Source organism: Methanohalophilus sp. WG1-DM (assembly GCF_004104135.1).
Lineage (GTDB): Archaea > Halobacteriota > Methanosarcinia > Methanosarcinales > Methanosarcinaceae > Methanohalophilus > Methanohalophilus euhalobius.
The window spans coordinates 173015-367623 of sequence record NZ_RRBA01000001.1; the positions used below are offsets into that span (position 1 = coordinate 173015).

At 41.1% G+C, this 194609-nt stretch carries 201 protein-coding genes, 5 tRNA genes and 4 pseudogenes (1 of these 210 cut by a window edge); 107 read left to right on the top strand and 103 right to left on the bottom strand.

The window, feature by feature from the left end; all coding sequences use genetic code 11:
* From CI957_RS00870 to CI957_RS00900, 8 genes and pseudogenes are all read left to right on the top strand, one after another.
* Positions 1-702: the end of a heavy metal translocating P-type ATPase gene (locus CI957_RS00870; protein WP_128754107.1), read on the top strand. 2028 nt of this gene lie to the left of the window's left edge; the window shows 702 of its 2730 coding nt (coding positions 2029-2730); its start codon lies beyond the left edge, outside the window; the stop codon is at positions 700-702.
* 2 nt (positions 703-704) lie between these two features.
* Complete coding sequence (locus CI957_RS00875) at positions 705-914, top strand: hypothetical protein (RefSeq protein ID WP_096711473.1); 210 nt, start codon at positions 705-707, stop codon at positions 912-914.
* 173 nt (positions 915-1087) lie between these two features.
* Positions 1088-1510 (top strand): helix-turn-helix domain-containing protein, encoded by a 423-nt coding sequence (locus CI957_RS00880; RefSeq protein WP_342764908.1) that lies wholly within the window; start codon positions 1088-1090, stop codon positions 1508-1510.
* Positions 1511-1557: 47 nt separating this feature from the next.
* A complete protein-coding gene (locus CI957_RS11145; protein ID WP_342764911.1) occupies positions 1558-1638 on the top strand; it encodes a hypothetical protein in 81 nt (26 codons plus the stop codon).
* 21 nt (positions 1639-1659) lie between these two features.
* Positions 1660-3348 (top strand): annotated as a pseudogene (locus CI957_RS00885) (AMP-binding protein).
* A gap of 60 nt (positions 3349-3408) precedes the next feature.
* Positions 3409-3648, top strand: a complete 240-nt coding sequence (locus CI957_RS00890) for a ferredoxin family protein (protein WP_096711470.1) — start codon at positions 3409-3411, stop codon at positions 3646-3648.
* A 3-nt stretch (positions 3649-3651) separates the two neighbouring features.
* Positions 3652-4710: a 3-methyl-2-oxobutanoate dehydrogenase subunit VorB gene (locus tag CI957_RS00895; RefSeq protein WP_128754021.1), complete on the top strand. Its 1059-nt coding sequence runs from the start codon at positions 3652-3654 to the stop codon at positions 4708-4710.
* Between the two features lie 2 nt (positions 4711-4712).
* Entirely contained in the window at positions 4713-6137 is a 1425-nt protein-coding gene (locus tag CI957_RS00900; protein WP_096711469.1) for a 2-oxoacid:acceptor oxidoreductase family protein, read from the top strand.
* A 438-nt stretch (positions 6138-6575) separates the two neighbouring features.
* Here the strand turns inward: CI957_RS00900 and CI957_RS00905 are convergent, their stop codons facing one another.
* From CI957_RS00905 to lonB, 4 genes are all read right to left on the bottom strand, one after another.
* Entirely contained in the window at positions 6576-7400 is an 825-nt protein-coding gene (locus CI957_RS00905) for a response regulator (RefSeq protein WP_096711468.1), read from the bottom strand.
* Between the two features lie 132 nt (positions 7401-7532).
* Positions 7533-8849, bottom strand: coding sequence for a TldD/PmbA family protein (locus CI957_RS00910; protein ID WP_096711467.1), 1317 nt, complete (start codon positions 8847-8849; stop codon positions 7533-7535).
* Positions 8849-10183 (bottom strand): TldD/PmbA family protein, encoded by a 1335-nt coding sequence (locus CI957_RS00915; RefSeq protein ID WP_128754022.1) that lies wholly within the window; start codon positions 10181-10183, stop codon positions 8849-8851. Before CI957_RS00915 ends, CI957_RS00910 begins: the two co-directional genes overlap by 1 nt.
* Before the next feature lie 25 nt (positions 10184-10208).
* The gene (lonB, locus tag CI957_RS00920) at positions 10209-12101 is read right to left on the bottom strand and encodes an ATP-dependent protease LonB (RefSeq protein WP_241645762.1); all 1893 of its coding nucleotides are present in this window, start codon (positions 12099-12101) and stop codon (positions 10209-10211) included.
* Positions 12102-12389: 288 nt separating this feature from the next.
* Here lonB and CI957_RS00925 point away from each other — a divergent pair, with 288 nt between their 5' ends.
* Both CI957_RS00925 and CI957_RS00930 read left to right on the top strand, forming a co-directional pair.
* Entirely contained in the window at positions 12390-13103 is a 714-nt protein-coding gene (locus tag CI957_RS00925) for an ATPase domain-containing protein (protein ID WP_128754023.1), read from the top strand.
* Between the two features lie 58 nt (positions 13104-13161).
* Positions 13162-14010, top strand: a complete 849-nt coding sequence (locus CI957_RS00930; protein ID WP_128754024.1) for a methanogen output domain 1-containing protein — start codon at positions 13162-13164, stop codon at positions 14008-14010.
* 4 nt (positions 14011-14014) lie between these two features.
* On the opposite strand, the gene CI957_RS00935 is transcribed toward CI957_RS00930, so the two are convergent.
* The 12 genes from CI957_RS00935 to trmY form a co-directional block, all read right to left on the bottom strand.
* Positions 14015-14407, bottom strand: coding sequence for an AIR carboxylase family protein (locus CI957_RS00935; protein ID WP_096711463.1), 393 nt, complete (start codon positions 14405-14407; stop codon positions 14015-14017).
* Between the two features lie 14 nt (positions 14408-14421).
* Positions 14422-14706: a chorismate mutase gene (locus tag CI957_RS00940; RefSeq protein WP_096711462.1), complete on the bottom strand. Its 285-nt coding sequence runs from the start codon at positions 14704-14706 to the stop codon at positions 14422-14424.
* A 21-nt stretch (positions 14707-14727) separates the two neighbouring features.
* Positions 14728-15585, bottom strand: coding sequence for a shikimate kinase (locus CI957_RS00945; RefSeq protein WP_128754025.1), 858 nt, complete (start codon positions 15583-15585; stop codon positions 14728-14730).
* Positions 15586-15603: 18 nt separating this feature from the next.
* On the bottom strand, positions 15604-16149 hold the full coding sequence (locus CI957_RS00950) for a hypothetical protein (RefSeq protein ID WP_128754026.1): 546 nt from the start codon (positions 16147-16149) through the stop codon (positions 15604-15606).
* Positions 16150-16206: 57 nt separating this feature from the next.
* Entirely contained in the window at positions 16207-18156 is a 1950-nt protein-coding gene (locus tag CI957_RS00955) for a hydantoinase/oxoprolinase N-terminal domain-containing protein (protein ID WP_128754027.1), read from the bottom strand.
* Between the two features lie 185 nt (positions 18157-18341).
* Positions 18342-18935, bottom strand: a complete 594-nt coding sequence (locus CI957_RS00960) for a HemK2/MTQ2 family protein methyltransferase (RefSeq protein ID WP_128754028.1) — start codon at positions 18933-18935, stop codon at positions 18342-18344.
* Positions 18935-19738 (bottom strand): 16S rRNA (adenine(1518)-N(6)/adenine(1519)-N(6))-dimethyltransferase RsmA, encoded by an 804-nt coding sequence (rsmA, locus tag CI957_RS00965; protein WP_128754029.1) that lies wholly within the window; start codon positions 19736-19738, stop codon positions 18935-18937. The genes CI957_RS00960 and rsmA overlap by 1 nt, the downstream gene beginning before the upstream one ends.
* A gap of 11 nt (positions 19739-19749) precedes the next feature.
* Positions 19750-20346 (bottom strand): DUF655 domain-containing protein, encoded by a 597-nt coding sequence (locus CI957_RS00970; protein ID WP_096711456.1) that lies wholly within the window; start codon positions 20344-20346, stop codon positions 19750-19752.
* Between the two features lie 68 nt (positions 20347-20414).
* On the bottom strand, positions 20415-20768 hold the full coding sequence (locus tag CI957_RS00975; protein ID WP_128754030.1) for an RNA polymerase Rpb4 family protein: 354 nt from the start codon (positions 20766-20768) through the stop codon (positions 20415-20417).
* A gap of 133 nt (positions 20769-20901) precedes the next feature.
* On the bottom strand, positions 20902-21195 hold the full coding sequence (locus CI957_RS00980) for a 50S ribosomal protein L21e (protein ID WP_072361122.1): 294 nt from the start codon (positions 21193-21195) through the stop codon (positions 20902-20904).
* Positions 21196-21233: 38 nt separating this feature from the next.
* Positions 21234-22526, bottom strand: coding sequence for a tRNA pseudouridine(54/55) synthase Pus10 (locus tag CI957_RS00985; protein WP_128754031.1), 1293 nt, complete (start codon positions 22524-22526; stop codon positions 21234-21236).
* Between the two features lie 25 nt (positions 22527-22551).
* Complete coding sequence (gene trmY / locus CI957_RS00990) at positions 22552-23154, bottom strand: tRNA (pseudouridine(54)-N(1))-methyltransferase TrmY (protein ID WP_096711454.1); 603 nt, start codon at positions 23152-23154, stop codon at positions 22552-22554.
* A 136-nt stretch (positions 23155-23290) separates the two neighbouring features.
* On the opposite strand from trmY, the gene CI957_RS00995 reads away from it, so the two are divergent.
* Positions 23291-24049 (top strand): TIGR00266 family protein, encoded by a 759-nt coding sequence (locus CI957_RS00995; RefSeq protein WP_128754032.1) that lies wholly within the window; start codon positions 23291-23293, stop codon positions 24047-24049.
* Positions 24050-24058: 9 nt separating this feature from the next.
* Positions 24059-24709, top strand: coding sequence for a metallophosphoesterase (locus CI957_RS01000; protein ID WP_206631021.1), 651 nt, complete (start codon positions 24059-24061; stop codon positions 24707-24709).
* Between the two features lie 2 nt (positions 24710-24711).
* Here the strand turns inward: CI957_RS01000 and CI957_RS01005 are convergent, their stop codons facing one another.
* Positions 24712-25473, bottom strand: a complete 762-nt coding sequence (locus CI957_RS01005) for an MBL fold metallo-hydrolase (protein WP_128754033.1) — start codon at positions 25471-25473, stop codon at positions 24712-24714.
* Between the two features lie 101 nt (positions 25474-25574).
* Here CI957_RS01005 and CI957_RS01010 point away from each other — a divergent pair.
* Positions 25575-25659, top strand: a tRNA-Leu gene (locus CI957_RS01010).
* A 79-nt stretch (positions 25660-25738) separates the two neighbouring features.
* Here CI957_RS01010 and CI957_RS01015 read toward each other — a convergent pair.
* The 4 genes from CI957_RS01015 to CI957_RS01030 form a co-directional block, all read right to left on the bottom strand.
* Positions 25739-26359, bottom strand: a complete 621-nt coding sequence (locus tag CI957_RS01015; protein ID WP_128754034.1) for a hypothetical protein — start codon at positions 26357-26359, stop codon at positions 25739-25741.
* Positions 26360-26423: 64 nt separating this feature from the next.
* Complete coding sequence (locus tag CI957_RS01020; RefSeq protein ID WP_206631022.1) at positions 26424-26828, bottom strand: hypothetical protein; 405 nt, start codon at positions 26826-26828, stop codon at positions 26424-26426.
* A gap of 143 nt (positions 26829-26971) precedes the next feature.
* Positions 26972-28993, bottom strand: coding sequence for an AAA domain-containing protein (locus CI957_RS01025; protein WP_128754035.1), 2022 nt, complete (start codon positions 28991-28993; stop codon positions 26972-26974).
* Positions 28994-29178: 185 nt separating this feature from the next.
* A complete protein-coding gene (locus CI957_RS01030; protein WP_164908988.1) occupies positions 29179-30219 on the bottom strand; it encodes an AAA domain-containing protein in 1041 nt (346 codons plus the stop codon).
* Positions 30220-30498: 279 nt separating this feature from the next.
* Here CI957_RS01030 and CI957_RS01040 point away from each other — a divergent pair, with 279 nt between their 5' ends.
* Positions 30499-30984 carry a Csac_0668 family 2Fe-2S cluster-binding (seleno)protein gene (locus tag CI957_RS01040; protein ID WP_128754037.1) on the top strand — a complete coding sequence of 162 codons (486 nt, stop codon included), beginning with the start codon at positions 30499-30501 and terminating at the stop codon, positions 30982-30984.
* A 64-nt stretch (positions 30985-31048) separates the two neighbouring features.
* Positions 31049-31426, top strand: coding sequence for a DUF2283 domain-containing protein (locus tag CI957_RS01045; RefSeq protein ID WP_128754038.1), 378 nt, complete (start codon positions 31049-31051; stop codon positions 31424-31426).
* Positions 31427-31953: 527 nt separating this feature from the next.
* Here CI957_RS01045 and CI957_RS01050 read toward each other — a convergent pair.
* Entirely contained in the window at positions 31954-34104 is a 2151-nt protein-coding gene (locus CI957_RS01050; RefSeq protein WP_096711447.1) for a hypothetical protein, read from the bottom strand.
* A gap of 179 nt (positions 34105-34283) precedes the next feature.
* Positions 34284-34457: a hypothetical protein gene (locus tag CI957_RS10725; RefSeq protein WP_165868951.1), complete on the bottom strand. Its 174-nt coding sequence runs from the start codon at positions 34455-34457 to the stop codon at positions 34284-34286.
* Positions 34458-34619: 162 nt separating this feature from the next.
* On the opposite strand from CI957_RS10725, the gene CI957_RS01055 reads away from it, so the two are divergent.
* The 4 genes from CI957_RS01055 (at position 34620) to CI957_RS01070 (ending at position 41464) form a co-directional block, all read left to right on the top strand.
* Entirely contained in the window at positions 34620-34838 is a 219-nt protein-coding gene (locus CI957_RS01055; RefSeq protein WP_096711446.1) for a transposase, read from the top strand.
* Between the two features lie 341 nt (positions 34839-35179).
* On the top strand, positions 35180-37222 hold the full coding sequence (locus tag CI957_RS01060) for a class I SAM-dependent DNA methyltransferase (RefSeq protein ID WP_128754039.1): 2043 nt from the start codon (positions 35180-35182) through the stop codon (positions 37220-37222).
* The gene (locus CI957_RS01065) at positions 37219-38478 is read left to right on the top strand and encodes a restriction endonuclease subunit S (protein ID WP_128754040.1); all 1260 of its coding nucleotides are present in this window, start codon (positions 37219-37221) and stop codon (positions 38476-38478) included. Before CI957_RS01060 ends, CI957_RS01065 begins: the two co-directional genes overlap by 4 nt.
* Positions 38471-41464 carry a type I restriction endonuclease subunit R gene (locus CI957_RS01070; RefSeq protein WP_128754041.1) on the top strand — a complete coding sequence of 998 codons (2994 nt, stop codon included), beginning with the start codon at positions 38471-38473 and terminating at the stop codon, positions 41462-41464. The genes CI957_RS01065 and CI957_RS01070 overlap by 8 nt, the downstream gene beginning before the upstream one ends.
* A gap of 70 nt (positions 41465-41534) precedes the next feature.
* Here CI957_RS01070 and CI957_RS01075 read toward each other — a convergent pair whose 3' ends face one another.
* From CI957_RS01075 to CI957_RS01095, 6 genes are all read right to left on the bottom strand, one after another.
* Positions 41535-41783: a hypothetical protein gene (locus tag CI957_RS01075; RefSeq protein WP_128754042.1), complete on the bottom strand. Its 249-nt coding sequence runs from the start codon at positions 41781-41783 to the stop codon at positions 41535-41537.
* A 6-nt stretch (positions 41784-41789) separates the two neighbouring features.
* Positions 41790-42005: a hypothetical protein gene (locus CI957_RS01080; RefSeq protein ID WP_128754043.1), complete on the bottom strand. Its 216-nt coding sequence runs from the start codon at positions 42003-42005 to the stop codon at positions 41790-41792.
* A 214-nt stretch (positions 42006-42219) separates the two neighbouring features.
* On the bottom strand, positions 42220-42405 hold the full coding sequence (locus CI957_RS01085; RefSeq protein WP_128754044.1) for a hypothetical protein: 186 nt from the start codon (positions 42403-42405) through the stop codon (positions 42220-42222).
* Positions 42406-42513: 108 nt separating this feature from the next.
* Positions 42514-42711 (bottom strand): DUF86 domain-containing protein, encoded by a 198-nt coding sequence (locus tag CI957_RS01090; RefSeq protein WP_277749673.1) that lies wholly within the window; start codon positions 42709-42711, stop codon positions 42514-42516.
* The gene (locus tag CI957_RS11020; protein ID WP_277749674.1) at positions 42683-42871 is read right to left on the bottom strand and encodes a DUF86 domain-containing protein; all 189 of its coding nucleotides are present in this window, start codon (positions 42869-42871) and stop codon (positions 42683-42685) included. Before CI957_RS11020 ends, CI957_RS01090 begins: the two co-directional genes overlap by 29 nt.
* Positions 42864-43163 carry a nucleotidyltransferase family protein gene (locus CI957_RS01095; protein ID WP_128754045.1) on the bottom strand — a complete coding sequence of 100 codons (300 nt, stop codon included), beginning with the start codon at positions 43161-43163 and terminating at the stop codon, positions 42864-42866. The genes CI957_RS11020 and CI957_RS01095 overlap by 8 nt, the downstream gene beginning before the upstream one ends.
* A gap of 370 nt (positions 43164-43533) precedes the next feature.
* Here CI957_RS01095 and CI957_RS01100 point away from each other — a divergent pair, with 370 nt between their 5' ends.
* Complete coding sequence (locus CI957_RS01100; protein ID WP_128754046.1) at positions 43534-44433, top strand: hypothetical protein; 900 nt, start codon at positions 43534-43536, stop codon at positions 44431-44433.
* 448 nt (positions 44434-44881) lie between these two features.
* Positions 44882-45064 carry a hypothetical protein gene (locus CI957_RS01105; protein ID WP_128754047.1) on the top strand — a complete coding sequence of 61 codons (183 nt, stop codon included), beginning with the start codon at positions 44882-44884 and terminating at the stop codon, positions 45062-45064.
* 15 nt (positions 45065-45079) lie between these two features.
* Here CI957_RS01105 and CI957_RS01110 read toward each other — a convergent pair whose 3' ends face one another.
* From CI957_RS01110 to CI957_RS01130, 4 genes are all read right to left on the bottom strand, one after another.
* Positions 45080-45259, bottom strand: a complete 180-nt coding sequence (locus tag CI957_RS01110; protein WP_128754048.1) for a hypothetical protein — start codon at positions 45257-45259, stop codon at positions 45080-45082.
* Positions 45260-45552: 293 nt separating this feature from the next.
* Entirely contained in the window at positions 45553-45873 is a 321-nt protein-coding gene (locus CI957_RS01120; protein ID WP_128754109.1) for a minor capsid protein, read from the bottom strand.
* An 18-nt stretch (positions 45874-45891) separates the two neighbouring features.
* Entirely contained in the window at positions 45892-46278 is a 387-nt protein-coding gene (locus tag CI957_RS01125) for a hypothetical protein (RefSeq protein WP_096711436.1), read from the bottom strand.
* A 66-nt stretch (positions 46279-46344) separates the two neighbouring features.
* Entirely contained in the window at positions 46345-46665 is a 321-nt protein-coding gene (locus tag CI957_RS01130; RefSeq protein WP_128754049.1) for a hypothetical protein, read from the bottom strand.
* A gap of 110 nt (positions 46666-46775) precedes the next feature.
* Between CI957_RS01130 and CI957_RS01135 the strand changes: the two genes are divergently transcribed.
* Together CI957_RS01135 and CI957_RS01140 are read left to right on the top strand one after the other, a co-directional pair.
* Positions 46776-47270, top strand: coding sequence for a winged helix-turn-helix domain-containing protein (locus CI957_RS01135; RefSeq protein WP_096711434.1), 495 nt, complete (start codon positions 46776-46778; stop codon positions 47268-47270).
* 9 nt (positions 47271-47279) lie between these two features.
* The gene (locus CI957_RS01140; RefSeq protein WP_096711433.1) at positions 47280-47612 is read left to right on the top strand and encodes a DUF3467 domain-containing protein; all 333 of its coding nucleotides are present in this window, start codon (positions 47280-47282) and stop codon (positions 47610-47612) included.
* Between the two features lie 217 nt (positions 47613-47829).
* On the opposite strand, the gene CI957_RS01145 is transcribed toward CI957_RS01140, so the two are convergent.
* The 3 genes from CI957_RS01145 to CI957_RS01155 form a co-directional block, all read right to left on the bottom strand.
* Positions 47830-48207, bottom strand: a complete 378-nt coding sequence (locus CI957_RS01145; protein ID WP_096711432.1) for a hypothetical protein — start codon at positions 48205-48207, stop codon at positions 47830-47832.
* A 333-nt stretch (positions 48208-48540) separates the two neighbouring features.
* A complete protein-coding gene (gene arsM / locus CI957_RS01150) occupies positions 48541-49587 on the bottom strand; it encodes an arsenite methyltransferase (protein WP_277749675.1) in 1047 nt (348 codons plus the stop codon).
* 198 nt (positions 49588-49785) lie between these two features.
* Entirely contained in the window at positions 49786-50514 is a 729-nt protein-coding gene (locus CI957_RS01155) for a redoxin domain-containing protein (RefSeq protein ID WP_096711619.1), read from the bottom strand.
* A 189-nt stretch (positions 50515-50703) separates the two neighbouring features.
* Between CI957_RS01155 and CI957_RS01160 the strand changes: the two genes are divergently transcribed.
* The 8 genes from CI957_RS01160 (at position 50704) to CI957_RS01195 (ending at position 59247) form a co-directional block, all read left to right on the top strand.
* Positions 50704-50922, top strand: coding sequence for a hypothetical protein (locus CI957_RS01160; RefSeq protein ID WP_181079404.1), 219 nt, complete (start codon positions 50704-50706; stop codon positions 50920-50922).
* A gap of 532 nt (positions 50923-51454) precedes the next feature.
* Positions 51455-52042, top strand: coding sequence for a TetR/AcrR family transcriptional regulator (locus CI957_RS01165; protein WP_096711430.1), 588 nt, complete (start codon positions 51455-51457; stop codon positions 52040-52042).
* Between the two features lie 69 nt (positions 52043-52111).
* A complete protein-coding gene (locus CI957_RS01170) occupies positions 52112-53239 on the top strand; it encodes an MBL fold metallo-hydrolase (protein ID WP_096711429.1) in 1128 nt (375 codons plus the stop codon).
* Between the two features lie 119 nt (positions 53240-53358).
* On the top strand, positions 53359-54528 hold the full coding sequence (locus tag CI957_RS01175) for an iron-containing alcohol dehydrogenase (RefSeq protein WP_128754050.1): 1170 nt from the start codon (positions 53359-53361) through the stop codon (positions 54526-54528).
* Positions 54529-54938: 410 nt separating this feature from the next.
* Positions 54939-56141, top strand: coding sequence for an aldo/keto reductase (locus CI957_RS01180; protein WP_096711428.1), 1203 nt, complete (start codon positions 54939-54941; stop codon positions 56139-56141).
* A 155-nt stretch (positions 56142-56296) separates the two neighbouring features.
* A complete protein-coding gene (larB, locus tag CI957_RS01185; protein ID WP_128754051.1) occupies positions 56297-57088 on the top strand; it encodes a nickel pincer cofactor biosynthesis protein LarB in 792 nt (263 codons plus the stop codon).
* Positions 57089-57093: 5 nt separating this feature from the next.
* Positions 57094-58284, top strand: a complete 1191-nt coding sequence (gene larC / locus CI957_RS01190; RefSeq protein WP_096711426.1) for a nickel pincer cofactor biosynthesis protein LarC — start codon at positions 57094-57096, stop codon at positions 58282-58284.
* A gap of 678 nt (positions 58285-58962) precedes the next feature.
* Positions 58963-59247 carry a hypothetical protein gene (locus CI957_RS01195; protein ID WP_096711425.1) on the top strand — a complete coding sequence of 95 codons (285 nt, stop codon included), beginning with the start codon at positions 58963-58965 and terminating at the stop codon, positions 59245-59247.
* Positions 59248-59309: 62 nt separating this feature from the next.
* Here the strand turns inward: CI957_RS01195 and CI957_RS10815 are convergent.
* Positions 59310-59858: pseudogene (locus CI957_RS10815) on the bottom strand (GNAT family N-acetyltransferase).
* Positions 59859-59964: 106 nt separating this feature from the next.
* Between CI957_RS10815 and CI957_RS01210 the strand changes: the two are divergent.
* Positions 59965-60528 carry a class I SAM-dependent methyltransferase gene (locus CI957_RS01210; protein WP_096711422.1) on the top strand — a complete coding sequence of 188 codons (564 nt, stop codon included), beginning with the start codon at positions 59965-59967 and terminating at the stop codon, positions 60526-60528.
* A gap of 52 nt (positions 60529-60580) precedes the next feature.
* Here CI957_RS01210 and CI957_RS01215 read toward each other — a convergent pair whose 3' ends face one another.
* The gene (locus tag CI957_RS01215; protein WP_128754052.1) at positions 60581-61138 is read right to left on the bottom strand and encodes a flavodoxin family protein; all 558 of its coding nucleotides are present in this window, start codon (positions 61136-61138) and stop codon (positions 60581-60583) included.
* 217 nt (positions 61139-61355) lie between these two features.
* Here CI957_RS01215 and CI957_RS01220 point away from each other — a divergent pair, with 217 nt between their 5' ends.
* From CI957_RS01220 to CI957_RS01230, 4 genes are all read left to right on the top strand, one after another.
* The gene (locus tag CI957_RS01220; RefSeq protein WP_128754053.1) at positions 61356-61763 is read left to right on the top strand and encodes a GerW family sporulation protein; all 408 of its coding nucleotides are present in this window, start codon (positions 61356-61358) and stop codon (positions 61761-61763) included.
* 180 nt (positions 61764-61943) lie between these two features.
* Positions 61944-62414, top strand: coding sequence for a DUF2953 domain-containing protein (locus CI957_RS01225; RefSeq protein ID WP_164908990.1), 471 nt, complete (start codon positions 61944-61946; stop codon positions 62412-62414).
* Between the two features lie 61 nt (positions 62415-62475).
* Positions 62476-62607, top strand: a complete 132-nt coding sequence (locus tag CI957_RS11025) for a hypothetical protein (RefSeq protein ID WP_277749676.1) — start codon at positions 62476-62478, stop codon at positions 62605-62607.
* A 112-nt stretch (positions 62608-62719) separates the two neighbouring features.
* Positions 62720-63796, top strand: a complete 1077-nt coding sequence (locus CI957_RS01230) for a (Fe-S)-binding protein (RefSeq protein ID WP_096711418.1) — start codon at positions 62720-62722, stop codon at positions 63794-63796.
* Positions 63797-63798: 2 nt separating this feature from the next.
* Here CI957_RS01230 and pyk read toward each other — a convergent pair whose 3' ends face one another.
* From pyk to CI957_RS01255, 5 genes are all read right to left on the bottom strand, one after another.
* Positions 63799-65232: a pyruvate kinase gene (gene pyk, locus CI957_RS01235; RefSeq protein WP_096711417.1), complete on the bottom strand. Its 1434-nt coding sequence runs from the start codon at positions 65230-65232 to the stop codon at positions 63799-63801.
* Positions 65233-65267: 35 nt separating this feature from the next.
* The gene (locus CI957_RS01240; protein ID WP_096711812.1) at positions 65268-66320 is read right to left on the bottom strand and encodes an RNA-guided endonuclease TnpB family protein; all 1053 of its coding nucleotides are present in this window, start codon (positions 66318-66320) and stop codon (positions 65268-65270) included.
* Entirely contained in the window at positions 66317-66718 is a 402-nt protein-coding gene (tnpA, locus tag CI957_RS01245) for an IS200/IS605 family transposase (RefSeq protein WP_096711811.1), read from the bottom strand. Before tnpA ends, CI957_RS01240 begins: the two co-directional genes overlap by 4 nt.
* A 133-nt stretch (positions 66719-66851) precedes the next feature.
* Positions 66852-67049, bottom strand: a complete 198-nt coding sequence (locus CI957_RS01250) for a hypothetical protein (RefSeq protein ID WP_128754055.1) — start codon at positions 67047-67049, stop codon at positions 66852-66854.
* Complete coding sequence (locus CI957_RS01255) at positions 67042-68994, bottom strand: diphthine--ammonia ligase (protein ID WP_164908991.1); 1953 nt, start codon at positions 68992-68994, stop codon at positions 67042-67044. The genes CI957_RS01250 and CI957_RS01255 overlap by 8 nt, the downstream gene beginning before the upstream one ends.
* Before the next feature lie 352 nt (positions 68995-69346).
* Between CI957_RS01255 and mpgP the strand changes: the two genes are divergently transcribed.
* From mpgP to CI957_RS01270, 3 genes are read left to right on the top strand one after another with little or no spacing between them, the layout of a single operon-like run.
* Positions 69347-70171, top strand: a complete 825-nt coding sequence (gene mpgP, locus CI957_RS01260) for a mannosyl-3-phosphoglycerate phosphatase (RefSeq protein WP_105460069.1) — start codon at positions 69347-69349, stop codon at positions 70169-70171.
* Between the two features lie 22 nt (positions 70172-70193).
* Positions 70194-70724: a hypothetical protein gene (locus tag CI957_RS01265; RefSeq protein WP_096711413.1), complete on the top strand. Its 531-nt coding sequence runs from the start codon at positions 70194-70196 to the stop codon at positions 70722-70724.
* On the top strand, positions 70721-71953 hold the full coding sequence (locus CI957_RS01270; protein WP_241645764.1) for a glycoside hydrolase family 15 protein: 1233 nt from the start codon (positions 70721-70723) through the stop codon (positions 71951-71953). Before CI957_RS01265 ends, CI957_RS01270 begins: the two co-directional genes overlap by 4 nt.
* An 84-nt stretch (positions 71954-72037) precedes the next feature.
* On the opposite strand, the pseudogene CI957_RS01275 reads toward CI957_RS01270, so the two are convergent.
* The 4 genes and pseudogenes from CI957_RS01275 to CI957_RS01290 all read right to left on the bottom strand — a co-directional run bounded on the left by CI957_RS01275 (position 72038) and on the right by CI957_RS01290 (position 77599).
* Positions 72038-73462: pseudogene (locus tag CI957_RS01275) on the bottom strand (ribulose-bisphosphate carboxylase).
* 61 nt (positions 73463-73523) lie between these two features.
* Positions 73524-76349 carry a DEAD/DEAH box helicase gene (locus tag CI957_RS01280; RefSeq protein ID WP_128754110.1) on the bottom strand — a complete coding sequence of 942 codons (2826 nt, stop codon included), beginning with the start codon at positions 76347-76349 and terminating at the stop codon, positions 73524-73526.
* On the bottom strand, positions 76349-77185 hold the full coding sequence (locus tag CI957_RS01285; RefSeq protein WP_128754056.1) for a metallophosphoesterase: 837 nt from the start codon (positions 77183-77185) through the stop codon (positions 76349-76351). The genes CI957_RS01280 and CI957_RS01285 overlap by 1 nt, the downstream gene beginning before the upstream one ends.
* Positions 77186-77599, bottom strand: coding sequence for a hypothetical protein (locus tag CI957_RS01290; RefSeq protein ID WP_096711410.1), 414 nt, complete (start codon positions 77597-77599; stop codon positions 77186-77188). It lies immediately after the preceding gene.
* A 232-nt stretch (positions 77600-77831) separates the two neighbouring features.
* Between CI957_RS01290 and CI957_RS01295 the strand changes: the two genes are divergently transcribed.
* Positions 77832-78131, top strand: coding sequence for a hypothetical protein (locus tag CI957_RS01295; protein WP_206631023.1), 300 nt, complete (start codon positions 77832-77834; stop codon positions 78129-78131).
* A 121-nt stretch (positions 78132-78252) separates the two neighbouring features.
* Positions 78253-78326: transfer RNA gene (locus tag CI957_RS01300), tRNA-Val, on the top strand.
* Between the two features lie 8 nt (positions 78327-78334).
* Here the strand turns inward: CI957_RS01300 and CI957_RS01305 are convergent.
* Positions 78335-78985, bottom strand: a complete 651-nt coding sequence (locus tag CI957_RS01305) for a YggS family pyridoxal phosphate-dependent enzyme (protein ID WP_128754057.1) — start codon at positions 78983-78985, stop codon at positions 78335-78337.
* Between the two features lie 419 nt (positions 78986-79404).
* Between CI957_RS01305 and CI957_RS01310 the strand changes: the two genes are divergently transcribed.
* From CI957_RS01310 to CI957_RS01335, 6 genes are all read left to right on the top strand, one after another.
* Positions 79405-81183 (top strand): thiamine pyrophosphate-dependent enzyme, encoded by a 1779-nt coding sequence (locus tag CI957_RS01310; protein WP_128754058.1) that lies wholly within the window; start codon positions 79405-79407, stop codon positions 81181-81183.
* A gap of 88 nt (positions 81184-81271) precedes the next feature.
* Positions 81272-81616, top strand: coding sequence for a hypothetical protein (locus tag CI957_RS01315; protein WP_128754059.1), 345 nt, complete (start codon positions 81272-81274; stop codon positions 81614-81616).
* 148 nt (positions 81617-81764) lie between these two features.
* Positions 81765-82556, top strand: a complete 792-nt coding sequence (gene thiM, locus CI957_RS01320; RefSeq protein WP_128754060.1) for a hydroxyethylthiazole kinase — start codon at positions 81765-81767, stop codon at positions 82554-82556.
* 27 nt (positions 82557-82583) lie between these two features.
* Entirely contained in the window at positions 82584-83255 is a 672-nt protein-coding gene (thiE, locus tag CI957_RS01325; RefSeq protein WP_128754061.1) for a thiamine phosphate synthase, read from the top strand.
* 4 nt (positions 83256-83259) lie between these two features.
* Positions 83260-83451, top strand: coding sequence for a hypothetical protein (locus CI957_RS01330; RefSeq protein ID WP_105460076.1), 192 nt, complete (start codon positions 83260-83262; stop codon positions 83449-83451).
* Entirely contained in the window at positions 83441-84364 is a 924-nt protein-coding gene (locus CI957_RS01335; RefSeq protein WP_105460077.1) for a TIGR00269 family protein, read from the top strand. Before CI957_RS01330 ends, CI957_RS01335 begins: the two co-directional genes overlap by 11 nt.
* A 36-nt stretch (positions 84365-84400) precedes the next feature.
* On the opposite strand, the gene CI957_RS01340 is transcribed toward CI957_RS01335, so the two are convergent.
* Positions 84401-84886, bottom strand: a complete 486-nt coding sequence (locus CI957_RS01340) for an NYN domain-containing protein (protein ID WP_096711401.1) — start codon at positions 84884-84886, stop codon at positions 84401-84403.
* Between the two features lie 215 nt (positions 84887-85101).
* Here CI957_RS01340 and tnpB point away from each other — a divergent pair, with 215 nt between their 5' ends.
* From tnpB to CI957_RS01355, 3 genes and pseudogenes are all read left to right on the top strand, one after another.
* On the top strand, positions 85102-86214 hold the full coding sequence (gene tnpB, locus CI957_RS01345) for an IS200/IS605 family element RNA-guided endonuclease TnpB (RefSeq protein ID WP_128754062.1): 1113 nt from the start codon (positions 85102-85104) through the stop codon (positions 86212-86214).
* A 140-nt stretch (positions 86215-86354) separates the two neighbouring features.
* On the top strand, positions 86355-87539 hold the full coding sequence (locus CI957_RS01350; protein ID WP_128754063.1) for a NosD domain-containing protein: 1185 nt from the start codon (positions 86355-86357) through the stop codon (positions 87537-87539).
* Between the two features lie 120 nt (positions 87540-87659).
* Positions 87660-88290: pseudogene (locus CI957_RS01355) on the top strand (IS1 family transposase).
* 72 nt (positions 88291-88362) lie between these two features.
* On the opposite strand, the gene CI957_RS01360 reads toward CI957_RS01355, so the two are convergent.
* Complete coding sequence (locus tag CI957_RS01360; RefSeq protein WP_128754064.1) at positions 88363-88974, bottom strand: hypothetical protein; 612 nt, start codon at positions 88972-88974, stop codon at positions 88363-88365.
* Between the two features lie 266 nt (positions 88975-89240).
* Between CI957_RS01360 and CI957_RS01365 the strand changes: the two genes are divergently transcribed.
* The gene (locus CI957_RS01365; RefSeq protein ID WP_128754065.1) at positions 89241-90086 is read left to right on the top strand and encodes a YihY/virulence factor BrkB family protein; all 846 of its coding nucleotides are present in this window, start codon (positions 89241-89243) and stop codon (positions 90084-90086) included.
* Positions 90087-90119: 33 nt separating this feature from the next.
* Here CI957_RS01365 and CI957_RS01370 read toward each other — a convergent pair whose 3' ends face one another.
* Positions 90120-90464 (bottom strand): hypothetical protein, encoded by a 345-nt coding sequence (locus tag CI957_RS01370; RefSeq protein ID WP_128754066.1) that lies wholly within the window; start codon positions 90462-90464, stop codon positions 90120-90122.
* A 337-nt stretch (positions 90465-90801) separates the two neighbouring features.
* Positions 90802-92004 (bottom strand): MFS transporter, encoded by a 1203-nt coding sequence (locus CI957_RS01380; protein WP_128754067.1) that lies wholly within the window; start codon positions 92002-92004, stop codon positions 90802-90804.
* Between the two features lie 337 nt (positions 92005-92341).
* Between CI957_RS01380 and CI957_RS01385 the strand changes: the two genes are divergently transcribed.
* Complete coding sequence (locus tag CI957_RS01385; protein WP_128754068.1) at positions 92342-93643, top strand: phenylacetate--CoA ligase family protein; 1302 nt, start codon at positions 92342-92344, stop codon at positions 93641-93643.
* A 16-nt stretch (positions 93644-93659) separates the two neighbouring features.
* Positions 93660-94508, top strand: a complete 849-nt coding sequence (locus CI957_RS01390; protein WP_096711393.1) for a methanogenesis marker 8 protein — start codon at positions 93660-93662, stop codon at positions 94506-94508.
* Position 94509: 1 nt separating this feature from the next.
* Here CI957_RS01390 and CI957_RS01395 read toward each other — a convergent pair whose 3' ends face one another.
* Genes CI957_RS01395 through trxA form a run of 5 tightly spaced genes read right to left on the bottom strand, consistent with a single transcriptional unit; the run spans position 94510 to position 97416 of the window.
* On the bottom strand, positions 94510-94908 hold the full coding sequence (locus CI957_RS01395; protein ID WP_308736806.1) for a molybdopterin dinucleotide binding domain-containing protein: 399 nt from the start codon (positions 94906-94908) through the stop codon (positions 94510-94512).
* Entirely contained in the window at positions 94905-96146 is a 1242-nt protein-coding gene (locus CI957_RS01400) for a formylmethanofuran dehydrogenase subunit B (protein ID WP_105460083.1), read from the bottom strand. The genes CI957_RS01395 and CI957_RS01400 overlap by 4 nt, the downstream gene beginning before the upstream one ends.
* A gap of 16 nt (positions 96147-96162) precedes the next feature.
* Positions 96163-96624 carry a ferredoxin family protein gene (locus CI957_RS01405; RefSeq protein WP_128754069.1) on the bottom strand — a complete coding sequence of 154 codons (462 nt, stop codon included), beginning with the start codon at positions 96622-96624 and terminating at the stop codon, positions 96163-96165.
* Positions 96625-96656: 32 nt separating this feature from the next.
* Positions 96657-96977 (bottom strand): ferredoxin-thioredoxin reductase catalytic domain-containing protein, encoded by a 321-nt coding sequence (locus CI957_RS01410; RefSeq protein WP_128754070.1) that lies wholly within the window; start codon positions 96975-96977, stop codon positions 96657-96659.
* 16 nt (positions 96978-96993) lie between these two features.
* The gene (gene trxA, locus CI957_RS01415) at positions 96994-97416 is read right to left on the bottom strand and encodes a thioredoxin (RefSeq protein WP_206631024.1); all 423 of its coding nucleotides are present in this window, start codon (positions 97414-97416) and stop codon (positions 96994-96996) included.
* 149 nt (positions 97417-97565) lie between these two features.
* Between trxA and hdrA2 the strand changes: the two genes are divergently transcribed.
* From hdrA2 to CI957_RS01450, 7 genes are all read left to right on the top strand, one after another.
* Complete coding sequence (hdrA2, locus tag CI957_RS01420) at positions 97566-99920, top strand: CoB-CoM heterodisulfide reductase HdrA2 (RefSeq protein WP_128754071.1); 2355 nt, start codon at positions 97566-97568, stop codon at positions 99918-99920.
* Positions 99917-101230 (top strand): 4Fe-4S binding protein, encoded by a 1314-nt coding sequence (locus CI957_RS01425; RefSeq protein ID WP_128754072.1) that lies wholly within the window; start codon positions 99917-99919, stop codon positions 101228-101230. Before hdrA2 ends, CI957_RS01425 begins: the two co-directional genes overlap by 4 nt.
* A gap of 51 nt (positions 101231-101281) precedes the next feature.
* On the top strand, positions 101282-103183 hold the full coding sequence (gene gatE, locus CI957_RS01430) for a Glu-tRNA(Gln) amidotransferase subunit GatE (RefSeq protein ID WP_128754073.1): 1902 nt from the start codon (positions 101282-101284) through the stop codon (positions 103181-103183).
* Positions 103184-103191: 8 nt separating this feature from the next.
* Positions 103192-104310 (top strand): DPP IV N-terminal domain-containing protein, encoded by a 1119-nt coding sequence (locus tag CI957_RS01435; protein ID WP_128754074.1) that lies wholly within the window; start codon positions 103192-103194, stop codon positions 104308-104310.
* Between the two features lie 97 nt (positions 104311-104407).
* Entirely contained in the window at positions 104408-105502 is a 1095-nt protein-coding gene (gene carA / locus CI957_RS01440; RefSeq protein ID WP_241645772.1) for a glutamine-hydrolyzing carbamoyl-phosphate synthase small subunit, read from the top strand.
* On the top strand, positions 105502-108738 hold the full coding sequence (gene carB / locus CI957_RS01445; protein ID WP_128754111.1) for a carbamoyl-phosphate synthase large subunit: 3237 nt from the start codon (positions 105502-105504) through the stop codon (positions 108736-108738). The genes carA and carB overlap by 1 nt, the downstream gene beginning before the upstream one ends.
* Before the next feature lie 49 nt (positions 108739-108787).
* Complete coding sequence (locus CI957_RS01450; RefSeq protein ID WP_128754076.1) at positions 108788-109972, top strand: argininosuccinate synthase; 1185 nt, start codon at positions 108788-108790, stop codon at positions 109970-109972.
* A 16-nt stretch (positions 109973-109988) separates the two neighbouring features.
* Here the strand turns inward: CI957_RS01450 and CI957_RS01455 are convergent, their stop codons facing one another.
* From CI957_RS01455 to CI957_RS01490, 8 genes are all read right to left on the bottom strand, one after another.
* The gene (locus CI957_RS01455; RefSeq protein WP_128754077.1) at positions 109989-110312 is read right to left on the bottom strand and encodes a multidrug efflux SMR transporter; all 324 of its coding nucleotides are present in this window, start codon (positions 110310-110312) and stop codon (positions 109989-109991) included.
* A gap of 605 nt (positions 110313-110917) precedes the next feature.
* Positions 110918-113350, bottom strand: coding sequence for a VWA domain-containing protein (locus CI957_RS01460; RefSeq protein WP_128754078.1), 2433 nt, complete (start codon positions 113348-113350; stop codon positions 110918-110920).
* Positions 113350-115230, bottom strand: coding sequence for a BatA and WFA domain-containing protein (locus tag CI957_RS01465; RefSeq protein ID WP_241645774.1), 1881 nt, complete (start codon positions 115228-115230; stop codon positions 113350-113352). Before CI957_RS01465 ends, CI957_RS01460 begins: the two co-directional genes overlap by 1 nt.
* A complete protein-coding gene (locus CI957_RS01470; RefSeq protein WP_096711381.1) occupies positions 115224-116108 on the bottom strand; it encodes a DUF58 domain-containing protein in 885 nt (294 codons plus the stop codon). The genes CI957_RS01465 and CI957_RS01470 overlap by 7 nt, the downstream gene beginning before the upstream one ends.
* Positions 116109-116139: 31 nt before the next feature.
* Positions 116140-117108, bottom strand: a complete 969-nt coding sequence (locus CI957_RS01475) for a MoxR family ATPase (protein ID WP_096711380.1) — start codon at positions 117106-117108, stop codon at positions 116140-116142.
* An 18-nt stretch (positions 117109-117126) separates the two neighbouring features.
* Positions 117127-118023, bottom strand: a complete 897-nt coding sequence (locus CI957_RS01480; RefSeq protein WP_128754079.1) for a hypothetical protein — start codon at positions 118021-118023, stop codon at positions 117127-117129.
* 6 nt (positions 118024-118029) lie between these two features.
* The gene (gene pheA, locus CI957_RS01485) at positions 118030-118866 is read right to left on the bottom strand and encodes a prephenate dehydratase (protein WP_096711378.1); all 837 of its coding nucleotides are present in this window, start codon (positions 118864-118866) and stop codon (positions 118030-118032) included.
* A gap of 84 nt (positions 118867-118950) precedes the next feature.
* Entirely contained in the window at positions 118951-120390 is a 1440-nt protein-coding gene (locus tag CI957_RS01490) for a sulfatase-like hydrolase/transferase (RefSeq protein ID WP_128754080.1), read from the bottom strand.
* Between the two features lie 494 nt (positions 120391-120884).
* Here CI957_RS01490 and mtaA point away from each other — a divergent pair, with 494 nt between their 5' ends.
* The 11 genes from mtaA to CI957_RS01545 all read left to right on the top strand — a co-directional run bounded on the left by mtaA (position 120885) and on the right by CI957_RS01545 (position 136575).
* Positions 120885-121904 carry a methylcobamide:CoM methyltransferase MtaA gene (gene mtaA / locus CI957_RS01495; protein WP_128754081.1) on the top strand — a complete coding sequence of 340 codons (1020 nt, stop codon included), beginning with the start codon at positions 120885-120887 and terminating at the stop codon, positions 121902-121904.
* A 51-nt stretch (positions 121905-121955) separates the two neighbouring features.
* Positions 121956-123593, top strand: coding sequence for a methylamine methyltransferase corrinoid protein reductive activase (locus CI957_RS01500; RefSeq protein ID WP_096711375.1), 1638 nt, complete (start codon positions 121956-121958; stop codon positions 123591-123593).
* Positions 123594-123612: 19 nt separating this feature from the next.
* Positions 123613-124686 carry a GTP-binding protein gene (locus CI957_RS01505; RefSeq protein WP_128754082.1) on the top strand — a complete coding sequence of 358 codons (1074 nt, stop codon included), beginning with the start codon at positions 123613-123615 and terminating at the stop codon, positions 124684-124686.
* A 195-nt stretch (positions 124687-124881) separates the two neighbouring features.
* On the top strand, positions 124882-128007 hold the full coding sequence (locus tag CI957_RS01510; protein ID WP_128754083.1) for a PAS domain S-box protein: 3126 nt from the start codon (positions 124882-124884) through the stop codon (positions 128005-128007).
* A gap of 69 nt (positions 128008-128076) precedes the next feature.
* Complete coding sequence (mtaC, locus tag CI957_RS01515) at positions 128077-128841, top strand: methanol--corrinoid protein MtaC (protein ID WP_128754084.1); 765 nt, start codon at positions 128077-128079, stop codon at positions 128839-128841.
* 13 nt (positions 128842-128854) lie between these two features.
* A complete protein-coding gene (gene mtaB, locus CI957_RS01520; RefSeq protein WP_096711371.1) occupies positions 128855-130240 on the top strand; it encodes a methanol--corrinoid protein co-methyltransferase MtaB in 1386 nt (461 codons plus the stop codon).
* A gap of 496 nt (positions 130241-130736) precedes the next feature.
* Positions 130737-131507, top strand: coding sequence for a methanol--corrinoid protein MtaC (gene mtaC / locus CI957_RS01525; RefSeq protein ID WP_096711370.1), 771 nt, complete (start codon positions 130737-130739; stop codon positions 131505-131507).
* A 13-nt stretch (positions 131508-131520) separates the two neighbouring features.
* On the top strand, positions 131521-132903 hold the full coding sequence (gene mtaB, locus CI957_RS01530) for a methanol--corrinoid protein co-methyltransferase MtaB (protein ID WP_128754085.1): 1383 nt from the start codon (positions 131521-131523) through the stop codon (positions 132901-132903).
* A gap of 226 nt (positions 132904-133129) precedes the next feature.
* Positions 133130-133726 (top strand): acetate uptake transporter, encoded by a 597-nt coding sequence (locus CI957_RS01535; RefSeq protein WP_128754086.1) that lies wholly within the window; start codon positions 133130-133132, stop codon positions 133724-133726.
* A gap of 48 nt (positions 133727-133774) precedes the next feature.
* Positions 133775-134653 carry a cation diffusion facilitator family transporter gene (locus CI957_RS01540; protein ID WP_164908994.1) on the top strand — a complete coding sequence of 293 codons (879 nt, stop codon included), beginning with the start codon at positions 133775-133777 and terminating at the stop codon, positions 134651-134653.
* Positions 134650-136575 (top strand): hydantoinase/oxoprolinase family protein, encoded by a 1926-nt coding sequence (locus tag CI957_RS01545; protein ID WP_128754088.1) that lies wholly within the window; start codon positions 134650-134652, stop codon positions 136573-136575. Before CI957_RS01540 ends, CI957_RS01545 begins: the two co-directional genes overlap by 4 nt.
* A gap of 63 nt (positions 136576-136638) precedes the next feature.
* Here the strand turns inward: CI957_RS01545 and CI957_RS01550 are convergent, their stop codons facing one another.
* Positions 136639-137775 carry an MFS transporter gene (locus CI957_RS01550; protein ID WP_128754089.1) on the bottom strand — a complete coding sequence of 379 codons (1137 nt, stop codon included), beginning with the start codon at positions 137773-137775 and terminating at the stop codon, positions 136639-136641.
* A gap of 159 nt (positions 137776-137934) precedes the next feature.
* Entirely contained in the window at positions 137935-138156 is a 222-nt protein-coding gene (locus CI957_RS01555) for a hypothetical protein (RefSeq protein ID WP_072360989.1), read from the bottom strand.
* Between the two features lie 144 nt (positions 138157-138300).
* On the opposite strand from CI957_RS01555, the gene CI957_RS01560 reads away from it, so the two are divergent.
* The gene (locus CI957_RS01560) at positions 138301-138834 is read left to right on the top strand and encodes a shikimate kinase (protein WP_128754090.1); all 534 of its coding nucleotides are present in this window, start codon (positions 138301-138303) and stop codon (positions 138832-138834) included.
* Here the strand turns inward: CI957_RS01560 and CI957_RS01565 are convergent.
* Positions 138824-140185: a PFL family protein gene (locus CI957_RS01565; RefSeq protein ID WP_128754091.1), complete on the bottom strand. Its 1362-nt coding sequence runs from the start codon at positions 140183-140185 to the stop codon at positions 138824-138826. The genes CI957_RS01560 and CI957_RS01565 overlap by 11 nt on opposite strands.
* Positions 140186-140207: 22 nt before the next feature.
* A complete protein-coding gene (locus tag CI957_RS01570) occupies positions 140208-140486 on the bottom strand; it encodes an ACT domain-containing protein (protein ID WP_096711362.1) in 279 nt (92 codons plus the stop codon).
* A 331-nt stretch (positions 140487-140817) separates the two neighbouring features.
* On the opposite strand from CI957_RS01570, the gene CI957_RS01575 reads away from it, so the two are divergent.
* On the top strand, positions 140818-140997 hold the full coding sequence (locus CI957_RS01575) for a hypothetical protein (RefSeq protein ID WP_072361001.1): 180 nt from the start codon (positions 140818-140820) through the stop codon (positions 140995-140997).
* A 7-nt stretch (positions 140998-141004) separates the two neighbouring features.
* Here CI957_RS01575 and CI957_RS11030 read toward each other — a convergent pair whose 3' ends face one another.
* The 3 genes from CI957_RS11030 to msrA are packed head-to-tail and all read right to left on the bottom strand — an operon-like array spanning position 141005 to position 142016.
* Entirely contained in the window at positions 141005-141337 is a 333-nt protein-coding gene (locus CI957_RS11030) for a DUF2115 family protein (RefSeq protein WP_128754092.1), read from the bottom strand.
* Complete coding sequence (locus CI957_RS11190) at positions 141334-141537, bottom strand: DUF2115 family protein (protein ID WP_128754093.1); 204 nt, start codon at positions 141535-141537, stop codon at positions 141334-141336. The genes CI957_RS11030 and CI957_RS11190 overlap by 4 nt, the downstream gene beginning before the upstream one ends.
* Complete coding sequence (msrA, locus tag CI957_RS01590; RefSeq protein WP_241645776.1) at positions 141522-142016, bottom strand: peptide-methionine (S)-S-oxide reductase MsrA; 495 nt, start codon at positions 142014-142016, stop codon at positions 141522-141524. The genes CI957_RS11190 and msrA overlap by 16 nt, the downstream gene beginning before the upstream one ends.
* A gap of 130 nt (positions 142017-142146) precedes the next feature.
* Here msrA and CI957_RS01595 point away from each other — a divergent pair, with 130 nt between their 5' ends.
* Positions 142147-142629, top strand: coding sequence for an Hsp20/alpha crystallin family protein (locus CI957_RS01595; RefSeq protein WP_096711360.1), 483 nt, complete (start codon positions 142147-142149; stop codon positions 142627-142629).
* A 233-nt stretch (positions 142630-142862) separates the two neighbouring features.
* Here CI957_RS01595 and CI957_RS10730 read toward each other — a convergent pair whose 3' ends face one another.
* The gene (locus tag CI957_RS10730; RefSeq protein ID WP_165868945.1) at positions 142863-143075 is read right to left on the bottom strand and encodes a hypothetical protein; all 213 of its coding nucleotides are present in this window, start codon (positions 143073-143075) and stop codon (positions 142863-142865) included.
* Between the two features lie 1116 nt (positions 143076-144191).
* On the bottom strand, positions 144192-144686 hold the full coding sequence (locus tag CI957_RS01605; RefSeq protein WP_128754094.1) for a hypothetical protein: 495 nt from the start codon (positions 144684-144686) through the stop codon (positions 144192-144194).
* A gap of 103 nt (positions 144687-144789) precedes the next feature.
* Here CI957_RS01605 and CI957_RS01610 point away from each other — a divergent pair, with 103 nt between their 5' ends.
* The 4 genes from CI957_RS01610 to CI957_RS01625 all read left to right on the top strand — a co-directional run bounded on the left by CI957_RS01610 (position 144790) and on the right by CI957_RS01625 (position 146953).
* On the top strand, positions 144790-145110 hold the full coding sequence (locus tag CI957_RS01610; protein ID WP_072361016.1) for a DUF2551 domain-containing protein: 321 nt from the start codon (positions 144790-144792) through the stop codon (positions 145108-145110).
* Positions 145111-145120: 10 nt separating this feature from the next.
* A complete protein-coding gene (locus CI957_RS01615) occupies positions 145121-145522 on the top strand; it encodes a hypothetical protein (RefSeq protein ID WP_096711358.1) in 402 nt (133 codons plus the stop codon).
* Between the two features lie 52 nt (positions 145523-145574).
* Positions 145575-145647 (top strand) — tRNA-Gln (locus tag CI957_RS01620).
* Positions 145648-146011: 364 nt separating this feature from the next.
* Positions 146012-146953, top strand: coding sequence for a sensor histidine kinase (locus CI957_RS01625; RefSeq protein WP_241645778.1), 942 nt, complete (start codon positions 146012-146014; stop codon positions 146951-146953).
* 70 nt (positions 146954-147023) lie between these two features.
* Here CI957_RS01625 and ppsA read toward each other — a convergent pair whose 3' ends face one another.
* A complete protein-coding gene (gene ppsA / locus CI957_RS01630) occupies positions 147024-149432 on the bottom strand; it encodes a phosphoenolpyruvate synthase (protein ID WP_096711357.1) in 2409 nt (802 codons plus the stop codon).
* A gap of 303 nt (positions 149433-149735) precedes the next feature.
* On the opposite strand from ppsA, the gene CI957_RS01635 reads away from it, so the two are divergent.
* The 4 genes from CI957_RS01635 (at position 149736) to CI957_RS01650 (ending at position 155147) form a co-directional block, all read left to right on the top strand.
* Positions 149736-151739, top strand: coding sequence for a CocE/NonD family hydrolase (locus CI957_RS01635; protein ID WP_206631025.1), 2004 nt, complete (start codon positions 149736-149738; stop codon positions 151737-151739).
* A gap of 9 nt (positions 151740-151748) precedes the next feature.
* A complete protein-coding gene (locus CI957_RS01640; protein ID WP_096711355.1) occupies positions 151749-153029 on the top strand; it encodes an ATP-grasp domain-containing protein in 1281 nt (426 codons plus the stop codon).
* 172 nt (positions 153030-153201) lie between these two features.
* A complete protein-coding gene (locus CI957_RS01645) occupies positions 153202-153945 on the top strand; it encodes an ABC transporter ATP-binding protein (protein WP_096711354.1) in 744 nt (247 codons plus the stop codon).
* Entirely contained in the window at positions 153924-155147 is a 1224-nt protein-coding gene (locus CI957_RS01650) for a SufD family Fe-S cluster assembly protein (RefSeq protein WP_128754096.1), read from the top strand. Before CI957_RS01645 ends, CI957_RS01650 begins: the two co-directional genes overlap by 22 nt.
* Before the next feature lie 33 nt (positions 155148-155180).
* Here the strand turns inward: CI957_RS01650 and CI957_RS01655 are convergent, their stop codons facing one another.
* The 4 genes from CI957_RS01655 to CI957_RS01665 form a co-directional block, all read right to left on the bottom strand.
* Positions 155181-155831 (bottom strand): flavodoxin family protein, encoded by a 651-nt coding sequence (locus tag CI957_RS01655; protein WP_128754097.1) that lies wholly within the window; start codon positions 155829-155831, stop codon positions 155181-155183.
* Between the two features lie 210 nt (positions 155832-156041).
* Entirely contained in the window at positions 156042-156320 is a 279-nt protein-coding gene (locus CI957_RS01660; protein ID WP_123151406.1) for an IS6 family transposase, read from the bottom strand.
* Between the two features lie 92 nt (positions 156321-156412).
* Complete coding sequence (locus CI957_RS10555; RefSeq protein ID WP_164908996.1) at positions 156413-156571, bottom strand: hypothetical protein; 159 nt, start codon at positions 156569-156571, stop codon at positions 156413-156415.
* A gap of 80 nt (positions 156572-156651) precedes the next feature.
* Positions 156652-157788 (bottom strand): aldo/keto reductase, encoded by a 1137-nt coding sequence (locus CI957_RS01665; protein WP_105460032.1) that lies wholly within the window; start codon positions 157786-157788, stop codon positions 156652-156654.
* A 188-nt stretch (positions 157789-157976) separates the two neighbouring features.
* Between CI957_RS01665 and CI957_RS01670 the strand changes: the two genes are divergently transcribed.
* Positions 157977-158234 (top strand): winged helix-turn-helix domain-containing protein, encoded by a 258-nt coding sequence (locus CI957_RS01670; protein ID WP_241645783.1) that lies wholly within the window; start codon positions 157977-157979, stop codon positions 158232-158234.
* A gap of 184 nt (positions 158235-158418) precedes the next feature.
* A complete protein-coding gene (locus CI957_RS01675) occupies positions 158419-158691 on the top strand; it encodes a DUF1699 family protein (RefSeq protein ID WP_096711350.1) in 273 nt (90 codons plus the stop codon).
* Positions 158692-158848: 157 nt separating this feature from the next.
* On the opposite strand, the gene CI957_RS01680 is transcribed toward CI957_RS01675, so the two are convergent.
* The 5 genes from CI957_RS01680 to CI957_RS01700 form a co-directional block, all read right to left on the bottom strand.
* A tRNA-Glu gene (locus tag CI957_RS01680) sits at positions 158849-158926 on the bottom strand.
* 59 nt (positions 158927-158985) lie between these two features.
* A complete protein-coding gene (locus tag CI957_RS01685) occupies positions 158986-159330 on the bottom strand; it encodes a MarR family transcriptional regulator (RefSeq protein WP_096711349.1) in 345 nt (114 codons plus the stop codon).
* A 13-nt stretch (positions 159331-159343) separates the two neighbouring features.
* Positions 159344-159571, bottom strand: coding sequence for an LSM domain-containing protein (locus CI957_RS01690; RefSeq protein ID WP_072358175.1), 228 nt, complete (start codon positions 159569-159571; stop codon positions 159344-159346).
* A 129-nt stretch (positions 159572-159700) separates the two neighbouring features.
* Entirely contained in the window at positions 159701-160072 is a 372-nt protein-coding gene (locus tag CI957_RS01695) for a DUF3467 domain-containing protein (protein ID WP_128754115.1), read from the bottom strand.
* Positions 160073-160128: 56 nt separating this feature from the next.
* Entirely contained in the window at positions 160129-162612 is a 2484-nt protein-coding gene (locus CI957_RS01700) for a DUF5814 domain-containing protein (protein WP_128754098.1), read from the bottom strand.
* Positions 162613-162759: 147 nt separating this feature from the next.
* Between CI957_RS01700 and CI957_RS01705 the strand changes: the two genes are divergently transcribed.
* The gene (locus CI957_RS01705; RefSeq protein WP_096711347.1) at positions 162760-163584 is read left to right on the top strand and encodes a recombinase RecA; all 825 of its coding nucleotides are present in this window, start codon (positions 162760-162762) and stop codon (positions 163582-163584) included.
* A 2-nt stretch (positions 163585-163586) separates the two neighbouring features.
* On the opposite strand, the gene CI957_RS01710 is transcribed toward CI957_RS01705, so the two are convergent.
* The 5 genes from CI957_RS01710 to CI957_RS01730 form a co-directional block, all read right to left on the bottom strand.
* Complete coding sequence (locus tag CI957_RS01710; RefSeq protein ID WP_096711346.1) at positions 163587-164357, bottom strand: MTAP family purine nucleoside phosphorylase; 771 nt, start codon at positions 164355-164357, stop codon at positions 163587-163589.
* A gap of 2 nt (positions 164358-164359) precedes the next feature.
* Complete coding sequence (locus CI957_RS01715; RefSeq protein WP_128754099.1) at positions 164360-165451, bottom strand: DUF373 family protein; 1092 nt, start codon at positions 165449-165451, stop codon at positions 164360-164362.
* 59 nt (positions 165452-165510) lie between these two features.
* On the bottom strand, positions 165511-166137 hold the full coding sequence (locus CI957_RS01720) for a 6-hydroxymethylpterin diphosphokinase MptE-like protein (RefSeq protein WP_128754100.1): 627 nt from the start codon (positions 166135-166137) through the stop codon (positions 165511-165513).
* Positions 166138-166146: 9 nt separating this feature from the next.
* Complete coding sequence (gene ileS, locus CI957_RS01725) at positions 166147-169317, bottom strand: isoleucine--tRNA ligase (RefSeq protein WP_128754101.1); 3171 nt, start codon at positions 169315-169317, stop codon at positions 166147-166149.
* A 152-nt stretch (positions 169318-169469) separates the two neighbouring features.
* Positions 169470-170915, bottom strand: a complete 1446-nt coding sequence (locus CI957_RS01730) for an NAD(P)/FAD-dependent oxidoreductase (RefSeq protein ID WP_128754102.1) — start codon at positions 170913-170915, stop codon at positions 169470-169472.
* Positions 170916-171129: 214 nt separating this feature from the next.
* Here CI957_RS01730 and CI957_RS01735 point away from each other — a divergent pair, with 214 nt between their 5' ends.
* The 20 genes from CI957_RS01735 (at position 171130) to CI957_RS10560 (ending at position 183287) form a co-directional block, all read left to right on the top strand.
* Positions 171130-171609 carry a DUF1947 domain-containing protein gene (locus CI957_RS01735; RefSeq protein ID WP_096711341.1) on the top strand — a complete coding sequence of 160 codons (480 nt, stop codon included), beginning with the start codon at positions 171130-171132 and terminating at the stop codon, positions 171607-171609.
* A gap of 72 nt (positions 171610-171681) precedes the next feature.
* Positions 171682-172062 carry a cell division protein SepF gene (sepF, locus tag CI957_RS01740; RefSeq protein WP_181079151.1) on the top strand — a complete coding sequence of 127 codons (381 nt, stop codon included), beginning with the start codon at positions 171682-171684 and terminating at the stop codon, positions 172060-172062.
* Positions 172059-172703, top strand: coding sequence for a ZPR1 zinc finger domain-containing protein (locus CI957_RS01745; RefSeq protein ID WP_096711339.1), 645 nt, complete (start codon positions 172059-172061; stop codon positions 172701-172703). Before sepF ends, CI957_RS01745 begins: the two co-directional genes overlap by 4 nt.
* A 55-nt stretch (positions 172704-172758) precedes the next feature.
* Positions 172759-174195: a proline--tRNA ligase gene (gene proS / locus CI957_RS01750; RefSeq protein ID WP_096711338.1), complete on the top strand. Its 1437-nt coding sequence runs from the start codon at positions 172759-172761 to the stop codon at positions 174193-174195.
* A 27-nt stretch (positions 174196-174222) separates the two neighbouring features.
* Positions 174223-175278: a nicotinate mononucleotide-dependent phosphoribosyltransferase CobT gene (gene cobT, locus CI957_RS01755; RefSeq protein WP_096711337.1), complete on the top strand. Its 1056-nt coding sequence runs from the start codon at positions 174223-174225 to the stop codon at positions 175276-175278.
* Positions 175279-175381: 103 nt separating this feature from the next.
* A tRNA-Trp gene (locus tag CI957_RS01760) sits at positions 175382-175581 on the top strand.
* Positions 175582-175720: 139 nt separating this feature from the next.
* Positions 175721-176311, top strand: a complete 591-nt coding sequence (locus CI957_RS01765; RefSeq protein WP_096711336.1) for a 50S ribosomal protein L15e — start codon at positions 175721-175723, stop codon at positions 176309-176311.
* Between the two features lie 14 nt (positions 176312-176325).
* Positions 176326-176763, top strand: a complete 438-nt coding sequence (locus CI957_RS01770) for an RNA-binding protein (RefSeq protein ID WP_164908997.1) — start codon at positions 176326-176328, stop codon at positions 176761-176763.
* Complete coding sequence (gene rnp3 / locus CI957_RS01775) at positions 176750-177463, top strand: ribonuclease P protein component 3 (RefSeq protein ID WP_096711334.1); 714 nt, start codon at positions 176750-176752, stop codon at positions 177461-177463. Before CI957_RS01770 ends, rnp3 begins: the two co-directional genes overlap by 14 nt.
* Positions 177463-177831 carry an Rpp14/Pop5 family protein gene (locus CI957_RS01780; protein WP_096711333.1) on the top strand — a complete coding sequence of 123 codons (369 nt, stop codon included), beginning with the start codon at positions 177463-177465 and terminating at the stop codon, positions 177829-177831. The genes rnp3 and CI957_RS01780 overlap by 1 nt, the downstream gene beginning before the upstream one ends.
* A 71-nt stretch (positions 177832-177902) precedes the next feature.
* Positions 177903-178673 carry an archaeal proteasome endopeptidase complex subunit alpha gene (psmA, locus tag CI957_RS01785; protein WP_072358139.1) on the top strand — a complete coding sequence of 257 codons (771 nt, stop codon included), beginning with the start codon at positions 177903-177905 and terminating at the stop codon, positions 178671-178673.
* A gap of 23 nt (positions 178674-178696) precedes the next feature.
* The gene (locus CI957_RS01790; RefSeq protein WP_096711332.1) at positions 178697-179389 is read left to right on the top strand and encodes a ribosome assembly factor SBDS; all 693 of its coding nucleotides are present in this window, start codon (positions 178697-178699) and stop codon (positions 179387-179389) included.
* A gap of 12 nt (positions 179390-179401) precedes the next feature.
* Complete coding sequence (gene rrp4 / locus CI957_RS01795) at positions 179402-180169, top strand: exosome complex RNA-binding protein Rrp4 (protein WP_096711331.1); 768 nt, start codon at positions 179402-179404, stop codon at positions 180167-180169.
* A 50-nt stretch (positions 180170-180219) separates the two neighbouring features.
* Positions 180220-181107 carry an exosome complex exonuclease Rrp41 gene (gene rrp41 / locus CI957_RS01800; RefSeq protein ID WP_096711330.1) on the top strand — a complete coding sequence of 296 codons (888 nt, stop codon included), beginning with the start codon at positions 180220-180222 and terminating at the stop codon, positions 181105-181107.
* Positions 181085-181879, top strand: a complete 795-nt coding sequence (gene rrp42, locus CI957_RS01805; protein ID WP_096711608.1) for an exosome complex protein Rrp42 — start codon at positions 181085-181087, stop codon at positions 181877-181879. Before rrp41 ends, rrp42 begins: the two co-directional genes overlap by 23 nt.
* Before the next feature lie 43 nt (positions 181880-181922).
* A complete protein-coding gene (locus tag CI957_RS01810) occupies positions 181923-182210 on the top strand; it encodes a 50S ribosomal protein L37ae (protein ID WP_013037264.1) in 288 nt (95 codons plus the stop codon).
* Positions 182211-182215: 5 nt separating this feature from the next.
* Entirely contained in the window at positions 182216-182353 is a 138-nt protein-coding gene (locus CI957_RS01815; protein ID WP_013037265.1) for a DNA-directed RNA polymerase subunit P, read from the top strand.
* Positions 182354-182357: 4 nt separating this feature from the next.
* Positions 182358-182810 carry an rRNA maturation protein gene (locus CI957_RS01820; RefSeq protein WP_096711329.1) on the top strand — a complete coding sequence of 151 codons (453 nt, stop codon included), beginning with the start codon at positions 182358-182360 and terminating at the stop codon, positions 182808-182810.
* A 2-nt stretch (positions 182811-182812) separates the two neighbouring features.
* Positions 182813-183055 (top strand): KEOPS complex subunit Pcc1, encoded by a 243-nt coding sequence (locus CI957_RS01825; RefSeq protein ID WP_096711328.1) that lies wholly within the window; start codon positions 182813-182815, stop codon positions 183053-183055.
* Between the two features lie 91 nt (positions 183056-183146).
* Positions 183147-183287, top strand: a complete 141-nt coding sequence (locus CI957_RS10560) for a hypothetical protein (RefSeq protein ID WP_164908998.1) — start codon at positions 183147-183149, stop codon at positions 183285-183287.
* Positions 183288-183420: 133 nt separating this feature from the next.
* Here CI957_RS10560 and larC (CI957_RS01835) read toward each other — a convergent pair whose 3' ends face one another.
* Genes larC (CI957_RS01835) through CI957_RS01840 form a run of 3 tightly spaced genes read right to left on the bottom strand, consistent with a single transcriptional unit; the run spans position 183421 to position 184324 of the window.
* Positions 183421-183582 (bottom strand): nickel insertion protein, encoded by a 162-nt coding sequence (larC, locus tag CI957_RS01835; RefSeq protein ID WP_123151355.1) that lies wholly within the window; start codon positions 183580-183582, stop codon positions 183421-183423.
* A 14-nt stretch (positions 183583-183596) separates the two neighbouring features.
* Positions 183597-183767: a hypothetical protein gene (locus CI957_RS11150; RefSeq protein WP_341539126.1), complete on the bottom strand. Its 171-nt coding sequence runs from the start codon at positions 183765-183767 to the stop codon at positions 183597-183599.
* A 35-nt stretch (positions 183768-183802) separates the two neighbouring features.
* Complete coding sequence (locus CI957_RS01840; RefSeq protein WP_341539125.1) at positions 183803-184324, bottom strand: hypothetical protein; 522 nt, start codon at positions 184322-184324, stop codon at positions 183803-183805.
* Between the two features lie 109 nt (positions 184325-184433).
* Between CI957_RS01840 and CI957_RS01845 the strand changes: the two genes are divergently transcribed.
* Complete coding sequence (locus CI957_RS01845; RefSeq protein ID WP_096711327.1) at positions 184434-184970, top strand: carbonate dehydratase; 537 nt, start codon at positions 184434-184436, stop codon at positions 184968-184970.
* A gap of 47 nt (positions 184971-185017) precedes the next feature.
* Here CI957_RS01845 and CI957_RS01850 read toward each other — a convergent pair whose 3' ends face one another.
* The 6 genes from CI957_RS01850 to CI957_RS01875 form a co-directional block, all read right to left on the bottom strand.
* Entirely contained in the window at positions 185018-185380 is a 363-nt protein-coding gene (locus CI957_RS01850; RefSeq protein ID WP_096711326.1) for a putative zinc-binding protein, read from the bottom strand.
* Positions 185381-185393: 13 nt separating this feature from the next.
* The gene (locus CI957_RS01855) at positions 185394-185624 is read right to left on the bottom strand and encodes a thioredoxin family protein (RefSeq protein WP_096711325.1); all 231 of its coding nucleotides are present in this window, start codon (positions 185622-185624) and stop codon (positions 185394-185396) included.
* Positions 185625-185662: 38 nt separating this feature from the next.
* The gene (locus tag CI957_RS01860) at positions 185663-186361 is read right to left on the bottom strand and encodes a metallophosphoesterase (protein ID WP_096711324.1); all 699 of its coding nucleotides are present in this window, start codon (positions 186359-186361) and stop codon (positions 185663-185665) included.
* Between the two features lie 11 nt (positions 186362-186372).
* Positions 186373-187416, bottom strand: a complete 1044-nt coding sequence (locus CI957_RS01865) for a permease (RefSeq protein WP_096711323.1) — start codon at positions 187414-187416, stop codon at positions 186373-186375.
* A gap of 75 nt (positions 187417-187491) precedes the next feature.
* A complete protein-coding gene (locus CI957_RS01870) occupies positions 187492-189936 on the bottom strand; it encodes a DUF3656 domain-containing protein (protein WP_128754103.1) in 2445 nt (814 codons plus the stop codon).
* Positions 189937-190011: 75 nt separating this feature from the next.
* The gene (locus tag CI957_RS01875; RefSeq protein ID WP_096711321.1) at positions 190012-190638 is read right to left on the bottom strand and encodes a hypothetical protein; all 627 of its coding nucleotides are present in this window, start codon (positions 190636-190638) and stop codon (positions 190012-190014) included.
* A 125-nt stretch (positions 190639-190763) separates the two neighbouring features.
* Here CI957_RS01875 and pncB point away from each other — a divergent pair, with 125 nt between their 5' ends.
* The gene (gene pncB, locus CI957_RS01880; RefSeq protein WP_164908999.1) at positions 190764-191963 is read left to right on the top strand and encodes a nicotinate phosphoribosyltransferase; all 1200 of its coding nucleotides are present in this window, start codon (positions 190764-190766) and stop codon (positions 191961-191963) included.
* Between the two features lie 3 nt (positions 191964-191966).
* Here pncB and CI957_RS01885 read toward each other — a convergent pair whose 3' ends face one another.
* From CI957_RS01885 to CI957_RS01905, 5 genes are all read right to left on the bottom strand, one after another.
* Entirely contained in the window at positions 191967-192284 is a 318-nt protein-coding gene (locus tag CI957_RS01885; protein WP_096711319.1) for a winged helix-turn-helix domain-containing protein, read from the bottom strand.
* Between the two features lie 34 nt (positions 192285-192318).
* Entirely contained in the window at positions 192319-192555 is a 237-nt protein-coding gene (locus CI957_RS01890; protein ID WP_233564800.1) for a hypothetical protein, read from the bottom strand.
* A gap of 154 nt (positions 192556-192709) precedes the next feature.
* The gene (locus CI957_RS11035) at positions 192710-192844 is read right to left on the bottom strand and encodes a hypothetical protein (RefSeq protein ID WP_277749677.1); all 135 of its coding nucleotides are present in this window, start codon (positions 192842-192844) and stop codon (positions 192710-192712) included.
* Between the two features lie 157 nt (positions 192845-193001).
* Positions 193002-193505: a hypothetical protein gene (locus CI957_RS01900; RefSeq protein WP_132130883.1), complete on the bottom strand. Its 504-nt coding sequence runs from the start codon at positions 193503-193505 to the stop codon at positions 193002-193004.
* A gap of 185 nt (positions 193506-193690) precedes the next feature.
* Positions 193691-194374: a DUF169 domain-containing protein gene (locus CI957_RS01905; RefSeq protein WP_096711316.1), complete on the bottom strand. Its 684-nt coding sequence runs from the start codon at positions 194372-194374 to the stop codon at positions 193691-193693.
* Between the last annotated feature and the right edge of the window lie 235 nt (positions 194375-194609).

Here is a 194609-nt window from a genome sequence, read left to right on the forward strand (position 1 = left end):
ATCGGCACCAAACGTCTCATGGAAGAGAAAGGAATCGATATGGGAGATGTATCCCGCGATTCGAATAAGTTTGAAGATGAAGGAAAAACAGCAATAATGGTTGCCCTCGATGGTACAATTGCCGGTGTCCTGGCTGTTGCTGATGTATTGAAAGAGGAGGCACCATCAGTAATATCCCGACTGCAGAAAGAGGGGCTTGAAGTTGCCATGATTACAGGTGATAACAGCAAAACTGCACATGCAATTGCAAGACAGGCAGGAATTGATACAGTCTTTGCAGAAGTGCTACCTGCAGATAAGGCTGCGGAGGTTGAAAAGCTGCAAAGCCAGGGCAAAAGAGTAGCAATGGTTGGAGATGGCATCAATGATGCACCGGCCCTTACCCAAGCTGATGTTGGAATTGCTATGGGTGCAGGAGTGGATGTGGCCATCGAGTCTGCGGATATCGTCCTTATTAAAAATGATATGAAGGATATTTTAAAGGCCCTGAATTTAAGTAAACTGACAATGAAAAAGATCAAACAAAACCTTTTCTGGGCATTTGGTTACAATACACTTGGTATACCTATTGCAGCCGGTGTACTCTTCCCAATATTTGAGCAAATACTCATTACACCGGCAATGGCAGCAGCATTCATGGCCCTGAGTTCGGTCTCTGTGATGACAAATTCCCTGTTAATGAAAAGGAAAAAGGTAGATTAATTATGGATAAGAAAAATGAAAATAAAAACCGAATCCTGGCTCTTGCAAGTTCCATGATTACAACAGCCCTTTTTGCGGGAGTTGCCATCTCAATCAATAATGGAAATCCGGACAAATTTGCAGATGTTGATATTGTTGCAGGGTCGATTTTTGTATTTCTATTAAGTTTTATCATTTTCCTGCTCATCTGGCCGATACTGGCTGATAAATAATCCAGATTTAGTTTTTAGTTTGTTACATTTTGGATATGCAATAAGTGCTATTACTGTTACTTGTTAGCATGAGTCACGCTTCCACAATTCACAAATATATTTAAGATATTGTTGTGAAAATGATTAAAACTTAAATCATGGATAAACATGACAGTTTAAAAGGTAGGCTCAAAATGCAGGAAAAAATAAAAGAAATTTCATTACGTGTCAAAGAATTGCGTGGATTATCCGGTATAAGTGCAGAGGAAATAGCCTCCTCCCTTGATATCGCATTAGAAGAATATAGTAAATACGAATCAGGGGAACTTGATATCCCTGCTAGTATCCTCTTTGAAATTGCACAATTGCTCGAAGTTGATATGACGGTGCTACTTACCGGTGAAGATCCAATGATGCATATTTTCACCATTACCCGTAAAGATGAAGGAGTAAGTGTAGAAAGAAGAAAACAGTACCAATACGAAGGACTGGCTCCAAATTTCATTCACAAAAAGGCAGAACCATTCGTAGTTACCGTTAAACCCCAATCCAACCAGGATTCCATCCCCAATTCCCATCCCGGCCAGGAATTTGATTATGTACTTGAAGGGTCCTGAAAGTTATCATTCATGATAATGGAATAATTCTCAATGAAGGTGACTCAATATACTTCGATTCAAATTACAACCATTCAATGCAGGCAGTCGGAGACAAAACTGCAAAATTCCTCGCAATAATCTTCTAAATTCCAAAATGAACAAAACGGGTGCAAGAATGGACCTCACTTATAAATAATTTCCTGGAACAAATCGATTTTGAATCATACGATGCCTTTTACGCTAATTTTAAGATCAATATCCCTGAAAATTTCAATTTCGTATATGATGTTGTTGACCGGTACGCAAGGGAACAGCCTGAAAAAAAGGCTCTTGTCTGGTGTAACGATGATGGCGAAGAGAATATATTCACGTTTGCTGATCTGAAATATTACAGTGAAAAAGCTGCCAACCTTTTCAGTGAATATGGAATAAAAAAGGGTGATGTGGTAAAACTTACCTTAAAGGGAAGATATGAATTCTGGATATGTATATTGGGATTGCACAGAATTGGTGCCATCGCTCTTCCCGGCACCCATATGTTAACAACCAGAGACCTTAAGTATCGTATTGAATGAGCAGACATACAAATGGTCGTCAGTGATGCTGATGAAGGGCTTTTGGATCACATAGATGAGGCACACAAGGATTTCAAAGATGTGCTCAGGCACAAATTTGTGATTAACCACAATCGTCCCGGCTGGATTAACTTTACAGAAAAACTGGAAAATTCACCCGCTGAATTTGTACGTCCAAAAGGAAAGGAAGCAACACAGAACAATGACATATCCCTGATGTATTTCTCATCCGGCACGACCGGTTTCCCGAAAATGGTACAACATGATTTTACATATCCCCTTGCCCACATACTCACAGCCGGCTACTGGCAAAATGTAATGGACAATGGTCTGCATCTTACAGTAGCAGATTCCGGCTGGGCAAAATGTGCCTGGGGTAAACTCTACGGTCAATGGATTTGTGGCTCAGCTGTCTTTGCTTATGATTATGCACGATTCGATGCCCGGAATATGCTGGAAAAAGCCAGCCATTATGGTGTTACAACATTCTGTGCACCACCTACAGTATATCGCTTCCTGATAAAGGAAGACATAAGCCAGTATGATTTTAGCAGTCTCAATTACTGTGTGGTTGCAGGAGATCCGCTGAATCCCGAGGTTTATGAAAAATTCCTGGAATATACCGATCTCAAACTAATGGAAGGATTCGGCCAGACAGAAACTGTTGTAGCCATTGCAACCTATCCATGGCTGAAACCAACCCCCGGCTCTATGGGAAAGCCCTCACCCATCTATGATATCCAGTTGATGCGTCCTGACGGAAAACTTGCCGATGTCGGAGAAGAAGGAGAAATTGTAATCGATACATCAAAGGGCAGGCCTACAGATTTGTTTGCAGGTTATCGTGCAGATCCTGAAAAGACAGAGGCAGCCTGGCATGACGGGTATTACCACACCGGTGACATGGCATGGAAAGATGAAGACGGATATATGTGGTTTGTAGGACGAGCAGATGACATCATCAAGAGTTCCGGTTATAAGATAGGGCCATTTGAAGTTGAAAGCGCACTTATACAGCATCCCGCAGTCCTGGAATGTGCAATCACTGCATCCCCCCATCCTGTACGTGGGCAGGTTGTAAAAGCCACCATTGTACTTACTAAAGACTATGAAGCAAGTGAGCAGCTCAAGAAAGAGTTGCAGGACCATGTAAAGAAGGTTACTGCACCCTATAAGTATCCGAGAATAGTGGAATTTGTACCCGAACTTCCCAAGACCATAAGTGGCAAGATTCGCCGGGTGGAAATCAGACAACACAACGACGAAAAGGAAGACAATTGATTTATATTTCTTTTCCTTTTCTACTCTTCAGATAATAAGAAGGCATCAAGAGTTGATTTTATGAAGGAAGAAAAAGCAGAACCATATCCTCTAATCAATATTATTGAATGCAAAGGCTGTGCCAGATGCATTACTGCCTGTCCAAAAAACGTGCTGGAAATGAGTGATGAACTCAACAGAAGAGGTTACCATTATGCTCAGTATAAAGGTCAAGGGTGTACCGGCTGCACTAATTGTTATTACACATGCCCGGAGCCTCTTGCAATAGAAATACACATCCCTGCTAAAAAGAGGTGTTAAGATATGGCCACACAACTTACAAAAGGTAATGATGCAGTGATAATTGGGGCACTTTACGGAGGATGTGACTGCTACTTTGGTTACCCCATAACCCCTGCAAGTGAAATTCTCCATGAAGCATCCCGAACCTTCCCCCAGGTCGGGCGTAAATTCGTACAGGCTGAATCCGAAGAAGCTGCAATAAACATGGTGTTCGGAGCGGCTTCTGCTGGACACAGGGTTATGACCGCATCCTCAGGCCCGGGAATCAGCCTGAAACAGGAAGGTGTATCCTATCTTGCAGGTGCACAGCTTCCCTGTGTAATCGTTGATATTATGAGAGCGGGACCCGGTCTGGGGAATATCGGCCCGGAACAGGGCGATTATAATCAGGTCGTAAAAGGTGGCGGACATGGGAATTATCGCAACATCGTGGTTGCACCCAATTCAGTCCAGGAAATGTGTGATTTGACCATCAAGGCATTTGATTTGTCTACAAAATACAGAAATCCTGTAGTGGTATTGGCCGATGGTGTACTCGGACAGATGGTCGAACCACTGAAATTCCCTGAAAAAGTAGTCAAACCGGAAATTGATACTTCATGGGCTGTTTGTGGCAATAAAGAGACCTACCAGAACCTTGTAACTTCCATTTTCCTTGACTTTGATGAGCTGGAAGAATTCAATTATGAGCTGCAGGAAAAATACGAAACGATAAAGAAAAGGGAAGTCGATGTCGATGAATACATGATGGATGATGCCGAAATCGTCCTTGTATCCTATGGAATTAGCAGCCGGATATGTCGTTCTGCTGTTGAGCTTGCCCGCAAGGAAGGTATCAAGGCAGGACTTTTCAGGCCAATTACCCTTTTCCCGTTCCCTGAAAAAGAACTGGCTGAACTTGCCGGAAAAGGTGTCAATTTCATTTCAGTGGAAATGAGCAACGGACAATTGATGGATGACATAAAACTGGCAACATGTTGCAAAAAACCTGTGGAATTGGTTAATCGCATGGGTGGCAATCTCATTACAATGGACCAGGTACTGGGTAAAATAAGGGAAGTCGCAGGCAAGGAGGAATAAAAATGGAAGAAAAAGTTATAAAGAAACCGGATTCCCTCTACGATGAATTCACACGCAAGGGCGGAGCCGCTCCGACTGCTACCCACTATTGCCCGGGTTGTGGACATGGCATCCTCCACAAACTTATTGCTGAAGCCATGGACGATCTTGAGATACAGGAACGTTCAGTTATGATCAGCCCCGTGGGATGTGCTGTTTTTGCCTATTACTATTTCAATTGTGGCAATCTCCAGGTAGCTCATGGCAGGGCACCTGCAGTCGGAACTGGCCTATCCAGATCGGAAGGGGATGCAGTTGTTATTTCCTATCAGGGTGACGGTGATCTGGCCTCTATCGGTATGAATGAAACAATCCAGGCTGCCAACCGCGGGGAAAAGATGGCGGTTTTCTTCGTCAACAATACCGTATACGGAATGACCGGAGGCCAGATGGCACCTACCACACTTATCGGCGAAAAAACAGTGACCTGCCCCACAGGCAGGGACCCCAGGTTTGCAGGATATCCCCTGCATATGTGTGAACTGCTCAATAACCTGGACGGGCCTGTCTTTATCGAAAGGGTATCGGTGTCAGACATCTCCCATATCCGCAAGGCGAAAAAAGCAGTCAAAAGGGCTCTTGAGATCCAGAAAGAAGGCATAGGTTATGCATTTGTGGAAGTACTTGCTGCCTGTCCGACAAACCTTAAACAAAATGCCGAGCAGAGTACTAAATTCATTAATGAGGAAATGGAGAAGGAATTCCCTCTGGGTAATCTCAGGGACCTGGCTGAAGAAAGGGAGCCTCTTCCCTCTCCGAAAAGTGACTTCTCAAAGGAAAGTATCGATCATATTTACAAGATCGACGATTCCACATCTCCTGACGCTGTGGAAGATCCTGAATTTACACGTGTACTTGCCAAGATTGCAGGTTTTGGAGGCCAGGGAGTACTCAGTATGGGCCTGATCCTGGCCCGTGCAGGATGTAGTGCCAAACGATTCACTTCCTGGTATCCATCCTATGGTCCTGAACAGAGGGGAGGTACCTCAAATTGTTCTGTAGTCATTTCAGGAGAGGAAATCGGCTCCCCTGTAGTGTATGAATCGGATATCCTGGTGGCCATGAACCTGCCGTCACTGGAAAAATTTGCCTCTGATGTCAAACAGGGTGGAATTATCCTTTATGATACCACGATAGGTGACTTCAAGGCACCTGAAGGTGTAAGGGCAATTAAGGTGCCTGCCACCCAGATTGCAAAGGAGGGAGGCTCTGAAAGGGCTGCCAATACTGCAATAATAGGTGTGTTGATGCATCTTGGGGTAACAGGTCTTGATGTTGAGGACTATATGAAAGCCATTGAGGAGACTTTTGCAGCAAAGCAGAAACTCATACCTCTCAACCAGCAAATATTGAAAGAAGGAGCAAAATGGGCTTCTGAGAACCTCTGATATCACCATGGAAATTATATCAGCCCTTTCACGACCACCCATTGATATGGATTATCCGGCCAACCGGATAATCGTTTATCTTTCTACTGCGATATTTATTGCATAGATCTCATATCAGATTTTTTCAGGAGAACATCTGAGTGAAGCGATTATAGGGGCTGGTAGATCTGCTCATTCTATCTTTTTTGCCTGGGCACTTACAAAAGAGATTGATCCTGATAATCCACATGCAGCATTAATTGCCCATATGTGGATGCGCATGTGTATGGGAAAATAATCAAAATAACAAACTAATAAATATATCAGAAGAAGCAGAGAAAAATACATTGGGTTCAGAAAAAATAATGGACAAAATGTTTACTGTATGGATTTTGATAATAGCGTTTATTGTAAGAAGAAAATTGGTATAAAGGATAGAACTCCTTTATTTATATAAGATCATATGTCTTTGCGACTATTCTGGTCATAAATCATATTCTCGACACGTTTGCGGTCAGAGATATCATAGAACAACACCAAAGTACCCAGTAGTTTACCTGCTTCATTACGAATGGGAGAACCAATTACATCTACAGGAATCCGGGTTTTGCTTTTAGTAACAAGCACTGTATGACTTCCAAGGCCGTAAAACATACCTTCCTTCATGACTTTCTGGATCGGGTCATCTGTCTTTTCACCAGGAACTTCATTCTCAACTACAAAAACTTCTGACAAGGGCAAACCAATTGCTTCATCCTGATCCCAACCGGTTAGAGCTTCTGCAAATGGGTTAATGAATTTGACCAGGCCTTCTTCATCTGTTGCAATTACTGCATCCCCGATACTATTGAGCACAGCAGTAAGCCATTTCTTGCTTTCTTTGAGCCTGCGTTCCATTTCATATTTGTATAACGCAATTTCTATGTTTGTACGCAATTCGGACTCTTCAAATGGCTTGAGGATATAACCAAAGGGCTCCGTGAGTTTGGCCCTTCGCATTATATTGTCGTCTGCATAAGCCGTAATATAGACTAAAGGAATATCATAATTGAGTTTTATGAAATGAGCAGCTTCTACACCATCCATACCATCTTTGAGCATTATATCCATGAGAATAAGATCCGGCAGGTCATCCTCACAGGATTTCAGTATGTCCAGTGCTTCACTACCACTATAAGCAGGAATAATGTCATAATCATTCAATAGATAAGCCGTAAGTAATTCGACATTATCAGGCTCATCGTCGACTACAAGAATTTTTGTCCTTATCCCCTCATCTGTCATATTGACACCTGGTTATTATAGTTCCGTATGAACAGCATTTATCAAGTAAATTTGAAAAACTTTTGGTACTTGATCTTATATATACATAGTTAGAGAGGGTTATATATAATGATTACTGATTATAATCAGCAGTCAGCCTATTACATTCATATTAGATACCCATATTGAAGGGGTAATAATACTACCAACCATTCGGACATCATCTCCGGCACCTTTCACATTCCTGAGCAACTCAAAAATATTGCCGGACACCATAAGAGACTTGATCGGTTTTTCTATCTGGCCATCCTTGATCACAAAAGCATTGCGGCCTTCCACTGAAAAATCCCCGGATATCGGGTTTGCAGTGTGTGCACCTATTACATTTGTAATAAATACCCCATCTTTTATTTCAGAAATTATGTCAGATGCTGGATGATCAAAGACAACATTGCGGGTGCCAACACTGGGTGTGGAAGTATATGAACCTCTGACAGCATTGCCGGTACTGTATCTTTCTTCTTTACCAGCAGTATAGGAATCATAGATGTAAGATTTGAGTAAACCATCTTTGATTATTCCGGTGGATTGTGAAGGAGTACCTTCATCATCAGAAACCGAAGATGCAATACCACCATCCAGGATACCGTCATCAGTTACTGTAAGACCTCGGGCTGCAATATCGGTGTTCAATTTTCCCGTTAGGCTGGACCTGCCTTTCTGTATATTATCCGCTTCTATTGAAGATAAGAATGAAGATTCCATTATGTCCGAAAAGGCAAAGGGATGAAATACGACATCTTTCTGTCCACTATTCACAGAAACGCCATTTTTGCAGGAATTGGCCAGGTTTGCGGCTTCTTTCCCGATCCCATAAAAATCAATATCCATATCCCGGGATATACGGAAATCGTATGCTGTAGATGGAATACCGGAAGTTGTGATCACATCAATAAAACCCGATACTGCAGTACCCTTTTCCTCAACTTCAACACCGTTAGTGTTCATGATAAGCTGGTTGGAATTCATACGGGAAAAAGAACCTGAAGGAGCTATTATATCGCTAAAAGAACAAACACCATCAATCATTTCCTTTGTCAGGGAGATGCAATCCTCAAGCTCAAGTTCATTGACTTTCTTACTGAAAATGCCATTTACGGCAGGATATTTACCACTTGAAGGCAGGTTTTTCCAATCTTCATCTGAATCGCGTACCTTGGCCATTGCAATAGCACTTTTCACAGTTTCCTCAAGCCGATTGAAAATGTTAGTACTTGCAAATCCCACTGCACTATCTTTAACAACCCTTACACCCAATCCCTGACTTTGTTGATTCCTGGCACTTTCAATAAGGTTGTGACGGACACTTGCAGAAGTCACTTGATTTGCTGAGATGAAGACCTCAGCCTCATCGGCTCCATATTTATTGGCAAATTCAAGGACTTTGTTGCCAATATCGTAATTCTGCATTATTGGACACCTCCCACAAGGGCATCTGAAATAAGAAGATGAGGAGACCCGTCTGATACCGGAACTGCCTGACCGCTTTTGCCACATCTGCCCGAATGCATTTTAAGATCATTTCCTACCAGTAAAACATTTTTCAGGATTTCCAGAGTATTACCAGACAGGGACACATCACGCACAAGGTCTCCGATTTCCCCATTTTCCACAATATAACCTTTTTCGGCATTGAACTGGAAGATTCCTTCACCTGTATTAACCTGTCCTCCACGGGTACCCGCAAGGTACATTCCGTCACCCAGTTCTTCCAGCATTTCATCAAGATTTGAATTTCCGTTGTCAACATATGTATTACTCATTCTGACAACAGGTGCAGAATATCCCTGGCTGCGACTGTTACCTGATGTACCACCAAGTTTACCTGCGGTTTCCCTGGAATGCAGATAGGAATTCAATACTCCATCCGTGATAATATCTGTTCTATGAGATTGCATTCCTTCTGCATCAAAGGGATAGTAACCGAATTTATGAAGGGTAGGGTCATCTACGATATTAACAAGTGGTGAAGCGATTTCTTCACCTATTCTGTCTGCCAGAATTGAACTTCCTTCCAGCACCAGATCGGCTTCTGAAGCATGCCCAACTGCTTCATGGGCAAATACTCCGGCAAGTTCAGGATCAAGAATTACAGGACCCTTTCCTCCTTTTGCCTGACGGGCACCCAGCAAATCCACAGCTGTCTTTCCGGCAGATTGTGCCTTTTCCAGAATTGCAGGGTCACGGAACATTTCATAACCGCATACGTCAAAATTGCTTTCTCTTCCTACCTGATAGGCTACACCATCTGAAGCAATGGCTGAAATTGCAAATCCGACTCTGGTAAGTTCATATTCGCAATCCGCACCTTCAGAATTTGTATAATGAACCTTAAAGGTTGATTCAGAGTATGATGCGGATGTACTGCTAATTCCCTTGCATGAAGCATTATTGGAAAGGTCTTTCAACAACTCAACTTTTTCTTCAACCGGAACATCCCGGGGGGTTTCCTTTATAGACGGCAGATTGTCAACATTGGGTTCACAGTAAGATGCAAGAGTTACTTTTTCTCCTGGACTGTGTTTATTTACATCAGAAGCCAACTCTCTCGCTGCATTTATTGCAGTATCAATACCATCAACCCCTTCAGATGAAGTATAACCCCATGAGCCGCCACAAAGAGCACGTACCCCACAACCACTACCGTAGTTGGTATTTATGTCTTCTATTTTACCGTTATCGAGAAGGATAGAAGTTGATTCACCCTCTATCCACCTCACATCATAAAATTCTGGTTCTCTCATTTACTGGATTCCCTTTAAATGTTGTTTAACCGGGAATGGATTCGGGAATTTCCAGATCAACTTTCATATCTGTCAGCTCCTTGAGTTTTTCCCTAATTCCTTCCTTTTTGGTGCCCACAAGACTGTGCTCTATAACTTCGGATATTGTTTTGACAGGAATTATTTCAACCTGATCCTTGTAAGCTTCTTCAATCAAGACATCATCCTTATTGGTCCAGGGTATAATAACTTTTCTAATTCCACTCTGGGCTGCGGCTTCAATCTTGTAGGTTACACCACCCACCGGCAATACATCACCTCTTACAGACAGGGAACCTGTCATCGCAACACTCTGATCAATAGGTATGCCTTCAAGTGCCGAAATCACGGCCGTTGCAATGGACACAGAAGCACTGTCTCCTTCAACTCCTTCATAGGTACCGATAAACTGGATATGAATATCCTTATTCATTATGTCCTGGCCTGTCACCTTTTTGATCACAGCTGACACATTGAGGACCGCTTCCTTGGCAATGTCCTTGAGCATACCGGTGGCAATTACTTTGCCTTCAGCCTGTGACTGTGGAGGAGTTACTTCTGCCATTATAGGCAAGACTATTCCAGAATCTCCGCCCATTACAGCAAGCCCATTGACCTTACCGACAGCAGCACCTTTCTTGGAAAACAACTGGTAATCTTTTTTCCTTTCCAGATAACTGTCAGCAAGCTGTTGTTCTATGGAGCGTGCCATATTCTTGGCTGCAAGTACATGTTTTGCAGAGGTGATGTTTGTACCCTCAGCATGTGCAATATCTCCTGCTACTCTCACAAGTCCTCCAAGATCACGTAATTTCAAAGTTAGATGGCCTTTTCTTCCGGCCCGCCTGCGTGCTTCCTGAATGACTTCTTCAACAGCGGACTGATCGAAATCGGGTATATGGCCGTCCCGCTTAACTTCCTGTGCCACGAACCGAACAAGATGCTTGCGGTTATCAGCAGTGTCTTCCATGGTGTCACGCATGTAGAGCTCATATCCATAACCCTTTATACGTGACCTGAGTGCAGGATGCATTTTTTCCACAGCATCCAGATTACCTGCAGCTACCATTATAAAGTCACATGGAACCGGTTCTGTTTTCACAAGGGCACCTGAACTGCGCTCTGACTGACCTGTAATCGGATATTCTTTCTCCTGGATTGCCGTAAGCAGGCTCTGCTGGGATTCGATCCTGAGAGTATTGATCTCATCAATGAAGAGTACACCTTTGTGGGACTTGTGAATATCTCCACTCTCTACCCTGTCATGAGACGGGGTTTCCAGTCCTCCTGACTGGAATGGATCGTGCCTGACATCCCCAAGGAGGGCGCCTGCATGGGTACCGGTGGCATCAATATAGGGAGCATTGTCCTGCTCATAATTTGAAACCAGCAGCTTTGGGATCATCATTTCTTCTTTTGGCATAAATTGCCTGCTAAGAATTAGCATCATTATAGCTGCAATGATACCCCAGAGAAGTTGACCCACATAGAAAGAATACATCACAATACCAAAAATAAGGAACATCATCAACATGTTCCTTGATTGGGATTTCTTTCTGGCCTCCATTTTATGAGCCATAATAATCTCCCTGCCCTTTCCGGCAGGGACGGTACGGATACGTGGATTGTTGTTGTCTTCAACATTGGGATATGCAAGGATATCCTGCAGTTCCTCCTTTGGAAGCAATTCAGCCATTGCCTTTGCAAGCATGGATTTACCGGTACCAGGAGTACCGATCATCATAACATGTCTCCTCTGACTTGCAGCTTTCTTGACAACCTCCACCGCATGATCCTGACCAATGATCTGGTCGATCAATAGTTTAGGCACTTCGATGGAACTGGTGGTGTCAAATGATTCTTCCAATTCCTCATCTTTAGAAGCCATTTCTTCCGCCATATTTTACTCACGTTTAAATCAATATTAAAAGTTCACAATCTCCAGAGTCTATCAAAAGTATATAATCAGTGGATTGGTATAATGCATGAAATAAACTCATTCCTGATAAATATATTTAACCGTTCAACTTGTCCTTTTCGGGAAAAAGTGCATGGCATATTGTGACAATTATATTTGTTAATTTCCAGGCTCATAACATAATTACAATAAACATAACATGCAATAAATTTGTTAAAGGGAAGAAACATTCTATATATAAAGACTTGCATAGTAATCAACGGTGTACCAATGGAAAGGCTATCTACAGGAATTCAGGGTCTTGACAAAAAAGTTGGTGATGGATATCCGGGGAAAAAAGGAATTCTTATCACCGGTGCCCCGGGATCAGGTAAAACTATTCTTGCAATGCACGCAATAAATCAGGCATGTACAGATGGAAAAAAATCTGTAATAATGGCAACAGAAGAGACCGAAGAAGATATTACCGAACAGGCAAAGATGTTTGGATTTCCTTTTGAGGAATATATAAAAAATGGTTTACTTGAAGTTGTAAAAATACTGGAAATGAGAAGTCGGAGCGTAACTAAGGCTGCTGAAATGATAGATGGGTTGAGTTTTAAACAGGTTGACCTCATAAACATGCCTGAACTGATACCTTATGATGCCGAAGTAATAGTAATGGACAATATCGGAGTTTTCGCAATTGGTTTAACACCACGTGAATTTCGTGATCAGTTTGATACATTGAATCTTTTACTTTCACAAAAGGATGTTACAACACTTTTTGTGATGGATGAAGCTGCGCACCAAATGACCCATGAAGTTGCAGATTACTCGACTTTTGGAAACATCAAGTTATTGGTTAAGGAAAATCCCTATACAGGGAAAATGGAACGTTTTATTTTCATACCAAAAATGAGAAATACAGCCATTTCTCTTGACCCTGTTCCGTTTGATATTACATCAAAAGGCATAGACATAAAAGGCAAGAAAGACAATTGATAGCACTTTTTGTTAAAAAGACTTATTAATCAAGTATCCCAACCATAACACAGGAAATATGGAAAGCGAAATCACACCTAAAATACTCATAGTGGATGACGAACCACAAAATCTGGATTTAATGGAAGCATACCTTTCCCACTTATACGAACTTACTCTGGCTGAAAGTGGAGAAGAATGTCTCCAAAAAGTGAAAGAAAAAGACATAGACCTTATTCTTCTGGACATTATGATGCCGGATATGAGTGGCTATGATGTTGCTAAAAAATTAAAAGAATCAGAAAATACACGCCATATCCCGATTATTATGGTAACTGCACTATCTGAAAAAGAGGACCGCATTAAAGGTATTGAAGTTGGTGCAGATGATTTTCTTACAAAACCTGTAAACCGGGTGGAACTTCTAACCCGTGTAAAGTCATTGTTGCGCATCAAAAGCCTCCATGATGAGCTGGTGGCTGAAAAAGAGCACCTTAAAATGCAAAATCGCATTCGAAAAGTTTTAACCTCAATTATTCCCTCCCTACTTAGTAGTGCACCACCTGAACAGAAGAAAATAATTATTCGTCAAATGGTTGATATGGTGGAAGATATTGTACGTAGTGATTGTGAGAGGAAAACTGCAGATTCGCAAGATGTAGCCGAAATTTGCTGCGGGGCTATGAATCAACTGGGAGCCAGTTATTTTGTAGAGGATGACAGTGACAATAATGGGTGTTCGATCATAAAAGCACACAGGTGCCCATGGGGAGAAGAATGTAAGATAAACCCCATAATGTGCAACCTCACCACCGGAGTTTTCTCAAAGATGGTTAACGGAGTCACCAACGGCGAAGTTATCGTAGATAAAACAATGGGTAATGGGGACGACCACTGTTGTTTTCATATTTGTTTAGAAGAAGAATGAAAATTCATTCTCCTTTGAGTTTCAGGATGCGGATTGCCATATGAGCTGCATTTGCACCGTTATCAATACCAACAGTTGCAACCGGTACACCCGGTGGCATCTGTGCTGTGGACAATAATGCATCCAGTCCCCCAAGTTTGGCACCCACAGGCACCCCGATAACAGGCTTGTCAGTCTTTGATGCTATCACGCCGGGAAGTGCGGCAGAAAGTCCGGCTATCGCAATGTAAACGATAGCCTCGTCCTTACCTACATATTCATCCAGTTCATCGGGATTGCGGTGGGCAGAAATTACCTGTACATCATAACTGTAATCTGTGTTGTCCAATACATTGGTTACACGATTCGAAATTGCCCGGTCCGATTCAGACCCCATCACTATTGCAATATCTACCATTTTTGTACCTCTTATTAAGGAAGATTACCTTCACCGCTTAATTCATGTTGCCTTTCTATATTCATTTGTATAAGGAGTTTGAAAATCTGTTTTACCACTGTGGAATCTAAACCTTTTTCAGTAGCAATAGAAACAGCTCTATCTATTACCACATCATTTTGCGTGTCGTCATTGATAGGAAGATTGGCCTGGTGTTTGTACTTTAAAATATCATCTGCAAATTCAACTCTTTTTGCAATGAGTTTCACCAGTTCCCTATCAATATTCTCGATCTCCTGTCTTACATTTTCGATTGTCATAAAAACCAACAATTACCTGGTTTAAATTGCTCCTTCATTATTGATCTTCGTCCTTATCACATTTCCGCCTGTAATACGCTTCTCCCAGGCCTTTGCAAGTTTGTCCAGATCGGAGCTATCCCCAATTGCCACATATGCAGGACCTGTGCCAGAAAGGGTGACGCCTTCAATACCACTTTCAAGGGCTACCATCATTGGTTTGGTATCAAAACCCAAAGCACCACAATAAAGAAAACCATTTAATGTCATTGCTTTCTCAAATTCCCGATGGATTACAAGGTCATAAGCCATGTCTATCCAGGGTCCAATTAATTTTGATCCTGTTACGTCAGTCTCCGAACTATATGCCTTTTGAGGAGGAACAAAAACAAGTACTTCACTATTTTTCTTGATGCGGTTGAAAAGAATATCTTCTTTGTTATCAGTTACTACCACACCACCAAAAAAAGATGCACAGGCATCATCGAAAGCCCCTGTGATTGTCACTCCGGATTTTTTAGCTGCCTGGACCCCTAATTTCACCATATCCAGAGGTTCCATTGATTCTTTTATGGCATCCAGAGTAGCAATGATAACAGCATTAGCCGCAGCACTGCTACTTTTTAATCCGCTTGCATGAGGAATTTCACTTCTTGTTTGTACCGTGCCCTGCATTTTCAAATTAAACAGGTCAAGAGTTATGCCAACTGCATTCTCGATCAGAGTGGTATCCATATCCCCATTCTCTTCAATAATGCCTTCTATAGGACCATCGCCCTGTGATAATTCAACCCTGGCAAATGTCTTGAGGTCCAATCCAAAAGCTGCACCTTTCCAGGTAGAAATTGCATTGAGGATGGTACCTGCACCCAAAGCTTGCCCATATCCTGTTACAGTCATGAAAAATATCTCCTTCTATCAGAGTTGCTGTTCAAACATTTCTTTAAGTTTACTAATATCAGCAATAATTGTATCCCGTTCTAATTCAACGGAATTTTGCTCCCTGCTGTATTTATCCGTCAACTTATCAATAAAATCCAGTTCGACATGAGCAGAAGTAAATTCCGGATGGTATGAAGACAAATCTTCAAGAGGTATTACTGCAACACTTCCCTTTGTAGTCTTTGCCTCCAGTCCTTTAACTATAAGTGAATAATTGAATTCCTGGAAACCATATGTACGAGCCAGGTTCCTGGATGTATCCTGAACCTGTTGTGCCCTTTTTGCATTCATACGCCGATAAGCAGCAGTTGAATCTTTATATTCCAGAAAACAGACCCTGTTTTCCCTCCACCAGACAGCATCATATTCTGCAAGAGTGGATGAATTGCGGGAAGCCAGAACATTGAACAATACACCATTTACATCCGAAATGTCCAGATTTTGTCGAAAATCATATTCAGATTCTACAATATCGGGCCGTGTACGCAGACTGTAAGGCTCTTGTTTTCTAAATTCCAGCATAGATGGAAATAAAGCTACCTTTTATTTAAAATTGATCAGGGAAAGAAAAAAGGAAAATTATCTCCTTATATCCTTCTTCCCCATTTTGATGTCCCCTACACCCAGGAAAGTAAACCTTGTTTCCATTGGAATACCGACTCCATGCACCTGAACATCCTTGCGGTCAACATCTATAGTTATTTCACCTTCGTCCAGTTCGGCCTCATGCATGTAATCCATTATCAATCTATGGCCGATCTCCCGGGCAGCCTGCACGGCTTCTTCATGGGATTTGAAATTTTCATTTCCGCCGGGATAAAATAATGACACAGAAGAAGGACGTAGATTATATTTAGATTCACCAAAATTCGGACGAATTAGAACTTCGATACGCTTTATTCCCTTACCTGCAAGCGCTCCTACCGCATTACCCACCTCCGCATATTCAGGCAGGATTATTTCCGCATCTACTAACTTTTGCATATCATTTACATAGGCCTGTACAGGACCTCCAAGCAGTACCACGGGAACATCCACATGAAATCCGCCATAATGATTGCCACGGACAACTTTATTGATCTGTGAATCCTCGAGGTCATTAAAGACATAGGAAAGAAGGTTCTGTGCCATGTTCTTTGCAACTTCATCTTTAACTTTACCGGCAATTTCATCAGCATCCAGATCTGCGAAGTATCCAAGTATTTCTGCACCGACCCTGGAAGCTTCACTGTTCCACTCATTATATTCCCCAAGAACATGAAGGGCATCGGTTGGAGTAAAACCTATGGCCTGTACCAGACGTTTCTGGATCAGGCTTGCCATGACCATAGGCGATGGCAATGCTTTACTGTCCCAGTAGATGTCACTCACGGTCAGGGGTTCATCCTTTATGCGGGAAAGAAGGTCTTCTTCGCGATCTGTAAGTTCAATGGGTTCCTGTTTGGTTCTAATAAAGAATTTTGTGGGCTGGATATTTTCCCCTAGCTGGCTTTTCAGTATACTCTGTCCTTTCTTGAGTTTTGTAATGATTTGCGGATATTTACTGGCAGCCACACAGAGAGGAACGACCCGGCGTGGACCTATGAAAACATTATGATTCTTAACCCACACATGACTATCTCCACCCATTGCAGAGGTTTCCATTCTTATGGCTTCCACCTTGGTTGGCCAACCCCCAACAGTTGCCCCTTCATCGGTTATTTCAGGTAGATTGTCAATAACCATAGCTACATCGGTACTTGTACCTCCGACATCAATGACCAGGCAATCTTTGCTTTTGGCAAGATATGAAGCACCAACAAGGCTTGCTGCAGGACCGGTAAATATTGATTCGATCGGGTGTTTGAGAGCTTCTTTCATACCCACTATGGAACCATCACATTTGAGCATCATAAGTTTTGCATCGATTCCTCTTCGATCTATCTCAGATGCAACTGTTTCCATAAACCGGGTCGATATGGGCAAAAGCTGGGCGTTTAGATAGGCTGTAACACCTCTTTCATATGCTCCCAGGGACTGGGAAAGTTCATGGCCACAGATCACAGGCAAACCGGTCATTTCATCTATAACTTCCCTTGCCTTCAATTCATGGTCCGGGTTTCTTACACTAAAATAGGCAGAAACTGCAAATGCTGATACCTTATCCTGAACTTCTCCTACAAATTCTTTTATAGAATCCATGTCAAGGGATTGTTTTTCGTTCCCTCCGGAAGAATGGCCGCCCTGTACAGATATTGAATACTTGATTGATGAATCGTTTGGAACCTCTCCCCCTATCATGATAAGAGCTACCGGATAACCTGTACCTTCCAGAATAGTGTTGGTTGCAAGAGTGGTAGAGACCGATACCAGAGAGACTTTTTCCAGAAATGACTGATCCAGGCCGTCAAGTACTTCCTGAATTCCATCCAGCAAATCAGGATAGGTCGTGCGGGCCTTTCCATGATCAATAATCTTCCCATCCGAATCCCGCAGGATTACGGCATCTGTATATGTTCCACCGGCATCTATACCAAGACTGTATTTCATTTGTAATCCTCTGGCAATTTTTAAATATAAAACTATTATATTCAATTTAAGATTAACTTTTTTAATTTCTATTACGCAACAATACCGTCAACCTGCACAACAATAAACCTTTCGTTTTGCTTTGAAGTAACAAAAGGTGGTTTTTCCTTTTAAGCATAATGAACTACTGAAAATATACCTGTATTTCAGCGGTTGTGTGTACATTCAATAACCATCAATTTTTCAAAAAAAGACCGGGTCTCAGCTACCACATAGGCACTGAACCTCTCTCGCTCCATGATATCAAATACTTCCCCTTTACCTGTAAGGGAAGAAATGAATAACAGAACACTCCCTTCGGGTTTGAGATAGTCAGATACTTCAGCAAAAAAGGTTGCTATAGTATCCCTTCCCTCAACTCCTCCATCAAAAGCATAATTGAGCCAACCCTCTAACTTTTCGTCTTCGGAGGTCGGGAGATAGGGAGGATTGAACAGTATGACATCAAAATATGCTTTTTTCCTGAGCCCTGCGAAAAGGTTACTGCGGAAAACCTGGATGCCGTTTTTATATGCGCATTCAAGAGCATCAGGATTTATGTCACAACCTATGGGTTCTACATTCTTATTAGCAGCAACCACTGCAGAAACAAAGCCACTTCCCACACCCATTTCCAGCACATGCATACCGTCACTGATACGGTCTATCGCAACATCTGCAAGCAGGAAAGAATCTTCCGCAGGTTCATAAACATCTTTTTCAATGTTAACATAAGCATTGCGATATGAAATGGGAGCCATTAGTCATCCCTTGCTTCATAGAGAATATTGGATATGGTTGCAAAATCTTCAGGAAAAAGCTGTTCAGCACGTTTTCCCAGGAAATCTTCAGGAATTAAACGAAGAATGGATTCCTGGTTTGCCAGGGGCGGATTGAATTTCGTAAGAGCATTTTTCATTTTCTTGCGCCTCTGGCCAAATGCAGCCTCGACAACCCTGAAAAAGAGTTGCTCATTCTTCACCTCAAAAGCCGGTGGCCGGGGTACCACTTCGACTATTGCGGACCAGACTTTTGGAGCGGGAGTGAAAGCAGAGGGAGAAATTTTGCGAAGGAGCCTGACATCAGCAAAATACTGTGTGTCCACTGAAAGCCGACCATAATTCTTAGAGCCCGGCACTTCTACCATTCTTCTGGCAAACTCGTACTGATACATTAAAATCCCTTTTTCAAAACCGTGGTTAAGAAGACGGAATGTTATGGGAGAAGAGATTGAATAAGGTAAATTTGCTACAACTTTATTGAAGGCAGGGAGTTCAACTTTCATTGTATCCCCTTTAATTATATCAATATTGGATACGTCGTGGAACCTGTCCTGCAGCACTGTCACCAGACGGGGATCCCGTTCTATAACAATAACCCTGCCTGCCCTGGCTACCAGACGCTCTGTCAGATTTCCGATACCGCCGCCTATCTCAAGAACGACATCATCACCTTGCAGGTCTGCAGCTTCTGCTATTGAGTCCAGTATAGGTTCATTTACCAAAAAATGTTGGTCAAGGGAACCACCCCTGATCCCATATTTTTTAAGAATAGAGTATACCACATCTATACCCTTTATTCATTGTGGGGGCGGCGATGTGGTCTTGTGAAGAGTCTGTACTTGATATTATCATCTTTAAGTTCTTCCATGATACGATTGACAATAGCCTTCTGGGGCGTATGTACTCCTCCCACACGTTCATGGAGTTCTTCAAGACTTTTGAACTCACCCTTCTTACGTTCATCGATTATCGCCCACATGAGTTTTTTGCCAATACCGGGTAAAAGCTCTAGCATGTGCTGGCGAGTCGTTATGGGATGAGCTTCATTGAAAAACTTTACAAAACGCTCCTCATGATGTTTTACCGATTGCTCCAGTACATACGGAAGCTCAAGTTGTGCACCACTTGTAAGATCATTGTAATGAATCCGATGCTTGACATGATCAATTACTTCCCTGTCACCCTCTCCGATATAAACTCTGGACTGTATCTGAGGAGTGACTTTTTCCTTGGGGACAAGTTCCATGAGTACGAATTTAGAATCACCTACTGCCTGGGCTAAGGGTGTTTTCTGGTATGTGGGACGTGGATCATTAGGATTTCCATAAGGAAGATAATCCAGAACCCATGCGTACTCTTCTCTTTCAGTTTTATTCCCCTTTGTAGTCATTATATCCTCCATGGTGCACGTAAGACTAGATATTATCTAAAAGAAAAAGTCGTATATGGAATATAAATTTATTCCATATAATCCATTACGAGTTCAAGGATGGTGTCAAGCTCTTCATCTGAGAGAGTGTATCTCTCTTTGGCATAAAGGGTACGGAGTTCATCCCTGGAAAGTGGCATTGTGTCCACTATCCGAATTGCAATCTCCGGTTTCATTTTCTCCACTTCAAGCAATTTGTTGACAAACTCGCGTGCTTTTTCAGCACTTGTCTTTGAGAACATGTCTGCATGGTTTATGGCTTTACGCAGCTCATATCCAAGCTCTTCTTCGTTATTGACACGTTCTTCCAGAATCTGGTGGAGAATTGCCCTGACCTCAGGTAACGTAAGTAATTCTTCATCAAGAACTTTTTTAACTATCATTGGAAAGCACTCATCCATTCTGCCTTAAGTTAACCTGCCTTTAAGGCAGGAATAATGCAACAGACAACTATCAGAGGCAAAGCAGATATAGCTATTTCTGCAAGCCTCTGATATTTATATTTCTTACCAGAAATCAGTATTTCTGGGGTTTAAGGTGCTGTGGCAGGACAATTACCTGCTTATTGGCATTTCCTTCACGTACTTCAAGGATGTAGGCACGCCCGCGCTGAGAGAGTACCTTACCGGTTTTACCCTGGTATCTGGGATTTGGCATTCCTTTCTGGACACTGGGATCAATATCTATATGGACTCTCTGTCCTTCACTGAAACTCTGGATGGCTTTGCTCACAGGAGAGAGTCCTCTTTCCCTGATTGACTTTTTAAGCTTGTATCTTGTACAGTATCTTTCACCATTTGATTTTGGCATAATGTTCCTCCGTTGATGATATATAAATTATAATCCGGTTAAATCTTCACATCGACCACATCAAGTTCTTCAACCACTGCATCAATTCCAAGCAGACCGGTGAGGCTCGGAGTCGTGCGTCCCTCGTCACTGGATATAAGCTCTTTCACATAAAGCCCGCCTTCACAATCAACCCTGATTATTGCATGATCCTGATGATATTCGAGAAGTTCTATCGAATGCACCTGACGTTTCCTTACAAGATCAGCCCTTCGATGCGACACCCTTTGAGGCGTGCGCTGTTCGATTAGATTACCCTGGAGGTCCTCAAGAGCAGTCCTGATGGCGTCTTCCGTAACAGGGGCACTGAATGTAACTTTAAGCTTATAAACTTTATCCGCCGTAGAGTTCTTGAGGGTCTGAACTCTGGCCTTGTCCGCAAATTTGAGACCTTCAACTTCAATTTTCCCGTCAGCTTTACTGTTTATTTGCTCTTCCAGATCAGAAAGATTGTAGTTACGCTTACCCGGATTTATAGCTTCAACTACAAATGGGCGACCTGCACCGAGCATTAAGGCGTCTATGTCTTCCCTTCCAGCACCGTGGAATTTAGTGTCATCACTGTCAAATGCTTCAATTACAGGTTCACTAACCAATTCATCCACGGATTCGGGATATTGTTTTCCTGTATTATCACAGCTCTGACATCCCTTTCCCTTGCATTTGCGGCAGGGCCATCGGGTCTGGGGTATGCCACGCACAAGTTTGCGATAGCGACCTTCAACATAAACCGAGCGGATTTCCAGTATAATATCTTCTTCTGCTATGTCAAGAATAACAACAACATCGGGCATTTTGATGTTTACTTCTTTGCCGCTGCGGGCTGCCAGGCGTTTTCCGATCTCCCTGTTAAGTTCAGTTTTCAGCTGCTCGGCATAATCAGCCCCGCATTCAGCCCAGAGGATCTCTTCATTCTCAGCCAGCAGTCCGCTAACCTTTGTACCCACGACAAAAGTGGAATACTCGATTCCTTCAAGAGCCTTTATAGCTCTGTCCACCCATTCATCCAGATTGTTAAAAAGCCCAATGCATACCCAGCATTCCTCTTCTTCACAGGAGGCATCCAGTGTCTTACATGCGTAGGAGTTGGAAAGAGCGAGTTTTTCAAGTAAATCCTTATAGCCTTCTTCTTTCATCAGGCGTGCAGCTTCTAAAGAGAGGGATAGTTTGATAGCCTCTCCTCTTTCAGCATTTGTCAGGCCGGTAAGCAAGCGGGCAAATTGCCTGCCCATACAATTGTCGCATATTGGACCTTCCTCAATGATTCGGGCTGCTGTTTGCATTATGGTCATGTATTCACTTCCAATAGCAAAAAGGTTAATATTCTTTTTCCCTGCGGTCAAGTTCGTTGTGTAAAATTGTAATACAATGGTCCGAATGAAGCGAGATCGGGCCTATATTAAGTTTTATTGCACCGGCTTTTTCTATCTCTGCCTCTTCTTCTTCGGTAACACCGCTGTGATCACCCAAAATAAAGACCATATCCCCCCTGGGCAGGGTTTCTTCCCGGATTTCCTTTCCGTCTTCAAGCAGATAATAAAGGGAGCAACCCTGCTGCTTGAATTCCGAAAGGAGGGTGGATAGGTTTGCATCACGCACGGTGACACCGGGTGTGGAACGAATCTCAAAGTCAGAAGAATCCTTATCCAGGGCTTTTTTGATAAGAGAGCCACTACTTCGTTCATCCGGATTCAGGTAACGTACGGTCTCCCCGTCAAATTTGATAACCCTGCCAGGGTCGGGTTCTCCGAGGAGCAGGAGGTGAATCTGTACGTCTCGGCGCAGGTCATGGGAGAGAAAAAGGGCTGAATTTACGCACCTGCACAGTATATCCATCCTGCCGGCAGAACCAGGCAGGTCATTCAGGGAAAAATCATCGGCGGTATGCGCCTTATGGGCAATAATGAGAAAGTGTTTCATAGTGGTTATCCTTTCAATTTCTGATGCCGATAAAATGTGCAGTACTATTTAAATTTGATTATGTATTTTGCCAATGAAGCAGGTATATAAATTTAAAGAATATTAAATTATTGTAAATCCAACAGGAGTCACACAAATGGCAGACGAAATCGATTACAATATTATTGGGAATGACATGCAGCTTGTGGAGATCGAACTTGACCCTTCAGAAAGTGTGAGGGCAGAGGCTGGAGCTATGATGTATATGGGCCAGGACATCAAAATGCAAACATCAACAGGCGGTGGACTTTTCAAGGGACTCAAGAGAATGGTTACCGGTGAGAGTTTCTTCATCACTTCCTTTACCAATGACGGAGACGGTAAGGAAAGGGTCGCATTTGGTGCACCATACCCGGGCAAGATTATTCCTATAGACCTGTCAGAAGTTGGTGGAAGTTTCCTGTGCCAGAAAGATGCTTTCCTTTGTGCGGCCAACGGTATAGAGGTGGGCATTGCATTTTCCAAGAGAATCGGTGCCGGTCTTTTCGGGGGAGAAGGTTTCATCCTCCAGAGACTTGAAGGAGACGGCCTGGCCTTTGTGCATGCCGGTGGAACGATAATCAAAAAAGAACTGGATGCAGGAGAGACCATGCGTGTGGATACCGGCTGTCTTGTGGCTTTTTCTGAATCTGTGAACTATGACATTAAATTGGTAGGCGGATTTAAGAATGCACTGTTTGGCGGAGAAGGAGTGGTCCTTGCTACGGTATCAGGTCCCGGTACGGTGTATCTGCAGAGCCTGCCATTCTCCAGGCTGGCTGACAGGATTGCAGCTGCCACAGGCCTTGGTTCCCAGAGTAACAGGGGCGAAGGCGGCGGCTTGAGCGGTATCCTCGGCGGCGATAAGAACTTCTAAGGAGCATAAATGATGCGTATAATTGCAATGTCCGATGCACACGGGAATTTTACACGCATCCCTGCCATACTTGACAGGGCAGGGGATATGGATTTGATACTGGTTGCAGGAGATATTACCAACTTCGGGCCGGATGAGCAGGCCCTGGAGATGATGGGAATGTTTGACAAACCAACCCTGGCCATTCCGGGCAACTGTGACCTGCAAAGTATCTGCAATCTTCTGGATGAGTCAAAGGCCATAAATCTCCACGAGCGTTTGTGGACCATGGAAAATGTGGCTTTCATAGGGATGGGCGGGTCCAACCCCACACCTTTCAAAACTCCCTACGAAATCGAAGAGGAGGAAATTGCAGCAACCCTGGACAAACTGGCTGCTGAAGGAAGACAGATGGGCGATTATCTGGTGCTGCTGTCCCATTCACCCCCTTACTGCACACTGGATCGCATCGAAGCCGGCAATGTGGGCTGTAAAGCTGTAGCCGACATGCTGGGCAAGGTGGACCTGATCGTCTGTGGCCATATCCATGAGGACAAGGGAGTCATGGAAGTGGCCGGTACAACTGTCGTGAACACCGGTATGGCTTCGGAAGGCTCGGCTGCCCTTATCGAACTGGATGAAAAGTCGGGCAAACTGGATATCGAGATGCTGCAGGTCTGATCTCAGGGGTCGATTTCCAGCAGGTCCGAGGCGATGTGCACTTCACCTTTGAATCGGCTGCGCAGGTATTCCAGTGATTCCTGTTCATGCCCCTGCATTTGAGGGTAGAGATGGGTCAGGTAGAGTTTGCCTGCATCAAGTTTTTCGAGATAGGGGGCCAGCATATTCGGTGTGGTGTGGCAGTCGACGTCAAAGCCTGGGGGAAACGAACATTCGTGGATGAGAATATCGGCTCCCTGTGCCAGTTCCATGAGGGAGTCACAGGGTTCGGTGTCCCCGGCATATACCATTATTTTCCCTCCGTCCTCGAGTCTGTAACCCAGGGAGAGTACGCTGTGCACTCCTGCGGCACAGCTGAGCCGGCAGTCACTACCGTCAAGTACGATTTGCCGGTCGGGTTTGAGTTCGGTGACGGAGAGGTCAAACCTGCCCTGTAAATAGGGATACAGCCCGAACAGGCCGTCCAGCCAGTCCCGGGTACCCTCTGGCCCGTAGATGACACAATCGTTTTTCTCGCACAACCAGCGGCTTTTGAGCAGGGGCAGGACATCGGCCACATGATCCAGGTGCAGGTGGGTCAGGATGATTGCATCAACATCCCGGGGATCACGCCCGCTCTCAAAGAGGCGCTGCAGCACCCCGGCCCCGCAGTCAAAAAGTAATAAACGGCCGTTTTCAGTCTCAACTGCAATCCCGGACTGCACCCTGCCGGGCCTGGGGATTGCCACACCGCTACCAAGGAATTGTATTTTCATGCCTACCATAATAAGGTTTAAGTAACTTAACTCTAATTATGGATTCCGAATGGCTTTATAAAGCTCATTCATCCAACCAACCGGCAAAGGCTAATTCTACACATCTTCCTGCGAGGGTTGCCCAGCCCGGTCAAAGGCGCCGGACTTAAGATCCGGTTTCGAAGGAATTCGAGGGTTCGAATCCCTCCCCTCGCATCGCTTTTTTGGGGTTATAGGTATATCTGAAAAAGTGAACTCCCACAATTTGCTTACTGATAATAAGATATAATTTTATTTATCTGCTAATATGTTCTTTTAATCTATCAACCATACTTTTTATATCTTGAATAAATGTTACAGATACAATGAGCAAAGACATGCTTGCAAAAGTACTGAGAATTGCCTGTATGATTAAAATAATTAATGAATTATAATTATCCAATAAATTATAAAGTATTGCTGATACTACCATAATTAAAATAGGAACAGTATATGGATGACTATAAGAGAATATCATCTCATACAATTTTACATATAAAGGAATAGAGATAATATATGCCAATAGAATTAAAATAAGATATGTTTCTGCATTATAAGTTTTAAATATATACATAAATAATGTTAAGATAATTAACAAAAATGGGATTGCAAATAGAAAGCGTTCTAGATTCTCTAAACTAAAATCTGAAATTTGGATAGTAGTATAGTTTTCTGATGGATAATTATAGAGATTCTTAAATATAACAGCACATAAGAGTATAGAAATAGCAAGTGAAGAAACAACACCCAAGTTCAAAATGAAACCAAAACCATTTTCTAATGTTTTTAGTGAGTTAGAAAAATAACCTGCTAACGCCATGAAAAATCCAAATACAACAAAAATATTTATGTTGTCATTTATAAACTTATCAATCATAAGTATCACTTGCAATTACTTTTTGAATAGTGTTAAATTTTTGCCATATATTTGTTTGCATAGTTTAGTTAATCAACCTCCTTACAGCAGGAATATTTAAATTAAGATCTCCATCCTCCCGTATCCTATTCTTGATCCCCTGAAACCTACATCTAGAAACCCCTAAATCCTCAGCCTGTTTTTGAGACATATTTAGAATATTATCCATTATCTCCTGTTTGTTAATGAATTTCTGAGGCCTTGCAACATCCAACTCCTGATCATCAATATCAGTATGCTTCCTTGCAAGAATACCAATCTCACCAACAAACTTATGCTCTGGATGATCCACATACTCAAGAATTGTATTGCTTAATGGTTTGAAATAGTAAGATCCTTGCCTGATTTCTCCTGTCTGATAATCAATAAAAGGCTTATAGACGATCTTCTGGTAATCTTTGGCAAAAGGGGCGTCGATATGATTGAGCATATGAAAAAATTCGGTGACACTCTATACATTCGTAGTTTCGCTGCTTACATACTAGCTATACATAAAGGAGAAATCTAATTTTATTTTCTTGCCGGGATGGTGCCGAAAAAGCAATAAAAAACCCCGCACATTAGAAAAGACTTTTACTTAAGATCTACAGTGCTCCTACATTGTGGATATTGATTGCAAGACAAAAAAGGACCATACTTTCCGACTTTGTAACGCATTTTACCCTTGTTGCATTTTTCACAAGACATATTCATTGAACCAACTGCTTTTCCAATTATGGACCTAGGAATAATTTTTCTTTTAATACATTTTTTTGTTGAACAATTTGGGCAAACAAGAACCAAATCATCTTTTTCGTATTTTAATATAAGTTGTGATTGGCAACCACTGCATTCTTCAAAATGCATTTGATCCAAAACTTTTTTTTCAATATCTTTAATCAAAGAGGTTGGATTGGATATAGGGGATTGTTTTCCTCCTATTTTTGAATTGGGAAAAGGATGTTCATATTTCTGAATTATTTTTTTTATGTTAAAGTACTTTTTATATTCTTTAACCACATTTGCGGAGTGAATTCTAATCATGCTTTCTGATGAATCATTTTGAGATAGAATGTTTAAACTCCCATGATAAAAAACTTCATCATCGATGAATGCAATTTTTTCATGAAACTTTTCATATACCTCCAACTCATTTGAAGCAACTATTACAGATATCCCTATATCTTGTATGTCTTCAAGTAGATTTTCACAATCTTGATTACTAGAACTTTGATACTTTGGTTTTCTTGTAATTAAGTACACACTTACACCTTTGTCAACTAAAAGTCTAAATGTATCCATCAGTTTGCCCATTCTATTATGTGTAATGAATGGGCTAAAAATAATGACATAGTCTTGTGCTTTTTCCAAGTCCATCTTAAAAATACGATAGAAGTTGTTTTCATTCAAAAATACTGTATTTTCTTCACTAATCAACTTATTATTATTTTTTGAATCTCTTTGTTCATCGGAATCTTTATCAAAATATGATGGTAAAATATCTCTGGAATCAATGATTTTACCATGACGTTGGATGGTGTTAAGGGTGAATGAAATAGCATCATTTTCTTTGAAATTATTTTGAATGTACTGACTATTTCCTACAAAAATGAATTTGCCTTGAGTCCGAGAAATTGCTACATTAATTAAATTACCAGCATTGGAGTCGCCAAACGGTCCTTTTAGTAACTTACCTCTTTTATGTGGGGGACCATCAACAATATCAAATATTATGCATTCTCTCTCATTTCCTTGAAACTTATGGATTGTGCTAGCCATTATTTTTTTTCTAGGAATTTCTTCATCATCAAGAAATGTTTGTATCAGCTCTGCTTGAGCTCTATAAGGTGTGATAATTCCTACACTCTTGATACCATTTTTTAAAGCCATTTTTGCAAGAATGGTAGATAGAAATGCATTATATGGATTAACACGAGATCCCATTTTTGGAATTTTACACCATGGGTTCATAGTGGATGTGTCAACCAGTACAAGAGGGTGATTTTTGAATGGAGCTTTGGTTGTTATTTTTTTGATCCTTATTATGGCTTCATGATTTGTCTCCAATTCTCCTTTATACATGGGTTCATTAATCAGGTGGACAATATTCGGATGCATACGATATTGCTCTTTGAGCATCACTAGACGTTCATCTTTTTTTCCAGAATCTACACTATCTTCAATTCCAACATGTCTAAAAATATTTCTGCCTATCCACATTTTAGCAGAAGACCCCTCACTATTTACAATGGGTGGAAGTTGTCTGAAATCTCCAGTCAAAATATAATGTGTTTTATTCACAAGTGTAGATGCAAAAAAAAGGGTTGGTAAAGTGGCCATACTCGCTTCATCGAGCACCATGACATCAAACTTATCATTGAATATTTTGGGATCTAAATATGCTTTTGTAAGTGTGCAGCCAATTACAAGGGCATTATCTTTCACATCATCTTCTATTTTACTAATACTATTAGAAATATTATTGATTTCTTTTTTATACTCTTGTATTTCTATATTTCTATGTTTTTTTATTTCTTCGTCTATCTTTTCAAGAGACAATTTATTAGGATCTGGCATGTCAAGGGAACTAGCAACAACTTCTAAATTCCGTTTCATGTTCTTTATTGTGCCGATTTCAAAATCTCTGTTTCGTTTTAAAATCCAAAGATTCTCTTTTAGATTATTTTTTTCATCATTATTTGTAGTAATATTTTTATTAGATTGCTCTATTTCAGATATTATCTTTTCAGTTTTATTTTTTGAAAAAAATTTCTTAATTGCATTTGCATTTTCTATTTTCTTTAAATATTGCTTTTTTTATTGATTGTATCCTCAATTCTATCATTTGCATCATTTAATTCATGTATTGATCTCTGTAATTTTGAGATTTCATTTTCTGTTTGTAATCGATTGTTTTTTACTATTTCCAATTCTACCAATATATCGATTATGTTTTGATTCTGATATTTAGTTAAATCTGTTTCAAGAGATTTGATCTTTTTTTCAATTAATTGAATTTGCTTGTTCTTTTCTTCTGCTTTTTTCTGAACAATATTTTCTAAAATAAGTTTATCAAATTTTGGATTCTTTTTGGTAGGGGTTCCATACCTAATTATTTTCCCATCTTCAATGATTTCATCATCACTTAGACTCTCAGTATATTTTAATAAAATTTCATCGATTGCAAGATTAGTATGGGAAGTAAGCAGTACTTTTTTATTAGAATTTACCAACTGATCAAGGATTATACTTAATGACCATGTTTTTCCTGTACCTGGTGGCCCCCATATGAAAGTAACTTCTTTTGTGAGTGATTGTAAAATTGCTTTAGCTTGTTCTGAATTTGGTTGGTATTTATATTTATGTAGATTTAATGAAGAAATCGAATTGTCTATTTTTTCTGATTTTTCTGAAGAAAAAAGCTTCATACAACTTTCCTTATTAACTGCCACTTCTCCTGAGTTGATTTTGTTGAATTTATCTAGGAGTAATTCAGGTAATTTCGATCTGGAAGTTTTGATAGTAATTTCTGGAATTATATCTCCCATATTTTCTTCAAGAGAGATGTTTATTCCTTCGATATCTGTAGATACAATTTGCCCATTCAGGTGGCGATTGTCAATAAAAGTATCAATTGGAGTGTCGTCAGGTATGTTGGGAATTGAATCATTTAGAAATCTGTATACAAACTGTTTTGAACTTGAGAACAAGAGGTTGCCTTTATAATATTTTAAACCCCTGCCGCCTACATCTTTTTTTAACTCCTCTATTTCTTGCTTCAAAGCCTGCTGAAAAATAGATGTATATTCTCTAAAATTCTTTGGATATCCTTTATTTTCCACTTCACAAAATTGCATACTCATAGAACCTTATTTTGAAATTATGGGACAAACAACGTTTTTTGCAATATAAACGTAAGAAGTATCATACCTTCTAATATAAATATATTTACATGTTTCTACTCCTTTGAATTGAAGAAGATGGAAATTTCTAAGGGTACTTTGCATTACACGAAGCAGAATGCTAAAACTGATAAGCCATTTACTCTTAATACTCATGTTAAGGAAAGGTTGGAGATGTGGGAAGAATGATAATGACAGGTACAAAAGGAGATCCAAAAAATGAACGGAATTAACCTTAATGTCATACCATGTGAAACAAATTTAAAAACCAATATTAAGGACAATGGTAGTCCCTGTCCTGTTTGTAACGTTCCAGGTAGTTTTGTAAAAAATATTACTGTAAGACATATGATATGTGATGACCTGTTAGAAAATATAGGTGATTTTGACTATTATTTATGTATGAATGAAGATTGCAAGATTTCTTATTATAACAATGATTTCAGAGTTAAATTCGAAAAAAGTGATGTAAAAGTACCAATATGGTTTAAAAAAGGTGCAAACCCGAAATATGCCTGTTATTGTAGTAAAGTAACAGAAGAACAAGTTATAAACGCTGTGATTAATGATAATGCAACTAATATGAAAGAAGTTTTAGAAATCACAGGAGCAATGACTAATCCAAATTGTCAAATAAATAATCCGTCAGGTAAATGTTGCCATCACACAATACAGGGAATTATAGATAAAACATTAATTGATTAATATAATTTAAAATATTTCATTGGTGACATGTTTTCCACAGGAAGTAGAAAGGAGGATAAAGTAAATGAGCGGCGATGTAGTCCATTATGAACATAGCCATTTTGATTACGATTGGATAAATGACAGTATGTACATCTATCCTCAGGACCGCAAATACAAATCCTCATTAATGTTAGATGATATCATCCTTGACGTGGACGAAAATAACAAGTTTGTCGGCATTGAAATACTTGATGCATCCAGGAAATTCAATATCAGTAAATATGAGATGCGTGAACCTGTGGAACTGAATGTTAATTTTGAAGTAGAAGACGGTAAACTTACTCTCAACCTTAAAATGACTTTTGTAAAAAGGAATCATCCCGTTGCAAAGACTGTTTCCGTTACAGGTAACAACGAGATGAATTTATCGCCGGGGTCAACCACCCTGGCACTGGCATGATTTTTACTTACCTTTCAATGCTGGTGTTTCGATCAAAAAATATAGCACTTGAAAAACCCGAACTGCTGAATCCACCCGACCCAACTTTGCCTTTGATTTTTCTCACTTCACTTGAGATCTGTTTTGGAAGGAGTTTGAGGGTTTGAATTCCTCGCATCGTGTCGCTTTTTTTGGGATATGGCAGGTTGCATTATTTGTACGCACAGTATTAGGGTTTAATAATATTTTAAAAAAATTTGAACATAAGTAAATGCTTTATAATTTACAAATTATTGCTAAAACCAATTTTTTTGTATGCTTTTTAGTATAAATATATTAGAATTGTATTATATTCACGCAATGAATTCTCTCAATAATTTTGTACTATTAAATAACTCATCTGATATTGCAAATAATAAATGAGCAGATAATATTACAACAAAAAATCGAAACCAAAAATTCAAAAAAGGAATACATTAATAAAAGAATTAATATGTATAGATTGAATATGATTGAAAAGTTATAAATGTTAGGTTCTTAACTATGATTCATAATGCTTTAACATCCTTGTACAAATCTTTTAAATTTGCTGATGAAATATCAATTAGTGGTTCATACATAAAAGAATTAAAATGTATATTCTCTGGAGTCATAAGGTTCACTCCATCAATTACAGCCAAATTTTCATCATTTGGATTAATTTCTTTTAATTTTTTAATAAGTGTGGATGTTTGATTGCTAGTTATGTTATTGACAAATTGTTGATCATTGATTTTTTTTATTATATATTTCTCTGTCAAGAGTCGAATTGCAATTGCCAAAATTAATTTCGTTTCTAAATTAATGCTTTCATCAACAGGTAAACAAGCTTCAGCTTGATTAAGAATGATATCAATTACTTTATCATCTTGTATTGTGAAAGTATTATTGAAGATTTTGTTATAGATTTCTAAGATATCAGATGTACGGATTGATTCTGTATCAGCTTTATAATGTAATAAACTTGTTAGCTTTAAAAAATCGGAGTCGTCTACTCCTTTAGTATATTCAATAAGATTTCTTACGAAAGGAATTAACGATACAAATACTTTAGGATTTTCATGATATTGACGTTGCCACTTTTGAATAAATTTAGAGGGATTTAAAAACTCAGATGGTTTAAGTTCAACTTTAGTATTGTCAATTAAAACCATGTAAGTTGAATTTCTCGGTATTCCTAGTCTACTTTGAATCGTACGAAAGAAATCAAAGTTATGTGATAGAATAATTGCTAAAAAGTTATCATACTTTACTATATCATCAAGGTACTGGATTATCGCATATTTATTCTTATAATCGAATGAATCCGCTAAATCATCTATTACTAATAAACAATCATTTCCTTCAATTTTTCTTGCTTCTACCTCAAATATAATGTCAAGTATGTATAATGCTCTTTTTTCACCAGTACTTAAAGAACGAACTAGTTCAGATCTAGGAAGTCTCTTTTTATCTATTTGATCATTATATTCAAAATGAATTGTTGGTACCTCATCTTGTAAAATAACATCCTCTTGGTTTACCACTGATAGAGTATAAGGGACGCTGAATCTACTATTAAATATTTCGACAACACGTTTCCATTCAGTATTTTCTTTTTTTGCCTGTTCAATCATCTCTGCAATTGGTTTTTTACCCTCTTCATATAAATGTACAAGATTTGAAATTTCTTGACTAATTTGTTTGAAATAGGAAATCCATATCTTCTTTCTATACTCAGCTAAATTTTTCAACTCTGGTAATATACTTGGTTTATTTTCTAAAAATTCTCGGAATGCCTTTAGCTCTGCGTTTTTAGTTAATGCTTGATCAATTTCTTCAAACCGCTTTTGAAGCTCTTTATCTTTAAGGATTCGTGTAATTTCTTCATTCAGAATTTCTTCAAATTTCTTCGGATCATCTACTTCAATCGGATTGCCAGAATTATCCAACACGATTTTATGATTTGCTTCAAAATATTTATTTGATTTTAATTGCTTAGCAACATCAGTAGCATTAGTATGATTGAAAATTCCTTTTTTCAAGAAACCAGAAGATTCGATCAGTTCGTTATATTTTTTTATATATTCATCAATTTGTTCTTTCGATTTTTCATCATTTAGGAATGCTACTATTTTGGGATTATAATAACTTTTATATTTTCCTTCATCTATTAGCGGTTGTTCATCATTATTTATAATAGGTAATATTGTTGTATAACACTCCAGAATATCTGAGAAGCCAAATGTTTCACATATTTCTTCTTCGATTCCATTCCTCATTCCTGATATTTTTTGTAGTTTTTTCCTTACCTCAGCATTACTAGTGGTAATATCCTTACGAGTCTTTTCATATTTTGATCTTAGTTGCCTATTTGCCAATAATAAGGGCATTTTTTCTGAAGAATATTCTGATCTTTCTGATTCTATTACAAATATTGTTTTTGGATCAATTTCAGAGCCAGTTTCATCTGTAATTCGACATGTGGTTATTCTTTCTTCAAATATACCATCTTTTGGACTTATACCCCTGGAGGTGTCCAAAAATGTTTTTGCAAAAGATGTTTTCATAGTTCCATTTGGAGCATAAATTAGATTTGATTTTGACCCTTCGAATGAAAAGGTATGAGTAAGTTCACGAATACCATAACAATTTTCTAATTCAACGTTTAATTTTTCCATTTAAACCACTTCACTACAATCACCATGAAGGCGATTGTGAAATCTCAAAGTCAACAGAAAATATAATTTTCTTCATACTGTGCCTTATGTACTCACAGATGAAAGTATATATAACTTTCTCTTCACGGTGCATTTTTTTATTCTTAATAATGCCCAAAATTTCAATACAACGACTGTTATTACGATTCAGGTACCCAGTAGATGCACAAATATTCCATCCCGCAGTCACCTATACCCTTAAGTACCGAGGCCTGCAATAAACCTCCCCATATCGATTTCCTACCTTGTCCGTCAATACACTTCCTCGCCCCTTCCCACCAGTTACCAATAATATCCCTAAATTCATTTTTCATATCGAATCCATTCAATTCCCAATATAATATCACTTTAGTGAGAGTCCTGTGAAAGTATTATCTGTCACATAAACAACAAAATCCCCTCCCCAACCACCACATAGGAGTCCATTTCAAAAGTATGAATACAACCTCGTACAATAATTGTATGAGGGGAAATTTATGGAGTTTATAGAACTCCCTGATGAACAATGGAAATACATCAAACAGTTTTTACCTCCACAGCCAATAACTGGAAGAAAGAGGGCTGATGACCGTAAGGTCATCAATGGAGAACATGACAGAAACCACTTTGTTGAGGTCATGGAAAATATAAAGATCAAAACTGAAGGAAGACCCAAGAACCAGACCGTTAGAAGTACTTGCAGATTCTGCTTATGATGAGATAAACATCAGGAAATATCTGAGGCGCAGAGCGATAAAAAGTAACATCCCTATTAATATCAGGAATCGGAAATATCCTAAAAGAGGAAGACCTACAAGACTTGAATATGAGTCATATAGGAAAAGGAGACAATAGAACGAGTCTTTGCATGATTGAAAATGGGATTCAGGAAAATAGCAAGCATATATGAAAGACGAAATGTTGTTTTCAAAGGACTACTGGACATAGCATATTTTCTAATGTGCTGGAAAAAGTTTTAACAGGAGTTTTGAAATAGGTTCGGATTAAAATCATCAAATATATAATAAACAAATACATACTGAAGAGCAGTGATAATGTGAGCAATTTCCAGGAAAAAGCGAATTTCATTTGGAGTGTGGCGGACGAGGTTCTTCGGGACGACCTGAAGGCAGGGAAGTACAGGGACCTCATTTTACCCTTTACCGTAATCAGACGGATTGAATGTGTTCTTGAACCCACAAAGGAGAAGGTACTTGAGAGAAATAAAATACTAGAAGGGGAGGTCAAGGACAAGTACAGTGCCCTGTGTGATGTAGCAGACTGCCGATTCTACAATACTTCTCAGTATGATCTGAAAAAACTGCTTGATGATCCGAAGAATATAAAGAAAAATTTCCTGGCATACATGGATTCATTTTCGGATAATGTCAAAGAGATACTGTCCAAATTCAATATTGACAATTACATCGATTTCCTGGATGAGAACAACCTGCTCTACATGCTTGTCGAGAAGTTTGGGAATGTGGACCTGCATCCCGATGCTGTCAGCAATATGGAAATGGGATATATTTTCGAGGAGTTGCTGAGACGGTTCAATGAGAACATGAATGAGAACCCTGGGGAGCATTTCACCCCTCGAGAAGTGATAACCATGATGGTGCATCTGCTATTCCATCAGGATATGGATATCATCGGTCACAATCATCCTGTGCGGACGGTTTACGATCCTGCATGTGGTACTGGAGGGATGCTGACCGTATCCAGGGATTATGTACATGAGGAGATCAATCCCAATGTTGATATGCACCTGTACGGACAGGAGGTCAATCCCGAGACCTATGCGATTGCCAAGGCAGAACTGTTGCTCAAGGGTAATGGCAGGGATTCAGAGAATATTATGCTGGGGTCAACGTTATCCAATGACCAGCATGCTGACATGACCTTCCACTACCAGCTTTCCAATCCACCCTTTGGGAAGGACTGGAAGAAGGATAAAAAGGTTGTAGAGGCTGAAGCGAACAGGGGATTCAGTGGCAGGTTCGGTGCAGGCCTGCCCAGATCAAGTGACGGTCAGATGCTGTTTTTGATGCATATGATTTCAAAGATGCGTCCTCTTGAGGAAGGAGGAGGCAGAATGGGAATTGTCATGAATGGTTCGCCGCTGTTTACGGGAGATGCAGGTTCGGGTGAAAGTGAAATTCGACGCTGGATTCTGGAGAATGATATGCTGGAAGCGATCGTGGCATTACCTGACCAATTGTTCTACAATACTGGAATCAATACCTATGTCTGGATATGCACAAACCGTAAGGACGAAGTCAGGAAGGGCAAGGTCCAGCTGATCGACGGGACTTCCTGTTATGTTAATATGCGGAAAAGTCTGGGAGATAAGAGACATGAGATCTCTCAGGAGCAGATCGAGACCCTGACACGCCTGCATGCCAGGTTTGAGGAAAATGAGTATTCCCAGATCTTTGATAATACTGCGTTTGGTTATCGCAAGATCACAATTGAGCGACCCCTGCGTCTGAAATGCCAGGTTACCGAGGAACGTATCGAGGAGTTGAAGGAGCAGAAGGCTTTCCAGAGTCTTGCCACAAGCAAAAAACGCAAGGATACTGCAGAGAAGGAGAGGGAAGAGGCTGCAGGCAGGAAGTTGCAGGACTTAGTTATTGACGTGCTTGCAGGAATGGATCATGATAAGATATACATGAGCCGCGATGAGTTTCTCAAAGACCTCGAGTCATCTCTCAAGCGGGCAAAGGTGTCGATAAAAGCACCTGTAAGAAAGGCTATACTGTCAGTGATGTCCGAGCAGGATGAGAATGGCGAGATCTGCAGGGACAATAAAGGCAATATCGAGGCTGATACCCAGTTGAGGGATTATGAGAATGTACCGCTGGATGAGGACATCCAGGAGTATTTCGAGAGAGAAGTACAGCCCTACGTTCCTGATGCATGGATCAATGAATCCATGACCGATGAAAAGGACGGAGAGATTGGTAAGGTCGGATACACGATCAATTTTAACCAGTATTTCTATGAATACCAGCCCCCACGTCCCCTGCAGGAGATCGAGGACGACATCAACAAACTGGAAAACGAGATCCTGGAGATATTGGAAGTGATGAAGCAATGAGTTCATCCCATGTCAAATATATGGACTCTTCGGGGATGGAACCATACACCGAGTACAAGGATTCGGGAGTAGAGTGGATAGGGGAGATTCCAGAGCATTGGGATGTTACAAAGGCAAAACATCTCATAAAAATTAATAGTGGTTATCCATTTGATTCAACGAAATTTAATCCTGAAAAAGGAATACCCATAATAAGAATACGTGATTTATTAAAACAAAAAATACAAACCTATTATAATGGAGAAGATGTTGAAAGTGCTTATGTAGATGATGGATTCATTTTAATTGGGATGGATGGTGATTTTAATGTCGTTAAATGGGAAGGCGGGAGAGCTCTTTTAAACCAAAGAATTTGTAGCGTTAATGGAACAGAAGGAATTCATGATAATTACTTATATTATTTGATTTCCTTCCCATTGAAACTGATCAACGATCTCGCTTATTTCACAACGGTTAAGCACTTGTCTACAGGAGATATTGAAAATATCAATGTTACAACTCCACCCCTCCCAGAACAAAAATCAATATCCACCTTCCTCGACCGTGAAACATCCCGCATCGATGCCCTTGTGGAGAAGAAACAGCAATTCATCGAACTGCTGGAGGAGAGGCGTTCGGCACTGATCAGCCATGCGGTCACGAAGGGACTCGATCCAGATGTGCCGATGAAGGATTCGGGAGTTGAGTGGATTGGGGAGATTCCCGAGCACTGGGATTTTAAAAAACTCAGTTATATGGCATCCCTTAAAAGTGGGGAAAATATTACGTCAACTGAATTCGAAAAATATGGGGAATATCCAGTCTTTGGAGGTAATGGGTTAAGAGGCTATTTTTCAAAATATACGCATGAGGGTGAATATGTTATTATTGGTAGACAAGGGGCTTTGTGTGGAAACATCAACTATACTAAAGGTAAATGTTGGGTTTCTGAACATGCAATCGTCGTAAATCCAACAACCAAATTCGTAACATTTTGGATGGGAGAGTTACTAAAGGCAATGAATCTTAATAGATACTCAATTTCTGCTGCCCAACCAGGGATATCTGTAGAAAATATTAAAAAACTAAAAATTCCTGTGCCACCTCTCCAAGAACAACAAGCCATAGCCAATTACCTCGACAGAGAAACATCACAGATTGACAACTTAATCGAAAAAACGAAACAATCCATTGAATACCTGAAGGAATATCGTACTGCACTCATATCCAGTGCCGTCACGGGGAAGATTGACGTCAGGGGGACTGTAAGTGACTGATCCAGCCGAAGAAAAGTTCGAAACCGATATAGTGGAATCGCTTGTAAGGGACCAGAAGTATATCCAGCGTGCAAATCTGGACTATGATAAGGAACTCTGTCTGGATGCTGACATGCTCTTTGATTTCATCCGCTCCACCCAGTCCGAGGAATGGCAGAAATTAAAGGACAGGCATGGCGATGACAGGGTAAAGGACAAATTCCTGAACAGGCTGACCAGGGTCCTCCAGAAACAGGGTACTCTGGATGTGCTCAGGAAAGGGGTGAAGGACACGGGCTGTCATTTCGATCTGATATATTTCAAACCCGAAACTGCACTCAATGAAGCCCATCAGAAAAAGTACAGGAACAACAGGTTCTCCGTAATCCGTCAACTTCACTACAGCAGAAAAAATCCCAATAAATCTATAGACCTGTGTCTGTTCATCAACGGAATTCCCATTATAACTGCTGAACTCAAGAATACCCTGAACGGGCAGGATGTGGATAATGCGATCAAACAGTACAGGACCAACAGGGATCCAGCAGAACCCCTGCTGCAGTTTGGCAGGTGTTTCGGGCACTTCGCAGTCGATCCGCATCTGGTATACATGACCACCAAACTGCAGGATGAGTCTACGGTATTTCTACCTTTCAACAGGGGATATCAGTATGGTGCAGGCAACCCACCCATGTATGACGATTACGATACATCCTACCTCTGGCAGGAGATCTGGAGCAAGGATCTGTTGCTGGATATCATACAGAACTTCCTGCAGATAGTGGACAAAAGGGATGAACAAGGCAATGTATCCCGCCAGTTGATCTTCCCTCGCTATCACCAACTGGGTGCAGTCAATCTGCTTGTGGAAAATACCAGGATCAATGGTGTCGGTCGAAAATATCTCATCCAGCACAGTGCAGGAAGCGGGAAAAGCAATTCCATTGCCTGGCTGTGCAACAAACTTGCTGGATTACATGACGAAAACAATGAGAACATCTTCGATTCCATTATAGTGATAACCGACAGGCGGGTACTTGATGAACAACTGCGAAACACCATCATGGCACATGAGCAGGTCAGGGGAACGGTGGAAGCCATTGACAGGAACAAATCAAAAAGACTGGCTGAAGCCATCGAAGCAGGCAAAAAGATCATAATCGTAACCCTGCAGACATTCCCCTTTGCAATCGAACTGTTCCACAAGACCCCTGGTAAACGGTTTGCCGTGGTGATCGATGAAGCCCATTCCTCCCAGACAGGAAATACCGCCAGAGATGTCAGAAAGGTGCTGGTGACCGAGGACACCGTGGAGTATGAGGACGAGCAGGTCAGGGATGTGGAAGACACAATCAATGAAAAGATGGATGAGATCACCACCGATCTCAAGCTCCAGCCCAAAAACATCAGTTTCTATGCCTTCACCGCCACTCCCAAGAACAAGACCATGGAGATGTTTGGGGAAGAGCAGGCAGATGGTACCTTTGAACCCTTCCACCTGTACTCGATGAAGCAGGCAATCGAGGAAGGCTTCATCATGGATGTACTGCAGAACTACACCACATACACCACCTATTTTGAACTGATGAAAAGCATCGAGGACGATCCCAGGTACCAGAAGATGGCTGCCAAATCCCTCCTGAAAAACTATGTGGGCTCAAGTGAGTATGCTATCAGGCAGAAGACCGAACTTATGCTCAATCATTTTGCAACCAATACCATAAACAGGATCGGCGGTAAAGCAAAAGCCATGCTGGTGACAGGTTCCAGAGCCAATGCAGTCCGATACGAACTGGAATTCAAGAAGCAGATCGCAGAGAAGGGCTATCCCTTCGATGTACTGGTCGCATTCTCGGGAGTTGTGCAAGGAGAAGATGTGTACAAGAAATACACGGGCAAGGAATTCACCGAATCTGGAGAGAACGGTTTCCCCGATTCTCAGACTGCCGAGAAGTTCAATGAAGACGAATACAGGATAATGATCGTGGCCAACAAATTCCAGACGGGATTCGATCAACCCCTGCTGCACACCATGTATGTGGACAAGAAACTCGGTGGAGTGGATGCAGTACAGACACTGAGTCGCTTGAACCGTATCCATCCCGATAAATCAGATACGATGGTGCTGGACTTTGTCAACGAGGCAGAAAAGATCAAGGAATCTTTCGAAAAATATCATGTCAAAACCACTCTCACTGAAGCCACAGATCCCAACAAACTCTATGATTATGAGAATCAATTGCGGGACTTCGGTGTTTTTGATGATACAGATATCAACAACTTCGCTGCAGAGTACTTTTCTTCTAAAGGAAAACAGGCAAATCTCTATACAGCCCTGCACCAGCCAATCAGGAGATGGGGAAAACTTGAGGAAGATGAAAGGCGGGATTTCAAGAAGAAAATGACCGTTTTTGTACGCCAGTATGCCTTCCTGTCCCAGATAATATCCTTCTTTGATGACGAACTTGAGAAATTCTATCAGTTCTCCAGGTTCCTCATTAAAGAGTTGCATATAGAATATGACCGTCTGCCAAAGGAGGTCACCGACAAGGTCAAGATGAGTTCGTTCAGATTGCAGGAGACCAGCAATGGACAAATATATCTGTCAGATGACGAAGGAAACCTGGAACCTGTACCCGAGCCAGGAGCAATCATGAATCCAGAGGATGAGATGACACCGCTTTCGGAGATTGTGAAAGAGATCAATGAAGCCAGTGGTGCAGAGATGCTGACAGACGAGGACAAGGTTGCCCAGGTACTGGGAAACATGCAATCCAACATGATCGCAAACCAGCGGATGCGTCAGGCTTCATCTTCTGAAGTGAACGAAAAGAAGGATGTCAAACTTATATATAACGAGATTTTTGGAGAAGAATTGAACAAGTTGATCGATGTGAATTTTGAACTGTTCTCCAAGATCAAGAATGAGGAAGAATTTGCCGAGATTATCAAGGAGAAGTTATTCAACAACGTCTATCGGGCAATTACTGAAGAGGATACTGCCTGAATTCTGTAAATCTTGTTCACTTGAATTGTGCCATTTGAGCATGTATAAGAAATATTGTTGAAATCTTCAATCATTCTTTTTTCTCAAACCGGATCCCATGATCTCCAGGATACGAAGCACGATGGTCATTGTCCCCTCTCCAGATCTCATCGGGAATTCCTTCAGGAAAAGCATCACATGTATTATGATGGGTCCCGTTGGGATTCAACTGCGACTTACGGAGATGTTTGCAGTGTATACAGACAGGACTATAGATTATTTCTGAATCGGTACTGTCGTCGATTACGATATCTCCTTCTGCGTTTACCATATCAATCATTTGTTCTTATCTCCTGATATATTCTAACTGGGGTATATCCTTTACGACCCGGGACCAGACTTCATGCCAATGCATTAAATTAGCATCATCTGTAGAAAGTTCACCTGAGAAGATTTTGTTTTCAAACTCTTTTCTAACATTGCGATTATGGTATTTCATAGATTTCTCTATTTTTTCATTCCACATCTTACTTTCAAAGTTGGAACCATCTTTCATTTTCATGGTGTAGGAGTTTTTTTGTCGCTGTTATCCTGATTTCCTTCATCTCCAGATTGCAGGCAGTAAGGATATCTGCGGGGGAAAATGAACTGCTGTCCGGGTGATTGTGCGTGAAAACGGATCCTTTTAGTTTTTTGCTTTCTTCCATTGTAATTGTAATCGCACTCTTACTTCCTGACTTTCTAAACAGAACATTGCCATTTGATGAGAAAGCATATCAGTTTTCATATGGCATATCACGTATTTGTGATTCATATTTCCTGATTATGTCATCGATGTTCCCCCTTGCAGGTGTTCGGGAAATGCTAAGTGAATCCAGCAAACCCTTTTCCCCGGCAATCCTCCTCTCCAGATCCGAATCAAGGATGAACTTATCGATATGATACTTATTATTGACCGCCACGTCTGCAGTAATATTCGCATTTACGAGCGTGACGTTTTTGGTTGTTGCTCCGTTAGTGTTAGCAATTAACGCCTGATTCCCGGTAGGACGGGTTAAGTTATTTCCTGCTCAATCTATCTCAACCAGAATTGCCTGGATAGAATCCCTTAAACCAATCAGACGATTGCCAACAACATCCCACACAATCACATAATCGATTCCGAAATAACCATGAGCTAAGCGGTCCCGCATACCGGCAATCACCCGCCACGGAATGTCAGGATAACTTGCCTTTATCTCAGCCGGCACATTCGTAGCCGGCTTCACCAATGATTTCGATATTCTTCACAACTGCCTTCTGGGTTTTCCTATCGTTGAGAAATTCAGTGAAGTCCATCCCTGAAGTGAAATCTTCGATCTCATCAATCGCTTCAACAATGTCAGTTAAAAACAACCTGTACTCACGCATGAAAACCACCTCATGCATGCACATAAACCACTTCTGAAAAAATCCTGCTCTTCAATTCATCCCTTACGGCACGTTTCGAGATGATATCTACCTTTGTCCCGAACTCGTCTTCAAGAAAAATTCCAAGAGCTGCGAGATCAAAAAGATCCGCACCTTTCTCAAACTCAACAAGGAAATCAATATCGCTGCCGGTTTTGTATTCATTCCTCACCACCGACCCAAAAAGGCCTATTTCCTTTACTTTATAGTTCTTTTTCAATTCCAAAAGCAGCTCATCAAGTCTTCCCAGAATAATATCCTTTTTGATCATATTAATTCCCTTATGAGATACTGATACACATTTTGGAGGGTCTTTTTATATTATTGCTTTGGTTGTGTTGTCTGATCATTCCCATGAATTCATTAGGCAGATCCTAACTGTAGTTCAGTGATCTTATATTTGCTGCCTTGATAAAGGTCCAGTCAAAAAGAGATATTATACGCTGCTCGAGTTGATTGATTTCGACTGCCTGCAGCAGGGAAGTTGCCATATAGTGTTGGCGGATGAATGACAGGGGAATATAGGGTTTATGGCAAAAATCGATTATGAAATTAATTCAAAAGGTTTATACCAAATGCTTCCAATACTCACATGTGAGTATTGATAACAATTAGACGAAATACTTTTTTTGTGGTGAAAGATGGTAACAAAACCGAATCCAATATTGGAGTATAGTATAGATTCCCTGTTAAAAGCCTTCAATACTTATAGAAAACCGGTCTTAAATCATTCTCATTTTTCTAAATTGATGAATTTACTTGACACGAGATTGAGAAAACAAGGAATTGATATGGAACTACCAGGATATTGGTATAAATATGGGTTTTATATAGAACCCCGATTTCTGGATAGTGCTCTTCCCAGAAAATTTACTGAATATTATACTTTAGACGACACAGTCGTCCCACCCATGCACCCAAAAAGAGATTATGGACTTAAAGCAGATATAAAAAAAACGATCGATTCAATAGTTCGTTATCTTTGGAAACAATATGGATACAAATCAGATTACGGTAAAAAGGTCAAAAGAGATTCATATCAAATAAACAGTCCATATGATTTCAATACTATTTTTCAGGATTATATTGATGTTGTGAATCGTAAAGAAAGGGGATTTGGTTCAAGAAAGGATCAGCTGGAACCGTTGTTGGATGATTTACTCAACAATTTTCCTGAAGATGATTTCCCTGAACTATTTGATTTGTATCTCGAATGGGATGACACTGTACGTCTTATTTTGGATTGTACATCTTCCGAAGAACAATATGGTCTTATTGTTGACCTAAGGGACAAATTCTGGGATGTCTTTTCAAATGGTGTCAGAATAATACATCACCAAAATATTCCTGATGAAAAAAGCATCATTGATGAATGGGAGAGAAAATATGAACAATCAATTCCTGCTTTTTATCATGAACTGGAAGATCTAAGGGAAGAGATTCTTTCTGACAATTATGAATTTTCAAATAAAAACGAAGATACTGTTAAGAAACTACTGAAATGCGCATACGAAAATCATAAGGGGGAAGCGCATGGATGAATCTTTTTCTTGATAACAATGTGTTAATTGGTTATATTTTTGAAACCGATAACTGGAATCTAAAATCTCTAGATGTGATGCGTTGCTCCTTAGATCGATATTCAAGTAATACCGTTTGTCAGGAATGTAGGGATATATACAAAAAGAACTTGGGAACTATAAAGAAAGAATTTAAACACATTATCCGAGAATTTAACAGAAAACAATCATTCAGCTTAAAAAAAGCATCATCTGTATTAAAAAGATACCAGATCGGGGATTGCTTAATTGAGTATTTTAAAAATAACCCCGTAGAAAATATAAAAGAAGCCAAAAATCATTTGAGAAATCTCCAGCGAGACATGGAAAAAAGATGTCTTGATAATTATCAGAATATAAATAAATTAGTAAAGTATGTGCCCGTGATAATCCCTATAACGACATTTATAGGTTATTGGAAGCAGATGGTTTGGCAGAAGAAGAATTTATGGACCTTGAAATTATTATCGACGCACATCATGTTGGCTTGAATGTTGAACAGATGTTTTTTATTACTGGTGATTACAGGGATATTGTTTCAAGAAAAAAGTTGATAGTGGCCAATACTTCCTTAGAAGATGTTATCTATTTGAAATATTTTGATTTCCAGTAATCGAGTTACAATATTTCAATTATTTCTTATATCACTGCTCGCCTTCCTGCGGGAATCCTGCACATCAAGACTGCCGTTTGCGTCCAGTGTCTTGATACCAAGCCCGACTGCAGCGATATCCTCGTTCTCCGACAAGTACCTGTGTTCTTCAAGCCAGTCAACGATAACGTTCTGCGCCTGCTCGACACAAAGCATATCCTGGTTCCACGTTTCAAATCATGTAGGGTACCCTTTGAGAAAACCAATTTTTCCACTAAAAATAGAAAATATAAAGTAACAACTGCCTGATTTCCATGTTGTCCTGTCTTTCAATTTCATATACATGAGATACGAAATCAATAGTTTTGCGTTTGCCAACAAGGTATTGAGCCATTTCTCTTGTCTTCAGGAGCAATATAGCACTCCATGTATGCTGTTTATCCCTGTATTTAGCACGTTTATTTAACCATTGATTAACTTCCTCTGTAATCTTCCTAGCCACTGTAGGCTTAAGCCTTAGCGCATAGGTTTCTGTCCGTATCAACAGAACTACTGACAGGCACAGGCAACAGATCACTGCGGCAGTTGTGATACAGCGGCAGTCTCATTCTGCTTGCTTCACCAGAATTGGCATCGAAAACCGTGCCATGCAGGGCCCTGCACTGTGGTGAAGTCCGGTCATCGATCTCTGCAAAGAACTCAACCTGCACGCCACGCTTAGAATACCTGTATAATTCCGAATTAAATGCTACATCTGCTGTAAATGTCCTGGCAAACCTGACTGTAGGAAAGGGTTCGTTTATCCAGTATTTCTTGATGTTGTTGGCCAGTTGGTTGGAATTCCTGTATTAGATCTCCTCATTGTCCAGCATAGCAATAATGCTTTTTGCGACTTTACCAGTCAGATCGGTGGAGAGCCGGACCGCTTCGGCTGTCAGGGGATATGGTTTATCGGCTGCAGATTTGCTTATATGGGGAATAGAGGCAGCAACCTGTGCCTCCTGCAGGTTCGCATCGGCATGTGACAGTGCGAGTCTTATTATTTCAGTCAGCAGGAGATCGAACTGGATTTCAAAGGTTTTTGATTGGAACCACCTTCGTGTGTTCCGTAGCAATTCGTCCCGATAATCCAGTGTACTGACATTCGCAGCCTTGTTGAAAGTTCTGTCAAAAAGAGATATAATGCGCTGTTCTAGTTGTTTTATCTCAATAGACCGCATCAGAGATGATACCATATAAGTTCCAGAGGAATGGCAGTAGTATATGGTATTTATGGCAAAAATGAGTGAAATACAGAGTAATCATTTGATGAAATCTAAATATTGAATAAAGCCCCAATCTTCCTCATACTTTTTTAATATATCAATTATTATTTCTCTGTTTGGCTTTGGCATACAATAATCTTCACGACCTTGTTTTTTTTGAGCTGCTATTAACCCTATGTTTTTTAGTTCTTTTGCAGCATATTTAGCTTTATCTAAATCGTGTTTTGGAATACCGTTTGTGATTTTATTGATATTAAGGTGTTTATCGCACCAGGTTCCTTGACGACACATATTATAAAGAATGCGTAATTCGTATTGGGAAAATTCGCGTTCCATATATTCGTCATTTGGAGACATCATTTGATAAATGATAATAATGTATAATAAAGTTAGTGTTAAACTGATTGGACAGTAAACCAACAGTTTTAAGTATAATCCATAATATGGGTTGAATAGGAGGAAATGAAATGGCATTGGAAGACTTTTTAGGAAAAACTTCCGAGATTAAAATCATTGATTTTTTATCAGGAAATGGTGACATTAATTATAATCAATCTGAAATAAGTGAGTGCACAGGTCTTTCAAGAACTACCATCAATCACAAAATTCCATTTTTAATTTACAATGGAATTTTGGAAATAAAAGAAACAAAAGGAAATGTCAACTATTATCAATTAAAAGATAATAAAATCATCAAAGGGTTAATTGGATCTGTTTTTGCAAACAGTTTTTTCATTGCTGAACAAGATGGGGAATATAATGAAATTTTGAATAACATTAAACAAGACGTTGGTCCAATTGTATATGAAGAAATAAATTGCTTTTATTATTCAGAAGATACATCAATGCATGTGGTTGAAGATACTAAAAAATTCTGGAATAAAGAAGAACGTGAGTGGCCTACTATACCATTTTCATCAATGTATTCAGAGGACATGAGTAAATTTGCAGTTTCAGCGTGAGTGATAATAATGACCAAAAATGAAAAAGTAGGTATAGTAAACCAAGAAGAAAATGAGGAACAAAAAGAAACAGTAAGCATCAACCGCACTCCTATATTTGGTAGGACTTACGCTACAAACCTTATAGTTTCTATGACAGACTCAGATTTCAGAATTGAGTTGTTAAATGAAAAATTCAAAACCAAGAATGGCTGGGTATATCACAGTGACCACATGGTTATATTGACAGCACAGGCAGCCAAAAAGCTTCTTCAAGATTTGGAAAAGCAAATCTCTATCTATGAAAATGAACATGGAGAAATTGAAGTAAGCGAAGAAAGAGATCGAGTAGGGAGCCAGTAATTCCTATTTTTAATTTTTTATTTAATTCAAATTTAAATGTGTATATAATAAAATCTCTGAAACTCATCCATAATCCATCGGTGAACGTTGAGTTTGGAGACTTGTTTTCATTAAGAAGAGATATGGGACAGGAAGCCACTTGGTCTTCAATCAAATGATAGTACACAAGATCATGTTACTATAAAGAGTAGAGGACAGATTTTCTACAGAGACTTTATTAACGTACTCCACCCTGTGGGAACCCACCCCATTCAAGCAACTGCTCCCTGCTCAGGACACCAGAATTGTACCACTCAAGTACTTCTGCAGCGGTCATCTTTGGTCTCGAAAGTTCCTCAAATTCCACCCATACACTACCTCCAGGCCAGCCTTTCTTTTGCAACCTCATATCAATGAACTGCTGCACAATATTCCGGATACTGTGCTGCAGGCCTTCCAGTACAACCATCCGGTCAGCCTCAGAAACATATCCTGCAGCATAGGTGGATCCTTTAGTATCCCCCATGGAAAATGGTGTCTGGAACAAACCGACCTGAATCTCTGCTTCCAGGGATCTCTTGAAAGCCTGCACATCGAGACTGCCGTTTGCATCCAATGTCTTGATATCAAGCCCGACTGCAGCGATATCCTCGTTCTCCGAAAGATACCGGTGTTCTTCCAGCCAGTCATCAATAATGGCCTGTGCCTGCTCGACACCGAGTATATCCTGATTCCACGTTTCAAATCATGTAGAGTACCCTTTGAGAACCCCAATTTTTTCTACTCAACATAGGAAATATCAAGGATCTTCTGCCTTAATTCCCCTGGATCATCCCTTTCGATCAGATTCCAAATAAAATTAATATATACCTCAAAATACAACACCCGAAGAGTGCATTTAATTGAGGCATTCAATTTCGCTAAAACAAGTCACATCAGAATCTCGCAATCAATCCAGGCCCGCATCTGCTTTGAAAGCCTTTAGTTTGAGACTCATAACAGGGTAGCCTGAGTACTGATTTTCACCAATCTCTTTGTCTTGATCCATTATCTCGACATTGAATCCAGCATCTTTTATCATTCCCAGATAATCATTTTTAAGCAATGCACCACCTATACAGGCACATATAAGATCTTCATCATTCCTCTGCTCGGGGGTCAGGTCATTCAGAAGAACAATATCTGAAACATACATCCTCCCATCATTTTTGAGAACACGGTATGCTTCCCTGAATACTTTGGATTTGTCAGGTGCGAGATTGATCACACAGTTGCTTATAATGACATCAATCGACCCCGTTTCAACAGGTAGAGACTCGATATCCCCCTGCTTGAACTCGACATTATCGAATTCATATTTTTCAGCATTCTTTCTTGCTTTTGCAATCATATCTTCTGTCATATCCACGCCAATGACTTTTCCGGTCTTGCCCACTTTCCTTGCAGCGATAAAACTATCAAATCCTCCGCCTGAACCAAGATCAAGAACGATATCGCCTTCTTTAATCTCACCGATTGCCGTAGGATTTCCACATCCAAGCCCCAGATTCGCTGCAGATAATGATTGTATATCTTCAGATGAATAGCCAATGGATGTTGATATTTCTTCCTTTGTGAGATCCCCGCAGCATCCACATCCCTGTACAACATCCAATGCAATTTTTCCGTATTTATCCTTTACAACTTCTTTCTTAGAAACTGCATCTGCTGCATTATCAGGACAACATGAATCAAATTTTTCAATTCCGCAATTTTCAAGTTTGTCTTTCATATTATCATCCATTATGCTGTAAATTACGTATCTACCCTCTTTTTCGTACTTCAGGATTCCCGCTTCACAAAGTATCTTGAGATGGCGGGATACAGTGGTTTGATCTTTGCCCGTAATTGCTGCAAAATCACATGCACAATGATCATGTTTTAACAGGCATCCTATTATTGCAAGACGCGTTTGGTCACCCAATGCTTTGAAGAATTTAGCCTTTTCATGAAGCATTAGTTGTATATATGTGCATTTATGCATATATATCTTTTGCAAGCAGTTCTTGGAAAACGAAGCACAAAGAGGAAAACAAATACAATAAATAATTTATAATTTCTTTGTAAATTAATAATTATTGTTTGATTGACTGTGATGGGGAAGTCCAAAAAACAATTTTGGCATGTAAACCGATTTAGGTGGTAAGTGGGCGAATCAGGGTTTATCCTTCTTAAGGCAAATGTACCAATCGGAACATTTCAATTCTTTATCTTCCATGCGCTTCTTTGCATCTTCATAGGAAAGAGGAGTACATACTATAACATCATCACCAGGATTCCAGTTAACAGGAGTATCTACATTTTGTGAATCTGTTTTCTGGATTGCCTGCAGGATGCGTTTTATTTCATCAAGGTTTCTGCCATTGGAAATTGGGTAAAAGGCAATATAACGGATGCGTGACTGCGGGTCGATTATGAATATTCCCCTCACAGGTTGGGTATTTATGATTTCGTTTTCATCAGTTGCCTTATCTGCCTGAATATACTGGATATCGCGCATATATCTTTTGTTCTCAGAAGGCTGGAGCATCCCATATTTTTTAACTATTGACAACCCCTTGTCTTCTACTATAGGAAATTCCACATCCATGCCCGAGAGGCCATTAAATTCCACCTTTTCCTTTATAGACCGCAACCAGGAAATGTGTGATTGGACACTGTCAACTGACAGGCCAAGAAGTTCGGTATTGAGTTGCCTGAATTCTGCCTGCATCTTTGCAAACACCATGAACTCTGTGGTGCATACGGGTGTAAAGTCTCCAGGATGACTGAAAAAAATTACCCATTTACCTTCATAATCTTTTGGAAAATTCACTTCCCCATGTGTGGTACGGGCCCTGAAAGAAGGAGCAATTTCCCCCATCATTGGAATTCTGATAGTCATATATTCATTTTGTTCCACAATAACACCCCATTTGTCATTTGTCAGATTATTCTTATATTTAGTTTGTAGTTGTATATTTAGGTTTTTGCAATTTTTACTTCGTCCATTTATAACAAAGGTTGTATATTTTTATCTTATCGATCGCCCGTACTTCAAAAAAGTGAACGTGCCATTTTTGATTTTACTATCTTGCAATTCATGCATGTAGAAGGAGCTGAGGTCTTTACTCCATTGCTTAGAGGATTTTTGTTCCTGATAGTAAACCACATTGCACTGGACACCATGCTTGTGGACACAGGTATTCTATATACATTCCTGGAACCATGGGGATGGGGTATCGCTGTAGTAGTAGCTTTTAAGTGGGGTGTAATGGACGCTCTTGTGGAATACGCAAAGCAAAAGAAGTAAAAACCCCTCTTTCTTTTTATTTCAAATAACCTGAGCTCTATTTAACGCAAAGTACCCTTAGAGGATCTTGCTTTTTTTCATTGCAGAAACTCTGTATTATCTGTAAAGGTGCACGCCTTGTAACAGTCTGTGCAAAACACTACAGAACATCGAATTGAGAATAACAGGCCCGAATGCTGTCCGTGGGGTAAGGCTGGAACTAATTACTATGGTGTCACGCCTGACCAGCCAATCTCAATGTAAGAAAGGTCGTTGCTATAATCGGGCTGAAGCTATCTATTCAGATTACTATCCCAAAAAAGACGTTCTTACGAAATAAATAGTACCAGGTACAAAAATAAAATTTTACGATAATCAATGAAGAGATATTCCTTTTACTGATGGATACCGAATTTTTTGTTGATTAATTCTTGGGGGGTATACTTTACAAATACAACATTTCAATTTTTCTTTTTATGTGTGCAAAAAGTATTTAAGTAGCAAATCATTTTTAGTACATAAATGACTAAATAGTCAATTCCAGCGATAACTCATGAAAAAACAGGTAGAAAACAAAAAAGCAGCCCTTTTGCAAGCGGCTCTAAAGCTCTTTACTGAAAAGGGCTTCCACGGCACATCCACTGCCCAGATATCAAAAGAAGCAGGTGTAGCCACAGGTACTTTATTCAATTATTTTCCTACAAAAGAACATCTCATCAATGACCTGTATTTCGAGGTAAAAGAAGAATTAAGCAGTAGAATGGGACAAGATGTCCAGATACAGAAAACTTACAGAGAAAAATTAAGGAAGATGTGGTATAATCTGGTCGAATGGGGAATAGAGAATCAGGAAAAATTCCATTTTGTCGGACAGTTCTGTTCTTCTCCTTCCATAACAAGCCATACCCGTGAAGTAGTTATGGAAGAGTATGTTTTCTTCCATGATCTTGTGATGGAAGGATTAGCAAATGGTGAGCTTGGGGACTACCCAGCAGAAATGATAACAACAATGTTCTATCAGTCAAGCAGAACAATAGTTGACTATATTCTTTACTCAGAACCACAGGACAGGGATAGAGCTATAGAAAATGGATTTCAGGTTGTATGGAGCGGGCTGACCAGGAATAATTTATTATTTTAATGACCGATCACTGATATGGCATTCTGTATCTAGTTCATATTTTAGGATAAATGTAAAATAGTGATATAAATGGTCAAACTCAAAAAGATCGCATTACATTCATTCTTGTTTTTTATTCTGTTTTGTGTCGGCATAATAGTATTTATGAATGTAAATCCGGCTTTCGGCGGGGATCCAACAACAGAACAAAAAGAAACATATCAACATTTAAGTAACTATGTTGATGGACATTTTGTAAATGAGTTGCCTACAAGTGTATTCGGAGATCCATCAGATACTCTACCAGCAAATAATTCTTCAGTTTCCGAGTTTGCAGACCGTGATCCTGCAAGTCCAATCCCTGTTTATACGATAGACTGGGAACAGATAAAAAGTAAAAACGATAGTTTGACCTGGTTAGGACACTCTGCTTTTCTGCTTAATATTGATGGCAAAAAGTTATTGCTTGATCCTATGCTGAGCCCTGTTGCTTCCCCTGTCTCATTTGTGGGAATTAACAGATACGAATATAGCGAAGATATCATGCTGGATATAATTGATGAAATGACGCCAATCGATGCAGTTCTTATTTCGCATGACCATTACGACCACCTGGATTACCAATCAATTGTAAAACTAAACAGCAAAGTTTCGCATTTCTTTGTTCCTCTCGGGTGTAGTGCTCATCTGATCAAATGGGGAATTCCCGAAGAGAAGATCACAGAACTCAACTGGTGGGAAGAAACGAAGTACCAGGATCTGACTGTTGCTCTGACACCTTCCAGACATGGTTCCGGACGAGATCCATTCAGCATTGATACTACATTATGGGGTGGCTGGGTCATTCTGGGAAACAAAAGCCGAATATATACCAGTGGAGACGGTGGATACGGTCCGCATTTTAAGGAGATAGGAAACAAATACGGACCTTTTGACATCACCCTGATCGAAGGAGCCCAATATGACCAGAGATGGGCTGAGATTCATATGCTTCCGGAACAAGCAGTACAGGCTAATCTGGATGTAAATGGTGAGACAATGATGCTGATGCATTGGGGAGCATTCACGCTGGCTAATCATGCCTGGGATAAACCAATAGAAAGGGCGCTGGAAGAGGCAAATGAAAGAGATATGAACATAATTGCTCCAATGATCGGTGAGACTGTTCTGTTAGATTCAGACCTGCAAATGCCTTCTACTTCATGGTGGGACTTCTGACATAAAAATGTATTAATCAAAAAAAAAGCACAGTATGCAAAATATAATGACTGATTGCTCAATCATATGAGTTATTGAATGTATAAGACTTTTCAGGAAAGGAAAATTGAGGATTTGATATGAGTTATAACATGTATGTACCTACCAGAACCTTGTTCGGTGCAGGTCAATTAAATAATCTGCATGAGCAGAAAATGCCTGGCAAAAAAGCTATGATCGTTATCTCTAAAGGCAAGTCAATAAGAGAGAACGGCTATCTTGCAAGGACTGAAGAGCAGCTGAAACTGGCAGGTGTAGAAACAGTAGTTTTCGATAAAGTTGAAGCAAACCCTTTAAGATCAACAGTTATGGTTGGCGGTGCTTTTGTAAAAGAGAACAATTGTGACTTTATTGTTGCTTTGGGTGGTGGAAGCTGTATGGACGCAGCAAAGGCAATTGCTGTAATGGCTACCAATGAAGGTGATTATTGGGACTATATTCCTTCTGGTAGCGGAAAAGGAATGCCCTTAAAGAACAGCCCTCTGCCGGTCATAGCCATTACAACTACAGCCGGAACAGGTTCAGAGACCGATTCGGGTACAGTGATCACTCACGAAGAAAAGCATGAAAAGACCGGGTTTGTACATGAGGAACTGTTCCCGGTCCTGGCTATTGTCGATCCTGAGCTTATGCTGACCGTACCACCGAAGTTTACCGCATACCAGGGATTTGATGCATTATTCCACAGTGTTGAAGGGTACGTTTCCAATGGTGCCAATCTTATGAGCGACATGTATGCCATCACCGCAATTGAGAATATCGCAAAAAATCTTGCAAAAACTGTGAAGAATGGGAATGATCTGGATGCACGTGAAAAGGTTGCTTTCGGGAATACACTTTCCGGTACAGTGATGTGCGTAGGTATTCTCACCAGTCAGCATTCACTGGAACATGCAATGTCAGCCTATCATCAGGAACTTCCGCATGGTGCAGGTCTTATCATGATCAGCAAAGCGTATTTTACTCATTTTATTGACAAGCATGTCTGTGATGACAGGTTCGTACAAATGGCAAAGGTCATGGGAATGGAGGATGCCAAAGAGCCGATGGATTTCATCAAAATGCTGGTGAAATTGCAGGAAGACTGTGGAGTTGCAGACCTCAGGATGTCCGATTACGGTATCACACCGGACGAATTCAAAACAATGGCTAAGAACGCAAAGGATACTATGGGCTTTTTGTTTACATGTGACAGGACCGAACTTAGTATTGATGACTGTGTTGCCATCTATGAGGCTTCCTACAAGTAAGGATTCTCAACTCATTATTTTTTACAACTGAACAATTATCAGAATAAAATCGGCTCTAAATTCTTTTTGGCATCGTCTATGAGTGATCGCAATCCGCTTTTGGGAATGGCACATGTCTGAATAATGCAAAAATGTTATAGTATAAATCATGGGTTAATATGTTCTTGATTATTTTCAGAGAGACTAATCATTACTTTTGGATTTATGCTGGACAATTTGTTGATTAAAGGAGAGTCATTAGAGCATGGTCAGCAACATAGGATGGTTCATGACCGAGTATCAATTTGGCGTCGTCTGTGAGTGATTGGTCAATCAAAGCAAATATATACTAGCAAATCCATTTATGACTGACTGTTCAGTCACCCGCAGTTTTATTATCTTGTGCAATTCAAAACCTAAGGAGAACTAGAATGTTATACAGAAAAATGCCAAAGAACACAGACGAGCTTTCAATTCTTGGATTCGGATGCATGCGCCTCGCTTCAAAAGAAGACGGTAGTATAGATGAAGAAAGGGCAACTAAGCAGCTGCGCTATGCGATCGATCAGGGAGTGAACTATGTTGATACTGCATGGCCATACCACATGGGAGCAAGCGAGCCATTCCTGGGTCGTGCTCTTGCTGACGGATACCGCGAAAAAGTGAAAATCGCAACAAAGCTCCCTTCATTCCTTATAGAAACGAGAGAGGATATGGATAAGTACCTGAATGCCCAGCTTGAGAAACTGAACACCGATCATATTGACTATTATCTCTTACATTCTCTTGTTGGTGACCTGTGGGACAGTATTGAAAAATTAGGTGTAGCTGATTTCCTTGACAAAGCCAAAGCTGATGGTCGCATTATAAATGCAGGTTTTTCTTTTCACGGAGCATCAAAGGATTTCAATCGCATAGTAGATGCTTATAACTGGGACTTCTGCCAGATCCAGTACAACTATCTGGATGAAATGAACCAGGCAGGTAAAGAGGGTCTGAAATATGCAGCTTCTAAAAATCTTGGTGTTATAGTAATGGAACCTCTTCGTGGAGGAACCCTTACAAAAACTGTACCACAAGATGTGGAAGAAATATGGAATGAGGCACCAAAGAAAAGATCACCTGCTGAATGGGCTCTTCGCTGGGTATGGAACCATCCGGAAGTTACTGTGGTTCTTTCCGGTATGAACGAAGAAGCCCATATTGAAGAGAATCTCAGGGTTGCAGGAGAAGCACATCCAAATTCACTTACAGAAGAAGAACTACAACTTGTGAAAAGAGTGGAAAATAAATACCGTGAATTGATGAAGGTAGAATGTACCGGTTGTCAATATTGCATGCCTTGCCCGTCAGGTGTGAATATTCCAGTTTGTTTTGATCTGTACAACAACCTTTACCTGGAGGATGATCCCGAAACAGTAAGACTTATGTATGCTGCACGTTTAGGCGGTGCTGTTGGTGCAGGTAGAGGCGGTTTTGCATCCCTTTGTATCCAGTGTGGACAATGTCTTGATAAATGCCCACAGCATATTGACATACCAAATATTCTTGATTCCGTAGTTAGCGAACTTGAAGGGTCCGATCTTGAGCAGAGGATTGCCATGGCAAAGGAGATGTTTAATGGAGATGTTTAAGCATGTATAAAACAGCATAAATTATCTGCCACAAAAATACAACAAGGAATATTGTTTCAGGTTCTTTACTGAAATACCAGACAATATTCCGTTTTTATTTATTCATTATTTCGTGAACTTTGAATTATTATTTTTTTTAGTAAAGGGGTTATCACATGGAACTCACAGATCTCTTCAAAGATGTCAAAGATGGAAAAATAGATATTGAGACTGCGGAACAGCATGCACGTGGTCTTGGTTTTGTATCCTACTCCGATATAGCAAAAATTGATTCTCACAGGAAATGCAGAACGGGAGTTGTCGAGGCTGTTCTTGCCGATTGTAAAGAGCCTGATGATGTTGTGGAAATTGCAAGGGTCATGGTTTCACAGAGCAAGCGAGCCCTTATCACTCGTGTATCTGAAAAACATTTTGAAGTCCTGAGGGCGGCATTCCGCGAAGATGAGTTTGAATGGAACAGCCGATCCCGTACGGTTGTGGTCCATGATGGCACTCATGCACCCGCAACCGGTGGAGTTGTAGGTATCATTTCCGCAGGCACGGCAGATATTCCAGCCGCAGAAGAGGCAAAGGTTGTGGCTTCTGAGATGGGATGTGAAACTGTTACCGTATACGATGTAGGGGTTGCAGGAATCCACAGGTTAGTTCCCGAACTTCAGAATTTGAAATCGAAGAATCCTGGGGCTATAGTAGTTGCAGCCGGAAGGGAAGGCACACTTCCCACAATAGTTTCAGGACTTGTTGATGTGCCTGTGATAGGTCTTCCTGTTTCCACAGGATATGGTGCAGGTGGCAAAGGAGAAGCTGCTCTGATGTCAATGCTCCAGTCCTGTTCCACACTTGCAGTCGTAAATATCGATGCAGGTTTTGTTGCAGGAGCATATGCGGCGAGGATAGCGAACATGATCGCATCCGCAGGAGCAGGATGTAAACAAGAACAGGAATAAAAATTATGAGATCACTAATATTCAATCCTTTTTCCGGAGCCGCCGGAGATATGATCCTTGGATGTACTCTGGACCTCGGAGCTGACAGGCAAGCCCTAAAAGAACTTATAGAAGCCTCTGCTCCTGTTTCTGTGGATATAAGGGAAGTAGTGAAAAAAGGAATAAAAGCTATTGATGTCAAGATCAATGTACCTGAAAGAGAACATTCACGCACATATCCAGAACTTTTAGACACGATAAAGGAGGCAAAACTGCCTCCCAGGGTGGAGGCAAGTGCCCTTGATATCTTTTTAAAGATGGCAGAAGCTGAAAGCTTGATTCATAGAGTAGATGATCTTGAGAAACTTCATTTCCATGAGGTAGGCCAGAGTGATGCACTTGTAGATGTCATCGGGTCTTCGGCAGCTATTCATTCTCTTGGATGTGATTCTGTTTACTGCACTCCTATCAATGTGGGAAGCGGTACAATAGAATGCGCACATGGGACCCTGCCTGTACCAGCTCCGGCTACACTTGAAGTGCTCAGGAAAGGAAAACTCTATTTCAGAGGTGGGAATGAGCAAAAAGAACTTCTGACTCCCACAGGAGCTGCGATCCTTTCTCACTTTGCAAGACCTGTGGAGACTTTTCCCCAGGGCAGGGTAATTTCAACAGGGTATGGAGCTGGAGATGCCGAGCTTAGAGGACCAAACGTGCTCCAGGGAGTGATTTCTGAGCTGTATTCCGGCCTGGTCCCGGATATGATAGAAGTACTTGAGACAAATGCTGACGATGTAAGCGGAGAAGTGTTGGGTAACCTGTTCGAGGAATTGCTTGCTATGGGAGCAAGGGATGTTGCAATCGTTCCGGCAACAATGAAAAAAGGCCGCCCAGCCCATATTATCAAGGTCATTGCAAAGCCTGAGGATACTGCAAAACTCGCACGGAAGATCATTATCGAGACTGGGTCCCTAGGAGTACGGGTAATACCAACCCGGCACAGGTTAATGGCTGACAGAAGGATAGAGTCACTTAAATTTGAAATTGAAGGGGAAATCTATGAAACCGCGGTGAAGATTGCCAGGGATTCAGAAGGTGTCCTGCTCAATATCTCTGCTGAGTTCGAGGATTGTAAAGTGATTGCTAAAACAAGTGGTATCCCTGTAAAGGAAGTTATAAAATGGGCAGAGGAGGCAGCAAGAAAGCTCTTCTCTTGATATTTCCAAAAAGCTTCGTTAATAAAAACCAATGAATTTGATTACCCAATTACTTTTGAGTGATTACTCAATCAGGCATAAAGGTAACAGATTGATTTGTCTTAAAAACAAGGATTCAATCAAAGATTAATGAGAATCAAGCTAATAATTCAAAAATGCGGGAGGAGTTTAATGTTATACAGGAAAATGCCAAAGAACGGGGATGAACTTTCAATAATCGGTTTTGGAACCATGCGCCTTCCGACCCATAGATAATTGAAAGATTAGATCTTCAGCTACAGGCATAGCTATATCGATAAAGTTTAAGTAATCATTTGACAGATTATTAAATCATAGATTTAATGGGAGTATCAGATTTTCATTCTGGAATAAATCACATACATTCCTTTTATTTTTATTCATACCCATATATTTTTACTATGAGTTTTTACATTTTTTATTATTGAATGCTCCAACCTGTTCTTTTAATATTTTTTTGCAGATTAAAAGTTAATTTGTTTGAGATTATAAAATGTCGGCTCTGTTGATGTACACCCCACCGTTAAGGGTCAGTGAAGCAATTAATGTTAAGGTCAAAGATATAAAAATTGAAAATACAAGCCCCGAAGTCCAAACCTGTCGCTATGCTTAATAAATTAGAAAATCAAATATGTAGTTGGAATTGGAGGTGAATAACAGATGAGACATGGGGAATTTTATAAGAATAATGAGACTGGCAAAGTTGGGAAGATTGTAGAAACAAATCCACTGGCAATTTTCTTAAAAATAGCTGGTAATTTTGTCGAATTTGAAAGGGATATATTTTTGGATTATTGGTCCAGAGTCAAGGGAGAATCGGAATACGAAATGGAACTTATTCTATTATATGATGAAATATGCCAGATCGCAAACAAGCAGAATGTGGACACTAAAAAATTAATCGCCGATTTAAATCGCCTGTCTACAAAACAAAATCCTGCTTAACTTTTTTGAATCGATTTTTAATCAGTTCTTTTAATTGAAATTGGTCGATTGAATGTCCATATTCAATATTGACAATTGTCCAGTGTATAGCGCAGGGGTCTATGTTTAACCCCTTTTACCTTTGTAGGTCCTTCATTTTTCATACCGATTTTTTTAGCAACTTTCCTGGAAGCAATGTTATCCTCATGCGAAAAAGCGATGAACTGCTTGCAATCCAGTTTGCGGCAAGCGTGATGCAAGAATATTTGGATAGCCTCGGTTGCAAATCCCCGGTTCCAGTGCTTTGGTAAAATGGACCAGTAAACCTGCTAAGCTCCCTTATCCGGGTCAGGAAGCATTCCAACAGAACCGACAAATTCATCACTGCTCTTTTTTGCAACAGTATAGGCATAGACCTGATCTGGTTCATCGTAGTTTTTCATTGTTTTACGGAAAAACCTGCGAGTATCTTTATAGGATGCAGGTTTTTGGCTGAAGAAAAAATATTTTGTAGCTTTATCATTTGAAATAAACCTGTGAAAACCAGTAAAATCTTTCTCCTCCAGCGGCCTTATGATAAGCCTTTTGGATTCTATGATTTCATGTATTCTTGCTGGCATGGATATACACATGGTTCAAAGACTTATGTATATTACCGTTGCTGATATCAAAGAAAATTATATTGCAATGTTTGGGATTTGGCGAAAAACTAATGAAATAGATTATTGATTATATTACATGAGCTTTGATAACCCTGGCTTTTTTGAAAAGTTGCGAATGGAAGTGCTCTGGAACCGTCTGGGAAGTTTCCGCTATAAGCAATATATTCAGGGTCTACAGTTGAAAGGTGATGAAAATATTCTGGATTTTGGATGCGGAGGAGGCGCTGTTTCAAAGCATATAGCAAACGCCCTTTCAGACAGCGGCAATCTGGTTTGCATTGACACCTCTGCTTTCTGGCTGGAGAAAGCAAAAAAACGGATGAAGGACTTTTCCAACGTTGAGTTTATCTGTGAAAAGATCGAAGATGCAGATCTGCCTGATAATTATTTTGATTCCGTTTTCATTCATTTTGTCCTCCATGATATTGAGGAAAAGGACAGACAGGAAATATTAAACTCCCTTGCAGGCAAACTTAAGGGAACCGGTCTTGTCTACATCAGGGAGCCAACCAAGCATGATCATGGTATGTCCCCTGTAGAAATTGTAGAACACATGAAAAAAGCAGGTCTTTCAGAACTTTCCGGCAGGCATGGGGAGTATTTCAGATGGCCACATTATACCGGTGTTTTCCGTAAGTAAGAAGTAAATTTATGCCTGTGATATGAAAATACACAGGCAGGAATGTTGGTAATCAGTCGAGCAATTCTTTTCCGGCAGTTTTTGCCTCATCCATTAATTCAGTGTTATCTTTGACTGCTCCGGGCTCATAGTATCCGGTACCAAGCAATGTATTCTTGATTTCCATTCCGAAAAACTGGTTCATCAGCCCTCCCAATTCTTCAAATACCGGTTTGTACTGATTCTTTTCGGGGAACCCCTGGGAACCCACCAATACAAGTTTTTTACCGGCATTGATACGCGGAGAGAAATCCGGGTTAATCAGGGAATATAACCTGTCTATGAATGAGCGTGCCTGTCCGGTAAATTGGCCGAAATAAATGGGTGAGCCAAAAACAATACCATCAGCATCAATGATTGCATCCAGAGCTTTTTCCATATCATCATCGAGTTTGCATCTTTCATGGACTTTACAGTAGCCGCATGCCTGACATCCCGTAAAATCCATCGCATTGATGTTGAATTTCCTGATATCTGCACCGTTCTCAGAGGCACCGTCAAGAACTTGCTGTACAAGTACATCTGTATTCCCATCTTTACGTGGGCTTCCTACAAAACCTACAACTTTCATTGTTCCACATCCATCTGGCTTTAATAATTATTTTCAATTTCTTTTAGAAACATAATGTGATGTGTAAGTATGTGTTTATATACTTAAGTTTTATCACATACTTCTGTTTAACATGTAACTATAAGTTTTTCACCTCCAGAAAATGCTGGATTATCTTTTTAAGTAACAGTACCCATCTTATTATATCAAAAACTATCGAATATCAGGGAGTGTCAATATGGGAGTAGAAGATGTAATGAAAGAGGTCTCTGAGGAACTTGAGAGACTGGTCAGCACTAAAACCGTTGTAGGGGAAGCTATGGAAGCAGGTGGAAAAACTATCATACCCATCAGCAAAGTATCCTTTGGTTTTGGTAGCGGTGGCGGTGAAGGTAAGAAAAGTGCAACCGAATCGAGCTTTGGTGGCGGCGGCGGTGCAGGTGCAAAAATAGATCCTGTTGCATTTCTTGTTATATCTGAAGAAGACGTAAAGTTGTTGCGTGTATCCGGCAAAGGCGATATTGATAAGGTCATTGAAGCAGTTCCGGAACTAATCGGGAAATTCAAAGGAATGAAAGGGAATAAGCATGCCTCTGACAGACCTGAAGAAGTAAAAGAAGAGTCAGATAATGAGGAAAAAGACTAACCTGTTTCCGTTAGGAGACGGGCAATTTAAGTATCCGGGTCTATGTGGCCTATGATTATTTTTTCTGTAATTTTGCTGCTTTTGGTAGTGGCAATTTTATTCCTTTTTGTCGCATTTGATGTAACATACAGGTTTACATTAGAAAGAAACAGTTACAAAACAAACCTGAAAATAACCTGGTTGGGAATCTCCAGAAATATCAAACCTTCCAGCAATAAAAAAAATAAAGAACAAGAGGATGAAATTAAAACAGATCGTTCGGTAAAAAACAACCCAACGATTGTAAATGATCTATCATCGTATTCTTCTATTTTCTTTGAGATAAAAAATCCCCTCCTCAGGTTTGTATCAGATATCTTAAAAGCTATCCATTTTCGTTCTCTTTCTCTTGATATGAGATATGGTTTTGATGATCCCGCATATACAGGCATTCTGTGTGGATTTTTACATGCGGCTCTTGGAATAGTTAAGCGCAGTTGCCCTCAATGTAATTATCAGATTGTTCCCTGTTTTAATAATGAAATTTTAGAAATAGATGCCTCTGGAAGTTTTCGTATCAGGCTGTACAGATTTATGCCGGGATTACTACGGTTTTTTTCCAGAAAGGTTGTGATCAAAAACCTGTGGATATCTTTGAAGAATAAATATTGACCCATTAAATGCCAAAATTTAAGCAGCATATTTATAATTCTACAGGACACATTATTTTGTAATGGACATTAAGGGGGATTATGTGAAAAAGACAATGATTGTACTTGAAATCCTGTTGAGCCGATTTTTGGTAATAGGTTGTACAGATTACGGCAATGGTGACGAAACTGTCAGGAAGGCACATCATCAGTAACTGGGGCTGATGTATATTAACTGATATTTTTTCTTATTTTTGTACAAATAATTACTTATTTATTAATATACGAAAACATAATTTTATAACAGAATATATTCGGAGGTAGCTTATGATAAATTTACAGGAACTTGCAGATTCATGTATCGAATGTAACAAATGTCTTGATGTATGTCCTGTTACAAAAGTTACGGGTAATGATTCTTTTACGCCCCGGGCTAAAATATCCCTGCTTGACCGTATTGAAGCAGGAAAAGAACTTACAGAAGACGAAATGAACAATGTGTATCTTTCGACACGCTGTGGTGCCTGCGATGATGTCTGTCCTGTGGACATTCCAATCACGGATATTATACAGAGGGAAAGACAACTGCTCGCAGAGCAGGGCAGGGAACCGGAGAAAACCGGAAAGATCTGTCAGAACATTCTTGTAAATAATGTGCCGGGACATATGGACGATGCTCATCGTTTTGACTGGGTAACCAATGATCTGGTAATCGCTGAAAAATCAGAAATTGCTTACATGGGTGGCTGCTGGGCATCCTTTGCTCAGCCGGAGATTGCACGCTCAACGATCCGATTACTGAATGCTGCAGATATCAAACCCATGTTACTTAAAGAGGAAAAATGCTGTGGCCTTTTCCTGATTGATAACGGTCATCTGGATGAAGCTGCAGAACATGCACGTAAATATGTGGATTACATCGAATCACAGGGAATAAAAAAACTGGTAGTCTCATGTCCGGGATGTTACGAGGTCATCGGGAAAGAGTATGCAAAATTAGGCAAAAAACCGGAATTCAAAGTGGTATTTTCTCTTGACCTCTTCAGTGAGCTTGTCAGGGAAGGCAGACTGCAGCCACGTAAGACCACAGGTACGGTTTCTCTGAGGGATGCATGTCCCATGAGGAAAGAAAAGAATGTTCCCAGACAATTGATCTCAGCTATGGGATATTCCATAAAAGAACTGTTTGAAGGTACGGTTTGTTGTGGTGCACCGGCAGGTGTCAAACCCAATTTCCCGGAAATTTCCGGTAAGATAGCAAATCTAACCCTTGAAAACCTTCAGGAAGGCAAGACACTTGTAAGCTACTGTCCCTTTTGCCAGTATCATCTGGAAAGTGTTTCAGGAGAACCAAAACCAGCGATAAAAGACATCTCTACGTTACTTGCAGAACAAACACTTTAAAATCATTCAATCTGAAAAATTTTCAGCATATTGGTCCCTCCCGGCTTACCGGGAGACTGGCCTTCTGTGAATACTATAAGATCACCCACCGATGCTATCTGATTTTCTTTCAGCAATGTAGAGGCAGTTTGTTCCCAGCTGCCACCTTTATTCGGGGAATATATAGGATAAACCCCATATGAAAGGGCAAGGGTTTCACATATTTCCTGGCTTCTGCTCATAGCGAATATCCAGCAATCGGGTTTAAATCGGGAAATCCTGCGCGGAGTCTGGCCGGAAATGGTGGGTGTTACAGTGTGGTCTACTTTCAAACGTTTGATGGCCTGGTAAACCTGCAGGGCAATAACATCACTAACTGACATGGTAAGTTCATCAATGCCTTTTGTAAGCAATTCAGTTCCCCAGCCAGTTTCATTCCTCCATTTTTCGGTCCTTGAAGCGATTCCAGTCATCATCAACACGGTTTCAATCGGGTATTTTCCGACTGCCGTTTCCCCGGATAACATCAGGGCATCGGTTCCGTCAAGTATTGCATTGGACACATCAGTGGCCTCTGCACGTGTCGGACGAATATTTTCTGTCATTGACTCAAGCATATGTGTTGCAGTAATGACAGGTTTGCCCCGCAGGTTTGCCTTATGTATAATCTCTTTTTGCAAAACCGGCACTTGCTGGATCGGAGTTTCCACTCCCAGATCCCCTCTTGCAAGCATTATGGCATCGGTATGCTCAAGAATATCATTTATGTTTTTTACCGCTTCTTCCCTTTCTATTTTTGCCACGACATAAATGGACTCACCATGCTGCTGGGCAAATTGTCGCAACTTTTCAATATCAGATGCACTTTCTACAAATGAGAGGCTGAATATGTTTACTCCTTCCTCCAGGGCAAACTTCATGAATCTCAGGTCATCATCCGTAACAGCATCCAGAAAGATCCGGGAGCCTGGCAAATTCACTCCTTTGTGGGATGTGAGATAACCCCCGATTTCAACCTTGCATTCTACCCCTTTATCGGTATTACCCAGACATCTAAGCTGGATAAAACCATCATTGAGAAATACATTGCTACCCGGGCTTACACTCTCATAAAGCCTTTTGTAATTTACCGGTATGATGTTTTTCCCACCATCTATATCCAGAGGGGTAAGATAAACAGTATCTCCCTTTTCAAGAGTTAAAGGTTCATTTTCCAGGTCTCCAACCCTTATTCTGGGGCCCGGCAGGTCTGCAAGGATTGCCACAGTTACTCCCAACTCAGTTGATAAACTACGTATCCTTTGGATAACTTCCCTGTGTTTTTCCAGATCACCATGAGAAAAATTAATCCTGGCTACATTCATCCCCTTAAGTATCAATTGCCTGAGTACGGGTTCGGGACTGGAAGCCGGGCCAATCGTGCATACAATTTTGGTACGGTGATCTGGTAGTTTCATATTTATACTCATGTGTTTCTGACATACTCCCACGACTAAAGTGCGTGGGGTTCTACGGTTGATTGCTTTCTAATCATTGCCGCTTTGGGGATACCAGTATTCCCCTTTGCTACATCACTTTCTGTAGCAAATCGAACTATGTTTGGAGATAATGCAATGTTGAAAGCTGCATTAACGTCCGCATGTTCAACGTGTCCACAAGAAGGACACTGGAAGTTTTTGCCATTTCTGTCCCCTATATGACCGCATCTGCTACATGATTGAGAAGTGTATGCAGGGTCGATATAAGCGATAGGAACTCCAAGTAGTTTGGCTTTGTATTCTATCATCATTTGGAACTGATAGAAAGACCAACTATTCAAGGAATAACGGAATGACTTTGCTTGTTTCTTGTTCTTACGGATGCCCTTGAGTTCTTCGAGCTTGATTCCGTAGCCATTTTCATAGGCATTACCCACTATCTTCTTGCTAATTTTGTGGTTAATGTCTCGGACGATTCTACTTTCACGGTTTTTGAGTTGTTTTACTTTTCGATATTTACCTCTCTTTTGTAGATTTTTACGGATATGTTTGTATTTTTCATGAATATGTTGTCCTGATTTACCGAGTTTCATAATTTTTCCAGTATCAGGAGATGCTACGACTGCTATATGACCTGTAGTATTTCGGTCTACTCCTAACCATTCTGTAGCTTCATATTCTGAATTTTCTTTGTGGGTTACAGAAACAAAGAGATATTCGTTATCTACTTCAATCTGATTGATAGTGTCGAAGTAGATGGGGATTTCATGTTTAAGTTCCAATTTCAATGCTGTTATTTTGATAATTTGTGATGCAGGGGCATACTGGATTCCCTGTTTAGGGATTGTTAATTTAACCTTATTGACACGTTTTATCTTCTTATTACGCCCGTATTTACGAATAATCTGATTGCTCATCACTGATTTTAATCCGAATTGTTTTACATCTTTGGAACTGAATTTAGCTGAATGCGGATGATGCTCTAATACATAGTGAGCTACTTGTTTAGCCTTTTTTAGTTCATCGGAAAAATCTCGATGATGCTTGATTTTGTATGTGAGTATCATTTATTTTTCTGTTCCTCAATGTATTTTTTAACTGTTGTTTCCGAAATGTGACCTACAGATTCACAATAGTAGCTTCGAGTCCATAATGTCGGGAGTCTAGTTCTCATTTCTGAAAATTCTTGTCTTAAAATACGAGATGTATAACCCTTCAATTGTTGAACAATCCAATGAGGACTCATTGTAGGTGTAGTTTTCACAAATAGATGAACGTGGTCGGGCATTATTTCCATTTTTTCAATGATTACTCCGATTTCTTCTGCTTTATTATAGAGAAGTTCCTTTAAACGTGCTTCAATCTCATTTTCTAAAACATTGCGTCTATATTTAGGACACCATATTAAATGAAAACCAATGTTATACACCGTTGTATTGCTATGTTTCCATCTCTCTGTTGCCATTATAATGTATTATATGTCTGACATCTATATAACATTTGTGATTAACTAAATGAGTGGGGTATGATTCATCCTATGACTAAAGTCATAGGCTTTCTCTACCCCTACGCCCCATTAGTCGTAAGGAAGCCAATAATTACTCTTCTTCCTTTTTGGATGTAGTTCCCTTGCACCATTCTTTCATCTCGCGGTCAGTTTCTGTTGCTTCCTGTTCATCACCGCTTACAAGTTCACACCAGTCATCGATTTCCTCATCAGCAGTTTCCCCCGGCTCTTCTTCTTTTTTCTTAATCTGTTTTGGTTCATTTGATGGTGTAGGCATATAATCACTCATTTTGTGTCCTGTCCTTTTGTACAAGTATAGCATCCTCTATATTAAGGCGTGCAGTATACTCATCAATATTTATGACAGTGCTCTTTTTTATTTCTATCCTTCTGGAATATAAGGGACAGTCAAGAACAAAACTTTCAAATTCTCCTCCTTCTCCGGCGACATTCAGCCCTATTTTATCATTTAGTTTTACCAGTTCATCGATCTCATTTTTGGTAATTTCTTTACCCAGCCACTTGTTGTTTAAACCATAAGCTGCTATGCTACTGAATAGAAAATGAAATTTTTCTTCCAGCAATTTGTGCATTTCTTCTTCCTGGTCCATATGCCATAGAGGTGAATACACATACATTCCGAGTTCTGAACAGATACCTTCTATTCGCTCTTTCTGGTAAGTTGAATACAGGGCACCGGTTACAACTCCTTCGGTCCCATATTCTTTTTTTGCCTTCTCGATTGCTTTTTTCAAATCATCAAGCTCAACTTCCTTTTCCCCTGCTGTCTCCTGTTCAAGAAGGGGAATCCCCATGGCTTCGGATTGCAGGGATGCCATATTGATATTGGGTGTATGGAACATATAGGAATCCGGATTTTTGCTTTTTACTGTTATCAGGCATTCGATCGGATATCCTGCCTCTTTCATTTTGTACATTGCAAAGTGACTATCTTTTCCCGAACTGAACAGTACTCCAAGTTTGGGTTTGTAATTTTTTTCCATGTTCTTCAGATAATCCGTTTTATTTTTATAACCAGTTCGTTTTGCAAGTTTTTCGATAGCCCTGTCAAACTTGCTCCCATACTGGGCAGCCTTTTTATTCCTGAGTGCAAATTCTGCAGGAATTCCAGCCCTTTCAGCCACCTGGCGCAGTATCATCTTATTGCCTTTTTCATTAAGCTTAAGGGCAGCAGGGATTCCCAGAGCGTATTCTGCAACGTGCCTGTTCAGAAAAGGGGAGCGTAAGTCCAGCTCCAGTTCGGATGCAATCAAACCGTCCCGATAAGTATCTTTTAGATGGATGTTGAGTGTATCCTTCAGACATTCACTGTTCAGGTCAGTTGCTTTTTTGTGCCTGTTATAGCCACCGAACATTTCATCTGCCCCACTACCTGTAAAAAGAACGTTGATCCCATCCTCTTTTGCTGCCCGACCTGCTATATAAGTTGGCAGGGCAACCCCCGCCATGGGTACACTTGTAGTTTCTATCAGGGGAACGATTTTTTTTAGGATTTCTTCTGTTTCCTCGAGAGATACTTCAATAATTTTCAGAGGCAACTCCAGCTCGTTTGCTATTTTTCGTGCATGCTGTACATCGGGTGCTTGTATCTCATTCTCAAGTCCTGCTACATAGCAACAGATATCTTGCTTGCTATATTTTTTGCACAGCATGCTTACAAGTGTGGAATCCACACCTCCGGAAAACAAAATTCCTATCCTGGAAGGAGGAAGACACCTGCTTACAGATTCTCCAAGCAGCCGATATAATTCTTCTATGATTTCATCAGGTTGCTTTGTTGCAGGTTCAACTGATGGTTTCAGTTCATAGGTACTGTATGTATGTAATGTTCCCTCTTCGGTATCATAACTAGGGGTACTTCGCGGGTCAACTTTTTCAATATTATAGTAACCAGTCATTTCAAGATATTTTTTTTCAGATGCAACTGCAAAGCCATTTTCTGTAGAATACCATAGAGATTTCACTCCTAGCACATCAGTTGCACAGGTAATCCACTTATTGCTTCTTGTTATGAAAGCAAAACCACCAATTAAGTCTCTCTTTAAATCTTCGATATACAGTCCCGGATCTTGCAGTTTCCCATTATCATCTTTCAGGAGAGTGTCCAGTTTCTCTGCAAGGACATGAGATTTACTTTCACATAAACCATTATCTACAATAGTTATAGCTGATTTTTTATTTCCATTTGTATTGGATTTTCCTTGTATTTTCATTACTAAATGATTTGCAGTGGGCATTATAATTTCAGTTTGTCCTTTCCCGATTTTATTAATGATGTTACTTTTTGTTGCAATACCCATATGGGGGTTGAATATTGAAATTAGCTTTTGCATCATGTGAAGTAATACCTGTCCACTTATTATTTCTTGTCCATGTAAATTGTAACTATTTTCATTGTTTATCGTAGTTTCAGTTTTGCATATTGTTACAGGTCTAAACAGTTTCTTCTCCAATTATTTATATACTTCTTCTAACAAATGAAATCTACAGAGATAATAATAGCAATCAGATATGTTTACAGAGCTTTGGTACTATAATGTGATACCTGTGAGGGAGTGTTTAAAAATGAAATATATTATTTTTACCGATCTTGATGGTACGTTGATCGATCATGATACCTATTCATATGAAGCTGCCCTTGATGCAATAAAATTGCTTGCTCAAAAGGACATTCCCCTGATTATCTGTACCAGTAAGACCCGCGCTGAAATAGAGGTTTATGTTAAGGAACTAAATATTCATCATCCTTTTATTTCTGAAAATGGGGGGGCTATTTTCATCCCCCGTGGCTATTTCAATGTAGATTATGAGTATACAAGCGAAAATGAGGATTATGAAATAATTGAACTTGGAACCCGCTATGAAGAGCTTCGCAGGGTACTTTCGATTATTCGAGATCGTACCTCTCTCCCAATTACTGGTTTTGGTGACCTTAACGCTGAAGAGGTAAGTGAGGATACGGGTCTTGGCATTGAATCTGCAACACTTGCCAAAGAAAGGGAATATGATGAAGCCTTTAAAATGGAAGATGATTCAGGAACAGAACTGCTCAAAGAGCACATTCTTGCGCAGGGGTTGAATTTCACCAGAGGCGGAAGATACTGGCATTTGATGGGAGATAATGATAAAGGAATGGCAGTTTCGATATTGACTGAATTATACAGGAAAATTCATCCCTCTGTGGTAAGTGTGGGGTTGGGAGATAGTCAGAATGACCTGCCCATGTTACAGACGGTGGATGTGGCTTTCCTTGTCCAGAAACCAGATGGTAAACATGATCCTTCCATAGAGGATGATGATATAAACAGGGTTGAAGGCATAGGGCCTGAGGGATGGAACCGTGCAATTATTAAATTAATCGGATCTAATGAGAACAGAGATATAGTTTGATCTTAGAACAGGGGGAATTATTGTGATACGACTTGAAAATATGCTTCCCAAGGCTTTTCTTGTGGGCATTATAGAAATGGTGGATATGGTAGGGCCGGAAAAGACTTACCACTGGATTGAATCCATTGGTTATAGGCTTGCTGAGATTGAAGGTCCAGGATTTGAGGGTGCAAGGGACGACAACATAAACTATTTGCCTGTATGCCCATTTGGCAATGACCTTGTAGAATTTATAGAAATATATGGGGAAAGGCCAGAAGAATACCAGCAACTAATCGATTTTGTCAGGAATCAGAAACACCAATCTGAAGAAGGCTGGAACTATCCTGCACTTTCCAGTGCCGTGGGTATATTGCATAATAGCTATAGTAAAAGACGTGCTGAGCTGGCAGGTGCCAAACTCCTTCATCTGGGTAGCAAATCACCTGTAAGTAATACAAAAGAATATAATGAGCAGGCTATTGCTAGGTCCGGCATCTCTAAGGATGAAGTTTCCGGCTATCTTGATAAATCGTTTTCCGTATTTAAAATCGAATATCCTGAAGAGGAGTGATCCTATTGAATTATCTGGAAGCCCACAGGCTTTATGAAAACAGTGTCAAGATTCTCAGTGAAAATCAGCATGAAAAGGGTGGATTTTATGCAAGTCCTCCCGGTACAAGATATCCTTTCATCTATCCCAGGGATCATTCGATGGATATCCTTGGTGCAATAGATGCTGACCTTATGGACCAGGCCCGCAGAGGGCTCGAATTTATATTGAATGCGCAAAAGCCTCTGGGTGAGTTTTCCCAGCGGTATGATATAGACGGCAATGATGCAAGTTACAAGGATTTGCAGATAGACGGAAACGGTCTTATCCTTTATGCGCTGGGGAAGTATTTCGAGGCCACAGGTGGCTCATTTTTTGATAAGATGGCTGATAAGAAGTTCATCGAAGAATACTGGCCCATTGTCGAAAAAGCAGTCGGTTTTATCCTGATGAATAAAAATGAAGAAGTTGATCTTATTCATACAGTTAACAGTATTCATGAATATCCGGCTTATGAGCATGGTTTTGAGATTTATGCCAACTGTGCATGCTGTGCGGGTGTACTGGAGGCTGTGAAGATGGGCGAGGCCCTGGGCAAGGACGTCTCAAAGTGGAAGGAAGAAGGAGGAAAGGTCAGGAATGCCATCATGACACGACTCTACAGTCCCCGAAGGCGTTCCTTTATAAAATGTATCCGTGTGAAGGATAAGAGCAGTAATCCAATAGGTTATGATGCATTTGCCTCCAGTGTTATTGATGTGGATGCTGTGGAATATGCACCTGCTTATTTCGGCCTTCTCCCGGATTCGGATGTCAAGATAAAGTCTACTGTAAAACGAATTCATGATAATTTATGGGATAAGGAAATTGGCGGCCTGAACCGTTACCCTGAACACTGGGATCGGAATAATGGTGGCTATGGCCCCTGGTGTCATTTTACCTGTGAGCTTGCAAACCATTTCATAAATATTGATCAAAAAGAAATGGCAGAAATGTATCTGGGATGGGTGGTTGATATGGCTCATGAGTACCAGTTGCCTGAACATATATCAACTATAGAACGGTTTGAGTTGTGGCTGGAGGATTATACCAATGCCAAAATTCTCAGGGACAGCAAGATGAAAATGATAGAACATGTCCGTGCTCACCCCAAGTGGAAGGATGGACTTGCATATGTCACGACTCCTCTGATCTGGCCCCATGCCGAATATATCCGGGCCTATAAAAATTACATGAATAAGTACGACTGATTTTTTCTGGCAAATTGCTGCGAAGCCGTCATTTTAGGCCCGCAGCAATTGCACGCACAGGAAGCACTTCCCAATTATACGATTTTATTTTTCCGGGAAGAATTCAATAGCCTGGGCAAGTTCCCTGTGATTTTTGGCATAATCCCTGATATCGATTCCCTGCAGGTAGGCATCACATGCCTGTACCAGTGCTTTGGCTCCTGATCGTGTTCCTTCCGGATGTGCATGTACTCCTGATCCCATGGTCGTGATGAAATCAACGTTACCCATTACATCGATGAAAGGCTTCAGCCTGACGGGGTTCAATCCTCCGGAAACAATTGGACAACATTTTTTCATGCCTCTCCAGCTGTCTTTTTCCAGGATGACATGATGGGCTATGTCTTCATTCACAAGCTATATAGCATCCTTATCCGTTTCCATGATCTTGGCCCAGCTCTGTTCGAAGAAATGGCCATGTGAACTCAGGTACTGAATACCGTGGGCTGCAACTACATCTTCCTCTGGAGTTCCTTTCATTTTTCCGACTCCTGCAGTACCCGTGTGGATGCCGGAGGCGCCTGCCAGACGTGCGAATTTAGACAGTACCAGCACGGAAAAACCTATGGGATTCTCTGGGCGTGTGAAGGCACCATGGGCAGCCCTGTGGAAATGCAGGAAAACATCGGGATACCGCCTTCTGATTGTCTGGATAGCCATCCATCCGGCGGTAATACCATCGATGAGGAAAGCATAACTTCCAGGCTCAAACCCTGCATTCCTGATCATTTCGCAGCGCTCGATCATGGTGTCAAAGTCCGGTGCCGAGACATTGAATGAATGGACTTTTTTCTTTCCCGTTTCCTCTACTGCCTTGTCCATGGCTTCTTTTACATGCTTTACCATCTTGTCGTAGGGACAGAAGTCCTGATTGGCCTGTGGTTCGTCATTCTTGACAAAATCCCCACCGCCTGCCCAGAAGTCATAACAGACTTCAGCATATTCGGCAGAAGTCAACCCCATCTTGGGTTTTACGATGGTACCGAGAATAGGCCTGTCGTAAACTCCGAGATAACTGCGCATGTCATCGACTGTGAAACCGGGGCCGTCATATTGTTCAAGCATAGAGGGAGGAAACCAGACATCCAGCAGTTTGAGGGCTGATATCTCTTTCATTCCCAGGACGTTTCCCACGATATAGGTCAGGATGTTCTGTACATTGCCCCCCCTGTCAAATAGTCTCCAGGGATAGGCTATCCACACAAGTTCTCTTTCCAGATCCATCTGATAGACCCGGGCGTTCATGACCTTTGAGAACTTCGTCTCGGTATTTACCCTGAAATTCGTACCAGTTGATGATTCCGCTGCGATTTCAGCAGCTGCCTGTAGCATATTCATCTCCCCACCTGGAACGAGCCTGAAAACAGTAAGCAGGTATTCACCGTTGGTCGGGTCGGGCAATTCGAGGTTCACATAACCTTGCTGTTTGGGATTCAATGACTGGACTAACTCTTCAATAGTTGAGCTCATGGTAAGAATAACAGTTTGTAATGTATTTTAGTTTTTGGAAGGAAACAAAATGCAGAATTCATTAACCCCAAAAACGTTTCGTTTTCGCATAGTTGCGTTCGGCTTCCATGATGTCTTTGTAGAAACCTTCCTCATCCACCTGCATTTTCTGGATAATACGGGTGGCGGTTTCAGGACCAACTCCACGGCTTGCCAGGGCCACAACCGCAGTCCTTCCCTGTGTCATTACGATGTTGGCATTACGAAATACTTTCTGGATGCGTTTTTGGTCCTCTTTTGAATCTATTCGATCTTTTTTCTTAACCAGTTTGATTTCCTCTTCCTCCCAGGGTTTCAGGGCAGCCACCATTTTAGATTCACAGATAGGACACACAATGTTCTCAGGCACATTTTTCACTTTGCGACGGGATATCCATTTAGTACAGTGTACACAGAACAGGATTACCCTGTCATTTTCAATACGGTTTTTTAGTGCTGTTATGATCGAACCTTCAGCTCTTTCCGGTGCTATCAGGTCTTTTTTCGCATCGAATCCCGCTCCTCCCAGAGGAGATGGAGGGCCTGTTGCGATGTTGATTTCTCCCTGCTGCACCTTTTCCAGTATTTCCTTTGTGCGACTTACATCCAGCATATTGTGGAAAATTTCTCGTAATACCTCATCGTACATAGCCGAGTTTTCGTAAATGTCGATAAGTTTTTTCATGCTGATCTTGTCGTAGTCCACGTCTTTACTGATGGCACCGAATTTACGGGCTACCTGTACCATCTTCCATTTCAAAAGGGAGGTATTTTTCAGTGTCATCTCCAGAATGGGTTCCACATGTTCGGGAAGTGTATCGACTATCATGGAGCGTACCTGTTCGGCACGAAAACTTACCGGCAGGGCTAGTTTAATGCGATAGGGGTCTGTTTCCTGTCCCACACTGCTACCAAAACGGGCCGCAAGCAGGGCTGTCAGTACCTTGCCCAGGGTTTCGTTGGTATTGTGCCCGAAACATGCATTGATAACCATTCCATCCTCTTGCTTCTCGATAATGACCTGTCGGTCATGTGGCATCGGGCATTCCTGATCCACATGTTTTTTGATTAGCCGGAAAAACCCATCTGCTGAATATTTGTCCACAGGATAACGTTCCATCAATGTATTGATGATTTCCTCCTCTTGTGCACCTGTTGCAATAAGGTCTGCAGTTTCCCGGCGTAGTTTCCCGACTTCCTGTGCCACCTCGAAGGGAACGGGTATTTCTTCTCCGACCCAGCTGGGGATCTCCCCCATACTTCGCACCGGTTCAACCTTTATGCGCCCCCGTTCAGGATCGAGTTCCAGTACTCTCCACACCTCTCCCCGGGTTATGAAAATAGCCCCAGGATTGGCAAAGTTTACCACAAAGGCCTCATCCAGTGTCCCGACCGCCTTGCCGGTGACGATATCATAAACCTCGAACTTTCTCTCATCCGGGATCATGGAAAGGTTCTGGTAGTAATACTGCCAGCTCCTTTTACGCCGACTGATGATACTGGAACCTTTATCCCGCCACACAAGCCTGTTATATGTTACCTGCTCCACGATCTTTTCCAGCGCCTGCAGGCTTAAATCTTTGAAAGGATAGGTTCGCCTGAGAATGGAAAGTATACGGGAAATCTCTATATCCCCGAAGTCCAGCACGATACCTGAAAGCTGATTGGCGATTACATCCAGGGCCCCGCTCTGGGGAGAAATATCCTCCACCCGACCTTCCCTGGCAGCTCCAACGATGGCCATACTTTCGGCGATATCATCAAATTCCAGTGCAATGATCGTTCCTTCCGAAATTTCATGAATGCGATGTCCCGCCCTGCCAACCCTTTGCAGCAGCCGGGCAACCTGTCTGGGAGAGCCATACTGGATTACATGATCCACGCTACCGATATCGATTCCCAATTCCATCGAGGATGTACAGATCAGGCCTCTCAAATCCCCGTTCTTGAAGTTCTCTTCCGCTTCCAGACGGGCTTCATAGGAAAGGGAGCCGTGGTGTACCCCGATGGGCAGGTCCAGCATCCTGAAACCCGATGCAAGCACTTCGGCACTTTGACGTGTGTTGACAAAAATCAGGGTGGATTTTTTCTGCATTACAATATCCTGAATGCAGCGCAGATGTGTGGCCAGTTCCGCAGAACATCCTATTTGGTGTGCGGTTTTGAGATCTTCATCCTCCATGTGAGGGGTTACCACGTTGAACTTGAGCAGGCTGAGCATCTCCACTTTTACTATCTGCATGTCCCTTTCTGCCCCTGCAAGGAAAGCTGCCACAACATCAGGATTGCCGACAGTTGCAGAAAGGCCTATTCTCTGGAATTCGCCTGATAATTCTACCAGTCTTTCCAGCCCGATAGCCAGTTGTGCTCCTCTTTTGGATTCGGCAAGTTCATGGATCTCATCCACCACGATAAAACTCACATATTCCAGATTTTTGCGCAACCTTTTACCTGTAAACATTGCCTGCAGGGTTTCAGGAGTGGTAATCAATAAGTCCGGAGGGTTTTTTGATTGTTTCTGGCGCTCATACTGGCTGGTATCCCCATGTCGCACCATCACCTTGATATCGAGTTCCTGGCCCCACCATTGTATGCGGTGCAGCATATCCCGGTTCAGTGCCCTCAGGGGTGTTATGTAGAGAGCAGAAATGCCTTTCCTTTCCTCTGGGTTTTTGGAAAGGATGTGATCAAAAAGAGGAAGGATTGCAGACTCGGTCTTTCCCGAACCGGTGGGTGCAATAAGCAGGACGTTCTTGCCTTCCAGTATGGGTGGAATGGACTCTTGCTGGGGTTGGGTGGGTGTATGGAATTGCTGTTTTGCAAGGGCCTTTCTGATATGAGGGTGCAACTGGCCAAATACCGTATCCATCATCGCCCTCGCCTCCTTTTGCCTGCGCGCTTTTTTGTAATACTGAGTTTTTTTATATCCTTCAATTTGCCCATATACATTCCATCAAGCAGGTAGATGTCCGCATTTGCTATATCAACGGAACCCGAAGAGAATGCAGGCCCGAGCAGGTCATCAAGAATCGCTTCGTTAAAAGCTACCCCTCCGCAGAGTTCATTGAAAGCAGGAATAACTACAACATCGGGTTGTGTGTCACTTTCCGGTATTTCAACACCGATCTTTTCAAAATGGTTTTTTAGTTTTCCATGATTCAATTTAGTTTTAACCCAGACCTGTTCGGATGTGGAATACCCCAGGCTGTCGGTGATTCGCAGGGTCGGATGATTGTGGGCTACAATTAAATGTTGTGCTGTGAGGAGTTTTGGATCGGGCCATGTATGGCCGTGGAAGTATCCAACCCCCTCTATTATGTCACCTCTGGAGGGGTGGAGGTGAATACGTTTGTTTTTTGGCAGCAGGAATTCAATTCCACCGTCATGATTGCCCGGGAAAATATCGATTTCTGCATGCAGGGCGAGTTTTTCGAGAAACATGGGTATTTCATCCCGCTCCTGCCATGAAATTTGTGGGACATTGTGTTTTATATCACCCAGCAGTACTATCCTGTCGGGTTTGGTCTGTTCGATATAACCCTCTATCTTTTTGAGTCGTCTTTCAAGACCGCTGGGAACCAGGAAACCACTGTTGTAGAGGTCCCATTCGATACCTATATGGAGGTCTGAGAGTACAAGGATGCGGGATTGGCCCTTTACCAGCAGGGCAGGTTCATCCAATAGCGGCTCAATATCGATTGTCATTTATTCTTTTCCCGGACGCTGGTTTTTTTCAAGTTCATCAAGTCTGTCCGATAGGTCCTGCAATTTACTGTCAATACCTTTGAGGTCTTCATGTACTTCTACCAGACGGTTATACATCGGACTGCGTGCATCCTTTACTGCCTGCTGTTGGGAGAATTTTTGTTTGCTGGGAAGGATATAAACATAGGCAAACCACATACCTGTGAATGCCACGAGGAATAGGGCTATTACAAATAATAAATAGTGAGGAAAGAGAGTGCGTATGAAAGAATCCCCTTCGCTGTAATATTGCAACCTTGTGATCATCAGGAAGTTCATCAAGGAGAATAGGAACATTGTTTCTCCTACAAGTACAAGTAATCCGCCTAATTTTGTGGACATGCTTTTTTGTTGTGGTAATATTTTATCGAACATAATCCATTTCTCCCTTAGTAATAATGATGCCTGTTATATGATTATTTTTTCAGAAAGCGCAAATCTGGCTATTATCATTTTTCCCGATGGTATATTTGATTGTCGTGCATAATATTGTACCGGATTGATAGACCTTACCATTGATTCACTTATTATCTAAAGGCACCAATCTATGGCTATGAGGAAGAAAATGACCGCTATCAGGTAGTCAAATCCAGAATTGAGGAAGAACTTGGCCCGGCTCCTGAAACATATGCACTGGGCTGCATATGATGTTCTCTGGCTGGCTACATTCGTGGATCTCGATGCAGTGCCTGAGAATGATGAAAGTACTAAACTGGCAATGAATACCCTTTCTGATACTTACTTCGGTGTCACCGGCTGGACAAAGCTGGATGAAAATGGTGACAGGGTACACTGGGATTACGACATCTGGGCAATCAGTGAAAACAATGGAAATTACGAATGGAGACTTGATGCCAGGTACCAGGTCGACCCCGGAGAAGAAGGTAAATTGATGTACGTTGAATAAAAGTGGTATCTGTCACCACACATTTTCTTTTTTACATTCCTATAAAATTGTCTTCTCCCATTTCCTAATTTGTCGAAAACCTTATATTTTATTGTGGTTCACTTAGGTGAATATCTTTTATGGGCCCGTAGTCTAGCCGGTTATGACGTCGCCTTCACACGGCGGAGATCCTGGATTCGAATTCCAGCGGGCCCATTGAATTCTCAATACTCCCTCTCCCCGAATATGGCCGAACCCACACGCACCATTGTAGCCCCTTCCTCGATGGCTACCATGTAGTCATTGGACATTCCCATTGACAATTCCTGAATTTCGATGTTGCCGCGGTTTTCCTGCTTTATTTCATCAAACAGGGCTTTCATCTTTTGGAAATAGGGACGGGTTTGTTCGGCAGGGACAAAAGGAGGGATGCACATCAGGCCTTCCACACGTATATTTTGAAGGGAGCAGATTTCTTTTATCACTTCTTTGATCCGATCCAGCCTGAAACCATGTTTCTGTGGCTCATTGCCTATGTTTACCTGAAGGAAGACCCTTTGTACTTTATCGATATCCCCGGCTCTACTATCAATATTATTTATTACTTTCAGGGAGTCGACTGACTGGATGACATCAAAAAACTCAACGGCCTTTTTGACTTTATTTGTCTGCAGGTGACCTATCAAATGTGTCTCACAGGGCAGGATTTCCTCGCGCTTATCTTCATATTCCTGAACCCGGTTCTCTCCGATTATGGTAGCCCCGGCCCGGATGGCTTCGTTGATCCTTTCAGGTTCTATTGTCTTGGTGACACAGATGAGTTTCCTGTCACCGATTTTTTCGAGAATCCTCTTGATATTTTTATCGACTGGCATTGATGTCCCCGTGATACTTTATTCAAAATTTGGTATATTTAAATCATTCTGATTGTGGATTTTGTTTTCATTTTCCTTATATTTCTCTTCAATTCCATCGAGGATTTGAACTGGATAAGCATAGAAAGCATCCCCGGCAGATGCCGTTAATATGTAGTAATAAGAACAATCAATAAAAAGTTTTTATGCTATATTTCTTCTTTTTCAAGGCATTTTGATAAACCCACAGGAAAAATTATCATTCACTAGTACCAACATAGTTTCGGCATATAATTATCAGACTTGCAGCTATTGACAATTTGAGGGGGAGATGTTTGCCTCTTATGCAAGGGAAAATCATTGGTTGGATTTCCTGACATTTGATAAACAATCCTGTCACATGAATACCACATATAATAGGGGAATTTTGGAGGAAATGCATGGCAAAATACAGATGTTCGGTTTGTAACTGGGTTTATGATGAGGAGGTTGAAGGGCAGGATTTTGATTCACTGCCTGATGACTATACATGTCCGGTATGCGGGGCTCCTAAATCTGCTTTTGTTCCTGAAGGCGGGGAAGAAGAAGACGAATCAGTAGAAACTACTGTTGCCGACAAGATCGTCGAACAACTGGAAGTCTTCGGTGTCAGGTTTGTCTATGGGATTCCCGGGGATTCCAACCTGCCCCTGATAGACTCCATCCACAGGAGTGACAAAATAAAATTCATTCTCACAAGACACGAGGAGACCGCTGCTTTCATGGCTTCTGCACATGGGAAGATCACCGGCGGGCTGGGCGTCTGTATCTCCATAGCAGGTCCAGGTTCTACAAACCTTATCACCGGTTTAATGGATGCTGCCACCGACAGGAGTCCGGTGCTTGCCTTTGCCGGTCAGGTGGCAGAGGTCTATCTCGGCAGTGAAGCTTTCCAGGAAATCGACCAGATAGAACTGTTCTCCTCCTTTGCTGAATTTACAGAAACCATTGCCCGGGAGAACCAGGCACTCGGTCTGGTCACAAGGGCTACTAAATATGCCTTCAAAAAACCCGGTGTTTCGGTACTCAGCACACCCACTGATATCCTGGCCGGCAAACTTAGCGGGAATGTATATTCCGCTGAAAAGAGGCTGGTTTCAAACCAGACTGCTCCCAGGTTTGAAGATGTGAAAAGGGCTGCAGAATTGATAAACAATCACGAGAAAGTCACTCTCTTTGCAGGTTGGGGCTGTCGTCACAGTGGTGAATTGCTAACACAACTCTCACAAAAAATCAAAGCCCCTATTGCCACTACTTCCAGGGCTAAGGGTGTGGTATACGAAACCGATCGTTATAGTCTGGGTGTACTTGGTTCCATAGGGTCAAAACATGCGGCAAAAGCTGTACAAAACAGTGAACTTATAGTTATCATAGGTTCGGGATTCAGACAGGCCAACCTTGTTCCTTCAGGAATCAGGATTGTCCAGATAGATATCGATCCGACCAAAATCGGAAAAACCTTTGATGTAGATGCCGCTATTGTTGGGGATGCGGATCTTGTACTTAAAGACCTTCTTCCTCTTGTTGATGAAAAGGAAGAAAACACTGGGTTTTTAGAACATATAGATCAGATGAAACAGGAGCATTATGAGGAACTAAAAGCCGATGCACAGGACCTCTCCATCCCTGTAAATCCCGGTTATGTGATACAGGCCCTTAAACGCCATGCAGACACTGATGCTATAATTTGTGTAGATGTGGGCGACCATACCTACTGGTTCTACAAGAAATTCATGTGTGAAGGCCAGGAGACTTTCATGTGTGCCAATATTGCCAGTATGGGATTCGGACTGCCTGCAGCCCTGTCGGCAAAACTTGATAATCCTGACAAGCAGGTAATTTGTGTCACAGGAGATGGCGGGTTTGGAATGCTTATGGCTGATTTCACCACTGCTGTGCGCGAAGAGTTAGGAATCAATGTCATTGTCTTTAATGACGGCAAACTCAAGAACATAAAAGAGGAAGAACTAAGGTCCGGTTATCCTGAATTTGGTGTTAGTTTCCCCAATCCCAATTTTGCGGAATATGCTAACACTACCGGAGGCGAAGGCTATAGGATAGAGGATCCGGCAAAACTGGATGAAGCCCTTGAAGAAGCATTCAAATCCACCAGACCTTCTATTATCGATGTGGTTGTAGATCCCGATAAGACTGCTGCAAGTACCAAAAGAGTGGATTGAATATTATAGGGATGCTACCGGCAAAATTCATTTTCCTGGTTTTGGTAAAACACACCTTTTTAACCAATAATTCCCAAAAAAGAACTATATGGCACGCAAACTAGATGGAAAAGACATAGAGTTACTGAAAAAGCTTGCTCCTGAGTGCAGTGATCTGGAATGCAGCAGTTCAGGGGTCAATTTCAAGTCAATCCTACCACCGGTTGCAAATCATTTTTCCAAAGATATATCTGATTTTTCCCATCGTCTGGAGTCGCTTTCAGAAAAGGAACTGGAATATCTGCTGGACCTGATTAAAGGTGGCAGGGAAAGCCTTGGTTGCTTGAGACCGGATTATGTCATGGCTTTTCAGGAAATAGTTGCCAGAAGGGCAGGAGATGAACAGGCTGGTGAAATTATCAAGATTTATACTGCTAATGATATTTGTGAATAAATTGTAGAAAGCCAATAGACCTGCAGGTTTTGGCCTGTTATCTTATTCTTTTTCACATTGATATGGCTGACGTAAGGTTTATTAGATATTATACAACATCTATTCACGATTGTGAAAAACAGTAATGGGAATTTTACGGAGGAAGGCAATGAAAGATGCATTAAAAAAACTGAGAGAGGCAAAACCATTGGTCCATCATATCACCAATTGGGTTACAATTTATGACTGTGCAAATATAACAAGGGCCTTTGGTGGACTTCCCGTAATGGCTCATGCTGTAGAAGAATGTGCTGATATGACTAAAATTTCCTCTGCTCTTGTACTTAACATTGGAACCCTGACGTCTGAACTTATTGAATCCATGATAATTTCCGCAAAGGCTGCAAACGAAAAACAAATCCCTGTGGTACTCGATATAGTAGGGGTAGGGGCAACTCAATTCAGAAATCAAATGGCTGCAAAGATCCTTGACAGTGCTCATGTTGATATCATTAAAGGCAACTATTCTGAGATTGCAAAACTGGCAGGTGAAAATGCCCGCACAAAAGGAGTTGAAGCAACTTCTATCAATGCTGATCCTTTCTGGCTTGCAAAAAATTTGGCCATCTCAAGATCATGTACTGTTGTGATGACCGGCAAAGAAGATATAGTCAGTGATGGTTCAGGGATCTTTTCCATAAAAAACGGCCATTCAGAAATGGGTTCAATTGTGGGCACCGGTTGCATGGCGGCTTCAATAATAGGTTCATTTGCAGCCCTGAACGATGATTTCTGTGATGCAGCAATAGATGCTTTGTCTTTCTTCGGGGTTGCCGGGGAACTTGCGGCTGTCAAGTCAACCGGCAGTGGCAGTTTCAAGATGCATTTGTATGATGAAGTGTCCGGGCTTACTGATGAAAAAGCAGTACCTATGATAAATATTGAGAGTGTTGATGGCTGAAATTACAGATCTATGAGGGCTCAATTTATGCCATTCTGGAAATCTTTGCTTAATGATATCGATTTCTATCTTGTGACAGATTCCGGCCTATCCAGGAAAGGTACATTGTCCGATATAAAATGTGCAGTAGCGGCCGGGTGTAAGATTGTGCAGTATCGGGAGAAAGACAAGACCACAAAAGAGATGATCGAAGAAGCTATCCTGATCAGGAAAATATGTGGGGATAATGCTATCTTTCTGGTAAATGACCGTATCGATGTAGCCCTGGCTGCAGGAGCTGATGGGGTACACATCGGACAGGACGATATGCCGATTGATGCTGCGAGAAAGATTCTGGGTGAAAATAAGATAATCGGCCTTACAGTTCATGATACAGATGAAGCAATCGAGGCAGAAAGAAAGGGAGCTGATTACGTAGGTTTCAGCCCGATTTTTGACACTACTACTAAAAAGGATGCAGGTATGGGTGTTGGACCTGAAAGGGTTCAGGCTGTCAAAACTATAATTGATATTCCGATTGTTGCCATAGGGGGTATCAATAAAGACAACTGTGTGTCAGTTGTTGAAAATGGAGCGGATAGTTTGGTTGCTATTTCCGCAATCGTTTGCAGTGATGATGTCCGGAGAGAAACAGAGCATTTCATTGAAATTATCCGCAAAATAAAGCAAAATCCCTCAAACAGAGTTAATGTAAAGTGATAAAATGATCCTGCATATATCAGATAATTCTATAGAAATCCAGGCTGATAGTATACCGTTGAAAGATGTACTGGAAATGGCAGATATAAATCCTTTATCTGTTATCGTGGCAAGGGAAGGAACCGTAATACCAGTCGAAACGACTGTTTATTCTGAAGATACCCTAAAAGTATATAGGATATCCCATGGCGGCTGAAACACCTCTTCTATGCAAAACCTGTGGAGCAAACGCAGTATCAGGAGGGGAAAATCTCCTTTGTACAACTCATTTCTGTGAAATGGTAGAAAAGAAAGTCAGGACACATATTGCAGATCAAAACCTTATTCTGGATAATGAGCATATAGCAGTTGCATTATCAGGGGGTAAGGATAGCACAGTTCTTTTGTATATCCTGTCCAAAATACTATCAGATTTTGAGGGAGTGAAACTTACTGCTATTACGGTTGATGAAGGGATACCAAATTACAGGGAACAAACCCTTGCTTATGCACAGGAAGTTGCAAATTTTTTGAATATTGAGCACAGGATAATATCTTTCAGGGAAACTTTTGGTGGACCCCTACCCAGCCTTTTGAAAAAAAGAAATGTTTCAGCGTGTACTCTTTGTGGTGTTCTACGGAGAAAAATACTGGAGCAGGAAACCTTTAGCATGGCTGTCCCAAAACTTGCGACAGGACATTCTCTAGATGATGAGGCCGAAACCGCCATGATGAACATACTTACCGCAAATATAGATGCAATAATTAATACTGCATCCCCGAATTCCGGTAAGGAATCATTGAGGATAAAGCCTTTTTCAGTTTTAAATGAGTATGAAATTGCATTATATGGAATCCTCAAAGGCATATTTCGTGAGTTTCCAGAATGTCCTTATGCAGGACCTTCGCTTCGTGCAGAAGTCAGACAAATGTTTTTGAGTATGAAAACAAAATATCCAAATATAACCGGGCAGTTTGCGGATAATTATAACTCATTATTATCTTCGATAGCAAATGTAGAGAAACCTTCTGGTAAAAGTAAAAAAGAGTGCAATATATGTGGTGGGCCCACATCAGGTGACATCTGTCGTGCCTGCATTCTGGTCGATCCAAAAAATAATTTTTGTTAAATCAGCCAGCTTCAGTGAGTAATTGGAGGTTTTTGTTCATCTATCCAGTAACATCCTTCTTTCAATTGGATAATGGGCTGTAGCGGCATTAATAAGTTCTTCGGCTGTACTTTCTTTAAAAGAGTGGACTTCAACCCGTACACCAACAGCTTTCAGGTGATTTATCAGATCGACAAAATCGCCATCTCCACTAACAAGCACAATGGTATCTACTTTGGGTGCAATTGAAATCGCATCAATTGCTATCCCCATATCCCAATCTCCTTTGGTGGAACCATCAGGTCTTACCTTCAGGGCCTTACTTTTTACTTCCCAACCAATTGAACCAATAAAACTTTTAAAACCTGACTGGTCGATATCCGGGGTTTCTACAAGATAGGCTATTGCCCTTGTCAATTTTCTTTCCATTACGACAGCACGTAAAAGTTTTTCGTAATCAAGTCTCCCGTAATGGATATTTCTGGCAGAATAAAACATATTCTGCACGTCTACAAAAACCGCTAATTTTTGGCTGTTAAACATGGATTACCTGTAATATTTTATGTTTAATTATTTATTGTCTTCCTTTCTCTTTTGGAGTAATGTTTTTAGTGTTTTTTATGTTTCATAATATAAAAAATAGAGGTTCAAATTTATCTAATTAAGCAGAAGACTACTTCCGTGAGGTGGGATCTGAATGCGTCTTTCATTGTTTTGACACAGAATACAAATAGTATCAAAGACACAGGTGAATATATATGTTGAAAGCCTGCAAATATAGAATGTATCCAACAAAACAGCAAGAAGAAATGTTTAGCAAGCATTTTGGTTGTGTGAGGGTAATCTATAATTGGGCCTTAGAACAGAAAATTAAATCCTATGAGCAAGACGGAAAATCAATTTCCAGATTCACATTGAATAAAACAATTCCAAAATTATATGAAGATATGGAATGGCTGAAAGAAGTCAATTCACAATCTTTGCGTGGAGCTACTCTTAATCTGGAGAATGCTTTTACCAAGTTTTTCCGTGAGAAAATAGGTTTTCCCAAATTTAAATCAAAGAAAAATCCAGTGCAATCATTTTCAATTCCACAACATTATAAAGTGGATTTTGATAATAATAAAGTCAAACTTCCCAAAATTGGATGGGTAAAAACAAAGTTGCACAGGCACTTTGATGGAAAATGTAAAACCGCAACAGTATCAAAGATACCGTCTGGTAAATATTTCATTAGCATTCTTGTAGATGATGGTAAAGAATTACCTGATAAACAGGATTTTGATGAAAATAGTACGGTTGGTATTGATGTTGGAATTAAGGATTTTGCCATTATGTCTAACGGTGAAAAAATAGATAACCACAGGCATCTTAATAATTCAATAAAAAGATTGAAAGTATTACAAAAACGTCTCTCACGAAAACAAAGAGGTTCAAAAAATAGAGATAAAGCAAAACAGCAGATAGCAAAACTTCATGAGAAAATAGCAAATCAGAGAAATGATTTTCAGCATAAATTAACTTCCAGATTAATTAGCGAAAACCAAGCTATTGCACTGGAAACATTGAATGTTAATGGCATGTTAAAGAATCATTGTCTTGCCCAATCTATCTCTGATGTATCATGGAGTTCTTTTGTAACTAAATTGGAATATAAAGCAGAATGGTATGGCAAAAGCATATTGAGAATTGGACAATTTGAACCATCCACGAAAATATGCAATGTCTGTGGGTATCATAACAAAGACATTACACTTGCAGACCGTAAATGGCAATGTCCTGATTGTGGTGAAACCCATGACAGAGATGTCAATGCTGCAATTAATATTAAGAAGTTTGCTTTAAATAAACAGAATTTGATAGGTATTTGAAGCACCGTAGGAACTACGGGGATCACTTGTTGCGTACCATTGGTTAGTACCTGTGGTTCAGAAGATTTATACATATATACGACTGTATACTACATCAAGGATAAAAGCGGTTGAATATAAGTTTCAAGTGGGGGTAAGGTATGCAGATTAAACTTTTGATGGCCAGCGTGATAGCACTGACATTACTTTCATCAGCGGCAATGGCTGTTGAAATTACTGTGGGTGACAGTGGTAGCGGGAATTATACAACAATTCAGGATGCTGTAAATGTGGCAAATGACACTGACACGATTATTGTCTATCCAGGTACATATAATGAAAATGTTGATGTGAACAAATCAGTCATCATTATTTCACAGTCCGGGAACCCGGATGATACTAAAGTTCAGGCGGCTTCTTCAGCAGATTATGTTTTCAATGTGACCAGAAATAACGTGACAATCAGTGGCTTTGATATAACAAATGCTACAGGTACTTCTAAAGCTGGAATATTTCTTGATGGTGTCCAGCACAACACAATAAGTAACAATAAATTTTCTAAAAATTATTATGCCGTCTTCCTCAATGAATCCAGAAACAATACACTGACCCGCAATATCGTATCCAACAGCAGTTCATCAGGTATTCAATTGGTAGATAGTGGTAGTAATACTATTTATGACAACTATTTCAACAATACAATTAACATTAAGATGTCCGATAGTGCTGGCAACTCCTGGAATATCAAAAAAACATTAGGTCCAAACATTGTAGGAGGACCTTCCATTGGTGGTAACTATTGGGCACATCCTGATGGTACAGGACATAGTGAAACCTGTACAGATGCAGACAATGATGGTTTTTGTGGTTCATCTTTTTACATCAATGACAGTGACATTGATTATCTACCCCTTACGATCAGTGCAGCCATTGATATCGAAAAGCATACCAATGGCGAGGATGCTGATGAGAGATACGGTCCATACATCAGGTGGAACTATGAGGTCAGATGGGATTTTTACATCAGCAATACCGGCAATGTCAACCTGACAAATGTTGTGGTAGAAGACAATAAATGTGGTGTTATGGGTACCATTCCCATACTTATGCCAGGGGAATCTGTTCAATTCACAGAGACGACTTCTGCATTGCTGGGTCTGCAAAAGACCAAAGCAACAGCCACCGGAACACCGACAGTAGGTCCAGATGTAATGGACTATGACCGTAGTTACTATTTCGGACATGATTCACAGCCGGCTTTCGATATCCCGACTGCCCAACCGTTATTGACTGCAGGCTTTCTTGGTATAGCAGTTGTAATGTTTATGAGAAGAAAACGCAAATGAGCAGGGCCTTACAGCTTTATATTTTTTGAAGGCTCCCGTTTTATGGCCAGATAAGTACATTAAAAAATTCGGCTTTGTTAATTAAAAATAGTTATATAGGTTAAGCGTTCATATAACTATATGAATTGTCCTAGATGTAAGAGTTCCAATCACAAAAAGAATGGTAAAGTCAATGGGCGTCAACGCTATAAATGTCACGATTGCGGATATAACTTACCGTTGAGATGAAATCAACTGCTAGTTCCACTTCTGTAAAGAGACAGGCTTTACAACTCTATCTCGAAGGATTAGGTTTTCGTTCCATAGGGAGATTTTTGGGAGTAAGCCATGTTTCTGTGTATAATTGGATGAGAAAATTTGGTCAGGAATTAGAGGACCTAAAAAGCGAAAATGACATAGAGATTGTTGAATTAGATGAGATGCACACTTATATTGGTAACAAAAAAAATATTGTTGGATCTGGATTGCTATTGATAGAATTGGGAAAAAGTTCATCAACTGTGCTTTTGGTAGCAGAGGCACAGAAACGGGGATAAAACTCTGGGACAAATTAAGGGACATTGATATAAAAGAAGTCATGACAGATCACTGGAAAGCATATACCATAGAAGGATACAACAGTATATTTATGCATTTTCTGGCAAGGTTGAGAAGAAAATCTAAATGTTATACAAAAAGCCTTGAAATGTTACGGTATTCCGTCTTGTTGTTAATGAAGTACAGAAATAAAGAATTAGCAATATTTAATTAACAATGCCAAAAATTCAAGTATGTCTGGTGTATGGAAAAACGAATAAAAAGGGAATATTTCCCCTTTTATTACTTATCCTCGCATGAAGAATGAGAAAATCCTATCTATCATGCTCTGTCCGACTCCTTTTCCATTGTTCCCCGGATTCTTATCCGGTTTGTCTTTTTCATCACCAACATCTGTATTTTCTTCAAAAGTCTGCTCGCCACCACAATCGATGCAGCAGGGTGTATAGTTGAAGTAGGTTGCCCAGTTGTTGCCATCAAAGTCTTCACCGTCTGCCCAGGCAGTTTCACTTACGTCCCACACATTCTTTTTATCACTACTTGACGGGCTTACAACTACTGCATGGGCTGCAATGAAGGTCTCATTACAGGATTCTAGGGGTACTTCGTATGTTACCTGTTCCCGATAACTTTCCCATTCATCCTTATATGTGAACTGACCAGGTATCGGATTCCCATTTTTCTGCGGCAGTTCATTAGGATCATCGGCTACTTCCATATGTGTCTCTGTTATTCTCCAGGATTCGTCCACTTCATAGGTTATTCTGAGGGTCGGCTGGTTATCTACACATATTTCCGACAGGTTTACTATTCCTACGTCTATATGTTGTCCTGCATAAAGTGTAACCGTTTTCTGGCAGTCATCTCCGGCAAGAACACCGCCTACGGACATTGTCATAAGGACAATGAATGCAATAAGTAATTGAATTTTGGTTTCATAATCTCATACCACCTTTACTTCTATTGAGCTGTAGAAGGTAATCCATTACTCAATGGATTCAGCTCATATCGCACCATAATGATATAAACTGACAAGATATAAATAAATATATAGATTACAATAAAATTATATTTACGATTTTTCATAACACATAGTTCTTGTTGAAATTGTCTTTTGGATACAGGACAACGAAATATATACGTCAGTAAACCAATTTGGTATTAATGAAAGTGCTATCCGGCCTTTTTAGGGAAACACTGATGCAGTGGAATGAAGATGACGGTATAACCAGCAGTGCGGCTCTTTCATTCTATCTTATCCTAAGCCTGCCTGCTATACTCTTGTTCTCCGTGTCCGTAGGGAGTTATTTATTGAAGGCACGTCATCTGGAGTCTGCCATAATCGGCTACATCGATCTGGTAGCAGGAGAGACATTGATATATCTGGTGGAAGGTCTCCTTTACCAGATACCCGATATTGCATCCCTTACCGCCGGGGCAGCTATAAGTTTCCTTCTCCTCGTATGGGCCGGTGGTAACCTTTTCAGGCAGTTCAAGAAGATAATTGATAATATGTGGGGTTTCCCCGGTCCTGAATCTGACTGGTTGCATCATTTCCTGAAAAAAAGTTTTGCGTCTGTGATAGGAGTATTTGTGGTTGGTTTTTTGCTGGTATTGAACACATTCGTTGAAGCATTTTTCCTGATGGGATATGGTTTACTGAATGAGCTGGTCCCTTTTAACCTGAAAATCATACAATATGCCAGTTCGTTTTCGAATTTCCTCATCCTCCTGGTGTTATTCATATATATTTACAGAGTGTTGCCTGAGGCCAGAATCGGCATGAGATATGTACTGGAGGGTTCACTTTTTACGGTATTACTGATTACAATAGCCAAGTATTTTTTAGCCTTTTACCTGTCTTATGGCAATATAACCACAGTTTACGGAGCCATAGGTTCCATAATTGGATTTTTGCTCTGGGTATATTTTTCATTCATAGCAGTAACCTTTGTAGTGGAGATGATCAATGTACGCTCAAAAAATGTCAGCAGAGAAAAATCTGCTTGAGAAAAGGCATGACACTATCCTGTCATCTGAAAATCAGATATAATCATATTTTTTCAGGATAGTTTGCAAATCCATTATAAGATCACCCCTTTTTTTAGCATCTTCTATTTCCTGCAGTAACAGCTGTATCAATTTATCTGCATCCTGGCATTTTTTATAGTACTCGGGGTCCAGAAGAACATCTTCCGGAATTTTTTTGCTTTTAACCACCCTGTGCAAATCATTTGTATATATTATTGTCTGGTCACAATAAATTCTCAGGAATCGCGCATTGCTTCCTTCTACTTTTTTATATATTGTACTGATCTTGTCAGAAGCCAGGTATTTACCCTCTTTTACTTTTATCCATACCATATTGATAAGCCCTGAATCGTACACATCGTTTCAACTAAATATAGTTTTTTAAGAATAATTAATAATGTAAAATAAGTTTTAGCAAACAAGCGATTCAATCTGCTAATCATCTCTTTTTGCCAATGAAATAGTAAGCTATAGCTCCAAGTACACCAAACAACAATGCAGCTAATACTCATATGATTTTCATAATGGTACTAAGTCTTCGATTATTGGTAAATACATCGTATATTACCCATATGGTAGCCAGTAAGGTTACGATTCCCCATATTTCTTCTAATACCATTACTTCTCCTCCAGTATATTAGATATATCTATAACTTTGTTTGTCGGATTATATAAGGCTATGTAGAAAATTAGTTTATTGTGGCGCCCATTCTCGAATGTTTTCTCTCTGAATCCCTTTCATTATTAGCAACCCTGAAATCAATATCAATATCGCACATATATGGAATGGTGTCTCGAACGAGACATACCCGGCCAGTATTCCCCCAAACAGGGGTCCGGTTGCCATACCTGCCGCCTGGGCACTTGTAATTATGCTTATCCGACTGCCTGTTGAATGCCCGCCTGTCATGTCCACTGCCAATGCCATTAAGGGTGTTTCAACTGCCGCCATTGATATTCCCTGCATAATCCGCAGTATTATTAGCTCTTCAATATGTATTACATGCCCCAATCCGATAACAATCAGGGCATTTATGGCAATACCTGAGATAATTATCCATTTGCGTTCTATGCGATCAGACAGAATTCCCATTAGTGTCTGGAAAACAATACGGGATATTACATAGGCTGAAACTGCCAGGCTGAGGAAAAACTCCCCTGTCTGAAGCCTCTGCTGGTAGGCCGGTAGAAGGGAAAGGACGATGGTAATTCCCACCATCATCATGAAAATTGCAACTGCAAGGACATAGTACTCCTTCTGGTTTGCATGGTCCGCCGTTTTTGGTTCTTCTGGTTGTGGTGGGGGTGCTGTTTCTTTTACGAAAAATTGTACCAATAACAAAGTTGCAAGTACAAGAAATCCACATATATAGAATCCAACATCAAAGTTTGATATCGCCAGGATTCCTCCGGCGATGATGGAACCTATCCCGAAAGCAAAACCCCTCAGGCTTGAGTATATCCCGATTGCCTGGCCCCTTACAGATGAAGTGGAAAGGTGGGTAACCATTGCTACAATCGCAGGAACTGTAGCTCCAATGGCAATTCCCTGTATAACACGCAGTACTGTCAGGCTCTCAAGTGAGGAAGTATAGGGATAGGATAAACAGAGAAGGGTATAAATGACATATCCCACAACAAGAAAATCCTTTCTCCTGTTGAGTCGGTCACTCAAGCGGCCCATAAAAGGCTGGGATATTGAATTTGCAATTCCAAAAGCTGCAGTTGCAATCCCGGCTTTCAGTACTGCAGGCATCTCTGCTATTATTCCTGCATCAAGCCGGGCCGCATATAGAGGTATAAAAAACAGTAGCATACCTGTTGCCAGATCTTTAAATACCTTGGAAAAAGACAGGATGTAGAGTTGTCTGTCAATAGAGTGCTGGTTTTCTTTCATGACATGATCCGGATATCTTTATGGGTTATCTATTAAAGGGAATATATCTTTATAGATTTCCGGAGTACAAAATGTTTATCTAATTAAGCAGATTGGATGAAGTCTGCAGGAAATTCACACATAGATTACCTGATTGGATAAGGAGTGCCCAAAGAATAGGTTCACAGGCTGCCATCATGTAATTCTCTGTAACTTCTCCTTTCTTATTTGATTTATTTATATAACTGAATTCATAAAAGAAAATTACCAGTATCATAATACCGTTAAATTTGCAAATTTTACATGGTAAATCTTTATAAATATTGAATCCAATCAAAAACGAAAAGGTGATCCTGTGATGAAATACTGGCAGCCAGAATATGAAACCATGCAAAAAGATGAAATGCGCCAATTACAGTTAAAACGACTAAAAAAAACGGCTGCAAGCGTCTATGGAAACGTTCCTTTCTACAAAGACAAATTTAAAGCACTTGATGTCTGCCCTGAAAATATCAATTCAGTTGATGATATCACAAATCTTCCCATCACAAAAAAATCCGATCTCCGTGCCAACTATCCTTTCGGACTGTTCGCAACTCCTAACAAAGATGTAGTCCGTATTCATGCATCCTCTGGAACCAGTGGAAAACCCACGGTTGTCGGATATACAGAAAATGATATTCGTACATGGGCAGACATGATGGCCCGTGATCTCAAAATGGTAGGAGTTGGACCGGATGATGTTTTCCAGAATTCCCTGAATTATGGACTTTTCACCGGAGGGCTTGGCTTCCATAACGGTGCTGAAAGACTTGGTGCAATGACCGTCCCTGCGGGTACCGGCAATACTGCCAGGCAACTTGAAATGATGCAGGATTTTGGAGTAACTGCAATTAATTGTACTCCTTCTTATGCTCTTTATCTTGCTGAAACCGCAGAAGAGATGGATATTCTGGATAAACTTTCATTACGTATAGGCACCTTTGGAGGAGAACCCTGGTCATCCAACACACGAAAAGATATTGAGGATGTCTTTGGAATGAAGGCTTATGATTCCTATGGTCTATCTGAACTTATCGGTCCCGGGGTTGCTTTTGAGTGTGAAGAGCAGGATGGGTTACATATATGGGATGACCATTTCCTTGTAGAGGTACTGGATTTAAATGGGGAACAGGTGTCCGAGGGGGAAAAAGGTGAACTTGTCCTGACATCCCTCACCAAGGAAGCCTTTCCTGTAATACGCTATCATACAGGTGATATTACCCGACTGCTTGAATCCGAATGTGCATGCGGAAGAACAAGCACCCGAATTTCCCGTATAATGGGCCGGGCAGATGATATGTTAATCGTACGCGGGATTAATGTGTTCCCATCCCAGATTGAGGATGTGCTTGTGGGTATTAATGAGATTACCGATCAATTCCAGATACTGCTCAAACGTAATGCACATAAAATGGATGAAATTACTGTCAGGGTGGAACTATCCGATAATGCTTTTACAGGGGAACTGAAAGATCTGGCTGCTGTTAAAAAACATGTCGAAAATGAACTTAAAAGTGTACTGAATATACGCACCAATGTTGATCTTGCGGAAAAAGGTACTATTCCTCGCACCACCGGAAAAGCAAAACGTGTAGTCGATCATCGTGAAGCACTCTAAAAGGATGTTTAAACATATGCCACATGTAATGGAATTGTTGGGAAAGACCCGGATTGTTGTAAAGAATGGCAAAGTTATCGAGGTTGGGGAACCTACCGTGAAATGGTGTCCCATTTTTGATAAGGTGCATGGAATCAAGGAAATTACTCCAGAAGCTGCGCGGAAAAATATGGAATATCGGATAAAGGATTTTGGTCTTTTCACATCCGAAAGGAAACTGGAGCAGGATGTATTCGTAGGATTCGGTGCTTCTGAAGTCATGATGACCGGCCTGAATCGGGATATGCTTGATACTACTGTCACCGTGTGCGATGGAGCGGGCACTGTGATCACAAACAACCCTAAACTTGTACAGGGAATGGGTGCCCGTATCTCAGGACTGATTGAAACAGAACCCATTGATGCTGTAATTAATGGTATAGCAGAAAAGGGCGGAATTGTACTGGATCCATCAACTGCTGAAATAAACCCGGAGGGTGGTGTGCTGAAAGCAGCTAAACTGGGCTACAGGAGAATTGCAGTCACTGTGGTCCATTCCGAAAATGCAGCACGCCTGAGACAACTTGAAGCTGAAGGTGAATTGGACCTGCTTATCGTTGCGGCACATACCACAGGTCTGGGAAAAGAGGAAGCAATGGAACTTTTCCAGCATGTGGACATTACGACAGGGTGTGCTTCCCGCCAGATACGGGAATTAATTAAACCCCTTGCACAGGTAGGCACGGCAGTACCGCTTTTTGCATTAACACAAAAGGGTAAGGAAATGCTGCTTGAAAGGGCAAAGGAAGTGGAATCCCCTGTCCTTATAAATACAATGCCCCTGCCGGTGTTACCGGAACATAAACAGCCCCGGGAACTGGTTTGAATTATTCAAAGGAAGTAATTGAACTTTCCTTTGATTTTTTCATTTTTGCTTCTATATATTTGAATGCAGGTACTCCCGTACCGCTTGTTTCAGCAGATACAAGTGCATTTACCCAGGGTCCGTTTACCATATAAGCGGTGCCAGGATGTGGTTCTTCATAGGTGGATTGGAGGGCTTTTACAACTACTTTCCCTGCACTATTTTCAATAGTTACAAGATTTCCTTCCTTCAGTCCAGCTTTTTTCATGTCCTGTTTATCAAGCCGGATTATTGCTGTAAGGTTTGCATAATCATCTGAGAAACGGCTATCACTATTTGCTGCACTCTGGAAGATATCACGATGAGTGATAATGAGGATTTCCATTTCAGGAGATGAAAGGAACTGATCAAAACCCATCATATGGCCTCCATTATTTTTTCAATGATATCTGCATCGGCCATTTTATCCGATTTTCTCATTTGTGTTAGTTCGACTTTGACCCCATCCATCCGAATTGCTTCCCCTTTACATTCCACACCAGTAACGGCCGACGGGATTGTCACATTTGCAATCTGGGAAGTGAAGGTCTTACAGGGGTCAATTACAATGGTTGGGATTTCTTTGAGATTTGCAGCTATACTCCCGGGCAGGCTGGAAAGGGGGTCTGAACCGATGATAAGGGCAGCGTCTACTCTTTTCTCTTTCAATACCTCCACAACTGAGTATTGGGGCCCATGACCTATATCTTCCCCATCAAAACTTACCCTGTTAATATAGCCTGTTTGGTCAAACAGGGTATGGTTGAAGCCACGCATGTTATACTGCCCGACCATAGGCATCAAATGGAAGTCTGTCTTCTTGTTCAGGGCTTCCAGAAGATCTTCCATGGGGGATAGGTCGTGCATGGAATAAACCAGCCCCAATCCTGCAAATATCACACCGAATTCTGCTTTTTTCAGCACGTTTGCAAGTTCAAGAATTTCTTTTGGTTTCATACCAAAGGTTACTTTCGGTACTTTTCCTGATAGGGCTTCTGTCAGAGCCCGGGCAAATTCGGCGTCTGCTTTTGGAGGAATCCGGTAAAAATTATCTTCACATATTATTGCTGTATCCGATTTGCGTACATCAATTGCTATTGCCGTCCTGTCTTCTTCCCACCCCCTCTGGCGCATTCTTCCCCTGGGAAAATAAGAATATTTAGAAAGATGTCTGGGATGGGAATTTGAAGGATCACATCCCCAGTATACAATTACATCAGCCTTGTCCCTTACTTCATCCAGTGTACAACTTTTGATTTTATCATTGAGAATTGCTTCAACAAAAGGACCCTGGCAGAACGATGAGGTGTCATCAATGCAGGCATTGGATTTTTTTGCCAGTTCAATGGCTTTTTCCTGGGCTTTAAGACTCGAATTTCCCATACCAAATATGAGGGGATTTTTGGCACTTTTCAGAATTTCAGCTGCCTTTTCAATTGCATCCTGAGATGTGGCATCTTTTGCATCCACAGTACACTCTAGAGGATGCTGGCAATTTTTTATCCACGCAACCCCTTTGCGACAGGCACTATCTATAATGGTCTTGTTTTCTTCTTCCCTCAGTTCTATATCGTCACACAAAAGAGCGCATCCTGTACAAACATTGTATTCTCTTTCCAAAGGCTCCCTCCTAAAATCAGACAAATTCAATTGCTTTTGTGGGGCAGGTAACTATGCAACCGCTGCAAAGTATTTTATTCTCTCCGAATCTGCGGCAATCTTCCACGTTGGACAGGCGTACTACACCGCCTTCAACTTTCAGGATTACCCTTTCGTTAGTAGGTGCGTTTCCACTACCTGCACCTTTTGGGTCTTCTGCGACATTTACAGGGCAGGCGACAACACAATTGCCACAACCTATGCATAGCTCCTCATGTACAATCATGCCGGTTTCTGACGCCTGTTCTGCAGGTGAAACCAGACCTTTAAGTTTTGTGTAATTTTCACTGTATTTTTCCTCTTCCAGCATCGGAGTACATTCATCAAGTTTTTTCTCCCTGGAAAGCAAGGCTGCAGCAAATGCCATACATGAGGATTTGCCACATTTCTTGCAGTTAGTCTTCGGGAGAAGCTGGTATATCTCCATCGCATTGGCCATTGTTTCACCACTCTGGAGGACAAAAGGAAATCTTAGTCTTCTGAATCATTTTGTTGCTCTTCTTTTATACCATTGTCTTCGTTTTGGAAGAACAGATCACAGTGACATGAACCATCAACTGCAATTTCATCCTTATGGTAGACGCAGGGACATATTATTTTCCTGTCTTCCTTCTTATCCCCTGAAGGTATTCTGCAGGGACAGTAACCTTTGCCGTACTTTATTTTGTTGTTCGCCAGCCCCTCAATTACCAGATCCAGCATTTCAGGATCGGGGTTTAGTTTGTATCCTTTCTTTTGAGCATATTTAGTAACCCAGTTTTTTGTTTTTGCTTTGTCTTCTTGACTGACCATAGTTTTTTCACCTTAATCATTCAGATTTGATTTTGAATACCTCTTCGATTGATGCTCTAAGTTTATCTTTTGTGGTATTGCCTACCAGTTTTTCTTTTACTTCCCCACTGTCAAAGAGCAAAAGTGTCGGGATTCCAACTACATGGTATTGTTTGGCAATATCCTTTGATTGATCGAGGTCAATTATTACAAATTTGACCTGGTTCTCATATTCGGCAGCGACTTCTTCGAACACAGGGGCCATTTTCTTACAGGGTGCACACCATTTTGCAAAACAATCGACAACTACAGGAGTTTCTGCTTTCACAACTTCCTGCTCAAAAGCCAGGGAATTAACTTTATAGAGATTTGTATTTATAGCTTCTGTAACAGGCTCTGACGTTGACATTGAGGGTGCGCCTTTGCCGAAAAGTCCTTTGATAAAATTTCCCAGTCCCATCATTGATCACCTTTCAATGGTTTAGTTATATTCTCCTTCTATATTATTTCTTTTGTGCACGGTGTTCACACAATCCACACGACCGTTTTTTATATCCAAAGGTATATCATGTCTAAAATGAAATCAGAGAGCCACAAAGGGGCACTTTTATGAGAATAGGAGTATACATTTGTCACTGCGGGCTCAATATTGCAGGTGTAGTCGATATTGAAGCTCTTCTAAAACAGGTAGAATCCCTGGATGATGTTGTGATCGCATCAGATATCCAGTTCATGTGTTCGGATTCCGGGCAAGAAAAGATTGCAAAGGATATTGAAGAACATAATGTTGAACGTGTGCTTGTTGCAGCCTGTACTCCTAAACTTCATGAAACTACTTTCAGGAAAGTACTGGAAAAATCAGGTATCAATCCATTCCTTCTTGAGATAGTTAACATCAGGGAACAGTGTTCCTGGGTGCATATGGATAATCCAAGAATGGCCACCCAGAAAGCGTTTGATCTTATCAAGATGGGTGTGGCAAAACTAAAGTTTCTGAAACCCCTCAAGATCCAGAGTACACCTGTTAGTAAGGAGGTACTTGTAATAGGTGGGGGCGTGGCAGGTATTGAAGCAGCTCTGGATCTTGCAGATACGGGCTATAAAGTTCATATGATTGAAAAAGAGCCCACGATTGGTGGAAAGATGGCTCTGTTGAATGAAGTATTTCCTACAAATGACTGTTCCATCTGTGTCCTTGCCCCAAAGATGACCGAAGTTCTTAACCATTCTGACATCGAACTTCACACCCTTTCTGAAATTACTGCAATTGAAGGTTCGGTCGGTAACTTTGAGATTACCGGTACCACTCAGCCCCGATATGTATCCGAAGAAAAATGCAAGGGTTGTGTGGATGAATGTTCAAGGGTATGTCCTGTGGAAATTCCTTCCCGGTTTGATAGTGGACTTGGTAAAACCCGGGCAATCAATATTCCTATTCCGCAAGCTGTTCCACAGGTTGCATATATTGATAGTGATTATTGTGTTGGCTGTGGCCTCTGTGCGCAGGCATGTCCTGCAGATGCAGTGGAATTTGAGCAGCAGACCACCCGATTCCAGCTGAATGTTGGAGCAATAATTATCGCCACAGGATATCGCTTGTTTGATGCATCCAGGAAAGAGGAGTACGGGTATGGCATATATCCCGATGTCATGACAAATATGGAACTTGAGCGGCTACTGAATGCTTCAGGACCCACCAGGGGCAGGGTTACCTGTCCTTCAACAGGTGAGGTTGCAGAGGAAGTGGCATTTATACAATGTGTTGGTTCGCGGGATGAATCTGTGGGAAATCCCTATTGTTCCCGGGTTTGTTGCATGTCAGCAATGAAAAATGCCCAGTTGCTAAAAGAGCGCTATCCGGAGATTCGAATAACTATTCACTATATTGACATACGTGCCTCAGGAGAGATGTACGAAGAATATTACACCAAAACCCAGGCAATAGGGGTGGATTTCGTACGGGGGCGAGTAGCTGAGATTGTGCAGGAACACGATGGTTCTCTTTCCCTGCGGTATGAGAATACCCTGGAATCCAGAATAGAAGAAAAACAGTACGATCTTGTCATATTATCCACCGGCATGGAAGCTGACACGTCCGCAAAACCAATTGGGGGTATGCTGAAAATGGCAAGCCGGCCTGACAGGTTCTTTGCTGTGTCCCATCCCAAGATGAAACCGGTGGATTCACATATCAACGGTGTTTTCCTTGCAGGCTGTGCCTCAGGACCCAAAGAAATACAGGTTTCCATTGCACAGGGTAGTGCGGCTGCATCCCGGGCTATGAGACTGCTTCAACCTGGTGAGCTTCGCACGGAGCCCTCAAGCGCTCATGTGGATTCTGATACCTGTATCGGATGCGGTATCTGTGCAGATGTTTGTGATTACGGTACAATCAAAATCGAAAATGGCAAGGCATTTGTTGATGAGGTTTCCTGCCATGGTTGTGGTACCTGCAGTGCAGCCTGTCCGGTGGATGCTATCTCAATGCATCAGCATACCGACGAACAGGTAAGGGCACAGATAAAGGCAGCTCTGGAAGTAAAAGATGAGTTTCCCCTGATTGTTGCATTTCTGTGCAACTGGTGCAGTTATGCTTCAGCAGACCTTGCCGGAACATCCCGAATCCAGTATCCCACCAATGTAAGAATTATAAAGGTAATGTGTGCGGGCCGTGTAGATCCTGATTTTGTGATGGAGGCCTTCGACATGGGTGCAGACGGCGTACTTGTTGCTGGTTGTCGTCTCGGGGAATGTCATTATGTGAATGGTAACTATCATGCACAAACTCGGATGGAAAATCTGGGAGAGGTTCTTACGGAATCAGGTTTTGATTCCGGCAGGTTGCGTGTTGAATGGATATCAGCTGCAGAAGGAGAAAAATTTGCCAATACGATTGAAGATTTTGTTGATTACCTGAAAGCAATCGGTCCAATCGGCTCTGAACTTGAGGAGGCTGACAGATGAGTGAGGAGCTGGAAGAAGAATGTGCTGTAGAGCAGTCCCTTTCCGTGGAAAAGGAAATGGATGTGGAAGACAGTCACATATTGTATCGGCAAAAAACCGATAAGGGTACCAGAACACTTGATTACGATTACAAAAGGTGTATTGGTTGTGGTCTTTGTGTCAGGATATGTCCCACTGAGGCCCTTGAAGCCGGCCCTATACATGAGATCGCAACTGGAATGGATGCCCCTCCTGTAATGCTGGATCTTGATAAATGCACATTCTGCTCCATGTGTGCCAACTTCTGTCCGGTAAATGCATTTCGGATGTCTGCAGAAGGTGATTTCCCGGAAGATGACCTGTTCCCTGTATTGGAAGGAAAGGCAACGATAAATGAAAAATGTCTTCCATGTCTGCTTTGTGAAGTAACCTGTCCCGAAGATGCAATTGATCTCGAAATTGAAATGCAGACCAAGGAGGAACTTGCCCCGTTTAAAGAGGGTGAAGAAGGCGAGATCATCATTGATGAGGATAAGTGTACACTTTGTGGCCTTTGTGCACGTTTTTGTGATGCTTTCATGCTGCTTGAAAAGGAACCGGGAGCGATCGATCCCATGCCTTTTGAGCAGCTACTTGTGGATGAGGACCAGTGTGATTACTGTGTCTTGTGTGCAGACCTCTGTCCGGAAGATGCTATCGAGGTGAAGGGGACAAGACGCGGGGAAGCACCCGTAATAGAGGGTGGTGCCCGGATTGATCCGGAGAAATGCACGGTATGCGGTTGGTGCGATATTGTTTGTCCCTATGATGCAGTGGATATTACCAAACCTTTTGAGGGTGAGTTAAAGCTTATCGATGCAAACATAAACAAATGTGATCCTACCGGTTGCCATGCCTGCTTCAATGTCTGCCCTTCCCATCTCTGGTATATTCCCGAAAGCGGGCAGAAAATAGCCGCCAGGGATGATCTCTGTACTTTCTGTGGTGCCTGCGAGAAAGCCTGTCCTGATAATGTAATGGAAGTTAAAAGAGATAGTGTGTGCCATTCTCCAATACCCGATACCCCCTGGTCAAAACAATGGGAAGATGCTATTGATGCGCTGGTAAGCGGCAAACGTAAAAGACCGGATACCTCAAGAGTCCTGGAAATGCCTGAAGAAAAGGCAAAAGAGCACATTGATATCGAATTCCCGGAAATTGATGAAAAATTGCAGGAAAAGGTAAAAGAGAAAATGGAAAAGCTGCGCCCTACCCTTAAAGATGTGAAATTAAGGCGCAAATGGGAAAAAAGAAAAGAAGGTACAGAGCAAATCTCAGATATCGAAAAATAACTACTTTATACCTTTACATGTTCTTGTTTAGCAGATCTTGGTGATATCCATATGAACAATGATGATTATTACAGGGAACTTGGCCTGAAGTGCGGACTGGAGATCCACCAGCAGCTTGATTCAAAAGAAAAACTGTTTTGCAGGTGCCCGACTACATTGCGTGAAACTGAAGAGTCCAATGTAGAATTCTACAGGTATTTGAGGGCCACTGAAAGTGAAATGGGTGAAAAAGACCGTGCGGCTGTGGAACAGACAAAGGTCAACCGTAAGTATGTTTACAAGGGCTATGATACTACCTGTCTTGTAGAATATGATGAGGAACCACCCCGCAAACTGAATACCGAGGCCCTGGACATTGCCCTTGTGGTTGCAAAACTGATGAACATGCGACCAGTGGAGCAACTTCATGTAATGCGTAAAATAGTTGTTGATGGTTCCAACACAACCGGTTTTCAACGTACTGCTTTCCTTGCAAATGACGGAACGATACCCACAAGTCTGAATGAGGTGGGTGTTGATGTACTGTGTATTGAAGAAGAATCTGCCCAGAAGATTGAGGATAAAAAGGATAGCATTGTTTATTCCCTTGACAGGCTGGGAATCCCTCTTGTGGAAATCGGGACTGCTCCCGATATAATAACCCCTGCCCATGCCAGGGAAACAGCCCGGATTATAGGTATGTTGTTGCGTTCTACCGGGAAGGTCAAAAGGGGACAGGGGACCATCCGCCAGGATGTGAATATCTCAATTGCTGAAGGTGCAAGGGTCGAGGTTAAGGGTGTACAGGCCCTGGATATGATCGAAGCCATTGTCGAACTTGAAGTCGAAAGACAGGTTAACCTGTTACGTATCCGTGAAAAACTGCAACAGAGGTCTGCGGGCGTACATAATGAAATATTTGATGTAACTGATGTTTTCAGGGACACCGAATCCAAGGTTATCAAACGTGCACTTAAAAAAGGAAAAGTCCTTGCAATCAGGTTAATCGGTTTTGATGGTATCATAGGAGAAGAAGTGCAGCCTGGAAGAAGGCTTGGCACGGAGTTTTCAGACAGGGCAAAACCTTCCGGTGTGGGTGGAATTTTCCATACCGACGAACTCCCGAAATATGGCATCACTGCAGATGAAGTGGAATCCCTGAGAACATCTGTGGGAGCTGCTGATGGGGATGCAGTTGTACTGGTTGCCGATTCTTACAAAAAGGCACACGGTGCGATGGAAAGTGTACTTATAAGGGCTCGCGAAGCCCTGGAATTTGTACCCGAGGAAACCAGACGGGCTCTGCCTGATGGAAATACTGCATACATGAGACCACTGCCGGGTGCTTCACGTATGTATCCCGAGACAGATGTTCCCGTAATTGATATATCCTCTTCTTACTTTGAATCCGTTGAAACCCCTGAACTTCTTATCGATAAAAGTAAACGGTTCACAGAAGAATACAATTTAAACGATGAACTTGCTGAAAAAATCGTTTACTCAAAGTATCTGCTCCTTTTTGAAAAAATCATGGATAGATTTTCTTTAAATGGTTCAATAGGTGCTACTCTGGTTGCCCGTACTTTTACAGGCAGGTTGCCTGAACTTCGCAGGGACGGGATTGATGTCGAAAAACTACAGGATGATCACTTTATTGCCTTGTTTGATGCCATAGGAGAAGGCAAAGTTGCCAAAGAAGGTATTGATGAATTACTGCGCCTGCTTGCTGAAAAACCGGATTTAAGTATAGATGAAGCCTTGAAAGAACTTGGTTTTTCAGGTATAGATACTTCTGAAATAGAATCCTTTGCAGTCAATCTTGTCAGGGAAAGGGCTGATTTTGTCAATGAAAAGGGATTGGGAGCTGTTGGCCCTCTCATGGGGATTGTCATGGGCCAGTTCCGTGGAAAAGTTGATGGTAAGGTTGTAAGTAACATCCTGAAGCAAAAGATTGAAGAACACATAAATAGTTAATAAGAGTGATGAAAATGCTGAAAACAGGACTAATGGCTTTTTTTTGCCTGGTCCTTATCATTTTTTCCGCAACACCGGTATTTGCCGGAATAGAGGTTGCGGATATATATCCTCTCACTGATGATTATAGCAGTGACTATCATTATCCTGCATGGAGTCCGGATGGAAAGCAGATTACTTACATGAATGGTCAGGCAATCGGGATTATGGATGTAGATGGTAGTAATCCACATATTATTTATGATGGAATGAAATGGGACGGTGATCCCTGTTTTTCTGCAGATGGGAAGGAAATTTATTTCGCGTCAGAATCCCGAAAACCGCGTTCTTCTACCTACATCAATCTCTTTAAGATGAATGCCAACGGATCCAATATTACACAATTAACTGATGGTGCAGACCGCCGCTCACCTTCAATAAGTCCGGATGGTTCAATGCTTGCATATCGATCCAATATTGCGGGTAATTATGACATCTGGGTAATGGATATAACAAACAAATCACATAGGCAGTTGACTTTTACTTCAGAAGATGAAGGTAAGCCTTCCTGGTCTCCTGATGGGAGCGAAATAATTTACTCTTTAAAGGGTAATTTATGGCTGACAGATGTAGAACTTGATACATCCTGGCAACTTACCCATGGTAATTCCAATGATGTCGATCCTTTTTTCCTGCCATCAGGTGAAAAGATAGTCTTTGTTTCTGATCAGGGAGGAGAAACCAATCTATGGTTGATTGATACTGAGGATGATGAGAGACAATCACTTACCGACAACAGGAAAGTTGAATTTTCTCCTGCCGTAAGCCCTTACGGTAAAAAAATAGTCTTTGGAACCAAAGCAAATGGAACCTTTGATCTCTGGATGTTGGAAATGGAAAATCCTGAAGGCACAGATGAGATTTCCGGTATTAATGTAGAAGATACTAATGTAAATGTAACGGACACTAATGTAAATGTAACGGAGAATGAGGATGTTGTATTAACCTCCGAAAACAATCAGGATATGGATGAAGGCTCTATTGGACTATTAGGCAAGATAAGTAATAATCTTGCTTTGTTTGCCGGAGGGCTTGTACTTGGCATAGTTTTATTCCTGATAGCCAGATTAATTTTCAGGAAAGTGTAATTTATATTTGTAACTACTTGTACTTTGAATGAATCTTTTCTTTCATCCATCGAAATACTTATAGCCTACTTTTTACATTTATAGGCAGGTTCCGATGATGAGTGCAGTAATTGGTTTGGAAGATGGGACAATTGTCACAGGCACCGGTTTTGGTGCCGAAGGTACAGTTTGCGGAGAACTCGTTTTTACTACTCAATATACCGGTTACGAGGAGGCACTAAGTGATCCTTCCTATAAGGGTCAGATCCTTATGTTCACTTATCCCCTTATTGGTAATTATGGTGTCAGCGATGAATGTTTTGAATCAGATGGTGTAAAGGCCGAAGGCCTTGTAGTCAGGGAAGCATGTCCTGACCCTTTTCATCACAGTTCAAAACGCACCATTTACAGACTCATGGAAGATGAGGGAAAACCGGGTATTGCCGGGGTTGACACCCGGATGCTCACCCTAAATAACAGGGAGCATGGTACAATGAGAGCTGCCCTTATTAATGGAAGTGATGACGGCGAAGCAGCCGTGCAGCTTGCAAGGGAGCAACCCAAAATATCAGATATTGACTTAATTTCCAAAGTAACATGTAATGAAGCATATAATGTAAAAAGCAAGATTGATACATCTGATAAAAAACATATTGTACTTATTGATCTGGGTATGAAAGCCCATATTATAGATAGCCTGCTTGCAAGAGGCATGGATGTAACAGTAGTCCCTGCATCAACACCTGCTTCAGCAATAAGTGATTATGAACCTGATCTTCTTTTCCTTTCCAATGGTCCGGGAGATCCACAGAATGCGATAGAAGCCACAAAGGCTGTGAACTATTTTGCATCGGAATTACCCATTGCAGGTATATGTCTGGGTCATCAGGTTATTTCAAGGGCTATGGGAGCAGATACATACAAACTCAAATTCGGGCACCGGGGGGCCAACCAGCCGGTAAAGGACCTTTCAAGATCAATTGTACATATTACTTCCCAGAACCATGGATTTGCCGTTGATAATGATTCTCTTGAGGCAACCGATCTCTACACTACCGAGCTCAATACCAATGACAACACGATTGAAGGTGTGGCACACCGGGACCTTGATATCCTGAGTGTACAATATCATCCGGATGCGCATCCTGGACCAATGGATACTGAAAAACAATTCTTTGACAAAATTTACAAAATGGCAGGGGGCGATAAATGATGCCAATAAGGACTGACATAAAAAAGATAATGCTCATAGGTTCCGGTCCAATTATGATAGGACAGGCTGCAGAATTTGACTTCTCGGGAAGTCAGGCCTGCCGCTCCCTGCGGGAAGAAGGATTTGAAGTCGTACTTGTAAATTCCAATCCGGCAACTATTATGACAGATCCTGAAATGGCGGATTCTGTTTACATTGAACCCCTGGAAGCCCCACTAATCGGTGAAATCATTGAAAAAGAGCGGCCTGACGGTATAATTGCCGGATTGGGTGGACAGACGGGTCTTAATGTTACAAGTGAACTTGCAGAGCTGGGTATTCTTGAAAAATACGGCGTAGAGATGCTGGGTACGCCTCTTGATGCAATCACAAATACCGAGGACCGGGAACTTTTCAAGCAGACCATGGAAAACATCGGGGAAAAAGTTCCCCGCAGCAAGGCTATTTCCTCTTTGCAGGAAGCAGAAGAAGTGATAGAGGAACTTGGTCTTCCCATTATTGTCCGCCCGGCCTATACCCTGGGAGGTGCAGGCGGGGGAATTGCCCATACAAAGGAAGAACTATTGCAGGTCGTGGATAGGGGAATCCGGCTGAGCCGCATTAATCAGGTACTCGTGGAGGAAAGTGTCCTGGGCTGGAAAGAATTTGAGTATGAAGTAATGCGTGATTCCAATGATACCTGCATTGTTATCTGTAATATGGAAAACATTGACCCCATGGGTGTCCATACAGGTGAATCAATAGTAGTTACCCCTTCCCAGACACTTAATGATGAAGAGCACCAGATGCTCAGGACCGCAGCTATCAAGATAATTCGGGAATTGGGTATTGAGGGTGGATGTAATATCCAGTTTGCAACAAAGGACGGCGAATATCGTGTTGTGGAGGTCAATCCCCGTGTGTCCCGTTCCTCGGCTCTTGCCTCCAAGGCGACCGGTTATCCGATTGCCCGCGTAACCGCCAAGATTGTTGTGGGAATGACACTTGATGAAATCCTCAATGATGTCACAAAGAAAACCCCTGCATCTTTTGAGCCAACCATTGACTATGTGGTTACAAAGATACCCAGATGGCCTTTTGACAAGTTCGTAACTGCAGACAAGACTCTTACCACAGCAATGAAGAGTACTGGTGAAGTTATGGCCATCGGAAGGACGATTGAAGAGTCCATGCTAAAGGCCATCCGTTCCCTGGACAACGATATGGATTTTGAGTTTAAGGGCAGGGATGATCCGGAGATTGTCACATTACTCAAAACGCCGACAAGTGAGCGTCTTTTTGTTATCTATGAAGCCCTGAAGAAAGGTTACTCCATTGAACAAATCTCTGAATATACGGGCATCGACCGTTTCTTCCTGCAAAAAATGGCCAACATTGCAGATATGGAGTCACAGGTTGCAGAACAACTTTTCAAAAATGGAGAAACAGACATTGATCTCCTTATAAAAGCCAAGAGAATGGGATTTACTGACAGCAGAATAGCCAAATGTTGTTCAAAGACCCGGGAAGAAATAAATGATATACGCAGGGACGGGGCCATCACTTCCACTTACAAGATGGTGGATACATGTGCAGCAGAATTTGCTGCAGCAACTCCTTATTATTATTCATGTTATGAAACGATGTGTGAATGTAAGCCCACAGACAAAAAAAAGATCCTGATTCTGGGTGCCGGTCCCATACGTATCGGGCAGGGAATTGAGTTTGATTACTGTACGGTGCATGCAGTCCAGGCCATACGTGAAGAAGATATAGAAGCCCATATCATCAATAACAATCCTGAAACGGTTTCTACTGACTATGATACTTCGGATAAGTTGTTCTTCGAACCTCTGACCCTTGAAGATGTAATGAATGTCATTGAAAGGGAAAATCCGGATGGGGTGCTCGTACAATTCGGAGGCCAGACTTCGGTTAACCTTGCAATCCCCCTGCAGAAGGAACTTGCCAGGCGCACAGACCTGAAGACGAAGATAATGGGAACTTCCCCTGAAAATATGGATGTGGCAGAAGACAGGGAAAAATTCAACCAGCGTCTTGCAAAAATGAAAATCAATCAGCCGGATGCAGGTTATGCAACATCCGAAAAAGAAGCCCTTAAGGTTGCAAATGATATTGGTTATCCGGTCCTTGTCCGTCCCTCCTATGTACTTGGGGGAAGGGCAATGGAGATTGTTTATGATTCCACAGATCTGGAGCGTTATATGAAAGAAGCTGTCAGGGTATCACCCGAACATCCCATCCTTATTGATGATTTCCTTGAGGGTGCGGTGGAAATCGATGTGGACGCTGTGAGTGACGGCAATGATGTCCTGATCGGTGCTATCATGGAACACATCGAAGAAGCAGGAGTACATTCCGGTGATTCTGCCTGTGTGATTCCTCCTTATGATCTCTCTGAGAACATTCTTGAAACGGTTCGGGATTATACCAGAAAGATTGCTATGGCGCTTGAGGTCAAGGGTCTTATAAACATCCAGATGGCAACAAAAGATGGCGAGGTTTATGTCTTGGAGGCAAATCCAAGGTCCAGCCGTACGATTCCCTTTGTATCAAAAGCTTCCGGGCTTCCTCTGGCAAAGATCGCTGCACAGGTTATCATCGGCCACAGTCTTAAGGATCTTGGTTACCTGCAGGACAGGGAACCTTCCCTGAAGCATTATTCTGTCAAGGAAGTCCTCCTTCCGTTTGACAAATTACCCGGTGCAGATCCTGTGCTTGGCCCTGAAATGAAAAGTACCGGTGAAGTGATGGGTATTGATTATGACTTTGGAAGAGCATTTTTCAAGGCCCAGCTAAGTGCTGATAATCTCCTTCCCCTGAATGGAAAAGTATTCCTGTCCATCAGGGAGCGAGATAAGGAGGCGATTGTAGAAATTGCCCGCAGGTTGCAGGAAATGGGACTTGAACTCATGGGTACAAAAGGTACTGCACGTTATCTTTCCGATAGAGGTATCAGTATGGAGGCAGTCATGAAGGTGCATGAAGGCAGTCCCAATGTCATTGATATGCTCAGGAGAGGCGATGTTGCCTTTATCATAAATACCCCGACATCCCGCCAATCCAGGAAAGATGGTTACCATATACGCAGGGCAGCAGTGGATTTCAAGGTTCCGTACATTACAACCATACAGGCTGCGCGTGCTTCAGTTGAAGCCATTAAAGCAATGGCTGAGGGCAGCAGCACGATTAAATCAATTAACGAATATCATGAAGAGATCCGCCGGAACAATTAAGTTTACGGCTGATTTTATTTCTTTTTTATTTTAGATTGAGGTATTAATAATGGTCAAAAAGGCAGTACTGGCTTATTCAGGTGGTCTGGACACATCAATATGTGTTCCTTTACTTAAAGAAAAGTACGATTGTGATGAAGTAATAACCGTAGCGGTGGATGTAGGCCAGCCGCGGGAAGATGTTGAGGAGGCTACTGAAAAAGCCCAGAATATAAGTGATCTGCATTTTACCCTTGATGTCAGGGAAGAATTTGTAAATGATTATATTTTCCCTCTCATAAAGGCAAACGGGGATTATGAAGGATATGTAATGGGAACATCCATTGCACGTCCCCTTATTGCTAAAAAGGTCGTGGAAATCGCAGAAAAGGAAGGAGCTTCAATGCTTGCCCATGGATGTACCGGTAAAGGTAATGACCAGTTGAGATTTGAGGCAGTATTCCGTCTTACGGATATGGAAGTAGTGGCTCCGATGCGTGACATGAACCTGACACGTGAATGGGAGATAGAGTATGCAAAACAACATGGTATTCCTGTTTCTGTAACATCTTCCAAACCCTGGAGTATCGATGAGAATATCTGGAGCCGCAGTATAGAGGGTGGCAAACTGGAAGATCCGGGTTATATCCCGCCGGAAGAGATCTACAACTGGACAGTGGACCCGGCGCAGGCCCCGGATGCACAGACCATAGAAATCGGTTTTGAGAACGGAGTTCCTGTGTCCCTTGATGGTAAGACAATGGATGGAGTAACTCTTATCGAAAAGATGAACAAAATCGCCGGGTCCCATGGTGTCGGAAGGACCGATATGATAGAGGATCGTGTGCTGGGATTGAAAGCCAGGGAGAATTATGAGCACCCTGCAGCAACAGTTTTACTGACTGCACACAGGGATCTGGAAAAACTTGTGCTTACCCGCTCTGAACTCAAATTCAAGGCTATGGTGGATGCTGAGTGGTCAGAACTTGCCTACCTGGGTCTTGTGGATGAACCTCTCTATGAAGACCTGAACGCCTTCATTGATTCCACACAGCAGCGTGTTACGGGCACTGTAACTGTGAAGTTGTACAAAGGCAATGTCTACATTATGGCCAGGACTTCACCCAATGGTTTGTATTCAGAGGACCTTGTATCCTTTGACAGCAAGGTCATAGATCAGCAGGATGCTGAAGGTTTTTCAAAATACCACGGTTTCCAGGCACGCCTGTATCGCAAATTTGTAGCTAAAAAATAACTTTTTTATGGAGGGTTTAATGTCCTCCATTACTTAAATTAAGACCGACTACCCCAATTATTACGAAAACGATTGATATCATTTTTACTGCAGTGGCGGGCTCTTTGAACCAGAATATACCAATTGATGTAATCAATACTATTCCCATACCTGCCCAGATTGCATAAGCTATACTAACATCGATTTCTTTCAATGCAATCGTTAACGAGGTAAAGCTGATTCCATAAAATAGGAATATTCCAACAGAGGGTAGTATATTTGAAAAACCATCAGATAATTTCATGCAGGTGGTGCCAAACACTTCAAAAATTATGGCTCCGATCAGATAGATATAACTCATAATTCTATTTTGGAGTTATACCTTATATATTCTTTCCTATGCCTCCATTATCGTACCCCACCGATTATAAACCCGCTCGGGTCCCACCCCGTCAGGTTATGTCGAGAGAATATTTCTCCCAATCACCACATAATCTAATAGGATGTTTTTGTATATAACATAACCTCTCTTGATTTTTAGATATCAATATAATATTATAGTCCCATTGAAAATTACAAAGAGATATTAAATTCACCGTAGGAAATACTTATTCAAAATAGCTTACAGACAATTTTGATATTGTATATACAGCAACATGTCTGTAATACTTAAATGTTATGTATTTTTAAGAAGTTGGATTGAAAAAAGTTCATAATTAGTTCGTTAGCAAACCAAAAGTAGATTGAGAACATGGATGCCCAACCATGTTCTCATATTAATCCCCCACTCCATGTATCAGCCGTAGTCCCCCAACTTGGCTGATCCAGCCCGGAACAATGCTGCACAAATCCCGGACAATTCTTACATTGTCATGGACAGATATAACACCACCGGATTAAAATCTGCTAACTGCTCCTGATATTTGTAATACATTAAAAATTTTAAAGCCATATTAAGGCTTAATCTCATTCTTGCTTTCTGGATTCGATTATTTCCATACTGCGACGAAGCATCACTTCTCCCAGGAAAAGCAACAGGGCAGCCAGGATGAAATACATCTTCCAGCTTTCAGGCTCCATACGGCTCTGAAGAGAGTTCTGCCGGGCATCTGTGAGGAGATTTGCTCTGGCTTCCTTTTGGCTGTAGACCTTACCACCATTTCCGATAATTAGGGAAGGCAAGTCTTCATTGAGGCCAACATCCCTGTACTCAATGGCATAATTCACAGCAATTGGATAACCACTCACATAATGCATCCCTATTGTTTTTGGGAATATCTGGGCTTCATAGGTGTTTTTCCCAACAAAAGCCAATTCCAGTTCATCACCCCTGTATGTAAGTTCCGGAACTTTCTCATCATACATTGTAAGGGTGATTGTGGCAGGTAGCCCGAACCATGTATCCGGCGCCTCCACAACCGCGCCTTCTTCAGGTTGTGGGTTGGCTATGGCCCAATTTACGGTTGCTGATATCAGCTGTGAGTTGTTACCGGAATACATCTGTGAACTCCAGCCTCCATCCTTGCCATTATCTGTGGTGATCGAAGCAACTCTTCCAAGTCCGTATCTCCATGTAGTTACAACAGGTTTCCCATTCGAAGCAACGACAAGCCTGTTAGCTCCGGGTTTTGGAGTGACATCATTGTAGCCGGTTATATTTGCTTTCACATTTGAATTCCGGGTTATGAAATGTGAAGGATTGAATTCGAAAAGCTGGTAAGATGAAGTGGATTCATTTTCATCTAATGGTGGTTCAATGGATTCATCTGAGATTATATTGGCCCGTTGCCCGGCATCCAATTTGAAGTAATTATTGGTTGTACCTTCTACGTTTTCAACAAGTTTTTCAGCATACACATTACCTGACTCATCTTGCTGGGAGGGAGCTGAAGACCGAATATGAACAAAATAGAAGTTCACATTATCTTTCTTCAGGTCTTTGGCCATGTTTAGGCTTTCTTCATAGGAATCTTCTATACCCCCGTCAGAAATTACCACCAGATCCAATGTCCCGGTTTCTGTATTAAGCCATTCCTGTGCAACTTCAAGACCCTGATGGAGCGATGTTTCACTTGTGGTACTTGGTCGCAATTGGCGTATTTCTTCTTCCAGAAATTCCCGGTTGCCTGCCGTACCAAGATACTTCAGTCCACCAGAAACATCATGTCCCTCCTTACCAAAAGCGATAACTCCCATATAGGCCCCTCTTAGTTCCTCCTTCTGGACCAGGTATATCGCATTACCCAGTATTTCTGGAAGAGTGCCGTGTTTTTCAGTACTAGGAGAAATATCAAGTACAAGGACAATATCCCTTCCTCCTTTCCATTGTGTCGGTGTGGAAGTTACCGGTAAGATATCCTCAATTGAAGAATTCAGGTAATCACCATATTCGTAAGATCGCTCTCCTCCGGTGACAACAACGCCTCCTCCATTGGATACATATTGTTTCAGAATTGATACATCTGATTCGGAGATTCTATTGGCGGGTATATTATCGATTACCACAGCTTTTTGTGAATCCAGATTAGAAATGTTGGAGTTGGTAGAGGTATCATAAAGGTTGTACAGGATATTGGATAGTGGAGAGTCCGGTTCATCAGTTATGTACTGTATTTTGGGTTTTGGTACCACGTAGACCGATTTAAGGAAATTATTATTAATATTATCGGCCTCATCCGCCTGTGTGCTCAGCTCAATTTTGATCTCATGTGCACCGAGCTCATTGAATCTATAAGGGATTTGATAGCTGCGTTGTCTGCTGCTCTGTGTGAAGGTGCCACTGCGTATCAATTCATCATCCGCATAGGCGTTGAATGTATATTCCACAGGTACTTCTTTAGCCTGGGATACAATTATTTCAAACCGGTATTCATTCCCTTTTACTGCGGTTTTGTCACCTTTTACCTGAATACTGAGATCGTTTGATTCAATTTCCGGTGTAACTGCATATACAGTGGATCCTATATTTTGTGCAAAATCCAGTCCTTCTTCAAGGTCCTTGCCGTAATTATTGTTCCCATCAGTCACCAGCACGACCTGGTTATCACTGCTGGCATACTGCACGATGGCATCTCCCAGAGCGGTTTTGTCACCTGTCAGCCTGACAAGGGTGGTCGGGGTTTTGGTGGTAAGGCTTTCATAGAGTTCATCGGCCACACCTTCCTCGAAGAGCTGCATACTATCGGTTTCATCCGAGATTATCACAAGCTGCGGGTTTTCCTGTTCTGTTACCTGGCTTACCAGAGTAAAGGGGGAAGCAAGGGCCACTATCAACAGGGACAGAACAATTGCCCTGGAAATGAGCAGTTTTTTGTTACCGCCCTTAAGCATAAGGTATAGGGCACCTGCCAGCACGGGTAATATTAATGCAAGTATAATGGGTTGTTCAAAGGAAAGCATCACAGTTCACCCCGGTTGCGTATAATCAGGATTTCAAGTATTGCCAGTAGGATAGCCAGTATAATCAGGTAATTGTCCAGATAGTTCTTTGCCTCATAACTATCCTGGCGGACGATATCTGGACTGTCCCTGTTCTGGTCTGAAACACGTTCCATTACCTCCGATCCTTGCCTGGTAGTATCCGATTCACGGTCACTGTACAGGTTGACCGCCACGGTGCGTCCTCCGATATTATATGTCCCGACCTGTTCGAACAATACCTTCTGGGTGGTTATTGTACCGGTAGGTGTCTGTACTGTCATTTCCCGGGCAAGGGATGTGACATCTCCGGTTTCCAGGTTATAATCACTTATATCCCCACTGCCACCGAGCCAGGCTGTAAGCCGTGCCCAGAGCACCGGGTATTCAGGCAGGTTGTGGAAATTGTTCCACGGCTCACCCAATTCATCATTGAAGCCGAAATATACCAGTGTCCCGTCTCCCACAGACCAGTGGGCAAGTAAAGGGTCTCCCTGCTCGGTTGCAACCAGAACGGTTGCATCATTGCGCGGTGTGGCATTGAGATATTTATACATGGCAATCTCGTTGAATTTGACATCATCGGTAAGACTTGAGGACTGGACAACTTCCAGATCGATACCCAGGATATTCTGTGTTTCAGCCACATCACCGGGTATAACCGGGAGCATGCTCTGGAACTGGTCTGTGGCATTGCCGCCTGCAAGCATCTGGCTGGCTATAACCACTACCCGGCCGCCATTGTTCAGGAAACTGTCAAGCCTTTCTACCTCGTTGGATGCAAGGGAGCGGTTTTTCAGCCCGATGACCATTATCCGGTAATCATCGGTGAAAGAAGGAATTCCCTCGGCCGTAGAAATATCCACAAACGCCAGTGTAGAAAGAGCAATTTTTGATGGTAACTTCCCTTCATCCGAAACAAACAAAGTTTTCGTATCCGATTGGGTTGGAATTACAACATATGCATTATTGTCTGCAGGCAAATTATCCTCATCTGCGATTGATATTGATGTAACCCCCGAAGAAAGGGGATTCACACGAAACTGGGCTGTATCCGAGGGTCCCACATTAAGAGAGCGCTTTACTGAACCAGCCGGGTTTTCAATTTCTACATCAACCCTTTCGGTAAAGTCATTATAATTCTTGACAACACAGGTATACACGTAATTACCATCTTCGATGCCTATCCAACCATCTATGATTCCCACATTACCCACTACTGAGCCTACATCAACAAAAGCAGTGTCAATCCCATAGGATTGGGCAAGCTGTTTTGTAGATACCGGATCTTCTCCCTCCCAGCTGGCAAAATCGGACAGCACAACCATTGTACCGCCTCTCTGCGAAAGCAGTCTCATACCTTCGGACATTGCCCCAGAAATATCAGCTATCGTGTCGCTGGGCTCGATATTTTCAAGCGCATCGGATGCTTGCGATGAATCAGTGTTCTCAACAACAATTTCCGGACTGCTTTTAGCCAGTATTATACTGTTCTTCTTGCTGAGATATCCTTCAGCCAGGCGTGTTGCATCATCAAACCGATTGCCTGCCTGCATACTTGCGGAGGCGTCAATGACAATTACAGTATGTTCATCACTCAGCTCTTCCTGTGAAGTGTAAAATGGCGCTGCTGCAGCTGTGGAAAGCAGTATGAGTACAAGTAACTGGATAAGAAACAGTGGGTCCTTCAGAAATTTCCTGATCGATGAAAAACGTTTTTTCTGCTTTTCCACCTGCATTAAGAACATCAGGGAAGGTATACTGAGCTGGACAGGTTTGGGCCTGAGAAGATAAATTATTATTAAGGGGATCACACTTGCAAGAGCGGCAAGGGCCATTGTATTATCAAAGGGTATTACCATCGCCTCCTGCTGCTCAGTGTTTCAAGGAAAGCCTCAAAGATTGGTTTATCGTTTGAAAACTGGTAAAAATCCGCACCTACATGATCACAGGCTTGCTGTATCCTGTAGACATGCTCATTGAGCAATTCCTGATAATTCTTCTGGAAATTCTTGCTGACATAGGTTTGCAATTCTTCACCACTTTCCATATCAGTCAATTTTGCCAGACCATCAATTTGTAGGTCCTTTTCAGTTTTATCCATTACCTGTATTACAATAAGTTCATGGATTGAAAGCCTGTATATAGCGGATTCAATGGATTTTGGATCATCCAGAAAGTCAGAAATTATTATTGCAAGGGAACGCGAACGTATCGCTTTTTCATACTGTTTCACGCATTCCTCTATGGAGGTCTCGCCACCGGTTTCTGCTTCTGCCAGCCTGTCGATAGCTCTGAGCAGGTATTTCCTGCCACGTTTTGGCTGACTGAAGCTAACATTGGTGGCAAATGTGGAAATTGCGAATTTGTCATTATCTTTTGTTACAAGATAAGCAAACCCGATAGCAAGCATCGCCCCATATTCGAATTTGGTAGGCCCGTCTGATGAATATTCCATGCTGTTACTTGCATCCAGCAGGATATGGTTTGTCAGGGATTTACTTTCCTCAAATTCCCTTACATAGAGTTTTTCGGTACGTGCATAGGCATTCCAGTCAATAGTCCTTGGTTCATCACCCCAGTGATACTCCCTGTATCCTCTGGTATCCAGTCCCTTTCCGCTGTGAATTGAGCGACGGCTACCGGCGTACACACTGGATACGCGCTTGCGTACCATAAAGGAAAACCTGTCAAGTTCCTTCAGGAAACTAACATCAATGCTATGTCTTTTTTCAGTCATTGAAGAGGCCCTTTGTTATTTTTGGGAAAGTTCATTCAGTTCTTTTGATGATCTCATCAATAACTTTGTCCGGAGTAATACCTCTGCGCTCGGATTCGAATGTCAGCATTATACGATGCCTGAGTATTGGATAAGCCATTGTATCCACATCTTCCTTGCTTACATAATTACGCCCGTGAATAAGTGCGCGGCCCTTGGCTGCAAGTATCAATCCTATAGAGGCACGTGGGGAAGCACCGTATTCGAGGTGTTCTTTCCAATTACGTGTTGTCATGACGACTTTGATAGCATAGGCCTTTATGTCCTCAGCAATCGGTACTTCCCGGGTCAGGCGTTGCAGTTCCAGCACCGAACTTTTCTTGAGAACCCGGTTTACTTCAGGTATGTCCACCATGGTGTAACGGCGCACGATTTCCTTTTCCTCATCAAAAGAGGGGTAATCCAGCAGGATCTTGAGCAAGAACCTGTCCAGCTGGGCTTCGGGTAGAGGGAATGTACCTTCCATTTCTATGGGATTCTGGGTTGCCAGAAGAAGGAAGGGTTTGTCCAGGATAAATGTATCATTCCCAACAGTCACCTGTTTTTCCTGCATTGCTTCAAGCAGAGCTGACTGGGTTTTAGGGGATGCCCTGTTTACTTCGTCCGCAAGCACGATATTGGCAAAAACAGGTCCGGCTTCGAATTTAAATTCCTTGTGCCCGCCGCTTTCCTCTATAATATGAGTACCTGTAATATCTGCAGGCATCAGATCCGGAGTACACTGGATTCTACTGAATGTCAGATCCATAACCTTTGCAATTGTGGATATTGTAAGGGTTTTTCCCAGACCTGGATTACTTTCCACAAGTGTATGCCCATTACACAGGATAGACACAATAATCTGTTCCACTGTTTCTTTCTGTCCTACAATTACCTTTGAAATCTCATTGAAAAGATTGGTAAAAATATCACTGGTATTACGGTAGATATCCGTTTCACCTGATTGAGAACTTTTGTCCATATAATTACTCCTGCTACATTATCTGGTTAATTCTTCAAAATATGATTTTATGATTGGCTCATACCCTTCCGGAAATTCTTCACGATAAGCCGGAGCAGTCATCTGTCCGACTTCGTATGAAGAAGAGGGTTTGAATTTCGGTTGGTTTTCATCTTCCTGTCCGGTAGGTGTAAAGCCGGATTCCGATCCTGGTGGAATACTCAGGTCCACTTCTTCACCTTCCACCACGACTACCACAGGTTCACCTGTAATATTTTCCTTTCCCGCCTCATCTCCTTCTCCATCAGAAGGGAAATAATCTTCAGGGGTATTATCATTACCGGGAATCCCGGGGATGTTGTCGATTACTTCTTTCATTCCTTCGGGAGTTATGTCTGTGCGAAAATCCGAATATATAACTATACCCAGGGCCGAGATAGTGAAAATCAAAAGGATAAATACGACCTTGAGTTTTTTCCTGTCAAGAAAAGCAGATGAATGAATTTCCTTTGTACCTTCCAGTACTGAATAAATCAAATCATTGATTATAACATTGTTCAGATTGCGGTTATCGTAGGCTGTCCTGAGCCTTTCTTTCAGGATCGGATATTTCTCTTCTGCCAGTAAGATAACTGAAGTGTTTTTTTCTCTTCTATAGAGCAGCAAAGTTATTATTAGGGAAATTCCAATTGAAATAAGAAGAAGTGCAATAGTTGAAAATGAAATTGTCAATGAAGCAACATCATAACTTTTATCGGCATATAATTCCAGTGCTCTTACCAGTCCAAATGCGTTTTCCATATTTATCAAAAGCAGGACAGTATAAATGGCAAGGGTCAGGATGACAAATTCTGCCAGTTTAAACAACCGCCGGTATTTGCGAACAGCATTTTCCTGCCGATGAATGAATTGTTCAAGATCCTCTGCCCCGGTCATTGAATTTCACTCTTCCATGTAACTCTGGTAGGAACCCAGATTCTTTAACATATAAACGTTTTGATTCAAGCTATCAAGTGCTTCTTTTACATTGGGATCTTTTGTACTTCCGTTCATATCGATGTAGAACACATAATCTCCCAGGGACATTTTGGAAGGGCGTGATTCAATCCTTGTCAGGTTGATCCCTCTTGTAGCAAGTTCCCCCAGCATCTCATAGAGGGCACCCGGGTGGTCCCTGTCAAGATAGACAATAATTGAAGTTTTACAGTCATGTGTACAGGTTTGAATTCGCTTGTCTTGTTTTCTGGCAATTACTACAAACCGGGTGAGATCAGGTTTCCAATCCTGTATATCTTCTGCAAGAATGTCAAGCCCGAAACTTTCAGACGCTTTTCTGGAAGCAATGGCAGCCATTTCCGAAAACTCCGTTGCAAGTTTGGCAGCATGTGAAGTACTACCTGTAGTCCTTATTTCCACATCCGTATAATTCTTCCGGATGAAATGGCGACATTGTGCCAGTGCCTGAGGATGGGACAGAATTATTCTTATATCCTCTTTCTTCCCCTTTGAAAGCAGGCAGTGATGGATATGAACCACAACTTCCCCAATGATTGAAAATTCATGCTCCAGCAGCAGGTCAAGAGTAACACCGACAGATCCCTCTATAGAATTTTCTATTGGGACAACACCATAGTCTATGGAATTATCCTGAAGGGTCTCAAATACTTCTGAAATATCCTTCAGATATGAAATATCCGGATTAGTTCCAAGATGTGCTTTCCATATATTTGCAGCTTTTTCGGAATATGAACTTTCAGGCCCCAAAATGCCGATTTTCATTGACTTTTATAGAGTACTGATATTTAAAATAATTTGTGATAAACTAGCATATAGATAGATGTCTCCAAATCCCTTAAAAACCTATCAATTGCGCATTATCCTGAAAATCATTGTCAGACCTGTGAGATTAATAACTCCTATCAAAATCCCTCCCACAAGGTGCATGTTGTTTTCCGGAGAAGTAGTAGAGTCCTGATTTTCATCTTTTTCCTTTATTTCAATTACCCTATCGTTCTCGATAGATAGTGTATCCTTGTACGTCTCACCACTGCTATCAATTACTGTTTCCAGGGTGTATTGTTTATTTTTCTCCAGACCGGTTATGTAGTACATGGAATCATTGCTTCCAGAACAAACTTCTTTACCACTACTGCTAAGTTTCATGCTGGTAATTCCCGGTGACACGACTTTTAGCACTGCATATTCTTTCAGGTTTTTTTCCTTTCCCTCGCAAAAAGCAGGCCTATCCGCAATGCCAAGCGTACTCAACAGAATTGGTGCTACATCTTCCTGGCCAATCGTTTCCTGAATTCGTTGTTGTTTAATGTTGGGGGACAAAATTATCAATGGCACATTGCGAACCTCATTTGCAGAGGCATATTTCTCTGATTTTGCCCCACCTCTTGATTCAGCATCAGGAAAAGCCATACCATGGTCAGACGTGATAACCAGTGCCAGATTGTTTTCCTGACATGTTTCATAAAGGGGCACGATCAGGGAATCAAGGTTTTCAATACACTGGCTATAACCTTCATAGCCCCTGTAGAGTCCAGCTGTGTCAAGTGCGGCAATATTGACGGTTATGAAGTATTTTCTATCCCTGCCTTCCTTTTCAAGGATATTGATAGAATCCATTGCAGCATCCAGGGCCAATTTATTGTAGGTATAATATCTCTGGATTGTGCCTGAAGGCGTACTTTCCATTCTGGATAGTGCCCGGGACGCGTGTGTCTCAAACTCTGTTGTAAGAAGTGGAAGGGGATGATCTATATCCTTATTTTCGGATGTCGAAATCTGCATTACAGGTTCATTTATGGAATTGGTTGTGTCATGGAGAACAAGGTCATTTTCTGCAACTACTTCTTCGGAGTCCCCTCTCTCCAGTACCCCAACTGTCAGGTATCCATGTTTCTTTACAACGTCATAAATACTGGCATTATCATAACCTACCATTGTGTCATCTGCATCCCTGTTACCTGTCATGATAACATTGTGTCCGCTATTACCTTTCAGTTTAGGGACATAAACAGAATCGAAAATCGCAGCCTGATTATATATTTTTGGAAGATTTGACAAAACGGGTTTTTTGAGAATGGAACCATCGATTGCTTTTACATCCAACTCAGGATTTATGTATCCGTTGCCAAGACCATCAACTATCAGTACCACTACACCATCAGGATTATTTGTATCTCCTGCTTCAATAAATGTTGCACATCCGGCCGGATTTATTGTTATGCATAAAAATAATAGGAGGAGAAGTATTTTCCCAACCTGCCAGATTTGCCTTCTGGAATATATCATCAAGAACAAAAATATTGTTTCATATTAGTATTTTATGCTATGATGTTTTATTTTTATGTTGATTGTTGCTTTCGAGTTTACTGATATATAAAGATATTCCTCTTCTTTGAAAGAGATTGAACTTTAATATTTCGTTTGATAAATAATCGGTACCAATAAGCATTTTATATTTATCAATTACATGATGTCGATTTGTAATTACAATTATTTTTATATATTAGTTTATAAGACGTTGATTTTAACTATAATATATAAGTATTTTTACTACATTTTATCTATTAGTACCTAATATACAGACAATAGTATTGAAAAATAAGTAGCAAAAAACATGTTTATTGATAATATAAATTCTTCATCTATGAATTGATATTTGCAAAACCTATATATGTAACATATAAGAGATAAAAACCTTTATATATAATAAAATTGCAAAATTAATTGATCATAAGGTGCCTTAGATAAGGCACCTACTCATAGATTGGAGTGTTGAAAGTATGTCAGAAATGACCCAAAAAACCAGATTAACGAATGCTTTAAAGGGCGAGTCTGTAGACAAAGCCCCGGTTGCCTCTGTTACACAGACCGCAACAGTAGAACTCATGGAAATGACCGGTGCATCCTGGCCCGAGGCTCATTCAGATGCTTCCAAAATGGCAAAGCTGGCATTGGCATCCCATACTGAAGCCGGGTTGGAAGCTGTAAGATATCCATTTTGCCTGACGGTTCTTGCCGAAGCCATGGGTTGTGAAGTAAACATGGGTACCCAGAACAGGCAACCCTCAATAACAGAACATCCCTACAAAAAAGGAATTGATGATCTCAAAATGCCTGATAACCTGGCTGAACTGGGCAGGGTCCCGGCAGTAGTTGAAGCTGCAGGCATTGTTAGGGATAGTGTAGGTGAAGATGTACCGATTATAGCAGGAATGGAGGGACCGGTTACCCTGGCCTCAGATCTTGCCAGTGTCAAGAAATTCATGAAATGGTCTATCAAAAAGCCCGATGACTTTAACGCCATCCTTGATTTTGCCACTGACGCGTGTATCGAATATGCCAATATCCTTCTGGATAGTGGAGTAGATATGATATGTGTGGCAGACCCGGTGGCTTCTCCTGACCTTATGAATCCAACCACATTCAATGATACACTAAAACCCTGTCTTGCAAAATTTGCAGAAGCTGTTGATTGTGTAAAAATATTGCATGTATGTGGAAATGTAACACCAATCCTTGATATGATGGCAGATTGTAAATTTGAAGGCTTGAGTATCGAGGAAAAGGTAAAGGATGTAAAGGGAGCCAAAAAAACAGTTGAAGGACGCGCTACACTTGTTGGTAATGTATCCAGTCCTTTCACAATACTCAGCGGAACTCCTGATAAGGTAAAAGAGGAAGTGAAAAAGGCCCTGGATGATGGGATATCTGTAGTTGCCCCTGGCTGTGGTATTGCTCCAAATTCCCCACTTGAGAATGTAAAGGCACTGGTTGAAGGAAGAGATGAATACTTTTCCTGATTGTATAAGGGATGCCTGATCACATCCCTTTTAACTAAAAGAGGTGGTTATATGAAAGTGGGAGTTGCTATTGATCTTGGAACCAGTGGTTTCAGGGCTCAGAAAGTAGATATTGAAAGTGGTGAGATCCATAAAACCGTGATTACCATGAATAACCCTCTTCCGGGAGCCAATGTCATGGATCATTTGGATTTTGCCATGAATTATGGACAGGATCTTGCCCACGAACTAGTAATAGGTGCTTTCCGGAATATTCTTGAAAAACTTGGGATTCATTCATCTCCTGATAGAATCGCAATTTGTGGAAATCCTATCCAGCTATCCCTTTTTCAGGGCATACCAATTGATGACCTTGCATATGCGGGACAGAGAAAAAAAGCAAAATATAACATAAAAGAACAGGAACGCAAAGCTGCTGTTGTAAAAAGTATTTTTATCCCGGGTCTTGAAAATCTCGATAATTGCAGTGTCGTTATTCCTCCTGCAATCAAACATGAAGTGGGAGCTGATGCTCTTGCACTTATTGTTAAATCCGGTATGCTGGACAATGAAGACATTTCAATTGCAACGGATTACGGAACAAATGCAGAGATGGCTTTGAAAGTAGGAAATGTAATATATACAGGTTCAGCTGCAGCCGGACCGGCCCTGGAAGGACAGGAAATTTCAAATGGTACGATTGCCCGCCCTCATGCTATATCCGACGTGTCCTTTGAAGATAAAGCACTGCGTAATTATGTCCTTAATGATAATATGGATACTGTACAGGGTGACCTCGTAAAACCCGATGATGGTACGGTAATAGATAAGGGAGACATAGAAGCATATGGTATTACAGGAACAGGTGTAATTTCTTTAATTGATGAATCTATCAATAATGGTCTTGTAGTACTCCCAAAGATAAACCTGAAAAACAGCATCATCCAATTGCAGGATGGAATAAAGTTTAACGAACATGATCTTGTAGAAGCTGGCAGGGCGATTGGGGCTATCAGGGCAGGTCACATAACTCTTTGTAATGCTGCCAAAATAGCAATGGAGGATATAAAAACTGCATATATGTCAGGTGCTGCAGGAACCTATATGGATGCTATTAAGGCGCACAATATTGGTATGATCCCTTATGATGTAGACCAAATTAGCCAAATTGGGAACACATCCTTGATAGTTGCCAGAGAAATTTTGCTATCAGAGGACAGGTTATGGGAATTACAGAAAATTGCAGAGGAAATCGTTGGAACACATGTCATGTTTGCTATGGATGATGCATTTAAGGAAGCCTATATTCTCGAACTTTCCTATTGGGGAGAAGGCATGCCTTTCAAAGTCCTCAAAAAATACCTGAAGAAAAAGAAACTACCTACAATAGATGCTGTAAAATCGGTCCCTGCTATTGAAAAGCGTGTAGTGAAAGATATTCCTGTACTGGGGGAAGAAGGTCTTCACGTTCTTGACAAGGTTGGAACCTATCTTACGATGATCATTGAAGGCTGTGAAGCCTGTCATAAGTGTGTCAAGGTCTGTCCTAATGATGCCCTTACAATGGAGGACGAAGACAACAGAGTAATGATACGTACTGATTTATGCGATGGTGCTCATTGCCAGAAATGCATCCATGCCTGTCCCCATGATCTGTTTAAATGGGAAAATCTGGATATTATGATGCAGGAATCATCAATGGAACAATAATCTAGAGAAGGTTTAACGGATGAAAGTACTCGTGGTGGGAGGATTTTTAGGAAGTGGGAAAACCACTACAATTCTCCGCATTGGAAAATATCTTGGAGAAAAAGGCCAAAAAGCTGCTATAATAGTAAATGAAATAGGGGAAATAGGAGTTGATGGTGATGTTATTTCCAGTTACGGTTTTGACTCAATAGAACTTACAAATGGATGTATTTGTTGTACCCTAAAACGAGATTTGAAATATACAGTATCACAGATAAAAAAAGACTTTGATCCACAGATATTGATCATTGAGCCTACAGGCATAGCTTTTCCTGCTACAATCAGGGATGAAATTATGCTGATGAATCTGGATGATGTGGATTTTGCTCCTCTGGTCACACTGGTCGACGGAAGCAGGTTCAAGCAGGTGATGAAAGAAACAAAACAGTTTTCCCAGAGGCAAATTATTGATGCTGAAATCCTCGCAATAAATAAGATCGATTTAATTGAAGAACTATACATACCCGTAGTTGAGTCATCAATAAAGCAATTGAATCCAGAAGCAGAAATTTTGCGTTTTTCAGCAAAAGCAGATTATGGTGAATTATCCGGGTTTATTGAGCATTTACTGGGTGATGTAGTTTATCCAAGGCTTGCTGAGAGAAAAATAAATGCTGAGAGAAAGATGAATTCTATACAGTGTTCTAACATGGCCACTTATGCATCTGAATTTACATTAAATAATGGTTTTCTTGAAACTTCCAGAGCACGTTCAATTGCATCAATTTTGATGAATGGGCTAAAGGAAGAAATTGTAAAGATGAATCCGGAATTCGTTGGCCACTTGAAAATCATTTTCCAAACCGGTATGGTAAAGATCCGTTCCAGTGTTACAGGTGCCTGTGAATCACCTCAAACCGAAATGGTTGAATCGTTTTCTCATCAGCCATCCATAAAGATTCTCTCTGCCGTTTCAAATGTTTCTCGTTCAGAATTAATGGAACTTGTGGATTTCTTTGTCAAGGAAATTTTCACAAATCATGGTATTAAAATAGTGAAAACTGCTGTCCATCAGCACAACCACGACAATCACAACCACTCAGAAGGTGTGTAAGATGTAACTGTTGCTAAAAGATACGCTCACACCTTATGAACACGAATCATCGATTGGAGTGAAGGAAGCGAGTCTTAGGTGTGAGCATCGTTACCATTGAAAGAGGATACATATATTAGTTACGCAATACCCTTATAAACATGAGATTAATTTGCATTATATAGTATTAATTGTCAATATATTAGCAGGAACATTATGGAAAAACCTACTTTAAAAGAAGGGCAAATTAATCTGGAGCCCGCATTAGATTTTCTGGACACTGGTATTCTTTTACTTGATAGAAAATACAATATAATATATGCAAATTCCAAAATCAGCAGTTATTTAGGAATTCCAGAAAACCCTTATGGAAAATCAGTTTTTGATATTGGAATATGGCCCTTTACCAAAAAAGAAATTGTCCAGTCCCTCAAAAATATCCCCTCACAAAATAAACCAACGATTCATTCCATTGAAGATAGCGCAGGTGAAGCCTACAAATTCACAGCTCATTACTTGAATCCTGATTCGTCTGATACACCTGCATTTATGCTCACACTAGAAAAACATCCCTTTTCTGAAAACGAATCTGAAAAATATAAAAACTTGCTCTCCATTTTCGCATCGGGTATTTCTGAAGGAATAATCATAATTCAAGATGAGAAAATCCAGTTTGCAAACCGCAAATTCGGAAAAATTGTTGGTAAAAAGTGGGATGAAATAAAAGGCACACATTTTTTGGATTATTTTCCGATTCAATATCGGCGAATGTTGTACAAAAAATATACCAAAGATATTGAAAAAAAAACATACAGGGAAATGACATATGAGGTCGAATTACTGTCAACATCAGGTAAAGTCACTCCTTTCGAACTTTCATCCTCCCTCGTTGAGTATGGCAATCGGCCTGCATTAATGGTCGTATTTCGGGATATTTCGGCTAAAAAGGAAGCAGAAGAACATCTCAAAGAGGCTGAAAAGAAATACAGGTCAATATTTGAAAAGACACCTATTGGGATTGTTTATTTTGACAGGAAAGGCAGAATAAGCAACTCTAATGAAGCCTTCAATTCTATATTTAAGACTATTATTGATGAAAAGAAAGAACCTGAAATTTTTGATTATATTCCCGATAAGGATGTGTCTGGCCAGATAAAAAAGGTGCTTTCCGGAAACGCTCTTTCTTACAGGGGAGAATACGAGGTTAACACTCAATGTTCATCCAAATCTATAAAAATTACATGCAATTCCTTGCTTCTGGATGGAGTTTTACAGGGTGGAATAGGTATCTTTGAAGACATTTCCCTGCAAAAAAGTGCTGAAGCCACTCTTCTAATGAACAAATCCCGACTTGAGGCCCTTGTAAAATTAAATCGGCTGGAAGTTTTTTCTTTCGATGAAATAGCTCGTTTTGCCCTTGAACTTACAGTTGAACTTACAGACAGCGATTGCGGCTACCTTTGCAGGATGGGAAAGGATAGCAACCCTGAAAAAATACTGTATACTCCTGATACAGAAAATCTGGAATCATTTGTATCTGGAAGATTTGAAAATCTTGATTTCAAAGATCGAAAGTCCAATGTTATGGATGCGGGAAAAACCATTGAAATACCTCTTTTTGAAAATGAACAGCTTGTAATTGTTGCAGGTTTTAGCAGGAATATAGCCTTCAAGGAAATGGAAATAAATCAATTAGAACTTTTTGTACAGGATATATGGACTACAATCAAACAGAAAATGGCCGAGAAATCATTACGTGACTCTGAAATCAAATATTCTTCCATTGTGGAAAACGGCAATGATGCGATAGTAGTAATTCAGGATGGTAAACTTAAATTTGCAAATTCGAAGTTTTGTGAATTCGTGGGCAATGATTGTGATTCAATACTTAATACAGATTTTAGGAATTACGTTGCTGAAGAATATCGCCGTATGGTGACAAAAAAAGTCTATATACAGCAAAAGGAAATGTCTCATTCCAGGGATGAAATTGAACTTGTTACAAAAAAAGGCAAGAATATACCTGCAATCATAAGCACATCTGTAATCGACCATGAAGGCAAACCCGCAGTAATGGCATTTATAAGTGACATTACACAACAAAAAGAAAAAGAGAATAAACTTCTTGAAACATTTAAAGTCCTGAAAGTACTTCAATCTGTAATTCGTACCAGTCCTGCAATAGTTTTCTTTTGGGTCCCGGAAGAAGATTGGCCGGTGGAGTTTGTATCTGAGAACATTGAAAATTTTGGTTACAGGCCCGAGGAATTTACTTCCGGAAAATTACAGTATGGAGATATAATACATCCTTCTGATCTCGATTATGTCCATCAGAAACTTGCAAAATATTCAGATGAAGGACTGACGGATTACAATATTGAATACCGTATAATCACAAAAAAGGGAGACGTGCGCTGGGTTGAAGAACGAGGTTCCATCCAGTACGAAAATAATAATATAAGCCACTACCAGGGTATAATCCTTGATATCACTGAAAGAAAAAGAGTAAATCGTTTTTTAGATATTGATACCGATATTGGGAATTTCCTGACACCCACCGGTGATCTGCAAGAAATGTTTGATCAGTTACTCGAGCTGGCCCTTCATATTGAAGGTGTGGATGCAGGTGTCCTCTATATTGTTGACAAATCCAGTAAAGACCTTAATATTGTAGCCCATCGTAATATTTCCGATGATTTTGTTGAAAAACATTCTACAATTGAAAAAGATTCACTTAGAGGAAGATTCCTGTCAGTACAGTATCCCGTGTATAAACTTTATTCTGAGATATATCCCTTCTCTAAATCCAACAAGAGCAAGGATAGCCTCCTGGCAACAGCCATTATACCTGTAATAACCAATGATAATTTATCTGCAGTACTGTTTTTGGCATCCCATGAAAATTATGAGATTCCATATTCTATACGTAACTCGCTTGAAACTGTGGCAAACCAGATAGGTTCTGTGCTTGACAGGATTGAAAAAGAGGCAGGTATTCAGAAAGGGCAGTATGATTTACAGGTGCTCTTTGACACAATACCTGAGCTGATTTTTGTGGTGGATTCAGAAGGCTGCATCCTTTATTCCAATCTTAATGTTGCAAAAACCCTGAAATATTCCAAACAGGAAATAACAGGTATGAATTTTGTAAAAATTCATTCTCATACTCAGGTACTTGATGCTGCAAAAGCCTTTAACGAAGCACTCAATGGCAACAAACAGAAAAAATTGTTCACATTGATGGACAAAAATAATAATCTAATAAATGTCGATACTACAATGCAAAAAGGGGAATGGAACGGTAGTGATGTGGTCGTCGTTGTCAATCGAATTGTTGAATGACGATAGATTCATAAATTATTAATGCAGATGCATAGTAAACTAAAGGATTGCAAGTAAAGGGGGGCAAAAATGATAGATATCAATCCTAAAAATACTTTGATACGCTACAACATATTGGTTGAAAGCGACATGACTCCTGAAGAGGTGGCAGAAAAGCTGTACCCCACAGACCCCCATATTCGTCAGATCGCCAAAGCTGTTTTTGAAGGCGATGAGGATGAAGTTGTTGCTGCTTTGCAAAATGCAATTGATACCGGAGCCGATCCTCTTTCACTTATAAATGATGCTCTAATGGCAGGAATGGAAGTAGTATCTACTCTTTATGATTACGGGTTACTGTACCTGCCGGATGTTATGATATCTGCCCAGGCAATGATCGAAGGTATAGAATATTGCAAGGAGCAATCCAAACAGGTTCATGAATCAAAAGGCAAGATCATTTCTTATGTTGTAGAGGGTGACATTCATGACATCGGGAAAAAGATTGTAACTGTTCTTTTACGTGCCAATGGTTATGAGGTTATTGATCTTGGAAAAGATGTCCCTGTTGAAGAGGTTGTGGCCGCAGTCAAAAGAGAAAAACCTATCATGCTCTCAGGAACCGCGCTGATGACCACGACAATGCATGCTTTCAAAGACGTGAATTCGCGATTGCTTGCAAGTGACATAAATGTACCTGTGGTCTGTGGCGGGGGTGCTGTTACCCAGGACTTTGTTTCTGATTATGATCTGGGAGTATATTGTGAGGAAGCTGCAGACGTACCAAAAATTGCAGATTCCATCCTGCAAGGGTTGGATATAAGGAAACTAAGGGATACTTTCCATAAACACTAAGGAGATCCGTATTATGTCTGTTAAACGTTATTCTTCCATGGAATATGATAATTTTGAAGACCTTCTTTTTGGCCACTCAAAATATCCTGTGAAAACCGGTCTTAATCTGGAAATTGGTGCTGGGTATACCACTGCTGAAATCAATTATGCCCCCCGTCCGGATGCGGCTGAAAATAAGGCAACGCTTGTGAACGAATATGAGCGTATTACCCGTGACATAATGGAAAGGATGGTTCAGGTTGGTTTCCCTTCAATTGTACTTGAAACCGAACATGTGCAACAGATGACACACAACCCTGAATGGGGGGCTGATATTGCAACTGCCCAAAAAGCAATCATGGAAGAGTATCATGATGAATATGGCATCAAATGTGCCCTCAGGCATACAGTTGGTGATGTCCGGGGAGACAGGGAAAGAATTGATCTGCGGGGGGATGCTTATTCCCGGATACTTGAATCGTTTGAGCAAATCGCTTCTTCAGGAGCGGATATGTTGTCGATTGAATCCCTGGGGGGTAAAGAAGTATTTGATCATTCAATCCTGAGGAATGACATGCGGGGAGTTGTCTTTTCAGTTGGTATACTTGGCGCTCTTGATGTTGAATATATATGGAAGGATATCTGCAGTATTGCAAAAAAAAATAAAGTAGTACCTGCAGGCGATACGGCCTGTGCACAGGCAAACACTGCAATGTTTGTTGCAGGTGGTCTGCTTGACTTCAAATTATCCCATAGCGTGGCATCTGTTGTAAGGGCAATTTCTGCATCAAGATCCCTTGCTGCATATGAAGCAGGGGCAGTTGGTCCGGGTAAGGATTGTGGATATGAGAATAATATTATTAAGGCAATTACCGGTTACCCCATTTCCCAGGAAGGCAAAGGTTCTACATGCGCCCACTCTGATTTGATGGGCAACATGGCCATGCAGTGTTGCGATCTTTGGTCAAATGAATCCGTGGAATACCGGGGAGATTTTGGAGGAACCACTGTGCAATGTTGGGGAGAAACTCTTTCTTACGATTGCAGCATGATGAATACCGCACTGGAAGCCGGAGTTGGCAAAACCTTGCGTGATGTGCTAATGGTTTCGGACAGATACAGGGATCCACAGGCATTTATACTATCTTATGATAATGCCTACCGTATTGGAGAAGTAATAACTGCCCATCCGGATGACATGTACCTGAGGGCAAAAGAGGCAGGCATGAAAGCTTGTGAACTAATCGAAAGTGGTTCCGAAGGATTTCTGGAGTTATCCAAGTTTGAAAAAGCTACAATAAAAAAGGCCCGGAATGACCTGAAATCATTAGACGAAAATATGGAATCTTTTATTTGTAATTGTCTGGATATCTATTCATCTGAAGTGGATACTTTTGATCCATCAAATTATGGCCTTTAATTTCTATAATTTTAACTACTAGTTTGGTGTTTCCAGATTTTTCCTATATATAGTTATTTCTATCTACCACCTAATAATTTAATTGTTTTTAATTTCATATTAAAAACGCTATGCAGCAAATCATGTATACTTCCAATTATATTTTATGTTTATTCGATTGTAGGTATCTATTTATATTATCTATTCAGCCAGTTCATTTCATTATAGTATATAATTATTAGTATAACTAATAATCCCTATTTTTTGAATTTGTGCAAATATACTCAAAAAAAAGCAATCAAGAGATGTATTTCTTACTATAGAAAATAGTTAATTTGAATTAAAAATAATGGACAACATTTATATACAACCATTGAACAATAGAAATGTTTATATAGTATAGAATCTCACTTTAAGATGAGGTTTGATTAAACCTCACAAAAGATTGGAGTAGGGCCAATCGCCATCAGGCATTGACCCTGAATATATTTGAAACAAATATGGAAGGAAGTGTAGAATGACCAGTTTGGACGTAGATCCCAGTGAAATTCTGGAAAGATATAACGTCAAAATGGAAAAAGCAATGACGCCGGATGACGCGGCAGCAGAACTTTATCCAAAAGACGATCTGATTCGCCCTATTGCAGAAGCAATCTATGAGGGAGAAGAAGATGACACAGTAGAGGGCCTCCAGAAAGCAATTGATGCCGGTAAGGATCCAATTGCCTTAATAGATGATGCCCTGATGGTAGGAATGGGAGTGGTAACAAAACTCTACGATGAAGGAATAATTTTCCTGCCAAACGTAATGATGTCTGCAGATGCAATGCTTGATGGTATTGATTTTTGTAAATCCCAAGCCAAGGAAGCACCTGTATCCAAAGGTAAGATCGTATGCCATGTTGCAGAAGGTGACGTGCATGATATCGGTAAATCCATTGTCTCAGCCCTCCTGAGAGCAAATGGTTTCGATGTAGTGGATCTTGGACGTGATGTACCGGTAGATGAGGTAATTGAAGCTGTGAAGAAAGAAAAGCCAATGATGGTGACAGGAACCGCTTTGATGACCACAACAATGTATGCATTCAAGGCTGTCAATGACAGGCTTCTTGAAGCAGGCATAAAAATTCCATACCAGTGTGGTGGCGGTGCTGTAAACCAGGACTTCGTATCAACCTATGAACTAGGAGTATACGGAGAAGAGGCTGCCGATGCACCAAAGATGGCAGAGGCAATTCTTGCAGGCGCAGATCTTGGCAAACTCAAGGAACAATTCCATCAACACTGAAGAGGTGAGCAAAATGACAGTAAACAGATACACCAAGATGGCATATGCCAGCGCAGACGATATGATTTTTGGAAAGTCCCCCAATCCTGTAAAAGCAGGGCTGGACTTAGAGATTGGTGCCGGTTACACCACACCTGAAGTAAACTATGCACCAAGGCCAGAAGCCGGTGAGACCAAAGAGAAACTTGTAAAGGAATATGAGCGTATTACCCGTGACATAATGGAAAGGATGGTCCAGGTAGGTTTCCCGGCAGTTGTACTGGAAACAGAGCACGTTCAGCAGATGACCAATAACCCAACCTGGGGTGGAGAGGTCGCAAATGCACAGAAAGCCATTATGGAAGATTACCATGATGAATACGGCATCAAATGCGCTCTGAGACACACTCCTGGTGACATTCGTGAAGACCGTGATTATATGCAGTTGAGGGGAGAAAAATACAACACCCTTATGGAATCCTTCGAAGAAGTTGCATCAAACGGTGCAGATCTCTTATCCATCGAAACTATGGGTGGTAAAGAAGTCTTTGACCGTGCAATTCTAAGAAATGATGTACCGGGTATGCTTTTTGCAATTGGTTGCCTGGGTACTATGGACATGGAATACATCTGGCAGGACATTGCGGGAATTGCCAAGAAGAACAATGTCGTCGCAGCTGGTGATACTGACTGTGCACAGGCAAACACTGCAATGTTCATTGCAGGTGGACTTCTTGACAAAAACCTGGCCCATACCCTTGCAATAATTGCCAGGGCCATATCCGCACCACGTTCCCTTGCCGCCTATGAAGCAGGTGCAGTTGGTCCGGGTAAAGACTGTGGTTACGAGAACACCATTGTAAAATCCATTGCAGGTGTGCCGATTGCCCAGGAAGGTAAAACGTCTACCTGTGCTCACTCCGATGTAATGGGTAACCTTGTAATGCAGTGCTGTGACCTCTGGTCCAATGAATCCGTGGAATACCATGGTGAATTCGGTGGTACAACTGTACAGTGCTGGAGTGAATCCCTTGCATATGATTGTGCACTGATGAATGTCTCTCTCCAGACAGGTCAATCCAAGAACCTCAGGGATATGATGGTTCTCTCCGACAAGTATAGGGACCCACAGGGATACATCCTTGCCTATGACAATGCTTACAAGATCGGTGAAGCAATTGTCAAGGATTCAGATGATATCTACCTCCGTGCAAAGAATGCTGCTGTAGAGTGTGTGAACCTGCTTGAAAATGCAGATTCCAAACTACAGATGACCAGATTCGAAAAGAATGCACTTGCTGATGCAAGTGAGGCTCTGGCCGGACTTACTGATGATTCAGATAAGTTCCTTAGCGACTCCCTTGAACAATACAAAGAGGAAGTCAAGGTATTCAGGCCGGAGAACTACGGTCTCTGAACGGAAAACATGCAGACGTTTAGCTGTGGACTCCCTTAAGGGTTCCACAGCCCCAATCACCTTGTAACCTTCTATATAGTGTAACTAACAACAAGGAGGAGATATAAAAGCAATGCAATACTTACAACCTCCCTTTACTCCTATTTTTTCAGTTCAACTTAATTGTGAGTTATTGTAACTTTTAGTCTGTATCGATCTATTAACTCAAATAATAGAGGTGATATTTATGGAAGGAAATATTGAAATGGTGCAAGCCGAAGTAGCCGATAAAACCGCCAACCCGGCTCCACTTGGTTTCACAGGTCTTGGGCTTTCAGCAGTTTTGCTAAGTCTGACATATGTAGGTTTATTCCCACTTGATTCAATGATAGTCTCAATGGCAATATTCCTGGGAGGATTTGCCCAGGTGTTTGCAGGAATAATGGCATGGAAGAAAGGAGATGTATTTGCCGGAACTGCTTTTAATGCATTCGGGCTTTTCTGGTTCTCATTTGCAGGGCTAATTATTCTGCAGGCTCTTGGATTGGCCGCTGCAGCTGAACCAATATCAATGGCTGCCTATCTCTTAATATGGGGTGTTTACACCTTTGTGATGCTTATAGGTACTTTGAAAATGAGCAATGGCAGCAGAGCCATGCAATTTGTGTTCCTTACCCTGTTTATCCTGTTCATTCTGCTTGCAATTAGCAATGCTACAGGGATGACCGGTTTACTTGTTATTGCAGGTATAGATGGATTACTCCTGGGATTTGGATCACTATATACAGCTCTTGCTATGGTACTGAATGAAATCTGTGAGAAACCTGTGGCTCCAGGTATTTAAAACAAAATATAGGGATATATTTATGTCATTTGTTTTGGAGGAATGGAAATGTGCAGGAAAACATTGCTGGAAAAATATTTTTTCATATTTGTTTTCCTGATTTTTTTTATTTCCATACCAAAGATATTGTATGGATATTTTTATGATATAATCTACCTGGAGACCAGTGGATATTATTCACTGTTGAGAGGATTTTCAATCGTGTCTATTGCCGGTAGTTTTTATGTCACTTCCCTTTCACCTAATTCCCTGCACCCTTATGGTTATTCTAAATATTTAAAAATGGGTCAGTTTCTGGTAGCTCTTGGAATTGGAATAATTTCTTTAATTTTAATAGGCCATTCACTTATAGGCAAATATAGTTATCAGAAAGTTCCGTTTATTGATATGTCCGGATACATTATAGTCCTGCTCTCTGTCATATTTTATCTTTTGTTAATTTATTTCATGAAAAAAGTTCAATTCTCATTGCAGGAAGAAAAAAAATATAATAATTCTAACAATATCAAAAAAGAAGTGGGTTTAACCATTATTACATTAATAGGTCTGGTAGGTATTGAACATGGATATTTTTTCCTGGATGTTGTCCTTTCAATCTTTTTCTTTTCATTTTTGGTAAAAGAAACCCTTTCTGTAATTTGGGAAAGCAGCCGTTTTTTGAGTGACACATTTAGCCTGGATGAAAAGCAAATATGCAATCTTGTAAACTCAATAGATGGGGCCAGTGAATGTCACAATGTAAGGGCACACGGAACTGATTCCGACCTTTATGTTGATTTACATGTATGTATGGATCCAAAAATAAAGATCATCCAGACCAAACCAATTGTTGAACAAATAGAATCATCCTTAAAAGCAAGTTATTCATCAGTCAGGGATGTTACCGTACATATTGAACCTACAAAAAAGAAGGGGAACTTTATATGAAATATAGTCTGGGCATAGATGCCGGTGGAACTTATACTGATGTAGTCATCATTGAAAACAATTCAGGGAAAGTAGTCAGTTCAAACAAAGCACTTACAACATATCCTGATTTACTTGAAGGCATCGAAAATTCAATTGACGGACTTGATTTTCAATATCTTGAAGATATTGCAGTCGTTTCTGTCTCTACAACCCTTGCCACAAACACGGTCCTTGAAAATACAGGATATCCCGTAGCACTTATACTGATTGGGGAACACGGAAGCGAAAGCGAAGGTTTTCCTTCCCAGCATATATTTCATGCAAAAGGTGGCCATGATCACGAAGGCCTGGAAATGCAAGAACTTGATGTTAAGCCCATCGAGTCCTTTGTTGAGGATGTGAAGGATAAAGTATCTGCATTTGCAATTTCATCCCATTTCAGCATCCGTAATCCGGATCACGAAATAAAAACAAGAGAATTGATTCAAACAATTGTTGATATGCCAGTTGTTTGTGGTCATGAGCTCTCTCAGGATCTAGGGGCCTATGAAAGAGCTGTAACAGCTACACTGAATGCACGGCTTATTCCTGTAATAAAGCAATTTATTGAAACTATAATCAAAGACATCAGAAGAAGAGGGATAAGTGCCAGACTCTTGATGCTTAAATGTGATGGTTCTGTAACAGGTATCGAGGATGCACTCAAAAAACCTATAGAAACCGTATTTTCAGGACCGGCTGCAAGTCTTATCGGAGCTTCTCATTTAAGCGGGAGGCATACCTGTGTCACAATAGATGTAGGGGGCACAAGTACTGATATTTCATCCATTTCAAAGGGGGTCCCTGAACTAAGTGAGTCTGGCGGAATTGTAGGAGGATGGAAAACCAGAGTACGTGCAATTCATATGGAGACCTCTGCAATGGGAGGGGATAGTGGAATCTGGACGCGTAAAGGAGAACTTTTCATAGGACCCAGACGCTTAATTCCTCTATGTGTTGCAGCAGAAATGTACCCGGGATTCATATCGAAATTAAAAAATGCTTCTAATCCACAAAGGGATCTCTTTGATGAAAATATCCAACCAGCCAGATTTTTCGTAAAAAATGGCTCTGGCAAACATGAGTTAACAGACAGTGAAAGAAAAATACTTGATGTACTTGGTAGTGAACCGATGTCTTACAGGGAACTGACATCCCTCACCAGGAGCCACATTTCATCAAATATGTTGGACTTACTTATAAGCAAACGATTCATAAGGGTTATAGGTTTTACTCCGACAGATGTATTACATGTATTGGGAGATTATGAACAATGGAATGTAGAGGCCGCATCAATAGGGGCTGACATCCTTGCAAGGTTTGCTTTTAGCAGCAAATTTGAAATATGTGAAACACTGAAAGAAAAATTTGCTCTCAATATGGCATATGACCTAATATGCTTCGCCCTCCCTAATATCGAAAAAGAGAGTATAATGGAAACCCTTACTGGTAATTATCCTGCTACTTTTAAAATGAGATCACCTGTAGTTCTTATTGGTGGCCCTGTAGCCTCCTATGTAAAAGCACTTGGGAAAATTGTGGACGCTGACATCATTCTCCCCGACCATGCAAGTGTAGGAAATGCAATTGGGGCTCTATATGGTAAAGGAATCAAAAGACTTGAATACCTTATAAGGCCTGCATCCTTATCCGAACCCGATCAGGATTTCCTTGTTTTTTCCCAAAATGGAAGAAAGAGTTTCCAGACTTACACTCAGGCCTATGATTATTCCATAGATAACGGCAAAAATGTACTATTTGAATATATGAAAAGTTGTGGTATCAAAAAAGATCAGATATCTTTCAATATAAAGGAAAAGAAAGTAATTCCCGAAGGGTGGAAACATCCTCCCATGGAAACACAATTGACAATTATGGGAATAGGTACATCCCCACTTTAATAAAACTTTTATCTAACTTGAATGCCGGGACTGACTACCAATATGAAAAATATCCTTTTTAACTTATATACTTTCATTTAACCTTGTTTTATAATTAACAAAAAGAGTCAGGAAAAGGAGAATTGCAAAAATCGCAAATATTATTTCCAGTCCCACAAATCCCGACAGGGCTCCTGCAAATATAGGCATGATTGCAAGACCTCCATAAGTACATGTGCTGTAGAGGCCCATTGTGATACCCTTGTTCTTACTCATAGACGCCAACAGTGTTGGCAATCCGACCATTGCAAGTCCTGACCCGGATCCCAGCAAAGCAAATCCTACAAAGGGCAACCATATGGTCGCCAGAGTTCCTGAAGCTGCTATCACAATGCCCATATTGATCATTTTATTTGATTCCACGGATGTATGTGATATCCAAATGGAAGATATCATTGTGCTGATATAGCTTACGGCAATGACGATTCCCAGTTCGGCTTTGGAAAGCATGCCTGTACTGTAATCAGGATACAAAGCGAGTAATACACCATTGGTACCTATCAGTACAAAAACGATTATCCAGATACCCGTATAAGATCTGTCTACCAAAAATCCTGAGGTTGTGGAGACTTTTTGCCGGATTTCAGCAATAATTGGAGACTGTAATTTTTCTTTATCCCGGCCATTTTTGTACAGGTATCCCATCCCTGCAATAAGGGTCAAGAAAGATATAATTGTAAAAGCCATGATACCATATTTTAAGCCCATGGTAGCCAAAAAACCACTTAAAGCAACACCTGCAGCAAGTCCTGCATTTAATAGGAAATTAAATTCTCCCATATACTGTTTTTTCTTGTTGAATGAACCAAGATAAGAATATGCCGCAGGGAAATATGCACCACAAGCAGTCCCTTCCATCAATCTTGCAAGAATCAGCAGGTGAATTTCATTGGTAAAAAGCATTATAGCTCCCGAAAAAAAGGTTAGCACCAGGCTGATTGTTACAAATCTCATAAAGCCATATCTTTCTGCCAGTATTCCAAAGGGCAGCATCGTAAGTAGAGCTCCTATAAAGTAGGCAGAAAAAAGAAGACTTGACAATTCGACTGCATGATTTCCAGATCCAAGTCCTGCAAGTTCAGGAAGGATAGGTATCACTGCATTGGACAATCCCATTATAGTAAATATAGATAAATAAACAAGTAATCTACCCTTTTCCATTCATATACCGCCTGTTGAACTGACTGCACAATGAAGGAGTATATTAATAACAGTTGCTATTGCCATCTGAAAGTATTATAACAAATAGAAATCCTCAGAAAAATGAATATCCAAGATGGCCAGAATGTGTTCGAAAAAGTTAGATTAATAAGCCCTTTGTCAACGCAGGACTCGGTATTTTCGGAAGAACATCGAAGATTTAAGTACAGAAACGGTCCCGTTATTACGTTTGACGATATAATCGCCCGCTTTGCCGTTTACGGTTCCTCTCTTTGTTTCCACACTGAAGTCTGTCAACATCTTTAAAGCGTGACCCACTGGGTTTTTTTCGTTTGTTTCCATCATTTCCGAAACTATAGTCTCTTTGCTTAGTTCACTCATATTGAAACCTCCCTAGAATAGACCCGAAAATAATTATGATACTATAACGTATATACCTAACCGATGAATTAAAATTTTTAATTAGTAAATATTCATTAATTTGCAAACATTGCATTTATTCCCTAATAAAACCAAGTGATATTTATGATCATTACCCTAATTGGAATGGCCGGTGTCGGAAAAAGCACTATTGGTAAACTCCTTGCCTCCCATTTAGGCTATAACTTTGTTGATGTGGATGACCTTATCGAGCAGAGAATAGGTGGACCTTTACAGGATTATCTTGACGAAAAAGGAGATTCAGCTTTTATCAAAGTTGAAGAGGATGCCATACTAGATTTGGATTTAGAGGATAAAATTGTGATTTCTACGGGTGGTAGTGCAATCTATTCAGAAACTGCAATGAAAATTCTTTCTGAAAAATCTTTGATTATACTTCTTGATGATACCTTTCCCAATATAAGAAAAAGAATATCCTATCCCTGGAAAAGGGGGATTGTGGGTTTCCGGGAAAAAGGAATTAAGGAATTGTATTTGGAAAGATGGCAATTGTACCGGAAATATGCAGATATTGTTGTTGACATCAATGGAATGGCAAACAAAAAGAAAGTTGTAGATGATATTGTGGAAAAGAGTAAAGAACTCTGTAATTCCACTTTTGACACTTTCAATTTGTGAGTGCCTGTATTGGCGCCGGGATACGCCCTGCCTTTTTAACAAACTCTTCAGAACTGAATTTGTGGACAGGCATGACCGGACAGCTTCCAAGCAATCCTCCGTACTCAACCATATCTCCTGTCATTTTGCCCGGTGCAGGAATGATGCGCACTGCTGTTGTTTTCCTGTTTATCATTCCTATAGCCATTTCATCGGCCATAATGGCCGAAATCGTAGAGGATGAAGTATCTCCGGGAACTGCAATCATATCCAATCCAACCGAACATACCGATGTCATTGCTTCGAGCTTATCCAGTTTCAGTGAACCACGTTTCACGGCTTCTATCATTCCTGCATCCTCGCTTACAGGTATAAAGGCCCCACTTAGTCCGCCTACAGAAGATGATGCCATTGCACCACCTTTCTTTACCGCATCATTCAACAATGCAAGAGCAGCTGTGGTTCCGTGGGTGCCACAGCTTTCCAGACCCATTGCCTCAAGGATAGCCGCTACACTATCACCAACTTCAGGTGTGGGTGCAAGTGAGAGATCCACAACTCCAAAATCAGCTTCCAGTCTGCGGGATACTTCCCTGCCGGTCATCTCTCCCATTCTTGTGATTTTAAAGGCGGTTTTTTTTATACACTCAGCAATTTCTCCAAGGTCAGGATTATCCAGATCCCTTATAGCAGAATTCACTACACCGGGGCCACTCACGCCCACATTTATGACACAATCAGTCTCACCGACTCCGTGAAAAGCACCAGCCATAAAAGGATTATCTTCCGGGGCGTTTGCAAAAACTACGAGTTTAGCACAGCCAATACCGTCCCTATCCCTGGTAAGATCTGCAGTTTCTTTAATCACTTTTCCCATAAGATTCACAGCATTCATGTTTATGCCGGCTTTCGTAGTTGCCACATTAACAGAAGAACAAACCTTTTCCGTAACTGCAAGAGCCTCAGGGATTGCATTAATAAGTCTTCTGTCACCCGCTGTCATCCCTTTATGGACAAGAGCAGTAAAACCACCTATGAAATCTACTCCAATGTCGTTGGCTGCTCTGTCAAGAGTCTTTGCAATGGAAACTATCTCTTCCTGTGTGAATGTTTCTGCAATTGTGGCAATTGGTGTAACAGATATACGTTTATTGATTATGGGTATGCCATACATTTGTTCGACTTCGTCTGCAACATCAACCAGTTTGCTGGCGCAACGTGTCATTTTTTCATGAATGTTGCCATTAAAGGTCTCAATATCAGGATGAGCACAATCTCGCAGGTTGATTCCCATTGTGACAGTTCGTATGTCAAGGTTCATGCTGGAAATCATATGAATAGTTTCCATTATTTCTTCAGGATGAATGAACATTTATACCACCTCTTTTGGGAATTCAGATACGGTGCATGAAGCGGAATACATCGTCTTTCTGTACCTGGATCTCAACACCAAGTTCATCTCCAGCAGCATTTATTGCATTCTGGAACGCATCAATGTCAAATCCCTTTTTTTTGGTCTCTGTCAGCATTATCATGGTGAACAGATCTTCCATTATAGTCTGGCTTATATCCACAATGTTCACCTCGAATTGGGCTAGTACATTTGTTATATGTGCTACTATCCCAACTTTATCTATTCCAATTACAGTGATAACAAAACGTGTGGATGTCATAATCATTTCTCCTCGATATGTAGAATACGGTGGAACTACGATTTCATCATATTTAATAATGCATCAATATCTAACATTGCTTCAAGTTACATGGCAAAATAATAAATGTATAAATTCAAAGAAACTAATAGTAAAATAATATTTGAATAGAGTAGAATGCAAAATTAAAAAAACTCAATAGTCAAGAAAGTTTAATTTCCAAAAGGGGTCTACTATAGATTGGCCAGTTTTACTAAAGTTTACTTGTTCATTCATAAAAAATAATTTTTAATAAGTGTTATATATGATGCAGTTGCAACTTTTAGCTACAGGATAAAAAGGTGATTAATACATGCCTTGCTGGGAATATGATATAAAACCAATAAGAACTGATGACTGGAGTAAAACAAAAGACGAATTAAATGAAATGGGCAATGAAGGTTGGGAATTAATCAAGTTCTGTGGACCTCTGGACGGACAGGGAGCTTCTGATGCTTTCTTCAAAAGGCTTGTTGATGAAGCAAATATCTGAGTGATCTTCACTCTCCCATTTCATCCATATCTCTGCATATGCAAAACTTGCATAATGCAATCTCCACATCTTTTTGTTTGTTTTTCGCGAGACAATAATATTCATTATCCTTTTTTGCAATTTTGCTACTCCCCGGAAATTCCATGTTTAAAGGATGGAGGGGTTTACCCGCAACAAATATGAGATATATTGAAGTTAATTTGACCCGATCTGTGAGCAACCTGTTTTTTTCATTATCCTCTTTTTGCATTAAATCTATACGCTGAATTAGTTCCAGGCAATCTTCCCTGTCAAAAGTTGAGATTTGAGGGGTTGCGTTGTATTTTTTTATCTCCTCTATGGTTTATAAAGATGCCTGAATAAATCCTCGCCATATATCTGCCTGTATTTTAGAGGAAGGCTTTCAGTACTTTGCAACATCAGATATCTTATTTTCATAAAATCTGAGGGAGTAAATCGGTTTGCCTTCTTTTTTAGATTGGAAATTAATTCTTGTTTATTGTCTAAATGGTTGCAGATCATACTTATTTCCAGCCACATTTTCCGGAACTACACATCCCCATTTTTTCGAAATATTGCTGATGATAATCTTCTGCAGGATAAAATTCAGAAGCGGGCTCGATTTCTGTAACTATAGGTTTGGATTTGCCGGATTCCTGTAACTTATGAAGACAACTCAAAGCAATTTCTTTTTGTTTTTTGTTATGATAAAATATTGCAGAGCGATATTGTGTTCCAATATCCGGCCCCTGTCGATTAGATGTTGTAGGGTCATGAATATTCCAGAAAATCTCCAGCATTTGTTCATAACTTACAATTTGTGGATGATAGGTAATCTCAACAGCTTCAGCGTGGCCTGTACGCCCGGTACAAACTTCCTCATAAGAGGGATTGGGTGTACTCCCTCCCGTGTAACCAACCCTTGTGCTAATAACGCCTTCGACTTCCCTAAATGCTGCCTCTATTCTCCAGAAGCATCCGGCAGCAAATGTCGCTTTTTCCATAGATTTTAAACTCATTTATAATCCCCATGACCTCATTGGTTTTCTGTCAGATATATATTATTCAATAGTTTCTAGGGAATGGTTTATATATCATGTTCGCATATGTTCGAACAATCTTTTTTTACTACACCAGAAGGTAGAGAACATGAATGATCGCAAAAAAGATGACAACAATAGAGACGAAAATAACTCTTTTGAAGACATCGAAGACCTTCTTCAGTATGTTTTTGAAAAGATGAGGGAAGGCAATGGCAATAAACCCTTCGTATATGGGTTTTCCATTGCTCACAATCCCATGAATAATGACCACTTCAATGAACAGTCACCGCCAGCAGAGGATACACCAGAGGATGTTTTTGTAAAAGACCAAACTCCCCTGGTTGAGACATTTAAGACTGACGATGAAGTTTACGTAACAGTCGACGTTAAAGTTGACGAAGATCTTGTGTCAATTACCTCACGCTACAATGAAGTAGACATTGCGGTCCATTTCCCGGATGCTGGACGCACTGAGACACAACACGTAACTCTGCCGGCAAGTGTTGACCCAGGTAGTGAGTCAATCAGCTGCAGCCACGGGGTAATGGATATCAGGTATAAACGGAAAGTTGCTTCCAGTTTGAATTGATTTTATTTTTACTTTACTTCTCCTGCTTTCTTTGCCAATAGGTTCAATTATTGCAGGTGCATTGTCTATAATATAAACAGTGGTACCTATGTTGCAAAGATTGTATGTGCAAGGATTCAACGGGGCCAGATGGGAGGAAAACCGTCTCTAGGTATGATTCACAGCCAGCCAATGAAAAATATTATACTACCCCCGAACATTTAAAAATATTTCCCCTCTCCTCACTTTTCCCGTTATTGCAAGGAAGATGAACGAAGAACAAGCAATATTCGTGCAATGGAAACCCTCACAAAAGGCATTAACGGACAAAGCAAATACCTATCCAGCCTCTCTTTCAGGCGGCCAAAAACAGAAAGTTGCAATTGCAAAATTGGGTCTTCTTCATAGGTGATGGATTGGTAGTGGAAGAAGGTAGCCCTGAGGAACTTTTCACAAATACCCGACATGAACGGACAAAATCTTTTCTTAGTAAAGTTTTGTAACCTTCTTTTTTTTATTGGTTCTTTATTAAGATTCTTTTGAATTAACCAGTCAAAAAAATATAGTACTCAATGTACAATTTTTTAAAAAATCTATAATGCAACAATTTATCTTAAATATATTATGTGACATAGATAATATAATATATATTATTAGAGAACATTAGTATTATAGTGGATTATATACTATAAAAAACATATGTTATAATATATATAACTTATGTTGTTGTGTACACAATATTATTAAACAAAAAATGCAATTCTCACTTTAAAATTACAGTATCCACGACCTCTTCCTGAAAAGTGAGAGAGAAAACAGTAGATGAATATTATAAGTATATATTTATATATGCATTATTGATCCACTACTCCTACACCTAGAAGGTATAAAATGCAATATAAAACATAGGTATGTTTTTCACCATAATGATTAAAAGCACGCCACAAAAAAATAACTCTTCAAGCACCTCTTATCAAGGAGAGATCCTTCAGGTAAAAGTATCTGCATGTACCTACAATTTTCCTTATTCATATAATATATATGAACGGATTTGTCTGCCTGATATAATGCACAGATTTAGTAAACACAAATATTACAAATACTATAAGAATATGGCCGTTTCACTCCACTACCGCCCCCTTTAGTGCACAGAAAAATAGAAGAAACGCATATTTATCAAAAAACAACATTTCATTCATATATTATATGTAATATACTCAGAACCACCGATCCAGCATATTATATATCAAACTTCACTAAATTATAACTCACTTTACAAGATATACATAATAATAAAATTCAGATTTGTTTCAAAGAACACATCTTAAATTTGATAAATGTATTAGTAATAAATATTGCAAGGTAACTTCAAGTAAAAATAACTATTGTCATTTTAAAATATTACATAAAATGAGAACATCCCAAGTAATTATCATCTATTACATATTATAAAATTAAGTGAATACTTCTAACAAACAACCTCAAAATAATTTCAATGTAGGCCAACCCAACATAATCATAAATTTAACAACTAACACAAAATAAAAATATTTTGTCAGGAATGAGTTGGCAAAAAGTGAGATTTAAATCTCCAGATAATAACCAAATAATTCAGTGAACAGCGAATATTTTTTTCTTGCATTATAGAGATACTGGCGAACATAGTTTTCACCCTTTGATTTTTGAATCATAGCTTCAATTTCCCTGGGCGAAAACACAGTTTCCAGTTTTACTGCTGCAATGTTTTCAATATCTGATATAGATTTACTTTCAATTAAATTGACACTGTTTTGTGAGGCGTCATCGATAATTGACACCGGGTACTCCCCAACCCATTCCCATGCAGGATCAAAAAGAATTATCCTTAAAAGAGAGCAATCACCACAGCGACATACCACTGCCGTATAATCCTGAAAATTGTGATAAGTGAAGGAAAATAACAGACCTTCACACTCACTGCATACACCCATTTCATTTTCCTCTTCTTCAAAAGGAGGAATTAATCTATTATCATCTATGCACAATAGCTTATTTGGTAGTGAATAGCGCAAGGTTGATTTATCAAAAGATACTTTCATTATATTAGGCCTCTATTAAGGTTACAGAAACAACATTACTTTACAAACATATAAATAGTTTGATTGTATATATATGAATTAATACATAGATAGGGGTAATTCTATGAAAGCTATTAGATCTAAAATAAAAAACCGTCTCAAAAAGTTCGTAGAACTTGACGTGAGCGGACTGCGTACCCATATACTATCTATTCTTCTCAACGTAAAACAGTTTACGGTTGATGATCTTCACGAAAAGATCAACAAGCAGTTCGACGCATCCAGAAGTGTAGTGGCCTCTATGGTTGGTTATATACATTCAAAGTTGGGTATTTTGAGATCCCATAAGGAGTCATACAAGACACCTACAACATACTCACTAAAAGAAGAGTATGTAGACTTGATACAGAATGCCATTACCGCGCGAGAAAAACCATCTACATGAATGATTATTCATGGTAGCAATAAAGGATGCTCCACGTACATCCACAACCCTCATAATACGTTCTGATTCTGGATCTCGGATTACACACTCCAGGGATCCTTATTATAGCCTTATGCGCAGGCTTTTTCAGGAAGATGCCACTGCACGACGCGGACAGCAATTTCTGACTATAATCGAAGAGCGCCAAAAGAGTGGCAATGCTGTTAAAACAAGTGAATGGGAATCAATAATGAAAGAGCTGGACGTTGGTCGAGCATCTTTCTATGCAATGCGCAACAAATTACTTGGCGCGGGACTCATTTCTAATAAGAATAAGGAATACCGTTTATCGAGCCAGTTCAGTAAAGATCTTATAGATATGGCCAACTGGTGGTCTACTGCTATATTAAATAAAGACCCGGATGAATTATAAATCCCGATAATTTTATATACTAAATATCCAATGTAGGATACGTTTTCGTAGCAGCCCGGTAGTGTAGTGGTCAATCATGTGGGACTCTGGATCCTGCAACCTCGGTTCGAATCCGTGCCGGGCTACTAAATTTTTTTGCTAGATTTTTAAGTATTTGTTTTATTGCCATATAACTAATCGTAAGTGCAACATATAAATATATACAATAGATACTGAAATATTAATGATACTTAAGTAATCTCCAATATACGACGTGTTGGAGGCAATAACATCAAGAATACGGAGGATAAACCGAATACAAAATGTGTCGAAGCTGCATTAAGAAAGCGGACACATGACCTGGAAGAGCGGGCCAAGGAACTAGACTGCCTCTACCAGATATCCAGAATTGTCGAAAAGGAAAGAAATCTGGACACAATTTTACAGGAAATAGTCGACTTCATTCCTTCCGCCTGGCAATATCCATACATAGCTTGTTCAAGGATTACCGTGGAAGAAAATACATTTATGAGCCCGCATTTTCAGGAAAGCCAGTGGAAACAGGCCGCCCCATTAATTGTTGAGAACAAAAATGCAGGTTGCCTCGAGGTTTTTTATCTTGAAAATAAGCCACAAGCAGCGGAGGGGCCGTTCCTCAGGGAAGAGCGCAAGCTGATTGATGCCTTGGCGGAAAGGGTAGGAGACGCCATCGAACTGATGCGTGTAGAAAAAGAACTCAGCAACTACCGCAAGAACCTGGAAGAAATCGTAGAAAAACGTACTTCTGAACTAACCTTTGTCAACCAGCAACTACAGAAGGAAATTGCTGAACGGGAACGTGCCGAAAGGTCCCTCCGTGAATTTGAAGATATGAGGATAAAAGAGATTCACCACAGAATAAAGAACAATCTGCAGGTAGTCTCCGGACTGCTGTATCTTGAATCGACAAATTATAATCCCAATAAAGTAGTAGAAGCTTTTAAACAAAGTGAAAATCGGGTGCGTTCGATAGCTCTTATACACGAAAAGTTATATCAGTCCAGCGACTGCAAAAACCTCGACTTTTTGGATTATGTTAATGAGCTTATGGAATATCTTATGCATTCTTATGATCTTGATAATAACAAAGTGATTGTAAACGTCAATGTGGATAAAATCCATCTTGAAATGGACAGGGCCGTACCCCTTGGAATCATAATCAATGAGCTGGTTTCCAATGCCCTGCAACATGCTTTTAATGAAGGACAGGATGGTGTAATCGAAATTCATTTCGCTAAAGAAAATAGTGGTTATAGCCTGATTGTGAATGACAGTGGTGACTTTCCCAAAGAAATAGATTTCAAGAATACAGAATCTCTTGGACTGCAACTTGTAACCAATCTTGTTTCCCAGATAGACGGTACAATAGACCTGAACACAGCTGAAGGTACTACTTTTACGATACACTTCTGAATACAGGAAAAAATCATATCTGACCTAAAAAGTAATGATAGCAACCCCGGAAAAGGTTGCTGAAATGTTTTCATTTCCCAATACTTTTCTCGGTTTCCATCACCTTGAGATATATTTTGAGTATCGAATCTGGATTCAGAGAAATGGAATCAATGCCTTTTTGCACAAGGAATTCAGCAAATTCCGGGAAATCACTTGGGGCCTGACCACAGATCCCGCTGTGCTTATTATTTCTTTTTGCACCTTTTATTGCCATGGATACCATCGCTTTTACAGCCTCATCCCTCTCATCAAAGGTTGAAGCCAGGATCTCAGAATCCCGATCAACCCCCAATGTTAGTTGTGTCAGATCATTGGACCCGATCGAAAAACCATCGAAGTATTTGCTGAATTCATCGATCAGGAGTGCATTACTGGGAATCTCACACATCATATATACCTGCAGGTTATTTTCACCCTTTTTAAGGCCGTGTTTGTCCATTTCTTCGATAACTTTGCGGGCTTCCTCCACACGTCTGCAGAAAGGAATCATTAGAATAAGGTTGGTAAGCCCCATTTCATCCCTAACCTTTTTCATCGCCCTGCATTCAAGAGCAAACCCTTCCCTGTACCTTTCATCATAATAACGTGAAGCTCCCCGGAAACCAAGCATGGGATTATTTTCCTTTACTTCAAAATCTTCTCCACCCAGCAGGGTTGCATATTCATTGGATTTGAAATCGCTCATGCGCACAACTACTGGCTTTGGGTAGAATGCAGCTGTGATTGTCGCGACACCTTCAGCAAGCCTTTCCACAAAGTAATCCCCTTTATCTGAATAACCCTGTGTCAATTTTTCAATCTGATTGACCGCACCCTGATCTTTGACTTTTTCCGTATGAACCAGCGCCATCGGATGAATCCCTATATAACTGTTTATGATAAACTCAAGTCGAGCCAGCCCGATTCCATCATTTGGTATCCGGGACAGTGCAAAAGCCTCTTCAGGATTTCCCAGATTCATCATTATTTCTGTTTGGGTCTTGCTGACATCTTCCAGCTCTGTGGTTTCCTTATGGAATGCAAGTTGGCCTTCATAGACCCTGCCTGTGTCCCCTTCAGCACAGCTTACAGTAACTTGACTACCCGTTTCAAGGATTTCTGTGCTGTCATCCGCCCCCACAACTGCGGGAATGTCAAGCTCACGACTGACAATAGCTGCATGACAGGTCCTGCCTCCTTTATTGGTAATGATGGCTGCTGCATTTTTCATCACAGGTTCCCAATCCGGAGTGGTTGTATCTGCCACCAGGATTTCCCCGGGTTTGAAGGAAGACAAACCAGAGACATCTTTGATAACATGCACCCTGCCCGAGGCTATCCTGGACCCAACACTTCTGCCTGTGACAAGCACCTTGCCTTTTTCATCCATGTAGTAGGTTTCAAGCACATCCTTCCTTTTCTGGGATTGTACTGTCTCCGGTCTTGCCTGAACGATGAATAATTTTCCTGTATCACCATCCTTTGCCCATTCTATATCCATAGGCATTGCCTTATTCGATTTCCCGGAATAGTGTTTCTCAATTGTGACAGCATATCTGGCAAGCTGCAGTACCTCCTCATTGTTGATACAGAAGTCTTTTCTGTCACTTTCAGGAACATCCACATTACGCGTAAGTACTCTGGAATCTCCCCGGCCGTAGATCATCTTAATCTCTTTGCTGCCGACCTTTTTGCGGATAATGGGCTTATAGCCTTCTTCAAGGGTCGGCTTGAATACGTAGAACTCATCCGGATTTACCAGTCCCTGTACGATATTCTCACCTAACCCATATGATCCGGTGATAAAGACTACATCCTCAAAGCCAGTTTCTGTATCGATGGTGAACATCACTCCGCTTGATGCAAGGTCAGAACGCACCATTTTCATTATACCAATCGACAGGCCTACATCAAAATGATCGAATTTGTTATTTATCCTGTAGGAAATGGCCCGGTCGGTGAACAAAGAGGCAAAACAGCGGCTGCATGCATCATTCAGGGCGTGATAGCCGTGAATGTTGAGATAAGTTTCCTGCTGGCCTGCAAAAGATGCATTTGGCAGGTCTTCAGCAGTGGCTGAACTGCGTACTGCAACATCGGTATCTGCACCATACTGTTCACACAGTTTGTCATATGCAGTTTTAATTTCATCCCAGAGGTCTTCAGGAATAGGTGCATCCAGGATTGTGTGCCGTGCCCTTTTGCCTATATCAGCAAGGTTACTGAGAGTCTTCGTGTCCAACTCATCCAGAATCCTTCGTAGGTCTTCCAGCACACCTGCCGAATTCAGCACATGCCAGTAGGCCTCAGCAGTGATAGCAAAACCATTAGGAATACAGATGTCCTTATCCGTAAGTTCCCTGTACATTTCACCCAATGATGCATTTTTCCCTCCCACCAGGGACACATCATCAATAGTAATCTCTTCAAACCATCGTATGTATTTGTTATCGCTCATTGTAACCCCACTACTATTTTCAATTAGTTGGTTATATGATTCCGGAATGTATTATATGTTCCTGTGGATACTAAAAATCCATAATTGAACAAACTGCGATACTTTTAATAACTATTAAGAACAAATAGGTAAGGAAGTTATGAGGTTAAATTATCTGGGGGGCCAAATTAATTTCATACTGGTTAACCACAGGTATAACTGATTGTTTTGAATTTATTCAGACTGGAAGGAACAATCCTGCCGGGCATTTTCTATTCAGCAATCTCTGGTGCTATCCAACTATAGGTCAAGAGGAGAGAAAGGGTGTACGACAGTAATACTACATTCAGGGAAATTGAAAATGAATGGATAACCATGTCTGATGGCTGCAAACTTGCAGCCAAAATATGGTTGCCAGAAAGTGCGGATGAAAAGCCCGTACCCGCTGTTCTTGAATATATTCCTTACAGGAAACGTGATTTCAAAGCGATTCGTGATTCCAAAATACATAGATATTTTGCCCAAAATGGCTACGCTGCCATAAGAGTGGACATGCGGGGCAGTGGGGATTCAGAGGGGGTACTGGAGGATGAATACCTGCCCCAGGAACTCAATGATGGTATTGAAATCATCGAATGGATTGCCGCCCAACCCTGGTGTACTGGCAATGTAGGAATGATAGGTATATCATGGGGTGGTTTCAATGCTCTCCAGATAGCAGCAAAGGATACACCCCATCTAAAAGCCATAATTACAGTTTCATCATCCGATGACCGTTATGCAGACGATGTTCATTATATGGGAGGTTGCCTGTTAACGGATAATCTTTCATGGGCCTCAACAATGTTTTCCTATAACTCTCTCCCACCAGATCCTGCGATTGTGGGAGATAAATGGAAAAAGATGTGGTTGGACAGACTGGAAGGAAGCGGTCTGTGGCTTAGAAAATGGCTTCAGCACCAGAGAAGAGACGAATACTGGAAGCACGCTTCAGTTGCAGAAAATTATGAAGCGATTTCCTGCCCTGTCTTTGCAGTAAGTGGATGGGCGGATGGGTATTCCAACACTGTATTCAGGCTCATGGAAAACCTGCAGGTCCCACGCAAGGCCCTTGTTGGGGGATGGGGACACAAGTATCCTAATTTCGTTGGAAAGGGTGTCGGAATTGACTTTTTGAGAGAAGCTACACGCTGGTGGGACAGATGGCTTAAAAAGATCGATAATGGAGTAGATGAAGAACCCATGTTACGCCTCTGGATGCAGGATAGTGTCTCCCCTCTTATTTCAAGTTGTCCTGGCAGGTGGATAGCAGAAAAGAATTGGCCTTCTGCCAAAATTGAAAATCAAGAATTTTACTTATCGAAAGGCAGGATCCATCTTGAAGAAGATGAAATCAAAAATGAAGATATGAGAATCAGAAGTCCCTTAAGTGTCGGACTTTTTGCAGGTAAATGGTACTCCTACTCAGAGTCAACCGACCTTCCCCATGACCAGAGTGAAGAAGATGGTGGAGCCCTTGTTTTTGACACACCTGAATTAGAGGAAGATATTGAGATACTTGGATCTCCGGAAGTAGAGCTCGAATTAGAATCAGACCAGCCCATAGCTATGATTGCCCTGCGATTAAACGACGTATGCCGGGAAGGGACCTCCACAAGAGTTACTTATGGACTACTTAATCTTGCACACAGGGATGGTAATGAAAATCCCTCTGTACTTGAAGTTGGTAATACGTACAGGATCTGGATAAAAATGAATTACGTGGCACAAAATTTCCCCGCGGGCAATAAAATACGTTTGTCTATTTCAACGTCGTACTGGCCGTTTGCATGGCCAAGTCCTGAGCCTGCAGCTTTGACTATAAAGAGCAAGGGTAAACTCATACTACCTGTAAGACCAAAAAACAAAGAAGATGACAAATTACCAGATATAGGAGAACCGGTCTTATCAGAACCAATTCGCTCCACACTTCTGGAGCCTGCAAAGAGAGAATGGACAGTTCAACATAATCTTGCAACAAATGAAGTGAAACAACAGATTATCAATAATGATGCCTTCTTACGGCTGGATGATATCAATCTGGAAATTGGAAAAGAGACAACTGAAGTTTATTCTTATTTGAATAACAATTACAATACAGTTAGAGGAGAAGTGGAAAGTACAAGAAGTCTGGCGCGTGGAGATTGGAAGATTGAAACCCTGACAAGAACAGTACTTACATCCACACCGACTCATTTTCAAATTCGGGCAATCCTTGATGCTTATGAGGGTGATACACGGATTTTTAGCAAAAGCTGGGACGATTTGATTCCACGTGATATGATGTGAGGAAGATAAATGAAGAAAAATATTTTTGTTGTAGGAATGGATTCCTTCAACCTGGAAAAACTTAGAAAAGTGCCGGCCGCCAAAGAATGTGTATTTCATTCAGCTATTGACATTGATGAGATGCGGCATGTGGATAAATTTGATGTAGAGAAACTGTTATCAGTTGCGGAAAACAGAATGAGGGCTGTTGAAGGTGGACCAGCCGGTGTAATTACATATTTTGATTTCCCTGCACAGGACATGGTTCCAATTCTGGCATCAAGAATGGGTTTACCGGGCCCAAGTTTTGAAAGTGTCCTTAAATGTGAACACAAGTACTGGAGCCGGTTAGAGCAGCAAAAAGTAATCTCAAAACACATACCCGCATTCTGTGCCTTTAATCCTTTTGATGAAGATATATTTGATTCTATAAATCTGCCTTTTCCTTTCTGGATAAAGCCTTTCAGGTCATTCCGTTCATTCCTTGCTTTCGAAATAGAAAATCGCGGACAATTCGAGGCAACACTGGAACAAATACGTGAAAGTATTGATTTCATTCACAAACCGTTTATGCAACTTTTACAGAACCAGAATCTTCCTGCAGATATAACTCAAATGAAAGAGAGCTGTATCGCAGAAACACCTCTTTACGGAAGGCAATGTACCCTGGAAGGATATGTGTACAAGGGAAAAGTAAAGGTGTATGGTGTTGTGGATTCTATCAGGGACCAGCATTTTTCTTCATTCTCACGTTATGAATATCCTTCATCATTACCAAAATGGGTCCAGAAAAAAATGATGAAAGTTTGCAAACGATTCATAAGATCCATTGGACTTGATAATTCGGCTTTCAATGTCGAATTTTTTTATGATCCATTCCATAAACAGGTATATTTACTGGAAATAAACACCAGGATATCCCAGTCTCATGCTGACCTTTTTGAAAAAGTCCATGGTGTTTCACATCATCAAATCATGCTACAACTTGCCCTTGGAGACAAACCAAAACCTCTGGGCAATAAGGGCAAATTCCGGTACGCAGCAAAATTCATGCTCAGGACATTTGATTCCGGTAAAGTGGTTGCAGTTCCGTCAGATGAAGAAATTGCTTCGGTTATGAATGAAATGCCGGGTACAATAGTCAAAGTGCTGGTTAAAGAAGGACAGCAACTATCAAAGATGGAGTTGCAGGACAGTTATAGTTATGAACTTGCGGATATTTTTATAGGAGCAAATAAACGGTCTGAACTTGTGGATAAATATGACAGGGTTATTGAAATGATAACTTTCAGTATAAAGAAGGATATCTAATAATTTAAAAGAAATACATACTTATTAGTAAATCAGGAAGCAGGGCAGTGTATTCTGTTTAAGCTTCCAATCCAGCCATAACAAATAACTTTTTAAGCGTCTGGATAGATATAGATAGTTAGAGCATCACCTAGCTGGAAATAGTTAATATGAATACTAAGTGGAGGATTACATGTTAGAAGTAAAGGACCTTACTGTTGAGGTTGGTGGAAAAGAGCTGCTAAAAGATGTCAACCTCAAAGTGGAAAAGGGTTATACAAATATCATTCTGGGGCCAAATGGTGCAGGAAAAACTGCTCTTTTGATGACATTGATGGGATTTAGTGGTTACAAGATAGTAAGCGGGCAGATATTATTCAAAGGTGAGGACATAACTCATATGTCTATTGATGAAAGGGCAACAAGGGGAATTGGAATTATGACCCAGCGCCCCCCAAACATGACTGGAGTCAAACTGAAAAATCTCTTAAAACTGATAGCAGGGGATAAAGATATGGAGCAGATGGCTGAATCCCTTGATATGATTAGATTCATGGAAAGAGATATCAACGTGGGATTTTCAGGCGGAGAAATCAAAAGATCCGAATTATTACAACTTGCTGCACAAAGTCCATGTATCTATTTGTTTGATGAACCCGAATCTGGTGTAGACCTTATGAGCATTGACATTATCGGAAGCACAATAAATGATCTGGTCCATGGTGATTCAACCTGCCCGGGTGACCGTAAAGGTCATGGAAAGTCAGCTTTAATAATTACACATACAGGTAAGATTTTGGATTACATCGAAGCAGACCGTGCTTATGTCCTCTGCAACGGAACAATAATGTGCGAGGGGAATCCCAGGGAGATGCTTCAGGAAATCAAAGAAAACGGTTATGAGGAGTGTATTACATGCAAACTGAAGAAAGCCTGAAAAAAAGGGCTAAAGCAGCACTACGAAAGGAAGCTGCATACGGAGAGAAATTTGATCTGGATGAGTATTCGATTGCTCCAAAAGAAACTAAATACACTGATAACCTGAATGAACTCGATGAGAAATCCCAGAGAACTCTTCTCAATGTAGGAGTTGTTCCCAGCGGGGAAGGCAGAGGTGGCAGCCTTGTAATGGTTGATAATGCCATATCTCATTCCTCAGTTTCCGATAGAGAAATTGAATTGATGCCTCTTCACTTTGCAATGCAAAAGCATGATTGGCTTAAAGATTATTCCTGGAATCTGGTACCTGTGGATGCAGATAAATACACTGCGACCAGTTATCTGGAGAACGCCAATGGTTATTTTATAAGAGCTCCTGAGGGAGTCAAAACAAAATTACCCATCCAAACCTGTCTGCTAATGGGTTCAAAAGACGTTTCTCAGACAGTCCACAACATTGTGATTGTAGAAGAAAATGCCAGGCTGGATGTAATTACAGGTTGCTCCACAAGCAGCGATGTGGATAAAGCTATGCATCTGGGCATTTCGGAAATGTATGTAAAGAAGGGGGGTACCCTGAATTTTACCATGATCCATAATTGGGCAGAGCAAATCGGTGTACGTCCCAGAACAGTAATTCATCTGGAAGAGGGTGCTACCTTCATCAACAATTATGTTACGCTCAAAGCCGTAAAATCCATCCAGAGCTATCCGACAGCCCGCCTTACAGGCAAGGGAGCCTTTGCCAGATTCAATACCATTGCAGTGGCACACCCCGGTTCTGAATTGGATCTTGGTAGCCGTGTTATATTTGATGCACCCAATACAAAAGCAGAGCTTGTCTCCAGAACGATCACAACCGGCGGAACCGTTATTGCAAGAGGGGAAATGATAGGAAATGAAGTCCAATCAAAGGGCCACCTGGAATGCCACGGACTTGTCCTGAGTAAAAAAGGAACACAGAGAGCAATTCCCATCCTTGAAGCAAACGTGGATGATATTGAACTGACACACGAAGCAGCGGTTGGCAGGATTGCAAGGGAACAGGTAGAATACCTTATGGCGCGTGGTCTTTCTGAAGAAGAGGCTGTAGGAATGATAGTGCGCGGTTTCCTTGATGTAGGTATCTCCGGGATCCCGGATGAGCTCCAGAAAGATATTGATGAAACAATCGCACAGATTGGCAAAAGTGCAATGTGATGCAATAGGCATCACATATTCTCTATTTTCAGATCAGTCACTTACCATTTTTGCAGCTTCATCCAGTTCCTTTAGTTTTGTAGGGATGGGATTGTCCCTCAGAAGTTTTGCCATATAAGCAAGATTGTTTACCATATACCTGACAGTCCTGTTTGTGTAGAGGTGTTTGTCTCCTCCTGCATCAATATAGCTTGGACCCGGACCTGCATCACCCACCCAGTAACAATCAGCATTCGGAGGAATTGTACAACCAAGATGGGTCAGATTGAAAAGTGTGTTTGCAGAAACATTGTGTGCTCCATCCTCATTGCCCGTCACAATAACTCCGGCTACCTTGCCATAAAGTGGATATTGCCCTGTTAGGGGTTCAGCATCTCCATAAGATCCATCCAATCTTTCAAGTACCATCTGTGCCACTGCAGATCTTACTCCAAACCATATTGGGGATCCTATTACGAGTATATCACAGGCTTTTATTTTTTCGAGAATCTGTGGCCATTCATCATCGCCTCCTTCATCCGAGGAAACCCCAAAAGCTATGTTGTGGTCTACAATGCGTATTACCTCACTATCTACACCAAGATCCTGAAACAGTTCAGCTGCTTTATCAATAAGGGCTTTTGTATGCGATACTTCAGGTGATTTTTTCAGTGTACAGTTTAAAAAGAGCGCTTTCAATGACATAATGAATATGTTGGTCAGTTGTGACATATAACCTTATCCTATAATGAAATCGACACTGTTCAGTAAAAACATCTTTCCCATTGATAAGGCGTATATGAATTTAAATTTTGATGATTTCTGATGTAATTATGGTAAGCGATAAACATATTGATCCAACTATTGATATATTGGACCAATCCCTCTTTATGTGGGAAATATTTATCGAACACCTTAATCCTCCTTTTTACAGATTTGAACCATCGCTCGATATAATTTCTGATATCCCCGGATATTATTAATCCCGGGTTTCTCCATAACAGTGTACCATGGTCCCCCATCTACAACTGCCCTCTTTGGCATTTTTCCATATATTCGTTTCAAATCCTTAAAGAAAGATTTTGTAGTTAGGTAGTTCCTTGTAGGGTATATCTTGGCATAGATTATTCTTTTAGAATCGGGATTTATAGCCGCGTATAAGAACCAGTACTGGCTTGCAAACTGTACTTTCAACTACTATGGTGTCTGGTAATTTACCAGCATAAAGCTGTACGCACCGGCTGAATTTCTGTACCCGGTAATGTACTCCCCTGTAACTTATCGATTCACCAGGATATGATAATAGTTCTGAGGTTTTTCTCAAACTTAAGTCCCTGCTGGTACACAAGTATGGATAATGCTATGGTTTTTAAATCCCTTCTTTTCCTTTGCACGAAAGATTTAAGGTCTACCGGTATTAGATTTAATAATACATTCTGTTCCATTTTTTCATCCCCTTTAAATAAGGGATGAATCCCCCCTATTTATTTCTTAACTGTAACAGTGCCGCTCAAAAGAGCATAACTTATTTTTCCAGTAACCTTGTGACTTCTGCAAGCATTTCCGGTATGGGTATTTCCTGAGGGCAGCGCTCTGCACATTGTCCGCAATCTATACAGTTGGATGCCATTCGTTCATCTCCTACGTGGGATGCATAGGCCCTGCTGGCATCTTCTATATTTTCATAAAGCATAGCATTATTGAGGTACTTGAAGTTGAGGGGAATCTGCACACCTGCAGGACATGGCAGGCAATACCTGCAACCTGTGCAATCAACAACAAGTCTATCACGGTAGATTTCCTGTACCTCACGTATCAGTGAGTGGTCTTTTTCAGTCAGGGAATGTGGCAATGCTTTATTTGCTGTTGCTAGATTTTCTTTCAGTTGCTCGAGATTGCTCATACCGCTTAAGACCATACTTACCTGCTCAAGATCCCAGATATATCTCAATCCCCATTCTGCCGGTGTACGTTTGACTTCGCTTTTATCCCAGATTTTCATTATGTCATCTGGTACCATATCGGCCAGGCAGCCTCCCCTCAAAGGCTCCATAATTATTACTCCAAGGTTTCTTGATGCTGCATACAGTAAACCTTCGTGGCCTGCCTGATAATCGATGTCAAGATAGTTGTACTGGATCTGACAGACATCCCATGGGTAGGCATCAACGATTTCCTTGAACAAAGAGGCCTCATCGTGGAAAGAAAATCCTACATAACGGGCTCTGCCATCTTGTTTAATCTGATCAAGGAAATCAAATAGTCCAAGTTCCAACAGCTTTGGCCAAAAATCCCGGTTGATAGCATGAATTAGATAAAAATCAACGTAATCCGTACCAAGTCTTTCAAGTTGTTCATCAAAGTAACGATCCATGTCTTCCCGGCTTTCAATGTTCCACGATGGCATTTTGGTGGCGAGATTTACTTTATCCCTGTAACCATTTTGTAACGCTTTAGCCAGCAGGAGTTCACTTTTACCTTCGTGGTAAGGGTATGCGGTATCAAGGTAATTTATGCCCTGGTCAATAGCATAGCGAATTATCTCGCAAGCTCTTTTCTCATCAATGTGCCCTGGATCGCCGTTCATTATGGGCAGCCGCATACAACCCAGCCCAAGGGATGAAATTTTCTCACCTGTTTTTCCAAGTGTACGGTATAACATGCTAAAATGTGGTATTTCGGTGATAATAAGCTTTGGTATTCTGACTATTAGGTTCTGATTATTCTTACGAACCTGTAGTACATAATAATTATGAGTACTACATTTGTAAGAATTTACAAGTTATTTATGGTATTTTTGCACAGATAGTATTTTGCAAGCAAATTCATATTCATTATGGATTGCAAGTGATGGTACACATGAGACGTGGTAAACTCGAAATTATGATAGACATACTTAAAATTGTACAGAGAACAGAAGCAACAAAAACTTCTATCGTATATAAGGCAAATCTGAATTTTAATCGTGCTGATAATTACCTTGAAGCTCTTATAGATCAGGGACCTATCACAAAGGCATCAAATCGCTATTTAATTACAAATCTGGGGGCAGGTTATCTCCAGAAAATGAGTGATGTCAGAGAGGTGTTAGAAGCACCAACCTGTTGAAATAACTTTAGGTCAAATTTACAATTATTAAATTTATTGATCATTGCTATCGTATTGACGGTAATGCTAACTATTTTTACTGATTCCTCAATACAATTATTCATAAAAAGTAACTTTGTTTTCGGGAATTGTAATAATAAAGTTTATAATCTATGCTGTAAAATTGCAAATGGGGGTATATAATTTGAAAATAAGAATGTTGAATTCAAGAAATGAAATTAACAGACTGGGCAAAGATGAAAATTTCATCCACTTTTCGTTTAGGCCAAGTGACATAGATATTCTGGAAATACTCAAAAATTGTCCAAACCTCAAAGCAGCCCAGATTCCGCCTTCTTACATGAAATCCCTTTCGGAAAATGTGCCAAAAATACTGAAAATGCAGGGAGTGGAATTACTTAAAGGGGATTTGAAGGGTACTAAAGTTATAAAGTATATGGAAATTACAGATAAATAATTTTGTTTTTATTTAATTTAGAAGTAAAATAATTGCAGTTGAGCCATTTTCAATTTCTGTATGGAATATGCAGAATTTTCTTTTTGGGAAATGTGAATAGGAGTCCTTGCTTCTTATCCATAGTTATGAAATAGTATATTACAAAAAAAGAGATGTATGGTGCTCCGATCGGGATTCGAACCCGAGTCTTCGGCTCGAAAGGCCGGAATGATTGGCCGGACTACACTATCGGAGCACAGTTGACCGCTATCTAAAAGCGACCCTACTATACGTTACTATTATATATAGTTTTTGTCAGGTCTGATTTTGTTTTTCCTTGACAAGTCTTAATATCCATTCAGTAAGAGCTTCGCAATGTTCGGGGTGACACGCAAGCCTGCAACCTGTGCACGGAGAGAACATTCCTGCTGCAAGCATAAGTTCATAGGATTTCTCATCCGGTGTTGTCGCTTTAATAAGATAGGTGCGTGACCCGTTGGTTACAGCTGGTTCCCTGGTGATCTTTCCTTCTTTCATCATGCGGGAAATCAGACGGGAGCACTTACGACTATCAATGTTTAGATCCTTCCATAGTTCATTCTGATAAACACCGTCATGGTGCTTGCGAATTAGACTCAATGCCTCTTCTTCAATTTCCATGAATAACCCGTAATTATTGTGTTTCAGCCGGTACGATTAAGATAATGTTGTTTCCTCTCAATACTACAGAGCCCAATGAACGCTGACGCTCCTCTTCAACCATCTCAAAGGTATCCTCCAGATGGAGATTCATATAATCATCGGCACTTTTCAGAATACCATCAAGTAAACTGTGGTCGCCTTTCATTTCAACCTGAATTCTGGATCCAACAAGTTTCTGTACCTTCTTATTCGGGAACAAAATAAAATCCTCACACAAATATCATTTTTAAATATAGATTAAATCAAAATACGCGAATGTAAACTGTAGTCTCCCCTATTTATGCCTAACGATTATAATCCTGCAGGTTTAAATATATTTGCTCCCTGTTCAGATATACCCTTGAAGATGTGAACTGTCATCATCTACCGGCTTTTTAGCAGAAGTATTCTGCGCACTCTTTCTGGCAATCGGGCCAAAAGCAGCCTCATATTCTTTGATATGTTGGTCGAGCCATCTGGAGAGTTCCATTGCGGCCAGAGGGGACAGGATTACTTCTGATTCGAGGTTACGCTCGATAACCTGTTCATTGTCATTTGAAACTCCATGAGGGGTATCATTATAAAAACATATCCTGAAATCGTAAGGACTGTGTCCACCCATTGCCCCGATGGCATATACCTGATTGAAATGATCTGGTTTATGCAACTTGATTTTCATATTCTTCTTTTGAGATTGCCCTTCTTTTTTATCCTCAGCCATAACCTTATCCTCGTTTCCAGATTTCATAAACCTTATGCCTTAATATGTTTTGCATTTCATCTGCCGGCTTCCACACTCTTTTTCAAATCCTTTGCCTGTTTTGCGATATCCGGTTTTGAATGGGCACTTGCCATCATTTCAATAGCATCAAGGTTGCGGATAACGCCATCAAGGTAGCCATAAAGATCACCAACATACGCACTTATACCATACTTTTCGTTCAGCCTGGCTGCAATCTTCTCTGGATCGCGACCACCAGCGCGCATCCTGATTATCATTTCGGAAAAATTCTTTTCAGCACATCCACAATACGGGCTCTCTTTACATCCACATGTCAAAAAATCAGTAGCGAATTCGAAGAGTTGATCCCGGATCTTCTCTTCCAGCTGGGATAGGTTATCTCCTTCAAATACAATATCCAGAGCCGCTCCCTGAAATACCCGGGATGGCATATTCACGTTCAGTGCTGCTGATATCTGGGGTGCAAACTTAAAGTAAACCGCATCGAAGAATTCCAGATTGGCTGCAATCTCGATCGGGTCCTGACCTGCACGTACTGCATCCCGGATAAGGAATGCACGTGAAGCAGAGAGAAAGTGTCGGGCTGCAATACTGCCCATTCGGGTCAATTTGATACCATCGCCTTTCTGTGTCAGGAACCGGTATTTTTTCAATTTATTTACAATGGAATTAAGATCAATATCCTCCACCATTTTGCTGCATATATAGTTCAGGTCGGTTTTTGAATTTGTGACTGCAACCGAAGCCAGAACTTCCTCTTCCTGCTCTTCCTGACCATATTTCAAATTCATTTCTTCCATCCGGCCTTTGAGCAGTTTTACCGCCATCTCGTCTTCTGTCACGGCCTGTCCGCCCCCGTATGTCTTATCAGGACTTGCAAGCAAAACTACCACACCTCTGTCATGATAATCCGGTCTTCCTGCTCTTCCAAGCATCTGTAAGAATTCTTGCAGGTTTATCCAGTCAATTCCCATTGCAAGGGATTCAAATATCACCTGTGAGGCAGGGAAATCAACACCTGCTGCCAGAGCTGCTGTTGTCACTACCACAGGAAGTTTTCCTGAGGCAAACCTGTCCTCAACTTTTTTACGTTCCGGATTGGCCAGTCCCGCATGATAAGCAGATGCCTGGATTGGCAGGGCATTTGCAAGACGATGACAGTTTCTACGGGAATTTGTAAAGACGATGGTCTGGCCCTTATGACCTTTTGAAGATACCCGATTGTATTCCTCACGTATAAGACGGGTCATTATTCTCAATTTGCTTTGCTGGGGGCAAAATATAAGATGTCTCTCAATCGGGACCGGACGATGTTCATACTCCACAAGTTCAGCATCCAGATGTTTTGCAAGGGCGTGGGGACTTCCTACAGTTGCAGAAAGATAAATGAACTGTGCCCCTGGTGCTGCATATTTGAGACGTGCAATAACACCATCAAGACGGTGCCCGCGTTCTTCATCTTCCAGCATATGGACTTCATCTATGACCACTGTACCAATTTGACCCAGCATATCTGCTTTGGAAGAACGCATAATGTAGTCGATCCCCTCATAGGTTCCGACAATAATGTCCGTATCAAGAGAACGTGACATTTTTTCCGTTTTGCGCGTTTTTATACGAGAACTTCCTATACGTATTGAAGTCTGGAGTCCAAAACCTTCATATTTTCCAGTGAACTGGCTATATTTCTGGTTTGCCAGAGCAACCAGCGGCACAAGATAAAGCATCTTGCCTCTTTTTTTCAGAATATTCTCTATACCGGCCATCTCCCCGATCAATGTTTTACCGGTAGCTGTTGCCGAGGTCACAAGAAGGTTATTTCCTTTTAGTAAACCCTTGCGTACAGCAATACTCTGTACAGGTAATAGGTTTTTAGATTTTTTTAATAATGACTTCTTGAATTGGCCGGATATTGGAAGTTTACTTATTGGATATGGGTTCTGATCTTCTTTTGAAGCTATTGTGTCGTATCTTGTAACTTCCGAATCAATTTCTTCAGGATCTAGCATGCCGATGGTGCGATCAAGGTCTTTTGTCTTGTTTAAAACATCAAATATGCGCTGTATGGCCTCATCAGAATAATGGCATTGGGAGTTACGCAGAGCCCGTTTCAGTTCTTCCTGTGCACACGTTTCACAGATGCGTTCTCTCTGATGAGAAATAGATTTCTTGTTCACAAAATTGAATTCCTTATTGAGCAGACAAAAACGACACACATCTACCATTTCACCCGTAAGGTGGAATCCGCCGAGCATTTCGATAATTTTTTTGTGGGTTTTGGCATTTCCCTGCCTGGTAATCAATATTCTCTCCGAACGTCTGAGTATCTCTATAAATTCCTCGGGTGCACGGTAATCCTGTTTCTTATCTTTCGATACCAGAAATCGTAAGGGTCGTGGTCCTGCGCTGGTACTTCGCAGAGTTAGTTCACCTACTATTGCAGGAGTTTTTTTTCGGTCTTTAATCAGCATTACTGTGACCTTTCCTTTTAAAGGATAGAGAAGAGTCCAGAGGGTCATATTCTGTCATAGACGTATTTCCCTATTATAAAGTAAGCGTCTTCTTCGTATCATACTATATATTTGATCAATATTATTCAGTATATTTTAGCGTAAAGTTTTATAAATATGCTCCATATAGTAATAGTTAGTAGTGAAGGGTATGATATGCAGAATAACAATAATGGACATCTTGAAATTCAGCAAATGACACAACCACCAAAAAGCAAGAATGTTTTGGGCAATTCAGATAAATATTCAGGGAGTGTATCTGCTGATGAATCAAAACCTATTATTATGCCTACGGGAATATCCTTACTTGATGACAGTCTCAGTGGGGGTCTTCCGTCAAGTTCATTGGTCTATTTTTCTGCAGATCCTCTATCGATGTCCGAAGTTTTCCTGTATCAGTTTTCCCAGACAAGGAAAACTTACTATTTTGCCACAGGTCGGCGCCCCAAATATATCCATCAGGACATAGTAAACTTAGGCTTTGATCCATCCAATATTATTTTTGTTGATGTTTATGGAGAATACTACTTTACGCAAACAGGAGAAATGGTCAGCAGTGTGGGCAATGAGTTTGTTGATTCAAAGATAATCGAATTCACCGAATACAATTTACAAAATATTGCTCTGGATGCGGAAGATGATGAGGTAAATGTAATATTTGATACTTTTTCCTTTTATACCAACCTTAATGTCAATACAGGCCTGATCAAACGTCTATTAAACATGCTTTATGAAACAACAAAACAGATGGTTTCACTAACTTATCTTTACAGTCTGAAAAGAAGTAGTCCAGAAGCACTTGAAAGTGATCTCTTCAATTCCGCAGATGTGATATTCAATGTATTCATTGAACGATCATCTGACAAAATAATAAACAAACTCTCAATCCCAAAGATCAGGGGGATGGTCCCTACTTCTGATGTTATTAAGTTCAATGTGGCAAACGGAGTCCATATTGATACATCAAAAGATGTTGTCTGATCTTAAAGGCATGCATGATCTTTTGCCAGCCTGCATGTACATGTCCGCTTCTCATTCATGGAAAGGAATGAGCTGATAACAAGATCAAACAGTACCTTTTCCCGGTTTTTAATAACGCTAACTACTTCATCTGCGGTCAATCTTTCATTACCCAGGCCACATGCAGGGTTGGTAACTGTACATATTGAGGCATAACAGATTTTCATTTCACGGGCAAGTATAACTTCCGGCAGGCCGGTCATACCTACAACATCCCCAAATGAAGCCATCATTTGTATCTCTGCTTTAGTTTCAAAACGCGGCCCTTCAGTACATATATATGTTCCTTCAAAGAGGTCTTCCCTGTTTTCCTGCAAAGTATTTATGAGGGATTGTCTGAGTTTCGGGCAGTAGGGTTGGTTCATGTCCACATGTACCGTCTGGTCATGATAATATGTGGATTCGCGCCCTTTTGTAAAATCAATGAAATCATCAGGGATAAAAAATGAGCCTGTAGGGTGACCTTTCATGGAACCTACAGAATTTGTGGCTATTACCTGTTTGACGCCAAGTTTTTTTACTGCACATATTATGGCATGATAGTTGATTCTGTGAGGGGGGATATGTGGGCCTGTTATCGAATGTCTGGGTATGAAGGCAAAGTTGATACCCCTGGTTTTACCTATAAAACACTCCGCATCCCCGTAGGTACTTGAAATGGTCATTTTTTCATAACCATTACTTTTGAGGAAACCTACGCCTCCAATTATAGCAAAAGAAATGTCCCTGTGCATTTTTATTTCTCTCGATTGCCTGAAAAGGATAACTTTACACCTGCAAGAGCCGAAATTATGGATAACACTATCGAGTAAATGAAATATTGTAAGCTGAAACTGCCTGCTGTAGATTCGGATGGCAGGGAACTTATTGATAATATATATTCACTGGAACCCCATAGGAGAAAACCTGCTGCAATTACAAAGAGGACAGGAGATAGTTTTCTCCAGCAAAAATGTTTTTCCATTTTTAGGTCAATTATTTTTCCTGCAATCGCAAAAAGGAAGGCTGAAACATACCACCATACGGATTTGTTTATGAAAACAGTCACAAGAGTAATCAAGCCATAATACCAGCCACCTCCTGTTGTATAGTAACCCCACAATTCCAGAGCTCCCATTATGGTTGCGATTATTATCAGCAACCCTGCGGCCATATAGGTGACAAAGGTCATCTGGCCTGCATAGAAGGCTTGTTTCATCTTTTCCCTGACAACGGCAAACGATTCGTCCAGATCGAATCCCCGGTATAACATATAAATGCCAATGGCAGCTGAAATCCCAATGATTGCTCCTTCCGGATATCGGGCCAGAAGGAAAATGGCATAGATAAGAGCTGCAAGTCCCAGGGGGACAAAAAATGTCTGGGATATCTTGGGATCATTGAATGCATGTTTTAGAATGTAATATGTACTTTCAAGATTTGCGCTTTGTTTAACGACAATCCTTTTTACTGAATCGATTTTTATTCTTGATTGAACAATGGGTAAAAGGGTTTCGTCTTCAGCTCCATCGGAGACAAAAATGGCCTCCTGTGGAGCATAGCGGGAAAGTATATCATCAAGCTGGCGTGATATGCGCTGGTCGGAAATCACACCTACATTCCGGTCTCCTGCAAAAGAGACCAGTTCAACATCTGATCCTTTTTCTTTCAGCTCGTCATAAACATGGATTCCGCCAAACAGTGTATTGACATCTGAATCTTCCGGATCTACAGACGCAAGCCTGACAGCAGCATCTACGTGAGCCTCTCTGCCTATAATTGGTGTTTGGACCCATGCTTTGTCCCCAAGATCATTGTCCCGGTCTATACAGATTACCAGAGTTTGCATTGAAGTTCTAGATATAAATTAATACAAAGTTATATATAGGTTATCTGAAGCGATCCTTTTCATGCAAATCCTTCAATCAGCCGACGTGCCCAGTTAAGTTTTTTCTTTTTGGTCTCATCGACATTGTCATCATCAAAATCAAAACCTACCAGAGTCATGGAAGTTGCCCCCAGTTGATGAGCCATGAAAACACACCGATCGCCGTCTGTAAAGCCTCCAAAGTTGAATAGGCCATGTGGAGGGTTTGTCTGGGATGTACCGATAATATTGGTTAAAAGAGGTACAAAAGAGAGAATTTTGTCTGTATTGTCGCCATGGGCATGCACTACCATTATGGCTCCTTTCTTGTTTGCCTCAATCTCTTTTTCAACATCTCCGTCAAGATCAGTTACAATCACGTCCGGGAGAAGGCCTTGCTCAAGCAGAACTGATGTTGCACCATCGGCAGCAATGATTGCATGGTCTGAAGGGTCTACCTGCTCAAGATCTTTTTTCAGTGTGGGCGCATTACCGCAAATTAATGTATCTTTGCCCTTGATAACATCAGTAAGACCGTTTAGGTCTGCTTTTACAGGTCCGATGAGAAGATTTGAAAGAAGCTGTGCAGCATCAGCATCAGCATTTTCGGAAAAATCGAAATCTTCTACTATTTTTTTGTATATTGGTTCCCATTTGTCATATTCCATTCAAATTCCTCAGTTAGCAGGGGATATTCCAATATGCACATCTATGCCTTCCACATCCCAGTCTTTTACCAGAGTGCCTGTAGCATCCACATCAAAGCCAATTACCTGAATCTGTGATCTGACCTCTTTTGCGATGTAGTTTTCCCTGTCCAGCACCAGGTCGACAATCCTTTCATCATCTATACGGATATGTGCAAGAATGTTCTCATCCACTTCCAGATCGAGTTCCTTTCGCATGTCCTGTATCCTGCGGATCACTTCACGGGCAAAACCTTCGGATTCAATATCTCTGGTGAGGTTTGCATCCACATAGATTCTCCCTCCGCTGAAATCTGCTACAGCAACCATTGAAGGTACTCTGTCCTCAAATTTGACCATTTCGGGGGTTAAGGTTGCAGGTTCACCATCAAGGGAAATCTTCATCTTTCCATTTTCCAGTCCTTTTTTCAATTCATTTGCATCGGCTTTCTGGATATATTGGATGACTTTGCCTGCATCCTGTTTGAAGACCGGTCCTATAGAGCTGTGATTTGGGGAAGCCTCTACTCCAAGTTCATCCCAACTGTTATTAACTTCCACAATATCTATATCCCTGGCATTTGTCTGGTCCATAAGGACAAAACGCAGGTCCATTACAGCATCATAGACCTGTCTGTTTTCAGGTTCAATGATTATGCGGCTGACCGGCCAGCGTAGTTTTCTTTTTACTTTCTGGCGGGCATTGGATGCGGCTTCAACCATGGCACGCACAACCGTCATTTTTTCTTCAAGATCGGTATCCTTAAGTGATTCATCCACTTTTGGCCAGTTACACATGTGAACAGTTAGATATGCATCGGGATCGACGTTTTTCACAACATTTTCATACATTTCTTCTGCCAGATAGGGCATAAAAGGGGCAATTACTTTGCAGAGGTTTACAAATACATCATAAAGAACCCTGTACACTGCCAGTTTGTCAGGATCATTCGCCTCGTTCCAGGTACGGGGTCGAATGAGCTGGATGTACCACCGGGAAAGATCCTCCAATACAAACTCATTGAGGGTCCTGATAGCACGATGCAGGAGGTACTGTTCCATTGACCTGTCCACTTCTTCTATAACGGATTGCATCCTGGATAATATCCAGCGGTCTTCTTTGCGCAGGTATGGCTCAACTGCTTCAAAAGAGACTTCCTGTGGATCAAATTTATCCAGGGCCATGTAGGGAAGAGGGAAACGATAGACATTCCAGAGAATATTTATTGTCCGGTGGATCGTTGCAAGTTCATCCTGGTTAAATTTCAGGTCTTCCCAGGGGGCACTTGAAGAAAGCACATAGCAACGCAGGGAATCAGCGCCGTATTTTTCGATGACTTCATGAGGCTGGACCACATTACCCAGACTCTTTGACATTTTCTTTCCTGTGCTATCCAGTGTAAACCCGTGCATCAGCACACTCTTGTAAGGGGCCTGTCCAAAAGCCACCATGCTGGCGCCAAGCTGGGAATAGAACCACCCTCTGGTCTGGTCATGTCCTTCTGTTATGAAATCTGCAGGCCACCATTCATTGAACTGGTCTTCCCGGTGAGGATAGTTCAGTGTAGCCCATGATGCCACTGCGGAATCAAACCATACATCAAAAACATCTTCAATCCTTGACATACGGCCGCCACAGTCACATGTTAATTTGATTTCGTCCACATAGGGCCTGTGGAGCTCGGTGTCTGGATCAACATCGGCAATTTCCTGCAGTTCCTTGCGGGTTCCTACGACCTTGAGAGATTCACATTCCTCACATCTCCATACAGGCAGGGGGATTCCCCAGTAGCGTTGTCTGGATATGCACCAGTCCCTGGCCCCTTCGATCCAGTCCCTGAATCTTGCAGAACCGGCCCAGTCAGGATGCCAGTCAACCTTCTTTATTTCTGCAAGCATATCTTCCTTCAGGTCACCAATCTTGATAAACCACTGTTTGGTGGCAAGATAGATGATAGGTGTCTTACATCTCCAGCAATGGCCATAACGATGTGAGATGGTATCATCGGCAAGTAGGAGGCCTTTTGCATCAAGGTCTTCCATCACAACGTTGTTGGCATCCCGGATATTCATACCTTCATATTTGCCGGCCTCTTTGGTGTAGTGGCCGTTTGAACCAACAGGGCAGAAAGCAGGAATATCATTTGCCTTTCCTACATCAAAGTCGTCCACACCATGCCCGGGTGCAATGTGGACACAACCTGTATTTTCAGCAGTTACAAAATCGGCAAGATAAACCCGATGATCGAATTTGGATTGTTCCGGTATGTTTTCCACAAGTGGATGCTCATAGTCCATGCCAGCAACACCTTCACCTGGCATTGTTTCAAGGATTTCATAATCTGTGTACCTTCCTTTTTTAAGTACACTTTCCACAAGATCGGAGGCCATTATCAATATTTCTTCCTTATCCTCTTTCACGGCCCTGACCTTTGCATATTCAAAATCAGGATTTACAGCCACAGCCATATTTGCAGGGATGGTCCAGGGTGTGGTAGTCCATATGACAATATATGTGTCATTTTCATCTTTTACTGCAAATTTGATGAAAATGGAAGGGTCGGTACGATCCTCATATTCAACTTCAGAATCTGCAATTGCTGTTTCACAGCGGGGACACCAGTTCACTACCCTTTTACCCACTTCAAGCAGATCTTTTTCGTAAGCCTGTTTGAGGGTCCACCAGGCAGCTTCTATGTATTCATCCTTGAGAGTCATGTAAGGGTCTTCCCAGTCCAGCCATGTCCCAAGGGTGCGGAACTGGTCTGTCATGGCATCCTTTTGTTTCAGGGCAAATTCCTTACATTTATCAACGAATTTTTCGACACCATAACTTTCAATGTCTTTCTTTGATTCAAAACCCAGGACTCCTTCAACTTTTACTTCTATGGGGAGGCCGTGCATGTCCCAACCGGCCCGGTCTACAATATCATGCCCATTCATGGATTTGTAACGAAGTATGGAGTCTTTGATAATTTTGTTCCAGGCGGTACCCAGATGTATATGTCCGGTAGTATATGGTGGGCCGTCCACAAAGAAAAATCGCTTTTCTCCACGGCGATGTTCTCTTACTTTCATGTAGGCATGGTTATCCTCCCAGAAATTGTGGACTTTTTCCTCGATTTTTTGTGCATTATATTGATCGGTAACTTCCTTGATCATAATAAGTAATCTCCATGAACAGCTGATATTCTGGTTATCCTAATACTACAATGGGTTTAAATAATTTAGCTTTAAATAATTCGTGAATCTTTTATGCTGAATGCCAAAATGGTTGCTGGAATTCAACTTTTAAAGAACATAATACACGTATCTCAATGCAGGTTTGAATCTTCATTTAATATCCTTAGCATTTCAATTATGGAATATGCTGCACGTGTAACTCCCATACTGCGGCTATCGGTATCTGTACCCGCCACATAAAGATTCCTTACGGGTGTTCTTATCCCTGCAAAATGGCCATTTATGGTAACTGCAGCTTTTTCAGGAATGGTTACCTGGTCATGTTGCATTTCCACATGATCCTGGATATCAGGAACAACTTTGTATATTGTCTCATGGGCTTTTTTTATTTCTTTTTTTTCAGGAGAAGAATCATCTATTGCAAAAGCAAAACCTACAAGTTGTTTTCCCGGTGGTGCAAGGGTTGGGTCATAATTACTTATTGGCATTGCCCAATACGCATTATTCTTAAACCAGATTTCAGAACCCCTGTAGTTGAATTCCTTCCTGGTCTCATCAAGACCCAGCCATACAGTCAGGCTCTTACTATTAACAATTCCGTCCAACTCCTCGATATAATTGTGGGGTAAATCTTGCACTAATTCGGGTAAATGCTTTACAAAACCGGTGTGTATGACTATGTCTGCAAGATAGATTTCATCGCTTTCCACTCCTGTAACCTGATTGTTTTCAACAAGTATCTTTTTAGCCTTACTCTCAGTCTTTATATCAACTGAATCGGGTAAAGAATACAGGATGGCATTGAGCAGTGCTTTGAGACCTTTTCGGGGGTACCCCTGGGAATAATTTGCCTTGTTTGTTGCAAGCCTTCCCAGGGATGAAAACTGGCTTGATACACTGTTAAACCGAAGTTGTAGTTGGTTGTGGTAATTTGCAGGGATTATGGATTGGAGGATGGATTCAACCGGTGGTCTGTCGGGTTTTGATACAATGCTGGCAAATTGTGCCTGTGTAATACTGTCCCTGACAAAACTGCTCCCTGTTAATATCCTGTGCACCGAGGTTTCCTTCATTGATTTGCCGGAGAGGAAATGGGAGATTGCATCAACAAAATTGTATGAGTCTGTGGAAAGTGTCTTTGGTAGTGCATCATATACAGATTTTTTCGAAAGATCGACGCCGAAGGTAGAAAGTGTCAATTCTTTGGTGAGGGTCTGTGCAATAAGTAATCTGTCTTTACGGGGTAGTGCATCGAATACAGCAAATTCTTTGAGATTAGATGGTACTTTTAGAAAATTGCGTTCAGTTCTGACAAAATAATTTCCGTAATCCTCGAAAACAGGAAGGTAGTCAAAGTAATTTTCCATCAATCTTTTCAAAGGACCTGCTTTCAGGTGGGTTATCGCATGGGGTCCAGTATCGACCTGGAAACCATCAACATCATAACTGTTACAGTTCCCTCCAACCTGGTTATTTTTTTCAAGTACCAGTACTTTCTTTCCGTGTTTTGAAAGTGTAAGTGCGGCAAGCAGGCCTGTTGCTCCTGCACCAATTACAATGGCATCATATTTATTCATAATATTCTCCTTTAAAGACCCTGAAATTCAGATTATTCTGTAGGTTCATATGTGTAATAGATAATCAAGATTGTCAGATGTATTTTTCACTAAATACGACAATGGGTTATAAATAATTTAGGCAAAGTGAACAAACCGGTTTAGGCATAAAGGTTTAAATCCTTATGGCAACTTTTATTCTAATACGATCAGATCTATCCGTCCGGGTGATATTTTGAAGGTTAAATCAAGGGTACAATTGAGAAAATCCGATAGGAAGAAACTTTTTGAAGGAATGGAAGAAAAGTTTGGCAAAATTAGCCGTCTTGAAGATAGCAAAATAGAAAGTGCCCGGGCAGATGACATGGAAGTCCTCATCGTAGAGGGTAAAATCTTATTCTTCAAATATGAGGAAGACTGGCACCCTACAGTTAGGGGTGTGCTTGAATATGGTATAAATGAATACGTGGTAGTTGTGGACCAGGGCGCCGTTAAATTTGTAATTAATGGCGCGGATATAATGAGTCCGGGTATTGTTTCGGCAGATCCTGTTATCAAAGAAGGGGATATTGTCGTTATAAAAGAGGAAACTCATAAAAAACCACTGGCTATCGGAAAGGCCCTTGTGCCTGGACCTCAGATGGTTGCGGATTCAGGCAAAGCAGTAGAATCCCTGCATTATGTGGGTGATGAATTCTGGAATCTGGAACTTTAAGACAAAGATATCTTTAAAATATAATGAACGTTATAAGGACATTAGATCTTTAATTCAAAATAAAAGGTGTGGATTATGGCATTCATGGACAAATTGTTCGGAAGTGGAACTAAAGCTACGTCTTCTGCAGAGGAGTACACTGAACTTGATCTTGGTAAGTATGAAGAGGTAATGGATGAAGAACCTGCTGAAACTTACGTAAGGGTTGCTGAACTTACCAATCTTAATGAATTACCGTCCCTTAAAAAGGAAATATATGACGGTAATATCCTTATGATTGATATTTCCAATATAAAGGCTGATAAATTGATGTTGGATCGTGCTTTGAAAGATCTCAAGGAAGTTATAATTGATGTCCACGGTGATATTGCGGGGATTAAAGAAGATCAGGTATTGGTAACACCAACCGGCGTAAAAATAGACAGGTCCAAGGTAATTGGTGGGAGATATTGAACCCAGAAAGCGAAAGGAAAGAGGGATTTGATACCCAAACCACCTGTCCTCTTTGCCACAATGAAATGATCATGCACTGGCAGAGTGACGATATACCTTTTTTTGGTGAAGTTATGTATGTAACGAGTCGTTGTGGCTGTGGTTTTCGTTTTACAGACACTATGATCCTGGCTCAGAAAGAGCCGATACGTTGTGAATTGAAAATAGAAAAGGAAGAAGACCTTAACTGCAGGGTTATCCGGTCAATATCTGGAACTGTAAGGATTCCTGAACTTGGTATTGTTATCGAACCAGGTAATGTTTCTGATTCCTATGTAACAAATATTGAAGGATTGCTCTACAGAGTCAGGGATGTAGTGAAAACTGCAATAAAATGGTCGCAAGATGATCCGGAAAAAGAGGCTGCAGGGAAAAATATTCTGAAAAGGTTAAATGATACACTTTCCAGTAAGGCTAATCTTACCGTCATAATGGAAGATCCACTGGGTAACAGCACTATTATATCTGAGAGGGCATCATGCAGCAATCTTACTCCGGAGGAGGCATCAGCACTTAAAACAGGGATGGTAATTCTGGATGCTGATTCCGCTAATCTCAAGGTTGACTCTTCTGAAAATATCCAACCTCTTGGAAATGACTAAAAATAATGGGTTTATTTATCTTCGCAGGATTTTAAAAACAATTTCTGGTGACTTTATGGGCGAACAGGAAAAAGAAGCATCATTGCCATCAAAAGACAATTTCAGTGAATGGTATAATGAATTACTCCAAATTGCAAAGATAATGGATGTACGTTACCCTGTAAAGGGTCTCTATGTATGGCATCCCTTCGGTTTTACTATCAGAAAAAAAACATATTCTATTATGAGGGAACTTCTTGACAGGGACCATGAAGAAACAATGTTTCCTCTGCTTGTCCCTGAATCCGAGTTTATGAAAGAGGCACAGCACATAAAGGGATTTGAGGATGAGGTCTACTGGGTGACCCATGGGGGGACATCTCCTCTTGAAGTAAAGCTTGCATTGCGTCCCACAAGTGAAACAGCCATATATCCGATGTATAAGCTCTGGGTGCGCTCTCATGCAGACCTCCCCTTGCGCCTGTATCAGATTGTCAACACATTCCGTTATGAGACAAAACACACGCGTCCCCTTATCCGCCTCAGGGAGATCACTTCTTTCAAGGAAGCGCATACGGTTCATGCTACATGGGATGAAGCAGCCGGCCAGGTAGATGAGGCAATAAGGATATATACTGAATTCTACCACAGGCTTGCGATACCGATACTGTCTTCCAGAAGACCCGACTGGGATAAGTTTCCGGGTGCGGATTATACGATTGCTGTTGATTCACTGATGCCTGACGGGAGAACGCTTCAGGTGGGTACTGCCCATCATTTGGGCGATAATTTTGCAAAGACTTTTGAAATAACCTATGAAGATTCTGAAGGGGAGCAGGTATATGCTCACCAGGCCTGTTATGGTGTTTCTGAACGCTGTCTTGCAGCACTAATTTCTACTCATGGTGATGACAAGGGACTTGTACTTCCACCTGAGGTCGCCCCTGTGCAGGTTGTTATTATTCCCATCATATTCAAAAATCCCGAAGAAGTTCTTGCAGCCTGTGAAAAGGTCTCAGAAGAGCTCAAGGATGCCGGTATTAAGGTCAAGACTGATGATAGCGATAAGCGCCCGGGTGCCAAATACTACAAATGGGAGATGCAGGGTGTACCGATCAGGCTGGAAATTGGTCCCCGTGACCTGAAAAATAAGGCAGCAATGATGGCAAGAAGGGACACCGGTGAAAAAGAACAGATTCCACTTGAAGATATAGCTTCAACCATAAAGGACACCTTCGCAGATATACATGAAAACCTGTATTCACAGGCTGAGGCCCAATTACGGGAACATATTTTCCTTTGTGAAGGTCTGGAAGGGATCAAAGATAAACTGGTTCATGGAATTGTTCAGACTTACTGGTGTGGAAAGAAAGATTGCGGTAAAGAGATGGAAGATGTCATTGGAGCCGGAATACTTGGAATACCGAATGAACAACCTGGCTGTAAGGGTAAAAAATGCCCTCTGTGTGGTGAAGAGGCAGTCAATTCCATTTATATTTCAAGAACCTATTGAATTTAATAAAATAAAACAGTGGTTATCATGGATTCATTCCTACCTGGACATAAAGATGTACCCGAAAAGCCTCTTTTCGTATGTGTGCTTTCCAACACCGAAACTGCATATATAGAGGGTCTTTCAGCCGCAGGAAAGAGTGCCAAACTGACAGATTATACTCCTGCAGGAGATGCTGAAGTGCTGGAAACGGGAAATATCATAAGTGTTCCCGTACTGCCTATGACTCCTCCTTTTAACACTCCTACGCCAGGGATTACTACCCGGGCCGTTCTGGTTACTACGGGAGTGCCTCATGTGTTTGTGCGTGCGGGTATGAAACTCACTCCTAAAGTACCTATGATAGACCTTGAAGTCCCTGCAGGGGCGGATATACGTAATAAAATCGCAGTAGAAGATCCGCACACCGTTTTCAAACGTGCAGAAGAAACAGGTAAAAACCTTAAAGATAAATCAGATTTTATAGTTATCGGAGAGAGTATTCCGGGCGGAACGACAACTGCTCAGGCGGTTCTAAACGCTCTGGGATATGATGGAAAAGTGAGCAGTAGTGCTTCAGCAAATCCTATAGGACTGAAAGCACAGGTTGTAAAGCAAGCTCTTGAATCTTCAGATATCACTCACGGAAAACTCAGGCAGGATCCTCTTGAAGCTGTACGTTGTGTGGGTGATCCCATGATGCCTGCAGTTGCCGGACTTGTTTCCGGTATAGGTAATGGTACACGTGTAATTCTTGCAGGTGGAACACAGATGGCTGCCGTATTCAGCATTATAAAACATATGGGAATGGATACGAGTAATCTTTCCATTGTTACTACTAGCTATGTGGCAAATGATGAAACTGCAAATTTCCGTGATTTGGCAAAACAAATTGGAGTAGAAATGTTTGCTGAAGATCTCGGATTTGGCAAATCAAAATTTTTGGGCCTCCAGCAATATGAGAAGGGCTATGTGAAAGAAGGAGTCGGTGCAGGAGGGGCTTTTTATATAGGACGTTTGTTGGGACACTCCCGTCAGGAAATGACGGCACAGGTGGAGAAGATTTGCATTGAGCTGGCAGATCTGCTGGAAGATTATGAGTAAATTCATTACATATTTGCCGGGTTATCCGCCTCTGCACCGGTAAATATATTATATATGAGGTGTATTGGGTGGATGCTTACACGTTTCATGCAACGTGTTTTGCGGGGCTGTGGCCTAGCCAGGAATGGCGACGGGCTCCAGCGGATAAATGATGAACAACGGGTCTACTGAGGCTTGCCCGACGGGGTTTGCCAGTGAGGAACCGTTGGAGCACTGATATGTGTTCATAAGAACAGTCAAAGCTGCTAAGTGCAGTTGTTCGGAGAGACCCGTCGATCGTGAGTTCGAATCTCACCAGCCCCACGTTTTCCTTTTCTTTTGTAACACAAACCTTTAAATCATATTGCCGTCGTATTAGCGGCGTGTTTCATCTACGGGAAAAAATCCCGTTGGAGTGTGGCCTTTATGGCTGAACCGTCAATGAATGAAACAAGGTGAAATAATGTCAAAATCATTTTACAGTTATGTAAGAGACGCATGGAAAAGACCTGATGATTCTTATGTAAAGGATCTCAGATGGGAAAGACTTCAGGAATGGAGACGTGAAGGCTCAGTAACCCGTGTAAAAAGGCCTACCCGTATAGACCGCGCACGTTCCCTTGGATATAAGGCAAAACAGGGAATCACAGTCGTACGTGTAAAGGTGCACCGTGGGAGCAGGCGTAATTCCCGTTATATGCGTGGAAGAAGGACCCAGCATATGGGTAAAAACAAGATCACAGGAGAAAAGAGTCTCCAGAGAATTGCCGAGGAAAGGGCTTCGCGCCGCCATCCTAACATGGAAGTACTCAACTCTTACTGGATAGGAGAAGATGGAAAGAATAAATGGTTTGAAGCAATTCTTGTGGATCCATTCCATCCTGCCATTGTTAAAGACAAGGACCTTAAATGGATATGTGACAGTTCCAGCCGGGGACGTACTTTCCGTGGAAAAACAAGCGCAGGAAGAAAGAGTAGAGGTATGCGCCGTAAAGGAACCGGTACGGAGAAAACCAGGCCGAGTGTCCGGTCCAACAATAACCAGGGCAAGTGATTCACTATATAACATTGCGCGTAACTGCGCATGCAACCGAAGACAGGGACAGAGTAATCTCTGCCCTGAAATTTCTTTTACCGGATGTTATCCGCAACTCTTCGGATATCGATGAGCAGATAAATTCTATGGTTGTGGAGGGACATTACGGTAACCTGATGGCTTTGTATAGTCTGGATTTTAAGCGCAAGGCTGAAACTTCTGCGTTAATGAACCGTCTGGTTTCGGAATTGTCCAAATCCCAAAGAGATGAACTTTTTCGCCAACTTGATGAGCGTCTTGATGATCAGCTGATGCTACATCTACGATTTAGCAAGCAGGAAGCATATTCTGGAAAACTTGTTACGGAATCATCTTCTGATGCGATTGCTGTCAAAATAAAAATCGCCACTTATCCTAAAGATAGGAATAAAGCCCTTGAAATGCTGGAGGATTTTTTTGAGCAGATTTGATTATTATGACTTGAATGTCCATGTGCTTCCGGATGGTTCAGGTTCTGTAAACCAGATGCTTTCAATTGCCAACCATCTTGGATATTCAGGAATTGGTATAACGAATCATATTGATAGGGAACCACCATCTGATGGTTCGCATGAAGGTATAGAACTGATTCATGGAGTGGAGATAGAAGTCCGTAATTCTTCAAGACTTCATGGTTTTGTTGGGAAGTTTCGTAAGAAAGTAGATGTTCTTGTGGTTCATGGGGGCAGTGAATCCATAAATCGCAGTGCAGTAGAAAATCCCAATGTAGATGTCCTGACTAATCTTCCCACCGGCAGAGACAATGGTTTTAATCATGTCCTTGCAAAATCAGCCCACGATAATGAAGTGGCAATCGCATTCAACCTTGATGTCATAATCAAACAGAGGGGTGGAAGGCGGGTACATGCTCTGGGACATTTCAGGAAAAATTTACAGCTTGCAAGAAAATACAATGTTCCCACAATACTTACGAGCAATGCAATGTCCTGCTATGACATGCGGGCTCCCAGGGAAATGATTGCGCTTGCCGGGTTGTTCGGTATGGAAGAGGATGAAGCAAATGCAGCTTTGAGTACTATTCCGGAAGGAATCATCAAACGCAACAGAAGAAATACCTCAACTCCGCAAGGTGTTCGCATTATTCAATACAATAGTCAGGAGTTTTGTTAATGAAAGTACTCCCTCCTACTCTTCGGGACCCGAAAAGGTATCTTGCACTGGAATTAATATGCGAGATACGGGTTTCACGGGAGGATTTCCTCAATGAGATATTTTCCAATTCCGCTGCATTAATTGGCGATTTTGGTTCAAGTCAGGCCGGTATCAGGCTGCTTGATTTTAATGATAATATGGGTATACTTCGCTGCAAGCGAGGTTCAGGAGACCTGACCCGGGCTATACTTGCTACAATTACAAGAGTAGGTGGTTATCCTGCAATTGTAAATGTGCTTGGAATTGCAGGTACTGTGCGATCGGCAACCGAAAAGTACATTGAAAAAAGGGATTCATATAACGTCCCTGACGACAAACACATATAAATGGATAGAAACTATATTATACGTTGTTATCGATACCACGTGCATAAGAATTAATAGGAGATAGATACGAAATGCAGATGGCACCACAAATGGGTTATGATAGAGCGATCACGGTTTTTAGTCCTGATGGCAGGTTATTTCAGGTAGAATACGCCCGTGAGGCAGTAAAGAGAGGAACCACAGCTGCTGGAATCAAAGCCCGGGACGGTGTAGTCCTCCTGGTGGACAAAAGAATTACCAGTCATTTGATTGAAGCTGAATCCATTGAAAAAATATTCCAGATTGATGAACATATCGGGGTAGCTACTTCAGGACTTGTAGCTGATGCACGTGCTCTTGTAGATCGTGCCAGAGTAGAAGCACAGGTTAATGTTGTCTCCTATGATGAGCCTATAAGTGTTGATGTGCTCTCAAAGAAGATTTGTGATCACAAGCAGACCTACACTCAGTACGGAGGCGTACGTCCTTATGGAACAGCTCTTTTAATAGCAGGTGTTGATGGCTCCACACCAAAACTCTTTGAAACAGATCCAAGCGGAGCACTACTTGAATATAAGGCAACAGCAATCGGTGCAGGTAGAAACGCCTTCATGGAAGTTTTCGAAGAAAAATACAAGGACGGAATGGATCTGGATGAAGCTATTATGCTTGGTATGGAAGCCCTTTACAATGCTTCAGACATGAAACTGGATGCATCCACTCTGGAAGTCGGTGTGGTGAAAGTGGAAGATAAGATGTTCTCCAAATATTCCAGTCAGCAGGTTGAATCCTATGTGGAGCGGATACTTGAAAACCACAAAGATGAAACCGAAGAAGCAGAAGATGAAGAAGCAGAACAGTAAATCCAGTACAGGTGTGAAAAATTATGGTATCTCTTGATGAAGCTTTAATTGCCCGTCTTAAGAAAGGTAGTAACCATTTTGAAGTGTTGGTTGACCCGGATGGTGCTCTTGAGTACAGGCAAGGAAATGATGTAAAGCTGGAGACAATTCTTGCTGTTGAAGATATTTTCTCCGATGCAAAGAAAGGAGATCATGCAGCAGAATCCGATATCATTAACAGTTTTGGTACGGATGATGTTTATGAAGTTGCAGGCAACATCATAATGCATGGGGAACTACAGCTTACCCAGGAGCAGAGAAAGCATTTCCTTGAAGAAAAGACAAAGCAGGTTGTAAGCATTATTGCTCATAATGCGCTTAATCCGCAAACGCGTGCACCTCATCCACCAGCCCGTATTAAAACTGCAATGGAAGAAGCAAAAGTACATATTGATCCTCTTAAAAGTGTTGATGAGCAGGTAAAAATTGTGATGAAAGCAATTCGTCCAATAATCCCTATCAGGTTTGAAGAGGTCGATATTAAGGTACAGGTTCCTCCTTCATATGCAGCTAAATCTTACGGTGAAATAGCAAATTTCGGAACCCTTGTAAAAGATAAATGGGAAAATGATGGTTCCTGGACAGCTGTAGTCAGGATGCCCGCAGGATTGCAGAATGATTTTTATGGTCTTATTAACAGGCTCACAAAAGGTGATGCTGAGACTGAGCTCTTATAAGGGGATTTCAGGATGAAACGCAAAATCGTTTATCCCGGTCTGATGCTTTCCGAAAATGAAAAGCAAGCTGGAACAGGTACGTATGTGCAGGACGGCAAAGTATATTCACTGTTCTACGGGGTAGCCAATGATAAGAATCGTGTAACAGTTGTTCCTTTTTCAGGTAAGTACATACCGTCCCCCAGGGATTATGTGATTGGGTATGTAATAGAAGTAACTTCATCAAACTGGATATTTGATATCGGCTCCCCGTATGACGGACTTCTTCATGTATCTGAATATCCCAAAAGGGTGGATAGTTCAATGATGCGAAAAGAAATAGGCATCGGGGACTGTGCGATTTTGCGTATAAAAGATGTTAATACTTCCATGAAAGTAGAACTTTCAATGAAGGATCGAGGTCTTCGCCGTCTGGATGAAGGCAGGATTATAGATGTATCCACTACGAAGGTTCCACGTATCATCGGGCATAATGGATCCATGGTTTCAATGCTCAAAAAGGAATCCAATTGTGACATTTTCATAGGGCAAAACGGAAGGATATGGTTAAAGGGTAAAGATGAAGATATAAACAGGCTGACACAGGCCATAGAGATTATCGAAAATAAATCCCACACATCAGGATTGACCAACCATATTAGTGCTTTCCTGCGTTATGAAGAATCCGATGAAATCGAGGAAAAGGAAAAACCTGTACCATTTACCAGTAGTAAAAAGGACTACACAGAAGACGCTTGCCGAAAAGTAGATATGCTGCTTAGTGATGAAGATGAAAGTTGAGCAGCCCTTTTAATATTTAATATACTGAGCAGGATTTTGGAGAACTTGTAATGAGTGATAAACCGGAACGTTTTATTGATGATGAGGGTCTTCGCCTTGATGGAAGGCGTGTTGATGAGATCCGACCCATGAAAGTAGAGATGGGTGTGCTTTCAAGAGCCGATGGCTCATGTTACCTTGAATGGGGAAATAATAAGGTGCTTGCAGCAGTTTATGGCCCCCGGGAACTGCACCCGAGAAGGATGCAGAAACCCAATGAAGTACTTGTGCGCTACAAGTATAATATGGCCTCTTTTTCTGTGGAAGATAGGATAAGACCGGGCCCAAGCAGAAGAAGTACTGAGATATCCAAAGTCAGTGGAGAAGCTTTTGAACCTGTTGTGATGACACAATATTATCCCGGTGCTGTAATAGATGTATTCGCAGAAGTATTACAGGCCGATGCAGGGACCAGGACCGCTGCTATCAATGCAGCAACACTTGCTCTTGCAGATGCTGGCATACCCATGAAAGGGCTTGTTTCGGCCTGTGCAGTAGGCAAAGTTGATGGGCAGCTTGTTCTTGATCTCAACAAACCAGAAGATAATTATGGTCAGGCTGATCTTCCTGTCGCAATGACCCAGGATGGGGAAATAACTCTTCTCCAGATGGATGGTCACCTTACTCCTGAAGAACTTGAAGAAGGCCTGGAGATGGTTAAAAAAGGCTGCCAGCAAATTCTTGAAATTCAGCGTGAAGCCCTTGTTTCCAGATATGGGAATGAGGATGAAGAAGGCGAAGAAGCTGAAGAGGAAAGTCCAGAAGAAGTCCCTGAACCAGAAGAAGAGGAAGACGAAGAAAGGGATAACTCATTCGACAATGAAGAATCTGAAGCAGAAAACTCGGATGAAAATGATGTAACCGAAGAGGATGAGGGTGAAGAAGATGAGCGGCAGTGAGGTTATTTCCAGACTGAAACGGGATTATATTTACAACCTTATGCTCAAGGGTGAACGTGAAGACGGTCGCCAATTCAATGAGTTAAGGGATATTGCTCTTGAAACAGGTATTATTGATAAGGCAGAAGGCTCTGCAATGGTGCAGTATGGGGATACCCAGGTAATGGTGGGTGTCAAAATGCAGGTTGGTACTCCTTTCCCCGATAGTCCTACAGAAGGAGTTATCATTACCAATATGGAACTTAATCCAATTGCTTCACCTGACTTTGAAGCAGGTCCTCCAAGAGAGAAAGCTATCGAGATGGCCAGGATTGTAGATAGAGGCATAAGGGAATCTGGCGCAATAGATATAAACAAGCTCTGTATTACGGAAGGCGAAGAGGTATGGATGGTTTTCATTGATGTCCATGTTCTGAATAATTCCGGAAATATACTTGATGCCGCATCCCTGGGTGCAATCGCTGCCCTTATGACCACAACAGTACCTTCTGAAAGAGAAGGAAAAGGTGAAGATTACCCCATGCCTGTGCGTGAAATGCCTGTGGGTATATCACTGGTCAAGATTGGTGATGAAATGGTGTTAGATCCCACTTATGGTGAAGAATCAGTATGTGAAACAAGAATTACCATATCCTCTAATCAGGACGGTTCCATTTGTTCAATGCAAAAAAGTGGTTCAGGTAGTTTGACACCGGCACAAGTTGTTAAGGCAAGTAAGATCGCGAAGGAAAAAGGCGAGATTATACGAGAAAAGTATTTATTGGAAATATGAGTAACAGGGTTTTTAGATCATACCATCCAAGGAGACAATTATCATGGCAAAAAAGTATTCAAAAAAGGGAAGGGTTTCCCGTTCAGCAGGAAGGTACGGTACCAGGTACGGTCGTAAGGATCGTAAACTTGTTGGAGATATCGAAGAACGGACACATATGCCACATACCTGTGTGAAATGTGACAGACCTACTGTAAAAAGGGTCGGTACAGGTATCTGGGAATGCAGGAAATGTGGCCACACCTTTGCAGGTGGTACATACACCCCATCCACTTCTGTGGGCAAAACGATATCCAGAACCGTTAAGAAAGCAGTCGAACAGGTTGAGTAATAGATATGGATTATAAATGTACCCGGTGTAAAAGAGCAGTTGAAATTGACTACCAGTACACTGGAATACGCTGTCCTTATTGTGGGAATCGTATTCTTGTAAAAGGAAGACCTACCACTATAAAGACATTGAAAGCAGAGTGAGAGGATGTTAATTTCCTCATCACGCTCTCCTTCACCTCCAACCCGTACCCTTTGTAAATATCTTGCATCTTTTTTTAACTGCGAGTATGTCACACGGGGTAAAAGTGGTTTGGAGGATATACTGTATGGTATGGATGCTGAAACCCTGCTTATTGTAGGGCAATATCATGGCAATCCTGCCAGTATGACATTTTTGGATAGTGAAGGGCAACAGCAATTATCCATATGGATGAATGTTGTATTTTATGACAAGCCCAAAAAATCCTCTTCAAAGGACAGTATGCCGTCCATTAAAGGCAGTGGTAAACTGGCAGGATTCCTCGCTGATTTATTACCTGAGGGTAATAATAACTCCAGGTGTTCTATTCAGGTAGCTGATGACCTAATGAGCTTTTATTGTAATGGCAATAATCTATTCAATCTAAAGATAAAGGGGTTCAAGACAACGGATGATTAAGTATGGATTCATCTTCAGAAACAATCATTGAAACTCCGGATGCCCTTAAATTGTACCTGTCTGTAAAACCAGAATTGGATAGATTGGTTACAGATCGTTCATCAATAGAAATAGATGTCAAAGACTATCAGTTGATAATGAAAGTTACATCAGATGACCTAATATCGATGAGGTCCACATTGAATACCTGGTATAGGCTTATCAAAGTAGCATCTGAAATGGTCACTCTGACATCACTAAATTAATTTCCACCCTGTTTTATGCATACTTTTAATATCCATATCCAGTGAAAAACTTTAAATCTAGTCTTGTTCAAATTTAATCTGGAGGTATTTTATGGCTCTTAAAACATGTAAGAAAAACAGTGAGAGACCTCTTTGTTTATGGGTTCGTGCCTGCAAAAAATTCAATAAAATAGCAAAGCAGCAGGATTATTACGAGGGAAGTCGCCTATCAAATGAAGAAGACAAAGTTTAATTTAGATTGGCCCATGCGTTTAAAGGTAATGAAATTCGAATTTCATTCATATTTATCTCTGGCCTTTGTTTGGGCTTTTCTTATAATTTCCCTGACCGGAATTCCGCTAATTTTTGAGACTTCTTTACAATCATCATATTCTGCTGAGATATGTAATATGCCACTGTCTGGTGTAATCAAGTATTGATTCGAGAGTCTCTTTTACTTTGTTTCCATCGGCGCCGAGTGAAATCAATGAACCTATAATCATATCTCCGGCAGCACCGGAGAACGGATCGAACAGTAGAATTTTCATGATGATCGGCCTTGTTAATTCTCAATAACTACTGAATCAGTCTGTTCTCGTGCATCAGCAACCGTATTTGCGATCCTGCCTGCGAATGAGCCGGCAACAAAACCTGCATCGATGTTAACAACAGACAGAACCGAGCATGACTGTAGCATTGAATACAGGGCAGCTTCACCCTGCCCCTCTTCCATATCCGGTGGATACAGGCAGGCCTATTACAGGTACATCAAAAAGGCTCTATACCACGGTTGGTAATGTTACCCTCCCGGCCGGCGGCAACTCCCACATCATTTATCTTCACAGTCTCACATCCCATCTCCGCTGCCGTCATCCGTGCTTCTTCTGCAACATTGATATCAGCAGTACCGGCTGAAATTATAGCCACAACACCTCCGGTCTTTATGATGGGTGTCCCGTCATGCACAGCTGCAGTCCTGTGATGGATTCCCCAATCTATCCGTTCACTGCCAAATTCATTATTCATGCATGAGGTTTGATCTTCATTAAGGCGGGTTATAAGGACACGACCTGTAGCCTTAATCTGGGCTTTTGCAATTTCCAGAATATCTTCCGGTGTTTTTCCTTCTGCAAGTACTGCTTCCATGATGCCTGTCCTGTGTTTCCTGAAGGTATCGATGTTGGCGACATTACATACAGGAACATAACCCAGGGACCGGATACAGGCCTGGGTGTCATCAATTCCGACTTCACCGTTTTTGTATTTTTGAAGAAGATTTTTGAGATTCATTGCTGACCTCTCTATCCTGTAATGAATTATATATTACAATATAATTCATATATTTGGCTATCTATTATAGTTGTAATTATCCCTTATAGGGACAACAGGAGAAATAATCATGGAAAACCCGGCGGGAGACAAACCACAAATCGATGATACTGCCTGGATTGCTGACAGTGCCGTTGTAATGGGAAATGTGAGGATAGAAGCAGATGTCCTTGTAGCACCAAATGCTGTAATACGGGCAGATGAACCGGGTGCATCTATTGTTATCGGAAAAGGATGTAATATTCAGGACAATGTGGTTCTTCATGGCGTTGAAGGGTCTAAAGTTTTTATCGATGAAGATACCTCACTGGCTCATGGGTGTATCGTACATGGACCATGCCAGTTGGGCAAAAGATGTTTCATAGGTTTTGGTGCGGTAGTATTTGACAGTGTCCTTGAAGATGATGTGGTGGTACTCCATAATGCTACGGTACAGGGTGTCCATCTACCGGCATCCAAAAGTGTGCCTGTAGGTCGCACTGTGCTGAGCGAGAAAGATGTCACAGAATTGCCATTGGTCGATCAGGGTCTAATGGATTTTAAACACAAAGTTTCCAGTGTGAACCTGGAGCTTGTTGAAGGTTATCGTAAGATGGATAGTGACTGAGCAAAAAATATGGAAGGTTAATTCCCTTCTATAAAGTAATTTGGACTTTAAGAATTGATTTTTTCAAGGACTTCATTAACCTGTTCCTGTTTGAGATCCAGATCCTTGTTCTTCTTGATGCCAAGTTCGGTTATGATTACGTGTTCATTTACATCGATCCCGGCATTTTTCAGGGTTTTCTTCGCACAGTTTAGCGGGCATCCATCAATAGCCACGATCTCATCAACTCCTTCTGCTGATTTCATAAGGCCTGCAATACGGCCACCGATGCCTACTGTACACATCATGTTTCCCTTGCCATTTTTGGTCATTTCTATTGCTGCCTGATTTGCCAGCTGGCCTACGTTGGAACCTCCCGAACAGGGGAATATTCCTACTACTGAAGAACAACAACAGTTATTATCGGTCATATTTTCCCTCTGGTTATTGTATCCATTCCTTTACATCATCGACTGAAGGAATCTTGCCTGCAATCTTTACATCACCATCTACAACGACTGCGGGTGTTACCATTACACCATAATCCATAATACTGTTTATATCTTCAACTTTTGTGATCTCGGCTTCAATCCCAGCTTCACTTACTGCCTTTTCGACAACTTCAAAGGTCTTCTTGCACTTTGCACATCCGGTTCCAAGAATTTCTATTTTCATTTGATTTTCTCCTGTCATTTTCCTATCAGTTAGTTTTCTTATTTGTTTACGCCTGCATTTTCCAGTATTGCTATAAGTTCATCACAGTGGGGCATTCTTTCTCTTATTTTGTCCGTTACACTTTCCATATCGTATTCCAGCCTGTATACTTTGAAATCCATCGAATCGGTATCCAATACCGCACAGGATGCCCGGGGTATGCCATCCCGTGGTTGTCCTGCTGATCCGGGATTTACAATGGTAATATTTCCAACATTCCTTGTCATTGGAATGTGGGAATGGCCGACCACCAGCATATCCGCTTCAACTCCTTTCAGCATTTCCTGTACTTCTGCATCAGGTGTTTGTGGTTTTATATACTCATAAAAGGATCTGGGACTTCCATGTGTAAATAATACACTGCCTCCTCTGTATTCTTTTTTAATTTTCGCAGGAAGATTCTTCAGGAAATCCAGCTGGCTATCATCCAGCTGATCTTTTGTGTAATCCCTGGTGGCAATTGAAAGATGCTTGATTTCATAACTGCAGCCACAATCAATTCCTGTTGCAACTGCACTATCGTGGTTTCCCTTTATAACGGGAATATTGTTTTCCATCATGAAATCGATTACCTCTCTGGGTGATGGGCCATAATCAACCAGGTCCCCCAGACAGATAACCTCGTCATGGGGAATTTCCATTGCAGCTTCCAGGGCTTTCATATTCCCATGTATATCCGAAATCACAAGGAGTCTCATATTTTACCTCTTTATACAAAATAAAGGCCGAATATAAAGCCGGCGATTGATGCAACTGCTACTATCAAAGCTATGTAAAGGGAAGTTTTTTTTGCTCCCATTATCCTGCTGATTACGATCATATTCGGAAGACTCAGTGCCGGGCCTGCAAGCAACATTGCCAGGGCCGGCCCTCTTCCCATTCCAAGTTCTGTAAGGGCGCTGATTATAGGCACTTCTGTCAGGGTGGAGAAATACATCAATGCTGCGGCAACCGATGCTATGAAACTTGCACCGAATGATGCTCCTCCAACCACTGCAGCCACATATTCTGCCGGGAGCAGTTCCACCATAATACCTGCAAAGAAAACACCAAGCAAAAGGAGAGGTGCTATTTGTTTAACCAGGAACCATGTCTCTGCCATCCAGTCTTTCAATTCCTCTTTACGGAACCAGTTGAATGACAGGAATACTGTTATAATAACAAGCACAGTTTCCACGGCTAGCAGCAAAATCCATTCTGTAAGTATCTCCGGAACAATGAGGATTGCCAGAAGGAGGAGGAAAAGATATGCACTGTGAGCATGCCTTTCTTCACCAAAATTTTTTATTCCTTCCTTTTTTTCCCTGTGGCGCTCGAATACTGCCGCCATTGTAAGTCCAATAGCGATTGACAGAATGATTGCAATTACAGCTCTTGCCACTCCCAGGTCATATCCCAGGATTTTTGCGGTGTAGACAATTGCCAGGATATTTATTGCCGGTGCCGAGAACAGGAAGGTAGTTGCAGGCCCGATTCCTGCACCTCTGCGATAGATTCCTGCAAAAAGCGGAAGTACAGTACAGCTGCATACTGCAAGTAGGCAGCCTGAAACTGCAGCAACGGGGTAGGAAATGTATTTTGGGGTCTCATTGCCAAAGAATCTCAGTACAGATTCTTTGGAAAAAAGGGATGCTATAGCTCCGGCCAGGAAAAAGGCCGGCACCAGACATAGCAGTACATGTAGTGCCAGATACTCCTGTACAGATCCCAGTCCTACGATAGCAAGGTGATAAATTAATGATTGGTCAGGCATTGTGCAACCTCTATTTCAATATTAATTGAAACTATGGTATATATACCTGTCCATTTCAATTTGTGTTGAAACACTTCATATGCCTGTGTAATAGAGTCCTCTGGAATATACCTTTGAGTCCGGAATGTTTTTTTTACCTTTTCCATCCAGAATCTTCTTAAACTCAGAAACGACAATTGCTACTTTCCGATGACTTTCCTGTGGAAATTCTAAATGAAGAACATCTATACCGGTATTCTTCATGTCATCTATATTATTCAACATATTGATGACATGGGAATCATAGATCACAGTTCTATTTCTCCACCTTTTAACGGGGTACCTGTCTGTCTTTTTGTGCTGCAGGAAAGCATTGCTATCTTCATCATAGAAGCCTTTATCCACAATAGGTTTGAGCAGGTCATGTTCGGTAACAAGTAATTGTTGCCTGCCGTATGCTATAGCCTCAAATTGGATAGTATTATCTGACGCCTGCACAATATTCTGCATTTCTTCAAGCGTAAGTTCCGGGGAAAGGATTATACGTGATGCACCATTTTCCTGCAACACATTTGCCGTAAGGGAATTGAAAACAGTGAAGTTTTTCAGTGCAACACATTTAATTTTCATTTGGTGTACCAAACGGAGTGTTCCCGGCTCACCACAGCCGATAGTATATCCTCTTGTTTTTATTTTTCCAAGGATGCCTGTCCATTCTTCGAGTTCATTCTCATGAATAATAGCAGGCAAAGTGAATACTATTTCAATATTATTCATTTTAATTTTTTGAGCAAGGTCTTTGTTACTCTCGACTTTGTCGAATAGATCCGCAGGGATATATATGATGTCTGCTCCGCTGTAAGCAGCAGTTTTTGCTCCCTCTATATCTGCTACTTCTACAGATAGGAGTAATTTACGTGGAATTTTGTTTTCGGGTTTGTGTCTGGATGCTGGTAATTCTGGGTTTTTGGGCTGGCGGTGGAATTTTTCCAGTTGTTTCTCCTGAAGTTTCTCCACCACGCTGCGACGGGCCCGGGTAAGTTCCCCGAGGGGGATAAAGATATCTTCCTGGCCTTTCAACTCAATTTCATCTGCGATATAGGGAGTGTCTCCCAGTCTTTTTATTATGTCAGTAATCTGTTCTACAGAAGTAGGGGCGTTTTTTGGCTTCTGTACTAGATAATCGGACACATGAAGCACCTCCATATCTCCTGCAGAAGCAGTAATTTCCAGTTGCCTGTCGATATTTGCACGTATCTGGAAATTCACAGGTACCTTTTTAACATCCCTTTCACTCATTTCTTCCAGAAGGGAAACGTCTGTATTCAGGTAAACATCGTCTCCGGTTTTTACAGATTTTACCGTTTTAGGACTGATATGTATGTAGGGAATACTCCCCTTTTCTGCTATCTCAACGTCCCCGCCGTCAACTGTGAGTTTCTCAACCTTTGACCCAAGCATCCGTTGTCTGGTATGGATACTGATCCCATCATTGACTTCAAGTGTCTGGTTTAATTTCACTTTAATGGATGCAGCGTTTTTACTTCTCTTTACCCGGCGTATATTACCCAAAAATGCCCCATAACTGGAGCTGTATTCGGGGTGGGTCACGTTCCTGTCACCCAGTACAAAACCACGGGTAAAACCTCTGTAAAATAGCTTTGCCAGGTCATTCTCCCTTTCCTGCAACCAGCTGGAATCGGGTCTTTTATCCTGGCAGATTATCTCTGCAGCTTCTTTGTATATTTCAGAACTGGCGGTCACATATTCAGCTCTTTTCATACGTCCTTCAATCTTGAGACTTTTAATACCTGTGTTGATAAGTTCATCCAAACCTGGCAGAGTGCAGAGTTCAGCACAACTTATAGGGGATACACCGCCAATATGATGGTTCATGTTCCTGCCATTGATGAACAGCTCGAATTCCCATCTGCAAGGCTGGGCACATGCACCCCGGTTTGCACTCCGGTTGGCAGCAAAGCTGCTAAAGAGACACTGTCCGGAGTAAGAATAACAAAGAGCACCATGTGCAAAAATTTCGATATCCATATCGGTGCTATCAATGATGTGTTTCAATTCTGCAGTGTCAAGTTCCCTTGCTACGATTATTCTTGATAGGCCAAGTTTTTCCAGAAATTTGACAGTTTCAGTGTTATTGGTATTGAGCTGGGTGCTCCCATGTATGGGTAGGTCAGGATAGTTATTCCTGATCAGGTCTATAAATCCGAAATCCCTCATAATAACCGCGTCAATTCCAGCTGCATAGGCGCGGTCTATGACATCAATCGCATCCTGGAGTTCCGTTTCTTTCACCGGCACATTGAATGCCAGATATACTGAAATTCCATGCAGATGTGCAAGGTCGATGGCATTTTCCATCTCTTCGGGTGTAAAATTGGATGCACCCTGGCGGGCATTGAATTCTCCAACCCCCAGATATATAGCATCAGCTCCTCCCTTGATAGCACCCAGCAGTGCATCATAATTTCCGACAGGCGATAGTATTTCCGGAGGATTAATTTTTTCAGGATATTTGGCCATAGTTTTAGAGTTTCCGTTGCAGTTTGTCTTTTTATGCAACAGAACAGTACAAGTTATATGAATGCTTCGAGCGATTTACTTTCTTTTTTGAGCCATCCACCCGACAACAGGAGGCAGCCAGCAGAGATTTGCTACAATTGTTTCAAAGGCGGTGAAAGTCTGTGTTGTCGGGCTGAATCCGAGGATACGGGCTGAAAGCAATCCCAATGGTACCAGCAGGATTACAGCAATACTGGTAAGCATCACAGGATGGTGTATGTATCGATATATTCCTGCAGACCATGAACCTTCGATTCGTTTGAGATACACCAGTCCGGAAATATTGGCACCGATCTGATCACTAAGAGCATAAAAATAAGGAATGTAGAATCCCTGTATTCCATATACATCAACTCCTGCCATTCGGCTTGCAGCATCTATTATCCAGGGGATTGTGATACCAAAAAATTTACCCCAACCGTATGCCTGAGCCATTGATCCAGCTGCACCTTCCAGATGTTGCCTGATGGAATACAAACCTTCGAGTATTGATTCTCCCTCGCCTGCAAGAGTCCTTACAATCCACTGGCCAAAGGGATTGGTCTGGTAGCCCTGAATATCAAGAAATATACCGGCAATCAAACCTAAAATATAACCAGGAAAAGTATAACGAAGTAATTCATCGAAACCTTCACCCTCAAGTTCTTCCTCTTTCTTTTCCATACTTTATCTTCCTCGGGCGATTACAAATGTAATACATCGAAGGCATTTATATTAAATAGTTGTAATGCAATACAGAAGGGCTGTTATTCCTCTAATAAATGTTACAATTATCTGAAGGCAATAAGGTGATTCGGTCAATACTTGATAATGATATGTACAAGCTGACCATGCAGATGGCAGTACTTGAGCTTTTTCCTGAAGCACAGGCAGAATATCGCTTCATAAACCGTGGAGACCAACGTTTCAACCCCCGGTTCAAGGAAGAACTTGAATATATAGTCCGAGAAGAAATTCCCAAATTACGCCTTCTGGATGAAGAAAGGTACTGGCTGGGAAAGAATTGTCCTTTTTTCAAGCATACCTATCTTGACCACCTACAAAATTACCGCTTTAATCCCGATGAGGTTGAAATATTCCTGACGGATGACAATAATCTTGATATAAGTATCAAAGGCCCCTGGCATAGTACCATTCTCTGGGAAATCGTGCTCATGGCTACGGTTTCCGAACTTTATTTTGAGACAATTGAAAATAACTGGGCTGATGACTTTCTTTCAAAGGCTGATCTCCTGGACAAATATGGAGATATGATAAAAGAAGTATCCGACAAACTTGATAATGCCGGATGTGTACTCAGTGAATTCGGAACTCGCCGTCGTCGCAGTTTTGAACTTCATGATAGGGTCGTGGAAACCTTAAGTCGATCCCGCAGTTTTGCAGGTACAAGTAATGTATATCTTGCAATGAAACATGGAACCCGGCCGATAGGTACTATAGGCCATGAATGGATTATGGGTAATTCTGCCCTTGTGGGTTTGCGCAATGCAAACAAATTTGCCTTCGAGAACTGGGTCAAAGTTTATGATGGCAGGCTCGGCATTGCCCTTGCGGATACCTATGGGTATGACGCTTTCTTCAACAACTTTGATGGTCGCCTGTCACGTCTTTATGATGGTATCAGGCATGATAGTGGTGACCCCTATACTTTCATTGACCAGGCAGTTCAACATTACAAAGCTCTTGGGATTGATCCGTCCCAGAAGATGGTGGTATTCAGTAATTCCCTTCAGGCCGAAGATGCAATCAGGATACAGGAATATTGTAAGGATAAAATCAAATGCAGTTTCGGCATAGGTACAAGCCTGACCAATAATTCAGGGTTTTTCCGGGAGAATCCTCCCTTGAATATTGTGATCAAGTTGCATAAAATCAATGGTATTCCTGTTGTCAAACTCAGCGATTCAGAGGAAAAAGTAACAGGCGACAGGGATGCTGTAAGGGTGGCCAACTATATATTCGGCACTAAAGGACTTGATGAGGAATAAAGATCAATTCTTTTTTGTGATTGTCTCGGTCTCAAAAATGTTTTTAAGGTCCTTAACGTCCAATTCTATATCAAATTCCTTTAACTTAAAGAATTTCTTGGCACGCATATCATCTTCTTCCAGACGAAGATCGCTTTCAACAATATCGGCCTTCTCAAGGCGTTTCAGGTGAAGATACAGTACCTGTCTGGAAACATCGAGTTCTTTGGCAAGCTCATATACATACCATTCCCTGTCTGCAAGCATACATATAAGTTTCAGTCGCAGAGGATGCGATAGAGCTTCGCCAAGGCTGACAATCCCCTGGAGTTTTTTTTGCATGGGTTGTACCCTTTATACTAATGTTTTAAACAAATTAGATTTCGTCAAGTTTGTCCTTGATTTCTTCAACTATCTTTTTTGTGTCCCTTACTTCATTTTCCAGCCTGTTCAAACGTTCTATGTCTGCTGTTTTCTGGCTTTCACAATTTATGGCACCACTGCGTGTTAAAAGCACGACAACAGCACCAACTACAAGCAGGATAAGAAGTAAGTTTAGTATCATTCCCCATACCGAAAACCCTGTGCCATACATCATATTTCCATACATCATGTTATCATGTCACCCATGTAAAAGATTCATTTGTCCAATTTTTGTAATGCTTATATGCTTATTAAATAAGGACTGAAGGTAAATAAATATGAGCTTTTAATCCCAAAGGACTGCGGTAGGGATTGTATTCTTTATACTCTTTTGATGAATAAGGTCAGACTTCATCAAATTTATCTTTTAATCCTTCAATCATCCTTTTTGTATCTTTGACTTCGGTTTCCAGCCTGTTTAAACGCTCCTTGTCTGCTTTATTCTGGTTCTCAGAATTTATATTTTCATTGCGTGGCATATTATGGCTACCACAACACATTGTGCCACCTCGGTTCAAGAGTGAAACAACGAAGCCTATGACTAGTAAGATCAGGAGGAAATTTAGTATCATTCCCCATATGGAAAAACCTGTGCCATACATCATATTACTGTGTCACCTCTGTAAAAAAGGAGGATTAACGGTAGCCCATGCAGCCACCGGCTCCTCTCTGGTACCTGTAGTTGTCCCGATATTCATAGGATTCCTGCGGTGCATAGGCCGAAAAATCCTCGATTACATCTTCTGTTATTGAATCTACGCGTCCCTGTTTAATAGTATTTTCATCAATGTAGTTGATTTCCCACCAGCGTCCCATCTGATAGACGTTTTCATCGTTTACATCGATGCCAGTAGTTTCTTCAAAAAGTGAGATTGCTTTATCTTCGGTAATCACTGATGTTGCATCCTCAGCTGAATAACTTCCGTTGGCATTATATCCCTGTCCATAGCCATAGTTGCAGTAATAACCTGCTCCACTGCCATCTACATAACCGCTGTTTCGGGAGTCTCCCAGTACATATTCGCCACTAGCCCAGTGAGCTGAAACGGTCCCTATCAGCATTATGCCGATAAGAATGGTGCCTGCAAGCACTATAATTGTTTTATTTTCCATTTCCATCACCTTTTCTGTTGTATACATGTGTAATGTATTTATTACACATATAGATGTGTACTTACATATATTTATAGTTAACGATTGTGAATGGTCTTGCCACAATAGACTGAGAGGCAAAAAGCAAAATTTGCTATTCATTCAAATTAAAATGAGGTGATCTAATGTATAGATGCCACTTCGATTCAAGAGATAAATAAGGTATAAAGATTTCAGCCAAACATCTCATGAGATGCTTCTATCATATCATGCAACCTTTCTACAGGGATACCCATTATCATTTCATCTTCTGCAACATTGGCATACTTTCGACTTCCGCCACATCCCAGGGATGCACTTATGTGTCCATCCTTATAAGGCTGGACTACCCCGTCAGCACAAAGACTCTGGATTCCTGCAAAACTTGCATTAACACGACCACCGAAACGGTGCAAAAGGGCCTGTGAGAGTTGCATTGCCTTTTTAGGTGTATCGATAACAAGTACCACATCCGGAATGAAGCTCACCCTGTCCAGAGGGCCATATAGTACTGCTTTCGTAGAACCCTCTTTTAAGGTTGGAACCTGTTGCATAGTACGTCTTGCGGAGTTGATTGTTTTATACCGGTTCAGATTGTAATAGACATCCCCGTTGGCAAGTTTGGGTGCCATTTCCTGTAGTCCCATGACAGCTGCACCGCCTTTGCATTTCTGGTCATCCACCAGGGCATAGAATTCGCTTTCCTCTTTGCGAACTTTGTCTACCATCTGGCAGTGTCTCATTTTTTCTTCAATTTTATTGATACCTTCAGGTACTTCATGAGTGTCTGGCACAAGCGCAACAGCTACTGGTGGATATTTGAGTTTTAATAGGTCTTTCAATTCTTTTCCCATCTGGTTTATTTCTTCAATTTTCATTTTTTGTATTCCTTGTTTGTTAAATGTGAAGATATTATGTTCATGGCACATTACTGCTTAATATATAAGTTTTGCATTTTTATTGGACAACTGTTCCTTGCCTAATAAGAGACATGAATATGAAAATAATTAATGTCAGTACTTAGCTAATTTTGAGCACCTGAACTTAACAACACCTCCCGATAGCTTTATATGTGGCGAGAACGCCGCCATATGTCATTTCCACCATCCAATT

Bases quoted from the DNA above. Each gene is read 5' to 3' on its own strand.
- CI957_RS00875 (WP_096711473.1), top strand. From the start codon at position 705: ATGGATAAGAAAAATGAAAATAAAAACCGAATCCTGGCTCTTGCAAGT.
- CI957_RS00880 (WP_342764908.1), top strand. From the start codon at position 1,088: ATGCAGGAAAAAATAAAAGAAATTTCATTACGTGTCAAAGAATTGCGT.
- CI957_RS00890 (WP_096711470.1), top strand. From the start codon at position 3,409: ATGAAGGAAGAAAAAGCAGAACCATATCCTCTAATCAATATTATTGAA.
- CI957_RS00895 (WP_128754021.1), top strand. From the start codon at position 3,652: ATGGCCACACAACTTACAAAAGGTAATGATGCAGTGATAATTGGGGCA.
- CI957_RS00900 (WP_096711469.1), top strand. From the start codon at position 4,713: ATGGAAGAAAAAGTTATAAAGAAACCGGATTCCCTCTACGATGAATTC.
- CI957_RS00905 (WP_096711468.1), bottom strand. From the start codon at position 7,400: ATGACAGATGAGGGGATAAGGACAAAAATTCTTGTAGTCGACGATGAG.
- CI957_RS00910 (WP_096711467.1), bottom strand. From the start codon at position 8,849: ATGCAGAATTACGATATTGGCAACAAAGTCCTTGAATTTGCCAATAAA.
- CI957_RS00915 (WP_128754022.1), bottom strand. From the start codon at position 10,183: ATGAGAGAACCAGAATTTTATGATGTGAGGTGGATAGAGGGTGAATCA.
- lonB (WP_241645762.1), bottom strand. From the start codon at position 12,101: ATGGCGGAAGAAATGGCTTCTAAAGATGAGGAATTGGAAGAATCATTT.
- CI957_RS00925 (WP_128754023.1), top strand. From the start codon at position 12,390: ATGGAAAGGCTATCTACAGGAATTCAGGGTCTTGACAAAAAAGTTGGT.
- CI957_RS00930 (WP_128754024.1), top strand. From the start codon at position 13,162: ATGGAAAGCGAAATCACACCTAAAATACTCATAGTGGATGACGAACCA.
- CI957_RS00935 (WP_096711463.1), bottom strand. From the start codon at position 14,407: ATGGTAGATATTGCAATAGTGATGGGGTCTGAATCGGACCGGGCAATT.
- CI957_RS00940 (WP_096711462.1), bottom strand. From the start codon at position 14,706: ATGACAATCGAAAATGTAAGACAGGAGATCGAGAATATTGATAGGGAA.
- CI957_RS00945 (WP_128754025.1), bottom strand. From the start codon at position 15,585: ATGACTGTAACAGGATATGGGCAAGCTTTGGGTGCAGGTACCATCCTC.
- CI957_RS00950 (WP_128754026.1), bottom strand. From the start codon at position 16,149: ATGCTGGAATTTAGAAAACAAGAGCCTTACAGTCTGCGTACACGGCCC.
- CI957_RS00955 (WP_128754027.1), bottom strand. From the start codon at position 18,156: ATGAAATACAGTCTTGGTATAGATGCCGGTGGAACATATACAGATGCC.
- CI957_RS00960 (WP_128754028.1), bottom strand. From the start codon at position 18,935: ATGGCTCCCATTTCATATCGCAATGCTTATGTTAACATTGAAAAAGAT.
- CI957_RS00970 (WP_096711456.1), bottom strand. From the start codon at position 20,346: ATGACTACAAAGGGGAATAAAACTGAAAGAGAAGAGTACGCATGGGTT.
- CI957_RS00975 (WP_128754030.1), bottom strand. From the start codon at position 20,768: ATGATAGTTAAAAAAGTTCTTGATGAAGAATTACTTACGTTACCTGAG.
- CI957_RS00980 (WP_072361122.1), bottom strand. From the start codon at position 21,195: ATGCCAAAATCAAATGGTGAAAGATACTGTACAAGATACAAGCTTAAA.
- CI957_RS00985 (WP_128754031.1), bottom strand. From the start codon at position 22,526: ATGACCATAATGCAAACAGCAGCCCGAATCATTGAGGAAGGTCCAATA.
- trmY (WP_096711454.1), bottom strand. From the start codon at position 23,154: ATGAAACACTTTCTCATTATTGCCCATAAGGCGCATACCGCCGATGAT.
- CI957_RS00995 (WP_128754032.1), top strand. From the start codon at position 23,291: ATGGCAGACGAAATCGATTACAATATTATTGGGAATGACATGCAGCTT.
- CI957_RS01000 (WP_206631021.1), top strand. From the start codon at position 24,059: ATGATGCGTATAATTGCAATGTCCGATGCACACGGGAATTTTACACGC.
- CI957_RS01005 (WP_128754033.1), bottom strand. From the start codon at position 25,473: ATGGTAGGCATGAAAATACAATTCCTTGGTAGCGGTGTGGCAATCCCC.
- CI957_RS01015 (WP_128754034.1), bottom strand. From the start codon at position 26,359: ATGATTGATAAGTTTATAAATGACAACATAAATATTTTTGTTGTATTT.
- CI957_RS01020 (WP_206631022.1), bottom strand. From the start codon at position 26,828: ATGCTCAATCATATCGACGCCCCTTTTGCCAAAGATTACCAGAAGATC.
- CI957_RS01025 (WP_128754035.1), bottom strand. From the start codon at position 28,993: ATGAAACGGAATTTAGAAGTTGTTGCTAGTTCCCTTGACATGCCAGAT.
- CI957_RS01040 (WP_128754037.1), top strand. From the start codon at position 30,499: ATGAACGGAATTAACCTTAATGTCATACCATGTGAAACAAATTTAAAA.
- CI957_RS01045 (WP_128754038.1), top strand. From the start codon at position 31,049: ATGAGCGGCGATGTAGTCCATTATGAACATAGCCATTTTGATTACGAT.
- CI957_RS01050 (WP_096711447.1), bottom strand. From the start codon at position 34,104: ATGGAAAAATTAAACGTTGAATTAGAAAATTGTTATGGTATTCGTGAA.
- CI957_RS10725 (WP_165868951.1), bottom strand. From the start codon at position 34,457: ATGAAAAATGAATTTAGGGATATTATTGGTAACTGGTGGGAAGGGGCG.
- CI957_RS01055 (WP_096711446.1), top strand. From the start codon at position 34,620: ATGGAGTTTATAGAACTCCCTGATGAACAATGGAAATACATCAAACAG.
- CI957_RS01065 (WP_128754040.1), top strand. From the start codon at position 37,219: ATGAGTTCATCCCATGTCAAATATATGGACTCTTCGGGGATGGAACCA.
- CI957_RS01075 (WP_128754042.1), bottom strand. From the start codon at position 41,783: ATGATTGATATGGTAAACGCAGAAGGAGATATCGTAATCGACGACAGT.
- CI957_RS01080 (WP_128754043.1), bottom strand. From the start codon at position 42,005: ATGAAAATGAAAGATGGTTCCAACTTTGAAAGTAAGATGTGGAATGAA.
- CI957_RS11020 (WP_277749674.1), bottom strand. From the start codon at position 42,871: ATGCATGAGGTGGTTTTCATGCGTGAGTACAGGTTGTTTTTAACTGAC.
- CI957_RS01095 (WP_128754045.1), bottom strand. From the start codon at position 43,163: ATGATCAAAAAGGATATTATTCTGGGAAGACTTGATGAGCTGCTTTTG.
- CI957_RS01100 (WP_128754046.1), top strand. From the start codon at position 43,534: ATGGTAACAAAACCGAATCCAATATTGGAGTATAGTATAGATTCCCTG.
- CI957_RS01110 (WP_128754048.1), bottom strand. From the start codon at position 45,259: ATGCTTTGTGTCGAGCAGGCGCAGAACGTTATCGTTGACTGGCTTGAA.
- CI957_RS01125 (WP_096711436.1), bottom strand. From the start codon at position 46,278: ATGGTATCATCTCTGATGCGGTCTATTGAGATAAAACAACTAGAACAG.
- CI957_RS01130 (WP_128754049.1), bottom strand. From the start codon at position 46,665: ATGTCTCCAAATGACGAATATATGGAACGCGAATTTTCCCAATACGAA.
- CI957_RS01135 (WP_096711434.1), top strand. From the start codon at position 46,776: ATGGCATTGGAAGACTTTTTAGGAAAAACTTCCGAGATTAAAATCATT.
- CI957_RS01140 (WP_096711433.1), top strand. From the start codon at position 47,280: ATGACCAAAAATGAAAAAGTAGGTATAGTAAACCAAGAAGAAAATGAG.
- arsM (WP_277749675.1), bottom strand. From the start codon at position 49,587: ATGCTTCATGAAAAGGCTAAATTCTTCAAAGCATTGGGTGACCAAACG.
- CI957_RS01155 (WP_096711619.1), bottom strand. From the start codon at position 50,514: ATGACTATCAGAATTCCAATGATGGGGGAAATTGCTCCTTCTTTCAGG.
- CI957_RS01165 (WP_096711430.1), top strand. From the start codon at position 51,455: ATGAAAAAACAGGTAGAAAACAAAAAAGCAGCCCTTTTGCAAGCGGCT.
- CI957_RS01170 (WP_096711429.1), top strand. From the start codon at position 52,112: ATGGTCAAACTCAAAAAGATCGCATTACATTCATTCTTGTTTTTTATT.
- CI957_RS01175 (WP_128754050.1), top strand. From the start codon at position 53,359: ATGAGTTATAACATGTATGTACCTACCAGAACCTTGTTCGGTGCAGGT.
- CI957_RS01180 (WP_096711428.1), top strand. From the start codon at position 54,939: ATGTTATACAGAAAAATGCCAAAGAACACAGACGAGCTTTCAATTCTT.
- larB (WP_128754051.1), top strand. From the start codon at position 56,297: ATGGAACTCACAGATCTCTTCAAAGATGTCAAAGATGGAAAAATAGAT.
- larC (WP_096711426.1), top strand. From the start codon at position 57,094: ATGAGATCACTAATATTCAATCCTTTTTCCGGAGCCGCCGGAGATATG.
- CI957_RS01195 (WP_096711425.1), top strand. From the start codon at position 58,963: ATGAGACATGGGGAATTTTATAAGAATAATGAGACTGGCAAAGTTGGG.
- CI957_RS01210 (WP_096711422.1), top strand. From the start codon at position 59,965: ATGAGCTTTGATAACCCTGGCTTTTTTGAAAAGTTGCGAATGGAAGTG.
- CI957_RS01215 (WP_128754052.1), bottom strand. From the start codon at position 61,138: ATGAAAGTTGTAGGTTTTGTAGGAAGCCCACGTAAAGATGGGAATACA.
- CI957_RS01220 (WP_128754053.1), top strand. From the start codon at position 61,356: ATGGGAGTAGAAGATGTAATGAAAGAGGTCTCTGAGGAACTTGAGAGA.
- CI957_RS11025 (WP_277749676.1), top strand. From the start codon at position 62,476: ATGGACATTAAGGGGGATTATGTGAAAAAGACAATGATTGTACTTGAA.
- CI957_RS01230 (WP_096711418.1), top strand. From the start codon at position 62,720: ATGATAAATTTACAGGAACTTGCAGATTCATGTATCGAATGTAACAAA.
- pyk (WP_096711417.1), bottom strand. From the start codon at position 65,232: ATGAAACTACCAGATCACCGTACCAAAATTGTATGCACGATTGGCCCG.
- CI957_RS01240 (WP_096711812.1), bottom strand. From the start codon at position 66,320: ATGATACTCACATACAAAATCAAGCATCATCGAGATTTTTCCGATGAA.
- tnpA (WP_096711811.1), bottom strand. From the start codon at position 66,718: ATGGCAACAGAGAGATGGAAACATAGCAATACAACGGTGTATAACATT.
- CI957_RS01250 (WP_128754055.1), bottom strand. From the start codon at position 67,049: ATGAGTGATTATATGCCTACACCATCAAATGAACCAAAACAGATTAAG.
- CI957_RS01255 (WP_164908991.1), bottom strand. From the start codon at position 68,994: ATGAAAATACAAGGAAAATCCAATACAAATGGAAATAAAAAATCAGCT.
- mpgP (WP_105460069.1), top strand. From the start codon at position 69,347: ATGAAATATATTATTTTTACCGATCTTGATGGTACGTTGATCGATCAT.
- CI957_RS01280 (WP_128754110.1), bottom strand. From the start codon at position 76,349: ATGGATACGGTATTTGGCCAGTTGCACCCTCATATCAGAAAGGCCCTT.
- CI957_RS01285 (WP_128754056.1), bottom strand. From the start codon at position 77,185: ATGACAATCGATATTGAGCCGCTATTGGATGAACCTGCCCTGCTGGTA.
- CI957_RS01290 (WP_096711410.1), bottom strand. From the start codon at position 77,599: ATGTTCGATAAAATATTACCACAACAAAAAAGCATGTCCACAAAATTA.
- CI957_RS01305 (WP_128754057.1), bottom strand. From the start codon at position 78,985: ATGCCAGTCGATAAAAATATCAAGAGGATTCTCGAAAAAATCGGTGAC.
- CI957_RS01310 (WP_128754058.1), top strand. From the start codon at position 79,405: ATGGCAAAATACAGATGTTCGGTTTGTAACTGGGTTTATGATGAGGAG.
- CI957_RS01315 (WP_128754059.1), top strand. From the start codon at position 81,272: ATGGCACGCAAACTAGATGGAAAAGACATAGAGTTACTGAAAAAGCTT.
- thiM (WP_128754060.1), top strand. From the start codon at position 81,765: ATGAAAGATGCATTAAAAAAACTGAGAGAGGCAAAACCATTGGTCCAT.
- thiE (WP_128754061.1), top strand. From the start codon at position 82,584: ATGCCATTCTGGAAATCTTTGCTTAATGATATCGATTTCTATCTTGTG.
- CI957_RS01330 (WP_105460076.1), top strand. From the start codon at position 83,260: ATGATCCTGCATATATCAGATAATTCTATAGAAATCCAGGCTGATAGT.
- CI957_RS01335 (WP_105460077.1), top strand. From the start codon at position 83,441: ATGGCGGCTGAAACACCTCTTCTATGCAAAACCTGTGGAGCAAACGCA.
- CI957_RS01340 (WP_096711401.1), bottom strand. From the start codon at position 84,886: ATGTTTAACAGCCAAAAATTAGCGGTTTTTGTAGACGTGCAGAATATG.
- tnpB (WP_128754062.1), top strand. From the start codon at position 85,102: ATGTTGAAAGCCTGCAAATATAGAATGTATCCAACAAAACAGCAAGAA.
- CI957_RS01350 (WP_128754063.1), top strand. From the start codon at position 86,355: ATGCAGATTAAACTTTTGATGGCCAGCGTGATAGCACTGACATTACTT.
- CI957_RS01360 (WP_128754064.1), bottom strand. From the start codon at position 88,974: ATGACAATGTCCGTAGGCGGTGTTCTTGCCGGAGATGACTGCCAGAAA.
- CI957_RS01365 (WP_128754065.1), top strand. From the start codon at position 89,241: ATGAAAGTGCTATCCGGCCTTTTTAGGGAAACACTGATGCAGTGGAAT.
- CI957_RS01380 (WP_128754067.1), bottom strand. From the start codon at position 92,004: ATGAAAGAAAACCAGCACTCTATTGACAGACAACTCTACATCCTGTCT.
- CI957_RS01385 (WP_128754068.1), top strand. From the start codon at position 92,342: ATGAAATACTGGCAGCCAGAATATGAAACCATGCAAAAAGATGAAATG.
- CI957_RS01390 (WP_096711393.1), top strand. From the start codon at position 93,660: ATGCCACATGTAATGGAATTGTTGGGAAAGACCCGGATTGTTGTAAAG.
- CI957_RS01395 (WP_308736806.1), bottom strand. From the start codon at position 94,908: ATGATGGGTTTTGATCAGTTCCTTTCATCTCCTGAAATGGAAATCCTC.
- CI957_RS01405 (WP_128754069.1), bottom strand. From the start codon at position 96,624: ATGGCCAATGCGATGGAGATATACCAGCTTCTCCCGAAGACTAACTGC.
- CI957_RS01410 (WP_128754070.1), bottom strand. From the start codon at position 96,977: ATGGTCAGTCAAGAAGACAAAGCAAAAACAAAAAACTGGGTTACTAAA.
- trxA (WP_206631024.1), bottom strand. From the start codon at position 97,416: ATGGGACTGGGAAATTTTATCAAAGGACTTTTCGGCAAAGGCGCACCC.
- hdrA2 (WP_128754071.1), top strand. From the start codon at position 97,566: ATGAGAATAGGAGTATACATTTGTCACTGCGGGCTCAATATTGCAGGT.
- CI957_RS01425 (WP_128754072.1), top strand. From the start codon at position 99,917: ATGAGTGAGGAGCTGGAAGAAGAATGTGCTGTAGAGCAGTCCCTTTCC.
- gatE (WP_128754073.1), top strand. From the start codon at position 101,282: ATGAACAATGATGATTATTACAGGGAACTTGGCCTGAAGTGCGGACTG.
- CI957_RS01435 (WP_128754074.1), top strand. From the start codon at position 103,192: ATGAAAATGCTGAAAACAGGACTAATGGCTTTTTTTTGCCTGGTCCTT.
- carA (WP_241645772.1), top strand. From the start codon at position 104,408: ATGAGTGCAGTAATTGGTTTGGAAGATGGGACAATTGTCACAGGCACC.
- carB (WP_128754111.1), top strand. From the start codon at position 105,502: ATGCCAATAAGGACTGACATAAAAAAGATAATGCTCATAGGTTCCGGT.
- CI957_RS01450 (WP_128754076.1), top strand. From the start codon at position 108,788: ATGGTCAAAAAGGCAGTACTGGCTTATTCAGGTGGTCTGGACACATCA.
- CI957_RS01455 (WP_128754077.1), bottom strand. From the start codon at position 110,312: ATGAGTTATATCTATCTGATCGGAGCCATAATTTTTGAAGTGTTTGGC.
- CI957_RS01460 (WP_128754078.1), bottom strand. From the start codon at position 113,350: ATGCTTTCCTTTGAACAACCCATTATACTTGCATTAATATTACCCGTG.
- CI957_RS01465 (WP_241645774.1), bottom strand. From the start codon at position 115,230: ATGGTAATACCCTTTGATAATACAATGGCCCTTGCCGCTCTTGCAAGT.
- CI957_RS01470 (WP_096711381.1), bottom strand. From the start codon at position 116,108: ATGACTGAAAAAAGACATAGCATTGATGTTAGTTTCCTGAAGGAACTT.
- CI957_RS01475 (WP_096711380.1), bottom strand. From the start codon at position 117,108: ATGGACAAAAGTTCTCAATCAGGTGAAACGGATATCTACCGTAATACC.
- CI957_RS01480 (WP_128754079.1), bottom strand. From the start codon at position 118,023: ATGACCGGGGCAGAGGATCTTGAACAATTCATTCATCGGCAGGAAAAT.
- pheA (WP_096711378.1), bottom strand. From the start codon at position 118,866: ATGAAAATCGGCATTTTGGGGCCTGAAAGTTCATATTCCGAAAAAGCT.
- CI957_RS01490 (WP_128754080.1), bottom strand. From the start codon at position 120,390: ATGATATATTCCAGAAGGCAAATCTGGCAGGTTGGGAAAATACTTCTC.
- mtaA (WP_128754081.1), top strand. From the start codon at position 120,885: ATGTCAGAAATGACCCAAAAAACCAGATTAACGAATGCTTTAAAGGGC.
- CI957_RS01500 (WP_096711375.1), top strand. From the start codon at position 121,956: ATGAAAGTGGGAGTTGCTATTGATCTTGGAACCAGTGGTTTCAGGGCT.
- CI957_RS01505 (WP_128754082.1), top strand. From the start codon at position 123,613: ATGAAAGTACTCGTGGTGGGAGGATTTTTAGGAAGTGGGAAAACCACT.
- CI957_RS01510 (WP_128754083.1), top strand. From the start codon at position 124,882: ATGGAAAAACCTACTTTAAAAGAAGGGCAAATTAATCTGGAGCCCGCA.
- mtaC (WP_128754084.1), top strand. From the start codon at position 128,077: ATGATAGATATCAATCCTAAAAATACTTTGATACGCTACAACATATTG.
- mtaB (WP_096711371.1), top strand. From the start codon at position 128,855: ATGTCTGTTAAACGTTATTCTTCCATGGAATATGATAATTTTGAAGAC.
- mtaC (WP_096711370.1), top strand. From the start codon at position 130,737: ATGACCAGTTTGGACGTAGATCCCAGTGAAATTCTGGAAAGATATAAC.
- mtaB (WP_128754085.1), top strand. From the start codon at position 131,521: ATGACAGTAAACAGATACACCAAGATGGCATATGCCAGCGCAGACGAT.
- CI957_RS01535 (WP_128754086.1), top strand. From the start codon at position 133,130: ATGGAAGGAAATATTGAAATGGTGCAAGCCGAAGTAGCCGATAAAACC.
- CI957_RS01540 (WP_164908994.1), top strand. From the start codon at position 133,775: ATGTGCAGGAAAACATTGCTGGAAAAATATTTTTTCATATTTGTTTTC.
- CI957_RS01545 (WP_128754088.1), top strand. From the start codon at position 134,650: ATGAAATATAGTCTGGGCATAGATGCCGGTGGAACTTATACTGATGTA.
- CI957_RS01550 (WP_128754089.1), bottom strand. From the start codon at position 137,775: ATGGAAAAGGGTAGATTACTTGTTTATTTATCTATATTTACTATAATG.
- CI957_RS01555 (WP_072360989.1), bottom strand. From the start codon at position 138,156: ATGAGTGAACTAAGCAAAGAGACTATAGTTTCGGAAATGATGGAAACA.
- CI957_RS01560 (WP_128754090.1), top strand. From the start codon at position 138,301: ATGATCATTACCCTAATTGGAATGGCCGGTGTCGGAAAAAGCACTATT.
- CI957_RS01565 (WP_128754091.1), bottom strand. From the start codon at position 140,185: ATGTTCATTCATCCTGAAGAAATAATGGAAACTATTCATATGATTTCC.
- CI957_RS01570 (WP_096711362.1), bottom strand. From the start codon at position 140,486: ATGACATCCACACGTTTTGTTATCACTGTAATTGGAATAGATAAAGTT.
- CI957_RS01575 (WP_072361001.1), top strand. From the start codon at position 140,818: ATGCCTTGCTGGGAATATGATATAAAACCAATAAGAACTGATGACTGG.
- CI957_RS11190 (WP_128754093.1), bottom strand. From the start codon at position 141,537: ATGTGGCTGGAAATAAGTATGATCTGCAACCATTTAGACAATAAACAA.
- msrA (WP_241645776.1), bottom strand. From the start codon at position 142,016: ATGAGTTTAAAATCTATGGAAAAAGCGACATTTGCTGCCGGATGCTTC.
- CI957_RS01595 (WP_096711360.1), top strand. From the start codon at position 142,147: ATGAATGATCGCAAAAAAGATGACAACAATAGAGACGAAAATAACTCT.
- CI957_RS10730 (WP_165868945.1), bottom strand. From the start codon at position 143,075: ATGTCGGGTATTTGTGAAAAGTTCCTCAGGGCTACCTTCTTCCACTAC.
- CI957_RS01605 (WP_128754094.1), bottom strand. From the start codon at position 144,686: ATGAAAGTATCTTTTGATAAATCAACCTTGCGCTATTCACTACCAAAT.
- CI957_RS01610 (WP_072361016.1), top strand. From the start codon at position 144,790: ATGAAAGCTATTAGATCTAAAATAAAAAACCGTCTCAAAAAGTTCGTA.
- CI957_RS01615 (WP_096711358.1), top strand. From the start codon at position 145,121: ATGGTAGCAATAAAGGATGCTCCACGTACATCCACAACCCTCATAATA.
- ppsA (WP_096711357.1), bottom strand. From the start codon at position 149,432: ATGAGCGATAACAAATACATACGATGGTTTGAAGAGATTACTATTGAT.
- CI957_RS01640 (WP_096711355.1), top strand. From the start codon at position 151,749: ATGAAGAAAAATATTTTTGTTGTAGGAATGGATTCCTTCAACCTGGAA.
- CI957_RS01645 (WP_096711354.1), top strand. From the start codon at position 153,202: ATGTTAGAAGTAAAGGACCTTACTGTTGAGGTTGGTGGAAAAGAGCTG.
- CI957_RS01650 (WP_128754096.1), top strand. From the start codon at position 153,924: ATGCAAACTGAAGAAAGCCTGAAAAAAAGGGCTAAAGCAGCACTACGA.
- CI957_RS01655 (WP_128754097.1), bottom strand. From the start codon at position 155,831: ATGTCATTGAAAGCGCTCTTTTTAAACTGTACACTGAAAAAATCACCT.
- CI957_RS10555 (WP_164908996.1), bottom strand. From the start codon at position 156,571: ATGGAACAGAATGTATTATTAAATCTAATACCGGTAGACCTTAAATCT.
- CI957_RS01665 (WP_105460032.1), bottom strand. From the start codon at position 157,788: ATGTTATACCGTACACTTGGAAAAACAGGTGAGAAAATTTCATCCCTT.
- CI957_RS01670 (WP_241645783.1), top strand. From the start codon at position 157,977: ATGGTACACATGAGACGTGGTAAACTCGAAATTATGATAGACATACTT.
- CI957_RS01685 (WP_096711349.1), bottom strand. From the start codon at position 159,330: ATGGAAATTGAAGAAGAGGCATTGAGTCTAATTCGCAAGCACCATGAC.
- CI957_RS01695 (WP_128754115.1), bottom strand. From the start codon at position 160,072: ATGGCTGAGGATAAAAAAGAAGGGCAATCTCAAAAGAAGAATATGAAA.
- CI957_RS01700 (WP_128754098.1), bottom strand. From the start codon at position 162,612: ATGACCCTCTGGACTCTTCTCTATCCTTTAAAAGGAAAGGTCACAGTA.
- CI957_RS01705 (WP_096711347.1), top strand. From the start codon at position 162,760: ATGCAGAATAACAATAATGGACATCTTGAAATTCAGCAAATGACACAA.
- CI957_RS01710 (WP_096711346.1), bottom strand. From the start codon at position 164,357: ATGCACAGGGACATTTCTTTTGCTATAATTGGAGGCGTAGGTTTCCTC.
- CI957_RS01715 (WP_128754099.1), bottom strand. From the start codon at position 165,451: ATGCAAACTCTGGTAATCTGTATAGACCGGGACAATGATCTTGGGGAC.
- CI957_RS01720 (WP_128754100.1), bottom strand. From the start codon at position 166,137: ATGGAATATGACAAATGGGAACCAATATACAAAAAAATAGTAGAAGAT.
- ileS (WP_128754101.1), bottom strand. From the start codon at position 169,317: ATGATCAAGGAAGTTACCGATCAATATAATGCACAAAAAATCGAGGAA.
- CI957_RS01730 (WP_128754102.1), bottom strand. From the start codon at position 170,915: ATGAATAAATATGATGCCATTGTAATTGGTGCAGGAGCAACAGGCCTG.
- proS (WP_096711338.1), top strand. From the start codon at position 172,759: ATGGGCGAACAGGAAAAAGAAGCATCATTGCCATCAAAAGACAATTTC.
- cobT (WP_096711337.1), top strand. From the start codon at position 174,223: ATGGATTCATTCCTACCTGGACATAAAGATGTACCCGAAAAGCCTCTT.
- CI957_RS01765 (WP_096711336.1), top strand. From the start codon at position 175,721: ATGTCAAAATCATTTTACAGTTATGTAAGAGACGCATGGAAAAGACCT.
- CI957_RS01780 (WP_096711333.1), top strand. From the start codon at position 177,463: ATGAAAGTACTCCCTCCTACTCTTCGGGACCCGAAAAGGTATCTTGCA.
- psmA (WP_072358139.1), top strand. From the start codon at position 177,903: ATGCAGATGGCACCACAAATGGGTTATGATAGAGCGATCACGGTTTTT.
- CI957_RS01790 (WP_096711332.1), top strand. From the start codon at position 178,697: ATGGTATCTCTTGATGAAGCTTTAATTGCCCGTCTTAAGAAAGGTAGT.
- rrp4 (WP_096711331.1), top strand. From the start codon at position 179,402: ATGAAACGCAAAATCGTTTATCCCGGTCTGATGCTTTCCGAAAATGAA.
- rrp41 (WP_096711330.1), top strand. From the start codon at position 180,220: ATGAGTGATAAACCGGAACGTTTTATTGATGATGAGGGTCTTCGCCTT.
- CI957_RS01810 (WP_013037264.1), top strand. From the start codon at position 181,923: ATGGCAAAAAAGTATTCAAAAAAGGGAAGGGTTTCCCGTTCAGCAGGA.
- CI957_RS01815 (WP_013037265.1), top strand. From the start codon at position 182,216: ATGGATTATAAATGTACCCGGTGTAAAAGAGCAGTTGAAATTGACTAC.
- CI957_RS01820 (WP_096711329.1), top strand. From the start codon at position 182,358: ATGTTAATTTCCTCATCACGCTCTCCTTCACCTCCAACCCGTACCCTT.
- CI957_RS01825 (WP_096711328.1), top strand. From the start codon at position 182,813: ATGGATTCATCTTCAGAAACAATCATTGAAACTCCGGATGCCCTTAAA.
- CI957_RS10560 (WP_164908998.1), top strand. From the start codon at position 183,147: ATGGCTCTTAAAACATGTAAGAAAAACAGTGAGAGACCTCTTTGTTTA.
- larC (WP_123151355.1), bottom strand. From the start codon at position 183,582: ATGAAAATTCTACTGTTCGATCCGTTCTCCGGTGCTGCCGGAGATATG.
- CI957_RS11150 (WP_341539126.1), bottom strand. From the start codon at position 183,767: ATGGAAGAGGGGCAGGGTGAAGCTGCCCTGTATTCAATGCTACAGTCA.
- CI957_RS01840 (WP_341539125.1), bottom strand. From the start codon at position 184,324: ATGAATCTCAAAAATCTTCTTCAAAAATACAAAAACGGTGAAGTCGGA.
- CI957_RS01845 (WP_096711327.1), top strand. From the start codon at position 184,434: ATGGAAAACCCGGCGGGAGACAAACCACAAATCGATGATACTGCCTGG.
- CI957_RS01850 (WP_096711326.1), bottom strand. From the start codon at position 185,380: ATGACCGATAATAACTGTTGTTGTTCTTCAGTAGTAGGAATATTCCCC.
- CI957_RS01855 (WP_096711325.1), bottom strand. From the start codon at position 185,624: ATGAAAATAGAAATTCTTGGAACCGGATGTGCAAAGTGCAAGAAGACC.
- CI957_RS01860 (WP_096711324.1), bottom strand. From the start codon at position 186,361: ATGAGACTCCTTGTGATTTCGGATATACATGGGAATATGAAAGCCCTG.
- CI957_RS01865 (WP_096711323.1), bottom strand. From the start codon at position 187,416: ATGCCTGACCAATCATTAATTTATCACCTTGCTATCGTAGGACTGGGA.
- CI957_RS01870 (WP_128754103.1), bottom strand. From the start codon at position 189,936: ATGGCCAAATATCCTGAAAAAATTAATCCTCCGGAAATACTATCGCCT.
- CI957_RS01875 (WP_096711321.1), bottom strand. From the start codon at position 190,638: ATGGAAAAGAAAGAGGAAGAACTTGAGGGTGAAGGTTTCGATGAATTA.
- CI957_RS01885 (WP_096711319.1), bottom strand. From the start codon at position 192,284: ATGCAAAAAAAACTCCAGGGGATTGTCAGCCTTGGCGAAGCTCTATCG.
- CI957_RS01890 (WP_233564800.1), bottom strand. From the start codon at position 192,555: ATGATGTATGGAAATATGATGTATGGCACAGGGTTTTCGGTATGGGGA.
- CI957_RS11035 (WP_277749677.1), bottom strand. From the start codon at position 192,844: ATGCCACGCAATGAAAATATAAATTCTGAGAACCAGAATAAAGCAGAC.
- CI957_RS01900 (WP_132130883.1), bottom strand. From the start codon at position 193,505: ATGTATACAACAGAAAAGGTGATGGAAATGGAAAATAAAACAATTATA.
- CI957_RS01905 (WP_096711316.1), bottom strand. From the start codon at position 194,374: ATGAAAATTGAAGAAATAAACCAGATGGGAAAAGAATTGAAAGACCTA.